The sequence below is a fragment of the Pseudonocardia terrae genome (genome assembly GCF_021343995.1).
In the GTDB taxonomy this organism is placed as follows: Bacteria; Actinomycetota; Actinomycetes; order Mycobacteriales; family Pseudonocardiaceae; genus Pseudonocardia; species Pseudonocardia terrae.
On record NZ_JAJTTE010000008.1, the window covers coordinates 1 to 164,658 of the forward strand.

At 72.6% G+C, this 164,658-nt stretch carries 144 protein-coding genes, 3 tRNA genes, 5 pseudogenes and 2 riboswitches; of the genes and pseudogenes, 57 read left to right on the forward strand and 95 right to left on the reverse strand.

The features are described from left to right. On the reverse strand, positions 1 to 540 hold a 540-nt coding region (locus LWC33_RS07195; RefSeq protein WP_443719698.1), incomplete at its 3' end, for a Ppx/GppA phosphatase family protein. A gap of 108 nt (positions 541 to 648) precedes the next feature. Here LWC33_RS07195 and LWC33_RS07200 point away from each other — a divergent pair. After that, positions 649 to 2,268 carry an acyl-CoA dehydrogenase family protein gene (locus LWC33_RS07200; RefSeq protein ID WP_233303452.1) on the forward strand — a complete coding sequence of 540 codons (1,620 nt, stop codon included), beginning with the start codon at positions 649 to 651 and terminating at the stop codon, positions 2,266 to 2,268. Between the two features lie 19 nt (positions 2,269 to 2,287). Here the strand turns inward: LWC33_RS07200 and LWC33_RS07205 are convergent, their stop codons facing one another. From LWC33_RS07205 to eno, 3 genes are read right to left on the reverse strand one after another with little or no spacing between them, the layout of a single operon-like run. Continuing rightward, complete coding sequence (locus LWC33_RS07205) at positions 2,288 to 2,758, reverse strand: DUF501 domain-containing protein (protein WP_372476564.1); 471 nt, start codon at positions 2,756 to 2,758, stop codon at positions 2,288 to 2,290. Positions 2,759 to 2,780: 22 nt separating this feature from the next. After that, positions 2,781 to 3,308: an FtsB family cell division protein gene (locus LWC33_RS07210; RefSeq protein WP_233303453.1), complete on the reverse strand. Its 528-nt coding sequence runs from the start codon at positions 3,306 to 3,308 to the stop codon at positions 2,781 to 2,783. A 4-nt stretch (positions 3,309 to 3,312) separates the two neighbouring features. Beyond that, on the reverse strand, positions 3,313 to 4,602 hold the full coding sequence (gene eno, locus LWC33_RS07215; RefSeq protein ID WP_233303454.1) for a phosphopyruvate hydratase: 1,290 nt from the start codon (positions 4,600 to 4,602) through the stop codon (positions 3,313 to 3,315). A 177-nt stretch (positions 4,603 to 4,779) separates the two neighbouring features. On the opposite strand from eno, the gene LWC33_RS07220 reads away from it, so the two are divergent. The 5 genes from LWC33_RS07220 (at position 4,780) to LWC33_RS07240 (ending at position 10,461) form a co-directional block, all read left to right on the forward strand. Continuing rightward, positions 4,780 to 5,190, forward strand: coding sequence for a tetratricopeptide repeat protein (locus LWC33_RS07220; protein ID WP_233303455.1), 411 nt, complete (start codon positions 4,780 to 4,782; stop codon positions 5,188 to 5,190). Positions 5,191 to 5,373: 183 nt separating this feature from the next. After that, entirely contained in the window at positions 5,374 to 6,198 is an 825-nt protein-coding gene (gene efeU, locus LWC33_RS07225; protein WP_233303456.1) for an iron uptake transporter permease EfeU, read from the forward strand. Between the two features lie 20 nt (positions 6,199 to 6,218). Beyond that, positions 6,219 to 7,379, forward strand: a complete 1,161-nt coding sequence (gene efeO / locus LWC33_RS07230) for an iron uptake system protein EfeO (protein WP_233303457.1) — start codon at positions 6,219 to 6,221, stop codon at positions 7,377 to 7,379. Between the two features lie 92 nt (positions 7,380 to 7,471). After that, positions 7,472 to 8,698 carry an iron uptake transporter deferrochelatase/peroxidase subunit gene (gene efeB, locus LWC33_RS07235; protein WP_233303583.1) on the forward strand — a complete coding sequence of 409 codons (1,227 nt, stop codon included), beginning with the start codon at positions 7,472 to 7,474 and terminating at the stop codon, positions 8,696 to 8,698. Positions 8,699 to 8,985: 287 nt separating this feature from the next. Continuing rightward, a complete protein-coding gene (locus LWC33_RS07240) occupies positions 8,986 to 10,461 on the forward strand; it encodes a hypothetical protein (protein WP_233303458.1) in 1,476 nt (491 codons plus the stop codon). Positions 10,462 to 10,495: 34 nt separating this feature from the next. Here LWC33_RS07240 and LWC33_RS07245 read toward each other — a convergent pair whose 3' ends face one another. Beyond that, on the reverse strand, positions 10,496 to 11,416 hold the full coding sequence (locus tag LWC33_RS07245; protein ID WP_233303459.1) for a nucleoside triphosphate pyrophosphohydrolase: 921 nt from the start codon (positions 11,414 to 11,416) through the stop codon (positions 10,496 to 10,498). Between the two features lie 34 nt (positions 11,417 to 11,450). Then, on the reverse strand, positions 11,451 to 12,362 hold the full coding sequence (locus LWC33_RS07250; RefSeq protein WP_233303460.1) for a hypothetical protein: 912 nt from the start codon (positions 12,360 to 12,362) through the stop codon (positions 11,451 to 11,453). Between the two features lie 233 nt (positions 12,363 to 12,595). Here LWC33_RS07250 and LWC33_RS07255 point away from each other — a divergent pair, with 233 nt between their 5' ends. After that, a complete protein-coding gene (locus LWC33_RS07255; protein ID WP_233303461.1) occupies positions 12,596 to 12,886 on the forward strand; it encodes a hypothetical protein in 291 nt (96 codons plus the stop codon). A gap of 23 nt (positions 12,887 to 12,909) precedes the next feature. Here the strand turns inward: LWC33_RS07255 and LWC33_RS07260 are convergent, their stop codons facing one another. Continuing rightward, positions 12,910 to 13,362 (reverse strand): RDD family protein, encoded by a 453-nt coding sequence (locus LWC33_RS07260; protein WP_233303462.1) that lies wholly within the window; start codon positions 13,360 to 13,362, stop codon positions 12,910 to 12,912. A 186-nt stretch (positions 13,363 to 13,548) separates the two neighbouring features. Here LWC33_RS07260 and LWC33_RS07265 point away from each other — a divergent pair, with 186 nt between their 5' ends. Further along, positions 13,549 to 14,292 (forward strand): VOC family protein, encoded by a 744-nt coding sequence (locus LWC33_RS07265; RefSeq protein WP_233303463.1) that lies wholly within the window; start codon positions 13,549 to 13,551, stop codon positions 14,290 to 14,292. Here the strand turns inward: LWC33_RS07265 and LWC33_RS07270 are convergent. The 6 genes from LWC33_RS07270 to LWC33_RS35855 form a co-directional block, all read right to left on the reverse strand. After that, positions 14,289 to 14,930: a response regulator gene (locus LWC33_RS07270; RefSeq protein ID WP_233303464.1), complete on the reverse strand. Its 642-nt coding sequence runs from the start codon at positions 14,928 to 14,930 to the stop codon at positions 14,289 to 14,291. The two genes, LWC33_RS07265 and LWC33_RS07270, sit on opposite strands and share 4 nt — an antisense overlap. Beyond that, positions 14,912 to 15,745 carry a hypothetical protein gene (locus LWC33_RS07275; RefSeq protein ID WP_233303465.1) on the reverse strand — a complete coding sequence of 278 codons (834 nt, stop codon included), beginning with the start codon at positions 15,743 to 15,745 and terminating at the stop codon, positions 14,912 to 14,914. The genes LWC33_RS07270 and LWC33_RS07275 overlap by 19 nt, the downstream gene beginning before the upstream one ends. A gap of 129 nt (positions 15,746 to 15,874) precedes the next feature. Then, on the reverse strand, positions 15,875 to 16,027 hold the full coding sequence (locus LWC33_RS07280) for a hypothetical protein (protein WP_233303466.1): 153 nt from the start codon (positions 16,025 to 16,027) through the stop codon (positions 15,875 to 15,877). Further along, the gene (locus LWC33_RS07285; RefSeq protein ID WP_233303467.1) at positions 16,024 to 17,133 is read right to left on the reverse strand and encodes a sensor histidine kinase; all 1,110 of its coding nucleotides are present in this window, start codon (positions 17,131 to 17,133) and stop codon (positions 16,024 to 16,026) included. The genes LWC33_RS07280 and LWC33_RS07285 overlap by 4 nt, the downstream gene beginning before the upstream one ends. A 76-nt stretch (positions 17,134 to 17,209) precedes the next feature. After that, positions 17,210 to 20,773, reverse strand: a complete 3,564-nt coding sequence (gene mfd / locus LWC33_RS07290; RefSeq protein ID WP_233303468.1) for a transcription-repair coupling factor — start codon at positions 20,771 to 20,773, stop codon at positions 17,210 to 17,212. A gap of 177 nt (positions 20,774 to 20,950) precedes the next feature. Continuing rightward, positions 20,951 to 24,340: a S41 family peptidase gene (locus LWC33_RS35855; protein ID WP_233303469.1), complete on the reverse strand. Its 3,390-nt coding sequence runs from the start codon at positions 24,338 to 24,340 to the stop codon at positions 20,951 to 20,953. Between the two features lie 140 nt (positions 24,341 to 24,480). On the opposite strand from LWC33_RS35855, the gene LWC33_RS07300 reads away from it, so the two are divergent. Together LWC33_RS07300 and LWC33_RS07305 are read left to right on the forward strand one after the other, a co-directional pair. Next, the gene (locus LWC33_RS07300) at positions 24,481 to 25,368 is read left to right on the forward strand and encodes an ABC transporter ATP-binding protein (protein ID WP_233303470.1); all 888 of its coding nucleotides are present in this window, start codon (positions 24,481 to 24,483) and stop codon (positions 25,366 to 25,368) included. Further along, positions 25,365 to 26,540, forward strand: coding sequence for an ABC transporter permease (locus LWC33_RS07305; protein WP_233303471.1), 1,176 nt, complete (start codon positions 25,365 to 25,367; stop codon positions 26,538 to 26,540). Before LWC33_RS07300 ends, LWC33_RS07305 begins: the two co-directional genes overlap by 4 nt. An 89-nt stretch (positions 26,541 to 26,629) precedes the next feature. On the opposite strand, the gene LWC33_RS07310 is transcribed toward LWC33_RS07305, so the two are convergent. The 4 genes from LWC33_RS07310 to LWC33_RS07325 form a co-directional block, all read right to left on the reverse strand. Further along, positions 26,630 to 26,899 (reverse strand): DUF2277 domain-containing protein, encoded by a 270-nt coding sequence (locus LWC33_RS07310; RefSeq protein ID WP_233303472.1) that lies wholly within the window; start codon positions 26,897 to 26,899, stop codon positions 26,630 to 26,632. A gap of 45 nt (positions 26,900 to 26,944) precedes the next feature. After that, positions 26,945 to 27,976, reverse strand: a complete 1,032-nt coding sequence (locus LWC33_RS07315) for an NAD-dependent epimerase/dehydratase family protein (RefSeq protein ID WP_233303473.1) — start codon at positions 27,974 to 27,976, stop codon at positions 26,945 to 26,947. 61 nt (positions 27,977 to 28,037) lie between these two features. Next, complete coding sequence (locus LWC33_RS07320; RefSeq protein WP_233303474.1) at positions 28,038 to 28,709, reverse strand: PIG-L deacetylase family protein; 672 nt, start codon at positions 28,707 to 28,709, stop codon at positions 28,038 to 28,040. A gap of 132 nt (positions 28,710 to 28,841) precedes the next feature. After that, the gene (locus LWC33_RS07325; RefSeq protein WP_233303475.1) at positions 28,842 to 30,071 is read right to left on the reverse strand and encodes a class I SAM-dependent methyltransferase; all 1,230 of its coding nucleotides are present in this window, start codon (positions 30,069 to 30,071) and stop codon (positions 28,842 to 28,844) included. A gap of 165 nt (positions 30,072 to 30,236) precedes the next feature. Here LWC33_RS07325 and LWC33_RS07330 point away from each other — a divergent pair. After that, positions 30,237 to 30,307 (forward strand) — tRNA-Gln (locus LWC33_RS07330). Positions 30,308 to 30,321: 14 nt separating this feature from the next. Here LWC33_RS07330 and LWC33_RS07335 read toward each other — a convergent pair. Beyond that, positions 30,322 to 30,759, reverse strand: coding sequence for an OsmC family peroxiredoxin (locus tag LWC33_RS07335; protein WP_233303476.1), 438 nt, complete (start codon positions 30,757 to 30,759; stop codon positions 30,322 to 30,324). Between the two features lie 113 nt (positions 30,760 to 30,872). Then, entirely contained in the window at positions 30,873 to 31,346 is a 474-nt protein-coding gene (locus LWC33_RS07340) for a L,D-transpeptidase (protein ID WP_233303477.1), read from the reverse strand. Between the two features lie 146 nt (positions 31,347 to 31,492). On the opposite strand from LWC33_RS07340, the gene glmU reads away from it, so the two are divergent. Together glmU and LWC33_RS07350 are read left to right on the forward strand one after the other, a co-directional pair. Further along, positions 31,493 to 32,989: a bifunctional UDP-N-acetylglucosamine diphosphorylase/glucosamine-1-phosphate N-acetyltransferase GlmU gene (glmU, locus tag LWC33_RS07345; protein WP_233303478.1), complete on the forward strand. Its 1,497-nt coding sequence runs from the start codon at positions 31,493 to 31,495 to the stop codon at positions 32,987 to 32,989. After that, complete coding sequence (locus LWC33_RS07350; RefSeq protein WP_504937472.1) at positions 32,986 to 33,966, forward strand: ribose-phosphate diphosphokinase; 981 nt, start codon at positions 32,986 to 32,988, stop codon at positions 33,964 to 33,966. Before glmU ends, LWC33_RS07350 begins: the two co-directional genes overlap by 4 nt. 48 nt (positions 33,967 to 34,014) lie before the next feature. On the opposite strand, the gene LWC33_RS07355 is transcribed toward LWC33_RS07350, so the two are convergent. Next, positions 34,015 to 34,992 (reverse strand): tyrosine-type recombinase/integrase, encoded by a 978-nt coding sequence (locus LWC33_RS07355; protein ID WP_233303479.1) that lies wholly within the window; start codon positions 34,990 to 34,992, stop codon positions 34,015 to 34,017. A gap of 260 nt (positions 34,993 to 35,252) precedes the next feature. Between LWC33_RS07355 and LWC33_RS07360 the strand changes: the two genes are divergently transcribed. Next, positions 35,253 to 35,729 (forward strand): excalibur calcium-binding domain-containing protein, encoded by a 477-nt coding sequence (locus LWC33_RS07360; protein ID WP_233303480.1) that lies wholly within the window; start codon positions 35,253 to 35,255, stop codon positions 35,727 to 35,729. A 3-nt stretch (positions 35,730 to 35,732) separates the two neighbouring features. Continuing rightward, positions 35,733 to 36,368: a class F sortase gene (locus tag LWC33_RS07365; RefSeq protein ID WP_233303481.1), complete on the forward strand. Its 636-nt coding sequence runs from the start codon at positions 35,733 to 35,735 to the stop codon at positions 36,366 to 36,368. 174 nt (positions 36,369 to 36,542) lie between these two features. Here LWC33_RS07365 and LWC33_RS36460 read toward each other — a convergent pair. Then, positions 36,543 to 36,764, reverse strand: a pseudogene (locus tag LWC33_RS36460) (DUF2637 domain-containing protein); the annotation flags it as partial. 1,459 nt (positions 36,765 to 38,223) lie between these two features. Between LWC33_RS36460 and LWC33_RS07370 the strand changes: the two are divergent. Together LWC33_RS07370 and pth are read left to right on the forward strand one after the other, a co-directional pair. Beyond that, on the forward strand, positions 38,224 to 38,904 hold the full coding sequence (locus LWC33_RS07370; protein ID WP_233303482.1) for a 50S ribosomal protein L25/general stress protein Ctc: 681 nt from the start codon (positions 38,224 to 38,226) through the stop codon (positions 38,902 to 38,904). Between the two features lie 3 nt (positions 38,905 to 38,907). Next, positions 38,908 to 39,504 (forward strand): aminoacyl-tRNA hydrolase, encoded by a 597-nt coding sequence (gene pth / locus LWC33_RS07375; protein WP_233303483.1) that lies wholly within the window; start codon positions 38,908 to 38,910, stop codon positions 39,502 to 39,504. Between the two features lie 74 nt (positions 39,505 to 39,578). Here the strand turns inward: pth and LWC33_RS07380 are convergent, their stop codons facing one another. Then, positions 39,579 to 41,246 (reverse strand): fatty acyl-AMP ligase, encoded by a 1,668-nt coding sequence (locus LWC33_RS07380; protein ID WP_233303484.1) that lies wholly within the window; start codon positions 41,244 to 41,246, stop codon positions 39,579 to 39,581. 232 nt (positions 41,247 to 41,478) lie between these two features. Between LWC33_RS07380 and LWC33_RS07385 the strand changes: the two genes are divergently transcribed. Both LWC33_RS07385 and LWC33_RS07390 read left to right on the forward strand, forming a co-directional pair. Continuing rightward, positions 41,479 to 42,834 carry a dipeptidase gene (locus LWC33_RS07385; RefSeq protein ID WP_233303485.1) on the forward strand — a complete coding sequence of 452 codons (1,356 nt, stop codon included), beginning with the start codon at positions 41,479 to 41,481 and terminating at the stop codon, positions 42,832 to 42,834. A 58-nt stretch (positions 42,835 to 42,892) separates the two neighbouring features. Beyond that, positions 42,893 to 45,973 (forward strand): AfsR/SARP family transcriptional regulator, encoded by a 3,081-nt coding sequence (locus LWC33_RS07390; protein ID WP_233303486.1) that lies wholly within the window; start codon positions 42,893 to 42,895, stop codon positions 45,971 to 45,973. Here LWC33_RS07390 and LWC33_RS07395 read toward each other — a convergent pair. Beyond that, a complete protein-coding gene (locus LWC33_RS07395) occupies positions 45,955 to 46,785 on the reverse strand; it encodes an ABC transporter permease (protein ID WP_233303487.1) in 831 nt (276 codons plus the stop codon). The two genes, LWC33_RS07390 and LWC33_RS07395, sit on opposite strands and share 19 nt — an antisense overlap. Next, a complete protein-coding gene (locus tag LWC33_RS07400; RefSeq protein ID WP_233303488.1) occupies positions 46,782 to 47,744 on the reverse strand; it encodes an ATP-binding cassette domain-containing protein in 963 nt (320 codons plus the stop codon). The genes LWC33_RS07395 and LWC33_RS07400 overlap by 4 nt, the downstream gene beginning before the upstream one ends. A gap of 308 nt (positions 47,745 to 48,052) precedes the next feature. On the opposite strand from LWC33_RS07400, the gene LWC33_RS07405 reads away from it, so the two are divergent. Next, positions 48,053 to 49,603: an MFS transporter gene (locus LWC33_RS07405; RefSeq protein WP_233303489.1), complete on the forward strand. Its 1,551-nt coding sequence runs from the start codon at positions 48,053 to 48,055 to the stop codon at positions 49,601 to 49,603. A gap of 101 nt (positions 49,604 to 49,704) precedes the next feature. On the opposite strand, the gene LWC33_RS07410 is transcribed toward LWC33_RS07405, so the two are convergent. The 4 genes from LWC33_RS07410 to rsmA all read right to left on the reverse strand — a co-directional run bounded on the left by LWC33_RS07410 (position 49,705) and on the right by rsmA (position 54,957). Next, positions 49,705 to 51,525 (reverse strand): ABC-F family ATP-binding cassette domain-containing protein, encoded by a 1,821-nt coding sequence (locus LWC33_RS07410; protein ID WP_233303490.1) that lies wholly within the window; start codon positions 51,523 to 51,525, stop codon positions 49,705 to 49,707. Positions 51,526 to 51,535: 10 nt separating this feature from the next. Continuing rightward, positions 51,536 to 52,510, reverse strand: a complete 975-nt coding sequence (locus tag LWC33_RS07415; protein WP_233303491.1) for a 4-(cytidine 5'-diphospho)-2-C-methyl-D-erythritol kinase — start codon at positions 52,508 to 52,510, stop codon at positions 51,536 to 51,538. Between the two features lie 9 nt (positions 52,511 to 52,519). Beyond that, complete coding sequence (locus LWC33_RS07420) at positions 52,520 to 54,013, reverse strand: DHA2 family efflux MFS transporter permease subunit (RefSeq protein ID WP_233303492.1); 1,494 nt, start codon at positions 54,011 to 54,013, stop codon at positions 52,520 to 52,522. 62 nt (positions 54,014 to 54,075) lie between these two features. Beyond that, positions 54,076 to 54,957, reverse strand: a complete 882-nt coding sequence (gene rsmA, locus LWC33_RS07425) for a 16S rRNA (adenine(1518)-N(6)/adenine(1519)-N(6))-dimethyltransferase RsmA (protein WP_233303493.1) — start codon at positions 54,955 to 54,957, stop codon at positions 54,076 to 54,078. A gap of 43 nt (positions 54,958 to 55,000) precedes the next feature. On the opposite strand from rsmA, the gene LWC33_RS07430 reads away from it, so the two are divergent. After that, positions 55,001 to 55,687 (forward strand): VOC family protein, encoded by a 687-nt coding sequence (locus LWC33_RS07430; RefSeq protein WP_233303494.1) that lies wholly within the window; start codon positions 55,001 to 55,003, stop codon positions 55,685 to 55,687. Positions 55,688 to 55,699: 12 nt separating this feature from the next. Beyond that, positions 55,700 to 56,371, forward strand: a complete 672-nt coding sequence (locus LWC33_RS07435) for an HAD-IA family hydrolase (RefSeq protein WP_233303495.1) — start codon at positions 55,700 to 55,702, stop codon at positions 56,369 to 56,371. On the opposite strand, the gene LWC33_RS35860 is transcribed toward LWC33_RS07435, so the two are convergent. From LWC33_RS35860 to metG, 3 genes are all read right to left on the reverse strand, one after another. After that, complete coding sequence (locus LWC33_RS35860) at positions 56,368 to 58,434, reverse strand: resuscitation-promoting factor (protein ID WP_308190916.1); 2,067 nt, start codon at positions 58,432 to 58,434, stop codon at positions 56,368 to 56,370. The genes LWC33_RS07435 and LWC33_RS35860 overlap by 4 nt on opposite strands. A 203-nt stretch (positions 58,435 to 58,637) precedes the next feature. Further along, the gene (locus LWC33_RS07450) at positions 58,638 to 59,510 is read right to left on the reverse strand and encodes a TatD family hydrolase (RefSeq protein WP_233303496.1); all 873 of its coding nucleotides are present in this window, start codon (positions 59,508 to 59,510) and stop codon (positions 58,638 to 58,640) included. A gap of 87 nt (positions 59,511 to 59,597) precedes the next feature. Further along, entirely contained in the window at positions 59,598 to 61,388 is a 1,791-nt protein-coding gene (gene metG / locus LWC33_RS07455; protein WP_233303497.1) for a methionine--tRNA ligase, read from the reverse strand. A gap of 155 nt (positions 61,389 to 61,543) precedes the next feature. Here metG and LWC33_RS07460 point away from each other — a divergent pair, with 155 nt between their 5' ends. Both LWC33_RS07460 and LWC33_RS07465 read left to right on the forward strand, forming a co-directional pair. Then, on the forward strand, positions 61,544 to 62,026 hold the full coding sequence (locus LWC33_RS07460; RefSeq protein WP_232869735.1) for a cation:proton antiporter regulatory subunit: 483 nt from the start codon (positions 61,544 to 61,546) through the stop codon (positions 62,024 to 62,026). A 3-nt stretch (positions 62,027 to 62,029) separates the two neighbouring features. Continuing rightward, positions 62,030 to 63,223 carry a cation:proton antiporter gene (locus LWC33_RS07465; protein WP_233303498.1) on the forward strand — a complete coding sequence of 398 codons (1,194 nt, stop codon included), beginning with the start codon at positions 62,030 to 62,032 and terminating at the stop codon, positions 63,221 to 63,223. Between the two features lie 39 nt (positions 63,224 to 63,262). Here the strand turns inward: LWC33_RS07465 and rsmI are convergent, their stop codons facing one another. Continuing rightward, complete coding sequence (gene rsmI, locus LWC33_RS07470; RefSeq protein WP_233303499.1) at positions 63,263 to 64,084, reverse strand: 16S rRNA (cytidine(1402)-2'-O)-methyltransferase; 822 nt, start codon at positions 64,082 to 64,084, stop codon at positions 63,263 to 63,265. Positions 64,085 to 64,213: 129 nt separating this feature from the next. Here rsmI and LWC33_RS07475 point away from each other — a divergent pair, with 129 nt between their 5' ends. After that, complete coding sequence (locus LWC33_RS07475) at positions 64,214 to 65,782, forward strand: dolichyl-phosphate-mannose--protein mannosyltransferase (protein WP_372476565.1); 1,569 nt, start codon at positions 64,214 to 64,216, stop codon at positions 65,780 to 65,782. A 6-nt stretch (positions 65,783 to 65,788) separates the two neighbouring features. Here LWC33_RS07475 and LWC33_RS07480 read toward each other — a convergent pair whose 3' ends face one another. Further along, positions 65,789 to 66,622, reverse strand: a complete 834-nt coding sequence (locus LWC33_RS07480; RefSeq protein ID WP_233303500.1) for a DMT family transporter — start codon at positions 66,620 to 66,622, stop codon at positions 65,789 to 65,791. 106 nt (positions 66,623 to 66,728) lie between these two features. On the opposite strand from LWC33_RS07480, the gene LWC33_RS35865 reads away from it, so the two are divergent. Further along, positions 66,729 to 67,343, forward strand: a complete 615-nt coding sequence (locus LWC33_RS35865) for a helix-turn-helix domain-containing protein (RefSeq protein ID WP_233303501.1) — start codon at positions 66,729 to 66,731, stop codon at positions 67,341 to 67,343. Positions 67,344 to 67,438: 95 nt separating this feature from the next. Here the strand turns inward: LWC33_RS35865 and LWC33_RS07490 are convergent, their stop codons facing one another. From LWC33_RS07490 to LWC33_RS07525, 9 genes and pseudogenes are all read right to left on the reverse strand, one after another. Then, the gene (locus tag LWC33_RS07490) at positions 67,439 to 68,230 is read right to left on the reverse strand and encodes a helix-turn-helix domain-containing protein (RefSeq protein WP_233303502.1); all 792 of its coding nucleotides are present in this window, start codon (positions 68,228 to 68,230) and stop codon (positions 67,439 to 67,441) included. 228 nt (positions 68,231 to 68,458) lie between these two features. Next, positions 68,459 to 68,809 carry an MFS transporter gene (locus LWC33_RS36465; protein ID WP_372476566.1) on the reverse strand — a complete coding sequence of 117 codons (351 nt, stop codon included), beginning with the start codon at positions 68,807 to 68,809 and terminating at the stop codon, positions 68,459 to 68,461. A gap of 35 nt (positions 68,810 to 68,844) precedes the next feature. After that, a pseudogene (locus tag LWC33_RS36470) lies at positions 68,845 to 69,759 on the reverse strand (MFS transporter); the annotation flags it as partial. 10 nt (positions 69,760 to 69,769) lie between these two features. Beyond that, the gene (locus tag LWC33_RS07500) at positions 69,770 to 70,546 is read right to left on the reverse strand and encodes an ABC transporter substrate-binding protein (protein ID WP_308190920.1); all 777 of its coding nucleotides are present in this window, start codon (positions 70,544 to 70,546) and stop codon (positions 69,770 to 69,772) included. 534 nt (positions 70,547 to 71,080) lie between these two features. Then, positions 71,081 to 71,156 (reverse strand) — tRNA-Ala (locus LWC33_RS07505). A gap of 45 nt (positions 71,157 to 71,201) precedes the next feature. Beyond that, positions 71,202 to 72,632 (reverse strand): divisome protein SepX/GlpR, encoded by a 1,431-nt coding sequence (gene sepX / locus LWC33_RS36475; RefSeq protein WP_372476563.1) that lies wholly within the window; start codon positions 72,630 to 72,632, stop codon positions 71,202 to 71,204. 239 nt (positions 72,633 to 72,871) lie between these two features. Beyond that, complete coding sequence (locus LWC33_RS07515) at positions 72,872 to 73,534, reverse strand: GNAT family N-acetyltransferase (protein ID WP_233303505.1); 663 nt, start codon at positions 73,532 to 73,534, stop codon at positions 72,872 to 72,874. Positions 73,535 to 73,539: 5 nt separating this feature from the next. After that, positions 73,540 to 74,769, reverse strand: a complete 1,230-nt coding sequence (glp, locus tag LWC33_RS07520) for a molybdotransferase-like divisome protein Glp (RefSeq protein WP_233303506.1) — start codon at positions 74,767 to 74,769, stop codon at positions 73,540 to 73,542. Between the two features lie 4 nt (positions 74,770 to 74,773). After that, positions 74,774 to 75,661, reverse strand: coding sequence for a UTP--glucose-1-phosphate uridylyltransferase (locus LWC33_RS07525; protein ID WP_233303507.1), 888 nt, complete (start codon positions 75,659 to 75,661; stop codon positions 74,774 to 74,776). Positions 75,662 to 75,695: 34 nt separating this feature from the next. On the opposite strand from LWC33_RS07525, the gene LWC33_RS07530 reads away from it, so the two are divergent. From LWC33_RS07530 to mscL, 4 genes are all read left to right on the forward strand, one after another. Next, positions 75,696 to 76,382, forward strand: a complete 687-nt coding sequence (locus tag LWC33_RS07530) for a 5-formyltetrahydrofolate cyclo-ligase (RefSeq protein ID WP_308190917.1) — start codon at positions 75,696 to 75,698, stop codon at positions 76,380 to 76,382. A 51-nt stretch (positions 76,383 to 76,433) separates the two neighbouring features. After that, positions 76,434 to 76,757 (forward strand): FmdB family zinc ribbon protein, encoded by a 324-nt coding sequence (locus LWC33_RS07535; protein ID WP_233303508.1) that lies wholly within the window; start codon positions 76,434 to 76,436, stop codon positions 76,755 to 76,757. A 97-nt stretch (positions 76,758 to 76,854) separates the two neighbouring features. Continuing rightward, positions 76,855 to 77,565, forward strand: a complete 711-nt coding sequence (locus LWC33_RS07540; protein ID WP_233303509.1) for an SAF domain-containing protein — start codon at positions 76,855 to 76,857, stop codon at positions 77,563 to 77,565. 47 nt (positions 77,566 to 77,612) lie between these two features. After that, positions 77,613 to 78,032 (forward strand): large conductance mechanosensitive channel protein MscL, encoded by a 420-nt coding sequence (gene mscL / locus LWC33_RS07545; RefSeq protein WP_233303510.1) that lies wholly within the window; start codon positions 77,613 to 77,615, stop codon positions 78,030 to 78,032. Positions 78,033 to 78,085: 53 nt separating this feature from the next. Here the strand turns inward: mscL and LWC33_RS07550 are convergent, their stop codons facing one another. Beyond that, positions 78,086 to 78,253, reverse strand: coding sequence for a hypothetical protein (locus tag LWC33_RS07550; RefSeq protein ID WP_233303511.1), 168 nt, complete (start codon positions 78,251 to 78,253; stop codon positions 78,086 to 78,088). Positions 78,254 to 78,344: 91 nt separating this feature from the next. Here LWC33_RS07550 and LWC33_RS07555 point away from each other — a divergent pair, with 91 nt between their 5' ends. Further along, positions 78,345 to 78,872, forward strand: coding sequence for an Rv0909 family putative TA system antitoxin (locus tag LWC33_RS07555; protein ID WP_233303512.1), 528 nt, complete (start codon positions 78,345 to 78,347; stop codon positions 78,870 to 78,872). A 44-nt stretch (positions 78,873 to 78,916) separates the two neighbouring features. Here the strand turns inward: LWC33_RS07555 and LWC33_RS07560 are convergent, their stop codons facing one another. Then, positions 78,917 to 79,408, reverse strand: a complete 492-nt coding sequence (locus LWC33_RS07560; protein WP_372463029.1) for a MogA/MoaB family molybdenum cofactor biosynthesis protein — start codon at positions 79,406 to 79,408, stop codon at positions 78,917 to 78,919. 243 nt (positions 79,409 to 79,651) lie between these two features. Further along, positions 79,652 to 81,151: a S1C family serine protease gene (locus LWC33_RS07565; RefSeq protein ID WP_233303513.1), complete on the reverse strand. Its 1,500-nt coding sequence runs from the start codon at positions 81,149 to 81,151 to the stop codon at positions 79,652 to 79,654. A 144-nt stretch (positions 81,152 to 81,295) separates the two neighbouring features. Between LWC33_RS07565 and LWC33_RS07570 the strand changes: the two genes are divergently transcribed. Both LWC33_RS07570 and LWC33_RS07575 read left to right on the forward strand, forming a co-directional pair. Then, positions 81,296 to 81,943: an ArsR/SmtB family transcription factor gene (locus tag LWC33_RS07570; protein ID WP_233303514.1), complete on the forward strand. Its 648-nt coding sequence runs from the start codon at positions 81,296 to 81,298 to the stop codon at positions 81,941 to 81,943. Next, positions 81,940 to 82,599 (forward strand): SRPBCC family protein, encoded by a 660-nt coding sequence (locus tag LWC33_RS07575; protein WP_233303515.1) that lies wholly within the window; start codon positions 81,940 to 81,942, stop codon positions 82,597 to 82,599. The genes LWC33_RS07570 and LWC33_RS07575 overlap by 4 nt, the downstream gene beginning before the upstream one ends. Before the next feature lies 1 nt (position 82,600). Here LWC33_RS07575 and LWC33_RS07580 read toward each other — a convergent pair whose 3' ends face one another. The 3 genes from LWC33_RS07580 to LWC33_RS07590 form a co-directional block, all read right to left on the reverse strand. Then, entirely contained in the window at positions 82,601 to 84,028 is a 1,428-nt protein-coding gene (locus LWC33_RS07580) for a sensor histidine kinase (protein WP_233303516.1), read from the reverse strand. Continuing rightward, the gene (locus LWC33_RS07585) at positions 84,025 to 84,723 is read right to left on the reverse strand and encodes a response regulator transcription factor (protein ID WP_233303517.1); all 699 of its coding nucleotides are present in this window, start codon (positions 84,721 to 84,723) and stop codon (positions 84,025 to 84,027) included. The genes LWC33_RS07580 and LWC33_RS07585 overlap by 4 nt, the downstream gene beginning before the upstream one ends. A gap of 107 nt (positions 84,724 to 84,830) precedes the next feature. Further along, complete coding sequence (locus LWC33_RS07590; protein WP_233303518.1) at positions 84,831 to 86,003, reverse strand: MFS transporter; 1,173 nt, start codon at positions 86,001 to 86,003, stop codon at positions 84,831 to 84,833. 130 nt (positions 86,004 to 86,133) lie between these two features. Here LWC33_RS07590 and LWC33_RS07595 point away from each other — a divergent pair. The 3 genes from LWC33_RS07595 (at position 86,134) to LWC33_RS07605 (ending at position 88,590) form a co-directional block, all read left to right on the forward strand. Beyond that, positions 86,134 to 86,206 (forward strand) — tRNA-Arg (locus tag LWC33_RS07595). Between the two features lie 79 nt (positions 86,207 to 86,285). Beyond that, positions 86,286 to 87,797, forward strand: a complete 1,512-nt coding sequence (locus LWC33_RS07600; RefSeq protein WP_233303519.1) for a tyrosine-type recombinase/integrase — start codon at positions 86,286 to 86,288, stop codon at positions 87,795 to 87,797. Positions 87,798 to 88,173: 376 nt separating this feature from the next. After that, on the forward strand, positions 88,174 to 88,590 hold the full coding sequence (locus tag LWC33_RS07605; RefSeq protein ID WP_233303520.1) for a hypothetical protein: 417 nt from the start codon (positions 88,174 to 88,176) through the stop codon (positions 88,588 to 88,590). Between the two features lie 114 nt (positions 88,591 to 88,704). Here the strand turns inward: LWC33_RS07605 and LWC33_RS07610 are convergent. Next, positions 88,705 to 90,020: pseudogene (locus LWC33_RS07610) on the reverse strand (ISL3 family transposase). A 140-nt stretch (positions 90,021 to 90,160) separates the two neighbouring features. Between LWC33_RS07610 and LWC33_RS07615 the strand changes: the two are divergent. Beyond that, positions 90,161 to 90,459, forward strand: a pseudogene (locus LWC33_RS07615) (IS1380 family transposase); the annotation flags it as partial. Between the two features lie 288 nt (positions 90,460 to 90,747). On the opposite strand, the gene LWC33_RS07620 reads toward LWC33_RS07615, so the two are convergent. The 6 genes from LWC33_RS07620 to LWC33_RS07645 form a co-directional block, all read right to left on the reverse strand. Continuing rightward, on the reverse strand, positions 90,748 to 91,338 hold the full coding sequence (locus tag LWC33_RS07620) for a hypothetical protein (protein ID WP_233303521.1): 591 nt from the start codon (positions 91,336 to 91,338) through the stop codon (positions 90,748 to 90,750). Then, positions 91,335 to 92,501 (reverse strand): hypothetical protein, encoded by a 1,167-nt coding sequence (locus LWC33_RS07625; RefSeq protein WP_233303522.1) that lies wholly within the window; start codon positions 92,499 to 92,501, stop codon positions 91,335 to 91,337. The genes LWC33_RS07620 and LWC33_RS07625 overlap by 4 nt, the downstream gene beginning before the upstream one ends. A 479-nt stretch (positions 92,502 to 92,980) precedes the next feature. Then, positions 92,981 to 96,349, reverse strand: coding sequence for a S16 family serine protease (locus tag LWC33_RS07630; protein ID WP_233303523.1), 3,369 nt, complete (start codon positions 96,347 to 96,349; stop codon positions 92,981 to 92,983). Continuing rightward, positions 96,346 to 97,245 carry a hypothetical protein gene (locus tag LWC33_RS07635; RefSeq protein ID WP_233303524.1) on the reverse strand — a complete coding sequence of 300 codons (900 nt, stop codon included), beginning with the start codon at positions 97,243 to 97,245 and terminating at the stop codon, positions 96,346 to 96,348. Before LWC33_RS07635 ends, LWC33_RS07630 begins: the two co-directional genes overlap by 4 nt. Further along, positions 97,242 to 98,036 (reverse strand): hypothetical protein, encoded by a 795-nt coding sequence (locus LWC33_RS07640; RefSeq protein WP_233303525.1) that lies wholly within the window; start codon positions 98,034 to 98,036, stop codon positions 97,242 to 97,244. The genes LWC33_RS07635 and LWC33_RS07640 overlap by 4 nt, the downstream gene beginning before the upstream one ends. After that, positions 98,033 to 98,569, reverse strand: coding sequence for a hypothetical protein (locus tag LWC33_RS07645; RefSeq protein WP_233303526.1), 537 nt, complete (start codon positions 98,567 to 98,569; stop codon positions 98,033 to 98,035). Before LWC33_RS07645 ends, LWC33_RS07640 begins: the two co-directional genes overlap by 4 nt. A 734-nt stretch (positions 98,570 to 99,303) precedes the next feature. Here LWC33_RS07645 and LWC33_RS07650 point away from each other — a divergent pair. Then, positions 99,304 to 100,305, forward strand: coding sequence for a hypothetical protein (locus LWC33_RS07650; protein WP_233303527.1), 1,002 nt, complete (start codon positions 99,304 to 99,306; stop codon positions 100,303 to 100,305). 261 nt (positions 100,306 to 100,566) lie between these two features. Here the strand turns inward: LWC33_RS07650 and LWC33_RS07655 are convergent, their stop codons facing one another. Continuing rightward, positions 100,567 to 101,304: a thermonuclease family protein gene (locus LWC33_RS07655; protein ID WP_233303528.1), complete on the reverse strand. Its 738-nt coding sequence runs from the start codon at positions 101,302 to 101,304 to the stop codon at positions 100,567 to 100,569. A 347-nt stretch (positions 101,305 to 101,651) separates the two neighbouring features. Here LWC33_RS07655 and LWC33_RS07660 point away from each other — a divergent pair, with 347 nt between their 5' ends. The 5 genes from LWC33_RS07660 to LWC33_RS07680 all read left to right on the forward strand — a co-directional run bounded on the left by LWC33_RS07660 (position 101,652) and on the right by LWC33_RS07680 (position 109,575). Continuing rightward, positions 101,652 to 102,716, forward strand: coding sequence for a ParA family protein (locus LWC33_RS07660; protein WP_233303529.1), 1,065 nt, complete (start codon positions 101,652 to 101,654; stop codon positions 102,714 to 102,716). Between the two features lie 35 nt (positions 102,717 to 102,751). Beyond that, complete coding sequence (locus LWC33_RS07665; RefSeq protein ID WP_233303530.1) at positions 102,752 to 103,171, forward strand: hypothetical protein; 420 nt, start codon at positions 102,752 to 102,754, stop codon at positions 103,169 to 103,171. An 814-nt stretch (positions 103,172 to 103,985) separates the two neighbouring features. After that, positions 103,986 to 105,635 (forward strand): ATP-binding protein, encoded by a 1,650-nt coding sequence (locus LWC33_RS07670; RefSeq protein WP_233303531.1) that lies wholly within the window; start codon positions 103,986 to 103,988, stop codon positions 105,633 to 105,635. A gap of 41 nt (positions 105,636 to 105,676) precedes the next feature. Continuing rightward, a complete protein-coding gene (locus tag LWC33_RS07675; RefSeq protein ID WP_233303532.1) occupies positions 105,677 to 106,633 on the forward strand; it encodes a PD-(D/E)XK motif protein in 957 nt (318 codons plus the stop codon). A gap of 11 nt (positions 106,634 to 106,644) precedes the next feature. Beyond that, positions 106,645 to 109,575, forward strand: coding sequence for a Z1 domain-containing protein (locus tag LWC33_RS07680; protein WP_233303533.1), 2,931 nt, complete (start codon positions 106,645 to 106,647; stop codon positions 109,573 to 109,575). A gap of 156 nt (positions 109,576 to 109,731) precedes the next feature. Here the strand turns inward: LWC33_RS07680 and LWC33_RS07685 are convergent, their stop codons facing one another. After that, complete coding sequence (locus LWC33_RS07685) at positions 109,732 to 110,607, reverse strand: NgoMIV family type II restriction endonuclease (protein WP_233303534.1); 876 nt, start codon at positions 110,605 to 110,607, stop codon at positions 109,732 to 109,734. A gap of 163 nt (positions 110,608 to 110,770) precedes the next feature. Then, positions 110,771 to 111,313, reverse strand: a complete 543-nt coding sequence (locus LWC33_RS07690) for a very short patch repair endonuclease (protein WP_308190918.1) — start codon at positions 111,311 to 111,313, stop codon at positions 110,771 to 110,773. Here LWC33_RS07690 and LWC33_RS07695 point away from each other — a divergent pair. Both LWC33_RS07695 and LWC33_RS07700 read left to right on the forward strand, forming a co-directional pair. Continuing rightward, complete coding sequence (locus LWC33_RS07695) at positions 111,291 to 112,391, forward strand: DNA cytosine methyltransferase (RefSeq protein WP_233303536.1); 1,101 nt, start codon at positions 111,291 to 111,293, stop codon at positions 112,389 to 112,391. The genes LWC33_RS07690 and LWC33_RS07695 overlap by 23 nt on opposite strands. A gap of 331 nt (positions 112,392 to 112,722) precedes the next feature. Next, on the forward strand, positions 112,723 to 113,157 hold the full coding sequence (locus LWC33_RS07700; RefSeq protein WP_233303537.1) for a hypothetical protein: 435 nt from the start codon (positions 112,723 to 112,725) through the stop codon (positions 113,155 to 113,157). Positions 113,158 to 113,394: 237 nt separating this feature from the next. On the opposite strand, the gene LWC33_RS07705 is transcribed toward LWC33_RS07700, so the two are convergent. Then, complete coding sequence (locus LWC33_RS07705) at positions 113,395 to 113,916, reverse strand: hypothetical protein (protein ID WP_233303538.1); 522 nt, start codon at positions 113,914 to 113,916, stop codon at positions 113,395 to 113,397. Positions 113,917 to 113,924: 8 nt separating this feature from the next. Next, positions 113,925 to 114,509, reverse strand: coding sequence for a DUF4352 domain-containing protein (locus LWC33_RS07710; protein ID WP_233303539.1), 585 nt, complete (start codon positions 114,507 to 114,509; stop codon positions 113,925 to 113,927). Positions 114,510 to 114,993: 484 nt separating this feature from the next. Between LWC33_RS07710 and LWC33_RS07715 the strand changes: the two genes are divergently transcribed. After that, positions 114,994 to 115,440 (forward strand): hypothetical protein, encoded by a 447-nt coding sequence (locus tag LWC33_RS07715; RefSeq protein ID WP_233303540.1) that lies wholly within the window; start codon positions 114,994 to 114,996, stop codon positions 115,438 to 115,440. 11 nt (positions 115,441 to 115,451) lie between these two features. On the opposite strand, the gene mobF is transcribed toward LWC33_RS07715, so the two are convergent. The 9 genes from mobF to LWC33_RS07765 all read right to left on the reverse strand — a co-directional run bounded on the left by mobF (position 115,452) and on the right by LWC33_RS07765 (position 125,358). After that, entirely contained in the window at positions 115,452 to 119,774 is a 4,323-nt protein-coding gene (gene mobF, locus LWC33_RS07720; RefSeq protein ID WP_233303587.1) for a MobF family relaxase, read from the reverse strand. Between the two features lie 202 nt (positions 119,775 to 119,976). Further along, entirely contained in the window at positions 119,977 to 120,777 is an 801-nt protein-coding gene (locus LWC33_RS07725; RefSeq protein ID WP_233303541.1) for a hypothetical protein, read from the reverse strand. A gap of 14 nt (positions 120,778 to 120,791) precedes the next feature. Next, positions 120,792 to 121,442: a hypothetical protein gene (locus tag LWC33_RS07730; protein ID WP_233303542.1), complete on the reverse strand. Its 651-nt coding sequence runs from the start codon at positions 121,440 to 121,442 to the stop codon at positions 120,792 to 120,794. After that, complete coding sequence (locus LWC33_RS07735) at positions 121,439 to 121,855, reverse strand: hypothetical protein (RefSeq protein ID WP_233303543.1); 417 nt, start codon at positions 121,853 to 121,855, stop codon at positions 121,439 to 121,441. Before LWC33_RS07735 ends, LWC33_RS07730 begins: the two co-directional genes overlap by 4 nt. Before the next feature lie 2 nt (positions 121,856 to 121,857). Beyond that, entirely contained in the window at positions 121,858 to 123,693 is a 1,836-nt protein-coding gene (locus LWC33_RS07740) for a type IV secretory system conjugative DNA transfer family protein (protein WP_233303544.1), read from the reverse strand. 3 nt (positions 123,694 to 123,696) lie between these two features. Further along, the gene (locus tag LWC33_RS07745) at positions 123,697 to 124,200 is read right to left on the reverse strand and encodes a hypothetical protein (protein ID WP_233303545.1); all 504 of its coding nucleotides are present in this window, start codon (positions 124,198 to 124,200) and stop codon (positions 123,697 to 123,699) included. Then, positions 124,197 to 124,661 carry a WhiB family transcriptional regulator gene (locus tag LWC33_RS35870; protein WP_308190919.1) on the reverse strand — a complete coding sequence of 155 codons (465 nt, stop codon included), beginning with the start codon at positions 124,659 to 124,661 and terminating at the stop codon, positions 124,197 to 124,199. The genes LWC33_RS07745 and LWC33_RS35870 overlap by 4 nt, the downstream gene beginning before the upstream one ends. 116 nt (positions 124,662 to 124,777) lie before the next feature. After that, positions 124,778 to 125,011, reverse strand: a complete 234-nt coding sequence (locus LWC33_RS07760; RefSeq protein ID WP_233303546.1) for a hypothetical protein — start codon at positions 125,009 to 125,011, stop codon at positions 124,778 to 124,780. Then, a complete protein-coding gene (locus LWC33_RS07765) occupies positions 125,008 to 125,358 on the reverse strand; it encodes a helix-turn-helix domain-containing protein (protein WP_233303547.1) in 351 nt (116 codons plus the stop codon). Before LWC33_RS07765 ends, LWC33_RS07760 begins: the two co-directional genes overlap by 4 nt. 137 nt (positions 125,359 to 125,495) lie before the next feature. Here LWC33_RS07765 and LWC33_RS07770 point away from each other — a divergent pair, with 137 nt between their 5' ends. From LWC33_RS07770 to LWC33_RS07780, 3 genes are all read left to right on the forward strand, one after another. Further along, positions 125,496 to 125,831 (forward strand): helix-turn-helix domain-containing protein, encoded by a 336-nt coding sequence (locus tag LWC33_RS07770; RefSeq protein ID WP_233303548.1) that lies wholly within the window; start codon positions 125,496 to 125,498, stop codon positions 125,829 to 125,831. 289 nt (positions 125,832 to 126,120) lie between these two features. Beyond that, a complete protein-coding gene (locus LWC33_RS07775) occupies positions 126,121 to 126,870 on the forward strand; it encodes a helix-turn-helix domain-containing protein (RefSeq protein ID WP_233303549.1) in 750 nt (249 codons plus the stop codon). 7 nt (positions 126,871 to 126,877) lie between these two features. Continuing rightward, a complete protein-coding gene (locus LWC33_RS07780; protein WP_233303550.1) occupies positions 126,878 to 127,360 on the forward strand; it encodes an NUDIX hydrolase in 483 nt (160 codons plus the stop codon). On the opposite strand, the gene LWC33_RS07785 is transcribed toward LWC33_RS07780, so the two are convergent. The 4 genes from LWC33_RS07785 to LWC33_RS07800 form a co-directional block, all read right to left on the reverse strand. Then, on the reverse strand, positions 127,352 to 127,942 hold the full coding sequence (locus LWC33_RS07785; RefSeq protein ID WP_233303551.1) for an HD domain-containing protein: 591 nt from the start codon (positions 127,940 to 127,942) through the stop codon (positions 127,352 to 127,354). The genes LWC33_RS07780 and LWC33_RS07785 overlap by 9 nt on opposite strands. Before the next feature lie 662 nt (positions 127,943 to 128,604). Continuing rightward, positions 128,605 to 133,056 (reverse strand): cation-translocating P-type ATPase, encoded by a 4,452-nt coding sequence (locus LWC33_RS07790; protein ID WP_233303552.1) that lies wholly within the window; start codon positions 133,054 to 133,056, stop codon positions 128,605 to 128,607. Between the two features lie 135 nt (positions 133,057 to 133,191). Further along, positions 133,192 to 133,662, reverse strand: coding sequence for a hypothetical protein (locus LWC33_RS07795; RefSeq protein WP_233303553.1), 471 nt, complete (start codon positions 133,660 to 133,662; stop codon positions 133,192 to 133,194). Positions 133,663 to 133,861: 199 nt separating this feature from the next. After that, a complete protein-coding gene (locus LWC33_RS07800) occupies positions 133,862 to 134,440 on the reverse strand; it encodes a dihydrofolate reductase family protein (protein WP_233303554.1) in 579 nt (192 codons plus the stop codon). A gap of 151 nt (positions 134,441 to 134,591) precedes the next feature. Here LWC33_RS07800 and LWC33_RS07805 point away from each other — a divergent pair, with 151 nt between their 5' ends. From LWC33_RS07805 to LWC33_RS07815, 3 genes are all read left to right on the forward strand, one after another. Then, the gene (locus tag LWC33_RS07805) at positions 134,592 to 134,921 is read left to right on the forward strand and encodes a hypothetical protein (protein ID WP_233303555.1); all 330 of its coding nucleotides are present in this window, start codon (positions 134,592 to 134,594) and stop codon (positions 134,919 to 134,921) included. 153 nt (positions 134,922 to 135,074) lie between these two features. Next, entirely contained in the window at positions 135,075 to 137,033 is a 1,959-nt protein-coding gene (locus LWC33_RS07810; protein ID WP_233303556.1) for a potassium transporter Kup, read from the forward strand. Positions 137,034 to 137,506: 473 nt separating this feature from the next. Further along, positions 137,507 to 138,547, forward strand: a complete 1,041-nt coding sequence (locus LWC33_RS07815; RefSeq protein ID WP_233303557.1) for a collagen-like domain-containing protein — start codon at positions 137,507 to 137,509, stop codon at positions 138,545 to 138,547. A 170-nt stretch (positions 138,548 to 138,717) separates the two neighbouring features. Here LWC33_RS07815 and LWC33_RS07820 read toward each other — a convergent pair. The 8 genes and pseudogenes from LWC33_RS07820 to LWC33_RS07855 form a co-directional block, all read right to left on the reverse strand. Continuing rightward, a pseudogene (locus LWC33_RS07820) lies at positions 138,718 to 138,936 on the reverse strand (alkanesulfonate monooxygenase); the annotation flags it as partial. 91 nt (positions 138,937 to 139,027) lie between these two features. After that, on the reverse strand, positions 139,028 to 140,392 hold the full coding sequence (locus LWC33_RS07825; RefSeq protein ID WP_233303558.1) for an NtaA/DmoA family FMN-dependent monooxygenase: 1,365 nt from the start codon (positions 140,390 to 140,392) through the stop codon (positions 139,028 to 139,030). Then, positions 140,389 to 141,474, reverse strand: coding sequence for an LLM class oxidoreductase (locus LWC33_RS07830; RefSeq protein WP_233303559.1), 1,086 nt, complete (start codon positions 141,472 to 141,474; stop codon positions 140,389 to 140,391). The genes LWC33_RS07825 and LWC33_RS07830 overlap by 4 nt, the downstream gene beginning before the upstream one ends. A 17-nt stretch (positions 141,475 to 141,491) precedes the next feature. Then, positions 141,492 to 142,481 (reverse strand): ABC transporter substrate-binding protein, encoded by a 990-nt coding sequence (locus LWC33_RS07835; protein WP_233303560.1) that lies wholly within the window; start codon positions 142,479 to 142,481, stop codon positions 141,492 to 141,494. A gap of 32 nt (positions 142,482 to 142,513) precedes the next feature. Then, positions 142,514 to 143,269, reverse strand: a complete 756-nt coding sequence (locus LWC33_RS07840) for an amino acid ABC transporter ATP-binding protein (RefSeq protein ID WP_233303589.1) — start codon at positions 143,267 to 143,269, stop codon at positions 142,514 to 142,516. An 11-nt stretch (positions 143,270 to 143,280) separates the two neighbouring features. Next, positions 143,281 to 144,234, reverse strand: coding sequence for an amino acid ABC transporter permease (locus LWC33_RS07845; RefSeq protein ID WP_233303561.1), 954 nt, complete (start codon positions 144,232 to 144,234; stop codon positions 143,281 to 143,283). After that, on the reverse strand, positions 144,227 to 144,721 hold the full coding sequence (locus tag LWC33_RS07850; RefSeq protein WP_233303562.1) for a GNAT family N-acetyltransferase: 495 nt from the start codon (positions 144,719 to 144,721) through the stop codon (positions 144,227 to 144,229). The genes LWC33_RS07845 and LWC33_RS07850 overlap by 8 nt, the downstream gene beginning before the upstream one ends. A 312-nt stretch (positions 144,722 to 145,033) precedes the next feature. Next, positions 145,034 to 145,125: riboswitch (SAM riboswitch) on the reverse strand. A 128-nt stretch (positions 145,126 to 145,253) separates the two neighbouring features. Then, positions 145,254 to 146,075, reverse strand: a complete 822-nt coding sequence (locus LWC33_RS07855; RefSeq protein ID WP_308190921.1) for an LLM class flavin-dependent oxidoreductase — start codon at positions 146,073 to 146,075, stop codon at positions 145,254 to 145,256. 72 nt (positions 146,076 to 146,147) lie between these two features. Beyond that, positions 146,148 to 146,240: riboswitch (SAM riboswitch) on the reverse strand. 309 nt (positions 146,241 to 146,549) lie between these two features. Here LWC33_RS07855 and LWC33_RS07860 point away from each other — a divergent pair. After that, a complete protein-coding gene (locus LWC33_RS07860) occupies positions 146,550 to 147,647 on the forward strand; it encodes an LLM class flavin-dependent oxidoreductase (protein WP_233303563.1) in 1,098 nt (365 codons plus the stop codon). Between the two features lie 32 nt (positions 147,648 to 147,679). Here the strand turns inward: LWC33_RS07860 and LWC33_RS07865 are convergent, their stop codons facing one another. The 5 genes from LWC33_RS07865 to LWC33_RS07885 form a co-directional block, all read right to left on the reverse strand. Continuing rightward, complete coding sequence (locus LWC33_RS07865; RefSeq protein WP_233303564.1) at positions 147,680 to 148,003, reverse strand: hypothetical protein; 324 nt, start codon at positions 148,001 to 148,003, stop codon at positions 147,680 to 147,682. Positions 148,004 to 148,750: 747 nt separating this feature from the next. Then, complete coding sequence (locus LWC33_RS07870) at positions 148,751 to 149,146, reverse strand: STAS domain-containing protein (protein WP_233303565.1); 396 nt, start codon at positions 149,144 to 149,146, stop codon at positions 148,751 to 148,753. Between the two features lie 262 nt (positions 149,147 to 149,408). Beyond that, positions 149,409 to 149,816: an STAS domain-containing protein gene (locus tag LWC33_RS07875; protein ID WP_233303566.1), complete on the reverse strand. Its 408-nt coding sequence runs from the start codon at positions 149,814 to 149,816 to the stop codon at positions 149,409 to 149,411. Positions 149,817 to 149,877: 61 nt separating this feature from the next. After that, the gene (locus LWC33_RS07880; protein WP_233303567.1) at positions 149,878 to 150,561 is read right to left on the reverse strand and encodes a class I SAM-dependent methyltransferase; all 684 of its coding nucleotides are present in this window, start codon (positions 150,559 to 150,561) and stop codon (positions 149,878 to 149,880) included. An 87-nt stretch (positions 150,562 to 150,648) separates the two neighbouring features. Continuing rightward, entirely contained in the window at positions 150,649 to 150,849 is a 201-nt protein-coding gene (locus LWC33_RS07885; RefSeq protein ID WP_233303568.1) for a cold-shock protein, read from the reverse strand. A gap of 283 nt (positions 150,850 to 151,132) precedes the next feature. Here LWC33_RS07885 and LWC33_RS07890 point away from each other — a divergent pair, with 283 nt between their 5' ends. After that, positions 151,133 to 151,336, forward strand: a complete 204-nt coding sequence (locus LWC33_RS07890) for a cold-shock protein (RefSeq protein ID WP_233303569.1) — start codon at positions 151,133 to 151,135, stop codon at positions 151,334 to 151,336. An 81-nt stretch (positions 151,337 to 151,417) separates the two neighbouring features. Here the strand turns inward: LWC33_RS07890 and LWC33_RS07895 are convergent, their stop codons facing one another. Then, positions 151,418 to 152,383 carry a M48 family metalloprotease gene (locus LWC33_RS07895; RefSeq protein ID WP_233303570.1) on the reverse strand — a complete coding sequence of 322 codons (966 nt, stop codon included), beginning with the start codon at positions 152,381 to 152,383 and terminating at the stop codon, positions 151,418 to 151,420. A 27-nt stretch (positions 152,384 to 152,410) separates the two neighbouring features. Beyond that, the gene (locus LWC33_RS07900) at positions 152,411 to 152,848 is read right to left on the reverse strand and encodes a BlaI/MecI/CopY family transcriptional regulator (RefSeq protein ID WP_233303571.1); all 438 of its coding nucleotides are present in this window, start codon (positions 152,846 to 152,848) and stop codon (positions 152,411 to 152,413) included. A gap of 79 nt (positions 152,849 to 152,927) precedes the next feature. Here LWC33_RS07900 and LWC33_RS07905 point away from each other — a divergent pair, with 79 nt between their 5' ends. Together LWC33_RS07905 and LWC33_RS07910 are read left to right on the forward strand one after the other, a co-directional pair. Next, positions 152,928 to 153,701: a phosphatase PAP2 family protein gene (locus LWC33_RS07905; RefSeq protein ID WP_233303572.1), complete on the forward strand. Its 774-nt coding sequence runs from the start codon at positions 152,928 to 152,930 to the stop codon at positions 153,699 to 153,701. Positions 153,702 to 153,972: 271 nt separating this feature from the next. Beyond that, a complete protein-coding gene (locus tag LWC33_RS07910) occupies positions 153,973 to 156,426 on the forward strand; it encodes a bifunctional lysylphosphatidylglycerol flippase/synthetase MprF (RefSeq protein ID WP_233303573.1) in 2,454 nt (817 codons plus the stop codon). A 10-nt stretch (positions 156,427 to 156,436) separates the two neighbouring features. On the opposite strand, the gene LWC33_RS07915 is transcribed toward LWC33_RS07910, so the two are convergent. Continuing rightward, complete coding sequence (locus LWC33_RS07915) at positions 156,437 to 157,750, reverse strand: alpha/beta hydrolase (protein WP_233303574.1); 1,314 nt, start codon at positions 157,748 to 157,750, stop codon at positions 156,437 to 156,439. 267 nt (positions 157,751 to 158,017) lie between these two features. Between LWC33_RS07915 and LWC33_RS07920 the strand changes: the two genes are divergently transcribed. After that, positions 158,018 to 158,809 carry an SDR family oxidoreductase gene (locus tag LWC33_RS07920; protein WP_233303575.1) on the forward strand — a complete coding sequence of 264 codons (792 nt, stop codon included), beginning with the start codon at positions 158,018 to 158,020 and terminating at the stop codon, positions 158,807 to 158,809. A 10-nt stretch (positions 158,810 to 158,819) separates the two neighbouring features. Here the strand turns inward: LWC33_RS07920 and LWC33_RS07925 are convergent, their stop codons facing one another. From LWC33_RS07925 to LWC33_RS07950, 6 genes are all read right to left on the reverse strand, one after another. Then, complete coding sequence (locus tag LWC33_RS07925; RefSeq protein ID WP_233303576.1) at positions 158,820 to 159,722, reverse strand: MBL fold metallo-hydrolase; 903 nt, start codon at positions 159,720 to 159,722, stop codon at positions 158,820 to 158,822. A 114-nt stretch (positions 159,723 to 159,836) separates the two neighbouring features. Beyond that, positions 159,837 to 161,003 carry a molybdopterin molybdotransferase MoeA gene (locus tag LWC33_RS07930; RefSeq protein WP_233303577.1) on the reverse strand — a complete coding sequence of 389 codons (1,167 nt, stop codon included), beginning with the start codon at positions 161,001 to 161,003 and terminating at the stop codon, positions 159,837 to 159,839. Between the two features lie 14 nt (positions 161,004 to 161,017). After that, positions 161,018 to 162,142 (reverse strand): baeRF11 domain-containing protein, encoded by a 1,125-nt coding sequence (locus LWC33_RS07935; protein WP_233303578.1) that lies wholly within the window; start codon positions 162,140 to 162,142, stop codon positions 161,018 to 161,020. Positions 162,143 to 162,234: 92 nt separating this feature from the next. After that, entirely contained in the window at positions 162,235 to 163,533 is a 1,299-nt protein-coding gene (locus LWC33_RS07940; RefSeq protein ID WP_233303579.1) for an Nramp family divalent metal transporter, read from the reverse strand. Positions 163,534 to 163,622: 89 nt separating this feature from the next. Beyond that, entirely contained in the window at positions 163,623 to 163,985 is a 363-nt protein-coding gene (locus LWC33_RS07945) for a DUF1330 domain-containing protein (RefSeq protein WP_233303580.1), read from the reverse strand. 115 nt (positions 163,986 to 164,100) lie between these two features. Further along, positions 164,101 to 164,394, reverse strand: a complete 294-nt coding sequence (locus tag LWC33_RS07950; RefSeq protein WP_233303581.1) for a hypothetical protein — start codon at positions 164,392 to 164,394, stop codon at positions 164,101 to 164,103. Between the last annotated feature and the right edge of the window lie 264 nt (positions 164,395 to 164,658).

Genomic DNA, 164,658 nt, shown 5'->3' on the forward strand with positions numbered 1-164,658 from the left:
CGGCGGGGCGCCGGGCAGGCAGCGCTCGGTGAGCCGGACGCTGCCGTCGTCGACGGACCGGGCCGCGGTGACGCCGTCGGCGAGCGTGCCGACCACGACCTCGGTCGAGCCGCCGCCCACGTCCGTGACGACGAACGGACCGTCGTCCGGGTCGAGGTCGCCGACGGCGCCCTGGAAGGACAGCCGGGCCTCCTCGTCGCCGCTGATCACCTCGGCCTCGACCCCGAGGACGTCGCGGACCATGCCGAAGAAGTCCTCGCGGTTGGTGGCGTCGCGGGTGGCGGAGGTGGCCACCATCCGGACCCGCTCGACGCCCTTGCGGCGGATCGCCGCCACGTAGTCGCCGAGGGCGACGCGGGTGCGCTCGAGGGCCTCCGGGTCGAGCCGTCGGGTCGCGTCGACGCCCTTGCCCAGCCGCACGATCCGCATCTCGCGATGCAGGTCGCGCAGGTCCTTCGTGCCGTCGAAGGTCTCGGTGACGTCGGCGATCAGCAGGCGGATCGAGTTGGTCCCGCAGTCGATGGCGGCCACCCGGGACATGCGCGCTCCTGTGGGTTCGGGGTCGTTCCCGCTCACCGTATCGGCCGGCGGGACGGTCCGGGGGCCGTGCGCTCCCGAAACCACCGGCCGCGGGGTTACCCTCCGGTAATGAGCGTGGCACCGGGCACCGAGCTGGGCACCCACACCGTCGTGAACCAGGTCCCGCCGCTCGACGGGTTCGATCCGCTCGAGTGCGACCCCGGACTGGCCGACGCGCTGCGCCGCGAGGGCGCGGCGCCCGACCTCAAGGCCCTCGCCCTGGCCGTCGGGTCGGCCGAGTACCGGGAGCACGCGCGGCTGGCCAACGAGCACGAGCCGGTCCTGCGCACCCACGACCGCTACGGCCACCGGATCGACGAGGTGGACTTCCACCCGTCCTGGCACGCCCTGATGCAGCTGTCCGTGGAGCACGGGCTGCACGCGGCCCCCTGGGCCGACGGCGCGCACCTCGCCCGCGCCGCCGGGTTCTACCTGGTCAGCACGCTGGAGCAGGGGCACTGCTGCCCGATCTCGATGACCTACGCGGCCGTCCCGGCGCTGCGGCACGCGCCCGAACTCGCCGAGCGGTACGAGCCCGGCCTGGCCTCCCGCACCTACGCACCCGGCCTCGCCCGCCCGGAGTCGAAGCCCGGCCTGCTCGCCGGCATGTCGATGACCGAGAAGCAGGGCGGCTCCGACGTCCGCACCGGGACCACCCGCGCCACCCCGACCGCCGACGGCACGTACTCCCTCGTCGGGCACAAGTGGTTCACCTCGGCGCCGATGAACGACCTGTTCCTCACGCTCGCGCAGGCCCCGGGCGGGCTGACCTGCTTCGTCCTGCCCCGCGTGCTGCCCGACGGGACCCGCAACGCCCTGCGGATCCAGCGGCTCAAGGACAAGCTGGGCAACCGCTCGAACGCCTCGGCCGAGCTGGAGTACTCCGGTGCCGTCGGGTGGCGGGTCGGCGACGAGGGCCGGGGCGTCGCGACGATCATCGAGATGGTCTCGATGACCCGGCTCGACTGCGTGCTCGGCGCCGCGGGGACGGTCCGCGCCGCGCTGTCCGAGGCGGCGCACCACGTGACGCACCGCTCGGCGTTCGGCGCGCTGCTGGCGGACCAGCCGTTGATGCAGGCCGTGGTCGGCGAGCTGGCGGTGGAGTCCGAGGCCGCGACCACGCTCGCGATCCGGTTGGCCGGGGCCGTCGAGCGCGGCGAGACGGCGTTCCTGCGACTGGCGCTGCCCGCCTCGAAGTACCTGGTCTGCAAGCGGACGCCCGCGGTCGTCGCGGAGGCGCTGGAGTGCCTGGGCGGCAACGGGTACGTCGAGGAGTCGCCCATGCCGCGGCTCTACCGGGAGAGCCCGCTGAACTCGATCTGGGAGGGCTCGGGCAACGTCACCGCGCTCGACCTGCTCCGCGCCCTGTCCCGCTCCCCGGAGTCCGTCGACGCGGTGCTCGACGAGATCGCACTCGCCCAGGGGGCCGACGCGCGCTTCGACCGGGCCGTCGAGCAGCTCCGCGTGGAGTTCCGCGCCCCGGAGCCGCGGCGGGCCCGGCGCCTGGCCGAGCTGCTCGCGCTGTGCCTGCAGGGCTCGCTGCTGCTGCGCACCGCCCCGGCCGAGGTCGCCGACGCCTTCGTGGCCGGCCGCCTGCAGCCCGACGGCCCGTGGCGCACCGCCGGCACCCTGCCCGAGGGCGTGGCGGCGGCGAAGCCGCTGCTGGAGCGCGTGACCCCGGCCGTGTGAGCCCGGCGCCGAGGCCGGCTCAGGCGCAGTCCGTGCCGGTCCACCAGTCGCCGAGGAGCTCCAGCGCCTCGTCGCCGAACGGGTTGACGCCGGGGCCCTTCGCGAGGCTGTGCGCCACGTGGACGTGCAGGCACTTCACGCGGCCGGGCATCCCGCCGGCGCTGACGTTCGTGCCCAGCGGTTCGATCGCGTCCCGCTCGGCGAGATAGGACTCGTGGGCCCGGCGGTAGCGCTCCGCCAGCTCCGGGTCCTCCGCCAGCCGCGCGGTCATCTCCTTCATCAGCCCGGAGGCCTCGAGCGTGCCGATGCGCGAGGCCAGCCGCGGGCAGGTCAGGTAGTAGAGCGTGGGGAACGGGGTGCCGTCCGGCAGCCGTGGCGAGGTCTGCACGACGTTCGGGTGGCCGGACGGGCAGCGGGAGGCCACCGCCCGCATGCCGCGCGGCGGCCGGCCGAGCTGGGCGGCGACGGACTCCCGGTCCTGCTCGGAGATCGTGTCGCTCACAGCGCCGGCCTCATCGGGGTGCTCCTTCGGTCACGTCGCTCCACAGGGTGCGGTACCAGGGGGTGGCCTTGCGTGCGGCCTCCACGTCGGCCGGCGAGGGCGTGTCCGGCAGCTGCACCACGTAGGGCACCTCGCCGGGCCGGACGTAGCCGAGGCGCGAGCGCGCCTCGGCCGCGACCTCGTCCGGGTTCGACAGCCGCGCCTTCTGCTCCTGCAGCTGCGCGACCTCGGCCGCCAGCGCGCGTTGCTGCTGCTGGACCGCGGCCAGCTCCTGCCGCTGCGCCACGTAGTTGCGCAGCGCCACGGCCACGGTCAGCGCCAGCGCGCACACGACGATCGCGAGGATCGCCGCGCGCCGGGTCGAGGACAGCCCGAGCAGCCCGCTCGTGCGGGCCACCACGGTCCCCGCCCGGCTCCGGGTGCGGGTGAGCCGCGGCTCGCGCACGCGCCGGCCACCGGGCGCGGGGCGGGCCTGTCCGGCCCCGCCCCGGTCCGCCCGGGCGGCGGCCCGCTCGCGGACCCGCGCCTCACCCGCCACGCGGTCAGGCCCCCGGCGTGAACCGCGGGAAGGCCAGCTCGCCGGCGAAGCGCGCGGCGTCGCCCAGGCTCTCCTCGATGCGGAGCAGCTGGTTGTACTTGGCGACCCGCTCGGACCGCGCGGGCGCGCCCGTCTTGATCTGGCCGCAGCCGGTGGCGACGGCGAGATCGGCGATGGTCACGTCCTCGGTCTCCCCCGAGCGGTGGCTCATCATGCAGCGGTAGCCGTTGTTGTGGGCCAGCGTGACCGCGTCGAGCGTCTCGGACAGCGTGCCGATCTGGTTGACCTTGACCAGCAGCGCGTTGGCGGCGCCGCGGTCGATGCCGTCCTCGAGCCGCTCGGGGTTGGTGACGAACAGGTCGTCGCCCACGAGCTGGACCTTGTCGCCGAGCGACTCGGTCAGCGAGACCCAGCCGTCCCAGTCGTCCTCGGCCAGCGGGTCCTCGATCGAGACCAGCGGGAACGAGTCGACCAGCTCGGCCCACACCTTCGCCAGGTCCGCCGAGGAGAGCTCCTTGCCCTCGTAGCGGTAGACGCCGTCGGAGAAGAACTCGGTGGCGGCCACGTCGAGCGCCAGCACGACGTCCGTCCCGAGTGTGAAGCCCGCCTTGCCGATCGCCGTGGAGATCAGCTCGAGCGCGCCCTTGGTGCCGCCCGCGACGTCCGGCGCGAAGCCGCCCTCGTCGCCGAGGCCGGTGGACAGGCCCTTCTCCTTCAGCACCGACTTGAGCGCGTGGTAGACCTCCGCGCCCCAGCGCAGCGACTCGCGGAACGACTCGGCGCCGATCGGCGCGACCATGAACTCCTGGACGTCGACCGACGTGTCCGCATGCGCGCCGCCGTTGAGGATGTTCATCATCGGCACCGGGAGCACGTGCGCGTTCGGCCCGCCGACGTAGCGGTAGAGCTCCAGGCCCGACGACTCGGCCGCGGCCTTCGCCACCGCCAGCGAGACGCCGAGCAGCGCGTTCGCGCCCAGCCGCGACTTGTCCGGGGTGCCGTCGAGGTCGACGAGGCGCTGGTCGACCAGGCGCTGGTCCACCGCGTCCAGCCCGGTCAGCTCCGGGCCGATCTCGTCGAGGACCGCGGCGACGGCCTTCTCGACACCCTTGCCGCCGTACCGCTTCGGGTCCCCGTCGCGGAGCTCGACGGCCTCGTGCTCGCCCGTCGAGGCCCCGGAGGGGACCGCGGCGCGCTCCAGCGTCCCGTCGTCCAGCGCGACCTCGACCTCGACCGTGGGGTTCCCCCGCGAGTCGAGGATCTCGCGTGCGCCGACCTGCTCGATGACAGCCACCCAATAGCTCCTGTTCTCTCCGGCTCGCCGGAACTCGCGGGTCAGGGTAACCACCGGGCCCCGTGATCAGGGCGGCGAACCGCCGCCGAGCCGTGGACGTCACGCCCCGGTGCCCGGCGGTCGCCCCGTGTCAAGACCTCGCGGATCGCTCGTCCGCGGCCTACCGTAGGAATGACCATGACGAGTCAGCCTGCTTCGGGACCCGGTCCGCGTGCCCGCAACCGCGTCTTCGAGGGCTTCCGCCGCGCCGAGCTGCTCCTCGCCGACCGGCGGCCGCTCGACGCGTTGCAGGCCCTGCTCCCCGCCCTGGAGAGCCAGCCGAACGCACCGTCCGTCCACCTGCTCGCGGGCCGCGCCTACCTCGACTCGGCCCAGCTCGCCAAGGCCGAGGAGGCCTTCTGCCGGGTGCTCGAGCTCGACCCGGCGGACCACTACGCCCGCTTCGCGCTCGGCAAGGCGCTGCAGCGGCAGGGCCGGCTGGGCGAGGCCAAGGGCCAGCTGCAGCTGGCCACGGTGATGGACCCGCGCCCGGAGTACCAGGAGGCGCTGGGCGAGGTGCGGGCGCGGATCGCGCGCATCACCGAGTAGCAGCGCCCTCGCACCGCACGTCACGGCCGATCCACATCCGGACCTTCATCGCAAATCGGACATAGGTCCAGTTCAGCCCGCCGAACCGGGCCTACCGCGTCCCCCGATCGAGAAGCTAGCCTCACCTCGGTCCGCTGAGCCTCACCTCAGCGGAGGTACGCCGACACAGAGGAGAGCGGGACGGTGCTGGGCAACGCCCTGATCGGGTTGCGCGAGGGCCTCGAGGCCTCGCTGGTCGTCAGCATCCTGGTCGCCTTCCTCGTCCGCACCGAGCGCCGGCACGAGCTGCCGAAGGTCTGGGCGGGCGTCACGTTCGCGATCCTGGTCAGCATCGTCGTCACGCTCGGGCTCACCCTCGCCGAGCAGGCCCTCACCTTCCAGGCCTCCGAGGGCCTCGGCGGGTCGCTGTCGATCATCGCCGTCGGGTTCGTCACCTGGATGATCTTCTGGATGCGGTCCAACGCCCGGGCGCTGAAGTCCGAGCTGGAGGGCAAGCTCGAGGCCGCGATCAAGATGGGGCCGGTGGCCGTCGTCGTCATGGCCACGCTGGCCGTGGGCCGCGAGGGCCTGGAGACCGCCGTCTTCTTCTTCTCCGCCGCCCAGGCCGCGGGTGAGACCCTGCAGCCGCTCATCGGCTTCCTGATCGGCATCGCCATCGCCGTGGCGCTCGCCTACCTGATCTACCGCGGCGCGATGCGGATCAACCTGGCCAAGTTCTTCACCGTCACCGGCTTCTTCCTGGTCTTCGTGGCCGCGGGCATCCTCGCCTACGGCGTCCACGACCTGCAGGAGGCCGGCTTCCTGCCCGGCCTGAACACGCTGGCGTTCGACGTCAGCGCCCAGGTCCCGGCGGACTCCTGGTACGGGACGCTGCTCAAGGGCGTCCTCAACTTCTCCCCCCGGACCACGGTGCTGGAGGCCATCGTCTGGTGCCTCTACGTCGCGGTCGTCCTGACGCTGTTCCTGTTGCCCCAGCGCACGCGGTCCACCACCGCCGCCGCCGCGTGACATCACCGAGGAGAACGCCCATGTCCCGCAGGACCCCGGATCACCGCAGAGCAGGCGCCGCCGTGCTCGCGGCCGGCACCGCCCTGCTGCTCGCCGGTTGCACCAGCACGGCCCAACCCCCGGCCGCCCAGGGCGGCGGCGGGCCGATCGCGGTGAACGCCGGCGACACCACCTGCGAGGTGTCCGCCACCGAGGTACCCGCCGGCAACATCTCCTTCACCGTGAAGAACACGGGCACGAAGGTGACCGAGTTCTACCTCTACGGCACCGGCGACCGGATCATGGGCGAGGTCGAGAACATCGGCCCCGGCCTGTCCCGTGACCTGCTCGTCGAGGTGCCCGACGGCGGCAGCTACACCACCGCCTGCAAGCCCGGCATGGTCGGCGACGGCATCCGCGCGCCCTTCACCGTGACCGGCACGGCGCAGCGCTCCACGGACACCAACGCCAAGCTGGCCGACGCCACCGCCGGCTACACGCGGTACATCAGCTCGCAGACCGACGCGCTGATCCAGACCACCCAGGGCTTCGTCGACGCCGTCAAGGCCGGCAACGTGGACCAGGCCAAGGCGCAGTTCCCGACGGCGCGCACCTACTACGAGCGGATCGAGCCGGTCGCCGAGTCCTTCGGCGACGTCGACCCCAAGGTCGACGGCCGCGAGGACGACGAGCGCGACCCGGGTGTGGCCTGGACCGGCTTCCACCGGCTGGAGAAGGACCTGTGGGTCACCGGCCTGCAGCCGGACTCCGCCCAGGTCGCCGACCAGCTGATGACGGACCTCAAGGATCTGCAGGGCCGGATCCCGTCCCTGCAGCTCAGCCCGCCGCAGCTGGCCAACGGCGCCAAGGAGCTGCTGGACGAGGTCGCCACCGGCAAGATCACCGGTGAGGAGGACCGCTACTCCCACACCGACCTCTACGACTTCAAGGCCAACGTCGAGGGCAGCCAGGCCGCGATCGCCGCGCTCCGGCCGGTGATCGACGAGAAGGACCCGAACCTGGGCCCGACGCTCGACCAGCGCTTCGCCGACGTGGAGAAGCTGCTCGAGGGCTACCGCACGCCGGACGGCGGCTTCGTGCTCTACACGCAGCTGACCCCGGAGGACACCAAGAAGATGGCCGACTCCGTCGACGCACTCGCCGAGCCGGTCTCCCAGGTCGCAGGAGTCGTCACGTCGTGAGTGCGAGCCGGTCCCCGTCCTCGGCCCCGCAGAGCCCACCCGTCGAGCCGCCGACCACCGACCCGCCCAGCGGCGGCGACGGCGGCGGTGGGCTGTCCCGGCGGCGGCTCTTCGGCTACGCGGGGGCCGGCGTCGCGCTGGCCGGCGCCGGCGCGGCGATCGGCTACGCCGCCGGGGCCTCCGGCGGAGGGCCGGACCGTCCGGGCGTCGTCCCGTTCCGGGACACGCACCAGGCCGGGATCGTCACGCCGGCGCAGGACCGGCTGCACTTCGTGGCCCTGGACCTGACCAGCACCGACCGGGCCGAGGTCCAGCGGCTGCTGCAGAAATGGACCACCGCGGCCGAGCGGATGACGGCCGGGCAGGAGGTCACCGAGAACGGCGCGGTCGGGCTGAACAAGTACGCCCCGCCGACCGACACCGGCGAGGCCCTCGGGCTGCCGGCCGCGTCGCTGACCCTGACGATCGGGTTCGGTGCCTCGTTCTTCGAGAAGCTGGGCCTGCAGGACCGGATGCCGGCCGCGCTGGCGCCGTTGCCCGCGTTCACCGGGGACAACCTGGACCCGGCCCGCTCGGGCGGCGACGTCTGCCTGCAGGCCTGCGCCGACGACCCCCAGGTCGCGGTGCACGCGATCCGCAACCTCGTGCGGATGGGCTTCGGCACCGCCTCGGTGAAGTGGTCCCAGCTCGGGTTCGGCCGCACGTCGTCGACCTCGACCGCGCAGGACACCCCGCGCAACCTCTTCGGCTTCAAGGACGGCACCAACAACCTCAAGGCCGAGGAACCCACGGAGCTCGACACCAACGTCTGGGTGCAGCCCGGCGACGGGCCGGACTGGATGACGGGCGGGTCGTACCTGGTCGCCCGCCGGATCCGGATGCACATCGAGATCTGGGACCGCACGTCGCTCGACGAGCAGGAGCAGATCGTCGGGCGCAGCAAGGGCGAGGGCAACCCGCTCAGCGGCCAGAAGGAGTTCGATCTCGCGAACTTCTCGGCCAAGGGCCCGGACGGGCAGCCGGCGATCGCGACCGACGCGCACATCCGGCTGGCGTCGGCCGAGTCGCACGACGGCGCGAAGATGCTGCGCCGCGGCTACAACTTCGTCGACGGCTCGGACGGCTCCGGCCACCTCGACGCCGGCCTGTTCTTCCTCGCCTTCGTCCGCAACCCGCAGACGCAGTTCGTGCCGATCCAGCGGGCGTTGGCGAACAAGGACAAGATGATGGAGTACCTGGAGCACAACGGCTCCGCCCTCTTCGCCGTCCCACCCGGCCTGCGTGACGGGGAGTACTGGGGCCAGGGCCTCTTCGCCTGAGACGTCCCGGTCCGTGGCCCGGTGTCCGAACTGAGAGCACCTGCCGCCGACCGGAGCAGCCACCGGCCCCGAACGCCCCGCTCCACGGCGTGTCGTCGCGTGGGGAGGGCTGTTCGCCGCGGCCGGGCAACCCGGTCTCTCAGCTCGACTCGTTCCGGCGCGCAACGGATCTAGCGTCTGTCCCGTCGCGCGGGCGCTCCCCCTCGGCCCGGACCGGGCCCGCCCCGCGCGTCGGCCCCGGACCGGCGTCACCCGGGACGGCGCCCGCAGGACGAGAGGTTCCCCGGATGGGCTCACGCCACACCGTGGAGCGCGCACGGCGCTCCCCCGGACCCGCGCTGTTGCTGGTCCTCCTCGCCTTCGCCGCCGTCGCGGTCGGCGCCGCGGTCCCCCCCGCCTTCGCGGCGGGGCGGACGGCGGGCACGTCGGGGGCGACGGCGGACCAGGCGCAGCAGACCGCAGCGACCGCCCCGGCCGACGGCGCCCCGCAACCCGGCACGGAGGACGGCCGCAAGGCCGGTGGCCGGCACGCCGCGCAGCAGGCGACCGGCCAGCAGCAGAACGCCGCACAGAACCAGAACGGCAACCAGAACCAGAACGGCAACCAGAACCAGAACGGCAACCAGCAGAACGGCGTGCAGAAGCAGAAGACGCCCAACCCGAACTGCACGCTCACCGTGCCGCCCGCGCCGCTCACCGCGGGCGGTCTCGCCACGCCCTACCGGCTGCGCGGCACCGGCGACGGCGGCGACTGCCACGAGGCGAACACGGTCCAGTCGGCCTTCGTCGAGGCCACGATCCTCGACCCGGCCACCGGCAAGCTGTCCGTGTACCACCCGCTGGTGATCGACGAGGGCTCGCAGCCCGCCGCCGCGCCCGTCCCCGTGACCCTGCCGGCGAACGCCGTGGTCGGCGTCTGGTTCGGGTTCCAGGGCGACACCCTGACCTTGCGCACCTCCGCCGCCGACGCGCAGACCTGCGTGAACGGGACGCCCGGCTCCCCCTTCGGCCAGTTCGCGCACTGCAACGGCCCGGCCTTCTTCGGCGCGGCGAACGCCGCGATCAAGGCCGGGATGCTGAAGGTCCCGGCGCTCGGCACCGGCCGCGACGGCCGGCCGTGCCCGACGACCCGCGACTTCGGTGTCGTCGACCAGGACCAGAGCGACAACCTCGTCACCCGGTACCGCGCCACCCGCGACGGCCGGATCGCGCAGGACGCCCCCGCGAACGCCGGCCTCGGTGGCACGGTGCTGACCAACGCGTCGGACAACGGGCTGCTGGCCAGCGCCATCGACCCCGCGCTCGGGTGCACGCCGTTCACCGCCCCCGACCTCACCGCGGGCGGCGCGCCGACCTCCTCGCTCGCGCTGAACGAGCTGCAGGCGGCCGCCGACCAGCCCGCGCCCGCCGCGACGGTGCCGCTGAACGACCCGATGGTGAAGGTCGACGACCGCACGAGCACGGCGAAGACGAACCTGTACCGGGCCGGGGTCGACATGGCGCCGCTCGGCGCCGGCGACCCCGGGGACGGCGCGGCCTACTGCCGCAACCTGGCCGCCGTCGCCCCGGACCGGCTGGCCCGGGACCGCGACCTCCTGCAGGCCGCGCCCTCGCCGGACCCGGCCGCGGCGAAGACGCTGTTCGGCTTCCTCACCCAGCGGCTCACCACCTCGTGGCAGAACCTCGGCTGCCAGGACCTGGTGCACGCCGGGCCGCCGAAGGTGGCCGGGGCGCCGAAGCAGCAGAACCAGCAGGACAACTGATCCCGGACCCGACCGCCGCGCCCGGCCCCGCCGCTCAGGCGGGCCAGGCGCGGCGCCAGGTCTCCGGGTCGAGGGCGTGCGGGTCGGCGCCCTCGGCGGCGGCGGAGCGCTCGGCGGCGCGAACCCGCTCGGCGAAGGCGCGGGCGGCGGTGCGCAGCTCGGCCTCCGGGTCGGCGCCGCCCAGCTTCGCCCGCGCGACCTGCCGGAACAGCTCCTCCCCCACCCCGTCGCCGGCGGGCAGCAGGTCCTCGGGCAACCCGGCGCGGGCGGTGCGGGACACCAGCTTCGCGGCGAGCGCGACGGCCGGCTGCCCCAGCGGCACCCCGTCGACGGAGGAGCTGCGCTGCTTCTCTGCGCGCTTGAGCTCCTCCCAGCGTCCCTCCTGCGCGGTCGCCGTCTCGATCCGCTCCGAGCCGGCGAAGACGTGCGGGTGCCGCCCGACGAGCTTGGCCACCAGCCCGTCGGCCACCGCGTCGACGTCGAACGCGCCCTCGGCCGCCTCCTGCGCCACCCGGGCGTGGAACAGCACCTGGAGCAGGACGTCGCCCAGCTCCTCCCGCATGTCGGCGCGGTCGCCGTCCTCGATCGCCTGGTACAGCTCGTAGCACTCCTCGACGAGGTACTGCAGCAGCGACTCGTGGGTCTGCTCGGCGTCCCACGGGCAGCCACCCGGCGAGCGCAGCCGGTCCATCACGGCCACCGCGTCGAGCAGCGCGGCGCCCTCCGGCTCCGGCACCGCGACGGCGTCCGCGGTCGGCTCGCAGGTCAGCAGCACGGCGTCGGCCGGCAGGTCACCGGCGTCCTCCCCGACGGGCTCTGCCCCGGCCGCCCGGGCGAGCTCCTCGGGCACCGAGGGGGCCGCGTACACGGCGGGGGCGGCGCGCAGGGCGGGCAGCGCGGCGGCCGGCAGGACGGCGCCGAGCCGCCGGGACAGGACGATCACCGTGGCAGCCACGCGTCCAGTCTCCCCCGGCGCCGCCGGCCCGGGCTCAGGCCCCGGCCGGCCCGATGATGCTGCCGGCCTGCTGACCCTCGGCGACCACCCGCATCCGGACCGGGTCCCACATCCCGAACCGCGGGTTGACCTGGACCGTCCCGGCGTCGGGCTGGGTGAGCCGCTCCCCGATCGACGCCAGCGTGTCCTGGTCGATCGTCGCGGCCGCCGACGGGCCCTGCGCGGGCGCGTCCGTCACGCGGTCGATCACGTGCAGCACCAGCCAGACGCCCTGCCCGGGCGAGGGCTGGAAGGCCACGGTCTGCCCGGCCGGGGTGCCGAAGAGCACGGTCGTGGCGCTGTCGGGATCGGTCGCGGCGCGGTAGGTCTGGCCGGGCTGGGCGGTGCGCGGGTCGGCCAGCACCTCGCGGGCCCGGTCGCCACCGGCGGCGATCGCGCGGGCCTTCTCCTCGGCGTCGGCCTGCGAGGTCGCGGCCACCAGATCGGCGGTGACCGCCAGGCCGTCGACGTGCTTCTCGGCGAGGGCGATCGCGAGCAGCCGGTCCCGGGCCCGGTCGCGCAGGGCGGCGCCCTCGAACAGGCTGCGGTCGAGCCGCAGGGCCGAGGGGTCGGCGAGCAGGGCGTCGACCCGGTCCTCGCCGACGGTGATCCCCTCCCGCGCCGCGGCCGCGGTGATCAGCTCGTGGCTGACCTGCGTGCTCACGACGTACCGGGCGATGTCCGCGTCGGCGATCTCGCCGGTGCTCTGCGCGGAGAGTGCGGCCTTGTGCGCCAGCGCCGTGTCGATCCGGGACTGGACCTCGCCGAGGCCCACCGACCGGTCCGCCACGATCACCGCCGACCCGACCTGGCCGGGGCCGCTGCCGCACCCCGCGGCCACCGCGGCCACCGCGCACGCGGCGACGACGACTCGGCTGATCCGGCCCGGGCGTCCGATGCTCCGCACGGCGATCACCCTCTCACGGCACGACGTGTGCCAGGTCACCCGACCCCGTCCGGCCCGTCCGGACGGCGATCGTGTCGCACACCGCGTTCGTAGTTCTGCGTATTGCGGCTCCGGAGAGCGTGGCGGGAGGCTGTGCTGCCCGAACTGCCGGAGTCGTCACGCGGAGGCCGACCTGGTCGCGGTGTCCGGGGCTTCATGGCGGTCGGGGTCGGCCGACCGGACGGAGGTCTGTCATGCGCATGTTGCTCATCGCCCAGCCCGACGTGGACAAGGGAAGTGCGGCCGTCGTCAGCGGCGACATGGCCAAGACCGTCCAGGCGACGATCGAACTGATCCAGCCCGAGGCCACCTACTTCGCGCCCGTGCGGGGTCGGCGGACCTTCATCGCGGTCTTCGACCTGGACGACCCGGCCCAGCTCCCGAAGATCCAGGAGCCGCTGTTCAGGATGGGCGCGGTGGTCGAGATCGTGCCCGCCATGAACCTGGAGGATCTCCAGCGCGGACTCGCCGCGATCGGCGGCTGACGCCCTGACGACGTTCTCGCCGGTCAGGCCCTGACGACCACCGTGTCGCACACCTTGTCGGCGAAGGTCTGCCGCCGCTCGTCCCAGAGCGGCCACAGGTAGCCGAGGTACAGCGGCGCGGCGTCGAGGACGTGCGCGAGCTGACGGGCGAGCGTGGCCCAGAAGCCGAGCGTCCCGCCGTCGCGGGCCCGGACGAGCCGCGTGCCCATCACCTGCTTGCCGAGGCTCTGCCCCGTCCTACCCTGCCGGTAGCAGGTGTTCCACAGCGCGAGGGCGAAGGCGGCGAGGTAGCAGACCCCGGCGATCGCGAGGACGACCCCGAGATCGTTCGAGACCGCGAGGCCGAGCAGCCCCAGCGAGGCGACGACGCCCGGGATCAGCCCGTCGACCAGCGTCGAGCCCACGCGGGAGCCCCACGACGCGTAGTCGGGCCGCGGCGGGACGGGCTGCGGCGGGTGCGGCGGATACTGCGGCACCGGCGCCGGCGCCGTGGGCAGCGATCGCCGGCGCTCCGACCGGGGTGTCGGGCGATCGCCGGATCCCCGCCCGCCCGAACCCGACCTACCGTCGACGGCGCCCGGTGCCTGCGGTCCACCGCCCCGTAGGTGCCGGGCCCCGCGTCGGTCCGGGCATTCCGCCGATCCGGCCCGTACGCTGCGGCGATGACGCACCGGCTGGCCAACGTCGTGGTCGACAGCGCGGACCCGCGGCGCCTGGCCCGGTTCTGGGCCGAGCTGCTCGGCTGGCCGGTGGCGCACGAGGCGGACGACGAGGTCGACGTCCGGTCCCCGCACGCGCCCTGGACGTTCGATCTGGTGTTCGTGCCCGTGGCGGAGCCGCACAGCGGGAAGAACCGGGTCCACCTCGACCTCGCGAGCAGCTCGCCCGGTCATCAGCTCGAGCTCGTCGAACGTGCGGTGCGGCTCGGCGCCCGGCCCGCCGACGTCGGCCAGCACGCCGTCCCCTGGGTGGTGCTCGCCGACCCGGAGGGCAACGAGTTCTGCGTGCTGGATCCCCGCGCGGAGTACGCCGAGACCGGTGCGTTGGCCGCGATCGTCGTCGACGTGCCGGAGCCCTCGGCGGCCGCCGCGTTCTGGTCCGCGGCGGCGGGTCTGCCCGTCGGCCGCGACGACGGCAGCGTGGCCGGCCTGCGCCCGCCGGCCGGCCTGCCGTGGCTGGAGTTCCTGTCCGCGACGGCACCCAAGACCGCCAAGGACCGGCTGCACGTCGACGTCGACCCGGTCGACGACCAGGCCGCGGCGGTGGCCGAGCTGGAGCGGCGCGGCGCGACCCGGACGGACGTCGGGCAGGATCAGCAGGAGGTCACGTGGGTGGTCCTGGCCGACCCCTGGGGCGGGGAGTTCTGCGTGCTCCGCCCGGGGGCGACGGAGCCTGCGACGTCCTAGCCTAGACCGGCCAGGTCGATCAGCCCGTCCTGCAGGGCGCGGGCGACCAGCGCGGCCTTGGTGGTGGCCGGGCGGCCGGCGTCGGCGTACTTGATCCGCACCCGGCCGATGTAGGTGTCCACGGTCTTCACCGACAGGTGGAAACGCTCCGCCACCAGCTGCTTCGAGTCGCTCTCGAACCAGGCGAGCAGAACCTCGCGTTCGCGCTCCGAGAGCGCCGGGCGGTCCGGCCGGGGGTCCGCGGCTATCGCCCCGCCGAGCACCGGCGGCGTGTACGGCCGGTCCTGCACCGCCGCGCGCAGCGCCGGGATCAGGTGCTCCGGCCCCTCCGCCTTGGTCAGGTAGGTCGCGGCGCCCAGCTCGAGGCAGCGCAGGGCGGTGTCGCTGTCCGCGTGCTGCGAGTAGACGACGACGCGGCGGCCGGCGTCGACGAGCCGGGTCAGGTCCCCGAACGCCGGCGCGCCCGGCTCGAGCTGCAGGTCGAACACCACGGCGTCGGCGTCGGGCTCCCCGAGCGCCACCTCCACGCGCGGGCCCGAGGCCAGCACCCGGATCTCCGGCTCGGCGCGGGCGCACCAGGCGCGCACGCCGTCGACGATCGCCGGGTGATCGTCGACGATCACGATCGAGGGGCCCATCTCGCCTCCACCCATGTCGCACCGCCGGCCTCGACCGTGCTGGTACCCACATCCGCGACGTCCAGCACCGGTACCCGCGCGGCGCCGTCCGTCACCACCCCGACGACGACCGCCCCGCCGACGCCGGCGAGGGTCACCCGCGCCGCGGCCCGCGCCGCGTGCAGGGCCGCCTCCGCCGACGCGAGCAGGGCGCCGGCGGCGTCGGGCGGGAGGACGGGGCGCCGGCCGCGCTCCGAGTAGCGCACCACCACGCCGCGCCGCTCCGCGATGTCGATCAGTGCGGCGAGCTCGGCGGCAAGCGCGTCGGCCGCGTCGCCCTCCTCGGCGAACATCCGGCGCAGCCGCGCGGCCGCCCGGGCCGCCGCCTGCTGCACCTCGGGATCGGAGGGGGCGAGCGTGCCGTCGCCGATCCCCTGCAACAGCGGCAGCGCCACCGCGCGCAGCTCCGCGTACCGGGCCTCCCGGTCGGCGTGCAGCGTGTGGGCGACCTCCTCCGCCGTGCGAGCCCGCGCCTCCGACGCGGCGGCGTCGGCGGCCTGCCGGGCCACCGTGCGCAGCGCCGACCCGGCGAGCGCGATGGCGAGCTGGAACGACGTCACGCCCACCGCCGTGATCGCGAAGGCCACCAGCGTGATCCGGTCGGTCCGCCCGCTCGCGACGAGCAGACCGAGCACGAACAGCAGGTGCATCGCGATCAGGGCGACGAACCCGCGCAGCCGGGCGCCGGCGAACAGCAGCACCCAGATCCAGCCGACGACGCCGTACCCGACGTGCGCCGGCCCGGCGACCTGCGTGGGGTCCAGGGTCAACGCCATCAGGACCGCGACCGCCAGCACCCCGAGCGCGACCGGGAGGCGGGCCCGGCCCCAGAAGCGGTGCCGGGCGACCAGGACGGCGTCGACGGCGGCGACGAGGACGAACAGGCCCCAGCCGACGGGCCCGGCCTACCCCGGGTGGAACGCCGACGCCCCGGCGAGCAGGTTCGGCAGGCTGAGCCCGACGAGGATCACGAGCGTGATCACGGTCTGCGCGATCCGCAGGCCCCGGAGCAGCCGGACCTCGAGATCGCCCGGTGCCTCCCCGGCGCGCCCGCTCACCGCGGCCACTCCAGCCGCACTTCGGTGCCCTTCCCCGGCCGCGACCGGACGACGGCCCGGCCACCGGCCCCCGCCATCCGCTCGGCCACCGACAGGGCCAGCCCGATCCGGCCCGCCGGCACCCGCGTGGGGTCGAAGCCCCGCCCGGCATCGCGCACGGTCACGTGCGCCCGACCCTCGTCGACCACCGCGGTGACCTGCGCGTGGCCGGTCCCGGCGTGCCGAGCGACGTTCTCCAGCCCCTCGGCCAGGGCACCGCCCAGGGCGCCCGCGGCCTCGGCCGGCAACCACAGGTCGCCGTCGACGTCGAGGTCCACCCGGATCCGGGCTCCCCCGACCGCCCGCCGGACGACGTCCTGCAGACACCCCGCGGCGACGGGGACGCCGTCCAGGGCGGCGACGTCCCGGGCCACCTGCTCGCGCAGCCACGGCTCGCGGCCGGCGACGCCGCCGAGCCCGACCATGAGCAGCGTGCTCGCGGCGGTGTCGTGCACCGTCGCCCAGTGCGCGCGCTGCTCGGCCCGGCGCGCCCGGGCCAGCTCGGCCTCGCGCTCGGCGGCGAACCGGCGCGCCATCCGTTCGTCGGCCACCTCGCCCCCGCGGTCCACCAGCCGCCGCACCAGCCGGGACAGCCCGGCCTCCACGGCCGTCCAGAGGCCGCCGACGCCCAACGCCTGCCCCACCGTGACCTCCGGAGCGACCGCGGCCCCGACCACGAACGCGACGCACACCGCGGCGGCCGCCACAGCACCCGGCAGCGGCCGCACGTGCCACTGCAACGCGACGACCGCGACCGACGCCACGGGCGACACCCACCCCAGCATCCGCAGCAGCAACGCCGGGTCCACGAGCAGCGACTGGGCCAGGCACAGCGCGCACATCACCGCGATGTCCACGACCCACACCCAGGTCTGCGGCCGGGTGCGCATCAGGAACAGGTAGGCCGCGCTCCACCCGAACAGGGCGACCGCCACCGCGCCGCAGACCCCCGGACCCACGGGCGGGTCGGCGAAGGGCGCGGCCACCGCCATCAGCATCCCGACCAGCGCCCGGGCGCCCGCCGCGTAGCGCAGGGCGAACCGGTCGAGGAGGGCCGCTGTCGACATGTCGCGGGGCTGGTCGCAGGGCGCGACCACGCCGTTACATCCCGCTGCTCAGCGCTGGACGACCGTCCAGCGTCCCTCAGGCAGTCACCGCGACCGGGGCCGCCAGCTCCTTCACCAGCGCCGTCAGCCAGTCGAGCAGCTCGGTGTCGCGCAGCGCCGCCCCGCCGATCCGGTTGCCGGCCGCCGGCTTCGGCACGGAGACGAGCCGCGCCGCCGCCTTGTACTGCCCCTTGGGGTGCAGCCGCTTGAACCGCATCTGCTTGGACTCGGGCAGCTCGACCGGACCGATCCGGATCTGCGTGCCCGCCCCGGCCACCTCGCCGATGCCCAGCTCGCGGCACAGCTGCCGGAACCGCGCGACCGCGAGCAGGTTGAGCACCGGTTGCGGCGGCTCGCCGTACCGGTCCTTCAGCTCCTCGACGATCGCCTCCAGCGCCGCCTCGTCGGCCGCCTCGGCGATCTTCCGGTAGGCCTCGAGGCGCAGCCGCTCGCCGTCGACGTAGTCGTGCGGGACGTGCGCGTCGACCGGCAGGTCCACCCGCACCTCGGCCAGCGGCTCCGGCTCCTCCTCGCCCGGCCCGCCGCCGGCCTGCTGGCGGAAGGCCGCGACGGCCTCGCCGACCAGCCGGATGTACAGGTCGAACCCGACACCCGCGATGTGGCCGGACTGCTCGGCGCCCAGGATGTTGCCCGCGCCGCGGATCTCCAGGTCCTTCATCGCGACGGCCGCGCCCGAGCCCAGCTCGGAGTGCTGCGCGATCGTGGCGAGCCGGTCGTGCGCGGTCTCGGTGAGCGGGTGCTCGGGCGGGAACAGGAAGTAGGCGTAGCCGCGCTCGCGGCCACGGCCGACGCGCCCGCGCAGCTGGTGCAGCTGGGAGAGGCCCAGCGTGTCCGACCGCTCGACGATCAGCGTGTTGGCGTTGGAGATGTCCAGGCCGTTCTCGACGATCGTCGTGCAGACCAGGACGTCGAACTCGCGGTGCCAGAAGGCGTTGACGGTCCGCTCCAGCACGTCCTCGTTCATCTGCCCGTGCGCGACGCCGACGCGCGCCTCGGGCACCAGCTCCTGCACCTTCCGCGCGGCCTTGTCGATGGTCGACACGCGGTTGTGCACGTAGAACACCTGGCCGTCGCGCAGCAGCTCGCGCCGGATCGCGGCGGCGGCCTGCTTGTCGTCATAGGCGCCGACGTAGGTCAGCGTGGGGTGCCGGTCCTCGGGCGGGGTGGTGATCGTGGACATCTCGCGGATGCCCGCGAGGCTCATCTCCAGCGTCCGCGGGATCGGCGTCGCCGACAGCGTGAGCACGTCGACGTGGGTGCGCAGGGCGGTGATGTGCTCCTTGTGCTCCACACCGAAGCGCTGCTCCTCGTCGACGATCACGAGGCCGAGGTCCTTCCACCGGATCCCGGTCTGCAGCAGCCGGTGCGTCCCGACGACCACGTCGACGGTCCCCTCGGCCAGCCCCTCGATCGTCTCCTTGGCCTCGCCCGCGTCGGTGAACCGGGACAGCCCCTTCACCGTCACCGGGAAGGCGCGCATGCGGTCGGCGAAGGTCTGCAGGTGCTGGGTGGCCAGCAGCGTGGTCGGTACGAGCACCGCGACCTGCTTGCCGTCCTGCACCGCCTTGAACGCCGCGCGGACGGCGATCTCGGTCTTGCCGAAGCCGACGTCGCCGGAGATCACCCGGTCCATGGGCACCGGCCGCTCCATGTCCCGCTTGACCTCGTCGATCGCGGCGAGCTGGTCGGGCGTCTCGGTGTAGGGGAAGGCGTCCTCGAGCTCGCGCTGCCACGGCGTGTCCGCGCCGAAGGCGTGGCCGGGCGACGACTGCCGCGCCGCGTAGAGCTGCACCAGGCCGGCCGCGATGTCCCGGACGGCCTTGCGCGCGCGGCCCTTGGTCTTGGCCCAGTCCGCGCCGCCGAGCTTGTTCAGCGAGGGCTGCTCGCCGCCGACGTACCGGCTGATCTCGTCGAGCGCGTCCGTCGGCACGAACAGCCGGTCCGCGGGCTGGCCACGCTTGCTCGAGGCGTACTCCAGGACCAGGTACTCCCGGGTGGCGCCCTGCACCGTGCGCTCGCGCATCTCGACGAACCGGCCGATGCCGTGCTGGTTGTGCACCACGTGGTCGCCGGGCTGCAGCGCGGCGAGGTCGACGGCGTTGCGACGACGGGCGGGCATCTTCCGCGTGGTCGTGTCCAGGCCGGCGCGGGTACCGGTCAGGTCCGCCTCGGACAGCAGCACCAGGCCGATCTCCGGCGCGGTGAAGCCGTCGGCGATCCGCCCGCAGGTGACCGTGACCAGGCCCTTCTCGGGGGCGTCGGTGAGCCCCTCGATCAGCGTGGCGGGCACCTCGGCCTCACCGAGCTGCTCCAGGCTCCGCTGTGCTGTGCCCTGGCCCGCGACGACCAGGACCGCTGCCCCGCCGGCCGCCGTGTGCGCCCGCAGGTCGACGAGTGCACGGTCGGTGTCGCCCCGGTAGGACTCGATCTCGTGCATGCCGGGCACCACGGCGTCGTCGGCCCCGGAGAGCAGCGGGGACAGGCTGACGACGGCCCGGCCGGTCGCGGTGGCGTGCTCGAGGACCTCGGTGAGGTCCCGGTAGGCCGAGGCGCCGACGTCGATCGGGGCCGTGCCGCCGGTGCCCGCGGCGAGCCAGCTGGCCTCGAGGAACTCCTGCCCGGTGCGGACGAGGTCGTGGCTGCGCGTGCGGACGCGCTCGGGGTCGGCGACCAGCACGCGGGAACGCGCGGGCAGCAGGTCGGTGAGCAGCTGCAGCTCCCCGCCGACCAGGGCCGGGATCAGCGACTCCATGCCCTCCGCCGGGATGCCCTCGGCGAGGTGCTCCAGGAGCTCGCGCAGCTGCGGGTTGTTCTCGTGCTCGCGGGCCAGCGCGGCGGCCCGCTCGCGGACCGGCCCGGTGAGCAGCAGCTCGCGGCAGGCCGGCGCGACGACCTCGGTGACCGCCGGTTCGTCCATCGACCGCTGGTCGGCGACGGAGAAGGCGCGCAGCTCGGAGACCTCGTCGCCCCAGAACTCGATGCGGACGGGGTGGTCGGCGGTCGGCACGAACAGGTCGAGGATGCCGCCGCGAACGGCGAACTCACCGCGCGCGGTGACCATCTCGACGCGGGTGTAGGCCAGCTCGACCAGCCGCTCCAGCAGCTGCTCGAACTCGTACTCGGTGCCGACCCGCAGCGTGATCGGGTCGAGGGTGCCCAGCCCGGGCGCCACCGGCTGGATCAGGCTGCGTGCCGCCGCGGCGACGAGCCGGGGCGGGTTCTCCGAGCCCAGGGCCCGGAACAGGGTGAGCCGGCGGCCGACGGTGTCGGGGCGCGGGGAGAGCCGCTCGTGCGGCAGGGTCTCCCAGCTCGGCAGCACGGCCACCGCGGCCGGGTCGATCAGCTCGGTCGCGGCCGCGGCCAGCTCCTCGGCCTCGCGGTCGGTGGCGGTCACGGCCAGGACCGTGCCGTCGGCGGCCAGGCCCGCGGCCAGGAAGGGCCGCAACGCGGCGGGGCCCTCCGCGCGCACGGCGGGTGTGTCGGCCGTGCGGGTGTCGACCGCGCGGGCGGCGTCGAGCGCCGCACCCAGGCCGGGGTCGGAGAGGGCGGCGGTGAGCAGACCGGACAGTGGTGCGGCCACGGGACTCCTCGGGAGGGCATGCGGACAGACCCCTGCCCGGGTCGGGTGCCCGTACGGGGGTCGTTGAGTGACGACGATACGCCCGCCCGATTTCTTCCCCGCAGGTCGGCACGTCCCGCGCCACCGCGGCACTCCCGGGGCGTCGCCTCCGGACGCCCGGGAGTGCCGGCTCGCGGGTCAGGGGCGCGGCGGCAGCACCGGCTTGGCCCTGCTCGGGCGGGTCGCGGGGTCGGGTGGGCCCACCGGCGGCGAGGTCTGCAGCGCCTCCAGGGCGATCCGGACCGCCGTCTCCAGCTGCGGGTCCCGGCCGGCGACCCAGTCCTGGGGCCGCACGACGACCTCGACGTCCGGGTCCACGCCGTGGTTCTCCACGGACCAGTGCAGGTCGTCGAACCAGAACGAGTAGCGCGGCTGGGTCACGCGGGTGCCGTCGACCAGCGAGTAGCGGCTGTCGATGCCGATCACGCCGCCCCAGGTCCGGACGCCGACCACCGGGCCCAGGCCCATCCGCTTGAACGCGGCGGTCACGATGTCTCCGTCCGAGCCGGCGTGCTCGTCGACCACGGCCACGATCGGCCCGCGCGGCGCCCCCTCCGGGTAGGTGGCGGGCGCGCCGTGCCGCACGACGTCCCACCCGATCACCCTGCGCGCCAGCTTCTCGATCACCAGCTGGGACGTGTGCCCGCCGGAGTTGCCGCGGACGTCGAGCACCAGCCCGTCCCGCCGGGCCTCCCGGGCGAAGTCGCGGTGCAGCTGGGCCCAGCCCGAGGCGACCATGTCCGGCACGTGCAGGTAGCCGAGCCGGCCGTCGGAGCGGTCGGCCACGAACGCCCGCCGCCCCGCGACCCAGTCGTGGTAGCGCAGGGTCGCGTCCGTGCCGAGGGGCCGCACGACGACCCGGCGCACCTCCCCCGGGACCGTCCGGATCGTCAGCTCGGTCAGCGTGCCCGCGGTGCCCACGAGCAGCGGGGCCGGACCGAGCTCCGGGTCGACCGGCCGGCCGCCGACCTCGAGCAGCACGTCGCCCTCCCGGACGTCGACGCCCGGGTCGGACAGCGGGCTGCGCGCGCTGGGCGCCGAGGTCTCCGGCGGGAGCACCCGAGCGATCCGCCAGCCGCCGTCGCCGTCCGGCTCCAAATCCGCGCCGAGCACGCCGGGCCGGCCCGTCCAGTCCCCGCCCGCGCCGCGGCCCACCACGTACGCGTGCGACGAGCCCAGCTCGCCCTGGACCTCGTAGAGCAGGTCCACCAGGTCGTCCGCGCTGCCGACCGCGTCGACCAGCGGCCGGTACCGCTCCAGCTCGGCGGCCCAGTCGACGCCGGCCATGTCCTCGATCCAGAAGTGGTCCCGCATCAGTCGGCCCGCCTCGTCGAACATCTGGCGCCACTCGGCGGCCGGGTCGATCGTCACGGAGATGCGCCGGACGTCGATCTCGAACTCGTCCGCGTCGCCCTCCGACGGTGCCGACGACCCGGAGCGGTCCGGGCGCAGCAGGCGCAGCGTCCGGCCGTCCCGCACGACGAGCCGGTTGCCGTCGCCGCTGACCGCGTAGCCGTCGGCCGGGTCGGCGATGGTGTCGACCTTGCGCTTCTTCAGGTCGTAGCGCTCGAGGACCGGGCGCGGGTCGTCGCCGCCGTGCCGGCCCTCGCCGAGCACACCGGTGACCGGCACCCACAGCCAGAGCAGGCAGTCCTTTGCGGCGCCGAGCGCGCGGTAGCGGCCCTCGGGGACCGGGATCGGGACGACGCGGGCGGTCAGGCCCTCGACGTCGATCACCGTCTCGGGCGGGACGTCCTTCTTCCCGTCCTTCGCGGCGTCGTCCGCCGCCTCGCCGGCCCTCTCCAGGGCCTTCTCCGCGGCCTTCTCCGCGGCCTTCTCGGCGGCCCTCTCGGCGGCCTCGGCCTCGTCGCTGCTCTCCGGGGCCGGCAGGTCCTCCGGCTCCTCGTCGGCGGCGGAGACGGGGCGGCCGTCCGGCCCCGCGCCGAACGGCGACGGCGTGCGGGCCGCCAACGGCACCAGGAACGGGCGCCAGGAGGCCGGGAAGGTGAGGTCGAAGGAGTGCTCGTCGTAGATCGGGTCGAAGCTGCGGCGCGAGAGGAAGGCCAGGTACCTCCCGTCGTCCGTGAACACCGGGTCGGTGTCGACGAACCGCGGCTCGGTGACCGCGACGAGGGTGTCGGGCCGGTCCCCCTCGGCCAGCTGCACGAGCATGATCCGACTGAGCTCGGGCTCCACCGGGTCCTCGTAGGCCAGCCAGCGGGAGTCCGGGGAGAAGGCCAGCCCGGCGATCTCCCCCGCCGCCCCGCGGGCCGGCTCGCGCAGGGCGCCGGTGGCGGTGTCGAGCAGGAGGAGCCGGCCGTCGTGCGTGGCGAGCGCGGCGAGCGAGCCGTCCGGCGAGGGCTCCAGCTCCAGCACCCGGCCGAGCTCACCCGAGCCGTACCGGACGAGCGCGGTCGCGCCGTCGGCGTGCGGATCGAGCGGGGAGATCGCGACGGCGTCCTCGCCGGTGGCGTCGTCGACCCAGATCGCGCGGTCCGCACCGAGGGGCTGGGCCATCCGCGCCCGGACGCCCGGCTCGGCGAGCAGGGTGCGGGCCGGGCCGTCGCGGTGCGTGAGGCGGTGCACCGTGCCTCGGACGCCCACGATGCTCGCGCGCCCGGTCCGGTCCGGGTACGCGCCACCGACCCAGGCGGCGGTGGTGATCCGGTGCGGCTCGCGGTCGGTCCGGGGGCCACCGAGCCGGATCTCGAGGCGGCGCGGCCCGCTGTCGTCGGCGGGATCGAGCGACTCGACGAGGTACAGCTCGCCCGCGGACTCGTAGACCACGCGGCTGCCGTCCGTGGTGGCGTGCCGGGCGTAGAAGGCGGACGCGCCCTCGCCGCCGTGGTCCGTGTGCCGGCGCAGGTCGCCGAGGCCCGCGCGGTCCACCGAGTACAGGTTGCCCCAGCCCTCGTGGTCGGAGAGGAACGCGATGCGGTCGCCGACCAGCATCGGGGCGTCGAGCTGGCCCTCGAGCTCGGCGAGGATCCGGCGGAACTCACCGCTGCCCTCGGGGTCCCACCAGAGCGTGCCGGCCGTGCCGCCGCGGTAGCGCTTCCACCAGGCCATGTCGCGGGCCATGGTGCGGCCCACGAGCACCCCGGGGTCGCCCTGCGCGACCGCCGACACCGGCCCGTAGTCCAGTCGCCGGGGCCGCCCGCCCTGCGCCGGGACCGTGTACGCCCAGGTGTTGGCGCCGGTGTGCTCCCCGATCGCGGAGACCGCGAGCACCTGCCCGTCCGCGGTCCAGCCGGCCAGCCGGGTGCGCACGTCCCCCCAGAACGTGAGGCGCCGGGCGGCGCCGCCCTCCGCGTCGGCGACCCGGACCTCGGGCGCCCCGTCCTTCCACGACGTCCAGGCGACCAGCGTGCCGTCCGGCGAGAACCGGGGCCGGGCGGCCGGGACGTCGTCGGCGGTCAGGCGGACGGCGCGGCCCCCGGCGAGCGGGGCGGTCCAGACGTCGTCCTCGGCGACGAACACGACCGTGTCGCCGGCGAGATGGGGGAAGCGGAGGTAACTGCGGGACACGGCGCCACCGTAACCGTCGGGTCCGACAGGACCCGGCGACGGCGGCCGGGCGGGCGGGTATCCGGCGACCCACCCGAGGGATCAGCGCGAAACGGGCAGATCGTGCACCGGCTCCACGAGATCGACTAGGGTTCGGCCACGTGTTGGAGGTCGGGGGACTCGAGAAGCGGTTCGGGCGGCGCACGGCGCTGGCCGGGGTCACGTTCGACGTGCGGCCCGGCGAGGTGTTCGGGTTCGTCGGGAGCAACGGCGCGGGCAAGACCACGACGATGCGGATCGTGCTCGGCGTGCTCGCCGCCGACGCCGGCGAGGTGCGGTGGCAGGGGCGGCCCGTCGACGCCGACGTGCGCCGGCGGATCGGGTACATGCCCGAGGAGCGCGGGCTCTACCCCAAGATGCGGGTCGGCGAGCAGCTCACCTACCTGGCCCGGCTGCACGGCGTGCCCGCCGCCGAGGCGGAGCGTGCGGTGCGGTCGTGGACCGAGCGGCTCGGCGTGGCCGAGCGGCTGCGCGACGAGGTCCAGAAGCTCTCCCTCGGCAACCAGCAGCGCGTCCAGCTCGCCGCGGCGCTCGTGCACGCACCCGAGCTGCTGGTGCTCGACGAGCCGTTCTCCGGGCTCGACCCGACGGCGGTGGAGGTGATGAGCGCCGTGCTGCGCGGCAAGGCCGACGAGGGGGTGCCGGTGATCTTCTCCTCGCACCAGCTCGATCTCGTGGAACGGCTGTGCGACCGGGTGGGCATCATCGCCGCCGGCCGGATGGTCGCCGTCGGGACCGTCGAGGAGCTGCGCTCGGGCGGGGTCGAGCGGATCGACGTCGTCGGCCCCGAGTCGGACTGGGCGGCCGGGCTGGCGGGGGTCACGGTCGTCGCCCGGGAGGGCCGGCGGACGCGGGTCGAGCTGTCCGGGTCGTCGGACCAGGAGGTACTGGCCGCGGCCCTCGCGGCCGGGCCGGTGCACGAGTTCGCGCCCTACCGTCCGCCGCTGACCGAGCTCTACCGGGACGTCGTGTCGGGGGGTGCGGCGTGAACGGGCTCTCCCCGGGGCAGGCGGTCGGGCTGGTCGCGCGCCGCGAGTTCGGCACGCAGGTGCGGTCGCGGAGCTTCGCCGTCGGGATCGTGATCTCCCTGGTGATCTTCGGCATCTACGCGCTGATCTTCCAGTTCGTCGGCAGCCGGACGTCGTCGGACACGATGGGGGTCACCCCGGCCGCGCAGCCCCTGGTCCCGGCCCTGGAGCAGGCGGCGTCGGCGGCCGGCCGCACGCTCACGATCCACGAGGTGAACGCCGCCGAGGGCGCGGCGCAGGTGCGGGCCGGGGACCTCGACGCGGTCCTCGACCGTGCCCCCGGGTGGACGTTGACCGGGCTCGACGCCGTCGGCACCGAGCTGCAGAACCTGGTGTCCACCGTGGTCCGGCAGACGACCCAGGACGAGGCGCTGCGGGCCGCGGGACAGGACCCGGCCGCGGTCGCGGCGCAGGGCACGGTCGCGGTCGCGACCCTCGAACCCGACGACCCGGAGCGCGGGCAGCGGCTCGGCCTGGCGATCGTCACGTCCGTGCTGCTGTTCATGTCGCTGATCGGCTACGGGTCGGCGGTCGCGCAGGGCGTGGTCGAGGAGAAGTCCAGCCGAGTCGTGGAGCTGCTGCTGTCCACGATCCGGCCGGTGCACCTGCTCACCGGGAAGGTGCTCGGGCTCGGCGCCGTCGGCCTGTTCCAGCTGCTGATCCTGGGTGCGATCGGGGTCGTGGTCGGCAGCGCCACCGGGCTGCTCAGCGCGCCGTCCGCCGCCGCGCCGGCCCTGGCCGCGGCGGTGGTGTGGTACCTGCTGGGGTTCTTCCTCTACGCCTCGGTCTACGCGGCGGCGGGTTCGATGGTGTCGCGGCAGGAGGAGCTGCAGTCCCTCGTCGCCCCGATCATGTTCCCGCTGCTGATGCCGTTCGTCTTCGCGGTGTCGGTGCTGCCCGGGGACCCGCGCAACACCCTCGCCACGGTGCTGTCGTTCGTCCCCTTCTTCGCACCCACGCTGATGCCGGCCCGGCAGGCGCTCGGCGTGGCGGCCTGGTGGGAGGTGCTGATCGCGGTGGCGCTCACGCTCGCCGCGATCGTCGGGGTCGTGGCCGTCGCGGCCCGGATCTACCGCAACTCGGTCCTGCGCACCGGCGCCCGGGTGGGCTGGGCCGAGGCGCTACGGGGCTGAGCCGGGGCAGAGCACGGGCAGAGCACGGGACTGAGCACCGGGCAGCAGGGTCCGGGACCGGGCTGGTGACAAGGGGCGCGCGGCAGCGCTCAGCGCGCGTAGCGCTCCTGCGCCCGGGCGCGCGCCTTGGCTGCCTCCACCTCGCGGTCCTTCGGCGGGGCGGTGGTCACGAGGTCGTCGAGCAGGTGCTGGGTGACGTGCGCGATCTCTGCCACTGCCCGGTCGAACGCCTCCTGGTTGGCCTGCGACGGCCGCGTCGACCCGCTGATCTTGCGGACGTACTGCAACGCCGCCGCCTCCACCTCCGACCGGGACGCGGGCGGCTCGAAGTTGTGCAGGGTGCGGATGTTGCGGCACATGCTCGCTCTCCGGGGCTCGACGTCGGCACCCGCCGTTGTAGCAGCTCAGGACCCGCGGATCACGTGCATACCCGCGTCGAGGGTCCCGGCGGCCTGGCGCGCCTTCAGCACCGCGAGCCGGGTGAACCGGTTGTCGAACGCCTCCTGGGTCAGTCCCCGCGCCCGGTACTCGGCCGCCAGCTGCTGCGCCCCGGCCGGGATCGTCCACGCAGCCTCGAAGCCGAGCTCCTTGCGGGCCCGCGAGAAGTCCACGCGGTACGACCGCGGGTCGTTGCCGGCCTCGCCGGTGATCGCCAGCTCCGCGCCGGGGACCGCGTCGACCACGGCCCGGGCGATCTCGGCGACCGTCCGGTTGTTCTGCTCGGTCCCCACGTTGTAGGCCCGCCCGCGGACGACGTCGGCGGGTGCGGCGAGGGCGGCGACGACCGCCCCCGCGATGTCCTCGGCATGGGCGAGCGGACGCCAGGGGGTGCCGTCGGAGAGGACCTTCACGACGTTCGTGAGGACGGCGTGCCCCGTCAGGTTGTTCAGCACGATGTCGGCCCGCAGCCGGGGCGAGAAGCCGAAGGCGGTGGCGTTGCGCATCGAGACCGGGACGAAGTCGGGGTCGGCCAGCTCGACGAGGTCGTCCTCCACCCGCACCTTCGACTCGGCGTAGGGCGTGACCGGCTTGAGCGGGGCGTCCTCGTCGACGAGGTCGTCGCCGGACTGGGCGCCGTAGACGGAGCAGGTCGAGGCGTACACGAACCGCCCCACCCCGGCTTCCTTGGCCAGCCGCGCCAGCCGCGTCGACGCGTGGTGGTTGATGTCGTAGGTGATCCGCGGCGCGAGCGAGCCGAGCGGGTCGTTGGACAGCGCCGCCATGTGCACCACGGCGTCGAAGCCCGCCAGCCGGTCCACCGAGACGTCGCGGAGGTCGACGGCCAGGCCGGGCACGTCCGGGGTGTCGAGCGAGCCGAGGACGCAGTCGGCGAAGAGCCCGCTGTCCAGACCCGTGACCTCGTGCCCGGCGGCCGCCAGGATCGGGGCCATCACGGTGCCCAGGTAGCCCTGGTGGCCGGTCAGCAGTACGCGCACTGGTGTCTCCTCGTCGCCGTTCCGCGGTGCACCGGATGACTCGTCCGCGGCGCGCGGAGCATTAGTCGACGGGGTCGATCCCGGTGAGCGGCGCTACGCCCAGGACCAGCTTCTGGACGTGGAACGCCTCGGCGTAGCGCGCATGGCACTGCACGCCGCGCACCCGGGCGAGTCCGGCGAACGTCTCGGCGTCGAACCACGTCCGGTCCCGCTGGCTGCCGTAGTGCTCGAGGAGCTTGGTGACCTTCTCCCGGAGCACCGGCTCCGCGAGGGGCAGGTAGACCGACGGCTGCGCGAGATCGCTCTCCCACTTCAGGATCTCGTAGCCGAGGGCCAGGTGGTCGCGGAAGACCGTGGGGATGATCTTCGACAGGGTCCGGTGGTCCTGGTGCGCGTCGTGCGCCGTGGGTCCGAGGATCAGGTCCGGCTCCCCCATCGCCCGGACCTCCTCGACCGCCTGCTTGGCGCGTTCCCAGCGCACCGGCACGCGCCCGTCCGGCAGGTCGTGCACGATGATCTCGAGCTTGGCGCCGGGGCAGAAGGCCGCGAGCGCCTCCCGCTCCTCCTCCTCGCGCAATGAGCCGCCGCCCGTCAGCACCATGGCCGTGACGGAGACGCCCGGGTGCGCCCGACAGAGCTCGAGCAGCGCTCCGCCCGCCCCGATCGCGATGTCATCGCAGTGGGCTCCGAGCAGGACCATCTGGTCCAGGCGCTCGGGCAACAGGCTCAGCATCGTCGGGCTCAGCGCTCCTCGCGGACGGGACGGCGACGGACGGGCGCCGTGGTGCGGTCGGTGACGCCCCACAGCATCCCCCGTCGCACCCCGCGCCGACAGGGCCGAACGATCACTCCCGGTGCTCTCAGCTCAGACGACCTCGAGGGTCGGGATCGGGAAGACGAGCCGGCCGCCCCACTCCCGTACGGACGCGAGCTGCTCGACGAGCTCGTCGCGCAGGTTCCACGGGAGGACGAGCACGTAGTCCGGCCGGTCGGCCTCGATGCGTTCCGGCGGCAGGACCGGGATCCGCGTGCCCGGGGTGAACCGGCCGTGCTTGTACGGGTTGCGGTCCACCGTGTACGGCAGCAGGTCGGGCCGGATGCCGCAGTAGTTGAGCAGCGTGTTGCCCTTGCCGGGCGCCCCGTAGCCCACCACGGTCCGTCCCGCGCGCCGCGCCTCGATCAGGAAGGCCACCAGGTCGTCGCGCACCCGCGAGACGGCTTCGGCGAAGCCGTCGTGACCGTCGGCGGTGTGCAGTCCGGCCTTCTCCTCCGCCGCCAGCACCTCGCGTACCCGGGCCGAGGGCTCGCCCGCGACGGCGGCCGGCCGGGCCCAGACGCGGATCGACCCGCCGTGGGTGTCCAGGAGCTCGACGTCGACGACCGTCAGCCCGCCCGATGCGAGGGCCCGCTGCGCCGTGAGCAGCGTGTAGTACTGGAAGTGCTCGTGGTAGACGGTGTCGAACTGGGTCCGTTCCACGAGCGTGAGCAGGTGCTGGACTTCGATCGACACCCAGCCGTCGTCGGCGACGAGCGCGCGCAGGCCCTCGGTGAAGCCGACGACGTCGGGGATGTGGGCGTAGACGTTGTTCAGGGCCACCAGATCCGCCGGCCCGTGCTCCGCGCGGACGTGCGCTCCGGTCTCGGGGGTGAGGAACGCGGTCAGGGTGGGCACGCCCCGCTCGCGCGCGGCCTCACCCACGTTGCGCGACGGCTCGATCCCCAGACAACGGATCCCGCGTCCGACCACGTGCTGCAGCAGGTAGCCGTCGTTGCTGGCCACCTCGAGGACGAACGAGTCCGGCCCGAGCCCGAGCCGCTCGCTCGACGAGTCGACGAACCGCTTCGCGTGCTCCACCCACGACGTCGAGTACGAGGAGAAGTAGGCGTACTCGGTGAAGGTCTCCTCCGGTGTGATCAGCGGAGGGAGCTGGGCGAGCAGGCACTCCTCGCAGACCCGCACGTGCAGGGGATAGGTCGGCTCCGGCCGCTCGAGCGCGTCGGCGGTGAGGAACAGCTCGCACGGGGGCGTCGCCCCGAGGTCGAGGAAGCTGCGCAGGCCGGTGGACCCGCACAGCCGGCAACGGAGATCGGTCACGGTTCTGATGCCCCCACGGCGACGGTCTGCACGACACGTCCGGGTTCGCCCGCTCCCGTGCGGCCGTTACCCCGCGGTGCGGCCGTTCGGTCGAACCAACCGCCGCGACCCGGCCGGATGCGCCGCCGCAGCCGCCGCACACGCCCGTGACAGGATGGAGGCCTGTCCGCCGTGGTGTAACGGCAGCACCTCGGATTTTGGTTCCGATGGTCCAGGTTCGAATCCTGGCGGCGGAGCAGTACGGGCGCGCTCAGTCCAGCGCGGCGTCGAGCGTGATCGTGGTGCCGGTCAGCGCCTTGCTGACCGGGCAGCCCTCCTTGGCGGCCTGGGCGGCCCGCTCGAAGGCGGCGGCGTCCATGCCCGGGACCTCGCCCCGGACGGTGAGCGCGATGCCCGTGATCCGGAACCCGCCGCCCTGGTCCGGTCCGAGCGAGACGTCGGCCTTCACGTCGAGCGCCTCGGGCGTTGCGCCCTCCTGGCCGATCAGCGCGGAGAGCTGCATCGCGTAGCAGGCCGAGTGGGCCGCGGCGATGAGCTCCTCGGGGCTGGTGGTGCCGCCGGCCTCGTCGGCCGCGCGCTTGGGGAAGCTGACCTCGTAGGTGCCGACCTTGCTGCTGGTCATCTCGACCTGGCCGGATCCCTGCTCCAGGGTTCCGTTCCAGGCCGTCCGTGCGGTGCGAGTGGGCATTCGGGCCTCCCGTCGGCGATGGTCCGTAGGGAGGAACCCACCGCGTGGTTCCCGATACACGCGAGGTGAGCGCGGGATCGCCGACCGGTCCGATCGGGACGACGAGCGGAGGATCAGCGCACCTGGACCGCGTCGCCGACCTGGAGGAAGTCGTAGAAGGCCCGGGCGTCCTCGTTCGCCAGGCGGACGCACCCGGCCGACGGCGTCTGCAGGCTGCCCTCGTGGAACGCGATGCCGCCCTCGGCGAAGAACACCGCGAACGGCATCGGCGCGTCGTTGAACTCCTTGCTCCGGTGCGTGTCGTTCTTCCACTCGACGACGAAGTCGCCGCGCGGCGTCTCGTGGCCGGGCCCGCCCGGGCTCGTCGCGACCGGGCCGCGGACCACCTTCCCGTCGTCGATCAACCAGGCCTTCTTCCCGGCGAGGTCCACGCACGCACGCGCCTCCGCGGTGCACGGGGTCCCCTCGAGGGTGCCGGGCCCCGCGACAGCCTGACCCTGACCGGCGGCGAGCGTCCCCACCCCGACCAGTCCGGCCGCGACCGCCCCGCGCACCCGGGGCGAACGCGCCCTGCTGTGCCTTCCCATCTGTCCGCTCGGCACCTTTCGTCCCGTTCGACCCGCCGACAGCACAACGACGGGGGCGGGACGAGGTAACGAGCCGGACGAGCCGCCCGACAGGCCCGCGTAGGATTCGCCCCGCATCGGGGACCCGACCATCTCGAGGAGCGCCCATGCCCGACCGCCCTTCCGCCCGCCCCGCCGCCGCCGTGGTGCTGGCCGCGGGTGAGGGGACCCGGATGCGGTCCGCGACCCCCAAGGTGCTGCACGAGATCGGCGGCCGGAGCCTGCTCGGGCACGCCGTGCACGCGGTCGCGGAGCTGGAGCCGGAGCACCTCGCGGTGGTCGTCGGCCACGCCCGCGAGCAGGTCGGCGAGGCGCTCGAGCGCCTCGGCGACGAGGTTGCGCGCCGGGTCCTGCCCGCCGTCCAGGAGCAGCAGAACGGCACGGGCGACGCCGTCCGCTGCGGTCTCGCCGCCCTGCCCGGCGGCCTGACCGGCACCGTCCTGGTGACCTATGGGGACGTGCCGCTGCTCGACGCCACGACGTTCGGCGAGGTCCTGCGGCTCCACGAGACCGCGGGCGCCGCCGTCACGCTGCTCACCACGGACCTGGACGACCCCACCGGGTACGGGCGGATCGTCCGCGACCCCACGGGCTCGGTGCTGCGGATCGTCGAGCAGAAGGACGCCACCGAGGAGCAGCGGGCGCTCACGGAGATCAACTCCGGCGTCTACGCCTTCGACGCCGCCTTCCTCGCCGCCGGCCTCGGCCGCCTCGACACCGCCAACGCCCAGGGCGAGCTCTACCTGACCGACCTGGTCGCGCTCGCGGTCGCCGACGGCCTGCGCGTCGAGGCGGTGCGGGTGGACGACCCGTGGCTGGTCGCGGGCGTCAACGACCGGGTGCAGCTCGCCGCGGTCCGCGCCGAGCTGAACCGGCGGGTGCTGGAGCGGTGGATGCTCGCGGGCGTGACCGTCGTCGACCCCACCAGCACGTGGGTCGACGTCCAGGTCCGGCTCGGGCGCGACGTCGTCGTCGAGCCGGGGACGCAGCTGCGCGGGCAGACGACGGTGGGCGACGCGGCGGTCGTCGGCCCGGACTCCACGCTCACGGACGTCGAGATCGGCGAGGGCGCCTCGGTGGTCCGGACGCACGGCTCGTCGTCGTGGATCGGGCCCGGTGCCTCCGTGGGCCCGTTCGCCTACCTGCGCCCGGGCGCGCGGCTGGGCGCCGACGGCAAGATCGGCACCTTCGTCGAGGTGAAGAACGCGGAGATCGGCCGCGGCTCCAAGGTGCCCCACCTCACCTATGTGGGCGACGCCACGATCGGCGAGCAGAGCAACATCGGCGCCTCGTCGGTCTTCGTCAACTACGACGGGGTGGCCAAGCACCGGACGACCATCGGTTCGCACGTCCGGACCGGGTCCGACACGATGTTCATCGCCCCGGTGAACATCGGCGACGGCGCCTACACGGGTGCCGGCACCGTCGTCCGCGAGGACGTTCCGCCGGGGGCGCTGGCGGTGTCGTCCGGGCCACAGCGCACCATCGACGGATGGGTCGTACGGAAGCGACCCGGCACGCCGGCGGCCGAGGCCGCCGAGCGGGCCAGCGACACGGCCGCCCGGGACGCGGCCGAGAGCGGCCGAGGAGGCACAGCGCAGTGAGTGCGATGTCGGGTCAGCCCAAGAAGAACCTCATGTTCTTCTCCGGGAGGGCGCACCCCGAGCTGGCCGAGCAGGTCGCCAAGGAGCTCGACGTCACCGTCACGCCGCAGTCGGCGTACTCCTTCGCGAACGGCGAGATCTTCGTCCGGTTCGAGGAGTCGGTGCGCGGGTGCGACGCGTTCGTCCTGCAGGCGCACAGCGCGCCGATCAACGACGCGATCATGGAGCAGCTGATCATGGTCGACGCGCTCAAGCGCGCCTCGGCCAAGCGGATCACCGTGGTCATGCCGTTCTGGGGCTACGCCCGCCAGGACAAGAAGCACCGCGGCCGCGAGCCGATCTCGGCCCGCCTGGTCGCGGACCTGTTCAAGACGGCCGGTGCCGACCGGATCATGACGGTCGACCTGCACACGGCGCAGATCCAGGGCTTCTTCGACGGCCCGGTGGACCACCTCTTCGCGCTGCCGGTGCTCGCCGAGCACATCAAGCAGAACTACGCGGGCGCCGACCTCGCCGTCGTCTCGCCGGACTCCGGGCGCGTGCGGCTGGCCGAGCGCTGGGCGGAGACGCTGGGCGGCACGCCGCTGGCCTTCATCCACAAGACCCGCGACCCGCTCAAGCCGAACGAGGCCAAGGCGAACCGCGTGGTCGGTGAGATCGACGGCCGCACCTGCGTGGTCATCGACGACATGATCGACACCGGTGGCACGGTGGCGAAGACGGTCGAGGTGCTGCTCAAGGAGGGGGCGAAGGACGTGATCATCGCGGCCACGCACCCCGTGCTCTCCGGTCCCGCGGTCGAGCGGCTGTCCACCTGCGGTGCGCGCGAGGTGATCTTCACCGACACGCTGCCGATCCCGGACGAGAAGCGGTTCCCGAACATGACCGTGCTCTCGATCGCCCCGCTGCTGGCCGAGGCGATCCACCAGGTCTTCGACGACGGCTCGGTCACCAGCCTGTTCGACGGCAACGCCTAGGCACGTCGCTGGGCAGGCTCCCCACCAGGGACAACAGGGCTACGAAGATCATTCGGGCCGTCCCTGGGCAGCGGAAGCCTGCTCGGCAGGCTCCCGGGCCGTGTTCCAGGCCGCGTCGATTGCCCGCCGGGCGACGTCCTCCGACCCGGGCAGCAGGTGCCCGTACGTCGACAGGACGAGGCTCGCGTTCTCGTGGCCGAGCAGCTCGGCGACCGCGACGACCGACTGCCCCGACGCGAGCAGCACGCTCGCGTAGTGGTGACGAAGGTCATGCGACGTCGTCGAGTCCGGCAGGCCGGCCTTCACCGCCGCCGCGGTGAACACCTTGTTGCCGTACCAGTCGTGCATGATCGGCATCCCGTCCCGCGTGTGGAAGAGCGTGCCGTTCACCGCGGGCGGGTGCTCGGCGATGTGCTGGGACAGGGCGACCGCGACGACGTCCGGCAGCGGCAGCGTCCGACGTGAGCGCGGCGTCTTCGGCGCCACCCGCTCGCGGGTGATCCGGTCGATCTGGTGCTCGACCCGGGCGGTCCGGCGGAGGAAGTCGACGTCCTCGACGCGCAGCGCGAGCAGCTCCCCGATCCGCAGCCCGAGGCCGGCCTGCGCGACCACCATCGCCTTGTACCGGTCCCCGATCACGTCGACGATCGCGTCGACCTGGTCGACGGTCAGGGGCACGATGCGGTCCTGCTCCACCCGCGGCGTCCCGGCCCGCTCCCGCGCCGCCCGGGCCCGTGCGGCGACCTTCTCTGCGGCCACGGTGTCGACGTAGTCGGGGCGCACGACGGTCGACTCGTCGCCGACACCCATGCGTGAACGTCGTGGCCCGGATCCCGTTCTTATAGCTCGCTCCATCACCCGCAGGCAGAACCAGACGCCCACGTTCGTCGACACCCCGGTCGGCAGGCTCTTCGAGTCCGGCCGCTGTGTCGCGAACACCGCGATCACGGGCAGGGCCCGGCCGCGCTTGATGATCGCCTCGGCCAGCTTGCCGGCCTCCTCGCCGTACTCGCCGTGGCTGAACACTTTGCTGGTTGCCCCACAGCGGCGTGTTGTGCGGGGCGATGGCGCCGGTGGTGCGGCGGCGCTCGAGCTCGGCGACGTGCGCGCGGAGCCGGGCATCGGCACGACAGAGGCTTGAGCGGCCCGCGGGTGCGGGCGGTCAGTCGAATTGGGCCGTTCGGCCGCCAACCACCTCGCTGCGAGGGCCGTCCCATTTATAGATCAGACGATCCCTGCGCGCCTGAAGCGCGCTTACGACCGACATCAGCAAGGGGCCCAACTCCATGCGCCTTCGCAACACCGCATTCGCCGTCGTTCTCGCGGCGGGCGCCACGCTCCCCCTCGCCGGCATCGCCCAGGCTCAGCAGGCCGACCGCGACTGCCCCGACTTCGCGACCCAGGCCGAGGCGCAGGCAGCGCTCGACGCTGACCCCAGCGACCCCGAGCGCCTCGATGCCGACAACGACGGCATCGCGTGCGAGAGCCAGTTCGGCGAGCCCGCGACCGGCGACTCGGCGTCCGATGCCGGTGACAGCGCTGACGATAGCGGCAACTCGGTGGCCCCTGTCAGCGACAGTTCCCAGGACAGCAGCACCAGCGGAGGCCAGGTGCGCACCATGCCTGTGGGCGGGGTGGACACCGGGGACGGGTCGACCTTCGGCGAGCCCGTCACAGCGCCGGCGCTGATCGCGCTGGCCGGGTTGGGCGCGGTTGCCACCACCGCCGCGGCGGCAAGCTGGCGCGGGCGCCAGTTCAACTGACGCATGCACAATCGCACGCACCGCCATCCCCGCCGAGTTGGGAACCGCCTGGCGGGGGTGGCGGCGTTGATCCTGGTGCTCGTCTCCGGCTGTGCCGGCACCACAGATGCGGGCGGCAACAGCCCGGCGGCGTCGGTACAGACCTCGGTCGTGGCTTCGGCAGAGTCGGGCCAGCCGACGATGGCGGCGTCGCACCCCACCCGGCTGCGCGTTCCGGCGATCGACGTGGACGCCCGTGGCGTGATTGACCTCGGGCTGCAGGCGGACAGGACGATGGAGGTTCCGGCCGACGGCACGAAGGTGGGCTGGTATACCGAGTCACCCACCCCCGGCGAACGCGGGCCCGCCGTGCTCGCCGCCCACGTGGATTGGAACCATCAGAAGGGGGCGTTCTACGACCTGCACTCCCTCAAGCCAGGTGACGAGATCATGGTCGACCGGGCCGACGGGTCGACCGCGAGGTTCCAGGTGCGGCAGGTCGCGCAGTACTCGAAGGATGCGTTCCCGACGCAGAAGGTGTATGGCGACGTTGCCGGTGCCGAGCTGCGCCTGATCACTTGCGGCGGAGAGCTTGATCGGGCAGCCCGCAGCTACCGGGACAACATAGTCGTGTACGCAGGGTTGGTCAGTTCGACTTGACCAATCGCCCGAGTCGGGGCGGACGTGATGGCTCCAGGCGCACTGCGCCGTGGAGCCGTCACATCTTGCTCGGCAGATAGGCGCGGCCCGTGGCCCCGCCGCGTGGCGCTCCGCCGGCGCGGGCTGGGCCGAGGTGAGCGGACGGCCTTGGTGGGCGACCAGGGCGGCCAGCTCCACCGTGATCGTGAGGCACACCGACGGCCACAGCGCGACGACGTACCCGGTCACGGTCACCTCGGCCGCGGCCAGGTTCGCCGCGATGGTGGCGACCATGCTGGCCCAGAACGCCGCCCGCGAGCCGCGGCCGGCCGGCTCGCCGCGGTGCCGGCGCACCCAGATCACGACCAAGGCGGCGACGAGCATCCCGTCGGTGGTCAGCGCCAGCCACGGCGCCATGACCGGATCCCCGGCCCGGGCGATGACGTCCCAGGCGTGCCGCTACGAGGCAACCGCGGCCGGCCCACCGAGCGCGGACACCGTCGACACGGCGAGCAGCACGGGCCAGGAGCGGGCCCACCACTCCCGGGCGCTCACTGGTCGCCCCCGATCACGCGCCGCGCCGCGTCGAGGAAGTCCCCGGCGGTCCGGTGGATCCCGTCGAGCTGGCCTCCACCGGGCATGACGGACTGGCCGATCTCATAGGGCGACGGGAGCAGAGGTAGACACCGAACGCGACCCCGCCAAACACGGCGACGAGGAACGCGAGGATGAACGCCGGCCAGAACACCTGGCGGCGGACGCGGCGGCTGGCGTGCGCGGCCACATTCGTCGACTCCGGACACGAGGTCACCTCCGCCCCACCCTAGTGGTCGGGGCGAAATGACGGTGGCGGTGTCCCGGTGGGTCGCCTTGCAAGGCGCGGCTGGCGTGGGCGGCAACTCGACGCGCTCAGGGGCGCGGGTCTGTAGCCACACGATGACCACGGCGATGGAGCCGACGACAGTGAGGGCGCGGATCATCCCTCCCTCGCTCGGCGAGGGCCCGACCGAGCAGAGGCGGGATCGGGGCGTCCTTGGATCCCTCACGCCGATGGAGCCGGGCCAAGGACATGGAGTCGGCCGACGACATGGAAGGGGCCCGGACGGGGTGTGTGGTCAGCGGATTATGGCCGCCGTCGTGATGCTGGCAGAACGTCGTGTGGCCGGGTGCCGGGACAGCTCGGCGCCACGTCTAGAGATCCTGCACGAGTCAGCTCCTTGTCAGCTGATCAAGGCCCGTGGCCGGCGCTGCGATCGTCGCGCCCGGGCCCGCCTTCGTTTCGCGCGTGCGCGCGTATGTGAACGTCCTGTGGGTGGAGTGCACAGGCGGCGGCGAAGGAGGGCCTCGAATCCGATGTGGACGTATTGGCGCCGTGGCTGGGCAGCGGCAGGCAGGTACGCGCCAGGTCGTGCAGGGAATTGCAGGGAACTCTGGGGAACAGCCGATCGGCAGCTCAGGACGGGAATCCAGCCCTAACGCAGCAGGTAGTCCATCCGAGTGAAGAAATCGGCTCAGGTGCTCGACGGCAACGCCTGAGGTCGACGTGCCGAGGGGCGGGAGGCGCGAGCCTCCCGCCCCTCGACGTTCTCGGGGTCGGCCGATGCGCGGAGCGGGTACGGACGTCCGGCTCGTCGCCGCAGGCCGGACGGTCCTCGACCACTGCCGTCGGAACCATCGACTCTGACGAGCACACCCGGCGCGGCCGCCTTGATGGACCCTGCGACGAGCCGGTTCCGGCGCGGGCGTACTCTTGTCGGCGGTTCCGCGGCGAGGGCGGGTTGTTCGACGAGCCCGCCGTCATCGACGTGTGGTCGGCTTTCCGCCGCCTCCTCGCCGCGCGCACGCGACATCAGCAGTTCGAGGAGAGAGACCCACCGTGGCCCAGTCCAAGATCGCCGCCGAGACCCGGACCGAGTTCGGCAAGGGCGCCGCGCGGCGCACCCGCAAGGCGGGCAAGATCCCCGCCGTCCTGTACGGGCACGGCACCGACCCGCAGCACCTGACGCTGCCGTCGCTGGAGTTCGCCGCCGTCGTCCGCGAGCAGGGCCGCAACGCCGTGCTCGAGCTGGACATCGTCGGGGGCAGCAGCCAGCTGGCGCTGACCAAGACCGTCACCTTCCACCCGATCCGCCCCTACATCGAGCACGTCGACCTGCTCGTCGTGCAGAAGGGCGAGAAGGTCGTCGTCGAGATTCCGGTGATCATCACCGGTGAGGCCGTGCCGGGCAGCCTGATCACCCAGGACCTGAACACCATCGAGGTCGAGGCCGACGCCCTGAACATCCCCGAGAACGTCGAGGTCTCGGTCGAGGGCGCCGAGGTCGGCACCCAGTTCCTGGCGGGCCAGGTCGCGCTGCCGACGGGTTCCGAGCTGCGCACCGACCCCGAGTACCTGGTCGTGAACGTGGTCGCCGCGCCGACCGCCGAGGACCTCGAGGCCACCGAGGACGTCGAGGGCGCCGGTATCGTCGAGGACGCCCCCGAGACCCCGGCCGAGGAGTCCGAGGCCCCGGCCGAGGGCGAGTCCGCCGAGGGCGACTCCTCCGCCGAGAGCTGATCCGTGGCGCCGGCCCCTTCCGCCGGCACGGCCCTGGTCGTCGGGCTCGGGAACCCCGGGCCCGGCTACGCCGACACCCGGCACAACGTCGGGTTCGGCGTGGTCGAGCTGCTGGCCGGGCGCGCCGGGGCGCGGTTCTCGCTGCACAAGCGGTCCAACGCCGAGATCGCCGAGGGCAGGCTCGCCGGCCGCAAGGTCGTGCTGGCCAAGCCGCGGACGTACATGAACGAGTCCGGCGGCCCCGTCGCCGGGCTGGTCCGGTACTTCTCGGTGCCCCCCGAGGAGGTCGTCGTGGTGCATGACGACCTTGACCTCGGCTTCGGCGTGATCCGGCTGAAGCGCGGCGGCGGCGAGGGCGGGCACAACGGCCTGCGCTCGATCAGCCGCTCGCTCGGCACCAAGGAGTACCTGCGCGTGCGGTTCGGCATCGGCCGCCCGCCGGGCCGCCAGGACCCGGCGGACTTCGTGCTCAAGCGGTTCTCCGGGACCGAGCGCAAGGAGCTGGAGTTCGCCGTCGACCTGGCCGCCGACGCCGCCGAGGCGCTGCTGGAGCAGGGCCTCGAGCCCGCGCAGAACCGCTTCCACGCCCTCTCCGGCTGACCTGGTCGATCGACTACCTGGTCGATCGACCCCCGACGGGCCCTCCCGCACCAGCGCGGGAGGGCCCGTCGGCGTCAGGACCGGGTGGCCAGCAGGTCGGCGGTGGCGGCCCGGCGGAGCTTGCCCGACGGCGTCTTCGGCAGGGTCCCGGGCGGGAACACGTCCACCCGCGCGGGCCGCACCCCCACCGCGGACACCACGCGCGCGATCACGTCCTTGCGGATCACGGCGGCCTCGGCCTCGTCGTCGGCCTTGCGGGCCTCGACGGCCACCGCGAACGACTCGCGCCGCTGCCCCTCCCCCGCGAACAGCCGGACCGCCACGGCGTTGCCGGCCCGCACGCCGTCGGCCTCCGCGGCGGCGCGCTCGATGTCCGTCGGGTAGATGTTGCGCCCGCCCATGATGATCACGTCCTTGCGCCGCCCGCAGACCACGACCTGGCCGTCCTCGACGCGGTAGCCCTCGTCGCCGGTGTCGAACCAGCCGTCGGCGTCCTGGGTGGCGACCGGGCCGTTCACGGTCAGGTAGCCGGGCGTCACGGAGTCACCGCGCAGCTGGATCACCCCGACGCCGCGGGTCCCGAGCACCTCGCCGGACTCCCCGACCACGCGCGCCTCGATCCCCGGCAGGGGCGGTCCGAGCAGCGGGAACGCGCGCGTCGGCCCGTCACCGGCGGGCTCGGCGCGGCGACCCGCCTCGAGGGCCTCGGCGTCGATCTCGTCGACGGCGAGCCCGGTCGCGACCGGTGCGAACGCGACGCCGAGCGCCGTCTCCGCCATGCCGTAGGCGCAGAGCACGGACTCCGGGCGCAGCCCGAACCGCGCCCCGGCATCCACGAAGGCCCCGACCGCCGCCGGGTCGACGGGCTCGGCGCCGTTGAGCGCGATCCGCAACGACGACAGGTCCAGCTCCTGTTCGGCCCGCGCGAGCTGACGGGCGAGCACGGCGTAGGCGAAGTTCGGTGCGGCGGTGACCGTCCCGCGGTACTTCGAGATCAGCTCCGCCCAGAGCAGCGGGCGGGACAGGAAGTCCACCGGCGTGACCGTGACGAGCTCGAGCGCGGTCACCATCGGGATCGTCAGGAACCCGACCATGCCCATGTCGTGGAAGAGCGGCAGCCAGGAGACCATCACGTCGCGCTCGACGTCGAGGCGCGCGGCCTCGCGCATCGCGGTGATGTTCGCGTGCAGGTTGCGATGGGTGATGCGGACGGCCTTCGGCTCCGCGGTGGAGCCGCTGGTGAGCTGCAGCAGCGCGGTGTCGTCCTCGGCGGCGGCGTCGGCGTCGGGCGTGACGGCGGCCGGGTCGCCCTGCAGCGAGTCGACCACCCGGAACGGGATGCCGCGCTCGGTGAGCACCGGGGCGAGCGCGTCGAAGGGGGCGCCGAGCAGCACCATGCTCGCGTCGATCATGCGCAGCACCGCGACCGTGTCCTCGGCCCAGTGCATCAGGTCGGTGCGGGCGGTGGGCTGGTGCAGCATCGTGACACTGCCCCCGGTGAGCCAGACGGCCTGTGCGAGCGGGGCGATCACGGCCGGGTCGCCCGCCAGCACGCCCACGGCGCCGCCGCGGGTGAGGGCGGGGGTGTCGCCGTCGGGTCGGCGCAGGGCGTCGGCGATCCCGCGCGCGGTCCCGTGCACCTCGCTCCACAGCCGACGGACGGGGGCGGCGGGCTCGCCGGTCGTCATGCCGCGGGAGGTGTCGGCGGCGGACTCCAGCAACATCGCGAGGAACCGGGACATGCGCGCAGCCTAAGGCCCACAGCGGTGATCGCAGTACGGATCCACAACGTGGCTCGCGGGCCTCTCCGGTCGCAGTATGGATCCATGACGCGATCAGGCCGCCCGCCCGAGCGCAGCATGGATCCACAACGCGTCCAGGGCGCCCGTCTGAGCGCGTTATGGATCCATAACGCGATCCGGGAGCCCCGTCCGCGCCGGTCCGGAGGGTGGGGACGGGCGTAGGGTCGGGCCCGTGGCTTCCACCCGTGACTCGATCGCCGCGGCCGTCGAGGCCGTGATCCCGGGCGCCCGCGCCGATCTCGAGCGGCTGGTGCGCATCCCCAGCATCTGGGCCGACCCGGCGCACGCCGCCGACACCGAGGCGAGCGCTGCGGCCGTCGCGGAGCTCGCCGGCGCCCTGAACCCGGCGAACCTGCAGATCCTGCGCGCGGAAGGCGGCGCGCCCGCCGTCGTCGCGCAGTGGCCCGCGCCCGAGGGGCAGCCGACGGTGCTGCTCTACGCCCACCACGACGTCCAGCCCACCGGCGGCGACGAGCACTGGACCAGCCCGCCGTTCGAGCCGACCGAGCGCGACGGCCGGCTGTACGGGCGCGGCGCCGCGGACGACAAGGCCGGCGTGATGACCCACCTCGCGGTGCTGCGTGCGTACGAGGGGAAGCCGCCGGTCGGCGTCACGCTGTTCATCGAGGGCGAGGAGGAGTCCGGGTCGCCCACGCTCCCGCAGCTGCTGCGGGAGCACCACGAGCTGCTCGCCGCGGACGTCATCGTGATCGCCGACGCCGCCAACCCTGCCGTCGACGTCCCCGCGCTCACCACGAGCCTGCGGGGGCTCGTCGACGTCGTGATCGACGTGTCGCTGCTGGAGCGGCCGCTGCACTCGGGCGTCTTCGGCGGCCCGGTCGGCGACGCGCTCACCGCGTTGACCCACGCCCTCGCGAGCCTGCACGACGAGAAGGGCGAGGTCGCCGTCCCCGGTCTGCACGCGAACACGGGCACGGACGCCGCCGCTCTGGACATCCCCGAGGCGGAGTGGCGCGCCGAGGCGGGCCTGGTGGAGGGCGCCGAGCTGCTCGGGACCGGCACGCTGGCCGAGCGGATCTACCACAAGCCGGCGATCGCCGTCCTCGGGATCGACGCGCCTTCGGTCGCGCAGGCCGCGAACGTGCTGCTTCCGCGTGCCCGCGCGATGGTCAGCATGCGCCTCGCTCCCGGCGAGGACGCCCTCGCGGCGCGGGAGAAGCTCGCCGAGCACCTGCGGGCGCACGTGCCCTGGGGCGCGACGGTCACGGTCGAGCCCGGGTCGGGCGTGGCCGAGCCCTTCAGCCTCGACGCCAACGGCGGGGCGTACGACGCGGCCAAGCGCGCCTTCGCGGAGGCCTTCGGCACCGCGACCGTGGAGATGGGCATCGGCGGCAGCATCCCCTTCATAGCCGAGTTCGCCCGCACCTTCCCCGGCGCGGCCGTCCTGGTCACGGGCGTGGGCGACCCCGCCTCGCGGTGGCACGGGATCGACGAGTCGCTGTCGCTGTCCATGTTCGGCACGGGCGCCCGTGCCGAGGCCTTCCTGCTCGACGAGCTCCGCCGCTGACCGACAGTTCTTCGATATATCGCTAGCGCCCCGTTCGCGCGCCCGGCAGACTGAGCCGATGCGGATCGGCGTGCTGGGCCCGGTGGCGGCGTGGGCCGCGTCGGGTGCCGACGTCGCACCGAACGGGCTGCGCCTGCGCGGGCTGCTGGCCAGGCTCGCGCTCGCGCCGGGCCGCACCGTCACCGCCGAGACGCTGGTCGACGACCTGTGGGGCACAGGATCCGACTCGGCGCCCGCGTCGGCGAACGCCCTGCAGGCCCTGGTCTCCCGGCTGCGGCGCGCCCTAGGGCCCGAACTGGTGGCCACCGTGCCCGGCGGCTACCGCCTCGAGCTGGCCCCGTCCGACGTGGACTGTGTGCGGGCGGGTCAACGGATCGCCGAGGCCGAGCAGGAGGCCGATCCGGGGGCCGCCCGCGAGCTGGTCGGGCAGGCGCTCGCGCTGTGGCGCGGACCGGCCCTGGCCGACGTCCGCCGGCTGCCCTTCGCCGGCCCCGCCGCCGACCGGCTCGACGGCCGCCGGGCCGACGCCCTCGAACGGGCCGCCGGGCTGGACCTGGTGCTCGGCCGGGCGGCAGGCAGCGTGGAACCGCTGACCGCGCTGCTCACCGAGCAACCGCTGCGGGAGACCGCCGCCGCCGCGTTGGCCCGCGCCCTGCACGCCACCGGCCGTCAGGCCGACGCGCTGGCAGTGCTCGACCGGACGCGCGCGCGGCTGGCCGACGAGCTCGGCGTGGATCCCGGACCGGAGCTGGACGAGGCCCGCCTCGAGGTCCTGCGCGGCACCACCGTGCCCGCACCCGTCCCACCACGTCCGGCGCACCCCGTTCCGCCTCCGCCGCTGACCAGCTTCGTCGGCCGGGAGGCGGACGCCGACCGGCTGCGGGAGCTGCTGAGGACCGGGCGGCTCGTCACGCTCGTGGGGCCCGGCGGTGCGGGAAAGACCAGGCTCGCCCGGGAGGCCTGCCCCGGAGGGGCGGTCGCCGAGCTCGCCCCGCTCACCGGCCCGGACCAGCTGGCGGAGACCGTGCTCGCCGCGGTCGGCAGCCCGGAGCTGGTGATCCGCCAGGAGGAGCACCCCGACGTCGTCGAACGGCTGGTGGCCGCCGTCGGCCGGCGCGATCTCGTCCTGGTCCTGGACAACTGCGAGCACCTGATCGGCTCCTGTGCGGACCTCGCGGGCACGCTGCTCGCCCGTTGCCCGGCGGTGCGGATCCTGGCCACCAGCCGCGAGCCGCTCGCCGTGCCCGGGGAACGGCTGCATCCCGTCGAGGCGCTCGACGAGGCCGCGGCCGCCCGGCTCTTCGCCGACCGGGCCGAGGCGGTCGCCCCCGGGTTCGCGGCCGACGCGCACGCCCCCGCGATCGCCGAGATCTGCCGCAGGCTGGACGGTCAGCCGCTGCCGATCGAGCTCGCCGCCGCCCGGCTGCGGGCGCTCAGCCCGAAGGAGATCCTCACCCGGCTCGACGACCGCTTCCGCCTGCTCATCACCGGCGCACGGACCGTGCTCCCGCGCCACCAGACCCTGCGCGCGGTCGTCGACTGGAGCTGGGATCTGCTCGACGCGGCCGAACGCGCCCTCGCCGGCCGGCTCGCGGTCTTCTCCGGCGGCGCCACGGCCGACGCCGCGGACCAGGTGTGCGGCGACGGGCTGGCCGACCCCTTCACCACGCTCGCCGCGCTCGTCGACAAGTCGCTGGTCGTCGCCGTCCCGCAGGCCGGGGCGCCCACCCGCTACCGGATGCTGGAGACCATCCGCGAGTACGCGCGGGAGCGGCTCGCCGCCTCGGGCGAGGAGGCGGCGACGGCGGCGCGGCACGCGGCTTGGACCGTCGCCCTTGTCGAGCGGGCCGAGCCGGAGCTGCGCGGCCGGGACCAGCTGCGGTGGCTCGGCGTCCTGCGCGCCGAGGCGGGCAACATCACCGGGGCGCTGCGCCGGGCCGTCGCCGAGCAGGACGCCGCGACCGCGTACCGGCTGGTCGCGGGCATGTTCTGGGGCTGGCTGATCCGCGGCGCCACCGACGAGACGATGACCTGGGTGCGCGCGGTCGGGGAGCTGCCCACGGACGGCGCCCCGATCGACGTGCTCGCCCGGGTCACCGCGTTCCGGGCGATCGAGTCGCTCGGCCGCGGGGCGATGGAGGAGGCGCAACGGCACGTCGCGCGCGCCGCCGTGCAGGCCGAGTCGGTCCCGCAGCCCCGGCATCCCGCGCTCGACCTGCTGGTGCCGCTGGGCGAGGCCTTCGCGACCGCGGACCAGGCACCGCTGACCGCGATCAGCACCACGCACCCGGACCCCTGGGTGCGGGCGTTCGCGCTGGAGATCCGCGCGACGCTGTCCGAGAACGCGGGCCTGATCGACCTCGAACGCGAGCTCGTCCGGGCCGCGCACGCCCTGTTCACCCAGGTCGGCGACCGCTTCGGACTGGGGATGACGCTCACGACACTCGGCGAGCTGGAGGCGTGGGCGGGCAACGCGGACGCCGCCGCGACGGCCTTCGAGGAGGCCATCGCGCTCGCCACCGAACTCGCCAACGACGACGACCTGCCGCAGTACCTCGTCCGCCGCGGCGGCCTCGCCGCCCGCACGGGCGACCACGCGCTGGCCCGCAAGCTCTACACCGAGGCGCTGGGGATGCTCGACGGCTCCGAGTACGCCTCGCCGGAGATGGTCCACGTCTCGCTCGCCGAGCTGGACCGCCTGGAGGGCGACCTGGCCGCGGCGCGCGCCCGGCTCGCGACCATCGACCCGGAGCCCGGCGGCATCGCCGTCGCCCAGCGGACCGCGCACCTGGCCACGCAGCGCGCGCTGGTCGAGCTGGCCGCCGGTGATCTCGGGACGGCGGCCGGGCTGCTGGCCGAGGCCGTCGCCGCCGCGGACGCGAGCAAGGACGGGCCCGTCGTCGGCTTCGTCGCCGAGACCGTCGCGCAGCTGGCCATGGCACACGGGGACCACGAGGGCACGGCGCGGGCGCTGGGCGTGGCCGAGGCCCGCCGCGGGGTCCTCGACCGGGGGGACCCCGCCGTCGTCGGCGTGCTGGAGGCGCTGGGCCCCGAGGCGGACGCCGTGCGGCGGGAGGCCCGAGGCCTCCCGCCGTCGTCCGGGCTGGACCTGCTGCGGGCTCAGGTCCGCCGCCGGTAGAGCGTCACCGCAATCGGCGCGAACACCAGCGTGATGCCGGCCGCCCAGAGCAGCGCGGTGCCCGCGGGGCCCGCGACCGGGCCACCGAGCAGCAGGCCGCGCACCGCGTCGGCCGTCTTCGACACCGGGTTGACGTCCACCCAGCCCTGCAACCAGCCCGGCATGGTCGACGCCGGCACGAACACGTTGCTGCCGAAGGTCAGCGGCAACGAGATCAGCGCGCCGAGCCCCTGCACCGAGCGCGGGTCCTTCACCAACATCGCCAGCGCCGTGAACACCCAGCACAGGGCGAACGCGAACGCCATGACCAGCAGCAGCGCGGCCACGATCGCCGGCGGGCCCGCGGAGGTGCGGAAGCCCAGGATCGTACCGAACACCAGCATGATCACACCCGAGGTCGCGTAGCGCGCCAGGTCCGCGCCGATGGCGCCGAGCAGCGGGGCCGCCCGGGAGATCGGCAGGCTCCGGAACCGGTCGAAGATCCCGGTGTGCAGGTCGTCGGCCAGCCCGGTGCCGGTGCCGGCCGAGGCGAAGATGACGGTCTGCACCAGGACGCCCGGCAGCGCGAACTGCAGGTACGCCGAGGTGTCGCCGGCGATCGCGCCGCCGAAGACGTACACGAACAGCAGCAGGAAGATGACCGGCTGGAGGGTGACGTCGATCAGCGCCTCGGGCGAGTGCACCGTCTTCACCAGCCCGCGCCAGGCCAGGGTGGCGCCGTGCCGCAGCGTCGACGGCCCGTGGCGGGCCGCGGTGCGTGGCGGGGGTTCGGGGACGGTCGTGGGGACGGTGACGGTCGCGGTGGTGGTCATGCGGCCTCCTCGGTCGCGGGGCCGGCCTCGGCGTGGCGGCCGGTCAGGGTCAGGAACACGTCGTCGAGGCTCGGCAGCCGCAGCCCCAGCTCGGCGAGGGGCACGCCGTCCTCCTCGAGCCGGACGCCGAGCCGGTGCAGCCGGGCGGGTGTGCCGGACAGCGTCAGCTCCCCGGTCGGGTCGATCGCGGGCGTCTCGGAGGTCAGCTCGCCGAGCAGCGCGGCGACGGCACCGACGTCGGCCCGGTGCAGCGGCCGGACGTGCAGCAGCTGCCCACCGACGTCGGCCTTGAGCGACGCCGGGGTGCCGCTCGCGATCACCTCCCCGCGGTCGAGGACCACGAGATCCTCGGCGAGCTGGTCGGCCTCCTCCAGGTACTGGGTGGTGAGCAGGACGGTCGTCCCCTCGGCGGCGAGGGCGCGGACGTGCTCCCACACCTCGTTGCGGTGCCGGGGGTCGAGGCCCGTGGTCGGCTCGTCGAGGAACAGCACGTCGGGCCGGCCGACGAGGCTGGCGGCGAGGTCGAGCCGCCGGCGCATGCCGCCGGAGTAGGTCTTGACCCGACGGCCGGCGGCCTCGACCAGGCCGAACCGCTCGATCAGCTCGTCCGTGCGACGGCGGGCGTCGCGCCGGGACAGGTCCAGCAGGCGGCCGATGAGCCGCAGGTTCTCGACGCCGGACAGGGCGTCGTCGACCGCGGCGTACTGGCCGGTCAGGCCGATCCGCAGGCGGACGGCCGGGGCCTCCGCGACGACGTCGTGGCCCAGCACGGTGGCCCGGCCGCCGTCCGGGCGCAGGAGGGTGGACAGGACGCGGACGGTCGTGGTCTTGCCGGATCCGTTCGGCCCGAGCAGGCCCAGCACGCTGCCGCGCCGGACCTCCAGGTCGACGCCGGCGAGGGCGGTGGTGGCGCCGAAGGTCTTCACGAGACCCTCGATGCGGATGGCCGGTTCGTTCATGACCACCACTCTCGGCGGGGGCGCTGCCATCCGGCTGACACCGGACCGCCCCGCCGTGTCAGCGGGCGTGGCGAGCTGTCAGGCCCCGGTCCGCCGCCGTCGGCCGCTGCGCCGATCGGCGTATCTCGGGCTGTGACCGCCCGGGTTCGTGCCGTGACGTCCGGTTTGCCGGCGGGGCTGCGGATCTCGGCCGTTGACCATCGCTGTGACCGGGGTTACCGTCCCGCTTAACGATCGTTCGGCAGATGGGTACCCGCCCGTCTCCGCTCCCGGGATGCAGCGTCGCCGAGGGAACGAGGACCTCCACTGTGGATTCGACCGTCCGCTCCACCCTGCCCGGAACCGGTACGGAGGCGTCCCCACGCCGCCGCTGGGCCTTCCTGATCGACCGCAGGCTCGATCGCTATCCCACCGGTGGCGAGCGGTACGCCCGCCTCGTGCTCGCCGTGCTCGCCACGGTCGTCATCTACTACGAGCAGTACACGTTGGGCGCCGTCTCGACGCTGGTCTCCCAGCAGCTCGGGATGTCGTTCCTGTTCCTCACGACCGGTCTCGCGGTGGCGAACCTGTTGGGCGCCTTCGGATCCCTGGCCGCGGGGCTCGCCGACCGGCTGGGCCGGGCGAACATCGTCGTCTACGGGATGCTGGTGGTCGGCGCGATCACGGCGTTCGCCATCACGCAGGTCCAGAACAAGTGGACATTCATGATCCTGTCCACGATCGTCGCGATCATGGAGGGCATGCTGCTGGTGGCCACGCCGGCGCTGGTCCGTGACTTCAGCCCGCAGATGGGCCGCGCCCGGGCGATGGGCTTCTGGAACGTCGCGCCGCCGGCCGGCTCGCTGCTCGCCTCCGCCGTCGCAGCGCTCACGCTGGGCTCGCTGGTGAGCTGGCAGAGCCAGTTCCGCATCGCCGGCATCGTCGGGATCGTCGTGTCGCTGATCGCGCTGGTCTGGATGAAGGAGCTCAACCCGGCGCTGCGTGACCAGGCGGCGGTGTCCGAGGAGGACCGCGAGCTGCTCGAGGCGCGGGCCGCGCGGGGCGAGGTGAACGTGAACCTCGCGCACCCGTGGCGGCAGCTGATGAAGGTCGACGTCGTGGTTCCCGCGATCGGCTTCTCGGTCGCGCTGCTCTTCTACTACACCATCGTCGGCTTCGCGCCCGTGCTGTTCACGACCGTCTGGGGCTTCGACCTCGCCGAGTCGAACAGCGTGATCGCATGGGCGTGGGCGTTCAACGTGCTGCTCTCGCTGACCTACGGCGGGCTCGTCGACCGCTTCCTGGTGCGCAAGCCGTGGATCCTCGCGGGCGCGGTGCTGTGCATCGCCATGCAGATCGTGCTGATCACCCTGGTCGGCGGGAAGCCGAGCTACCTCACGCTCGCGATCATCATGGCCGTGCTGGCCACCTCGTGGGCCGGGTTCGCGGTGCCCTGGTACGCGGCCTTCACCGAGACCGTCGAGGCCCGCAACCCCGCGCTCACGGCGACCGGCCTGGCGATCTGGGCGTGGATCATCCGCGTGGTGGTGTTCCTGTCGTTCCTGATCGTGCCGCACGTCGTGACCTCGGCGAACACCCTGGTCGCGGCCGAGCCCTACGTCGCGCAGGCGGAGAAGCTGCAGGCCGCCGGGCAGCCGATCCCGCCGGACCTGGCGGCCAAGCTGGGCGAGATCCAGCACGCCGCCGCGATCACCGGGGACCAGTGGCGGCTGTGGATGTGGATCGCGGTCGTCTTCGCGGTCGCGCTGGCCGCCACCGTCCCGCTGCTGCGCGGCCGGTGGAGCGTGAAGAAGGCGCGTGCCGACCTGGCCGAGCACGAGCGCCGGCGCGCCGAGGCGCTGGCAGCACTCCGTGGCTGAGGTGGGGCGGCTGAGGTAAGGCAGCCGAGGACCGCATCATGGTTCCATAACGCGCGAGAAAGGCCGCGAGATGCGCGTTATGGAACCATGATGCGTCGGGGTCAGGCTTCGGCCTTCTCCGCGGCCTCGAGCCACTCCATCTCGACGGCCTCGCGCTCGGCCTCGACGGACTTGAGCTCCGCGGAGAGCTCCATCAGCTTCTGCGGGTCGGTCGCGGCCTCGGCCAGCTTCGTGTGCAGCTGCTCCTCGCGCTTCGAGAGCTGCTCCATCTTCCGCTCGAGCCGCGACGCCTCCTTCCGGGCGGCGCGCTGCTCGGCCGCGCTGACCGCCGGTGCGGCCTTCGGTGCCGGCGCCGCGGTGGCCTGCGGCGGAGCCGTGGAGGTCCCCGCTGCCTGCCGCCGGCGGAGGTACTCCTCGATGCCGCCGGGCAGGTGGGTGATCTTCCCGTCGCCGAACAGCGCCACGACGGTGTCGCACACCCGCTCGGTCAGGTACCGGTCGTGGCTGACCACGACCAGCGTGCCCGGCCAGCCGTCGAGCAGGTCCTCGAGGTTGGTCAGGGTGTCGACGTCCAGGTCGTTGGTCGGCTCGTCGAGCAGCAGGACGTTGGGCTCGGCCATGAGCAGCCGGGTGAGCTGCAGCCGGCGCCGCTCGCCACCGGAGAGCCGGCCCACGGGCGTCCACTGGCGGGCGGGCGGGAAGCCCAGCCGCTCGGCCACCTGCGAGGCCGTCATCTCCTCCTTGCCGAAGCGGACGTACTTGGCGACGGCCTCGACCGCCTCCAGCACCCGCATGTCCTTCGGCAGGTCCACGAGGTCCTGGGTGAGCTGCGCGAGCTGCACCGTCTTGCCCTCGACGCGCGTGCCGCCGTCGAGCGGGCGCTCGCCGGTCAGCGACCTGAGCAGCGTGGTCTTGCCGGAGCCGTTGACACCGACGATCCCGATCCGGTCGCCCGGGCCGAGCCGCCAGGTCTGATGGTCGAGCAGGGTCCGTTCACCGATCTTCACCGTGGCGTCCTCGAGCTCCAGGACGGTGCGGCCGAGCCGGTTCGTGGCGAAGTTCAGCAGCTCGACGGTGTTGCGCGGCGGCGGCACGTCGGCGATCAGGGCCTCGGCGGCCTCGATCCGGTACCGCGGCTTCGACGTCCGCGCGGGCGGCCCGCGCCGCAGCCACGCCAGCTCCTTGCGGGCCAGGTTGCGCCGGCGTATCTCCGCCGCGTCGGCCTGCCGCGCGCGCTCGGCACGCGCGTACACCCAGTCCTGGTACCCGCCGAGATAACTCTCGACGCGGCCGTTCGCGACCTCCCAGGTCCGGGTGCAGACGGCGTCGAGGAACCAGCGGTCGTGCGTCACGACCACGACGCCGCAACGCCGGGACAGCAGGTGCTCCGCGAGCCAGCTGACGCCCTCGACGTCGAGGTGGTTGGTGGGCTCGTCGAGCACGACCAGGTCCGGCTCGCCGAGCAGCGCACGGGCCAGCGCGACCCGGCGCTTCTCACCGCCGGACAACCCGTCGACCGTCCGCTCGAGGTCTGCGCCGATGCTCGCTCCGCCTGCGCTCCGCGAGGTCAGGCCCAGGCCGCCGAGGACGTCGCGCGCCTTCGGATCCGAGGCCCATTCGTGGTCGGCGTCGTAGTGGGCGAGCACGACGTCGCGGACCCGCGCGCCGGCCGGGAAGTCGTCCCCCTGGGTCAGGTAGGCGAGCTTCAGGCCGCCCAGGCGGGAGACCCGGCCGCCGTCGGGTGCGCGGCGCCCCGCCAGCACCTCGAGCAGGGTGGTCTTGCCGCCACCGTTCAGGCCGACGACGCCGACCCGCTCGCCGCGCTCGACGCCGAGGGACACCTCGTCGAGCAGTACGCGGGAGGCGTCGCCCGGGACGTGCGCGGTGACGTTCTCCAGGTTGACCAGGTTCTGTCCGGCCATCTGTCCTCTCTCAGGCCCGGGCCGGCGGCCAGGGCGACCCGCTCGGGGCGGGCGGTACGGGTGGGGGTTCGTCCGCGTCGACGACGCGGGCCCCGGGGACGGGCCCGTGCGCGACGCGGACGGTGCGGCAGACGCCGACGCCGGCGAGCTCCGCGGCGACCTCGACCGCCGACTCGGCGTCGGAGCAGAGGAACGCGCAGGTGGGGCCGGAGCCGGAGACGATCCCGGCCAGCGCGCCCGCGCTGACCCCTGCCCTCAGGGTACGGCGCAGGTCGGGCGCGAGGCTCACCGCCGCCGCCTGCAGGTCGTTGCCCAGCGAGAGCGCGAGCTGGCGCGGGTCGCCCTGCGCCAGCGCGCCCAGCACCGGCTCGACCGGGCGCTCCGGCGGCTCCTCCTCGCCGCGCAGGCGGTCGAGCTCGGTGAAGACCGCCGGCGTGGACAGCCCGCGCCGGGCCAGCGCGATGACCCAGTGCATCGGGTGCCGCGACAGGACCGGGACGATCCGCTCGCCGCGCCCGGTGCCGAGCGCGGTGCCCCCGTGCAGGGCGAAGGTGACGTCGCTGCCCAGCTCGGCCGCCATCGACGACAGCTCGTCCCGGTTGAGGTCCAGCTTCCACAACGCCGAGAGCGCGACCAGCGTTCCGGCCGCGTCGGCGCTCCCGCCGGCCATCCCGCCGGCCACCGGGATGCCCTTGCGCAGCACGACGCGCACGTCCGGGTCGTGGCCGGAGCGCTGGGCCAGCAGCTCGACGGCCCGCCAGGCCAGGTTCGTGTCGTCGACCGGCACCTCGGAGACGCCCTCGCCGTGCACCTCGAGGCCCGGCTGGTCGCTCGCCGAGACCGCCACCTCGTCGAAGAGGCTCACGGCGTGGAAGACGGTGACCAGGTCGTGGTAGCCGTCCGCGCGCACGCCGCCCACCGCCAGGTGGAGGTTGATCTTCGCGGGCACCCGGACGGTGACCGGAGGACGAACGGCGGAGAGCACCACCCAACCCTACTGACCGCGTGCGACCGGCGACCTGAGGCTGACGGTGAAGGTGAGCACGGCCACCAGGCCCACCAGCAGCACCCCGGCGGGCAGCAGCAGGGCCTGCGCCATCGCGGTGCTGAAGGGGCCGTGGAGCGCCTGCGGGATGGCGCGGATGCTCTCGGTCTGCGCCCCGCCGCTCCCGCCGACGTTCGCCGCGATGCGGGACTGCATGAGCACGGCGATGCCCGCGCTGCCGAGCACCGCGCCGACCTGCCGGGTGGTGTTGTAGACGCCGGCGCCCGCCCCGGCCTGTGCGGGCGGCAGGTTGCGGTTGGCGGTGGTGGCGACCGGGCCCCAGACGAACGCGTTCCCCACGCCGAGCAGCGCGATCGGCAGCTCCAGGGTCCAGATCGCCGCCTCGGGCTTCATGACGGCCGCGAGCCAGACCAGCGAGACGGCCCAGCAGGTCATCCCGAACCCGGCGATCCAGCGCGGGTGCGCCCGGTCCGTGAGCCGGCCGACGAACGGGGCCAGCACCCCGGAGAACACCGCCAGCGGGATGAGCAGCAGCGCCGCACGCGTGGGACTGAGCCCGAGGACGCCCTGGGCGTAGAAGGTGATCGGGAAGGCCATCGCCGTGACGGCGAACCCGACCGTGGTGATCGCGATGTTGGCCAGGCTGAAGTTGCGGTCGCGGAACAGGCTCAGCGACATCAGCGGCTCGGCCGGGTTGCGGCCCTGCCACCAGACGAACACCGCCAGCACCGCGAGGCCGGACAGGATCAACGCCCACACGCCCGCGGCCCAGTCGTAGCTCTGGCCCTCCTGGATGCCGAAGACCAGCAGGAACATCCCGACCGCGCTCAACACCACGCCCAGCACGTCGAACCGCCGCACGTGGGTGGGCAGCTCGGGCACGAGCCGCAGCGCCAGCACGAACCCGACCACCCCCACCGGCACGTTGACGAAGAAGATCCACTCCCAGCCGAGGCCGTCGACCAGCACCCCGCCGAGGATCGGCCCGACCAGCGTGGCGACGCCCGCGACCGCGCCCCAGAGGCTCATCGCCTGGCCGCGCTTGTTCGGCCGGAAGGTCCGCGTGATCACCGCCATCGTCTGCGGGGTCATCAGCGACGCGCCCAGGCCCTGCAGCACCCGGGCGGCCACGAGCCACGCGATCGACCCCGTGAGCCCGCACCACAGCGAGGCGAGGGTGAAGATCGCGAGCCCCACGAGGTAGACCCGGCGCGGGCCGAAGCGGTCCCCCAGGCGCCCGGTGATGAGCAGCGGCACGGCGTAGGCCAGCAGGTAGGCGCTGGTCACCCAGACCACGGCGTCGACGCTGGCGCCCAGGTCCGTCTGGATCGCGGGCGTGGCGACCGAGACGATCGTCGAGTCGACGAGGATCATGAAGAAGCCGAGGACGAGCGCCCAGAGCGCGGGCCACGGGCTCGGCTGCCCCGAGACGCCGGGGCGCGTGCCGGGTTCGGCGCTCGCGCCGGTGTCGCTGACGGCCATGGTTCTCCTCGGGTCGGTACGCGGTGAAAGGGTAGGGCGCGGCACCGACAGAAAGCCCGCGGTCAGCGGGGGCGGTGGGCGGCCAGGCGGGCGAAGTCCTCGACACCGAGTGTCTCGGCGCGGGCCATCGGATCGATACCGGCGGCGCGCAGGGCCTCCTCCGCGGCCGCGGGGGACCCGGCCCAGCCGGCGAGGGCGGGCCGCAGCGCCTTGCGCCGCTGCGCGAAGGCCGCGTCGACCAGGGCGAACACCTCGGCCCGGCCGACCCCGCCCCGATCGGCCGCGGCCCCGTCGCCGGGCGGCGGTTCCCGGCGGGTGAAGGCGAGCAGCCCGGAGTCGACGTTGGGCACCGGCCAGAACACCGCCCGCGGGACCGGCCCGGCGCGGCGGGCGTCGGCGAACCAGGCCAGCTTGACGCTCGGGACGCCGTAGGTCTTGCTCCCGGGACCCGCCGCGAGCCGGTCCACGACCTCCTGCTGCACCATGACCAGGCCCTTCTCCAGGCTCGGCAGCGCCGCGAGGAGGTGCAGCAGGACCGGGACGCCCACGTTGTAGGGCAGGTTCGCGACGACCGCGGTCGGCGCGGGATCCAGGGCCTCGACCTTCATGGCGTCGAGGTTCGTGACGGTGAGCCGGTCGGCGAGCGCGGGCGCGAACTCGGCGGCCGTGCCGGGCAGGGCGGCGGCGAGCGCAGGGTCGATCTCCACCGCGTGCACGTGCGCGGCGGCGGGGAGCAGCGCGAGGGTCAGCGAGCCCAGCCCGGGCCCGACCTCGACCACGACGTCCTCGGCCGTGAGGTCCGCGGCCTTCACGATCCGCCGCACCGTGTTCGGATCGTGGACGAAGTTCTGGCCGAGCTTCTTCGTCGGCCGGATCCCGAAGCGCTCGGCGAGCGCGCGCACCTCGGCCGGGCCCAGCAGCCGGGAGGTGGCGGGTTCGGTCACGGATCCATCATCCGGGATCGCGTGCACGGGGCAGACTGCGGGGATGCTGAGGCTGCGCTGGCTCACCCTGCTCACCGGCGACCCGGAGGCGCTCGACGCCCGGATCACCGGGGACCTGGGCCTGTCCCGCTGTGCGTTCGAGGCCGAGCTCGAGGGCTTCGGCGTCTCCAGCGCGATCTACCCGCTGGGCCCCGACCGGTTCCTCGAGGTCTGCGCGCCCGTGCGGGAGGGGACGTCCGCGGCCCGCCGGCTGGAGCGGGCCGGCGAGGGCATGTACATGGTGATCGTGCAGGTCGGGGACCTGGACGGACAGCGGGAGCGGCTCGCAGCGCACGGCATCCGGGTGGTCGCGGAGTTCGACCGCCCGCAGACCCGCGGTCGCTGGGCGTCCCTGCACCTGCACCCCGCCGACACCGGGGCCGCCCTGCTCTCGCTCGACGTCTCGGACCCGCCCGAGGACTTCACCGTCGTCGAGGGGCCGTGGCGCGAGCACGTCCGGACCGGGGTCGTGACGGACCTGCGCGGGATCGAGGTCGTGGGCCCGGCGGAGCGCTGGGCGGCGGCGACCGGTGCCCCGCTCGACGGCGCCATCCTCCGGCTGGACGACGCCACGGTCACCTTCCGGGACGGCCCCGCCGAGGCCGTGACCACCGTGCTGCTGGAGGCGCGCGAGGACCGTGAGGTGGACCTCGGCGGCGTCCGGTTCGTTCTGCGCAGGCCGCAGCCGTAATACAGTCGCATCATGACCGACCTCCCGGCCGTCGTGTTCGACTTCGGCGGCGTGATCACCGCCTCCCCCTTCGAGGCGTTCGCCCGGATCGAGGCCGAACGCGGCCTGCCCAAGGACCTCGTCCGGCAGATCAACTCCACGAACCCGGACTCCAACGCCTGGGCCCGGTTCGAGCGCGCGGAGATCGACGCCGCGGCGTTCGACGCCGAGTTCGCGGCCGAGGCCCGCGCGCTCGGCCACGACCTGCCCGGCAGTGTCGTCCTGGCGGTGCTCTCCGGCGCCGTCCGGCCGCGGATGGTCGCGGCGCTCGACCTGCTCAAGGAGCGGGGCCACCGGCTCGGGTGCATCACCAACAACGTGCCCGCCGGGCACGGCGCCCAGATGTCCGCCACCGAAGAGCGCGCCGCCGAGATCGCCGCGATCATGGCGCGGTTCGAGTACGTGGTGGAGAGCAGCAAGGTCGGGGTGCGCAAGCCCGATCCCGCGATCTACGAGCTGGCCTGCACCGGGCTCGGGGTGCGGCCCGAGGACTGCGTGTACCTCGACGACCTCGGCATCAACTGCAAGCCGGCCGCCGCACTGGGCATGCGCGCGATCAAGGTGACGAGCGAGGACCAGGCCCTCGCCGACCTGGAGCAGGCCCTCGACCTCGCCCCGGGAACCTTCTGGCCGGGCACCTTCTAGTTGGGCAGGCCGAGCTTGCGGGCGCAGGCGGGCCAGGCGCCGTAGCCGCCGCGGGAGTCGCGGACCTTGCTGGCCACGGCGATCTGCTCCTCGCGGCTGGCCTGGTTCGGCAGCGGCGCGTACTGGGTGCCGCCGTAGGCGCGCCAGGTGGAGGCGTCGAACTGGACGCCGCCGTAGTAGCCGTTGCCGGTGTTGATCGCCCAGTTGCCGCCGGCCTCGCACTGCGCGAGCCGGTCCCAGACGGCGCCGTCGGAGATCGCCGGCACCTCGGGCTGCTCGTCGTTGGTGCCGACCTTGACGATCCGCGCTCGCGGCGCGGTGCTCGCGCCGGCGCGGATCTGCTCGCGGCGGACCTCCCGGCCGTTCTGCACGTACACGCGCATCACGGCGGTCTGCTCGCCCGGCGCACCCGGGTCGACGACCTCGCGCTTCCCCCGGGGCAGCTCCGGGTCCTCGATCTCCTGCACCGGCGGGTCGGTCCGGCGCACCTCGACGACCTCGCCGACGCCGTTGCGCACGAGGTGGATCTGCATGCCGTCGGTCAGCTGGGTGTCGCTGCTGGGGACCGACACGTCGTCCGGGCCGAGGGTGATGCCCTTGTCCGCCAGCAGCCCGGCGATGGTCCCGGCGCTGGTGGTGATCTGCTCGGGCGGGTTGGTGCCGTCGGCGAGGGTGACCGTGCGCTGCACCTCGACGCGGACGTCGAGGCCGCCCATCGGGATCCGTGTGTCCGGCGCGAGCGACATCTGGATCGGCTGGACGTTCACGCCCAGGCCCTTGAGGGCCTCGTCGACCGACGACGCCGTGGTCCAGACGTTGCGGGTCTGGCCGCCCTCGGTGAGCGTGAGCATCCGCGCCCGGTTGACGATCACCTGGTCGCCGTCGGCGATCTCGGTGGTCGGCGCGGGCTCCACGCGGTCCTGGGGGTTCGCGGCGATCCCTGCCGCGGCCAGCACGCCGGCGACGTCGTCGGCGTAGGTGTGCAGGACGCGGTCCTGGCCGTCGACCGTCACCGTCACGGACTTGTCCATCGCCAGCGCCGTCGCACTGCCCGCGGTGAGGGTGAGCAGGGCGGCGAGGGCGACCGCGCGGGCACCGAACCCGGACTTCCCGCCGGTGGGGGCGGGCGGGGTCGTGCGACGGGTCGTGGTCGCGGCCCGGGTCGCGGGCGTGGGCGTGGTCACGGCGCGGGGGGCGGCGGGCGCGGGAGTGACCGTCAGCGGCTCGGGTTCGGCCTCCGGTGGCGCCGGGGCCGGCGGGGCGACGACGGCGAACGCCTCGGTCACGGGCTCGACGTCGATGCGGGTGTCCGGCTCGGTGGCGGGTGCAGGCGGGGCGACGGCGAGGGCGCCGGAGTCCAGCCGCCCCGTGTCCTCGACCGCGGCGAACCCGCCCGAGCCGAGCCGCCCCATGTCCTCGACCGCGAGGAACCCGCCCGAGTCGACCCGAGCGGTGTCCTCGAGTGCCGGGAACCGGCCCGTGTCCTCCAGCGCGACGAACCCGCCGGTGTCGATGCGCCCGGTCTCGCCCTGGCGGACGAGGGGCTCCACCCGCGGCATGCCGCCCGTCGGTGCCTCGTCGAACCAGCTGCCCCCGGCGGGCACGGTGTCCAGGGCGCCCGGTCCCACCGGCGCTTCGAGCGCAGCGGGCGTCCGGGACACCTCGACCGCCGCGAACGGGGCGGTGAAGGGCTCCGCCTCACCGGCCGGGGTGTTCTCGCCCCACACCTTCTCGGCCCAGACCTCCTCGGCCCAGATCCGGTCGGAGCGGTCGAGCCACGCGCCTCCCGCCCGGCCGGGCCCCGCGTCCGCCTCGATCTCCTCGGCCTCGGTCCACCAGGAGCCCGGCACGTAGTCCTGGACCGGGGCGCCGGAGTCGGCGTACCCGCGCAGGTCCTCCGGCGGGGCGGGGCTCTCGTCGGCCCCGTCGTCGTACTCCAGCCACGGGCCCGGCCGCAGCGTCGGCGCGTCGGTCGTGCCCGGCCGCTCGGCGTGCTCCAGCGACTCGAGTCCCAGGCGGACCCGGACCGCACGCCGGCGCGCGCGAGCAGATACGTCGACCACTGGCTTCCAGACGCTCGTCGGACCGGGCAGGGGTGGCGCGTGACGGTGACCGGGGCTGGCGGCGTCGGGGAACGCCCGGTCACTCGTCGCCGCGCCGGTGCTGGGGAGCGGACCCCTCCCGGCTGGGCGATCACGGAACCGTAACGGGCCGTGGTCGCCGGGTTCGACCCCGACGCGCTCGGCAGCGCCGAACGGTGCGTCGGCTACGCCGAGCGCGGTGCCCGACCGTCCGGCGACGTCACAGCCGCGACGGGCGGCAGGTCGGCGAGCCCGAAGACCCGCTCGGCGTTGCGACCGGTGATCGCGGCGAGCACATCCGCCTGCACGCCACGGACTCCGGCGAGGCCACGCACCGTCCACGGCAGACAGTAGGGCTCGTTGGCCCGACCGCGGTGCGGGTGGGGGGTGAGGAACGGGGCGTCCGTCTCGACGAGCAGGTGGTCGTCGTCGGGGATCACCGCGGCCTCGCGGAGCGCGGCGGCGTTGCGGAAGGTCACCGGCCCGGCGAACGACAGAACGTAACCGGCGTCGGCGCACTCGCGGGCCATCGCGGCGTCGCCGGAGAAGCAGTGGAAGACCACGGTCTCCGGCGCGCCCTCCTCCCGAAGGATCCGCAGCACGTCGGCGTGCGCCTCACGGTCGTGGATCATCAGCGGCTTGCCGAGCCGTTTGGCGAGGTCGATGTGCCACCGGAAGGAGGCCTGCTGAGCTTCGGGTGGCGAGTAGTCCCAGTAGTAGTCCAGGCCCGTCTCGCCGACCGCCACCACGCGCGGATCGGCGGCCAGCCGTTCGATCTCGGCGAACTCGGGGTCGGTGACGGCGGCGGTGCGGGTCGGGTGCAGCGCGACCGCCGCCACCACCCGCTCGTCCCAGTGCGAAGCCTGCACGGCCCACCGGGCGGCCGCCAGGTCGTCGGCCACCGTGACCGCGCGGGCGACGCCGACGGCGGCGGCCCGGTCCATGGCGGCGGCGACGTCCCCGGCGGTCTCGCAGCCGCAGGCGTCGAGGTGAGTGTGGGCATCGACGGTGGGCGCGCCCAGCGGCTCGGGGAGCTCCGGACGCTCGCGCCTAGCCATCGACGCCCACCTGCGTCATGGATCCATGACGGCTCACAACGCCGTTGCTGAACCCATCATGGATCCCCACTGCGATCGGAGGGCGGGTCACTTCCGGATCGGGGCCCACTCCGGGCCGGTCTCGCCGAGCTCGGGGGCGAGCTTGGCGAACAGCGGGGTCGGCTTGGCCAGCGGTCGGCCGACCTCGATCGGCCGCGACTCCCAGGTCGCCTGCTGCTCGGCGTAGTCCCCGGTGAGGACCGAGTAGTCCGGGCCGTCGCCGAGGTCCTCCACCGAGCGGATCTCCGGCTGGGCCGCCCACACGCCCTCGCCGCCCAGCGCCTCGTGCACCTTCTGCGCGGCGTGCGGGAGGAACGGGGTGAGCAGGGTGTTCGCGTCGGACACCACCTGCAGCGCGGTGTGCAGGATCGTGTCCCGGCGGTCCGGGTCGTCCTTGCGCTTCCAGGGCTCCTGGTCGGAGATGTACTTGTTGGCCGCGCCCACGACCCGCATGGCCTCGGTGACTGCCTGCTTGAAGCGGTTGCGCCGCAGCAGGTCCCCGACGGTGTCGAAGCCGGCCCTCGAGGTGGCGAGCAGCGCCGCGTCGGCCTCGGTGGGCGCCGTGGGCTTCGGGATCGCGCCCACGTTCTTGTGCGCCATCGAGATCGAGCGGTTGACGAGGTTGCCCCACTCGTTGGCCAGCTCGAAGTTGATCCGCCGGACGAACTCCTCCCAGGTGAAGTCCGTGTCCTGGTTCTCCGGCCCGGCGACGGCGATGAAGTAGCGCAGCGCGTCCGGCCCGAACTCCCGCAGGAAGTCCCCGACGTAGATCACGGTGCCGCGCGAGGTCGAGAACTTCGACCCGCTCATCGTGAGGTACTCCGACGACACGATCTCGCTGGGCAGGTTCAGCGTGCCGAACGTGCCGGGCTCGCCGCCGCGGTCGCCCTGGCCGTTGTGCCCGAGCAGGATCGCCGGCCACATCACCGAATGGAAGGTGATGTTGTCCTTGCCCATGAAGTAGTAGCCCTGGGCGGCCGGGTCGGTCCACCACTGCTGCCAGGCTTCCGGGTCGGGGCCGCGGCGGGCCCACTCGATCGACGCCGAGAGGTACCCGATGACGGCGTCGAACCAGACGTAGATCCGCTTCAGCGGGTTGTCGCTCCAGCCGTCGAGCGGCACCGGGACGCCCCAGTCGAGGTCACGGGTGATGGCCCGCGGCTTGAGGTCCTCGATGAGGTTGGCGCTGAACTTGAGCACGTTCGGTCGCCAGTCGGTGCGCGTGGACAGCCAGCGGCCCAGCGACTCGGAGAAGGCGGGCAGGTCGAGGAAGAAGTGCTCGGTCTCGACGAACTTCGGCGTCTCGCCGTTGATCCGCGACCGCGGGTTGATCAGGTCGGCGGGGTCGAGCTGGTTGCCGCAGTTGTCGCACTGGTCGCCGCGCGCGCCGTCGTAGCCGCAGATCGGGCAGGTGCCCTCGACGTAGCGGTCCGGCAGCGTGCGGCCCGTGGACGGGCTGATCGCGCCCATCTGGGTCTTCGGGACGATGTACCCGTTCTTGTACAGCGACAGGAACATCTGCTGCGTGACGTCGTAGTGGTTCGACGTCGTGGTCCGGGTGAACAGGTCGTACGACAGCCCGAGGCCCTGCAGGTCCTCGGTGATGACCTTGTTGTACTTGTCGGCGAGCTGGCGCGGGGTGAGGTTCTCCGCGTCGGCCTGCACCTGGATCGGGGTGCCGTGCTCGTCCGTGCCGCTGACCATGAGCACCCGGTCGCCCGTCATCCGCCGGAAGCGCGAGAAGACGTCGGAGGGCACACCGAAGCCGGAGACGTGGCCGATGTGCCGCGGACCGTTGGCGTACGGCCACGCCACGGCGGTCAGCACGGAGGAACTCATGTGACCAGCGTAGGCCCGGCGACGAACCGGCTTTCCGCCGCCCACGACAGGGTGATCGGAGTCGGCCGCGGCAGCGCGCCGCTGAGCCACCCCGCCATCCCGGCGATCGATCCTCGGTTGCGAGACGTCACGATCGTCCGGGTTACCGTTGGGGCGTGAACGTGGAGGTCACTCCCCTGCCCGGGATCGGCGTGCGCAAGGACTTCGCCCTGCGCAACGGCCGTCGCGTCGGTGTCGTCACCCACCGCGACGGCCAGATCGAGCTGATCCTCTCCAAGTCCGACGATCCGGACGCCTGCCTGGCCGAACTGCCGCTGACCGCCGAGGAGGCCTCGGCGCTGGCCAACCTGCTCGGCGCGCCGCAGCTGGTCGCGCAGCTCAACGAGGAGCACAAGGACCTCCCGGGTATCCACACCCGGCAGATCCCGGTGCTGGAGAACAGCCCGTACGACGGCCGGACGCTGGGCGACACCGCCCTGCGTACCCGGACGAGCGTCTCGGTGGTCGCGGTGATGCGAGCCGGCCAGGCGCACCCGTCCCCCACGCCCGACTTCACCCTGACCGCCGGGGACCTGCTGGTCACCGTCGGCACGTCCGAGGGGCTCGACAACGCCGTCAAGATCCTCAAGAACGGATAGCCCGTGGACCACACCGCGCTCGAACTGATCGAGCTCGGCGCCGTCTTCTTCGGGCTCGGGCTGCTCGGCCGGCTCGCGGGCCGGATCGGCCTCTCCCCCATCCCGCTCTACCTCGTCGGTGGGCTCTGCTTCGGCACCGGCGGGCTCTTCCCGCTCGGCGACATCGGCGAGTTCACGTCGCTGGCCAGCGAGGTCGGCGTCGTCCTGCTGCTGTTGCTGCTGGGCCTGGAGTACTCCGCCGCAGAGCTGATGACCGGACTCAAACGCTCGTGGAGCGGCGGCGTGCTCGACATCGTGCTCAACGCCGCGCCGGGCGTGGCGGTGGCGCTGATCCTCGGCTGGGGTCCGGTCGGGGCGATGGTGATGGGCGGCGTCACGTACATCTCGTCGTCCGGGATCGTCGCCAAGGTGCTGTCCGACCTGGGCCGGCTCGGTAACCGCGAGACGCCGGTCGTGCTGTCGATCCTCGTGTTCGAGGACCTGGTCATGGCGGTCTACCTGCCGATCCTCACCGCCTTGCTGATCGGCGTGACGTTCGTCGGCGGGCTCGAGGCCGTCGGGATCTCGGTCGCGGTGATCGCCGTCGTCCTGCTGGTGGCGCTGCGCTGGGGCCGCTACGTCTCGGCGGTCGTCGACAGCCCGGACCGCGAGGTCTTCCTGCTCAAGGTGCTCGGGGCGGCGCTGCTCGTCGCCGGGCTGGCCTCGGCGCTGCAGGTCTCCGCCGCGGTCGGCGCGTTCCTGCTGGGCATCGCGATCTCCGGGTCCACGGCACACAACGCCACCCGACTGCTGGAACCGCTGCGGGACCTGTTCGCGGCGGTGTTCTTCGTGGTCTTCGGGCTGAACACCGACCCGAAGGCGATCCCGCCGGTGCTCGGCTGGGCGGTCGTGCTCGCCGTCGCGACCTCGCTGACCAAGATCGGCACCGGATGGTGGGCGGCCCGGCGCCAGGGCATCGGGAAACTCGGTCGGGCCCGCGCGGGCGCCGCGCTGATCGCCCGCGGGGAGTTCTCGATCGTCATCGCGGGTCTCGCGGTGTCCTACGCCGCCGTGCCGGCGCAACTGGCCGCGCTGGCGACCGCGTACGTGCTGATCATGGCGATCCTCGGCCCGATCGCGGCGAAGTTCGTGGAGCCGGTCGCCCGCGCACTGCAGCGCCGGGCCGCCCCCGCGCCGGCCCCGACCGCCGGCAACTGATCCCGTGCGTGGCAGGGCCGCCGCAGCGGCACCTGCCACTCACGAGGACTGCAGGGTGGCGTTGTAGAGCTCGCGCTTCCCGACCCCGGCGGCCTTGGCCACCGCGGCCACGGCGTCCTTGAGCCGCTCGCCCTCGGCGACCCGCTCCTGCACCGCCGGCACCAGGGACTCGACGGGCGGGGCGGCCGTGGGCGCGGCGCCGGCGAGCACCACGGTGATCTCGCCGCGCACCTCGCCCGCGGCCCACTCCGCCAGCTCGGCGAGCGGGCCGCGGCGGACCTCCTCGTAGGTCTTCGTCAGCTCCCGGCACACCGCGGCGGCCCGCTCCGGTCCCAGTACCTCGACGGCCGTCCGGAGCGTGTCGCCGAGCCGGTGCGGGGACTCGAAGAACACGACCGCCCGCGGCTCGTGGAGGAGCTGCGCGAGCCACCGCGCCCGGTCACCGGTCTTGCGCGGCGCGAAGCCCTCGAAGCAGAACCGGTCGCACGGCAGGCCGGACAGGACCAGCGCGGTCGTCACGGCCGACGGGCCGGGCAGGCAGGTGATCGGCAGGTCCTCCGCCGCCGCGGCCGCCACCAGCCGGTACCCGGGGTCGGACACCGCCGGCATCCCGGCGTCGGTCACGACGAGGACGGTCCGGCCCGCCCGGACGTCGTCGAGCAGGCCGGGCAGCCGGGCCGTCTCGACGGCGTCGTAGTGGCTGAGCACCGTGCCCCGTACGGGGACGTCGAGGGCCGCGGCGAGCGCCCGGAACCGCCGGGTGTCCTCGGCCGCGACGACGTCGGCGGTGGCGATCGCCTCCCGCAGCCGGACCGAGGCGTCCCGGGCGTCGCCCAGCGGGGTGGCGGCGAGAACGAGCATGCCCCTGAGCCTACGATCGGGCCGGTGGAGCCGATCGGGGCGCGGGCCGGGACCGCTGTGGGCTCGGTGAACTCCGTGGGCGCGAAGGGCTCCGTCGGCGCGAAGGGTTTCGTGCGGGCCGACCGGGTGGTGGCCGACGACGAGCCCGACGTCACCGGCGCCGTCACCGTCGGCACGCCGCCGCCGCTGCGGCCCCCGGAGCCGGACCCCACCATCCGGCTCGGGCCCCCGCCGCCCACCGACACCGTCCGCAGCTGGCTGCTCGCGATCACCCTCGCCGTGCTCGGCGGGGTCCTGCGGTTCGCCGGGCTGGGCTACCCGACCGACTCCGGCACCCCGGTCTTCGACGAGAAGCACTACGTGCCGCAGGCCTGGCAGATGCTGCGCAACGGCGGCGTCGAGGACAACCCGGGCTACGAGCTCGTCGCGCACCCGCCGCTGGGCAAGCAGCTGATCGCGATCGGCGAGTGGATCTTCGGCTACGACTCGGTGGGCTGGCGGGTGGCGGCGGCCCTGTGCGGCACGCTGATGATCCTCATGATCGTGCGGGTCGCGCGGCGGCTCACGCGCTCGACGCTGCTCGGCGGCCTCGCCGGGGTGCTGCTGATCTGCGACGGCGTGTCGCACGTCCAGGCCCGGGTCGGGATGCTCGACGTCTTCCAGGCCTTCTTCGTGCTCGCCGCCTTCTGCACGCTCGTCCGGGACCGCGACGACGTCCGGGAACGGCTCGCCTCGGTCGCGGACCGGATCGACGGGTCGCCGTTCGGCCCCCGGCTCGGCGTGCGCTGGTGGCGGCTGGCCACGGGCGTGCTGCTGGGCCTGGCCTGCGGCGTGAAGTGGTCGGGCATCTACTGGGTGGCGTTCTTCGGCGTCCTCGTCGTGCTGTGGGACGTGTCGGCGCGGCGGGCCGCCGGCGTCGCGCGGCCGTGGGCGGGGACCCTGCGCCGGGACCTGGCTCCGGCGCTGTGGGCGCTGCTCCTGGTGCCCGTGCTGACCTATCTGAGCTGCTGGTGGGCCTGGTTCGGCAGCGAGGTCGGCATCGACCGGCACGCCGTGGGCAACCAGGTCGGGAGCGGCGGGCCCTGGTCGGTGGTCCCCGCCGCGCTGCGGTCGCTCTGGTACTACAGCGGCCACGTCCTGGCCTTCCACGAGAGCCTGGACACCCCGGTCGGACACCCGCACCCATGGGAGTCGAAGCCCTGGACCTGGCCCATGGGCCTGCGCCCGATGCTCTACTTCTACGAGTCCAGCGCGTCGGTCAACGGCTGCGACGCCACCGAGTGCACCAGCGCCGTGATGCTGGTGGGCACGCCCGCGCTGTGGTGGCCGGCGATCCCGGTCCTGGTGTGGGGGATCTGGCGCACGGTCACCCGCGCGGACTGGCGCTACGCGGCGGTGCTCGTCGGCTACGCGGCCGGCTTCCTGCCGTGGTTCCTCAACATCGACCGGCAGATGTACTTCTTCTACATGACGCCGGTGGCGCCGTTCCTGGTGCTGGCCACCGTGCTGGTCATGGGCGACATCCTGGGCCGGGCCCGGCGGGCGGGGTCGGAACGCCGGCGCACCGGCCTGCTCGTCGTCGCGCTGTGGGTCGGCGCCGTGGTCGCCAACTTCGCCTGGCTCTGGCCGATCCTCGTCGGCCTGCCGATCACGCCCGAGCACTGGCAGGCCGAGCTCTGGCTGCCGTCCTGGCGCTGAGGCCGCTCAGCCGCCGCCCGCCAGCGTGACGCTGGCGCCCACCGCCAGCACCACGCTCACCAGCTGCACCGCCGTGAGGCGCTCGCGCAGGATCGCGCGGGCCAGCAGCACGACGGCGACCGGGTAGAGCGCGACGATCACCGAGGTCACGCCGAGGGAGCCGACCCGGGTGGCGAGCAGGAAGAAGACGTTGGCCGCGGAGTCCAGAACGCCGCTGGCGACCATCAGCCAGGCGTTGCCGGGACGCCCGGGACGGCGGATCAGGGTGAGGATCAGCAGCAGGCTCACGGAGGCCATCCGTCCGAAGACGAGCGGCCAGAGGCCCGAGTCACCGGGGGTGGCGTCGAGGATCACGAAGAAGAGGCCGAACCCCGCTCCCGAGGCCAGGCCGAGCAGCACCCCGTTGAGTGCGGCCTTCTCCCGGCGGGAACCGGTGGTGGCCAGCACGATCGCGACCAGCGCCACCAGCATGCCGACGATCGTCCACGGCCCGGGGCGCTCCCCGCCGAGGATGCCGACCAGCAGCGGCAGACCGGCGGCGACGACGGCCGAGAGCGGCGCCACCGTGCCCATCGGCCCGACGGCGAGGCCGCGGAAGTAGAGCAGCAGCCCGGAGGCGCCCGCGAGCCCGGCCAGGGCGCCGATCCACGCCGCAGGGACGCTCGGGCTGCCGGGGACCAGCAGGAGCCCGGGGAAGAGGGCGACCAGGCCCGCGATCTGGGCGATCACCGTCACGGTGAGGACGGGCGCGCGGCGGGCGGCGAGCCCGCCCGCGAAGTCGGCGAACCCGTAGGTGGCGGCGGACAGCAGGGCCGACGGTGCAGCGACGCCGGCGGCCATCAGCGGGGTACAACGAACTGGACGAGCGGGGACACGTCGCTGAACTGTACGGCCGTCACCGGAGAAGTACAACCGAGTATCCCTCGGAGTACGGCAGAATGGATCGGTGCAGTCCCCCGACGACGTCGCCACCGCGATCGGCCGCAACGTCCGCGCCCTCCGCCAGCAGCGGCGCATGACCATCGACGCGCTCGCCGCCGCGTCCGGGGTCAGCCGCGGCACGGTGATCCAGATCGAGACCGCGCGCGGCAACCCCAGCATCGGCACGCTGGTACACCTGGCCGAGGCCCTGCGGGTCGGGGTGACCTCCCTGGTCGACGGCGACGCCACGCCCCGCGTCGTCGTCCGGCGGGCGGAGCAGGCCGTGCCCCTGTGGAGCAGCGAGGCCGGGAGCACCGCGGTGTTCCGGATCGGGACCGACCCGCCGGACGTCGTCGAGCTGTGGGACTGGACCCTGCAGGCCGGCGACGCCTTCGACGGCGAGGCCCATCCGATCGGCACCGCCGAGGTGCTGTCCGTGCTCGACGGCCGGCTCGGGCTCCGCGTCGGCACGGTGGAGCACGAGCTCGGCGAGGGCGACACGGTGATGTTCCAGGCGCACGTGCCGCACCGCTACTCCGGCGCGGGCGACGGGCCGGTGCGCTTCACGATGGTCGTGCTGCAGCCGGGGGACGCCGGGCTGGTCCCGCCGACCTCGATCGCCCCCGCCGAGCCGGACTGACCGCACGGCACCATCGCCCGGCCCGAGCGGGCGACGGTGCCGCAGGTGGACGGGCGCACGGCACGGACCCCTCCGCCGCGCCGGACGCCCGGACCTCAGGAGCAGGCGGGCAGGCCGAGCCCGCCGCGTGACCCCGCCTCGAGGTAGACCTCGGACAGGTAGCCGCTGCGCCCGTCCGGCCAGCTCAGCCGGTACCAGAGGTCCGAGCGGGCCCGAGCGGGGTTCGCGACGGCGGGCGAGTCGAGGTTGTAGTTCCACATCTCGGCGCCGTGGACCGTGCACGTCGCGGGCAGCAGCGCGCCGCTGGTCAGGTCGGTCCCGTCGAGCTTGCAGCCCTCGCGCGCGCAGTAGGGCTGCGGCCGCGCCGACAGATAGGCCGGCGAGGTGTCCTCCACCAGGTCCGCGGCGCCGAGCGCGATCTTGTTCTGCACCGTCACGACCGCCGACGCGACGGCCAGGGGCGGGGCGGGCGGCCCCGGCCGGACGACGACGTACACCACCAGGCCCGCGACGATCGCCCCCACCAGGACCGACACCCCCGCCACGAGCAGCGGCGACCGCCGCGACCGGGCCGGGGTCGCAGGTGGCAGCGCCGGGTCCACCACCGGGGCCGGCTCGTCCGGATCGATCATGGACAGGGCGGCGTGGCGCAGCGTCCAGTCCTGCAGCGCCGGAGCGTCGAGCCCGATGGCCGACAGCACGTCGACGACGAGCTCGCGACGCGGCAGCCGGGGCCCGGTCCGTGCGTTGCCGATGGCGCTCTTGCTCCAGCCCGAGCGGTCGGCGGCGTCGCGGACGGAGACCCCGCGTCCGCTCAGCTCCCGCGCGAAGTCCGCGCAGAAGCGCTGCGGGGTGTCCCGCCCTTGATCGGTCGACGTGTCCGGCACACGGCGAAGTATCGGCACGCCGGTGCCCACCGGGAAGATCCCCGGTTCCGTCCATGGACAGACGTCGGTGCAGGTCGTCCCCTCCTTCAAGATCACCGGGACGGTCGCCCACCGGCCCGGAGGCCGCTGTCCGCGATCTCCGGACAGGGGTGTCCACGGCTGTCCACGGGCCCGCCGGGGTGGACGGGAATCGCCAACATTGATGACGGCCCTCGGCCGGGCCGGGCGTCACACGGAAGCCGGTACCTGCCCTGGGGGCTGGGGCGGTGCCGACTGCCCCGTGACCTGGCTCGTCCGGGTGAGCGAGATGCCGGTGGTCTCGGGTGCCCAGGCGTAGGTCGCGGCCAGTCCGATCGCGCAGATCGCCGCGCCCACGAGCATGCTCGGCCCGACGCCGACACTGGCGATGCCGAGCGGCAGCAAGAAGGTGCCGCTCGCGGCGCCGAGACGGCTGAACGCGGCGGCCACGCCGATCCCGCTCGCCCGCAACTCCGCCGGGAACAGCTCGCTCGGGTACACACCGGTGAGATCGCCGGAGATCGCGTTGAAGAACGAGAAGAGCGCGAAACAGAGGACCACGATGATCCCGGGTGCGGCCGCCCAGCCACGATCACCGCGAGCGTGACCGTCGTCACCCAGAAGGACCAGATCAGCAACGGCCGGCGGCCGGTCCGTTCGATGACGAGCGTTCCGGCCACCGCGCCGAGCGCCGCGACGCCGTTCGCCGCGATCGTGCTGACCCGCTCGTCGGAGATGTTGAGCGTGGAGAACACCAGCGGCGCGAAGGTGAAGATCGCGAAATAGGGAGCGAGCAGCGCGAACCAGAAGATGCAGCAGAACGCGGTGCGAGTCCGCATGCCGGGCGCCAACAGCTCGCGCATCTCGGCGGGCCGGACCGACTCACCCGCGAGCTGTTCGGTCGTGAAGTAGGACTCCCCACCGAGGTACTTGTTGACGATCTGGCGGGCTTCCTCGACCCGGTCGCGGCTCATCAGCCAGCGCGGCGACTCCGGCAGCCCGTAGCGCAGCACGAACGTCACGATCGCCGGGAGCGCGCTCGACGCGAGGATCCAGCGCCACGGCACGTTCGCGTCGGTGAGCACGTAGGCGGCCACGACCGAGACCAGGAAGCGCACGTACCACATGGTCACCAGCCAGGACAGCCGCCCGCCGCGGCCGTGTGACGGGCTCAGCTCGGCGAGCATCGCCGAGCCGATCGCGTACTCGGCGCCGATCGCCACCCCGAGCAGCAGCCGCACGAGCACCAGCTGCCAACCGGTCGTGACGAAGAGCTGCAACGCACCGAGGATGATGAAGGCGACGATGTCGATCGTGAACAGCCGCCGCCTCCCGAAGCGATCGGTGAGGTAGCCGACGATCGGGCTGCCGAAGAAGATCCCGATCAGTGTCGACGCACCGACCAGGCCGACCTCGACGAGCGAGAGGTCCAGCTCCTTGGTGATCTGCGCGAGGACCACGCTTCTCCCGCCCACCCGTCGCCCGGTCGCCCGTGCATGCGTGCTGCGCACCGGGACGCCCTCACTGGGCCGCTACGGACAACTCGGCGGCGAGGAACTCGTGCGCGACGTCCGCGGGGGTGCGATGCCCGAGCACCACCTCACCGTTCAGGCGCTGCATCACCTCCGTCGTCAGATGGCTGCAGACCGCGTTGAGGGTCTGGGCGAACTCGGGACCTTCGCGCTGCAGAACGCCCTTGTTGACCACCGGTGCGGCGTTCTGGTAGCCGAAGATGTTCTTGGGGTCGCTCAGGAGCACGTACTTGTTCGCCGCCAGCTGGCCGTCGGTCGTGAAGATCGCGATCGTGTCGACCCGGTGGTCGAGGAGCGCCGGGTACTGGTCGCCGATCGTGAACGGCACGAAGACGGCGTTGGTGAGCCCGTAGGCCTGGCGCATTCCGACAATGCCCTTGTAACGCGTCTGGTTCTCGGATGGGCCGCCATTGGTGAATGAGGGCAGTTTCGTCAGATCGGTCATCGACTGCAGTCCGTGGGCCCGCGCGAACTCGGGCAGCACCGCCAACCGTTCCCCGTCCTGGAAGGGCGTCGGCTGCAGGAGCGTGAAACCGCGGCGGTCCTCGAACTGCGCGGCCTGCTCATAGGCCTGCTGCCAGGATTCGGGTGGCGCCGAACCGGTCGCCGCCGCTCCCGGGGCCGCCGGGGTGATGTTCGCCAGCGTCGAGACCATCACGCCCGTGTACTCCGGATACAGGTCGATGTGCCCCCTCAGGATCTCGGGGTGATCACCTCGGTGGGGCCGATACCGTCCACGACGTGCACGGTGAAGCCCTTGGAGAATAGGTCGATAGCTGCGCCCGCTCGATCACGCGGCGCCTCCCCGGAGAGGTATCGCACGGCTTAAGGGATGTGCCATACGGACGTGTCGCCCGCGCGCCATTTTGTGTCGCAACAGTGCGCCACCGGCCTCGCTATCCCGGGTTCCATATCGTGGAACATTCACCCCACCGATCATGCACCGCCGCGAATCGGCGTCATTCGGAACAATTCGCTCATCGCCGCGCAGGCGGCCGCAGAAAGGGACGTTGCTCCCGCCGCTCATCACCCGGTGACGACCTGGCCGGGCTGCCACCAAGCAGTCGAGGCCGCCGAGCAGTGGAGGACGCCGTCGAGCGGCAGTGCCGGCAGGAGACCGCCCGGCCCCCCGGAGGGCCCGGCTACGGGCGTGCGGGACGACGTCGCTCGTGAGTAACGACACAGCCCGAGCGACCCGCTGCCACGCCGGCCTGACCGAGCTTGTCACCCGTACGACGACGCCGCCGAGGCGTGGGCCTCGACGGCGTCGACCATGTCGGTATCGGGAACGGTGAACTCGTGGTGGAGCTGAGGGGAATCGAACCCCTGACCTTCTCGATGCGAACGAGACGCGCTACCAACTGCGCTACAGCCCCAGGCCTGCAGGCCTTCCGGCCGTGCAGGAGGAACCATATCAGCCGCTATTCACCGGCTGCACGGCGGTATGCCCCCACCGGTCCGCGCAGGCTCCCGTCGGTGTCCAGCGGCAGCTCGTCGTCGTCCGCGTCGACGTCGACCAGCTCCGTTCCCGCAGGCAGCGGGGGCGGCGGGGCCGGCTGGAGGCGCGGCAGGGCGGGCTCGAAGCCGACCTCGGCCGACTCGTCGCCGTCGACCGTGCGGCGCTTCGCGGGCAGCACCCCGACGGGCTCGCCGGTACCGCGGACACGGTCCGGCTCGCCGTCGTCGGCGGTCCAGTCCTCGTCGTCCTCGGCGTCGTCGTGCCCGGCGTCGTCGTGCTCGGCGTCATGCCCGTCGGCCGACTCGCCGGGCCCCTCGTCGTACCCGCGGTCCTCGAACCCACCGTCCTCGTCGTCCCGGGGCTCGACGGCGGCCTCACGGCCCCGGCGGGCCCGGTCGTCGAGCGCGGGGTCGTCGGCGGCGGAGGGACGGCGGGTGCCGGCCCCCCGGGCGGCGCGGCGGGCCCGGATCGCCTCCTCCAGGCGGACCTGGCGGCGCAGGTAGACCAGGTAGCCGACGAGCCCGAGGTCGACCAGGCCGTGCAGCCACCAGAGGGCGGGCAGCACCAGCAGCGCGGCACCCGCCGTGAGCACGGCCAGGACCAGCAGCGCGATCACCACGCGCTGACGGAAGGCGTAGCGGGCGCGGGCGGCCAGGGCGGCCGCCTCGGCGTCGAACCCGCCCCGGCCGGGCCGGAAGGCGGCCGGCGGGCGTTCCCGGCGCCGCTCCTCGAGGTCGTCGTGGTTCCGGGGCTCGTGCCGGGCCGGGACGGCGCCCCCGCCGTCGCGGTGCCGGTCCTCCTCGTCCCAGGAGTAGTAGCCCGCGGCGGCGTAGCCTTCGTCCGGGTCCCCGGCCACCGACCCGTCGCGGTCCCGCTCGTCGTCGGCCTCGTACAGGCCGGCCTCGTCCGCATCGGCCTCGTCGGTGTCCGCCTCGTCGATATCGGCCACGTCGGTGTCCGCCTCGTCGATATCGGCCACGTCGGTGTCGGCCTCGTCGATATCGGCCACGTGGTCGGCCTCGGCGGGGCCGTCCGGGTCGTCGTGCTCCCCGCGGTCGTCGCTGTCCTCGTGATGGTCCTGGTCGACGGGGAGCGCCGTGCCCTCGCGGTCCGCGGGCTCGTCCCGCTCGTCGGGCGCGGCCTCACGGGCGGCGGGCACACGGGTCTCCGGGTCGGGTCCGGCGCCCGTCGCGAGAGTGCCGGCGGCCCGCTCGTCGTCCGTGTCCATCCCGTACACCTCCAGGGTCCGGTGCCGCACGGGCCGCGCGAGCACCCGGCCGGAGAGCGCGGCCGGACTGGGCCGCACGACCTCCTGCTGCCGTCGCGCGACCGCCGGGACGAGGATGAGCAGCCAGATCACCACGAGACCCGCGAAGATCAGCGAGCTGGGCACGGCTGCTTCCTCCCCCGAACGGCGCAGTCGAGACGCGTCCCCCTCCGGCAGCCGGAGCCAAGATCACGCCCGGAGACACCACCGTAGTGAGCCCGAACGTGGGATCCGGCGAGCGACGCGCCGTCATCACACCCGGGTTCCCTGATTCCCCCGAGACGGTTGTGACGCGTGGTGTACGAGTGAGCACTGTCCGCGACGACGCACCGTTCCGGGCGGCCGCGCCACCCGTCGGGGGCGGGTCAGGCCCGGGAGGCCCGCCCCTCCGCGACCAGCCGCGCCGCGAGGCCGCCCGGTGGCAGCTCCTCGACGGTCTGCGCGAAGCAGAGGTGGTCCCGCCAGGCCCCGTCGACGTCGAGGTAGCGGCGGAAGAGCCCCTCCTCGCGGAAGCCGAGCTTGGTCAGGACCCGCAGGCTCGGCCCGTTCTCCGGGCGCACGGTCGCCTCCAGCCGGTGCAGGCCCACGGGCCCGAAGCAGTGGTCGACGGCGAGGGCCACGGCCGCCGTCGTGACACCCTTGTTCGTGACCCGCGCGTCGCACCAGTAGCCGACGTACGCCGAGAGCAGGGGCTCCCGCACGACGTTGCCGACCATCACCTGGCCGACCAGCCGGTCGTCGAGGGTGATCGCGAACGGCAGCGCCGCCCCGCGCCGGGCGGCCGAGCGGAGCAGCCACCAGCGGCCCGGCCACTCTCCCGCAGAGTTGCGCCGGGCCCAACCGCCCGGCGTCGACGGCTCCCACGGGATGAGGTGCCGCTGGTCGCGGATCCGGATCTCCGACCAGGCGGCGCCGTCCGAGAGCTTGACCGGCCGGAGCTCGACCCGCCCACCCGGGACCTGCAGTGGTCCCAGCCGCGCCGGCCAGCCGGGGTGGCGCCCGGCGTACTCGGGCTGGGTATGGGCCACCGGGGCTACCGGCGGACGGAGAGCAGGGTGACGTCGACGCGCTCGTCCACAGTGACGTCCGTGGTCTCCTCGGGCACCGAGATGAGCGCGTTGGCCCCGGCGAGCGTGGCCAGGAGGTGCGTGCCGCCGGTGGCGAGGGGCTGCACGAGGTAGTCCCCCGAGGCGACCTCGCGCAGCAGCCGGCCCCGCAGGTACGAGCGCCGCCCGGGCGGCGACGACACCGGTGAGGTCAGCCGCGCGGCCACCTGCCGGCGGTACGGGTCCGGCAGGCCGAGCCCGAGCCGGATCAGCGGCCGGACGAACACCTCGAACAGCAGCAAAGCCGTGGCCGGGCTCGCCGGGAACAGGAAGGTGGGCACGGCGTCGCGGCCGAGCCGCCCGAAGGCCTGCGACGAGCCCGGGGCCATGGCCACCCGGGTCGTGTCGATCTCGCCCAGCCCGGTGAAGGCGGCCTTGGCCTCGGCGCCGGCGTTGCCGCCCGCGCCGCCGCACACCACCACGACCTCGCTGAACGGCAGCAGGTCCTCCACCGCCGACCGCAGCTCGCGCGCGTCGGACCGCACCAGCCGCGGCGGGCGCGGGATCTCGGCGCCCGCCTCGCGCGCGGCCGCGGCGACGGCATAGGAGCTGACGTCGGGCACGTGCCCGGCCGAGGCCGGCCGCGAGACGTCGACCAGCTCGTCGCCCATCGAGACGACCGAGACCCGCGGGCGCGGATGGACCAGCACCTTGTCCCGGCCTGCGGCGGCGAGCAGCGCGACCTGGGCCGCACCGATGAGGTCGTCCCGGCGGACGGCGACGTCCCCCGGCTGGATGTCCTCGCCGACCCGGCGCACGTACGCCGCCGACGGCACCCCGCGCGTGACCTGCAGGCGCGCGGAGCCGGCGTCGGTGTGTGCGACCGGCAGGACGGCGTCGGCGAGCGTGGGCAGCGGCGCACCCGCGCTCACCCGCACGGCCTGCCCGGGCTGCAGCCGCAGTGGCTGGCGCGACCCGGCCGGGATCTCGCCGACGACGGGCAGCGCGACGGTCTCGGCCTCGCTCGCGCCGACGACGTCGACACTGCGCACGGCATAGCCGTCGATCGCGGCCTGGTCGAAGCCGGGCAGGGCTCGGGAGGTCACGACCTCCTCGGCGCTCCGCAGACCCTGGGCGTCGGAGATCGCCACGCGCACGGGCGCGGGTCGGACCGCGATCTCCAGAACCCGTTTGAGCTGCTCGTCCACACTCCGCACGGCGTCAGTTTTCCAGCCGCTCCTGCAGCCAGGTGCGCAGGGACGCGCCGTAATCCGGGTGTTGGAGGGCGAAGTCGACGAACGCGCGGACGTAGCCGCCCGGGTTCCCGAGGTCGTGCCGACCACCCCGGTGGACCACGATGTGGACCGGGTGGCCCTCGTCGATGAGGAGCTGCACGGCGTCGGTGAGCTGCAGCTCGCCGCCCGCGCCGGGCTCGATCCGGCGGAGCGCGTCGAAGATCGCCCGGTCCAGCACGTAGCGGCCCGCGGCGGCGAAGGTCGAGGGCGCCTCCTCGGCGGAGGGCTTCTCCACCATCCCGTGGACCTGCTTGACGTCCGGGTCGCCGGTGTCGCTGACGTCGAACACGCCGTAGGGCGAGATCTCCTCCTTCGGGATGTCGAAGGCGCAGAGGACGCTGCCACCCTTCTCGGCGCGCACCTCGATCATCCGCTTCAGCACGCCCGTGGGCAGCACGATGTCGTCCGGCAGCAGGACCGCGATCGCCTGCTCGTCCTCCGCCAGGGCAGGCTCGGCCTGGGCCACCGCGTGCCCGAGGCCCTTGGGCTCGTACTGGTAGACGGTCTTGACCTCGATCAGCCCGGGCGCGCGCTGCACCTTCTGCAGCAGCGCCTCCTTGCCGCGGGCCTCGAGGGTCTTCTCCAGGTCGGGCGCGGCCTCGAAGTAGGCGGCCACGGACTCCTTGCCCGGCGAGGTGACGATCAGCAGCTGCTGGGCCCCCGCCTCGGCGGCCTCGGCGGCGATCAGCTCGACACCCGGGGTGTCGACGACCGGCAGCAGTTCCTTCGGCACGGCCTTGGTGGTCGGGAGGAAGCGCGTGCCCAGACCGGCGGCGGGGACGACGGCCGAGCGCAGGGCGGAGGGCTGGCTCATCCCGCGAGCCTATCGGCGCCGCTAGCGTGTCCGGGTGCTGGATCGTGAATCGCGACACGAACCGGGCTCCCGGACCGCCGGACCGTCCGACGCCGGGACCCGGGGTGACGGCACCGCGGCCTCCGACGTCGCCCGGCGGAAGGACGCGCTGCGCGTCCGGTTGCTGGCGGCCCGCCGCGCGCTCTCGGCGGAGCAGCGCACGGCCGCGGCCGAGGAGCTCCGCGGCCACGTGCTGGAGCTGGCGCAGGAGCTGCACGAGGGCCCGGTGTGCGCGTACCTGCCGATCGGCGCCGAACCCGGCTCCCTCGCGCTGCTCGACGGGCTGCGCGCGGCTGGGCGCTCGGTGCTGCTGCCCGTGGTCCCGCCGCGGCCCGGGCCGCTGGACTGGGCGGCATACACCGGCCCGGTCTCTCTCGGCCCCGGCCCCCTCGGGCTGCGCGAGCCCACCACGCCGCGACTCGGGCCGGCCGCACTGCGGACGGCGGTACTGGTCCTGGTGCCCGCGCTCGCCGCGGACCGGTCCGGCCGGCGCCTGGGCCGGGGCGGCGGCTACTACGACCGCACCCTCGGCGCCGTACCCCCGGGCGTGCCGGTGGTCGCGCTGTTGCACGACGGCGAACTGCTCGACGAGGTGCCCACCGATCCGCACGACCGTCCGGTCACGGGTGTGGTGCTGCCGACTCCCGGGACCGTCGCGACGGGGAACAACGGGCGGGGCTGACGGGTTATGCTGGCACTCGCTCATACAGAGTGCCAGTTTCCGGAGGATCACGTGCCGACCTACCAGTATGCCTGTACCGCCTGCGACCACCGGTTCGAGGCCGTGCAGTCCTTCTCGGACGACGCGCTGACCGAGTGCCCGGTCTGTGGCGGCAAGCTGCGCAAGGTCTTCTCCTCCGTCGGGATCGTGTTCAAGGGCAGCGGCTTCTACCGGACCGACAGCCGGTCCGGCTCGAGCAGCGTGAGCTCCTCGAGCTCCTCGGACGGGGCGAGCTCCTCCTCGGAGTCCTCGTCCACGAAGTCGGACTCCGGGTCGGCCGCCAAGTCCGACTCCAGCTCATCGTCCACCAGCGCCCCGGCCGCAGCCGCCTCCTGAGGCCTCCGGGGCGGGAGTTGTCCACACCCCGCCCCGTTCATCCACAGGCTCGCGATCGCGCCGGGAACACACCTGTTCCCGGCCTAGCGTCGCGGCCATGGCAGAGCGTCGCGCCCGGCCGGCCCCGAAGGCCGGCGCAGGCGGTTCCACCCGCGCACCCACCGGCCCGTCCGGGCCGGCCGAGGCGGTGGCCGCGTTCCTCGGCAGGGCGAGCTGGCGGCGGGCCGTCCTGGTCCGCCGGTGCCTCGCCGGGGTGCTCGTGGTCGTCGCCGCCGTGCTGGCCCTCTCCCCCGCCGGGGGTGGTCGCACGGCCGAGGTCGTCGTGGCCGCCCGGGACCTCGCCCCGGGGAGCGTCGTCGCGCCGGCCGACCTGACCGTCGCCACCTGGCCCGCCGAGATCGTGCCCGCAGGCGTCGTCGGCGTCGCGGCGGCCGAGGGCCGCGTCCTGGCCGGAGCGTTGCGCGCCGGCGAACCCGTCACCGACCTCCGGCTGGCCGGAGCCGCGCTGGCGGCGGCCGCCACCGGCATCCCCGACGCGGCCGCGGTACCGGTCCGCCTCGCCGACCCGGACGTCGCCGCGCTGCTCACCCCGGGTGTCCGGGTCGACGTCGTCATGGCCGCGCCCGAGGGCGGGGCGCCGACGGTGCTGGCCGACTCGGCGGTGGTCCTGACCGTGCTGGAGCCCGGCGGCGCCGCAGGTGGGAGCAGTGCCCGCACCCGATCGGCGCTGGTCGCGCTGCCGCGCGATCGTGCGACGTACGTCGCCGCCGCCTCGCTCTCCGATCAGGTCGCCGTTACGCTCCGCTGACGGTAGTGATCACGTAGGCCGACCCCGTCGGTCACCGGAGGAGAACCGTGCTCAAGGGCTTCAAGGACTTCATCCTGCGCGGCAACGTCGTGGACCTCGCGGTCGCGGTCGTCATCGGTGCCGCGTTCACCGCGATCGTCACCGCGTTCACCGGCAGCATCATCCAGCCGCTGCTCAACGCCATCACGCCGCCGGACGTGCCGGCGCTCGGCATCCAGCTGCAGGCCGACAAGCCCAGCACGCTGATCAACTTCTCCGAGGTCATCGCCGCCGCGATCAACTTCCTGATCGTCGCGTCGATCGTCTACTTCGTGTTCGTGCTGCCGATCCAGACGATCAAGAACCGCCGCAAGCGGGGCGAGGAGCCGGGCCCCGCGGAGCCGACGGACGTCGAGCTGCTCGCCGAGATCCGCGATCTGCTCAAGGCGCAGGCCGACTCCAGCAGCGTCGGCCGCCACCAGGCCTGACCCGCGGCCTTCCACGGCCCTGGGCAGGCCGGCCGCAGCGCCGGTGCCGAGAGCTACCGGTCGTGGTGCGGGGGGCGGTTCGCCCGGTACCACTCCTCGTCGCGCTCGCGCTCCCGGTCCGCCGGGCGCGGGTCCTCGATCTCGTCCCGGGTCACGTCGGGCATCGTGTCGCCGAAGATCTCCGCGAGCCGGCGGCGCACCCGATCCGGAAGTTCGGCCATCCCTCCATGGTGCCAGGCCACACCGGGCCCGGTTCGGTGCCACCATGGCCGTGGACGCCGGGTGACCGGGTGGCGAACACGAGGGGGCCCCATGACCCTGCAGGACATGACCAAGGAACTGCTCGAGAAGATCAAGCCCTACCTGGACCAGGCGCAGGAGAAGGCCAAGCCCTACCTCGACCAGGCGCAGGAGAAGGCCGGGCCGTACCTGGACAAGGCCTCCGAGAAGGCGGCGCCGTACGTCGCGAAGGCCAAGGAGAAGGCCGGCCCCTACGCCGAGCAGGCGCGGGAGAAGGCCGGCCCGCTGGTCGAGAAGGCGGCCCAGAAGGTCGACCACGCCACCGGGCACAAGTACAGCGACAAGATCGGCGCCGTCAAGGGCAAGGTCGGCGACGCCCTCAAGCAGAACGGGACCGCCACCGAGGGCGCCGCCTCGACCGGAGCCACCACCACCGGGTCCGCCACGGCGGAGCCCACCGCGCCCACCGCCACGGGCGCACCGAGCGCGACGCCGACGACCCCGGCCACGCCCTCACCGACGCCCACCACGGCCCCGCCGGCCGGCGACGCCGGTGCACCCGGGGCGAAGCCGGGCAGTGGCCCGATGCCGCCCGGCTGACGGCTCACGCCCGGGCGCTGCCGCCCGGGCTCACCTCCGGCGCGTCAGGCGTCGAGGCTCGACAGCTCGCTGATGACGTGCGTGACCAGCGGCGACAACGTGGCCATGCCGTCGCGCACCGCGGCCCGCGAGGAGGCCAGGTTCACCACCAGGGTGCTGCCCGAGATGCCGACGAGCCCGCGGGAGAGCCCCGCGTCGACGGCGCCGGCGGCGAGCCCCGAGGCCCGCAGCGCCTCCGCGATGCCGGGGATCGGCCGGTCGAGGACGCCCGCGGTGGCGTCGGCCGTGACGTCCCGCGGCGACACCCCGGTGCCGCCGACGGTGATCACGAGGTCGACGCCGCCGATCACGGCGGTGTTGAGCGCGTTGCGGATCGCGACGGCCTCGCCCGGCACGGTCACCGCGCCGTCGACCACGAAGCCGGCCTCCTCGAGCAGCTCCGCGACGAGTGGACCGGTGCGGTCCTGGGTCTCGCCATGGCTGACCCGGTCGTCCACGATCACCACGAGGGCACGGCCGAGCTGCGGGGTCGCCATCTCCATGCGCTCACCGTAGTGGGCCCGGCACCGGGCGGCGCCTCGGGTGGTGGGTTCGGGCCCGCCCGGACAGGGCGGGACCGCGCCGGCACTGGGAGGGGGTGCCGGCACCGACGCGGACCCTGTGTCCGGGTCGCGGGGCACCACGACACGGACACCTCCATCATGACCCGAAACGCGGGCCCCGCGCCGCTCCCGGGCCGGATCTGCGCCGGTTGACACTCGCGGATCCCCCGGCGGTAGCTAGCTGGGCTCACCCGCGAGGGTGACCGTGACCTGACGGTCCGTGAGGGTCAGTCCGACCTGTTCACCGGGCTGATGGTCGCGGACCGCCGCGACGAGCTCGTCACCGTCGGCGATCGGGCGGTCGCCGACGCGGAGCACGACGTCACCGGGGTGGAGCCCGGCCACAGCGGCGGGTCCACCCGGTGTGACCTGCCCGACAACGGCGCCGCCGCCCGCGGGCTGCCCGACGCCGGTGACCGTGACCCCCAGGACCGCCCGCGTCGCACGCCCGGCCCGGTTCAGCTCGTCGGCCACGCGTCGGGCCTGGTTGACCGGGATCGAGAACCCGACGCCGATCGAGCCGCCCTGGTTGCCCCCGGTGCTCGCGATGGCCGAGTTGACGCCGACCACGCGGCCCTGCAGGTCGACGAGGGGCCCACCCGAGTTGCCGGGGTTGATGGGGGCGTCGTGCTGGACGGCGTTGAGGACGGTCGCCTGCCCGCCCTGGTCGCCGCCGACGCTGACGGCCCGGTCGAGCGCGCTGACGATGCCCGTGGTCACGGTGCCGTCGAGGCCCAGCGGTGCGCCGATCGCGACGACCTGCTGACCGACCCGCAGGGAGTCGGAGTTCCCCAGCTCGGCTGCGGTGAGCCCGGCCGCCCCGTCGAGCCGGACGAGGGAGAGGTCGGAGCCGGTGTCGCGGCCGACGATCCGTCCGGCCAAGGCCCGGCCGTCCTGCAGTAGCGCGGTGATCGTGCCGCCCGCGGCCGCGGGCGAGACCACGTGGTCGTTGGTCAGCACGAGGCCGTCCGCGCTGAGCACGATGCCGGAGCCCTCGTCCTCGCCGGGCCCGCCGCCCTCGACCTTGAGCAGCACGACGCTCGGCAGCACCTTCGCCGCCACCGCCTCGACGGGGGTGAGCTGGGACGACGCCGGGTCGGCCTGGGGCAGCGGCCGGCCGAGCGCGCCGTCGGCCACGCTCCGCCCGGCGAGGGTCCAGCCGATCCAGCCTCCGGCCAGCCCCGCGAGGAGCGCCACGACGACGGCCGCGGCGGCCAGCGGCGCGTACCGCCGCAGCCGTCCGGGCCGGCTGCGACCGGGCTCTTCCCCGTCGTCGGTCGTTCCGCCGGACGGCACCGAGGCGGGCGCACCCGGCGCGGCATGCGCGAGCACCTCCGGGGCGTCGGCGGCCCTGCCGGACGGTGCCGACGCGGCCGCGCCCGGTGCGGCGTGCGCGAGCATCTCCGGCGCGCTCGATCCGGGCGCCCCCGGGATCGCGGACTCCGGCCGTGCCGCCGGATCCGACCGTGGAGGCGCTGTGTGGTCCGGCTCGATCAGCGCGTGTCGTCCGGTGTCCGTCAACGGATCGGGCACCGGCAGTCCCCGGGGCGGCGTCGGCTCCAACGGATCCCCCTCGGGGGGACGCACGACGTCGCTCCCGTCGGTGCTCTCGGCGGGCGTGCGCCCGGCGGCGTGCCGCCCTCCGGCCCCGTGGCCGGAGCGCTCGTCGTCGGTCATCGGGGTCCCGTGCTCCTCGCTCCGACGGGCGCGTCCGCGGCCGCCGCGGCGACAGGGTAGGCGGGCGGCCCGCCGACGCGCCCAGCGCCTCCGACAAGACCTCCTTCCTTGACAAGAATTGTTGTCGGTGGCACGGTCCCAACCGTGACGAACCGGACGGCGGCGGGAACCGTGGTGATCCAGGACGGGGCGGCCGCCGCGGTCGCCCTCGACCCGGTCCGGGCCCGGCTGCTGCGCGCGTTGCGGGAGCCGGGTTCGGCCACCTCGCTCGCCGCCGAACTGGGCCTGACCAGGCAGAAGGTGAACTACCACCTCCGGGCGCTGGAGACGCACGGCCTCGTCGAGCTCGTCGAGGAGCGCCGCAGGGGGAACATGACGGAGCGCGTGCTGCGGGCGACCGCGAGCGCGTACGTGGTGTCCCCGCAGGCCTGGGCGCTGGTGGCACCGGACCCGGAACGCGAGCCGGACCGGCTGTCGGCCCAGTGGCTGCTCGCCCTCGCCGCGCGGCTGCTGCGCGAGGTGGGGACGCTCATCACCCGCGCCGGCCGCAAGCGGGTGGCCACCTTCGCCGTCGACGGCGAGGTCCGGTTCGCCACCGCCGCCGACCGCGCGGCGTTCGCCCGCGAGCTCGGCGAGGCCGTCACCGCACTGGTCGCCCGCTACCACGATGGGGCGGCACCTGGTGGGCGGCCGCACCGCCTCGTCGTCGCCCTCCATCCCGCCCTGCCGGACGCCGGGCCGGACACCGAATCCGACACCGAGACCGAGACACATACCGAGGAGTCGCCGTGAGCCGCCCGTTCGAGATCCGCCGCGAGGTGGTCCTGCCCGCGAGCCCCGAGGAGGTCTGGCGTGCGATCGCGACGCCGGAGGGACAGGCCGGCTGGTTCATGACCGGCCCCGATCCCGAGGAGGCCGGCGCCGAGTTCGACGAGGACCCGCCGCGCCGGCTCGAGCAACGCTTCGGCACCCAGGCGATCGAGTACGTCCTCGAGGCCGCGAGCGGCGGCACGACCGTGCTCCGGTTCGTCCACAGCGGCATGGCCGAGGACGACTGGGGCGACGAGTTCGAGACCATGACCGGCTTCGGCTGGGACCTCTACCTCTTCACCCTCGGCGAGTACGTCCGCCACTTCCCCGGCCGCCCGGCGGTGTACATCGAGGCCGAGGCACCGAACTCGCCGGACGCCTGGAAGCGCATCCTCGCCGCTCTCGGCGACCCGGCCGAGGGCGACCCGGTCGAGCTCCTCGGCGGCCCCGGGGTGGTCGACAAGCGCACCGAGCACTATCTCGGCGTCCGGACCGCCGACGCGCTGATCCGCTTCCACGAGCGGTCGCTGCTCGGGATGCCGGTCGCCGTCGGGCACCACGCCTACGCCCCGGGCGTCGACGCAACGGCGACGACCGCGGAGTGGACGCGCTGGTTCGCCGACGTCGTCGCGGGCTGAGTCAGCCGGCGGCGCGCTCCTCGGGCGGCAGGACGTCCCCGCGACGGCCGGGCAGCCGCAGCGAGAGCAGCGCGCCGCCCTCGGGGGCGCGACCGGCCCAGGCCGCGCCACCGTGCCGCACCGCCACCTGCCGCACGATCGCCAGCCCCAGCCCGGAGCCCGGCATCGTGCGGGAGGTGTCGGCGCGGTAGAAGCGCTCGAAGACGTGCGGAAGGTCGTCCTCGGCGATGCCGGGGCCCGAGTCGGCGACCTCGACCACCATCGTCCAGTCGTCGAGCGGCACCATCCGCAATCGGACCCGGCCGTCGGGCGGGCTCCACTTCACCGCGTTGTCCAGCAGGTTCAGCACGGCCCGCTCGAGGGCGGTGGCATCGCCGACGAGCGTCCACGGCGCCAGGGACACGTCGATCTCGACGTCCCCCGCACGCCGGCGGACGCGCTCCAGGGCCCGCTCGACGACGTCGGTCATCTCGACGGGTTCCCGCGGCACGGCCGGGGCCTCCTCCCGAGCCAGCTCGGTGAGGTCGCCGATGAGCTGGGTGAGCTCCTCGACCTGCGCCCGGACGTCGGCCAGCATCTCCTCGCGGTCCTCCGCGGGCAGGATCGGTGCGCCCGGCCTGTCGGCGGCCGCGAGCAGCTCGAGGTTGGTGCGCAGCGAGGTCAACGGCGTGCGCAGCTCGTGCCCGGCGTCGGCGACCAGGCGGCGCTGCTGCTCCTGCGACGCGGCGAGCCCCCCGAGCATCTCGTTGAAGCTCTGCGTGAGCCGGGCCAGCTCGTCGGACCCGCTGACCGGGATCGGCCGCAGCTCCCCCGTCGCCGTGACCCGCTCGGCCGCCGCGGTCAGCCGCTGCACCGGCCGCAGCCCGGCCCGGGCGACGGCCACGCCGGCGAACGCCGCGAGCACCACCCCGATGCCGCCGATCACCGGCAGTGCCGTGGCCAGCTCCGACAGCACGGCCTGCGTGGAGTCCATCTTCTGCGCGATCACGAGCGCCCGGCCGGTGCCGGCCTCCACCGCGACGACCCGGTACCCGGCCGCCGTCCGGAAGCTGTCGTCCTCCTCGCCCCGGGCGACGGCGAGCTCGGCGTCGCTCAGCGGCGGCGCGGAGGCCTGGCCCTCGGCCGACTGTGCGAAGCCCGAGGCGTACACCAGGGCGACGCGGATGTCCCCGGCCCCCAGCACCTCCGGCGGGATCGTCGAGATCAGCTCGGGCTTGGCCAGCTCGCTCTGCGCGGCGGCCGTGGCGCGCTGGTAGAGGTTGTCGTCCAGCGTCTGCAGGATGCTCTGCCGCACGATCAGGAACGCCGCCAACGACACCAGCACGACGACGGCGGCCGCCACCGCGGCCGCCAGGATCCCGATCCGCGCGCGCAGGCTGACCCGGTCCAGCCGCTCCCGGACCGACGGCCAGTGTCCGCGCTCGGTCACGGCGGCGTCTCGCGCAACACATAGCCCACGCCGCGCACGGTGTGGATCAGCCGCGGTTCGCCCTCGGCCTCGGTCTTGCGCCGCAGGTATCCGATGTAGACCTCGAGGGCGTTGCCCGTGGTCGGGAAGTCGTAGCCCCAGACCTGCTCGAGGATCTGCGCGCGGGTCAGCACCCGGCGCGGGTGCGACAGCAACAGCTCCAGCAGCGAGAACTCGGTGCGGGTGAGGCTGATCGGCCGCTCCCCACGGCGGACGTCACGGGTGTCCGGGTCGAGCGAGAGATCGGCGAACTCCAGCACGCGCGACTGCCCCGCCGCGGCCGCGATGTCGTCGACCGTCCGGCGGCGGAGCAGGGCGCGCAGCCGGGCCAGCAGCTCCTCCAGCGCGAAGGGCTTGGGCAGGTAGTCGTCGGCCCCGGCGTCGAGGCCGGCCACGCGGTCGGACACCGCGTCGCGGGCGGTGAGCACGAGGATCGGCAGCTCGTCACCGGCCGCACGCATGCGCCGGCAGACCTCCAGCCCGTCGAGCCGGGGCATCATGACGTCGAGCACCATCGCGTCGGGCCGCTGCGCGTCGACGGCCTCGAGCGCGGCGAACCCGTCGCTCGCGAGATCGACCTGGTATCCGTTGAAGGCCAGCGAGCGGCGCAGCGACTCGCGCACCGCACGGTCGTCGTCGACGACGAGGATTCGCATGGCCGTCAGTCTCGCGCGGCGTTCTGAGAAGCGTCTGAGAGGCCCCTGTGACGCTCGTCCGGTCCGGGCGGCGCGCGCTACCGGAACGGCTGCCGCCGGCCCGCAGGTCAGACGGTGACCGGCTCCCGCTGCACACTGCGGCGCTCGACGACCGCCGAGATCGTCGCGACGACGAGCCCGGCGACCGCGAGGAGGGCGGCGACGACGTTGGGCGAGGTCAGCCCGAAGCCCATCGCGATCGCCATGCCGCCCAACCAGGCCCCGAGGGCGTTGGCCAGGTTGAACGCGGCGTGCATGGAGCCGGCGGCCATGTGCGGGGCGCCCTCGGCGCCGTCGATGATCCGCAGCTGGGCCGACGGGATCAGCGAGAAGGTCGTGACGGCGAAGAGGAACAGCACGATCGCCGCGCTGACCGGGTGGTGCATCGCCGGCACCAGTGCGAGCGCCACGACCGCGTCGGCGGCCAGGACCATGCGGATCGCACGCATCGGGTCGATGTCCGCCAGCCGGGCGCCGAAGGCGTTGCCGACCGTCATGCCGACGCCGAACATCGCGAGCAGCAGCGTGATCGCGGCGGCCGGGTAGCCGGCGACATCGGTGAGCATCGGCGCCACGTAGCTGTAGCTGGCGAAGAGGGTCGCTCCGCCGAGGACCGCGATGAGCAGGGTCAGCCAGACCGGGCGGCGGGTCAGCGCGCGGAGCTCGTCGGCCAGGCGCGGACGGCCGCCCTCGGGCCGGACGTCCGGGACCACGAACCTGATCAGGACGGCGGCAGCCAGCCCGATCACGCCGACCGCGGCGAAGGTCCACCGCCAGCCGACGAGCTGCCCCAGGAGCGTCGAGAGCGGGACGCCGACGATGTTCGCGACCGTCAGCCCGGCGAACATCTGCGCCATCGCCCGGGCCCGCCGGTCCGGGGCCGCGAGCGAGCCCGCGACGATCGCCGCGATCCCGAAGTAGGCCCCGTGCGGCAGCCCGGACAGGAACCGCCCGAGCATCACGAGGTGGTAGCCCGGCGCGGCCGCAGACAGCAGGTGCGCCACCCCGTAGAGCCCGATCATCACGATCAGCGCCCGGCGGCGCGGCAGCCGGGTCGCGGCCGCGATGAGCAGCGGCGCCCCGACGACCACGCCGATCGCGTACGCCGACACGAGGTGCCCGGCCTCGGGGATCGACACCTGCAGGTCGCCGGCGACCTCGGGCAGCAGCCCCATCACGGTGAACTCGCCCGTCCCGAGGGCGAACGCCCCCAGCGCCAGCGCGAGCAGCGCGACGCGCACCGACCGCACGGTGACCCCCTTATGCACCCAGAAAGCCGAACTCTCCCAGCCTAGGCCCCGATCAGGCGTCCTCGGGTGTTCGACGGGTCACCCACGGCCAGCGGACGACGCCGTTAGGATGCTGCCGCAAGCCCTCGTAGCTCAGGGGATAGAGCACCGCTCTCCTAAAGCGGGTGTCGCAGGTTCGAATCCTGCCGGGGGCACAAGGTCAGACCGCTATTCGGAGGTTGCAGCCGGATCGCATGGAGCTATTCGTGGAGCGAGCCCGGCTACGATGGCTCCATGGCGACCGGCGCTACCGCCCCGAAGCGGCGCACTCGCGGTGAGATCGAGGTTCTGCCCAGCGGCTCGCTGCGAGTTCGCGTCTATGCAGGTGTCGACGCCCTCAGCGGCAAGCGCAACTATCTGGTCGAGACCGTCCCCGCCGGCCCCAAGGCGCCCGCCGAGGCCGAGAAGGTCCGCAGACGGCTGGTCAACGAGGTCGACGAGCAGCGCAGCCCGCGCACCAAGGCCACGGTCAACCAGCTCATGGACCGCTACCTCGAGCTTCTCGACGCCGAAGAGACGACGCGGAGCCGCTACGAGCAGGTCATCCGGACGCACATCCGCCCACTCCTGGGCCACCTCCCCGTCAGCAAGCTCAACGGCGAGACGCTTGACGCCCACCAAGCCCTCCTGCGGAGATGTCGCCGCCATTGCGACGGTCGCCCGTTCATCGAGCACGTTACCGACGGCCCCCACGACTGCGATGATCGTTGCGGGCCCCATGTCTGCCGACCGCTGGCAGTCTCCACGATCCGTAAGGCCTACTTCTGTCTCAGTGGAGCCCTTGCGCGAGCGGTCCGATGGCGTTGGATCACTGTCAACCCGATGGACCAGGCCGAGCCGCCCCGTGGTGCGAGGCCAGAGCCCAGCCCTCCGACGGCCGAGCAAGGCGCCGCAATCCTCAACGCCGCCTTCAAGGACACCTGGTGGGGTGTCTTCCTCTGGCTGGCCATGACGACCGACGCCCGGCGCGGAGAGCTGTGTGCGCTCCGCTGGGACCTGCTCGACTTGGACCGAGCAGTCCTCACGATCCGGACCAGCATCGCGCAGGAGAACAGCCGCACTTGGGAGAAGGGCACGAAGACCCATCAGCAGCGCCGAATCGCCCTCGACGGCAGCACGGTGGCGCTGCTTCGCGCCTACCGACAGCAATGCGTAGAACAGGCGGCCGCGGTAGAGGTCGACCTCGTGCCACAAAGCCGCATCTTCTCTCCGGCCATCGACCACAGCACTTGGCATCGCCCGTCCTCAATCTCGAATCGGTACGTCCGCATGTGCCGCCGACTGGGGTGGGATATGCACCTTCACCAGCTCCGTCACTATTCAGCCACCGAACTGATCACGGCAGGAGTCGACATCCGAACTGTCGCTGGCCGGCTCGGCCATGGAGGGGGCGGCTCTACAACACTGCGAGCATACACGGCTTGGGTCGCTGAAGCGGATCAACGGGCGGTCAAGGATTTCGGCGTAAGAATGCCCGCGCCGCCGATTCACCTCGAGGAAATCAGTGCGCGGGCGCCCGCGACTGCAGCTGACCATGAGAGCCCCTACCAACGGATAGCCGCCGACCTCCAGGCTGCGATCACGTGTGGAGCCCTCGCTCCTGGTGACCCTCTTCCTACCGTCGAGAAGCTCAAGGAGCGCTATCAGGTTTCAGCAGGAACCGCCAATCGCGCGATAGCTGTGCTCAAGCTCGCCGGACTTGTCGCCGTAAGCCGAGGCAAGCGGGCGATCGTCTGTAGCGATTAGTCGAGTAGAGCGGAGGCGGGCTGACACGTCCTACCGAATCGGGCGCCGGCCCGGCATGCGGCCGCCTTGAGCCGTCAGATCGGCGCTGGCGCGCGCTAGCTGATCTTTGTAACGAGCTTAGACGGCCGACGACCATGAGATGTACGGCTTGCTCCCCTGGCCACGGAGGCCTCTTGTGTCGTTGCCCTCTGGCGTTCCAAACCATCCTCGTCATGCGAAGAGGCCTGCGCCGACCCCGCAGGCGCCGGAGCAGCGGTCGTTCAAGCCGTGGGACGAGGCACTCACCATGCCCATTCGGCAGGTCCCGCCGACGCCGCAGCAGCGGTCCAGCAAGGGGCGGACGATCAGGTGGATCAGCCTCGGCGCTCTTGCCCTCGTGGCGCTCTTCGTGGTCCTCGGGGTGAGCGTGAACAAATCGAGCATAGCGGAGACGGCAGCGGCGTCGGCCCCACTCATGACGCCGCTCGGCTGCGCCGTCCATACAACGGGCAGCGGCACCCAGGTCGACGACATCAACTGCATCGAGCTCGGCCTGATCGAGCGCGTGTGCGGTATCGCGCCGATGAATTGGACGCAGCGCTCGATTTACCCGGGCGGTCATCTCGCCGACCAATGGTACGCTCCCGGCCAGCTGCTGGGAGCTCAGTTCATCTACACGTTCGACATGAACAGACGTGTTGCCACGGTGTTGTTCGCTTGTGGCGCAGCACCGGCTAGAACCATCACGGCGAACGAGTGGTGGACGATGATCACGCCGGGGGTGCCTACGGCGCTTCCGTACTGGGTGCGCTGACCCCCGGTGTTGCCTGGGGCAGCAGGGCACCCGCCGTCGCTGAGCCCGTGGACCTCAGCACCGACGCTCACGAGCTGCAGCGTGCAATACCCGACTTAACTGGCTCTTCCGGATCTAGAGTGCGAGGACTCCGCAGTGCAGGAGTGACCGGATTCGGTAGTTGATCAGGTTGCGGAAGCCGAGGGCGTTGCGGCGGAGTGCTTCGAGGCGGCCGTTGATGGCCTCGGTCGGGCCGTTCGAGGCGTGGTGGTCGAAGTAGGCGAGGACGTCGGCGCGGCGGCGGTGCAGGGTCCGTCCGAGGGTGGCGAGTTCCTTGATGCCGGCCGGTAGCCCGGCGCGGAGTCGGTCGATGACCGCGGTCAGGAGGGTCTTGCCGCGGCGGCGGTCCTGGTCGGCGTAGGCGGCGATGATCTGCTGGTAGGCCCACCAGGTGACCTCGACCGCGACGTGTTCCTCGGCGGCGAAGACCGCCTCGAGCCGGGTCCGCTGCTTGTCGGTGAGCAGCCCCAGACGGGTGCGCAGTGTGTGCGGCGGACGCGGTAGAGCGGGTCCCCGGAGCGGCCGCGGTGGCCGAGGGTGTCCTGTTGGACGCGTTGGCGACACAGGTCGAGCTTGTGCCCGGCCAGCGCGACGACGTGGAACGGGTCCATCACGGTGACCGCGTCCGGGACGGCGTCGGTGGCCGCGTTCTTGTAGCCGCCGAACCCGTCCATCGCTACGACCCGGACGCCGTCGCGGAAGGCCGGGTCGCGGGCCTCGAGCCAGGTCCTCAGCGCCTGGGCCGAGCGTCCCGAGACCAGGTCGAGCAGCCGCGCACGCCCCTGACCGGCCACGACCGCGGTCAGGTCGGTGATCACGGTGACGAATCCGTCGCCTTCGGCGCCGAACACATGGGCCCACTTGTGCTCGTCAACCCCGATCACCCGCACCCCATCGAGGCGGGCGGGGCCGGCGGAGCGCAGCAGAGCCTCGGTCGCGGCGACGGCGACGCTGTTCACGGTGTCCCAGCTACGACCCAGTTCTCGGGCGACCGCGGAGACGGTGGCCTTGTCGATCGCCAAGCGGCGCAACACATACTCCGCGCACCGCCGGGTGGTCGAAGCACCGGGTCGGGCCAGGCTGCTGCTGTCGTGGGCGAAGATCTCGCGAGTGCAGCCGTCATGCACGCACCGGTAGCGCGGCACTCGGACCCGCAGCTGTAGCGGATGCCCGACCACCGGGACATCGGTGACCCGGCGCTCGACGCTGTCTCGGTACACCCCGACCAACCCGCACCCCGGGCACGACCCGGGGCCGTCGGTGAGCAGGTCACACCACAGCACCGTGGTCTCACCGTGCAGCGCGGCGTCGGTGATCCGCACCCCGAGCTCGACGGTCCGGACGATCGTGTCGGCCACGATCTGGGCAGGCGGGCACGTAGGCTGCGACATCGGGTCCCCGGGCTTGTTGATGGTGTTCGGCGTAGGAACCTTCATCATCAACTTCTCGGGGCCCGCCTCAGCGCAGCGACACGACCTCTGCCGCCGGGACGATCACGCCCTCACCTGCACTCTGTTTCCGGAAGAGCCAGCAAACCCGGCTCCCGGAGATCCTCGCCGAGGCGGTGTCGATCAAGACACCGCGGATCAAGTCTGGGGCGGCGAACCGGCCCCGAAGCTGCTGGGCGTGATCGCCGGGATGTGCGCCGGCGCGGACAGCATTGACGATCTGGACCTGTTGCGCGCGGGCGGGACACCGGCTCTGTTCGACGGGGTCTATGCGCCCTCGACCCTGGGGGTGCTGTTGCGGGAGTTCAGCTTCGGGCACGCCCGCCAGCTGGAATCGGTGCTACGCCAACACCTGGTCGCGCTGGCCGCGCGCACCGAGGTGCGCAGACGGTCCAGGTAGAGGCGGACCGCGCGGGCACGGGTCTCCTCATCGAACTTCCGAGGTGCTCCCACGACTCCAGTCTCCTTGCTAGATCAGGAGCCTCTCCGTCGGCAAGGGCGGTTCACTTCCGAGGTGCTCCCACAGCTCCAGTCTCCTTGCTAGATCAGGAGCCTCTCCACCACCCAGGACGGTTCAGTCCCCGCCGCCGAAAGGCGCACCAGCCCGGGCGAAGCTTACGGCCAGGGCAGACCGAAGGGCTGTCCGCCATAGGCGATGCGCAGTGCGCGGTCATTCATTGCACAGCTCGAACCCCGAAGCGAACTCTCGGGAGCCGGACGCGATATCAATGGCCTCCGCCAAGTCGTCCGGATGATCGACTGGGTTGGAGCCGTCGAACGCGAAGCCGATGGCAGCCTCGTCGGCGCCAGGCTGGCTCACCACGGCCACCCACTCGGTGCCCTGGTGACCGTAGACCCAGCTCAGGTGAGTCCCGGGATAGGCAGCGCGGATCCGTCCTAGCGTATCGCCGACACCGACGCCCCGGTCTGTGCGAGTGCCGGCTGGCGGGGAGAACCCGATGAGGCGGTGGTCACGCCCAAGCAGGTAGCCCGCCGGACGGCCGCCCTGCGTGGTCCCAGTCGTGGCGATGAATGAGCACGGCCCGGACGCCTGCGCCGGCGCCGCTGTCGGTTCCGCGGCACGGATGTCCGACTCCGTCGCGCCGACGGTCGCGACGCCGGAGCCGCCGAACGCGACTGTCGCCGAGGCGGGTGCCGCCGGTGTCGCCGGTCGCACCGCGACCGGCTCCGCCGCGCACGCAGCGGCCACGATTACCGTCGCGAGGACACCCACGATGCGAGAAGTGGTCCGAGTACTCATCCGGCGAGCGTTGTCCCGGTCCAGAAGGCATCACCATCACGCATCTCGACAACGAGATACCGCGGGCCGGTCGCGTGGTACTCGTCCCAGCCGTCGAGGTTTCCAGTCGCGATGCCCGGCTCGAGCCCAAGCACACCGGCGTCGGCAATCTGCTCGGCGGTGCAGGTCTGCTCCCGCTCGTTGGTGTCGATGCAGGCCTGCATCGACAAGCCTGGGACGACGACGGACGGGCCATAGACGATCGGGTGGGTCGCGGCGAACCGGGCGAGTGTCGCGCTCGCGCCGCGGTCCGTGCGGATCCAGCTCACCGAGTCGTCGACACAGTGCGCGCAGAGCTCGGCGAGGGCGGCTGTGTCGCCGGCGGCGGCGGCCGTGCGGATCGCGGCGAGGAGATCGGCCGTGCTGGTGGGGATCTTCGCGCCGGTCACGTCGGTGTCAATGCGCGACGGTGCGGCTGGCGGGTCCGGCACCGCCTGGCCCGCCGCGGCCTCGGCCGGGGTGAACGCGATCGCCGTGGCGTGCGCGGCGAGAGTGCTCGTCCGGCCGTCAGCGGTGGTGAAGTCGAGCCGGCCAGCCTCGGGATCGAGGCCGGAGGGTGGAGCGGGCGACCTCTCGCTAAGGGCTGCGGCGTGCTCGCGGGTCGCCGGGTCGCTGGCCACGATCCGCGCAGTCCGGCCGTCCGCCCCGAACGCGAGTGCGAGCATCCCGCTGCCAAGGTAGGTCGGCGTCGCTCCGCCGACGAGGTAGGACACCAGCCGCTGCGGGTAGACCGGGCGGCAGCCACCGAGCGGCCCATAGGTCACGACGGTCGCGGTGCCGGCGGGTGAGGTGGACACGACCTGGCGGCTGCCCTCGTTCAGCTCGCCGCCGCGCATGTGCTCGTCTGCGGGTCGCGGGGGATCGACCGGACTCGACGTCCCGGTGCCATCAACAGTGCGCAAGTCGTCGCTCGCTGAGCACGCCCCGCTACTGGGGTGATCGACCCACGCGAACCGCGATACTCCGGGGACGGACGCCACCCGCTGTGGGTAGGAGACCTGGCCGCTGCGATCCACACGCAGCTGCACGGCCCCCGTCCGGTCTACGGTCATCAACGAATACTGCGCCCGGAAGTCGGCCTGCTGCTCGGGGATGCTGGCGGCGAGCACGACGTTGTCGCCCACGCTGCCGACTAGGTGCGAGTAGAGCGGCTGCGGTGGGTTCAGCCGCAACCGCCGGGGCGTCGATCCGTCGGCCGGGAAGATCGTCAGCGCGGCTCCGTCCGTGGTGAAGGACGCGAGGTCGTTACCCAAGAACGCGATGCCCCGACACGGGCACGGGTAGCGGTGCTCGGTGCCAGTGCGGTCGACAACGTGCACGATCCCGGCTTGGGTGGGGTTGTCGTTGGGCGCCTCGTCCTGCCAGGCGAGACGCTGTGAGTCCGGCGACCAGACCAGGCCGTCCGCCGCGGCCGCCGCGGAGGAGACCCGGGTGACGACGCCGTTCGTGTCGACGAGTGCCGTGCCGTCGGCGTCGCTGAAAGCGAGGACGGCGGGGGCAGCGGCAGGCGGCCGTCCGGCGGAGCCGGCGGTCGGCCCGACGGGTGCGCTGCACCCGGCCAGGGCGAGCACTAGCCCGGCCAGTACGACGGCCGTGCGGCGGGTCATGCCGCGCACCGGTCGACGTAGTCGACGGAGGCGCCGATGTTGGCTGCCCACTCGTCGCGGGTGAGCCCGGTGCCGGCGGTGCGACAGACCTGGGTCCGCCAGTCGAGGTCGTCGACGCGCCACAGGTCTGTCTGGCCCATGCTGGTTATCTCCCGCTTCGGTTTAACGGTGATCGAGGCCAGCATCGTGCCGTCGGGCGACCAGGCGAGGTCGGCGACGCTGTTGCCGAGCGGTTCCTCGAGGGCGGGCATGGCCTCGGTCCCTGAGCCCACGTCGTAGACGTGGATCCGTGTCCCCTGCGCGATAGCCACCTGGGGGCGGACGGGGTTCGCTGCGACGAACCCGGGCGGCTCGCCGGCTGGCAGGGTCCAGCTACGGCCCGCGGCGGACAGGTCGGCGGCAAACGTGACGACGCGGCGGTCGTCGGTAATGCCGACGATGTGCGAGCCGTCGCCCGTCCAAGCCAATCCCGTCACACCGGGCGCGGCGATCCGGGCGATCTCGTGGCGGTCGACAAGGTCGACGAGGACGAGCTGCTCGCCCTCGCCGCTGCCGATCGCGAAGGCGCCGCGCCGGCCGTGCACGGCCATCGCTGTGGATCCGGGGCCGAGGTCGAGGGTACCGGCGAGCTCGCCGGTCTCGGTGGACCAGATCCCTACTTGGCCGGAGGCGCTTCGCCCGATCACGAGGTGGGCGTCTGGGACCAGCGCGACCTGCACCATGATGCGGTCGCGGACGGCCTGCTTGCCGCTGTCCGATGCCGCGAGACCGAGCGACTTCGTGATCGCCTTGCGGTCGCCCTTCCATAGCATGATTGCGCCGCCGGTGGTGGTGAAGCCCGCCGCGGCTTTCGTACCGCCCGCGGACGCGACCGCGGTGATCAGAACACCGCCGCCGGTGTCGAATGTCTCGAGGTGAGGATAGTCGTCGCTGCCGTCCGCCTGGTCCACGTCGGCTGGCCGGCTCAGGTCAGCGAGTACGAGTCCGTACGCGGTGCCGGCGCCATCAACGCGGGTGAGCAGAAGCGAGCGGTCACCGGTGAAGGCAATGGCCGTGGCCGGCTTGCCCGGAGTGATAGGGGCGCCGGTGGTCAGCACCGTCACCCGGCCGCCTGCCTCACCCGCAACGATCGTCCGCCCACCGGTGGCGACTGTGGTGGACGCGCCGCCGGTCGGTCGAGCGAGCCCGACGCCGTTGTCGAAGGCGGTTCCGGACAGCTGCGTGGTGCCCTGCGGGCCGGCGAACGCGAACGCGTAGCTCGTGCCCGCAATCGCCGCCGGTGCGGTGACCACGCCACCGGCCGGGAACGACAGCCTCACCTTGCGCTGGCGGTCCCAGATCATCAGCCCACCCTCCGTCCCGACGGCGAGCTTGGCGGTCGTCGCTCCGAGCCGCGTTGCGTCGCCTGGGATGTCCTCCTTGGTGAGCTCGACCGTGACGGTGCCGCTGCTCAGCCCGATTGCCAGGACACGGTTGGTGGCCAGCAGCAGCATGATCTGGTCTTCGGGCTGCCCCGCCACGACGGCGGCGTCGAGCACCAGGCTGGTCGTCACGCGGCTGTCGAGCTGGGCCGCGGCCATGTCGCCGAGCCGTACGCAGCGCAGTAGCTCGTGGGTGGTGACGTCGTAGGTCGCAAATGTGCCCGAACCCCAGACCGCCACCAGCTCGACCCCACCAGTGGTGAAGCCCAGTCGGCGGACGGGCTCGTTCTGCTGGACGCAGGGTGCGGGCGGCAGCTGCCCGAGCGGGGTGGGGGCGCCGGAGGTGGTCCCGAAGAGGCTGATGCGACCGTCCGCCTCCGTGGCCAGCACCGGCGCCCCGGGGTCGAGCTCCATCAGATCCGCCGGCTCAGGGGTCTCACCCAGCGCCGCGCCGGTGGTCAGGTCCCACACGCGCACGGTGCCCTCCTTGCCCGCGGTGTAGACACGTGCGGCGGCCTCATCGACCGCTACGGCGTTGATGGATGACCTGCTCGCCTGCCAGGAGCGGCTGATCCCGGCGTTGTCCGCGATCACGTCGCGGATCGCGTCGACGGCCCGACCGTTCGACGGGTCGAGCTCGTGCGCCTCCAACCCGAGGAGCCCCGCGAGCCGTGGATCCGTCTGGCGCAGGGTCGTCGCGCGTGCGGCGAGGTCGGACGAGAGGCGGCCCCGCTCTGCGGCCGCCGTCACGCCCTGCTGTTGGATCTTGACCGTGATGCCGACTCCCGCGCCAGCGAGCACAACGGCGAGCACGACGGCGAGCACGAGCGCGACGGTGCGGTCCCAGCGGGTTCGGGTGGCGGCGATGGCCTCGCCGAGGTCCCCGACGTAGCGGGCCGAGACCTCGTTCTTGGCCAGCGCCTCGACGAGGCTCTCGTCTCGCTCCGACTTCCTGGGCAGGACGACACCCAGCTCAGCGCGTCCTGCTGCGTCGATCTTGTTGGCGTAGCCGCCGACAGGCTCGATCGTTCCCGTTGGCGTGAGCCGGCCGGTCGTTGCCTGGCCCACAGCGAGGATGCGTAGCCGGGGCAGCCACCAGCGCCGTCGGCGGTGCAATTCGTCGAGGGCGATGGCGATGGCCACACTCGCCGACGGCCCGTGCACGTCGACGCAGGGCTCCTCCTTCTCTGACATCCACCATGTGACGCACACGCCCGTCGTCGCGAGCGGGCACGACGCCCACGCCGTGCGCGCTGCGTCGACGAACTCCCGATCGCTGACCAGAAACGCCATGCGAGCCGGGTCGGGATGCAGCCCAGGCGGGCCGTCCTGCTGCAGGGCGACCCAAAGCTGCACTGCACGACCCTCCCGGCTGCGGTCGACCAGAACGGGCACGCTCACGGTCGCCGTGGGAGCGGAGGCCGGTCCGCCAAGGAGGTGGCGTGCGAGCAGGGCGACGAACCCCGCGGCCGGACCATGGGCAACCTCGCTTAAGACGTTTACCAGCCGGGTAAGTTCAGGCCGGGCACCGTCGGTCGACATCACGATGTCGCTGCCGCCCACGCCGACGCAGAAGGCCCGCTCGAAGTGCGCAGAAGCTGCCGCGGCATGGGCAATCATTGTCCGCTCGTCGTCGGAGAGGATCGCCCGGCCCACAGCGGTCACGGCGTTGGCCGCGGAGCACCACGGCGGCATTACGAGTGTGGCGCGGATCGCATCCGTACCGGATCCCTCGTGCCACCGAATCTTGCCCGGCCGCGACTTGAGCGCCGTCCACTCCGGTGAGCCGGGTTCGATGGGGGCGAGACTCGCGATGTCCCGCTCCTGCACGCGCGAAGCCACCCCTGCGACAAACGCCTGCTTCGCCCCGACCAGATCGTCGAGGACGCTGTCGCGGGCGGCGACAGCGTCCAAGGCGGCGCTGGTTGTCGTCTCCGCAGTCACTCGAGACCCTCGAGAACCGCGACGGCGATGGGGTCGCCAGCGGGTAGGCGGTCGGCGAGTCCGAGCCAGAACACCAGCGCGGTCTCATCCAGCCCGAGCATCGACCGCCGCACCCGCGGCGCGTCGTCGGCGTTCAGGCCCTCGATGGGTCGAGGCTGCGCGTCGACTGTCACCTCAACCGGATCGTCGGATCGCGCGACGACGATGACCCGCCCGGACGCGACGTCGGCGTCGCCGAGCATCGCGAGGACATACGTGGTCGATCCGTTTGGCCCGTCGGTCACGGTGAGCTCCAGAACCGAGCCCGGCCAGTCCGGCCCGGTCGCAGCGACGGCGACCGACATCACGTCGTCATGCGCGCGTCCCGAAACGAGCACCTCGACCTCGTCGGCCTTGGCCCGACTGACGATCACCGATCCGAGCGGCTCGCCATCGGGCGCGGCCGCGGCCGCCGCCATGCGGTCGACGGTGACCCTCATCGGCCGTAGCCGGAGTGGCAGCACCGGCGCGAGGGCCGTGGGCTCCGGCATAGTCCACCGGCGCTGCAGCCCTTTCAGGTTCTCGTCGATCTCGGCCGCCCGCGCGGACCGGTCGGCGACGGGCAGCCGATCGGACACCGACCGGGTGACCGCAAGGGCCCGGTCAAGGGCTGCAGCACGGGTCGGGCCGCCCGCCCAGACCAGCTCGACACGCAGCGGCCCCGTCGGCTCGTCACGGACGACGCGGACGGTGCTCGGTCGGTCCTCATCGTCGTCGACGGTCGCGGAAGCGACGACGTACTCGTCCGGGTCGGGCCGGTGGACAAAGAGTCCGGCAGCGCGCAGGACCGTCGCGAGGTCCTGCGCATCCGGCGGGATGTCGAGCAGGGTCGCGCTACCTCGATCCACCGCGGTCACCGGCCCTGATCCTCACCCGGGCGGCGGATGATCCAGTCGGAGTCTCGGAAGTGGCTGGAGAGGTCGCCGTCGGGCGCCTCTTGGGGGCCGCAGCTCGGGAACAGGGCCCAGCTCACCGACCTGCCCAGGCGCTCCGACTGACGCGCGGACCACTGTGTCACGTAGAGGAAGTACTCCTCCGCGTAGCGCTTCCGGACGAACGCGTAGTGCGGGTGGGTCGAGGTGATGCGCCCGGGGTCCACGCCTGCTCGCACCATCTGCTGCTGCACAAGCTCGATCATCTGGTCACTGGAGACCTGGACGTCGTAGTCGCTCGGATCGGTGTGCACCGCGCACCTGAAGAGGGCGTCGAAGGGCCGCCGGGCCGGCCGGTCTGCGGTCGGCCAGACCTGGTCCAGATGCTGTGTCGCGTCGTCGAGAACGTCCTCGTCCGGGATGCGACCACCCTCGTCGATCACCTGCCACAGGCGGGTCCGATCCACGGCGTGAGGCGCCACCTCGTCGAACGGCATCCGCTTCGCGGCGTGTGCGTAGAACCGGACTGAACTGCCCTGGATTCGGACGTCGGCGTCGGTGACCCCCTCCCGGTCGAGAGCATGGAGCAGGTCTTCGCAGAACCGCAGGTACGCCCTCGCTGTCATGCCCAGCGGGCGGACCCCGGCCGCGACGGCCTCGACGTCGTTGCACGACAGCCGCAGCTCGGCCAGCACGGACCCATCGGGCCGATAGGAACCGTCGGTGAGCAGCCGCTCAGCGGCGAGAGACCACTCGCAGGGCTCTGCAGCGGTCACGCCGCACCGCTCAGCGCTGCCTGGGCCTTGGCCTCCGAGCCGAACGGTTCGAGACCGCCGTCGTAGGCGCGCAGCCACCAGCCCCCCTTGGCGTCGCGGAACACCAGCGCTGCGCGCAGGTCACCGGCGTCGAGCAGGTCGGACCACGCGATCCCGGCGGGCAGGACATCCTCCATGCGGCGCAACCGCGACGCGGACTCGCGCGGCGCCAGCACGGAGTACGTCGTACGAAAAGTTCGCGTTCCTGCCGCGGTCGCTACGGTGACCCCGTACACCGGCAGCCCGGACGAATTGGCGAAGTTCACCTGCGGCGTGCCGTTGTCGACCGCAAGCTCCACCCAGGCAGTCACCTGGCTCGCCTGCGCCGCGCGTGACGCCTGTCGCCGTTCGGCCTCGCCGATCTCCAGATGTGAGAGTTGGACGCTCTGTTGCTGGTTGGTGCGCACTGCGGCCCGTGCAGCGACCACCGCTGCTGCTAAGGCGACGATGCTGGCGAATGCGGAGAGGAGCTCAGCGAGCGACCCGGTCTCCATGCATACCCCTTGTCCCTGCGACCGACGCGCAGCGGCGCGCCACCGGACCGAAGGCGCCGGCGTACCCCCAATCGCTGACTCGCGACGTGTTGTTACAGAACGCTCATAGGTGGCTCCTCAGCGCAGTAACTCCTCGGGCGTGTCGGGGCTCAGCCGCGGTAGCCCATCTCCGACGCCATAACCGTCACGGCAGGCGTACGACGCACCTTGCCGCCGTGGAGTGAGACCATGTGTAACCGTCGGCGTTGTCCAGTGAAACGCACGAGCAGGCTCCACCGACTCATCGGCGTGAAGGTACGGCTCCCCACTATGGTCTTCCTGGCACTGGTCTTCCTGGCACTCGCTGCTGCACTTCTGTGCGGCGGCTGCAGATCGAGCTCGTCCCTTGAGGAAACCCCCTGTCCCGGGGCCATCGACAGCGCGGGCCAGGACGCGACTGCATCCGCGACGAAGGTCCTGCGGTGCCTCTTCACGGCCTACGACATCGATGACCGGGACGGCGCAGCTCAGTTCGGCTCCGCCGAGGCTATCGCCACCGTCTTCGACGAGATGCACCCGCCGAAAGTTCTGCCGCGCATCTCGTGCGCGTCCGACCAAATCTGCGACGTGTTCTGGCCCGCTAAGTGTGCGGAAGCAAATCTGTCACTAGGACGGATGGACTCGACTATCGCTACCGTAGAATTCCTGGAGCCGTGTCCTCAGAACGGCTCGACCGAAACAACGGGATCTGGTTCATGAACGTCGACAAGCCGCCGGTGAAGCGGAAAGTGGCCGGAATTCGGCGGCCAGCGGTCCTGCCCGGGAGGTCGCGAAACCGGACCGCCAAGGGCGACGCTCCGCCACATGTTGAGGCGTCCACCACGAAGGCCGCCCGCCTCGCGGCGCTGGGTCGCCCCTTCACGTGGGGTGGAAAGACGCTTGTCGCAGCGATTAGTGCCGTCGCCCTGGCCGCGGCCGTGGCCATAGCCACGCCCGTCATCGGCGTCTCGAGGATCTCCGACATGTTCCGGAGTGGACCCGATGTCGCGATCAGAACAAGCAAGATCTTCGACTACGGCTCTGACGCGATGGCGTTCGGTGGCGAATTCACCCTCGCACCGGATGAGCCGACCCGGATCGCCATCGGCCCCGACTCCGCCGCAACGCTCCTAGGCAAGATGGAGACCGCCGGTGGCGTCCCGCTACATTTGTTACGGCTCCGCATCGATGTTCGGGGGAACCGATCCTCTGAGGTCAGGGTAACGGGGCTCGACGTGATCGAGCTTCGTCGATCGGCTGCGCTCAACGGCACACTGGTCAGCTACGGCCAAGAAGGCGGGAACGAGCCGGTCCAGCAGGTTGTGTTCGACCTGGACTCCGCAGTTCCCCAAGGCCTTCTTCCAACCAGGGCACAGGTCGACAACAGCGTTGCGCCGACCACCAAGCCGTCAGAGATGTTCTTTTCAAATTATTCGCTGCCGATTAAGGACAACGAGACAACGAGTATCATCGCGCAGTTCTCCATCTCGAAAGGTGCAGCGACATTCGACCTGCAGCTCGACTACACACTCGACGGGAAGCCCCGGCAAATGCTGATTCCCGGACAGTTCGCTACATCTGCGCTCAGCTGCGGATCGCAGACCACCGCTGACTACGACCGCGCCTACATGATGACCACCAATCCGGGCACCGGCGCGCTCGTCCTCCAGGAGCAGGCGGACCCCCACAGCATCCCGGTGACTGGCTGCGTGCACTGACCGGCCCACAGCGCCGATATACTCCCGCTGCGCGCACTCGTCAGCCTGGCGACAGACAAATGTCGTCGCGGGCTGCCGGCGAACCCAGAGACACCGCCTTGCAAAGGAAACCGGCGATGTGACCTGTGCTGCATGTTGCAGGTCAGAAGCACTTCAATCCTGTCTCTGTTGCCTGTACTGGCTTCAAGCGGACCAGATTCATTGCCACCGACAGTGCCAAGAAGTCCACTATGGACGAAATCTGCGGCCGCTGGCGATTCGCTAGCAAGGCCGGTAAGTCTCGCCACCGGGCAGATGACAGCGGGGTCCTGTGTAGCCCGGGTAGAGGTCGCTCTTGTCGTCATCCCGCGGCGCGGTCACGTCATCGTCATCGTCAGGACGTGGACTGACGTCGCGGTAGCGGTCGCGATCTGATACCTGCCGGTTCGTGCGGTCGTCGAAGTAGTCGGAGGTGCTGGTGTCCGGCCGCGGCGACACCACGCGGACGCAGGTCGAGCCGTAGATGCCCAGCCTTGCGGCCCTCGCCGTCTCGTAGGCGCTCTGGAGCTCGACGGTGTAGACGGGATCTCCGGCGTACGCCGGGAACCGTCGTACGAGTCCCCGCCGCATCATCTCGTGCGCGAGGTCCTTGGTCGAGCCGGCGCTCTCGCCGTAGCGCACGTACCTGAGTGGCCGCCCGATCCTGTCGACCCCATCCTCGGCGTCTGCGTAGACGCGGACGACCTGGTCGGTGAGCTCGCGACGCACAAACGAAGCAGCGTCCGCACCGCCGCACTCGTCGGCTTCGGGTGCGTCAATGCCGATCAGCTGGATCTGGCTACCGTCCTCGAGCTCGACGGTGTCGCCGTCAACGACGCGCGTGACGACGACAGCCTCGCCGCCTGGCTGACAGGTCGACCGTGCGGAGTAGGCAGGCGGGCCCTCTCTGCACTCGTGAGGAAGTGACCGGCGTTCGCCTTCAGCCTTCGAGATACAAGCAACCGCGAGAGCGCCCAGCACGATGAGGAATAGGACCAGACATCCCAAAGGGCCGCGAGCACTCGAGCGCCTGGAGTCGGGTCGCCCTGGCGCTGGCGGCACAGCGATCGCAGCCACCCAAACCCCCCATCGCGCGGCCAGGTCGCAGCACAACTCCTCTGCGCTGTCCGCCCATGAGAGGAGACGGGCGACGGGCCTGCTGGTTGGCGTCCGGTTGGAGCAGACTTGGCGTCCGCGCTTCGACCAGCGGGGAAGCTTCGGCCACTGGCGTATCGCTTCAGTCGATGTCGCGCTCGGCCTGTCCGGGCTGCAGTTGCCAGCAGATGCGCAGTTGACAAGGGGCGTGAATGTCGTTCACACTTCATCCTGTGAACGACGTTCACAGGTCCGACGACGGCGACCTGGTCGGCCTTGCCGAAATCGCGGAGCTAGCCGGCGTCAGTCGGACTGTCGTTGCCAATTGGCGTGCGCGCGACCCACGCTTTCCGCGACCCATGGTTGAGCTGCGTGCCGGGCCCGTGTTCAACCGAGACGTCGCCGCTCGATACCTTAGGAGAAGGAACCGACACATGGCGCATGTTGTTTCGACGATCAATCTCAAAGGTGGCGTTGGCAAAACGACAACCACGGTGGGACTGGCCGAGGTACTCTCCGCCGACTTCGGCAAGAAGGTTCTGGTAATTGATCTCGATCCGCAGACAAATGCAACGACGGTTCTTATTGGTGAGGACCGATGGCGTGAACTGAACGGCGCGGGCCACACTCTTGTCAGTTTGTTCACCGATGCCCTTCGGCGGGATGATGAGCCAGCTCGCTTTGACCTGAACTCGACGCTTCAGCGGAAAGTCAGTGCGGTCACAGATGTACAGACTGTTGATCTGCTGCCGAGTTCGCTGGACCTGATTGACGTCCAGGATCGCCTGGCTGGCATGCCTTCGGGGCGCTTCTACTCGAACAATCCGACCGATCTACTCCGGCGCGCAGTTCGACCTCTTCTGGACAACTACGATTACGTACTTGTCGATTGTCCGCCAAACCTAGGCATCGTAACTTTAAATGGCCTCCGAATCTCGGACGGGTACATCATCCCGACAATTCCTGACGTGCTGAGTACCTACGGAATCCCTCAAATTCAGACGCGCGTCCGCGCGTTTGCAGATAGTCTCGGAGAGACTATACACGAACTCGGCATCGTGATCACTAAGTTCCGGGAAGCGTCGAAGGTCCACCATGCGACCCTACGGCGACTGGTTGACGATGAGAACTTACCACCGGTGTTCGATACCCGGATTCCGGAGGGCAACGCGATTGCCGCGTCGGCGGAATTCTCGACGACCTCGACACTTAGGCAGAAGTACAGCTATCAAGGCGGCTACGAGGCCTTCCGAGAATTGGCTAAGGAGTTCATTAGTCAGGTCGAGGACATCGCATGAACGCGAGTGGTGGACCGAGTAGGGCGCATGATGCGGTGGACAACGCGGCCGAAGCACTGTCCCTCCTGGCCGGAACTCATCCTGATCTGGCAACCGGATTAGCAAGCATCATTGCGACAATTGCGAACGAGGCGAAGCGCACTCCACGATTCGCGACAGCGCTGACGAAAGGAATGATTGCCGGTGCTGAGGTGACTAATTCGGCACCTGCGCGACGCTCTGGACGGCGTAGTCCTGGTGTCCTCGATCCCTTCGCGGTCTATGCGGAAGGCGGCGAGGGCGGGTTGCGTGAGCGCTTGAGCGAACTCGAACTCGAACAACTACGTGACATTGTCGCAGAGCACGGGATGGACCAGGATCGACTTGCGATGAAGTGGAAGGATTCGTCACGAGTTGCTGAGCGCATCATAGAGAGGGTCGCGGCTCGCTCGGCAAAGGGATCGGCCTTCCGATAGTTGTGGAGCAGTCCTTCACGATGCGAGTCAATTCAGCCCGCCGGTGTTGCTGGCGTCCCGCCAGACGATCTTGGCCGCTGGTGAGTACTCGACGCCGGGCTGGCTGAGTGCGATGTCAAAGAGGCGGCTGGGAGCCGCGGGCACCGCGCTCGGTCTACAGGCCCGCCTGCAGTTTCGACGAAGGTCTCCGGCGTGTGTTGCTGATGCACTTGGTGGCCGGCGCCTCGGCGTCCTGGCCTGGCGGTCCGTCCCTTGGGTGGCGGGGTGCTGCCCCCCGCCGCCGTAAGGCGCACCCGCGCGGCCGTGGAGGCTCGCGGTCCAGGGCAGCCCGCAGGCTGTCGCGTAGCGACGCGTAGCGCAGCGGAGCGCCCTTGACCGGGAGTGCGGCCGTGCTAAGCCAAGGGCCGACAGGCCCGCCCGAAGGGCGTCCGATTTCATTCCTCGGCCCGCGGCCCCGAGCGCCTTCACGCCCTCAGATATGAGGCCGTCCGTGGGGATGAATGGCTCACAATGGCGGGAAGAACGACTCAAGACGGAATGGAAGGAATCCGCATTATAACGACACCGTATGGAAACTCCCGGTAATCCAAAGGTAGGGGCGGCCGTTGAGCGACCCCGACTTCGGCTCCACGGACTGCAACTGTGTTGGCCGCTGGACTTCCTCGCTGGGAGCTCGCCGCGGCCCGTCGACCGACACAGCGAGCAGGCGAGCCGCCGGCGACGAACGAACCCAGTTCGTGCTAGACGAGGGCCCTCCTCGACCAAGCCCCGGCCGACGACTACAGCACGCAGCGGCGATTGGCGTCGTCGCGGATTGGCTGTTGCTCTGAACTGGCACGAGGCGGCGCATCCCTCGATCGTGTGGGGCGCCACCGGCGCCACGGACACTCGGTTAAGATCGTCACCCGACCGGATCGATGTTGAAGTCCCGGTCATGCAGGCACAGCGCTGGAGCGAGGCGACCTACGAAGTGACGTGGATAACGGACCTGGACGCAGTCGATCATCGAGTCCTGCCCCCGGATCCGGACGTGTTGACCGCGATCGGCCTGAGCCACGACCTCAACTCGGCAATAGCCGATCTCGTCGACAACAGCGTGGACGCGGGCGCCACCTCCATCCTGATCCGCTTCGTTCTGGTCGATGGAAAGCCCAGGTCGCTGCTCGTCGTCGACGACGGCCGTGGCATGTCGGACTCGCAGCTGGACCAGGCGATGACCATCGGCAGAAGACGGTCCTATGAGGGCTCCGATCTCGGGCATTTTGGGATGGGGCTGAAGTCTGCGTCTTTCAGCCAGGCCGACATACTAACCGTCTTGACCCGCGCCGCTGAGGCGCCCGGGATAGGCCGTCGCTGGAGCCGACATACACGCGATTTCATTTGTGATGTCATTGACAGCGGCCAAGCTGAGCAGGCGCTCGCCTCCGCGGGTCCTATCGCAAACTCTGGCCACGGAACAATCGTGCGCTGGGACGATGTACGGGAGTTCCCCACCAGCGACAACCCCGCAGTCGTGGACGACTACATCTCCCGAACAACGCAGCAGATCCGAGCGCATCTCGGTACGACTCTCCATGCCCTGCTAGAGCAGGGCAAGGTAACGGTGACGATTGACGCCGCCGATGTCACCGACGGCTCCGCCGGTGCTCCGCAGACGGTCGAGGCGATCGATCCGTTCGGCTACCGGCGAAGCGGCGCACGCGGCTACCCCAAGACCTTGTGGGCAGAGGTCGATCATCGCCGCATCGCGCTCGAATGCCACATTTGGCCCGCGCGAAGCGAAGCGCTCGGATTCCGCCTCGGTGGAGCCGCCGAGCAATACCAGGGCTTGTACTTCTACCGGAACCGTCGTCTGCTCGAGATCGGCGGCTGGAAGTCCACAGCCATCCCGCACCGACGCCTGCAACTTGCCCGGGTCGCTATCGACGTATCCGAAAACATCGACTTGATCAACATGAATATGGAGAAGAGCGCCGTTCAGCCGAAGCCGAGCCTCTTGCGAGGGATCGAGAAGGCCCAGGCCGAGGACGGCACCTCCTTCTCCGACTACCTTCGCGACGCGGAGAGCGCCTACAAGCTCGGCAACACACGTAACACCGGAAGGCCGCAGGTAGTCCCGCCCGGGCCCGGAATCGCGCCGGAGGTGAAGCGAGCGATCCTGGAGGAGCTCCCGATCCTCGGTGGTCGCGAGCCGGTGGCCATCCGTTGGAAGCGTCTCGACAACACCGACTTCTTCGAGGTGGACCGTCGCGCAGCCACTCTCTGGCTCAACAGTCGTTACAGGGCGACTGTGAACGGCGACAGGCGATCCAGCCTCAACGATTCGCCCCTGCTGAAGGCGGCGCTCTACCTCCTGCTCGAGGACATCTTCCGGGGGACGGCGTTCGGTCCGCGGGACAAGGACAACGTCGAGTTGTGGCAGGCCGTCCTCAGCGCAGCCGCGCAAGCAGAGGCTGACCATTGAGCTCCCGGTCCGACCAGGGACGGCATCTTGCCCTCGAAGGCGTGCAACGGTATCTGCAGGCGGGGCTCTCTGGGGACGTCCTCATCCCCGGCCGACCTGAGGCCTACCTCATCGTCGCCGCCGTGACGCGAACACTGTCGATCCACGTCGGCATGGGGTCCGGCGGCTCACGCGTCGTTCCCGATCTGAGCACTTACCAACACCTCGACGCCGACACCGTCTACTGGCGGGGCAGTCACTGGTTCCGTCTGAGTGTGCGCACGACGCACAGGCTCGAGGATCTCTATCCCCTGCTGTGCCTTGTCCTCGACGCGATCCAGCTCAACGGACGCAGCTTCGCTGCCGCCGTCAACGACGCTTTGGACTCCTACCGCGAGCTGCTCGTGCAGCGGGGCGCCCTGTCAGAGGCAGACCAGATCGGCCTCGTCGGCGAGCTTCTGACCTTGAAACACCTGATCACATCGCTCGGACCGGACGCCGCGGTCGACGCCTGGGTCGGCGGCAAACGCGAGGAGCACGACTTCTCCCTGAGCAGCGATGACCTCGAGGTCAAGACCACGGCCGCGGACCGTCGCACCCACTGGATCTCCTCCGCCACTCAACTGGAACCCAAGCCCGGCCGTGATCTATACCTGCTGTCCCTGCAGATCACCCGCGCTGGCGCAGGCCCAGGCAGCACCCTCCCGGAACTGGTGGACTCCGTTCGAGTGCTGTCCGGCCCGGCCGAGCCGCACGTCGCCAGGCAGCTTGTAGCCGGGTCCTACCGCGATACCGATGCAGACCTGTACCCGACACGGTGGACGTTGCGGAGTCCGCCCATCACCCTCCTGGTCGACGCCGGATTCCCCGCTCTTACGTCTGAGCGACTCGTCCAGGCGGTCCCCCGCGCGGCCTTGATCACTTCGGTCAGCTACCAGCTGGATCTCGAGACCTATCCGGCCAGCACGCCACCCCGCGAGCTCGTCGGCCTAGTCGCACCCAAGGAGAACGCCGGATGACGGTATCGACCATGGCCTACCTCGCCGCGTTAGGCTCGATGAACGACCTCCCGAAGAACCTCTTCAAGCGCGCCGCTCTCGAAGCCGAGGACTACGACGACGGCGGTGATGTGTCACCGGAGTCCCTGCTGGCCCATCTCGAGACAAACGGCCCGAACGACCCCATCCGGCAGGCGCTCGGGCCGCTCCTGGCCGGATGGGACGCCGAGCAGACCGCCGAGTGGGCGGTCGGCACCGATGCCGGCTCCCCGGAGCGCCGGCAGCTCACCTACACGCGTCTCGGGTTCGGGTCGGCGCTCGCGGACTGGGCAACAGCGCATTACCCGCCACACGCAGACGACACGATTGTCATCACAGGGACCCAAGTCGATCCCTGGTACTTCCCGAATCGGAAGGTGGGCCGCTTCTACTGGGACGCTTACCGCCGTCACCTTCGTGACGTCAAGGGCTGGGCGCCGACCCCTATCGGAGAGCTGGACCAGGCCACCGACGACATCGTCGAGCAGATAGCCGATCCCTCCGCCGATAAGGCGTACGGGGCCAAAGGGCTCGTTGTGGGCTACGTCCAGAGCGGCAAGACTGCCAACTTCACCGGCGTGGTCGCCAAGGCCATCGACGCTGGCTACCGGAACATCTTCATCCTTACCGGGACGATCGAGCTGCTGCGTGGGCAGACACAGCGGCGCCTGGACATGGAGCTCATTGGTATCGAAAACCTGATCGGCGACAGGACGATCGACGAGGCTAGTAGCGACCCCCGGTTCGATTACGCGAACGACGACGACTGGCCGAAGAAGTTCTTACAGATCGGGGTCAAGCCGGAGGCGGCGGGCCGCCCCAGCCTCGTCCGCCACACGAGAAAGGCGGCCGACTACCAGAGGCTCTTCGGAACTGCAACGCAACTCCGGCCCGTGAAACAATATCAAGGTCTCCCCTTTCATCACCCCGACAACCTCATGCGGGTACCGGCCGGGATCTTCGTCATCAAGAAGAACAGGCACGTCCTCGAAAAGTTGGCCGCGGACCTATCCCAGGTCGGCTCCGCTCTCCTCGACATCCCTGCCCTAATTATCGACGACGAGTCCGATCAAGCCTCGGTCAACACCGTCGATCCGGCGAAAGTCGAGAAGGCCCGTCGGGAAGGTAAAGAGGTAGCCGAGCGCACAAAAATCAACGAGGCGATAGCCGGGCTCCTCAAGAAGATGCCGCGAGCGCAGTACTTGGGCTATACCGCCACCCCCTTTGCCAACGTTTTCATCGATCCAGGCGACACCGAGGATCTGTTCCCCCGAGACTTCGTAATCGGCCTGAAGCGGCCCTCCGGCTACATGGGCGCGTCGGACTTTTCCGACATAGGGAAGGACTTCGGCACCACCCCGATCTCGCAGCGCCCGATCGGATCATCGAATCAACGGGCGTTCGTCCGGGAGCTTATGGGGGACGAGGACACCAAGGAGCGCGATGACGAGCTCCGCCGTGCGCTCGACATTTTCGTCCTGACCGGCGCCGTGAAGCTCTACCGTCTCGACGTCGATCCGAGCCTAAGATTCGCGCATCACACGATGCTCATTCACGAATCCGTCCGAATGGCCGCCCATGGAGCGACTGCGGACAAGGTCAAGGAGCTCTGGAGCACCGGGGGATACGGTTCTCCAAGCGGACTCCGTCGCCTCAAAAAACTCTACGAGGCCGACATTCTGCCGGTCTCTGCAGCGAGACGAGAGAACGGGATACCAACGGAGCCGGGGTTCGACGACTTGAAGAAGTACGTGGGTGCCGCTGTCGGCAGGATATCCGAACACGCCAACAATCCGGTGATCGTCGTGAACGGCGACGCCGACATCCAACGCAATCAACAACAGCTGGACTTCGACAGAGGAAGTGTTTGGCGGGTCCTGGTCGGCGGAACGAAACTCAGCCGTGGCTTCACGGTCGAGGGCCTCACCGTTTCCTACTTCCGCCGAGTCGCAGGTGCGCACGATACCCTGACTCAGGCGGGCCGCTGGTTCGGGTTCCGACCTGGTTACCGAGACCTTGTCCGCGTTTTCATCGGAACGAACGAGAAGAAGGGCAAAACCAGAGTCAACCTTCTCGACGCCTTCGACGCAGTCGTGCAGGACGAGGAAGAGTTCCGCAAACAGCTCGCTGTATACTCCCGGCGGGTCAACGGCCGACCGCAAGTGCGCCCGAAGGACATTCCGCCGCTGGTGAGCCAGCACCTCTTCTGGCTCAAGCCGACCGCTAACAACAAGATGTTCAACACCGAGCTCGCAGAGCAGGCCGAGCCCGAATTCGGCCCGGTCGGGTTTCCAACCGATCACGCCGCCTTGCGCGCGAATCTTACGCTCTGGGAGTGCGTCATCCAGGGGCTCACGCAGACCGTGCGGCTTCTCGGCAAGACCGGTACGTTCGAGGCGAGACTCGCCGAGGTCGACCCGAAGAGCCTGTGGGACGTGCTCGCGCGACACATCTGGCTTCCCAACTACGGGGAACGTCGGGTCCTCCCATGGCTGAACTTCTTCGAAAGCGCCCTGGCGGGCCTCGACCGTTTCGTCGCGGTCCTGCCGCAACTCGCGCCCCCCAGCCCCGCATACAAAATTGACGGGATCGGCGACCTTCGTATGGTTCGGCGACAGCGGCGTGAAACACGTGGCGACGTTCTCGGCGAGCCGACGGAACCTCGGCACCGCGTCGCAGCCGAGCGTCTGGTCGGTGCGGCCGCCTCGGACGATCCCAGCCTGCGGGGCTACATAGCTCCCCGACAAGGTGCCTTGCTCTGCTACCTCGTCCAGGACCAGAACAATCCGAAGGCCCCACCGATCATGGCGCCGCGCATCTACCTCCCGAACTCGGTCATGCCCGACACCGGCCCCGCAGTGCGCTTCCGTGCGATCGACAGCGCCTCTGACGACCCTGTGATCGATGTGTCGCCGTCAAGGTGAGGTCAGTCCTGGAGAGCAGCTCTTACCGCCTCCTCGCTCAGACTCCGTCCGCGAGGCCATTCAGACTTCGCGGCTCGGGGGAGGGCAGCAGCCTCGGCTGAGGGCCCGGCAGAGGATCTCGAAGCAGCCGAGGAAAGCCTGCGCGGATCGCCGCCTTCAAACCGCCAGATCCAGCGGCAGGTCCGCGATGTCTTTGAGGCGGTTGCCTTGGATCATGGTGTCGAGCAGCTCCGCGGTGTCACCGCCACCGTCGGCCTGGACGGCGTCGATCAACTCGGGCAACGCGAAGTGATACACGCAGTCGAGGTCACCGGTTCCCAACGCGAGGGAGGAGATGCGGGCCGGCGTGGGCTCGCCAGTGACCACGGCGATGTGAGGGAGCCGCCCCTTGCGGTTGCGGATGAGGTTGAGAGCCTCGCTGCGGGCGTTCTGCGCTCGGTCGCTGCGGAGCGTCCACTTACATGAGATCACTGCATGCAAGATCTCCTGGGGCTGCACGGCTGCGCGGAGCGAGGCGCGGGTCGCGACACTGCCGTCGACGAGCAGTGCCGGCGTGTTGATCTCGTCGTCAGCGACGGGGGCGCGGGAGACGACCACGTCGGGGGCGATGGCGTAGCCGTTGCCGAGGACCGTGCGCAGCGACGGGTTCTCCTCGACCGCGCGGGTGAGCTCAACGAGGTGGCGGTACTGCTCATACTGCGCGACTCCGGCACCAGGGCCGCGGCCGCCGATCTTGCGGATCGTCCAGTTCCCGGGCCGTAGGTGTTCAAGCCGTGGGAACGTCGCGCTGAGGAAGTCAGCGCAGAGCTGTTCAAACTGGCCACCGGAGGTCTGCCCAGCCAGTCGCCGTACCCCAGTCTCGGAGTTCAGCATTTTGGCGATGTGGAGGGCGTAGGCCTTGCTCGCCTTGCTACCGCTGTCGGCGTTGCTGGCCACGCCGTTGTCACTCACCGTCAGCACCCCGCTAGCGAGCAGCGCGGTATGGAAACGCCGCCGCTCCGACACAAATCGCGCCTCACCATCCACCAGCACTCACCCCGCCTGCCACATCCAAGCTGTCGTCGAACCCGGGCTGCGTGACTCTCCAGCTGGACCACGCGAGCCTCGCACGTGATCTTCACTAGCATGAGGCGGCCCAGAGATCGGCGCGGGACTACATACATCCCAGGCCAGCAATCTCGTCGGTCAAGATAAATCAGTGGGGACCGCGGCTGCGCACGACGGCCTCGACCCGAAGTGCGGACGCAGACGGATCTTCGTGCTCCCACACCCTGACGACTTCCCAACCGGCCTCGGCCAGCCGCTGATCGGTATCGCGGTCACGGCGCCGGTTCGCGTCGACCTTCTCAGCCCAGAACCGCGAGTTCGTGGCGGCCACAGTGTGATGCTGCGGGCAGCCGTGCCAGAAGCAGCCGTCGAGGAACACTGCGACCCGAGCCCGGGTGAAGACCAAGTCCGCGGTGCGCCGCAGTGCCCGTATCGGTCGCGCGTTGACTCGATACCGCAGTCCCAGGGCGTGTACCGCCGATCGCAACGCCAGCTCCGGGCGCGTGTCCCGGCCCCGGTTGGAGCGCATGCTCGCCCGCACCCCGGGTGACGACGCCCATGAGTCAGCTTGTGCCACGAACGGGCAGCTTAGAGCCGGCTGGCGCACCTGGAGTGCCCCCTGGCGTGCCAGCCCGGGATTGTCGGTGGTCACGCATAACATCACCCTCGTGACCAAGGCCCCGACGCTCATCGACCTGTTCGCCGGGTGCGGCGGGATGACCGCAGGCTTCACCCGGCATGGCTTCAACCCGGTCCTCGCGGTCGAGCACGACCTGCACGCCGCCGCGACGTACGCCGCCAACTACGGCGAGGACCACATCCACTGGGGCGACATCGCCGAGGTCGCCGACGACGACATCCCTGACGCCGACGTCGTCATCGGTGGCCCACCATGTCAGGGCTTCTCGAACCTCGGCAGTAAGGACGTCAACGACCCTCGGAATCAGCTCTGGAAGCAGTACCTGCGGTTCGTGCAGATTGCACGTCCTCAAGTCTTCGTGATCGAGAACGTTGACCGCTTCCACAAGAGCGCTGAGTTCCAGCTCCTTCGCGACGAAGCCGATCACGGCATGATCGAGGACTACGAGCTCACCCACGGGCTGCTGCTCGCAGCCGACTACGGCGTTCCACAAAGGCGGACTCGCACCATCATCATCGGCTCACGTGTCGGCCGAATCCCGCACCCCGAGCCGACTCATTCGAAATTCCCAACACTGTCTGGCACGCAACCTTGGCGCACGGTGCGCGACGCGATCAGCGCTCTGCCCGAACGTCCCGACACCACTGAACTCCCCGATACCAAGACCGACTACTTCGGTCGCGTAGTGCCGGGCGAGTTCAAGTGGCTGGACCTTCATTTCGGACGCAAGCCACGCGAGCAGTCGCTCTTGCGCTACGACTGCATCCCGCCTGGCGGCGGCCGCTTCGACCTGCCTGACGAGCTGCTGCCGCGGTGTTGGCGAGAGAAGAAGACCGGCACCACCGATGTCATGGGGCGCATGCGGTGGGACCACCCTTCGCTGACGATCCGTACTGAATTCTTCAAGCCGGAGAAGGGCCAGTACCTCCACCCCCAGTGGGAGGCCGACCGTCCGGAGCGGCGGGTGAACCGCGTCATCACCCACCTCGAAGCAGCGTTGCTGCAAGAGTTCCCGGAAACCTTCGCCTGGTGTGGCTCGAAGATCCAGATCGCCAAGCAGATCGGTAACGCCGTCCCAGTCGGTCTCGCAGCTGCGATCGCCCGCCACGTGCAGTCATACCTGCAGTAGCCGCTCCCGAGGAGGCGGTCGACACGGTCGACAACATGGCCTGGAGTTTGTCGGTGCGGTGTGCGACTCTAAGTAGCCGGGTCGGCGTGCAATACCAGCGTCAGCCCGGCCACGGAGACCACCATGGAGTCCTGGTTCCTGTCTTGATCCGTCCGGCGAGCGTGGCGGCGTAGAAGCGCGCCAGCTCGTCATGGTCGCGGCACTCGATGGTCAGCGCAGCAATTCCCGTCCCCGCCGCATCGAGCGTGCTGCTCGGCGGTGAGGGCGGCTCTGAGGTCGCGGAGTCACTGACCATCTTCCGCCGAACCTCAGTCGGTGGAAGGGTCCAGCCATGAACTCCTTCCTGCTCATCTGGGACAGCAGCGACAAGAGCTACAACCCCGATGACTACGCCAGCGACATCGCCGCGTCGTCCCGGGAGGAGAGGATCTCGACCTGGTGGAGCTTCGGCAGCCGAAGGCGCGGTGCGGAGAAGGGCGATCGCGTTTACCTGCTCCGGCAGTACAACGACCGCGGCATCGTGGCGAGCGGATACCTGGAGAGCGGCAACATCACCGAGCGCCCGCACTGGGATGACCCGAGGAAGACCATCCACACCGTCGACGTCTCGTGGGACTCCGTCATGCCTTCCCGAAGACCGGCTCGACATCGACGACTTGGTCGCTCAGGTACCGGGCCACAGTTGGAACAGCGTCTACGGGGGTGGGCAACTCCTCGAGCCGGAAACGGCAGCGAAGCTCGAGGACGTCTGGCGCGGCCACCTTGAGGGGGTCGGGTATCCGCTGCCGAGCTAGGGTGTCCCCTCGTCCAGGGTGGCTTCGAACTCGGTTATGTCCTTCTCCAGCGCGCGGAGTGCGAGATCAAGCCGCTCCGACGTCGCCGGACTGCGTAGGCGCTTCATCGAGGCGGCCACCTCCTCATGTGTAGCGAAGCCCCACTCCGCAAGCCGGTCGTCCGGCTTCCCTGCGTCGGTGACTCGCTTGTAATCGCCACGTCCTTGGTCCTATACCGCGGACTGGGACGTCGGCTCAGTGATCGCCACCCGCTCGAACAGCAATGCCAGTTCGCTCAGCCACAACCCGATGACCTGCGCCTTTAAACCACGGTCGGAAGCCACCAACACAACTGCGTCTCCCTGGTCCCACTCAGGCTTTAGGATGTAGACCAGCACCCGGCTGTGGATGATCTGGTTGATCAGTACGTGGGTAGCTGTCTTTGACTCCCGGGACACCGTGAGGTCGAACCACTTGCGGATGTCGAAGATATCAAACGGATACATCATCGCCGCACTCGGCTGGAAGGGCTGCCTGCGCGGAAGGACCACCGTCTCGATTGGTTGGTCAGACAATGCGTCCGGCAATTTCCCACTTTCCATGAGCTTCCGGACAGAGAAGCACCCAAGCAGAATCTGCTTCTCCCGCAGAGCAACTGCAGACTCTGGCCACCTGGTCTGAGTCGCCTTCTTACGCAAGTCCCGGCTGTACCTGTAGAGGTCGCGACGCCAGTAGATGGACTCGACGATCATCCGAGCTCCTAGGCAGCGCCGTACGTCCATTCCCAGCCACCGAGACTCGGGTTCGGGTGCGGGAAGAGCAGCGTGCCCGTCGGGCTGGTGACGTCAAATACCAACGAACCCCGGTACTTCGAGCCGGGAGTCATCTGCGTCGTGAGCTGCTTGCTGTTGTCGATGCACGAGTAGCTGGATCCGGTTGCGATGCTCGACTCAGTCACGCCGTCAGCACCGACGGCCGACCAGGAGAACGGGTTGATCTGGTAGCCCATGTTCGTCGGCATGGTCGGAGTCGTCTCCACACGCATGTCGACCTGCACGAAGTGCCCGTGCTCAGAGGCAGAGGCGAACCTGTTGGTGCACTGCGGATCCACCGTGATCTTGTCGACGACGAACTTCACCGAGATGTCGCCGTTGCTGACGCCCCAGCCGCCCGTCTCGCCGATCTGCTTGACCAGGAAGCCGCGCTCCGAGGTAGGTGCGCTCGGAGTAGTCGGAGCGGCTGCCGTCGGGACGTCCACAGTCGGCGTCGGGTACGCGCTGTTGGAGCAGCCAGCCAGAGCGAACACAGCGGCGGCGATGACGACGAAGGGGGCAGAGCGACGCACGGGGACCTCTTGGGTAGTAAGGCATTTCTGTTCCGCTCGTCGCCGCGTACAGGTGGTTCGTTAGCTCACGCCAGGTATCGCTACCCAAGTGTGATGATGACTCCAAGCCCCCGGTGATCATGGCTGGTCGCCATCTACTCAACTACGGCGGTAGACCTCAGCCAACAGCCGCTCACTCCACTTCAGCGCCTCGTTCGCGCCTCTCGCCTTCGCGTAGATGTCTCGGGCCGCTTCTTCGGCGAACTGTTGACGGGCAGTCGGGACGTAGCTGCCAGCCAGCCTCCGCCGCAGCTCGTCTGCCTCGCGCCTGCCAGGCCACCGCCGGGAGCCACGAGCAGCACCGCGAGAACGCCGACCAATGCCATCCGACGCCTTCCTGCGGGATGGCAAGTCATCGGCTAATCGTCCCAGTCAAGGTCACCGCCCTCATAGCCGGGGTTCTTGACCCTCCACACTGTCGGGGTCGTGTGCGACTCTTGGCGTCATGCGCGTCACAGCACGCGATCTCTCCTCAATCCCGGCCAGCAATCTGCGGGTCGGGCATGAGGAGTTCGCGGAGCTCTGGTGCGCCGCCGAGGCGCAAGCCGACTCGTCCGCGGTACGGCGCGGGACGGACTGGGTCGCGGGCGGCGTCGCGATGACCTGCAGATGGCTTGCTGGGGCGACGGTCGAGCTGAACGGGCGACGCCGGCTGCCGCTCTCGCCGATCACGCATCGCTCGCGGCCAGCGTTCGAGGAGCTGATCGAGGCGGAGTACGTGGCCGCGGTCGGCATGGAGGCGCAGCCGCCGGAGGAGCGGCTGTACGGGGATCGGCCTGGGTATGTCGAGGCGGTGGCCGCGACGCTGCGGTGGGCGTGGCGGCGGAGCGGACCTGTGCCGGACCTGCGGCTGGTGAACGCCGCGCCGGTGCCTACGGCTGTTCGGCCGTAGGCACCGGCGCGTCACCCCTCGTCGACGAGGGTCAGCTCCTCCTCGGCTGCCCTATCATCTGCACTCCAGCGGTTGAGGTCGGCCGCTCGTTCCTGTGCTTCGCGGCCGGCGTCGTAGGCGTCCCTTGTGTTGATCTCGACGAGGGCGCGGTGGGCGCGGTCGAGTGAGGTGGTGACCTCTTCGGCTGAGGGAACGCGGACGGCGTCTTCCTCGAGCTGGAGCGGCTCCCGCGTGGACTCCTCGCGGACATCGTGCGCAGGAGGTTCTGGCTCGTCGAAGCGGTCGTCGGCGCGGCGGTCGAGCAGCTCGTAGTCCTCGGTGATCTCGCGGTGCGGGTCCTCGGCGACGTCGGCGTCGCGGTGCGCGGCGAGCCACTCGTCGGCGGTGACCTGCTGCTCGGGCTCGGCGCCTGCACGTCGTAGCGCGAGCTCGGCCTGGGCGCGGTCGCCTGCTGCTCGGGTTGCGGCGGTGTGGGCGAGCCAGCGGGAGCGGGCGTCGTCGAGCTGAGCGAGCTGTCCGGCGCGCTCGTCCAGCACCTCAGCGAGGGCAGCGCCTTCGGCTGCTTCGCGCCGGAGGTCTGCCTGGGCCTCGCTGGGCGCTGACTCGGCTTCGGCGGCGCGGGCGGCGGCGGCCTGACGATGGGCGGCTGCCGCCTGGCGGGTACCGGCGAGCTCGTTGCCGACGTACCGCGGGGCCCAGGCGGCCTCGCGCTCGGCAGCGCGGATGCGGACGCGGAGCTGGCCGTCGGACAGCTCCAGCTCCTCGCGGTCGATCTCCGGTCGGCCGAGGGAGCGCCACGCAGCGCGGTAGGCGGCGAACTGCTCGACCTGGCCGGGCTTGGGTGCGGGGCCGAGGGCGTCGTCGTCGCTGTCGTGGCCGCGGAGCTCGCGGTAGGCAGCGACGCGGCCGACGTCGTCGATCCAGAGGTCACGGGTGGTCGGATCGTCGGGGACCTCGCCGAATGCCGCGACCGCCCAGGCGGGCGCAGCCGCGGCGGCCTCGGCGCCGAGCTCGGCGGCGCGGCGGTCCGCGGCGGTGGCGAGCTCGTCAAGGTAGTGCTGCCAGTCGGGGTCGTCGATCCTCGGGGTCCAGTCAGCCCAGGAGCCGCCGACGGGGTCGAAGCGGTGGTCCTCGGTGATGCGGTGGTAGATCACGTTGGTGGCGTTCCGTACTCCGTCCAGGGGTCGGTCAGCGATGGCGTCCCGCAGGACCTGGCGGGCGTCGCGCCCGGCGATCTCCGCAGAGCGCAGGACCCGGGTCAACGAGGCGGCGCCGTCCTCGGCGGCGACGCGGGCTCGGTCGCGGATGGCCAGCGTGCCGTCGGCGGTGAGCTCGTCGAGCCAGGTCGCGGTGCGCTGGGTGGCGGCGAGGGTGGCGGCGTCGGCGAGGAGCTCGGCCGGGGTACGGACCGAGGCGGTCTCGTCGGCGGATTCGGTGGCGGTGGCCAGCGCGGAGCGGCTGGCGCTCTGCTCGGTGTCGTTGAGGACGGCGGCGAGGGCGGCGACCGGGTCGCGGCGGACCTGGTGGGCGTCGGTGCCGTCCGCGGCGTCGTCCGGGCCGGTGCGGGTGGTGATGTGGGCGGTGTTGTCGTCGCGGCCGCGGGACATACCGACATAGAGCGCGGACTGGCTGGTGCGGGGGCTGACGACGGTGTGGCTGGTGTCGACGGTGGTGCCCTGCGCGGAGTTCACGGTCGAGGCATAGGCGAGCGCGAGGTTCTCCCGCACGTAGGCGCTGGGCAGGACAATCCGCTGCGCCTCGACCGCGTCCGGCTCGAGGTCGGGAGTGACCTCGAGGGAGCCGTCGTCGCGGGTGGCGAGGACGCGGTAGGTCTCGCGGTTGATCGGGCCGCGGCGGTTGCCCTCGACGCCGGCGAGGTCCCAGGCGTTTGCGCGGGCTTCCACGAGGTCTCCGACGCCCGCGTAGGTGCCCTGCAGCCCGAGCGGGACGCCGTGTTCGGCAACGCGCCCGAGCCGGACCAGCTCGGCGCGCAGGGTCGCGGACAGGCGGGCGGCCTGGTCGTTGGTGTCGACCAGCAGCAGTGACCGCTTCCCGGCGAGGGTGTCGCCGAGCCAGGCGCGGGTCGCGGACTGCTCGGCCTCGGCGACGGTGCCGGAGTCGAGGAGCCGGCCGTGCCGGTGGTACTCGCGCAGCACCGACTCATCGCCCGCGCGCAGCCGCAGGGACGCGGCACGTTCCCACTCGTCGCGGAAGCGGCGGGCGTCGGCGAGCTCGTAGCGCGCGCCGGCTGCGGCGAGCAGGTCCATTCCTCCGCCGGCGCCGACGGCGGCGAGCTGGCGGTGGTCGCCGACGAGCAGCAGCTTCGCCCCGGCGTTGTCAACATGGCGGTGGATGGCGGCGAGGGCGGGGGTGTCGGTCATCGCGGACTCGTCGACGACCACCAGGTCGCCGGCGCGCAGCCGCCACGTGGCGTCGTCCCCGGTGGTGCGGTGCTCGGCCTCGGGTGCGCTGAGGCGGTCCTGGGTGGCGAGCCAGCGGGCGACGTTACGGGAGGTCAGGCCCTCGGCGGTGAGGACCTCGGTGGCGATCTGCGAGGTCGCCAGCCCGAACACCCGCCGCTCGGCTCCCGTCTCGGGGTCGGGGTGGGTGGACCACGCTCGGGCCAAGGTTCCGACGACGAAGGACTTGCCGGTCCCGGCCGGGCCGACGAGCGACTCGACGCGCGCGCCGGAGGTGAGGACCCCGCGGACCGCGGCGGCCTGGTCGACGCCGAGCTCTACCCCGGACTCCCGCAGGTTCGCCAGGAACGCATCGACCGCAGGCGCGGAGACGGTCGCCGCTCCCCCGCCGCGGGTGGCGGCCACGAGGAGTCGCTCGGTGCGGACATGGTCGGGCGTGGCATAGAGCTGCCTGCCCGGAGCTTGGTAGGCCGACGAGCCGTCGGCGAGGCGCAGCTCGGCCGGGAGCGCGTCCTCGGCCGGGCGGGCGGCGTCGAGCGGGGTGGCGTGCTGGATCGCCTCGTCGGCGAGCTGGTCCAGCAGCTTCCCGACATCGGAGCCCTCGGGCGTGCCGAGCGTGTCCGGCAGGGCGGCGTTGATCGCCCGGACCAGGTCTGAGCGGGTCCAGCCGGCCTTGCGGGACTGGACGTCGGCGAGCGCGGTCTCGATCACCGCTTGCGGCGACCACTCCTGCGGGGCAGGCCCAGCACCACGGGCGTCGAGTGCCGCCTTCGCGACGCCGGCGAGACCGTCGGCGACCTCGGCGCGCAGCTGCGCATCGACCCGGTCGAGGACCTGCTCGCGGGTCTCCCCGTCGTGGGACTTCGCCCGACGGGTAGCGAACGTCGCCTGGCGCGAGAGGCGGTCGCGCTCCAGACCGTTCGGGGCCCGACCGAACCGGGCCTCGAACCCCTCGATCAACTCCGCCGCCTTGGCGGTCACATCTCGTCGGCGAGACGAGATCAGCGCCATCGCCTCGGGCGAGACCCCGACGACCTCGCGAGCCTTGCCGTCCGGGCGGGTCGCGATCGCCATCCCCAGCGCGTGGGTCAGACGCTCCTCGGTGGTGCGCTCGGCGACCGCGCCGGCGGCACCACGCCAGCGATAGATCGAGCGGCCGTCGAGTGTGCGCCACTGCCCGTCCGGGCCCTGGACGCGGTTGAGAATCGGGTTGTGGATGTGCAGCTGCGGATCGTGGTCGCGCGAGTCGTGCTGGAAAAACGACGCCCCCACCCAGTCATGCGCGTCGACGTAGCGGCCGGCGGCGCCGCCGTGGTGCCCGACCCTCGAGTAGCCCGCCTTCTCCGACAGGTAGTCGAGGGCGGCGTTGTTGCCCGCCCAGATCGCGTCCTCCACCGCACCCCGAAACCGACGCCACGCGTCCGCGGTAACCGTGTCACCGGCTCTACGGGCCTTGGTCTCCTCGGCCTCGAACGCGGTGTGCAGCAGGGTCACCGACTTCTGAACGCTGAACGTCACGTCCAGGAAGGCGACGTTCTGCCGGACCTGCTTGCCCGCCTCCACCCGCAGTTCGGCACGGCGTTCAGGGCCGGCGTTCGGCTCGCGTTCAAGGGCCAGGTTGTACAGCTCGTCCTCGGTCTTGAACCGCCGCCCGGTGTGCCCGAGCGTCCCGATTTCGTCCCACCGGGCGGGGTCGCGGAAGCCGTCCTCGCGCGGGTCGAGGAACCGCTCGAACACCGCCCGCATGTCCTGCGCATCCACCAGCCCGGTCAGACCCAGCTGCTCGGCGCCGCGACCCCACCAGCGGCCCGGCGGCTCCCCCTCGGTCACGGCGCCGGTGTAGTAGTTCTCCCGCCCGGTGGCGACCTCCTTGAGCAGGTACTCCGGGCTGTAACCCGACGACACGGTCAGCATCCCGACCACCCTGAAACGATCTTGAACATGACGTTGTGGAGATCAACTTGCAGGGCGGCGGAGACGCTTGCGCGCATCGGGCGGCCGGAGGCCGGCCCCTCCCCTCGGATCGTGATGCATAGGTGTGAGTCCGTTGATCTTGGTCGTTGAGTAGTTCGTTCGGAGTAGTTGCTGTGGCTGTGGTCGTGGTTCTTGGTCGTTGTCATGCGTTCGTCTGCTGACTGGTGTCGGAGTGGGTGGAGTCGGTCGTGTTAGTGATCAGATGCAGGGAGATGGGTGCGGTCTCAGAGCTGGTGTCGTCGTCGCGGAGCGACTTGAGCGCGGCGGAGGCGGTGCCGCGGGAGACGCCGGCGGTGTCTTGGAGCTCGGAGACGGTCGGCCAAGCGCGGTGACGCTCGAAGTGCGCGCGGGCGAGGTTCTGGGCCTTCTCGCGGGCCGGTGCGGGAGCGGGTGAGGTCGGCTGGACCGGGGACGCCGCGCTCGCGTGTCCATCGGTGCCGTTCGGCGGGTTGTCGGTCAACCCCGGCCCGGCGGTAGCCGGGCCCAACGCAAGCGCGTCGACAGGATGATCGATCGCTGCCGCAGGCTCGGGTTGTACGGCACCGGCTGAACGCTGAACACCGTCGTTCGCTGTACGGCCGCCCTCGGCGAGCAGGTACAGCAGGTGCGCGACCACCGCGGCCGCGACGGCGGGCCAGGCCCCGATCCCGAACCGCAGCCACGCCGGCGCCGCGAGCGCTCCGGCGTCGCCTGCAAGGAACGCGGCCTGAGCGAGCCCGGACATCCCGGCAGCGACGACCACGACTGTCCACGCGTAGCGGGCGGCCGAACCCTGTAGCCGTGCGGTTGCGGCGTAGGCCACGAGCGCGAGCCCGTCGGTGATCAGCGGGTAGAGCCAGGCGAGGGGCTCCGGAACCCGGGAAGCGACGGCGACCTCATAGAGGCCGTGCGCGGTCGCGATCGCCGCCCCGACGGCTACGGCGAGCCCGGGCAGCCACACCACCGACCGCTTCCAGCTCACGATGCACCTCCCCGCAGCGTGGTCGCGATCGAGCTGTCCGACGGTGGCGGTTCGGGTGCCGGCTCCTCGCGGGCGCTTGCCCACCACTGCCCGATCCGGCCGAGGTCAGCCTCGGAGGGAACCGCAGGGGCGCCGGTGATCCGGTCCGGCCAGCCGGGTCGGATCTGGTGGTTCTCCCGGGAGCACACCCCCGCCGTCGCCTTGATTCGCCGGACCACGCCGGGGCGCTGGCGGTCGTGCCAGTCCCCCGCCAGCGCCACCGACGCCGCCGGGCCCTGATACGCGGCGGCCCAGGCGTGCATGAGCCAGAGCAGCTCCTCGACGACGTGTGGATGCCAGCACCAGCAGTCCGGGAACGACTCGCCCGCGTCCGGGTAGCGCAGGTAGACCTGCGCGAGCCAGCCCGCGAGCTCGTCGAGCAGCCGCCCGGTCACCTCGAGGTCGGTCGGAGCCAACAGCCAGGACGGCGCCGGGGTCGGCGGCTTCCGCGCGTTGAGCGCGACGACGGTCTCCCCCAGCTCGGCGAGCAGCTGCGAGACGGTGTCCACCCGGGCCGGGAGCGGGGCGACCAGCCGGCGCAGGCCGTCGACCTCACGAGCGAGGCCCGCCACCGCGGCATCCGGCTCGGAAGGGTTGGGCGGAATCATGCCGACCACCCGTCCTCGGCCCGCTCGGCCCACACCGCCGCCTGCTGCTCGGCACGGGAGGCGTAGCCGGGGCTCTGCTCACGGCCGACCCCGGCGGCGGTCTCGGCCCACCCGGCGGCGTTGACCGCAGCTCGGGCCCGGGCGTCAGCCGGGTTCTCGCCGCGCTCGTAGTCCACCCATTCGTAGCCGCGGCGGATCTCGGCGACGTCGCCGGTGTCGAGCCCCCACTGGTGCACCGAGTAGCCGAGGCGGGCGCTTGTGTCGTCGAGGTAGTCCCGGACCATCGTCTCGGCGACGTCGCGGGAGCGGCCTGTCTGCTCGGCCAGCAGCTCGACGGCCTCGGCGCGAGTCAGCGGCACCGATGCGGGGTCGGGTTCGGGCCAGTCCTGCATGGAGAAGGCGTTGTCGGACATGGCTACTCCTCCCTCGCGGGGGTCGGGACGATCTCTCCGTCGATGACCAGGACGTCGCCGGGCAGTGCGGGCGAGGCGGGTCGAGTGAACTGCGGGCCCGGCCAACCGGGCACCCAGCGCCGCAGGACCCAGCGGGCCGCCGGGACCTTGTCCACGGTGCGAACGACCCGTCCGGCCATGTGCGGGCGTCGGCGGGACAGCCGAGTCCAGCGCACATCGCGGCGCCTCCAGGCCATCTGTGCCCACCCGACGACCGGCGGCATGCCGCGGCGAATCACCAGCACCTTCCCGGCGGGCAGGTTCGCGATCTGCGCTGGGGACAACACCGAGGTCTTGCGGGTGCCCCGGGCCACGGTGTTCCCTCGCTGGTCGAGGGTGTCAGCAGGTTCGTCGCGCTCGCCGGTGAGGGTGGACCAGAACTGGAGGTCGTCGCGGTCTCGGGTGCCACCAAACACCATCACCGCGCCGGCGTTGTTCAGGATTGTCGCCGCGCCGTGCTCGCCGTAGCGGGCAAGCAGCTGCGCGCGGGACTGGACGACGACGAGGATCGACACCCCACGCCCGCCCATGTCCGCGGTCCACGATTCAAGGGGGACGGGGCAAATCAGCGCGGCCTCGTCGAGCGCGAGCCGCAGCCCCGGGTCGAGGCGGCCGCCCGGCTTGGTGGCCGCGATCCGGCGGGCCTCTCGGGCGATGTACCCGGTCAACGCGCACACCAGCGGCGCGGTCGGGGACTCTTCACCGCCGAGCAGGAACACCGTGCCCCGCACGGTGAGGAGGTCGCTGACGTCGAGAGGGCGGGCGCCCTCAGGTCCAAGGCCTGCGGCGGCTCGTGCGGGTGCGGAGGTGAGCCAACCGAGCGCGGGCATGATGGTCGAGGTGATCGAGGTTCGGGTGCGGTCGTTGGTGGTCACAAACTGCTCGAACGACACCCCGAACCCCTGCTCCGGCGACCGGCGCAGCAGCGCGGTCACCTCCTTGCGCGCGGTCTCGGGGTCGGCGGTCCAGTCCATGACCTCCCGCATCGACCTGTGCCCCAGAGCGGCGGCGTGCAGCAGCGCCTCCAGGACCCGGCGGCCTTGGAGCTCCCAGTACTCGCGGTCGCCTCCGCCGGAGGACGACACCGCCGAGAGCAGGTCGGCTGCGCGCTCCGCCGCGGCGACGGGGTCCTCGCAGCCGGTGAGTGGGTCGAAGGTGACCGTGGAGGCGACGTCGCCGAGACCGGCCGGGTTGAACACCAGGACCGGGCCCTTGCGCTCGCGGTAGGGGGTGCACAGTTCGAGGAGGTCCAGGCGGGTGCTGGTGGCTAGGACTGCGCCGGGGGCGTCGATGATCTGCCCGGCCAGCCAGCCGGACTTGCCGGACCGCGGCCCGCCGACGGTGAGCACGACGTTCTCGTTCGACGACCACACCCACTGCCCACCGGAGCGGCACAACCGCACCGCCACCTCGGGCACCGGGAGGGTCATCAGCTCCCACCGCGACCGCGCCTCCAACGACGGACGCACGGTGGGGGCGCGGCGCAGCATCGCCGCGGACCCGCCGAACCGGACAATGTCGAGCGATGACGCGACACCGGACTTGCGCCGTGACCGTGCGCCCCAGCGGGACACGACCGACGCCGACCGCGACCACCGGTACCGCACGAGAACCAGCAGCCCGAGGGAGGGCACAAGCAGCAGCGGCCACGGCAAGGCCCACAGGATCGTCAGCGCGGGCAGCAACGCGAGCAGCCCCAGACCGAGGGCGATTCCTCGAGCCCGTCGGGCCCAGACCAGCACCGCCGCGGCGACCAGGCCGAGCAGGAGCAGCGGGGTCGGGCTCCACAACACGTCCATCGGTCAGTCCTCCCAGCCGGTGCGCTCGCGCCACGCACGCACGTCCGCGACGTGCCGCGCGCAGTCGGCGGCGTGGCCGGACTCGTTGTCGACCGGGTGCGACTCGAACGGCCCTCGATCGCTCACGAGCTCGCCGCACGAGCCGCAGCGCCATGACGTCGCGGGCACCTGGAACAGCTCTTGCGGGCGCTCGGGCTCGCGTCGCTCGACGACGAGCGCGAACGCCACCTCGCCGGCCGGCTCGGCGTCGTCGGGCAGGTCGAGAGCCTCGCCAACCTCATCCCACGAACGGCCCGCCGCACGCGCGGCCTCGACGGCGTCGACCAGCACCCGCCGGGCGGCGTCGCGGAGCACCGCCGCGGCCTGCACTCCGGGCAGCGGGTCGGCCAGTCGTCGGCGGGTCAGGATCTGGTATCCCTCGATCGGCTCGACGACCACCTGGCCCTCGAACTGCTCGACCGCGACCTCCTCCAACAGCGTCTGCAGCCGACGCGAGATCGCGCTCATCGGACACCCCCGTAGTGAAGGCCGGCGGCCCAGCGGTCGACTGTGCGCCGCGAGACTCCGAACTCGACCGCCACGCGCGGGCGCGAGATCCCCTGGGACAGCGCCTGGCGACCGGCGGCGATCACCTCGCCCCGCTCTCGGGGCGGGAGGTCTCTTGCACCGACCGGAACGGCGAGCGTCGGCCGCATGCGCTCGGAGATCCACCCGCCGCGGTCGCGGCGCAACTCGGCGCGCTCCTGCTCGTCGAGCCCGCCTGCCACGCCGTATGGCAGTGCCACCAGCGCCCAGTCGAGGCACAGCTCGCGCACCGGGCACTCGGCGCAGACGGCCTTGGCGCGGGCCACCTCGCCGTCGCGAACCGGGCCGACCTCGGCGACCGGGATGAACACTTCGGTGTCCATCCCTCGGCACCGCGCGCGGGCCGCCCAGGCCTGCTCCTTGTCTCTGTCTCGGCCTACCATCGGAACCTCTCCTGTCGTCTGCTGATGTGTGGAGAGATCGGCCCGGCGGCTGTGTCCCGCCAAGAACCCGTCGCCGGGCCGACCCGCCGTTGAACGCCCTGCCTGTCCATGCGAGCTCACTGCCCGACACCCGCTTCTTGGCCGCCGCCGTTGAGCGCCGGGGTCGAGGCGTTGTCCACCGCGGTCAGGAACGACCCGATCGCGTCGGGCAGCCCCTGACCGACCGGCGTAGCAATGAACAGCACCAACGCGACCAGCGAGAAGACGATTGCGCCGCCCGCGGCCCGCACCTTCGCGCAGATGAACGCGCCGAGCACCGACATGAAGATCAGGACACCGACCGCGCTCACGCCACACCTCCGGGAAGCTCGACGTCCGTCGTCGTCAGACGCGCGAGCGCGGCGACCTGGTCGTGGCGCCACCGTGTTGTCCACTTCCCCAGATCGACGCAGCGGCCGGTGGCCAGAACGTCATCGACCAGCCGCTCGATCACCGCCCCGGGTACTACATACCGGCCACCGATCTTGAGTCCGGGGAATGTCCCGTTCCGGAGGTGCCGGTACAGCGTTGACTCGTCCAGCCGGAGGATCTCCGCTGTCTCCGCGGCGGTGTAGAACGCGGGGCGTCCCGCCGATCCCCGCCAGCTGTCGCCCATCGGAGGCGTCTCGTCATCCCCTACCTCGCGCTTGTCAGTCATCCCTCTCATCCCTCCGTTGCCACTTTCACGCTCAGTTTGGTCATAAATTGATAGTCCGTCAACAGTCTTGCGGGTGTGAACCGCGCTCGGGATCGCGCTCTAGCTACGCTCGACGAGCACTCACCACAGGAGGCTGCGTGGACCAGGACTGGACTGCCGTGGGCGACGCGATGCGTGCGCGGCTCGACGAGCTAGGCATGACCATGACCGACCTCGCCGCCAAGTCCGGGGTGTCGCTGACGACGGTCCGTGAGCTGGTCCACGTGCTGAACACCCGCCGCCGGCAGCCCCGCACCCTCGTCTCGTTATCGACCGCCCTGGGCTGGCCGAGGGAGCACCTCGGAAACGTCCTCCGCGGGCGGCCGCTGTCGGAGCCGCTGCCACCCGACGAGCTCGCCTCGGTCCGCAGGGAACTCCGCGATCTGCGGCGGCGGATCGAAGCCCTGGAGCGCACGGTGGGCAAGGCGACCTGATCTTGTTTGTTCTCCGTTCCGCCTGGCGTCATAGGCGCCAGCGTGGATCTCCGGGAACGCCTCCGGCAGGGCGCACACGGGGGCACACTCGGACACGGAGGCACACTCGATGCGAGTCACGAGTGGTGCTGAGTGGCAGCCTGGGCCTTCGGTCGGCTTCATGGGTATCAGTGGACCGCGGAAGCACGGACGCCAAAACCGCACTTCACGGGCCGTTTCCAGACGTCCAAGACGACCCCGGTTGGTCGAAAACGTCCCGAGAACGTCCCGACTTGTGGATGATGATCCTGTGCCGAACATCCGCCTCCAGGCCGCAATGGACGCGGCCAGCCTGACGATCGAGCAGATCGCCGCGCAGGTGGACGTCGACCCCAAGACCGTGGAGCGATGGGTCAACGCCGACGGCCGCACACCGCACCGCACAACCCGCCAGCGCGTGGCCGCGCTTCTCCGGGTCGAGGAGACCCACCTCTGGCCAGCCAACCCCCGTCAGCCCTCGGCGCCCACCAACGGCGTCGCCGAGCTCATCCACCTCTACCCGTCCCGCTCGGCGGTCCCGTTCGCGCTCTGGACCGAGCTCATCCACGAAGTCCGCGAGGCCATGGACGTTCTTGTGTTCTCCGGCCAGTTCCTCGTCGAGCAGCACAACATCCTGCCGGTCGTGCGCGCCAAGGCCGCCGAGGGCGTCCGCTTCCGCTTCGTCGTCGGAGACCACACCTCACCCGCGGTCATTCAGCGCGCCGAGGAGGAAGGCACCACCGGCGGCCTGGAGGGCCGCATCCAGATGATGCGGCGCTACCTGCAGGACGTCGCCGGCCTACCCGGCGTCGAGGTCCGCACCCACGGCACGATCCTCTATAACTCCATCTACCGCTTCGACGACCAGGCGCTCATCAACGGCCACGCCTTCGGCTCGCTCGCAGGCCAGAACCCGATGCTCCACATCCGCCGCCTCGACGGCGGCTCACTGTGGGAGCACTACATGCGCTCCTTCGAGCGCGTGTGGGAGATCGCCGACCCCGAACCCCCCGGAAGGTAGAGCACACATGGGCCGCGTCGACTACTTCGACGACCCGGACGCACCCGGTATCAACAGCGTGGTCCCCTCGGTGACCGTTGCCGTCCGAAACAGCTCCGGTCAGATCCTCCTCATCCACAAGATCGACAACGACTACTGGGCACTCCCCGGCGGTGGGCACGACCCGGGCGAGAGCATTACCGACACAGCCATCCGCGAGGTCCGCGAGGAAACCGGCATCGACGTCCGCCTCACCGGGCTCGTCGGCACCTACACCGATCCCCGCCACGTCATGAAGTACGACGACGGCGAAGTACGCCAACAGTTCTCCCTCTGCTTCCACGCCGTGCCGGTCGACGAGTCCGAGAAGCCCCGCGAGGACGGCACCGAGACCAAGGCCGCCAAGTGGGTCGACCCCGCGGACCTGCCCGCCCTCAGCATCCACCAGTCCATGCGGACGCGGATCGACCACGCGCTCGACGGGACCCGCACAGAGCCGTACCTAGGCTGACCCGCTGACCATCCGGGCCTCCGCACGCCGCACCGACTCCCGCAGCACCTGTCCGGCCTCGAGCCACGCCTGATGCACCGGATCGTCCTCCGGGTACCGACGCAAGATCTCCGCGATCCGCTCGTCATAAGTCAGCGGCTCCCCCGACGGCCCGGTCGTCAGGTCCGCCAGCGCGAGCGCGTCGAGCAGGGGCCCATCCGGAAACGGGAACTCCGCCAGCTCGTCCGCCAAGCCGCGTTGCTTCGCCTCGAAGCGGGCGCCCGAATGGTGGGCCACGAGGTTCACGATGATCTCCGGCCAGCCCTCGTCGCGCAGGTAGCGAGCGCCGTCGAGAGGGTGGAAGCGGGTGTGCCCGATCTCGGGTGAATATCCGATGTCGTGCAACCACGCGGCCGCGACGAGGTTCTGGCGCTCCAAGGCGTCAACAGCCGCCTCCGCAGACGCCGCGCGAGACGCCACTGCCTGGGTGTGGGTCCACCTCCGGCCAAGCGGAGCGACGAGCGCCCTAGACAAGCGCTGCGCACGGGACGTAAGGCTCGACCAGCCATCCGGTCGCAGGCTCTCCCGCTTCTCCGTGCTCACGCAGACGACGCTACAGAGCCGCGCGTGATCGGGACTATTCGCGCCCACCGCAACGTCCAGCAGCCGCGGCCATCTGCTGTCGCACGCGAGCATGGAGCCAGACATGGAGCGAACTGATGCCCACACATGCCTGTGGAGCTAAGGGAACGACCAGAGACTCCTCATAATCCGCTGGTGAGAGCCGTGCACAGCCGTGAGAGAAGACTCCTAAAGCGGGTGTCGCAGGTTCGAATCCTGCCGGGGGCACCACCGATGACCAGCGGTGCGCTCGTCCTCGACGCTGCGCGGACCGACGGCCGCGTGCTCGTCAGGCGCCGACACCGACTTCGAAGGCCCACTCGCCGACCCAACCGGCCACGGCCAACGCGTCGAAGAGCTTCCCGACGACACCGGGGCCTGGCGCTACCGCCACTCCGTGACTCGACACCCGTGATCCGTCCGGCGGGCTCGGTGGCCTCGGCCGGACGAGACTCCTCGGCCGACGCTCGGCAGGGCCCCGGTCGAGCCGACCCGGCTACGCGGTGGCCGGACGGAGTGCACCCCAGAGGGTGCGGGCGAGGCGCACAGCGAGGCGTTCCAGGAGCGCCGCGGCGGCGGTCACCAGCACCGCCGTGAGGATCTCGCTCATCGTCTCCACCCCTTCCTCCGAGGTGGACCGAGTTTCACGGCTTTCGATGACCGGCCGGAACGGGCGAGGTGGACGTACGGTGACCGGCTGCTGACGGACCGGCGCCGGTCCGGTCGGTCACGCGTTGGGCGAGCAGCTGCGCGACGGTGGCGGCGAGGGACGCGACCACGGCGATCCCCCACTGATGGGGGAGCAACGGGCGGGAGCCGACGACATGGCTGATGCCGGGTGTCTGGACCGCCAGGGCGAGCAGCGCGACGGAGGCGGCGACGGCGAGCGCCACGAGCGGCGTCCGTCCGCGCACGGCCAGGGTCTGTCCGAGCTGTGCACCGACGAGGGCGACGAGTCCGGTGGTGCCGGCCTGCCCGGGGGTGCTCACCGGGCGCGCGGCCAGCCAGGCGGCTCCGGCGGCGAGCGCCGTGATGCTCGCGCGCACGGCGATGTCCCGGATCAGGGAGCCGCCGAGAGAGCGGTCGGGCCCCTCGGCGAGCAGCTTCTCGGCACTGACGTCCGGCGGCGGGCGGACGGCCACGGCCATGGCCGGCAGGACGTCCGTGAGCATGTTGATCAGCAGCAGCTGCCGGGCGTTGAGGCTCCCGGGCCCCCCGACCAGCCCGGTGCCGACGGTGTAGGCGACCTCGCCGAGGTTCCCGCCGAGCAGGATCGACAGCGCGTCCCGCACCGACGCCCACATGCCCCGGCCCTCGACGACGGCGTCGGTGAGGGTCTCGATGCGGTCGTCGGTGATCACGACATCGGCGGCCTCGCGCGCGGCCGGGGTGGCGCGGGAGCCGAGCGCGATCCCGACGTCGGCGAGCCGGATCGCGGCGGCGTCGTTGGCCCCGTCGCCGGTGACGGCGACCGCGTGGCCGGCCTGTTGGAGCACGCGGACGATCCGGGCCTTCTGTGCAGGGGTGACCCGCGCGTAGACCGCGGTGCCGGTCATCGCCTCGCCGAGTTGCGCGTCGTCGAGCCGGTCGAGGTCGGCGCCGGTCAGGACCCCGCGACCGTCGAGCAGGTCGAGGTCGGCCGCGATCGACTGGGCGGTGCTGGGATGGTCGCCCGTGATCATCGCGATCTCGACTCCGGCGGCGCGCAGCGCGGCGACCGAGCGTGCCGCCGTCGGCCGGACGGGATCCACCAGGGCGACGAGGCCGCGGAACTCCAGCCCGGTCACGTCCGCCTCGGCCAGTCGGGACAGCCCGGACACGCGGCGCTGGGCGACGGCGAGCACCCGGTGCCCGCCGAGGGCGAGCCGGTGCACCTCGGCGTCGATCTCCGCTCGAGCCCGGTCGTCCACGGTGGACGTGTCCCCGTTCCGCAGCCTCCTGGTGCAGAGCGGCAGCACGACCTCCGGAGCGCCCTTGACGCTGATGCGGCCGCCACTGCGCCCCTGCCACAGGGTCGCGTGGTAGCCGCGGTGGGTCTCGAAGGGCAGCTCGTCGATCTGCTCGACCACCGCGTGGCCGTTCTCCGCGGCGATCCCGAGCCGCTCCGCGCCGCGCAGGACGGCCCGGTCGGTCTGGTGGGTCACCTGGCCGGCGGCGGCGCGGAACGGGCTCGCCCGCACCGCAACCGCGACGACGTCCCGCATCTCGTCGGTCAACGGGTCGTCGTCCACGGCCACCGTGCGGGTGCCGTCGGAGACCCGACGGAGGCTGATCCGGCCTTCCGTGAGCGTGCCCGTCTTGTCGAAACACAGCGCGGTGACCCGGCCGAGGGCCTCGATGGTCGAGGAGTTGCGGACCAGGGCCCCACGGCCGGAGAGCCGCCGGGCGGCCGCGAGTTCGGCCACCGTGGCGACGAAGGGCAGACCCTCCGGCACCGCGGCCACCGCCAGACCGACCGCACGGGTCAGGGCCGCGGCCGGGGGTCGCCGACGGAGGAGGTCGATCCCGATCACCAGCGCACCCGCCCCGAGCGTGAGCGGCAGGACCCGCGCGGTGAGCTCGCGCAATCGGACCTCGACGCCGGTCGGCGGCGCTTCCTCCCCGTTGCGACGTAGGCTCCGGCCGACCTCGGTGGCGCCCCCGGTGGCCACCACGACCGCGGTCCCGCGCCCGGCCGCCACGACGGTGCCCTCGTAGAGCATGGAGCGGCGGTCGGCCACCGCGCGGGCGCTGCTCGCCCTGGGGGATTTCCGGACAGGGATCGACTCCCCGGTCAGGGACGACTCGTCGACCTCGAGGTCGTGGGCGGTGAGGACGCGGCAGTCGGCGGGCACGGCATCACCGGCGTGCAGCCGGACCAGGTCGCCGCGTACCAGTTCGTCGCTGCGGCGCTCGGACTCGGAGTCATGGCGCCGCACCCGTACCCGGGTGGCGGTGCCGTGCCGGAGTGTGCGCAGCGCCCGCTGCGCGCCGACCCGCTGCCCTCCACCGATCAGCGCACTGACCGCCAGCACGCCAAGGATGAGCAGGGGGTCCAGGAGCGATCCCATCGCCGCGGAGATCCCGGCACCGGCCCCGAGCGCCGGAGTGACCGGGTTCGCGAGCTCCTCCATCGACGCCCGGAGGATGCCGACCTCGGACTCGTCGGCGGCGGCCGGCCGCTCGCCGTGGCGGCGCCGCGCCTCCTGCTCGGTCAGGCCCGTCCCGGAGCTGCCCAGGACCTCCAACACCGCACGCGTCGACATGGCGTGCCACGGGGTCCGGTCCGACGGCACCGGTGCCGGCCGCCGCCCGGGTCCCGACCCGGACCACGTTCCGTAGCCGAAGGCGAGCAGGGCCGCGGTGTGTACCGCGACCGTCGCCCGACCGCTCGCGCCGCCCGGCGGGCCGAGCAGCGCGAGGACCCCGCCCAGCGCGGATCCGGCGACCGCGAGTTGCGCGGCCCGACGGCTGGTCGACGCGGCGGGGTCGACGGCGTCGAGCACCAGGCACACCTCTGCCGCCGTGCTGCACAGCACGTCGGCCGTCCAGGGCGGCGCGACGGCACGGCCCGGGACGAACCCGATCGCCAGATCGGCACGGTCGAGGGCAGCCGCGTCGCGGCTCACCAACCCGACCACGTGACCGTCGCGCTGCAGGGAGGCGACCGCATCGGCGAGATCCGCCCCACCCGCCACCTCGCCGTCGGCGTCCAGCCGCCGAGCCAGCTGGCGCGAACCTGCCACCAGCACCAGGCCCGCGCGGCCGGCAGCTGCGACGATCGCCTCGGCGTACGGGTCGAGTTCCTCTCCCACCCCGACCAGGGCGAGGAGCGCGCCGTCGCGGCGCAGAGCCAGGACGACGGGGGCACGTCGACCCAGCTCGGCCGCGGCCTCGCGGATCCGCGCCGTCGGCGCCCTGGTGTGGCCGACCGGTTCGACCGACCAGCCCCCACTGGTGCGGCGCCGCATCGGCCGGCGCAGGTCGACGAGGTCGTGTACGCGCTCGACGAGCTCGGACATCTCGCGCTCGGTCGACTCGAGGACGGGCTCCACCTCGTCGACGACGTGTCGCCCCGTGCACAGCACGTCCGCGTCGAGCACGATCGTCGACACCCGGTCGAGGCGCCGCAGGGCCGCGGGGTCGATCAGCAGGCTCCCCCGCTCGGCGAGGTCACGCCCCACGCGCGCGGCGAACGCCTGTCGGCCCGCCTGCGCGGCCTTGGGTACGCCGGCGGCGAGTGCCGCGCCGGCCGGCGGTGTCGGCGCGGCCAGGCCCAGCAGCAGGATGCTGACACCGACCGCGAGTAGCGCGGCCCGGTCGGTCGTCTTCTCCACCGGCCCGGGCGGCAGGATCACGGGTCGACGCCGCTCCACGACCGGCGCAGCGCGGTGGCCGCCTCCCACGGAGGCGAGCGCGCCCTCCCAACCGATCCAGGCCTTCCGCCGCGTGTGAGCCTCCCGGTGCAGGACGTACCGCTGGCAGGCGTCGGCAACCAGCCCGACCGGCCGCTTCCCCACCGCGTTGGAGATCGCCGCGGCGTCGTTCAGCACCACGTCGGTCACCGACTCGCCGAACGCCGACACCAGCAACGCGCGCAGCCGGGGCGTCGAGTCGATCAACGAGGCCACCGTGCCCAGGAACGCGACCGGCGGGAGGGGCACTGCCCGGCCCACTGTGGTGTAGGCCAGGCCGGCGGTGTGCAGTCCCAGCAGGGCCGCCTCCCGCAGCGCGCGGGCCGGGTGCCCGGGATGCTCGTGCCGGGAGCGCGGCGCGGCTGCGAGGCCGCATTCCTCCTCGGCCGTCCGAACGATCTCGGCGATGTGGCGCGCCTGCACCCGTTCCGCGTCGAACTCGACCATGACCGAGCCGAGCACGCCGTTCACCTCGGCGCGGCGCACGCCCGGGTGCCGCTCGATCGCGCGCTCGACGCCCGCCGCCGCGTCGGCGTCGGCATGGACACCCCGTACGGGCAGGTGGGCCCGCTCCGATGATGCGGACGCGATCCCGGAGCCGACCATCGAGAACACGTCGACGACGCCGCCGGCCAGGCCGACGACGGTGCCGGCAACCGTCCCGGCGGTCGCGGCGGCCAGGTCGACCATGCGCTGCAGCACGAGGTGCTCCCGCGGTCACGACGTCGGAGAGACAACGCGCCGCCCGCGTGCCGGCGGCCGTGTGTACGGGTCCGGGACGCCGTCCGGCCGGAGGTGCCTCCGACCGGACCCTCGAACCGGATCAGGACGCTTCGGTCAGGACGCTCCGCCCCGGCCGCCACCGGTCTCGGCCGGATCACCGGTCTCCGCCCGCACCGGCTGCTCCTGCCCCTGTCGCGGAGTCACGTCCGCCCTGCCCCGGCTCGCGAGCGCGCTCCCGACCCCGATGGCCGCCGCCACCGGCCACTCGATCACCCCGGCCACGGCCGTCACCGCGAGTCCGCCGAAGAACAGCAGCGCCTTACCCGAGGGCAGGACCGACCGGGCCCCGCGTGCCACCGCCTCGAAGTCCTCGCGCCTCGGCGCGTGCAGATCCGGCGCACGGAACTGCGCCGTCACGAACGGGAGGTTCACGGTCGCCGACCGGTGTCCCTCGAAGCGCCCCTCGGCAGGCTGGTCCGGACGTACTTGTTCGGTCTCCGTGGAGCTACCGCCGTCCGCAGCGGCGGCCACCTCTGCCATGCCCTCGCCCGCGCTCTTCTCCGCTTGCCTGGTCCTACCCGCCACGACGTCACCTCGCCTCACCGCGCACTGCCGTCGACCCGTGCGTCTGCCCCGACTGACTGTGACGCAAACCACGGATGAACAGAAGATGCCTTCGCCCTGCACACGGCAGATTTCGCACCGGGTACGCGAAGCGGGACGCGCGGGCTGCTCCGGCCGCTCGACCGCGATCTCGGTGCCGTCCGATCACACACGTGCGCCGTCAGCTGATCCTCTCGTAACGCAGGTAGACGGTGCCGCCGCGGAAGGCGCGCTGCTCGACCAGCCGCAGCCGCAGGTCGGCGCCGAGCGGGAAGTACGGCTTACCGCCGCCGACGAAGGCCGGCACCACCCTCGGGCGGAACTCGTCGATCAGGTCCAGCAGCGAGGCGGCCAGACCGGCGCCGCCGACGGACAGGTCGCCCTCGGTCTCCTTCTTGAGCCGGACCACCTCCTCGACCGCGTCGACGCGGCGCACCAGCCGGCATCCGGGCGCGACCGACTCCAGCGAGTCGGAGAACACGATCCGCGGCGTCGCGGCGTACAGCTGAGCGAACTCCGCCTCCACCTCGTGCCCGGCGGCCCGCTCCGGCGACGTCCAGAACTCCTCCATGACCTCGTAGAGGCCGCGCCCGAACAGGAATGCCGCCGTCTCACGGGTCTGCTGGTTGGCGAAGCGGTGCACCTCCTCGTCCGGCTCGGAGAAGGCGATACCGCCGGCCGGGTCCTCGATGTAGCCGTCGAGGGAGATGCTCATCGTGTAGCTGAGAGTGCCCATGGGGAAGTGGACCGCCCGGCGCACCCGAACTCATCGTCGGCGAGCAGTCGTGTGACGCGCCCGGGATCGTCGTGTGCACTCACCTGGGTGGGCGATGTCCCGGACGTCCGGCGGAGGCACGATGAGCGGCCTCACCCCACCGGGTCCGCCCGCGGCCTCGACGAGGAGGACCGCCATGTCAACGACCACCACTCCGGCCGGCGCGGAGCCGCACGCGACCGAGAGCGCCGCCGGGACACACGTACGGGTCGGCCACGGCGAGCTGCTGCGCGCGATCGAGAAGAACGTGCAGAACAACTCGGTCGGCGTCGAGATCCCGGGCCTGGGCACCGTTCGGCTGCCCGCCCCCGACTCGCTGGCCTGGTTCGGCGGGCTGGCCACCCTGGCCGCCCTGGGAATCCTCGAGTGGCCCGTCGCCGCCGCGATCGGCGCGGGGCACCTGCTCTCCCGTCAGCGGCACCTGCGGTTCCTGAAGGACTTCGGCGAAGCGCTCGAAGAGGCGTGATCCTCGGCCCCTCCACGGTTCGGCGACACGGCCGGGACGTGACCACCTGGGGCCGGGCACACCGATGCCGTCGCCGCGTCGACCTCGGCGTAGGCCGCGACCACACCCTGTCCGACGAGTGCCCGGCACCCGCCGCGGGTGCACACTGCGCGGGTGGATCAGCCAGAGGCTCCCGCGGCGACGGCAGCCGAGCCGCCGCGTCCGCCCGCGACACCGGCGCACCCGGCTGTGCACTCGGGCGGGCTCGCGGGCCTGGTGCTCGGTGCGTTGGGGATCGTGTTCGGGGACATCGGCACGAGCCCGCTCTACGCCGTGCAGACGGTCTTCTCCATCGACGACAACGCCGTGCGGCCGACGGTGGACGACGTCTACGGCGTGGTCTCCCTGATCTTCTGGTCGGTCACGATCATCGTGACGCTGAAGTACGTCACGCTGGTCCTACGCGCCGACAACGACGGCGAGGGCGGGATCATGGCGCTCGCCGCGCTCGTGCGGAAGGTCTCGGCGCCGTTCGCCCGGCGGGCGGCGGTCGCCCTGGCGCTCGGGGTGCTCGGGGCGTCGCTGTTCTACGGCGACTCGCTGATCACCCCGGCGATCTCGGTGCTCTCGGCGGTCGAGGGCCTCGAGGTGGCCCGCCCGGAGCTGGCCGAGCTGGTCCTGCCGATCGGGGTCGCGATCCTCGCCGCGCTGTTCGTGATGCAGCGGTGGGGGACCCACCGGGTGGGGCGGCTGTTCGGACCCGTCATGGTGCTGTGGTTCCTGACGCTGGCGGTACTGGGCGTCCCGCACATCGCACAGCACCCCGGGGTGCTGCTCGGCCTCTCGCCGAGCTACGCGCTCGCCTTCATCGTCGACCGCCCGTACACGGCGTTCATCGCGATGGGCGCCGTCGTGCTGGCCATCACCGGCGCCGAGGCCCTCTACGCCGACATGGGCCACTTCGGCCGCCGCCCGATCCGGCTCGCCTGGTTCTCGTTGGTCTTCCCGGCCCTGATCCTCAACTACCTGGGACAGGCCGCGCTGATCCTGAACGACCCGCGGGCGATCGACAACCCCTTCTACCTGCTCGCACCGGCCTGGGCACGGCTGCCGCTGGTCGTCCTGGCCACGGTCGCCACCGTGATCGCCTCGCAGGCCGTGATCTCCGGCGCGTTCTCGGTGTCGCGCCAGGCGGTCCGGCTCGGGTACCTGCCGGCGCTGACCGTCCGGCACACCTCCGAGCGGGAGAGCGGGCAGATCTACGTGCCCGCGGTGAACTGGCTGCTGTTCGGCGGGGTCCTCGTCCTGATCCTGCTGTTCGGGTCCTCCGCGCGGCTCGCCACCGCCTACGGCCTCGCGGTGACCGGCACCCTGCTGCTCACGACGACCCTGCTGCTGTTCTACGCCGCCACGGCCTGGCACTGGCCGCGGTGGCGCCTGGTGCTCGTGGCCGTCGTGTTCGGTGGCCTGGAGCTGCTGTTCTTCGCGGCGAACCTGACCAAGGTCACCCACGGCGGATGGCTGCCGCTGCTCGTGGCGGTCCTCGTCGTCACCGTGATGACGACCTGGCAGCGCGGCCGCCTGATCGTCACCGGCCGTCGCGTCGAGCGGGAGGGGCCGCTGGCGGAGTTCGTGGAGCGCATGCGTGTCGAGCGGATCCCACGGGTGCCCGGCGTGGCGGTCTTCCCGCACCCGACCAGCGAGACGGCCCCGCTGGCGCTGCGGGCCAACGTCGAGTTCAACCACGTCCTGCACGAGCGGGTCGTGATCGTGTCCGTGGTCGCGGAGAACGTCCCGCACATCGACATGGCCGAGCGGGTGACCGTCGATCAGCTGGGGCCGGCCGACGACGGCATCGTCCACGTCGCCGCCCGGTTCGGGTTCCAGGACGAGCAGGACATCCCGGCCGTGCTGCGCTACGCCCACGGCCGCGCCGACGAGCTCGACGTCGACCCCGCGGAGGCCTCCTACTTCCTGTCCCGGATGTCACTGGAACGCGGCAGCCAGCCGGGGATGCACGTCTGGCGCAAGCGCCTGTTCATCGGGCTCGCCCACAACGCCGCCACCCCGGCCGTCTCCTTCAAGCTGCCCGTGGAACGCACCGTCGTGATGGGCTCACGCGTCGAGCTGTGAGCCGGTCGCGGCGGGGCGGGGTGTGGGGCACGGCACGCCGGCCTTCGTCATTGGGGTCGGTAGGGGGTGCCCGCCGTCCGTCGTTCCGCGCACCGGCGGCGGCCGGACGGAGACGTCGAGGTGCGGCCGTTGTGGGGGCAGTGCCCTGACCGTCGGGCGGGCCGTCCACCACGGAGGTGTGGGCGCCGAATCGCCGGGGTAGCACCGGAGCCGTCCGACCTCACCCGGGAGGCCCGGACCACTGAACGATGACCGGCCGGTCCGTCGAGCGAGCCGGTGCGACCCGGGACCGCGCGGGGGGCACAACAGCGCGACCACCCGCACTTCCACCGCAGTCGAGAGGGGAACGAAGCATGCCTCAGGAGGAGCCGACGACCACGAGGTCGACGCCGGCGAAGACGAACCGCACGCAGCCGGTGGCCACCCGGCCCACGACCGCGGTGCCGGTGAGCGCCGCCACCAGCGAGCCTGCGGTGACGCCGGTCGGGGTCCCCGTCGCCGAGGCCGACCGCGGCGCCACGGGCCCGCGTCGCGGCGCTCGCGAGCAGGGCGACCGCCGGCCGAAGGGCTCGACGGGCCCCGCCGGGCCGATCGGCGAGCGCGGGGACAAGGGCCCCCAAGGCCCGGCCGGCCCGCCCGGCGAGGCGGGCGACCGGGGCCCGAAGGGTCCGGCCGGGCCCGTGGGTCCCGTGGGCGAACGCGGCGAGACGGGTCTCCAGGGGCCTATCGGGCCGCGTGGGGAGCAGGGGCCGGAGGGCCCGACCGGTCCGCAGGGCGAGCAGGGCATCCCCGGCTCCACCGGCCTGCCCGGTGAACAGGGCGAGGCGGGCCCGCGCGGACCGCAGGGCGAGCAGGGCCCGGCCGGCCCCACCGGCCTACCCGGTGAACGCGGTGAGACGGGCCCGCGCGGACCGCAGGGCGAGCAGGGCCCGGCCGGCCCCACCGGCCTGCCCGGCGAACGCGGTGAGACGGGACCGCAGGGCGAGCAGGGCCCGGCCGGGCCCGCCGGACAGCCCGGCGAGCAGGGAGAGCAGGGCGAGCAGGGAGAGCAGGGGCCCCGGGGCGAGCAGGGCCTGCCCGGCGCCCCCGGCCCTCGAGGTGTGATCGGGGAGACCGGCGAGACGGGACCGCGGGGGCTGCAGGGCCCCCAGGGCGAGCGCGGCGAGAAGGGTGCACCGGGGGTCCGCGGACCCCAGGGCCCGCAGGGCGAGCAGGGGCCGCCCGGCCCGGCCGGGTTGCCCGGGGTCCAGGGCCCGCAGGGCCCGTCCGGACCGGCCTGGCTCTACCAGCCCGGTCCGGCCGAGCTCGTGGCGAAGGTCAAGCGAGCCGCCCTGGACATCAGCCCGCGGACCGTGCTCGATCCCCGCGAGGGCGCCCGCTACCTGACGACGCTGACCTCCCGGATCGTGAAGCTGCAGGGCGGCCTGATCCTGCGCGCGATCGTCGACACCGACGGCGCGGCGAACCACGACCCGGCAGCCGAGCCGAGCAACGTGCACTCCATCGCGCGCTGACGCGGTAGGCACCGGTGGCCCCGTCCCGCTCCGCCGGGGCGGGGCCACGGGGACGAGGCCCGGGCGTCACGGGTCCGGCGCCTTCCTCCGGCTCGGCGACGACCGAGCGAGCCGAAGGGTGCGGTCCGGGGACCGTCGGAAACCGTGCCGCCGGTTGTCGGCGGCTCCCACAGCCCGCGGCGCTGCAGGACGGGCATCACGCCCTCCCCCATCCACCACGCCTCCTCGAGGTGCGGGTAGCCGGAGAGGACGAACTCGTCGATGCCGGCCTCGTGGTACTCGGTGATCCGGTCGGCGACCTCCGTGTGGCTCTCGACCAGCGCGGTCCCGGCCCCGCCGCGGACCAGACCCACGCCCGCCCACAGATTCGGCGCGATCTCCAGGCTCTTGGCGGTGCCCGCCGCCGACGAGCCGGCGACCGTCGCCGTTGGTGGGGAGGAACCAGTGCAGGGTGACCGGGGGCATTCGGGGCCCTTCAGCTCACCGGGGACCCTCGGGGCGCGGGAGGCCGAGGTGCTCGCGCAGCGTGGTGCCGGTGTAGCGCTCCCGGTAGACGCCGCGTTCCTGCAGCTCGGGCACCAGGCGCTCGACGATGTCGTCGAGTCCGTCCGGGGTGAGGTACGGCGAGACGTTGAACCCGTCGACCGCGCCGGCCCGGACGAAGTGCGCGAACTTCTCGGCGAGCCCGCCCGGCGTGCCGACGTGCCCGCGCTGCGGCCCGAGCGCGATCACCGTCTCGCGCAGGCTGAGCCCGCGCGCCTCCGCGGTCTCGCGCCAGGTCCGCACGATCTCGCGCGGGTCCTTCCACCGCCGGCTGCCCATCTCCCCCGTCGGCTCGACGACGACCGGGTCCTCGGCGGGCAGGGGCCCGTCGGCGTCCCGGCCGGACAGGTCGAAGCCCCACACCTGCCCGGCGATCGCCAGCGCGGTCGCGGGGGTGACCTGGTGCAGCCGGAGCCGGTGGGCCTTCTCGGCGGCCTCCTCCTCGGTGTCGCCGAGGATGATCTCCGTGCCGGGCAGGATGCGGAGCGCGTCCTCGGGCCGGCCCGCGGCGCGGAGCCGGGCGCGGATGTCGGTGGCGAAGGCCAGCGCGTCGGCGAAGTCGCTGCCGTGCGCGGAGAAGATGACGTCGGCGTTGCGAGCGGCGAAGTCGCGGCCCTCGGCCGAGTCGCCCGCCTGGAAGATCACCGGGTGGCCCTGCGGGCTGCGGGGCAGGGTCGGGGTGATCTCGACGTCGAACTGGCTCGTCCGGGCCCCGACGGTCGCGATGCCCTTGGGATCGGCCCACTCCTCGGCATCGGCGCCGGTGGCTACCGCGTCGGCGTCCCAGGAGTCCCAGATCTGGCGGGCGACGGTGAGGAACTGCTCGGCGCGGACGTACCGGTCGGCGTGGTCGAGGTAGCCGCCGCGCCGGAAGTTCTCGCCGGTCCAGGCGTTGTCGGTGGTCACCACGTTCCAGCCGGCCCGGCCCTGGGACAGCAGGTCCAGGCCGGAGAGCCGCCGGGCGAGGTCGGCCGGCTCGTTGTAGGTGGTGTTCTGCGTGGCGACCAGCCCGATCCGCTCGGTGACGCCGGCCAGCGCGGCCAGCTGCGTGATCGCGTCCGGCCGCCCGGCGACGTCGAGATCGTGGATCTTCCCGCCCGACTCGCGCAGTCGCAGTCCTTCGCCGAGGAAGAACGCGTCGAACAGCCCGCGCTCGGCCGTCGTGATCATGCGGCGGAACGACGAGAAGTCGATCTGCGAGCCGCTCTCCGGCAGCGACCAGATCGTCCAGTGGTTGACGCCCTGGAAGAACACGCCCAGGTGCAGCTGGGCCTCCGGACGCGGGTAGTCGGTGCTGCTCATGCGGTGCCCTCCACGGACGTCAGGTGCCGGGCGAACCGGCTGGCGGGCCGGGACAGCCCGAGGGTGCTGCGCAGCGAGGCCCCCGGCCGCGGACGGGCGGCGGTACCGGACCGGAACAGTGCCGGGAGCACCCGGGCGGACAGCTCCGGCAGGTCCTCGTCGAGGACCGCGGGCCGCAGCCGAACGCCGTCCACGACCCCGGCGAGCTCCTCCACGAGCGCGACCAGCCCGGCCGGCGGACCGGTGTACCGCAGCCGGGGACCACCCGGCCACGGCGCGTGCCGGTTGAGGTCGGCCAGCCGCTCCGCGGCGGTGTGGGCGGGGGTGTCGAGGGCGATCTCCAGCTCGGCGAACCGCAGCCCCGCGCCCGCGCCGGCGAGCTCGGCGACGGACCGGCCCTCCACGAGCTCGACGTCGGCCAGTCCCTCGGGCAGCAGCCCCGCCGGCGCCAGCACCACCAGCTGCCCCTGCGGCGGCCGCGGCACGATCGCCGGGCCCTTGACCGAGTACGTCTCGCCGACGAAGTCGATGTAGTGCAGCTTGTCCCGGTCCAGGTAGCGGCCGGTGTCGACGTCGCGGACGGCGGCGTCGTCCTCCCAGGAGTCCCACAGGTCCCGGGCCACCCGCACCGCGTCACGGGCCTCGCGCCGCAGCGCCGCCCCGCCCTCCACGACCGGCCGCCCCAGGGCACGAGCGGCCGCCGGGTCGTCGGTCGCGGCGACCAGCCAGGCGGCCCGGCCGGCGGCGGCGAAGTCGAGCGACGCGAGCTGCGACGAGACGTGGAACGGCTCGGAGTAGGTCGTGGACACGACGGGCGCGAGGCCGAGCACGCTGGTGTGCACCGCCGCGAAGGCGGCCCGCTCGACCGCGCCGATCCGCCCGACCGGCCCCACCCCGCCGGGCGGGAGCAGTGAGTCGTCGAAGGTCGCGAGGGTGACGCCGGCGTTCTCGGCGACCTGGGCGAGCGCGCGGACGCGCTCGGGTGTGAGCAGGGCGGCGGGTGCGTGCGACGCCCGGCGCCACGCGGCCGGATGGGCGCCCTCGCCGTCGAGCTCGACGGCGAGGTACAGGGGGCGGCTCATCAGTGGCTCCTCGGGGGTCAGGACGCGGCCTTGCGCGGCAGGCCGGGCGGGTTGACGGCGGAGGTCTGCAGCGCTTCGTTCTTCAGGTTCCAGCGACCGAGGACCTCGGTGTACTTCCCGTTCGCGATCACCGAGTTCAGGGCCTCGTTCAGCGCCGTGACCAGCCCGTCGTCCTTCTTGGTCATCGCCGCGATGTCGGCCTGCACGCCGCCACCCCCGCCGTTGACCGAGCCGACGATCTTCGTCTTGCCGCCGGTGGCGACGTGGTACGCGACGCCGGGGTTCGGCCCGAAGTAGGCGTCGAGGCGGCCGGAATCGAGGGCGAGGTAGTAGTCGCCGACGTTCTGGTAGTACTGGATCGTCGCGGGCGCGAGCCCCGCCTTCTCGTTCTGCGCGTTCCAGTCGACCAGGATCTGCTCCTGGTTCGTGCCCGAGCCCACGCCGATGGTCAGCCCGGAGATGTCGGCCGGCTTCTCGATGCGCTGCACCTTCCCGGCGTTCGCCGCCTCGAACGACACCGTGTCCACCCGGTAGGTGGCGAAGTCGTACTTGTCCTTGCGCTCCTCGGTCACCGTGATGTTCGAGAAGCCGGCGTCGTACTGCCCGGACTCGACGGCGAGGAAGAGGTTCTCCCAGGAGGTCGGCTGCAGGTCGAGCCTCAGCCCGAGGGTGTCGGCGACGAGCTGGGCCAGGTCGGGCTCGACGCCGATGACGGTGCGGTCGTCGTCGGCCCGGAAGGAGAGCGGCGGGTTGCCGCTGCCGGTGGTGCCCACGACGAGGGTGCCGCGGTCACGGATCGCCTGGGGGACCTTCGCCGCGATGGCGTCGACCTCGTCCGCCCGCACCCGGTTCTGGTCGGGGCTGGTGTTGACGGCCGCGCCGGTGGCCGACGGCGGCGCGGCGGCATGGTCGGGGTCCGGCCCGGAGCAGGCCACGGCCACCAGCACCGGGACGAGGAGGGCGACGGCGAACCGCAGGTGGCGCAGCGGCCGGGGGATGCGGGACATGGGTCTCCTTCGGTGGGGTGGGCGCGCCGGGGTCAGCGCAGGACGGCGCCGAGGAAGGCGCGGGTGCGGGGTTCGCGGGGGTCGTCGAGGACCTGGGCGGGCGGCCCCTGCTCGACGACACGGCCCTCGTCGAGGAACACCACGGTGTCGGCGGCCTCGCGGGCGAAGCCGATCTCGTGGGTGACCACGACCATGGTGGTGCCGCTGCGGGCGAGGTCGCGCATGACGTCGAGGACCTCGCCGACCAGCTCGGGATCGAGCGCCGAGGTGGGCTCGTCGAAGAGCAGGAGCTTGGGGCGCAGGGCGAGCGCGCGGGCGATCGCGACCCGTTGCTGCTGGCCGCCGGAGAGCCGGCGCGGGTACTCGTCCAGCTTGTCGGCGAGCCCGACGCGGTCCAGCAGCTCGCGCGCCTCGCCGAGCACCGTGGCCCGGTCCCGGCCCTGCGCGGAGATCGGCGCCTCCGCGACGTTGTCGAGCACGGTGAGGTGCGGGAACAGGTTGAAGTTCTGGAAGACGAAGCCGATGTGGCTGCGCTGGCGCAGGACCTGCCGCTCGGGAAGCTCGTGGAGCTTGCGGCCGGAGCGCCGGTAGCCGATCAGCTCGCCGTCGACCCGGACGAGGCCGCGGTCGACCTTCTCCAGGTGGTTGATGGTGCGGAGGAGCGTGGACTTGCCGGAGCCGGACGGCCCCAGCACCACGGTCACCTCGCCAGGCCGGACCGTGAGGTCGACGCCGCGCAGCACCTCGATCCCGGCGAAGCACTTGTGCACGCCGCGCAGGTCGACCATCGGTGTGCTGCTCACGCGGCCACCTCCCGGCGGAACCTGGCGAACGTGGCCCGCAGCCGCTGCAGCGGCGTGGGTGGCAGGACGCGCAGCGCGCCCTTCGCGTAGTGCCGCTCCACGTAGAACTGCCCGATGGACAGCACGGTGGTCAGCACCAGGTACCAGACCGCGGCGACCAGCAGCATCGGGATCACCCGGCCGGTCCGGGTGTAGATCACCTGCACCTGGTAGAAGAGCTCGGACAGCGCCATGATGTAGACCACCGACGTGCCCTTGACCAGGCCGATCAGCTCGTTCGCCGCCGTCGGGACGATCGTGCGCATCGCCTGCGGGAGCTGGATGCGGCGGACGCGGCGCCAGCGCGGGATGCCCAGTGCGGCGGCGGCCTCGAGCTGGCCCTGGTCGATGCCGAGGAACCCGGAGCGCACGACCTCCGCGGCGTAGGCGGCCTGGTGCAGGGCGAGACCGAGCACCGCCGCGGTGACGGGTCCGACGAGGTCCATCGTGCCGATCTCGAACAACGCCGGCCCGAAGGGGACGCCGAACGAGATCGACTTGTAGAGCAGCGCGAGGTTGTACCAGAACAGCAGCTGCAGGATCAGGGGCACGGACCGGAAGATCCAGATGTAGGTCCAGCTGACCGACCGCAGCAAGGGGTTGGGCGACAGCCGCATGATCGCGAGGACCGTCCCGAGCACGAACCCCACGACGATCCCCAGCACCGTGAGCTGCAGGGTCAGCAGCACCGCCCGGATGATCGACGGCGCGAACAGGTACTGCCCGACCGTCGCCCAGTCCCACGCCGCGTTGGTCACCAGGGCGTGCAGCGCCATCGCGACCAGCACCGCCACGACGGCCGTTGCCACCCACCGCCACGGGTGGCGCGCCTGGACGACCGTGAGGTCGGCGTCGTCGTCCGGGCCCTCGTGGCGGACGGGCGGGGCGTGCGCGGTGACGAGCTCACTCATGGCGGTCTCCGGTCAGGTGCTTCTCGAACGGGTGGGGACCGATCTCCTCGGGATCGAGGGAGCGGTCGTAGAGCGGGGTGTAGCCGGTGGCCAGATACAGCTGCTGCGCCTCGGGCTGGCGAGGGCCGGTGGTCAGGTGGATCCGGCGGTAGCCGCGCACGGAGATCTCGGCCTCGAGCTCCGCCAGGACCCGCCGGGCGAGGCCGCGGCGGCGGCGCGCCGAGTCCGTCCAGATCCGCTTGAGCTCGGCGGTGTCGGCGTCCCACCGGCGGAAGGCACCACCCGCGACCGGGGCGCCCTCCTCGAGCAGCAGGATCAGCCCGCCGTCCGGCGGCGCGAACCGGGCGCGCTCGCGACGCGTCTCCTCGGCGAGGTCGCCGAGCGTGTGCCGGTAGCGCGTCCAGTACTCGTGGTCGAGCTCGGCGAGCATCGGCAGGACCAGCGGATCGGTGTAGTCGACCCGTCGGATCTCCAGGGGAACGGTCACCGCACGCCTCCGGCGCGGACGTGACGGTGCGGACAGGTGGACATGTGGGACCCCCGGAGCGGTGGACACGACGGCACACCCGAGCACAGTGGACGGACGACCCGCATCTCGCGGGACCGTGGGCAGCGGCCGGTCAGCGGCAGGGCCGGCCGGCGGTGGAGCCGGTCAGCGACGGGGCCGCCCGGCGGACGAACGCCTGGTCAGCGACAGAGCGCGGTGTGCGTACGGCAGAGGTCGACGTGCCGGCGACGCGTCCACCAGCAGCGCAGCTGCCGGCGCGCGGGCACCCGGAGCACTCGGCTCGACATACCGCTCCCATCGGTCCCGGCGGTAGCACCCTGCGCCGTGGGCGCGGGTTGCTGCGGCGTCGTCGAGCCGGGTCTCTCGGCCGCTCTGGATGGACATCTCGCACTCAACCCGTCACCCGATCCGGTTGTCAAGAGCATGAACGTGCAAGTGTCGTCGGCGCCACACCCGTCCTGACCTGCGGAAAAGTCCGGACATCTGCGGGGAGGCGATCGGTGGGCCAGGTTCAGGAGGCAAGACGGGTCCGGGCCCGCGCCGCCCACTCCTGCGCCAGCAGGGCCTGGGAGACGACCCGGTCGGCGTGCCGGTGGGTGATCGTGGTGACCAGCAGCTCGTCGGCACCCGTGACGCGCTGCAGGGCCTCGAGGCGCTCGGCGACCGTCCCGGGTGCGCCGACGAACTGCGTCCGCACGCGGTCGGCCACGAGCGCCCGGTCCTCGTCGGACAGCGGGTACGCGGCCGCCGCGGCCGGATCGGGGAACGGGATGGCTCCGGCTCCCGTGCGGATGCTGTGCACCCACGGTTCGTAGCCCGTGGCCAGCTCCCGCGCGCCGGCGTCGTCCTCGGCCACGACGACGTCGGCCGACACCATGACGTAGGGGGCGGCCAGGCGCTGCGACGGCCGGAACGCTTCGCGGTACGCGGCCACCGCCTCGAGCACCGTGCCCGGGCTGACGTGGTAGTTCGCCGCGAACGGCAGCCCGCGCTCCCCCGCCACCACGGCACTGTCGCCGCCACTGCTGCCCAGCACCCACGGCTCGACGCCGGCGCCCTCGCCCGGCACCGCGTGCACCTCGACGCCCTCCGACGAGCGGTAGCTGCCGGCGAGCAGGTCGAGGACGTCGTCGACGATCCGCTCGTACGCCGGTGTCGATGCGCCGGGTTGGCGCAGCAACTCCAGCTGCGCCCGGAACCGCGGCGTCCGCAGCAGCCCGCCGATCAAGTACCGCCGCGGGATCAGCACGCCGTCGACGACGCGCTCCTCCGGCGGCTCGGGCGGCTCCTCGTGGGTGCGCGGACCGCCCGACCGGCCCAGGCCGAGATCGATCCGGCCGCGATCGGGGCCAGGTCCAGGACGGACAGCGGTACGTGAGGGGTCGGTGCAACCATGTCGTGCGCTCCTCCATCGCTCCCGGCATGAGCACCCGCACCCGTCGACGGGGGGTTGCTGCGGCGTCGTCGAGCCAGGTCTCTCGGCCGCTCTGGATGGGGTGACCCCGCGGGGCCGGATCCACTGTAGGGATCAACACCGCCCGTACGTCAATACTCTGGGTGACTTCTGTGATGCCCGCCGCCGAAACCCGGCGCTCCTTGTCCGGACAACGCAGCCAGGGCGCCCATCAGGCGAAACACGGCCAGGCAGCCCGTCATAGAGGACCGGACAACTCCGGGACGGCGTCTGCGAGGCTCCCCAACGCCACCCGAACGTGGTTACTGTGAGGCTTCGCCCCGGATGCGAGGACGAGAGCCGCCACGACCGCGGCCCGACACCTCTCCGGCCGTCGCCTTCAGGAGCTTCCGCATGCGCTTCCAGGTCCTCGACATCGTCCCCCACGCCCCGCACCCGGTGACCGGGGAGATCATCTCCGTGCACGAGCGGTTGGAGCGGGTGGTGGAGAACGCCGTGCTCGCCGAGCGGCTCGGCTTCGACTCCTACGCCGTCGGCGAGCGGCACGCCGGTGAGTTCGTCTCCTCCGCCCCGACCGTCCTGCTCGGGGCGCTGGCCCAGGCCACGGAGCGGATCCTGCTCAGCACGGGGGTGACCGTGCTGTCGCTGCTCGACCCCGTCCGGGTGGCCGAGGACTACGCGACGGTCGACCAGCTCTCGGGCGGCCGGCTGGAGATCGTGATCGGCAAGGGCAACGAGGACAAGCACTTCCCGTTGTTCGGACTCGACCTGGCGAAGCAGTACGAGTACCTCACCGAGAACCACGAGCTGCTGCGCCGCCTCCTGCGCGAGGACCACGTGTCCTGGACCGGGGTGCACCACCACGACCTCGACGACGTGACGACCTACCCGCGGCCCTTCGACGGGCCCTTCCGGATCTGGCACGGGTCGGCCACCTCCACCGCCGCCGTCGACCTCGCCGCGCGCTGGGGCGACCCGATCTTCAGCGCCAACGCCCTGCAACCGCGGGAGAACTACCTGGTGCTCATCGACCGGTACCGCGAGCAGCTCGAGGCGCACGGGCACGATCCGGCGGTCGGCTACGTCGGGTCGGGATCCGGCGGACTGTTCCTGGCCGACACCGACGAGCAGGCGATCGCGGAGTACCGGCCGATCTACGAGGCGCAGGCGGCCAAGCTCGCCGCGGCGCACGCCGGCGACCCCCGCAAGGGCAAGACCATGTCCTTCACCACGATCGAGGAGGCCGTCGCGCACGGTCCCGCCCTGGTGGGGACGCCGGAACGGGTCGCCGCGAAGATCCTCGACTACCACAAGTCCTACCGGCACGACGTCCAGTCGGTCTCGATCAACCCCGTCCTGCCCTACCCGCAGCAGCAGGAGGTGCTGAGCCGCTTCGCCGAGGAGGTCGTGCCCCTGGTCCGCCGCGAGGTTTCGACCACGCTGTGGGGACCGCAGGACCCGGGCCGCGCCCGGGGCCTGGCACCGGCCTGAGGTCCGACCGGTCGGTCGAGACCTTCGGACCTTCAGCGAGCCACCGGAACGCCGCTGTCGAACGGTCGGACGCGCCGCGGCTCCGGCGTCGACGGCGGCTGCGGGGTCCGGCGGAGCGCGGAGCGCGCCACGGCCAGCTCGTGGGCGACCTCCGCCGTGATCAGCTCGGCGTGCAGGGTTCCGGAGCCGACGCTGAGCAGGGCGCGGTGCCGGCGCACCAGCGCGTCCAGCCCCTCGAGCAGCCGGGTCCCGATATCGGCACGGCGCTGCTCGAGAGCCGTCCGATCCGCTGTGGACGAGGAGTCGGGGCCCGCCACGGACGTGCGCGGGGCGGAGTTCGGGGTGGTGAAGGGCATGACTGTCTCCGAGGGATGAGGCCGGGTGGGCGCGCGGAGGCCCGGGTGGACCACGACACGTGCGACGACCGACAGCGCCGCGCCCCGTCGGCGGGAGGGGCGTCAGCGGCGGACGGTCGTCACCGGTTCAGCGACAGAGCGCGGCCTCGGTCCGGCAGAAGTCCACGTGGCGACCGCGGGACCACACCGCGGCGCCCAGGGGCACGTCCCGCGGCCCGTCGATCCGACGCCCGGTGCGCACGACGCTCCCCTTCACGCCCCCGTGCGTCGCACCCGGACGGTTGCCGGACGCCGACGGAGGACTTCGATCAGACAAACCGACCGCCCCACCGGCTGTCAAGGCGTTGCCGACGCGCCGTGCACTCGGCGGCGGAGACCGGCCGGGAGATCCGGACCGGTCGCCGTACCGCCGTCGCTGTCCGGACAAAGTCCTTGTCTCCCAACGCCTGGGAGGCCGACTGAGAGCACCCCCCATCGGGGGCTCGGCTTGACCCGCCATCGACCTCACGCTCACCTGCAGCGCAGGCTGTCTCTCCTCTCGCGGAGCGCCCTGGAGACGTTCACCGAGCAGGTCGTCTCGATCCTGCGGGCGCGGGGCCTGTTCCGGGAGGGCTACACCGGGACGACGCTGCGGGATCACCTCGGCCTTCCCCGTCCCGGACGGCGAGGGGCTGCACACCTGCCGTGACGGACAGCGAGGAACGGTCTCACCACCTCCTCCAGGTGTTTCCGCGAGAGCCCGCCGAGTCACCGGCAGGCGAGGGCCACGCTGTCGTAGAGGTCGAGCGACGACCCGACCAGCCGCAGTACGCGTCCCAGGGGCGGGTTGTGCGAGACCACGAACCGCACTGCACAGCCGCGCCGCTGCAGCGCCCTTCGAGCCTCGTCGAGCCGCCCGACCGCCCGCGCCGCGGCGAACCCCACCTCGCTGAGATCCACCACCACCCGTTCCGCGCCGTGCGCCTCCACCCACGCCCCGACCTCGGCCGAGTTGGTCAGGTCGAGCTCCCCGGACACCATCAGCAGCTCCAGGCCCGGCGCGGGGCACACCGCGCGCACAGCGGCCAGGCCGTACCGCGAGAACTCGCCGGCGAAGGAGCGCGACGCGCACCTGCCGACGCGCTCTGGCGCAAGATCGTCCACGTCACGGTCCTCCAGGTCGACGGACCCCGCGAGAGTCGCGGAGCTGCACGGCCGACTGCGTGACCGAGAACGACGAGGAACGGGGAGCGTTCGACGCGTCGTGGTCGCCACTGCACCAGGACCGGGCCGCGAATGCAAACCTCGAGGAGCTTCTCCGTCCGGGGCACCGACGAGATGGTGCGTTCGGAGCCGGCCCCTCGTCCGATCTGCTCGCCCGCTCAGACCAGGACCTGTGCGCCGCCCGGTCGTGTCGCGGCAGGGATCATGTCGACGTCCCGGACGAGGCGGAGGCGGATCCCCTCCACCGCTCGACGTCGCGCAGAGCGTCCTCGGGCGATCGATAGAGAGCCAACACGGTGTCCAGCCCGGTCAGCTGGATCGGCCGGATGACCGGGCGGGTCCCGTCCACGACGATCCGCAGCGTCGGCACGCCGTCGCGGCGCTGCGCCTCGGCGACCTCGACGAGGATGCCGATCCCGGCCGAGCCGAGGAAGTCGACCTCGCTCAGGTCGAGGATCACCGTGCCGGACGCCGGATCGGTGAACGCTCGCTCGACGGCCGCGCCCACGCGCCGGACCGTCGCATAGTCGACCGGCCCGCTGAGGGCGAGGACCATCGCATCCCCGTACCGGCGGAACGAGCAGTCGAGATCGTTCGCGTGCGTCGACACCCTGTTCGCCTCCCCACTGGCACAGGACATCCCCGATATCGACCGCCACCAAACGGTGCGTTCACTTCCGGCGACGGAGCCGGTGCACGCTCACCTCGGGATCGGCGGTGCCGGTCGTGTCGACGGTCGCCCAGCTCTCGCAGGCGGCGAGGAAGTCACGGGCGGGCGGACGTCCCTGGTCGGCCAGCCACACCTCGCCCGCGCCGCAGACGAGCCGGGGCAGCAGCGCGCCGAGGGCGTCGAGCCGGTCGTGGAGGTACAGCACGTCGGCGGCCAGCACGAGGTCCCACGGAGCACCCGCGATCGCCGCCCAGGGATCCGACCAGTCGCACTGCGCCACGTCGAGCCGGACCCCGTTGCGGCGGGCGTTGTGCGCCGCGAACGCCAAGGCGTCGGGCACGCGGTCGGTGGCCAGGACCCTGGCCCCGCACTGCGCCGCGGCGAGGCTCGGCAGGGCCAGCCCGCACCCCAGCTCGAGCACACGCGCACCGCCGACGTCTGCGCGCGCCACGGCGCCCGCGAGCTCGATCCCGCTCGGCCACGGCTGCGCCCAGTAGGGTGGCTCCGTCCCACCCCAGCCGAAGTTCTGCTGGTAGATCTGGTCGAGCGCGTCCCGGGGGTGGACGAGCTCGATCCGCCCGGTCGGGAGGTCGAGCGTGCTGTTGCCGACCCCGAGCAGACCGGACGGCACACCGGCTCCGGGGGCGTCGCCGTACAGGGTGAATCCGCTGGTGGCGGAGGGCATGCAAGCCTCAGATCTCTCGCGGGGCGACCCGCGTTCGGGTACGGCACCGCCGGTGCCGCTCGTACCGCGCCGCACGGCGCGGATCGGTCAGAGTCGGAAGACGCCGGACACCGCGAGCCCGGACTCCGACTCGTGCAGGTCGAACTCCACGCGGTCGCTCGCGCGCAGGCTCTGGCTCCCCCCGCCGTCGATCTGGGCGCGGCGCACGGTGACCTCCCTGCCGTCGTCGAGCACGATGAGGCCGCTCCCCTGCCGGGGGTCGAACCACTGGACGGTCCCGGTCGCCATGGCCGGCTCCCTGCGCCCCGGTGGTGACGACTCATCGGGCGACCCGGGCGACGCGCCTCGACAACTGCTGAGGGTCCGACCCTACGCGTCCTGTCCCGCCGGGCGCATGACGCAGTAGGGTGCCCGCGGTCGTTCGGTTTTCGAGGTCCGTGTCCTGCACGCTCGCGGAAACGGAAGCGATGGGCCGCGGCCCCGTCCTCACCGTGACGGGCGGGACGCACCCATCGGCGTCGGCCGGGCCCCGCACCCTGCGGACGGCCCAGGACCTGCGAGGAGCAGTCAGATGCCACAGGGCACCGTGAAGTGGTTCAACGCCGAGAAGGGCTTCGGCTTCATCGAGCAGGACGGCGGCGGCGCAGACGTCTTCGTCCACTACTCGGAGATCGACGCCAGCGGCTACCGCAGCCTCGACGAGGGCCAGCGGGTGGAGTTCGAGGTCGGGCAGGGCAAGAAGGGGCCGCAGGCCACCGGCGTCCGCCCCGTCTGACACCAGCAGGACCGGAGCCCGTCACCCCTCGGGGAGGCGGGCTCCCCTCGTCTCCGGGCCGGATCCCACCGGGCCGCAGCGTCAGTGACGGGCGTACATCGCGAGCTCGAAGAGGTGCTCGACGTCGCGGCCGGCGTCGACCGCGCAGCAGAGGACGAACACCAGCGCGAGGCCGACGCCGACGAGGGCGGCCCGCCGGGAGCGGGGCGGCGCCTCGAGCAGCGCCGCGACCCGGGCGGTGACGGCGGTCGCGCCGTAGCCGAGGGCGAGTCCGTGCGACGGGCGGCCGGGCGCGCGTGACGCGGCGAGGCCCGCCCTGGCCAGGGCGCGTGCGGCGAGACCGCGATCGCGGACGGCGGTGGCGGCGTGTTCGTCGGCAGCGCGCTCCAGGAGGTAGTCGACCGTGCCGGGGAGCCGGGTGAGCAGCGGGTTCGCCGCGGCGGCGAGCTGTGCGGCCAGCAGCCACCAGTGGTCGTGGCCGTGCAGGTGGGCGCGCTCGTGGGCGAAGACCACCCGCCGCTCGTCGGGGCCCAGCGCCTGCAGCATCCCGGTGGTGACGACGATGTGCCCACTGCCGGCCCGGGTGACGGCGCGTCGGCCCGCCGGACGGCGGAACGCGGGCAGGGCGAAGGCGTCGACGGCCTCGTCGGGGACGACGATGAGCTCACCGTTCGCGGCGGGGGCGAGGCGACGGGCGAGCGTCCAGCTGCGGACCACGGCACGGGTCCGGCGGACCGCCGACACCGCGAGCAGCACGGTCAGCGCGAGCAGCATCCCCACCGCGGCGTAGGCGACGGCGGGCGACACCGGGTCGGCGCCCTGCAGCACGGTGACCGACCACCCGCCGTAGCGGGCGATCAGCGGGACCTGGCCGACCGCCGTCCAGCCCAGGAGGCCGAGCGCCCACACCCAGCAGCCCGCGCTGATCACCCCGGCACCGACCAGGATGCGCGCCGCGGCGTGCGGCACCCACAGCCGCGACAACGGTCCGACACCGGCGCCGAGCAGGAGCGCGGCGAGCATCGGGACGTAGACGTCGAGTCGCATGGACGGGGCTCCGGGTTCGGTGACGGGTCAGGCGTCGGCGGGGCGGCTCACGCCCTCGGGGCTGCGGGCCTCGGCCCGGTGCAGCAACTCGGCGAGCACGGCCTCGTCCTCTCCCCCGAGCTCGGCGACGAAGCGACGCAGCACCGCCGTCCGGTCGCTCCCGCGGTCCAGCAGGGTGCGCATCTGCCGCGCGGTGAGGCCGTTCTGGTCGAGGACCGGGCGGTAGGCGTGGGCGCGACCGACCCGCTCGCGCTCGACGGCCCCCTTGGCGTGCAGCCGGCTGAGGATCGTGTGCACGGTGTTGTAGGCCAGCCCGGGGCCGAGGGCCTGGTGGACCTGAGCGGGGATCAGCGCGGTGTCCGCGGCCCACAGCACGGCCAGCACCTCGTTCTCCAGCTCACCGGCCGGCCGGCGCAGACCGCGCTCGTCCCGCCCGGAGCCACTGCCCGACCCGCCCTCCGCCACAGAACTACAGTAGCGTAGGAGTTACCTCCTACAGTCTCGTAGGAGAGATGCTGCGAGCGATGCGGAGAGCGGTGGTGACGTGGACATCGTGAGCGGGGCGGCAGCGACGGCCGATCCGGTCCCGGCGGGAGCCTTCGGCCTACCCGGACCCCTGAACGTGTCGGCGTTCGAGCAGGTCGCCGCATGGGCCGCGCAGACCGGTCGGCTGCACCCGGTGGTGGCCGGGTTCGCCACCTACGGGGTGGTCGTCTTCGCCGCGTTCCTGGTCGTCAACTTCTCCTACGCGCGACGGACCGGCGGTGTGGAACAGGTGGCGGCCGCATGCTGGGCGCCCGTCGGTGTCCTCGTCGCGGTCGGTGTGAACCAGGCCTTCGTCGCCGCCGTCCACGAACCCCGCCCCTTCACGATGCTGCCGCAGACGACGGTGCTGGTGGCCAGATCCACGGACTACGCCTTCCCCTCCGACCACGCGGTGATGGCCGGGGCGACGGTCGCCGGGCTGTGGCTCTCGGCGCGGGCCGGGGTCCGCGCGGGATGGCTGCGGTGGGCGGGCCTGGTGGCCGCCCTGCTGATGGCCTTCAGCCGGGTGTACGTGGGCGTGCACTGGCCTGGCGACGTCGTCGCCGGACTGGTGCTCGGCGCGGCGGTCGCCCTGGTCGGGTACCTCGTCACGCGGGTGCTGCTGGTCGCGGTGCTGGGCATGGTGGTCCGCACCCCGGTCCGGCCGCTGTTCCTCCCGACGACCGCTGCGACGACCGGGGACGGGCGCAACCCCGGCGGACCACCGGTGACGAACCGGCCCGACCGCTCGACCGTGGCCGGTTCCGACCCGGGCGGTGACGACCGGACATAGAGCGGAAACCGCACGACGCCACCCCGGGCGCGCCGCGCGGCCGACCACCGGGCAGGCTGCTGATGTGCGGTCGTCCCCAGAGCCGGACGCGCCGCCGGCTGAAGGTCGTCTCCGGGTCGGAGGTCCACACGTGGGAACGCCGGCTCCTCGAGAGGAGGAACGCATCACGACACCGACGGCGGCGGTGGAGCCACACCTTTCCGACGTCGGGACGGCATCCCGGCCGCCGGGCCGGTGGGCCCGGGCCCTGCGCCTGACCCGGCGTGCCCCGGTGACCGTGCTGCTCGTCGTGACGATCTGGGTGCTCGGGGCCGTCACCGGCAGCCTCCTGCACGGCCCCTCGCCCGCGCTGGCGTCGACGATCGGGGCGGGACTCGACCCGATTCGCTCGGGGGCCTGGTGGGGTCTGGCGACCTCGGCGCTGTGGTGCCGTGGGCTGGACTCGTACGTGCTGTCGACGCTGATGATCGTGGCCCTGCTGCCGGTGGCCGAACGCCGCCTCGGGAGCCTGCGGGCCGCCGGGCTGGCCCTCCTCGTCCAGGTCGCGGGCTCGGCGGTGGGCCTGCTCTGGGTGTGGCTGCTCGGCCGGTACGCCGACGGGCGGTGGGCCGATCAGCTGGCCGTCTCCGTGGCCGTCGGACCGGGCACCGCGGTCGTCGGGGTCACCCTCGCCGCGAGCGCCTGCCTGGCCGCGCTGTGGCGCCGCCGGCTGCGCCTGGTGCTGGTCATCGCGCTGCTGATGCTGGTGCTCTACTCGGGGCTGATCGGCGATCTGCTGCGGTTGTGCACCGGCCTGCTCGGGCTCGCGGTGGGGGCGCTGCTGTACGGCCGGATCCACGGCGCCGAGGTGCCGGTCGTGTCCCGGCCGTCCCGGGCGGAGCGACGGATCCTGGTGGCGCTGGTCGTCGCGGCGTCGGCGCTCGGCCCGCTGATCGCGGCCTGGGCCCAGTCCCGGGTGGGACCGCTGTCGGTCCTGCGGTTCGTCTTCGCCGCGCCCGCGCCCGACGCCGCCACGGTCAAGCAGATCTGCGCGGCGGCCCTCGACCCGCGGGACGTCCGGGAGTGCGCGGAGCTGCAGGCCCGGCTGCGGTTCTCCGGGGTCGGCCCGGCCCTGCTGTCCGTCATGCCGGTGGTGCTGCTGCTCGTCGCGGCCGAGGGGCTCCGCCGCGGGCGTCGCGCGGCCTGGGGCCTGGCCGTCGGGCTGAACCTGGGGCTCGCCGCGCTCGCCGTGGTGCTGATGACCAACCACGCCCAGCAACGGATCGTCCTCGGCGTCGGGGTGCACCCGCGGGCCTGGATCGCGATCCTGCTCCCGCTGGTCCAGCCGCTGCTGGTCGTCGTCGTCCTGCTGCTGACCCGCGCCCGGTTCGACGTCCGGGCGCCGCACGGCACGTACCGGGCGCTCCTGCGCGCCACCGTCGGCGCGCTCGTCGTCGCGGCCGCCGCCTACGTGGCCCTCGGCCTGATGCTGCGGGACGACTTCGACCCCGTTCCCGGTGTCGGCGACCTGCTGAGCGACCTGCCCTTGCGGCTGGTCCCGCCCGGTTACCTCGTCGGGGTCGGGCCGGGGTTCCTGCCCGCCGACGACGGCGCCACCCTGCTGTACGAGTGGATCGGTCCCGTGGTGTGGCTCGTGCTGGCGGCCGCGGCCCTGCGGACGTTCCTGCGCAGCCGCCCGGACGTCGCCGAGTCCGATCTCGCCCGGGTGCACGCCCTCCTCGGGGAGGGGGCGGGCGGATCGCTGCAGTACATGGCCACCTGGCCGGGCCACGCCTACTGGTTCGCTCCCGACGGCACCGCGGCCGTCGCGCATCGCGTGATCGGCGGGGTGGCGGTGACGACCGGGGGTCCCGTCGGACACCCGGAGTCGGTGCCCGCGGCCGTCGCCGGGTTCGCCGCGCACTGCCGGGAGCAGGGCTGGACGCCCTGCTTCTACAGCGTCGGCGCCGAGGTCGTCTCCGCCGCGCGGGCCCTCGGCTGGAGCACGGTGCAGGTCGCGGAGGAGACCCTGCTGCCCCTGCCGGAGCTCACCTTCACCGGCCGGAAGTGGCAGGACGTGCGCACCGCGCTGAACCGGGCCGCGAAGGCGGGGATCGTGGCGGAGTGGACGACCTTCCGCGCCGCACCCGTCGCGATCACCGACCAGATCCGGGCGATCAGCGAGGAGTGGGTGGCGGACAAGGGCCTGCCGGAGATGGGCTTCACCCTCGGCGGCCTCGACGAGCTCGCCGACGACGAGGTGCGGCTGCTCGTGGCGGTCGACGCCGACCGTTCGGTGCACGGCGTGACGAGCTGGCTCCCGGTCCGGCGCGACGGCGAGATCGTCGGGTGGACCCTCGACTTCATGCGCCGCCGCTCCGACGACCGGGCCTTCCGCGGGGTCATGGAGTTCCTGATCGCCTCGGCCGCGACCGGCCTGCGGGAGGAGGGCGCCGAGTTCGTCTCGCTGTCCGGCGCCCCGCTCGCCCGCCTGGACCGCGGCGAGCCCATCGCGGGCCTGCAGAAGCTCCTCGACGCGATCGGTCAGCGGCTCGAGCCGGTCTACGGGTTCCGCTCGCTCCTGGCGTTCAAGGCCAAGTTCCAGCCGGAGTACCGACCGCTCCACCTCGCCTATCCCGACGCCGCCGCGCTCCCCGCGATCGGCAACGCCATCGGCCGCGCCTACCTGCCGGACCTGCGGCCCACCCAGGCGGCCGCCCTCGCCCGCGCCCTGCTCGGCCGCTGACCGGCGGGCGTCAGGAGGGCGGCGGCGCCGGGGCGAGGACGCCGAGGCGCCCGGCGAGCCACGGCAGGGCCGCACCGAGCGCCTGGGAGGCCAGGCTCCAGCTGTGTCCGGCCGGGAGCTCGACGAGCGCGATCGTGGCCCCCGCGGCACGGGCAGCGGCGGCGACCCGTTCGGCCTGCGGACGGTAGGTGTCGTCGTCGCGCCCGACGACCAGCGTGCCGTGCAGGTCCGGGTAGGCCCGCCGGCGCAGCTCGGACATCGGGGCGACCCGGTCGAACGCGCCGTCGTCGCCACCGAAGGCCGCGGCGACCGTCGAGGCGCGGTCGCCGAGGGTGGGTTCGGCCTGGCCGGACACGTCGAGGAAGGTCGGGAACGTGTCCGGGTGGCGCAGGGCCAGCTGCAGCGCACACGTCCCGCCGAACGAGAACCCGCCGACGGCCATCGGCCCGGGTGCGGTCTGCAGGGTGGCCGCGGCCCAGTCGGGGACGTCCCGGGCGAGGTAGGTCTCGGCGTTCCCGAGCCGGGAGTCCAGGCAGAGCGTGTTGGCGAGGTCGGACCCGGTGGCGTCGGGGACGACCACGACCGGGGCGAGCCCCTGGTGCGCCGCGGCGAACGAGTCCATCACCTCGGACAGCCTCCCGGCCAGCAGCCAGTCCTCGGGTCCGCCCGGCTGCCCGGCGATCAGCTCCAGCACGGGGAGCCGCGGGCGTGGCGACGTCAGGTAGGCCGGGGGCAGGTACACCCAGGCGGGCCGGGCGGCGAAGCCCGAGACGGTGCCGGGCACCGTCACCTCGCTGATCCTGCCGCGGCGCGGCATGTCGGCCGGGGGCGACCAGGCCGACGCCAGGGGGCCGGCCGGCGGCGCGTCCAGCAGCGGCGCGGCCGCCACGTCGGCCAGGTCCACCTGGTTGCTGAAGGGCAGGCCGAGGGCGGCGTTCAGCGTCGGCCGGTAGCCGTAGACCGCGTTGATCTTGATCGCTCCCGTCAGCAGCACCAGGAGCGCGGCCACCACGGCCACGCCTGCCCGCCACCACCCGCGCCGGAGCTTGTACGCCGCCAACGCGAACGCCGCGACGACCACCCCGATCCAGATCAGGACGCGCGGCGGCAGCGGATCGGGGAACGGCCGGAGCACCGCCATGACCAGCAGGACGAGCCCCACCACCACCGCGCCCACCACCGCGGCGACCGGCACGGACCGCAGCCACCAACGCCGCGTGCGGCCGACCAGCAGCACCACCCCCGCCACCGCACCGAGCACGGTGACGGTCGTCGGCAACGGCCCCGCGATCAGCGGGGCGTCCATCAGCCCGGACAGACCCATCGGCGCTACCGGGTCGTCCCGGTGCGAGCGGACGAGGAGGCACCGGCACCCGGCCGCGGGGGGCGCAGGCGATCACGGACGACGCGCGTGGCGGCGCCGGAAGCTGACGACACCCGTCCATCCTCGTGCACGGCGGGGTATGGGCGCCGTGAGCGGGGCGCGGGCTTGGCCGGCGGTGGTCGAGATCACCCGCCAAAACCGAACTGAACGTGCGTTCAGCACCCCATGATGGCTCTCCGGAGACTCGACGGAGAGGACCTGACGACGATGAGCGCGTTCAGCGACGGCCTGATGGCGGATCGCACGGTGTTCGTGGCGGGCGGCACGAGCGGCATCAACCTCGGCATCGCACGCCGGTTCGCCGAGCTCGGCGCGCGGGTGGCCGTGGTCGGCCGGAACCCGGAGAAGGCGAAGACCGCGGCGGACTCGATCGGCGCCGGCGCGCTGGGCCTCTCGGCCGACGTGCGCGACTACACGGCCATCCGCGGCGCGATGGAGCAGGTCGCGTCCGAGCTCGGCCCGCTCGACGTCGTGGTGTCCGGCGCCGCGGGCAACTTCCTCGCCCCGGCGGCGCAGATGTCCGCCAACGCCTTCCGCACCGTGATCGACATCGATCTCAACGGCACCTTCAACGTCTTCCGCGGCTGCTACGACCTCCTCCGCACCCCCGGCGCCTCGCTGATCGCGATCACCGCGGGCCAGGCGGTCAACGCGATGCCGATGCAGGCGCACGCCTGCGCCGCCAAGGCCGGGATCAACCAGCTGGTCCGGGTGCTCGCGATGGAGTGGGGCCCGGACGTGCGCGTCAACGGCATCTCCCCCGGCCCGATCTCGGGCACCGAGGGCATGGCCCGCCTCGCGCCCGACGAGAGCGCCCGCGAGGCCTACTACGCGCGGATCCCGATGAAGCGCTGGGGCGAGATCGAGGAGGTCGCCGAGGCCGCGGTGTTCCTCGCCGGCCCGTCCGCGACCTACATCAGCGGCACGATCCTCGACGTCGACGGCGGCTCCCAGCTCGGCGACGCCACCCGCAACACCCCGACCAAGGGCCTGGCCTGAGGCTCGCGGGTCAGCCCGCCACCGCGCGGTAGCGGCCCGGCTCCACCTCCGCGACGACCCCCGTGCGGACGAGCCGGGCCAGGTGCTGTTCGGCGGTGCGCGCCTCGACGCTCTCGACGTGCGGAGCCTCGACGTGCGGCCGGTAGACGAAGCGGCGGTCGACGACGTCGGCGAGGGTCCGGGGCTCGGCGAGGAACTCCGTCAGCGCCTCGTCCCGCCGTCCGATCACCTCCCGGTACGCCCGCAGCCTGCGACGGAACTCCTCGGCCCCTTCGACCACGCCCTTCTGGTGGAAGGTGCCGTACCAGCGCGCGTCGACGGAGCCGCAGATCTCGATCGACCGCTCGAAGCCCTCGAGGCTGCTCACCCGGTCCCCGTAGTACGGCCCGAACGAGGTGAGGTCGATGTCGGCGATGTAGAGGAAGCCGTCCGGCTCGACCAGCAGCCCGGAGTGCCCGGCGGTGTGCCCGGGCAGGTGCACGACCGTCGCCGTGCGGTCGCCGAGGTCGAACCGGTGGCCGTCCGGCACGCCGACGGCATCCGGGCGGCTGCGGACCCGGAACTCCGTCGTCAGGGAGTCCGCGAGCTCCGCCGTGGCGTCCGCGGGCAGGCCGTACCCCGCGAGCAGCACCTGCGTGTCGCGGACCGCGGGCAGGTCGGCGGTGTGCACGTGGACGGGCGCGTCGAAGGCGTCGATCGCCACGAGATGGTCCTCGTGGGCGTGGCTGACGACGACGGCGTCGGCGTCCGGGAGGGCGTCGTCCTCGACCAACGCCAGCGACGGGTCCACGAGGAGTGTGCCCGCGCTCCCGCGGACCAGCAGCGAGTTCCCGTAGGGGTAGCCGCCGCCGTTCGCCGCCCGCAGCAGCGTCACCTGCCCGTACTCCTCGGGTGTCCAGCCCGTCGTCCCCATCGACGCCTCCCGTCGCGCACCGTCTACTCCCCGCTAGTTCTGCCTTGTGGGCGGGGCCCGCGTCAATCGGCTCGGGCCGGCTTCCGCGTCGGCGCCTCCGGGTCAGAGCACCTCTCAGAGCGGGAGCACGCGAGCCGTCGACCCGCTGGTCCACCCGGGATCGAGGACGGCCAGGGCGTCGGCGAGGGCCACCCCGCGCAGGAAGGCCGACCGATGACCCGCGACCACCGACGCGCCGTCGTCGTCCCAGGCCACCGGGACGAGCCGGGTCACCCCGTGCGCCGACCGGACCTCCCCGGTGACGACCGCCGTGCCCAGGGTCGGCAGGCGACGCCCGGTCAGGCCGTCGAGCAGGGGCCCCAGGAGGGTGTGCACCGCGACCAGCGCGGCGAAGGGGTTGCCCGGGAGGCCGACGATCCAGCGCTGGTCGCCGAGCGGTGCGAGCAGCTGCGGGTGGCCGGGCCGGCACGCCACGGTGTCCACGACCGGTCGCGCTCCGCGGTCCGCGAGCAGCCGCCGGAGCTGGTCGGTCGTCCCCACGGAGGTCGAGCCGGTGACCACCACGACCTCGGACTCCGCCCCGGCGGCCGACACGGCCGCGGTCAGGCTGCCGGGCGTGTCGTCGACGTACCGGGGGGCGGCGGGCGACCCGCCGAGCTGCTCGACCAGGGAGGGCAGCATGGGCCCGAGGGCGTCCCGGACGCGGCCGGCGCCCCCGGGCCCGAACCGGACGAGCTCGTCCCCGGTCACCAGGACGGTCACACACGGGCGTGGACGGACCGCCAGGGTGTCGTGGCCGCAGGACGCGGCGAGCCCGAGCATCGCCGGGCCGACCCGGACGCCCGCCGGCGCGAGGAGCGCGCCCGCCGCCGCGTCCTCACCCGTCGGGCGGATGTGCGTCCCCGGATCCGGCACCGGCCCGCGGACCAGCCCGCCGTCGCGGCGCGCCGACTCGACGCGGAGCACGGCGTCGGCACCGGGCGGCACCTGGGCCCCGGTCGAGATCTCGACCGCCTCGCCGGCCCGCAGCCGCGTCCGCGGCTCCTCACCGGCCCGGACCCGGCCGCACAGCCGCCAGGGACCGGGCCCCGCGACCGCGTAGCCGTCCATGGCGGCCGTGTCGAACGCCGGCATCGGCGCACGCGCGGTGACCCCCTCCGCCAGGACGAGACCGGCCGCCGCCGCCAACGGCACCCGCGTGACGCCGAGGGGAGCGGCGACCCTGTGGGCCCGTCGACGCGCCTCCCACCAGCCGGTGCCCGCCGGCGCCCCCTCATGCACGGCGAGGACCGCGCTCAGGCGGTCGGGGCGTACCGCAGCGTCGCCGCGACGTCTCCCCCTCCGGGGACGTCCTCGTGCCGGACGGCCAGCAGCCGGGCACCGGAGAGCCAGGCCCGCCGGGCGATCTCGTCGACGACACCGCTCGGGCCGCCCGTTCCCGCGGCCGCGAACGTCACCTCGCCGTCCTCGTCGACCTCCCCGGCGACGCCGGCGTCGATGTCGACGAACAGCGTGTCCACGGCGCCGCGGGTGGCGAAGCGGGCCAGGTCGGCGACGTCGGTCGAGGTCCGGCCCTGTCGGGCGCGGTCGGCGAAGGTGTGCTTCTCGTCCTCCAGCCGATCGGCGTACCAGCCGTCGAGGATCTCGCGGGCGGCGGCGACCAGTTCGCCGTCGCCGCGGCCCTCCGGGTTGCCGGGCACGCTGTGCGGCACCAGGTCCGGATAGCGGCAGTGTGCGCGGAAGATGCTGTCGAGCGGCTCGGTCGCGGCGAGGACCAGCGGCACCCCCTGTCCGGGCAGCACCTCCCGCAGCGCGCCGTCGACCTGCCGGGAGAACTGCGCCATCCGCAGCTTCTGCCCCTCGGTGCCCTGCAGCCGGCGAACCGGTGCCCGGTCCTTGATCGAGGACTTGCCGACGGCGCTCGCGACGTCCGTCGGCATGTCCGGCACGCGCACCTCGCGCGGTGCCGCGTCGGGCACGGTCTCCAGCAGCCGGACCGAACCCTGCGCGAGTGCCAGCACGAACGCGGTCTGCGGGAAGGTCACCGCGCGCATCAGCGGCTTGACGAAGAACCGGGTCCCGCCGACGGCGACCGGGGTCAGCCGGTTCGGCAGCCGAAAGCTGCGCAGCGAGGTCGGGGTGGCGAACACGGCGAGGCTGCGGGCCTGGTGCCGCCAGAACTCGTCGGAGTCCTCGTCCTCCAGGACGCCGAGCTCCTCCTCCAGCCCCGCGAGGTCCTCCTTGTCCCCCTCGGCCGACTGCGCCAGCGCTTCCCGGACCGCGTTCTTGTAGGCGATCCGCTCCGCCTCCCCCGACGACTCGGGCGCGGTCTCCAGATAGATCGAGACGGCGAGGGGCGGCTCGGCCTGCCAGAGCGCGTCGATCTCGGATCGGGTCGGGATGTCGGTGTAGAGCGTCATGCGTCCCCTCCTCGGCGAGGCATCCGTCCACCTCACCCTGCCGCGCCCGCACCGGGCCAGGAAGGGGCCACCGGCACCCCGCTCGGGGCGGGTCAGGCCGCGGCGGCGAAGTCCGCCAGCAGGAACAGGTTCAGCGCGATGATCAGGGCCGCGACGACGACCGCGGCGGCGGTGGTCAGCCGGCGGTTGACCAGGGGCCCCATGACGTCGCGGCGGCGGGTGAACAGCACGAGCGGCACCAGCGCGAACGGGATCCCGAAGGACAGCACGACCTGGGACCACACCAGGGCCCGGGTGGGCTCGACGCCCACGCCGAGGACCACGAGGGCCGGTGCCAGGGTCAGCGCGCGCCGCAGGAGCAGCGGGATGCGGCGGCGGAGGAAGCCCTGCATGACCACCTGACCGGCGTAGGTGCCGACGCCCGAGGAGGCGAAGCCGGAGGCCAGCAGCGCGATCGCGAAGGCGAGCGCGGCCCCCTTGTCGACGGCGGCCTCGAGCCCGGTGTAGACGCCGTCGAGGCTGTCGGTCCCCGAGAGGGCCGAGCCGGCGAAGACAGCGGCGGCGATGAGCAGCATCGACGCGTTGACCAACCCGGCGGTGCCCATCCCGACGAGGACGTCGATCCGGGTGGTGCGCAGGATGAACCGCTGCTGCTCCGGTCCCTCCGCCCGCAGCCGGCGCTGTGTCAGGGCCGAGTGCAGGTAGATCACGTGGGGCATCACGGTCGCGCCGAGGATCCCGGTCGCGAGCAACAGGCTGTCCGTGCCCGCGAACCGCGGGACCAGCCCGCCCACCGCCTCGGCGCCGTCGACGTCGACCCGGAACACCGTGGCGAACAGACCCACGAGCACCACCAGGAACAGCACGACGATCGCGCGTTCGAAGGGGCGGTGCCCGCGGCTCTGCAGGGCGAGCAGCCCGAACGCCACCACACCCGTGATGAGGCCGCCGACGAACAGCGGGATGCCGAACAGCAGCTGCAGTGCGATCGCCCCGCCGAGGACCTCCGCCAGGTCGGTGGCGACGGCGACCGCTTCCGCCTGGACCCACATGCCCCAGCTCACCGGGCGCGGGAACCGTTCGCGGCACAGCTCGGCCAGGTTCCGCCCGGTGGCCAGGCCGAGCTTCGCCGAGAGGTTCTGCACCAGCATGGCCAGCAGGTTCGCCCCGACGATCACCCAGAGCAGCAGGTAGCCGTACTGCGAGCCGGCCGCGAAGTTCGTCGCGAAGTTGCCCGGGTCGATGTAGGCGATCGCCGCGACGAACGCCGGGCCCGCGATCGCCAGCCGGGCCCGCAGCCCCGTCCCCCGCAGGCGCTGGCCGTCGCGGCGCTCGGGCCCGTCGGTCGACGACAGGGCCGACGCCGCGGAGCGGCCGGCGGGAGGGTTCATGAGGCGGAGGGTAGAGCCGTCTAACGCAGAGCGATAGCCGGCGCTTCAATCTGAGACGACCGCGACGCGGGCGCTCCCGGGCCGCCCGGTCAGCCTGCCGGGGTCGTCGGCTGCAGTACCGCCTCGACCAGGGCCTCCGACCGCAGATGGGTGCCCTTCTGGTACTCGGGATCGCGGACCATGTCCGAGAAGGCCCTCCGGCTCGGGTAGTGCACGAGCAGCACCGCGTCCCAGTCCTGGCCCTGCTCTGCCACGACGGCGGCGCTGCCGTACCCGTAGTAGACGATCTGTGCGCCGAACCGTTCCGACGTGCGGCGGAAGTGGGCGATGTACTCGTCGTAGCGGGGCCGCCCGCCCTCGACGAACCGCAGCAGGTTGAGCATCGTGACCGGCTCGTCCGGAGCCGCGGCGAGGAAGGCCTTCATGTCCGCGCCGGTGGGATCGATCGCCATCCCCGTAGTCTGCCAACCGCGTCGTGCTCGCCGACCAGGGCCGGGGTGGGTCCTCGGCGCGTGCGGTGCCGAGCGCACCGAGCGCCGGGGCTCACCCGCCGGCGTCCGGCTCCTCCTAGACCGGGGCGGCGCTCCGGCGGGCGCCGCCGGGCGCAGGCGCGGCGGCGAGGGACGCGACGTGGTCGGTGGACCAGGCGTCCCGGCACCGCTCGAGCCCTCGCTGGTCGGGACGCTGCGGCGTCCCCCGCCAGCCGCACTCGCAGGCCGGGACGAACGCGGTGAACGTGCCGTGGGCGCAGCGGGTCACGTCGGTCCAGCTGTCGGACAACGCCCCGTTGCGGTACCGGCCGGCGACGAAACCCTCGTGCCGGTCGGTCGCCTCGTCCGCGTCAGGCCCGATGAACAGCATCAGAACATCGTGCGACGGATCGGTGGCCGCGGCGAGGGGCCGGAAGACTCTTCCTGTGCCGCAACGTCCCGGCAAACCCCGGCCAGGTCAGCCCGACGACGCCCCCGCCCGGAGGCGGCGGGATGAGACATCAGCGTCGCGCTCGCGGACACCACGACCGCGGCCCTCACCCCAGCGTCGTCTCTGCGGCGCCCGAGGGCTCCGGGTCGGGGAGCCGGCGCATCCGCAGGGAGTTGGCGAGCCCGACCGCGGCGGCGAGCAGCG

Excerpts from the sequence above, each read along its gene's own strand:
- LWC33_RS07885 (WP_233303568.1), bottom strand. The coding sequence starts at position 150,849 with ATGGCGACCGGGACCGTCCAGTGGTTCGACCCCCGGCAGGGGAGCGGC.
- LWC33_RS07950 (WP_233303581.1), bottom strand. The coding sequence starts at position 164,394 with ATGCTGTTCATCGGGCCTGACGCGGACGAGGCGACCGACCGGCACGAG.
- LWC33_RS07565 (WP_233303513.1), bottom strand. The coding sequence starts at position 81,151 with ATGACCGACGACGAGCGCTCCGGCCACGGGGCCGGAGGGCGGCACGCC.
- LWC33_RS07825 (WP_233303558.1), bottom strand. The coding sequence starts at position 140,392 with ATGAGCAGCACCGACTACCCGCGTCCGGAGGCCCAGCTGCACCTGGGC.
- LWC33_RS07270 (WP_233303464.1), bottom strand. The coding sequence starts at position 14,930 with ATGGGCCCCTCGATCGTGATCGTCGACGATCACCCGGCGATCGTCGAC.
- LWC33_RS07830 (WP_233303559.1), bottom strand. The coding sequence starts at position 141,474 with ATGAGCCGCCCCCTGTACCTCGCCGTCGAGCTCGACGGCGAGGGCGCC.
- LWC33_RS07840 (WP_233303589.1), bottom strand. The coding sequence starts at position 143,269 with ATGGTCGACCTGCGCGGCGTGCACAAGTGCTTCGCCGGGATCGAGGTG.
- LWC33_RS07645 (WP_233303526.1), bottom strand. The coding sequence starts at position 98,569 with ATGGAGACCGGGTCGCTCGCTGAGCTCCTCTCCGCATTCGCCAGCATC.
- LWC33_RS35870 (WP_308190919.1), bottom strand. The coding sequence starts at position 124,661 with ATGGTAGGCCGAGACAGAGACAAGGAGCAGGCCTGGGCGGCCCGCGCG.
- LWC33_RS07555 (WP_233303512.1), top strand. The coding sequence starts at position 78,345 with ATGACCCTGCAGGACATGACCAAGGAACTGCTCGAGAAGATCAAGCCC.
- LWC33_RS07745 (WP_233303545.1), bottom strand. The coding sequence starts at position 124,200 with ATGAGCGCGATCTCGCGTCGGCTGCAGACGCTGTTGGAGGAGGTCGCG.
- LWC33_RS07560 (WP_372463029.1), bottom strand. The coding sequence starts at position 79,408 with ATGGCGACCCCGCAGCTCGGCCGTGCCCTCGTGGTGATCGTGGACGAC.
- LWC33_RS07340 (WP_233303477.1), bottom strand. The coding sequence starts at position 31,346 with ATGGGAAGGCACAGCAGGGCGCGTTCGCCCCGGGTGCGCGGGGCGGTC.
- metG (WP_233303497.1), bottom strand. The coding sequence starts at position 61,388 with ATGAGTTCCTCCGTGCTGACCGCCGTGGCGTGGCCGTACGCCAACGGT.
- LWC33_RS07395 (WP_233303487.1), bottom strand. The coding sequence starts at position 46,785 with ATGACCACCACCGCGACCGTCACCGTCCCCACGACCGTCCCCGAACCC.
- LWC33_RS07860 (WP_233303563.1), top strand. The coding sequence starts at position 146,550 with ATGCGCTTCCAGGTCCTCGACATCGTCCCCCACGCCCCGCACCCGGTG.
- LWC33_RS07335 (WP_233303476.1), bottom strand. The coding sequence starts at position 30,759 with ATGCCCACTCGCACCGCACGGACGGCCTGGAACGGAACCCTGGAGCAG.
- LWC33_RS07200 (WP_233303452.1), top strand. The coding sequence starts at position 649 with ATGAGCGTGGCACCGGGCACCGAGCTGGGCACCCACACCGTCGTGAAC.
- LWC33_RS07240 (WP_233303458.1), top strand. The coding sequence starts at position 8,986 with ATGGGCTCACGCCACACCGTGGAGCGCGCACGGCGCTCCCCCGGACCC.
- LWC33_RS07275 (WP_233303465.1), bottom strand. The coding sequence starts at position 15,745 with ATGGCGTTGACCCTGGACCCCACGCAGGTCGCCGGGCCGGCGCACGTC.
- LWC33_RS07940 (WP_233303579.1), bottom strand. The coding sequence starts at position 163,533 with ATGAACCCTCCCGCCGGCCGCTCCGCGGCGTCGGCCCTGTCGTCGACC.
- mobF (WP_233303587.1), bottom strand. The coding sequence starts at position 119,774 with ATGCTGACCGTGTCGTCGGGTTACAGCCCGGAGTACCTGCTCAAGGAG.
- LWC33_RS07945 (WP_233303580.1), bottom strand. The coding sequence starts at position 163,985 with ATGGCGATCGATCCCACCGGCGCGGACATGAAGGCCTTCCTCGCCGCG.
- LWC33_RS07285 (WP_233303467.1), bottom strand. The coding sequence starts at position 17,133 with ATGTCGACAGCGGCCCTCCTCGACCGGTTCGCCCTGCGCTACGCGGCG.
- LWC33_RS07380 (WP_233303484.1), bottom strand. The coding sequence starts at position 41,246 with ATGTCCCGGTTCCTCGCGATGTTGCTGGAGTCCGCCGCCGACACCTCC.
- LWC33_RS07365 (WP_233303481.1), top strand. The coding sequence starts at position 35,733 with ATGCACAATCGCACGCACCGCCATCCCCGCCGAGTTGGGAACCGCCTG.
- LWC33_RS07540 (WP_233303509.1), top strand. The coding sequence starts at position 76,855 with ATGGCAGAGCGTCGCGCCCGGCCGGCCCCGAAGGCCGGCGCAGGCGGT.
- LWC33_RS07400 (WP_233303488.1), bottom strand. The coding sequence starts at position 47,744 with ATGAACGAACCGGCCATCCGCATCGAGGGTCTCGTGAAGACCTTCGGC.
- LWC33_RS07890 (WP_233303569.1), top strand. The coding sequence starts at position 151,133 with ATGCCACAGGGCACCGTGAAGTGGTTCAACGCCGAGAAGGGCTTCGGC.
- LWC33_RS07705 (WP_233303538.1), bottom strand. The coding sequence starts at position 113,916 with ATGATCGTCGAGTCCATCTACTGGCGTCGCGACCTCTACAGGTACAGC.
- LWC33_RS07865 (WP_233303564.1), bottom strand. The coding sequence starts at position 148,003 with ATGCCCTTCACCACCCCGAACTCCGCCCCGCGCACGTCCGTGGCGGGC.
- LWC33_RS07480 (WP_233303500.1), bottom strand. The coding sequence starts at position 66,622 with ATGGCCGCCGGCGTCGCTGCACCGTCGGCCCTGCTGTCCGCCGCCACC.
- LWC33_RS07915 (WP_233303574.1), bottom strand. The coding sequence starts at position 157,750 with ATGGGTCTGTCCGGGCTGATGGACGCCCCGCTGATCGCGGGGCCGTTG.
- LWC33_RS07650 (WP_233303527.1), top strand. The coding sequence starts at position 99,304 with ATGAACGTCGACAAGCCGCCGGTGAAGCGGAAAGTGGCCGGAATTCGG.
- LWC33_RS07390 (WP_233303486.1), top strand. The coding sequence starts at position 42,893 with ATGCGGATCGGCGTGCTGGGCCCGGTGGCGGCGTGGGCCGCGTCGGGT.
- LWC33_RS07925 (WP_233303576.1), bottom strand. The coding sequence starts at position 159,722 with ATGGGGACGACGGGCTGGACACCCGAGGAGTACGGGCAGGTGACGCTG.
- efeO (WP_233303457.1), top strand. The coding sequence starts at position 6,219 with ATGTCCCGCAGGACCCCGGATCACCGCAGAGCAGGCGCCGCCGTGCTC.
- LWC33_RS07430 (WP_233303494.1), top strand. The coding sequence starts at position 55,001 with ATGCTGAGGCTGCGCTGGCTCACCCTGCTCACCGGCGACCCGGAGGCG.
- LWC33_RS07420 (WP_233303492.1), bottom strand. The coding sequence starts at position 54,013 with ATGGCCGTCAGCGACACCGGCGCGAGCGCCGAACCCGGCACGCGCCCC.
- LWC33_RS07255 (WP_233303461.1), top strand. The coding sequence starts at position 12,596 with ATGCGCATGTTGCTCATCGCCCAGCCCGACGTGGACAAGGGAAGTGCG.
- LWC33_RS07730 (WP_233303542.1), bottom strand. The coding sequence starts at position 121,442 with ATGATTCCGCCCAACCCTTCCGAGCCGGATGCCGCGGTGGCGGGCCTC.
- LWC33_RS07435 (WP_233303495.1), top strand. The coding sequence starts at position 55,700 with ATGACCGACCTCCCGGCCGTCGTGTTCGACTTCGGCGGCGTGATCACC.
- LWC33_RS07265 (WP_233303463.1), top strand. The coding sequence starts at position 13,549 with ATGACGCACCGGCTGGCCAACGTCGTGGTCGACAGCGCGGACCCGCGG.
- LWC33_RS07700 (WP_233303537.1), top strand. The coding sequence starts at position 112,723 with ATGAACTCCTTCCTGCTCATCTGGGACAGCAGCGACAAGAGCTACAAC.
- LWC33_RS07220 (WP_233303455.1), top strand. The coding sequence starts at position 4,780 with ATGACGAGTCAGCCTGCTTCGGGACCCGGTCCGCGTGCCCGCAACCGC.
- rsmI (WP_233303499.1), bottom strand. The coding sequence starts at position 64,084 with ATGCTCGTTCTCGCCGCCACCCCGCTGGGCGACGCCCGGGACGCCTCG.
- LWC33_RS07680 (WP_233303533.1), top strand. The coding sequence starts at position 106,645 with ATGGCCTACCTCGCCGCGTTAGGCTCGATGAACGACCTCCCGAAGAAC.
- LWC33_RS07620 (WP_233303521.1), bottom strand. The coding sequence starts at position 91,338 with ATGAGTACTCGGACCACTTCTCGCATCGTGGGTGTCCTCGCGACGGTA.
- glmU (WP_233303478.1), top strand. The coding sequence starts at position 31,493 with ATGCCCGACCGCCCTTCCGCCCGCCCCGCCGCCGCCGTGGTGCTGGCC.
- LWC33_RS07310 (WP_233303472.1), bottom strand. The coding sequence starts at position 26,899 with ATGTGCCGCAACATCCGCACCCTGCACAACTTCGAGCCGCCCGCGTCC.
- LWC33_RS07585 (WP_233303517.1), bottom strand. The coding sequence starts at position 84,723 with ATGCGAATCCTCGTCGTCGACGACGACCGTGCGGTGCGCGAGTCGCTG.
- LWC33_RS07880 (WP_233303567.1), bottom strand. The coding sequence starts at position 150,561 with ATGCCCTCCGCCACCAGCGGATTCACCCTGTACGGCGACGCCCCCGGA.
- LWC33_RS07845 (WP_233303561.1), bottom strand. The coding sequence starts at position 144,234 with ATGAGTGAGCTCGTCACCGCGCACGCCCCGCCCGTCCGCCACGAGGGC.
- LWC33_RS07735 (WP_233303543.1), bottom strand. The coding sequence starts at position 121,855 with ATGTCCGACAACGCCTTCTCCATGCAGGACTGGCCCGAACCCGACCCC.
- LWC33_RS07600 (WP_233303519.1), top strand. The coding sequence starts at position 86,286 with ATGGCGACCGGCGCTACCGCCCCGAAGCGGCGCACTCGCGGTGAGATC.
- LWC33_RS07550 (WP_233303511.1), bottom strand. The coding sequence starts at position 78,253 with ATGGCCGAACTTCCGGATCGGGTGCGCCGCCGGCTCGCGGAGATCTTC.
- LWC33_RS07805 (WP_233303555.1), top strand. The coding sequence starts at position 134,592 with ATGTCAACGACCACCACTCCGGCCGGCGCGGAGCCGCACGCGACCGAG.
- LWC33_RS07740 (WP_233303544.1), bottom strand. The coding sequence starts at position 123,693 with ATGGACGTGTTGTGGAGCCCGACCCCGCTGCTCCTGCTCGGCCTGGTC.
- LWC33_RS07920 (WP_233303575.1), top strand. The coding sequence starts at position 158,018 with ATGAGCGCGTTCAGCGACGGCCTGATGGCGGATCGCACGGTGTTCGTG.
- LWC33_RS07895 (WP_233303570.1), bottom strand. The coding sequence starts at position 152,383 with ATGCGACTCGACGTCTACGTCCCGATGCTCGCCGCGCTCCTGCTCGGC.
- LWC33_RS07450 (WP_233303496.1), bottom strand. The coding sequence starts at position 59,510 with ATGGCTAGGCGCGAGCGTCCGGAGCTCCCCGAGCCGCTGGGCGCGCCC.
- LWC33_RS07525 (WP_233303507.1), bottom strand. The coding sequence starts at position 75,661 with ATGAGCCAGCCCTCCGCCCTGCGCTCGGCCGTCGTCCCCGCCGCCGGT.
- LWC33_RS07320 (WP_233303474.1), bottom strand. The coding sequence starts at position 28,709 with ATGCTGAGCCTGTTGCCCGAGCGCCTGGACCAGATGGTCCTGCTCGGA.
- LWC33_RS07835 (WP_233303560.1), bottom strand. The coding sequence starts at position 142,481 with ATGTCCCGCATCCCCCGGCCGCTGCGCCACCTGCGGTTCGCCGTCGCC.
- LWC33_RS07780 (WP_233303550.1), top strand. The coding sequence starts at position 126,878 with ATGGGCCGCGTCGACTACTTCGACGACCCGGACGCACCCGGTATCAAC.
- LWC33_RS07410 (WP_233303490.1), bottom strand. The coding sequence starts at position 51,525 with ATGGCCGGACAGAACCTGGTCAACCTGGAGAACGTCACCGCGCACGTC.
- LWC33_RS07690 (WP_308190918.1), bottom strand. The coding sequence starts at position 111,313 with ATGAGCGTCGGGGCCTTGGTCACGAGGGTGATGTTATGCGTGACCACC.
- LWC33_RS07765 (WP_233303547.1), bottom strand. The coding sequence starts at position 125,358 with ATGACTGACAAGCGCGAGGTAGGGGATGACGAGACGCCTCCGATGGGC.
- LWC33_RS07935 (WP_233303578.1), bottom strand. The coding sequence starts at position 162,142 with ATGACGCTCTACACCGACATCCCGACCCGATCCGAGATCGACGCGCTC.
- LWC33_RS07715 (WP_233303540.1), top strand. The coding sequence starts at position 114,994 with ATGCGCGTCACAGCACGCGATCTCTCCTCAATCCCGGCCAGCAATCTG.
- LWC33_RS07360 (WP_233303480.1), top strand. The coding sequence starts at position 35,253 with ATGCGCCTTCGCAACACCGCATTCGCCGTCGTTCTCGCGGCGGGCGCC.